Annotated in this window: 226 protein-coding genes, 3 tRNA genes, 1 other RNA gene and 1 pseudogene (2 of these 231 running past the window's edge); 139 read left to right on the top strand and 92 right to left on the bottom strand. The window is 58.1% G+C overall.

Features of this window, described 5'->3' with window-relative positions; all coding sequences use genetic code 11:
* The 11 genes from V8N38_RS17725 to hisP all read left to right on the top strand — a co-directional run.
* Positions 1-131 carry the final stretch of a DedA family protein gene (locus V8N38_RS17725; RefSeq protein WP_019453745.1) on the top strand. The gene continues 532 nt to the left of window position 1, outside the view, so only the last 131 of its 663 coding nucleotides appear in the window; its start codon lies beyond the left edge, outside the window; the stop codon is at positions 129-131.
* Between the two features lie 232 nt (positions 132-363).
* The gene (gene accD, locus V8N38_RS17720; protein WP_004936126.1) at positions 364-1,272 is read left to right on the top strand and encodes an acetyl-CoA carboxylase, carboxyltransferase subunit beta; all 909 of its coding nucleotides are present in this window, start codon (positions 364-366) and stop codon (positions 1,270-1,272) included.
* Positions 1,273-1,463: 191 nt separating this feature from the next.
* Complete coding sequence (folC, locus tag V8N38_RS17715) at positions 1,464-2,729, top strand: bifunctional tetrahydrofolate synthase/dihydrofolate synthase (protein ID WP_047730185.1); 1,266 nt, start codon at positions 1,464-1,466, stop codon at positions 2,727-2,729.
* On the top strand, positions 2,730-3,446 hold the full coding sequence (dedD, locus tag V8N38_RS17710; RefSeq protein ID WP_147840076.1) for a cell division protein DedD: 717 nt from the start codon (positions 2,730-2,732) through the stop codon (positions 3,444-3,446).
* Between the two features lie 234 nt (positions 3,447-3,680).
* Positions 3,681-4,181 carry a colicin V production protein gene (cvpA, locus tag V8N38_RS17705; RefSeq protein WP_004936119.1) on the top strand — a complete coding sequence of 167 codons (501 nt, stop codon included), beginning with the start codon at positions 3,681-3,683 and terminating at the stop codon, positions 4,179-4,181.
* Positions 4,182-4,202: 21 nt separating this feature from the next.
* Positions 4,203-5,720, top strand: coding sequence for an amidophosphoribosyltransferase (purF, locus tag V8N38_RS17700; RefSeq protein ID WP_049200165.1), 1,518 nt, complete (start codon positions 4,203-4,205; stop codon positions 5,718-5,720).
* 131 nt (positions 5,721-5,851) lie between these two features.
* Entirely contained in the window at positions 5,852-6,424 is a 573-nt protein-coding gene (locus V8N38_RS17695; protein WP_073532549.1) for a UbiX family flavin prenyltransferase, read from the top strand.
* A gap of 303 nt (positions 6,425-6,727) precedes the next feature.
* On the top strand, positions 6,728-7,510 hold the full coding sequence (gene hisJ, locus V8N38_RS17690) for a histidine ABC transporter substrate-binding protein HisJ (RefSeq protein ID WP_019453740.1): 783 nt from the start codon (positions 6,728-6,730) through the stop codon (positions 7,508-7,510).
* An 82-nt stretch (positions 7,511-7,592) separates the two neighbouring features.
* Positions 7,593-8,279, top strand: a complete 687-nt coding sequence (locus V8N38_RS17685) for a histidine ABC transporter permease HisQ (protein ID WP_049200166.1) — start codon at positions 7,593-7,595, stop codon at positions 8,277-8,279.
* Positions 8,276-8,980, top strand: coding sequence for an ABC transporter permease (locus V8N38_RS17680; protein ID WP_087763411.1), 705 nt, complete (start codon positions 8,276-8,278; stop codon positions 8,978-8,980). The genes V8N38_RS17685 and V8N38_RS17680 overlap by 4 nt, the downstream gene beginning before the upstream one ends.
* A gap of 21 nt (positions 8,981-9,001) precedes the next feature.
* Complete coding sequence (gene hisP, locus V8N38_RS17675) at positions 9,002-9,775, top strand: histidine ABC transporter ATP-binding protein HisP (protein WP_038876434.1); 774 nt, start codon at positions 9,002-9,004, stop codon at positions 9,773-9,775.
* A gap of 7 nt (positions 9,776-9,782) precedes the next feature.
* On the opposite strand, the gene V8N38_RS17670 is transcribed toward hisP, so the two are convergent.
* The 3 genes from V8N38_RS17670 to yfcG form a co-directional block, all read right to left on the bottom strand.
* On the bottom strand, positions 9,783-10,697 hold the full coding sequence (locus V8N38_RS17670) for a TIGR01777 family oxidoreductase (protein WP_060420031.1): 915 nt from the start codon (positions 10,695-10,697) through the stop codon (positions 9,783-9,785).
* A 16-nt stretch (positions 10,698-10,713) separates the two neighbouring features.
* A complete protein-coding gene (folX, locus tag V8N38_RS17665; RefSeq protein WP_025303682.1) occupies positions 10,714-11,085 on the bottom strand; it encodes a dihydroneopterin triphosphate 2'-epimerase in 372 nt (123 codons plus the stop codon).
* A gap of 111 nt (positions 11,086-11,196) precedes the next feature.
* Positions 11,197-11,826, bottom strand: a complete 630-nt coding sequence (yfcG, locus tag V8N38_RS17660) for a GSH-dependent disulfide bond oxidoreductase (RefSeq protein WP_147840077.1) — start codon at positions 11,824-11,826, stop codon at positions 11,197-11,199.
* A 233-nt stretch (positions 11,827-12,059) separates the two neighbouring features.
* Between yfcG and yfcE the strand changes: the two genes are divergently transcribed.
* Together yfcE and yfcD are read left to right on the top strand one after the other, a co-directional pair.
* The gene (gene yfcE / locus V8N38_RS17655; RefSeq protein WP_033635338.1) at positions 12,060-12,611 is read left to right on the top strand and encodes a phosphodiesterase; all 552 of its coding nucleotides are present in this window, start codon (positions 12,060-12,062) and stop codon (positions 12,609-12,611) included.
* Positions 12,612-12,710: 99 nt separating this feature from the next.
* Complete coding sequence (gene yfcD / locus V8N38_RS17650; protein WP_004936086.1) at positions 12,711-13,256, top strand: NUDIX hydrolase YfcD; 546 nt, start codon at positions 12,711-12,713, stop codon at positions 13,254-13,256.
* A 54-nt stretch (positions 13,257-13,310) separates the two neighbouring features.
* On the opposite strand, the gene V8N38_RS17645 is transcribed toward yfcD, so the two are convergent.
* Positions 13,311-14,330, bottom strand: coding sequence for a LacI family DNA-binding transcriptional regulator (locus V8N38_RS17645; protein ID WP_038876425.1), 1,020 nt, complete (start codon positions 14,328-14,330; stop codon positions 13,311-13,313).
* Between the two features lie 310 nt (positions 14,331-14,640).
* On the opposite strand from V8N38_RS17645, the gene V8N38_RS17640 reads away from it, so the two are divergent.
* From V8N38_RS17640 to V8N38_RS17605, 8 genes are all read left to right on the top strand, one after another.
* Positions 14,641-15,084 (top strand): PTS sugar transporter subunit IIA, encoded by a 444-nt coding sequence (locus tag V8N38_RS17640; protein WP_038876423.1) that lies wholly within the window; start codon positions 14,641-14,643, stop codon positions 15,082-15,084.
* Positions 15,085-15,176: 92 nt separating this feature from the next.
* Entirely contained in the window at positions 15,177-15,458 is a 282-nt protein-coding gene (locus tag V8N38_RS17635) for a PTS sugar transporter subunit IIB (RefSeq protein WP_025303676.1), read from the top strand.
* 23 nt (positions 15,459-15,481) lie between these two features.
* Positions 15,482-16,861 (top strand): PTS ascorbate transporter subunit IIC, encoded by a 1,380-nt coding sequence (locus V8N38_RS17630; RefSeq protein ID WP_147840154.1) that lies wholly within the window; start codon positions 15,482-15,484, stop codon positions 16,859-16,861.
* 13 nt (positions 16,862-16,874) lie between these two features.
* Complete coding sequence (locus V8N38_RS17625; RefSeq protein ID WP_084827352.1) at positions 16,875-17,726, top strand: transketolase; 852 nt, start codon at positions 16,875-16,877, stop codon at positions 17,724-17,726.
* Positions 17,719-18,693 (top strand): transketolase family protein, encoded by a 975-nt coding sequence (locus V8N38_RS17620; RefSeq protein WP_084827353.1) that lies wholly within the window; start codon positions 17,719-17,721, stop codon positions 18,691-18,693. The genes V8N38_RS17625 and V8N38_RS17620 overlap by 8 nt, the downstream gene beginning before the upstream one ends.
* A 205-nt stretch (positions 18,694-18,898) precedes the next feature.
* Complete coding sequence (locus V8N38_RS17615; RefSeq protein ID WP_244951320.1) at positions 18,899-19,381, top strand: putative T6SS immunity periplasmic lipoprotein; 483 nt, start codon at positions 18,899-18,901, stop codon at positions 19,379-19,381.
* Positions 19,382-19,510: 129 nt separating this feature from the next.
* Positions 19,511-19,903 carry a polymorphic toxin type 44 domain-containing protein gene (locus V8N38_RS17610; protein ID WP_072265427.1) on the top strand — a complete coding sequence of 131 codons (393 nt, stop codon included), beginning with the start codon at positions 19,511-19,513 and terminating at the stop codon, positions 19,901-19,903.
* Entirely contained in the window at positions 19,881-20,327 is a 447-nt protein-coding gene (locus V8N38_RS17605; RefSeq protein ID WP_072265426.1) for a hypothetical protein, read from the top strand. The genes V8N38_RS17610 and V8N38_RS17605 overlap by 23 nt, the downstream gene beginning before the upstream one ends.
* A 111-nt stretch (positions 20,328-20,438) precedes the next feature.
* Here V8N38_RS17605 and pta read toward each other — a convergent pair whose 3' ends face one another.
* Together pta and ackA are read right to left on the bottom strand one after the other, a co-directional pair.
* Positions 20,439-22,598 (bottom strand): phosphate acetyltransferase, encoded by a 2,160-nt coding sequence (pta, locus tag V8N38_RS17600; protein WP_049203683.1) that lies wholly within the window; start codon positions 22,596-22,598, stop codon positions 20,439-20,441.
* 74 nt (positions 22,599-22,672) lie between these two features.
* Complete coding sequence (ackA, locus tag V8N38_RS17595; RefSeq protein ID WP_055312511.1) at positions 22,673-23,875, bottom strand: acetate kinase; 1,203 nt, start codon at positions 23,873-23,875, stop codon at positions 22,673-22,675.
* A 358-nt stretch (positions 23,876-24,233) separates the two neighbouring features.
* On the opposite strand from ackA, the gene yfbV reads away from it, so the two are divergent.
* The 4 genes from yfbV to V8N38_RS17575 all read left to right on the top strand — a co-directional run bounded on the left by yfbV (position 24,234) and on the right by V8N38_RS17575 (position 27,931).
* Complete coding sequence (yfbV, locus tag V8N38_RS17590) at positions 24,234-24,689, top strand: terminus macrodomain insulation protein YfbV (protein WP_004936061.1); 456 nt, start codon at positions 24,234-24,236, stop codon at positions 24,687-24,689.
* A 143-nt stretch (positions 24,690-24,832) separates the two neighbouring features.
* A complete protein-coding gene (locus tag V8N38_RS17585) occupies positions 24,833-25,327 on the top strand; it encodes a YfbU family protein (RefSeq protein ID WP_016926898.1) in 495 nt (164 codons plus the stop codon).
* A 17-nt stretch (positions 25,328-25,344) separates the two neighbouring features.
* Positions 25,345-26,001 carry a sugar phosphatase gene (locus tag V8N38_RS17580; RefSeq protein WP_147840078.1) on the top strand — a complete coding sequence of 219 codons (657 nt, stop codon included), beginning with the start codon at positions 25,345-25,347 and terminating at the stop codon, positions 25,999-26,001.
* A 97-nt stretch (positions 26,002-26,098) separates the two neighbouring features.
* Complete coding sequence (locus V8N38_RS17575; protein ID WP_060439360.1) at positions 26,099-27,931, top strand: SLC13 family permease; 1,833 nt, start codon at positions 26,099-26,101, stop codon at positions 27,929-27,931.
* A gap of 27 nt (positions 27,932-27,958) precedes the next feature.
* Here the strand turns inward: V8N38_RS17575 and yfbR are convergent, their stop codons facing one another.
* Together yfbR and V8N38_RS17565 are read right to left on the bottom strand one after the other, a co-directional pair.
* Entirely contained in the window at positions 27,959-28,558 is a 600-nt protein-coding gene (gene yfbR / locus V8N38_RS17570) for a 5'-deoxynucleotidase (protein WP_147840079.1), read from the bottom strand.
* A 107-nt stretch (positions 28,559-28,665) separates the two neighbouring features.
* A complete protein-coding gene (locus V8N38_RS17565) occupies positions 28,666-29,880 on the bottom strand; it encodes a pyridoxal phosphate-dependent aminotransferase (protein WP_004936047.1) in 1,215 nt (404 codons plus the stop codon).
* Positions 29,881-30,736: 856 nt separating this feature from the next.
* Between V8N38_RS17565 and lrhA the strand changes: the two genes are divergently transcribed.
* The 14 genes from lrhA to nuoN all read left to right on the top strand — a co-directional run bounded on the left by lrhA (position 30,737) and on the right by nuoN (position 47,455).
* Complete coding sequence (gene lrhA, locus V8N38_RS17560) at positions 30,737-31,681, top strand: transcriptional regulator LrhA (protein ID WP_004936045.1); 945 nt, start codon at positions 30,737-30,739, stop codon at positions 31,679-31,681.
* A 707-nt stretch (positions 31,682-32,388) separates the two neighbouring features.
* On the top strand, positions 32,389-32,826 hold the full coding sequence (gene nuoA, locus V8N38_RS17555) for an NADH-quinone oxidoreductase subunit NuoA (protein WP_025303663.1): 438 nt from the start codon (positions 32,389-32,391) through the stop codon (positions 32,824-32,826).
* Between the two features lie 15 nt (positions 32,827-32,841).
* On the top strand, positions 32,842-33,516 hold the full coding sequence (locus V8N38_RS17550; RefSeq protein ID WP_004936039.1) for a NuoB/complex I 20 kDa subunit family protein: 675 nt from the start codon (positions 32,842-32,844) through the stop codon (positions 33,514-33,516).
* Between the two features lie 96 nt (positions 33,517-33,612).
* A complete protein-coding gene (gene nuoC / locus V8N38_RS17545; protein WP_004936036.1) occupies positions 33,613-35,409 on the top strand; it encodes an NADH-quinone oxidoreductase subunit C/D in 1,797 nt (598 codons plus the stop codon).
* A gap of 2 nt (positions 35,410-35,411) precedes the next feature.
* Positions 35,412-35,963 carry an NADH-quinone oxidoreductase subunit NuoE gene (gene nuoE, locus V8N38_RS17540; RefSeq protein ID WP_004936034.1) on the top strand — a complete coding sequence of 184 codons (552 nt, stop codon included), beginning with the start codon at positions 35,412-35,414 and terminating at the stop codon, positions 35,961-35,963.
* Positions 35,960-37,306, top strand: coding sequence for an NADH-quinone oxidoreductase subunit NuoF (nuoF, locus tag V8N38_RS17535; RefSeq protein WP_004936030.1), 1,347 nt, complete (start codon positions 35,960-35,962; stop codon positions 37,304-37,306). The genes nuoE and nuoF overlap by 4 nt, the downstream gene beginning before the upstream one ends.
* Before the next feature lie 76 nt (positions 37,307-37,382).
* On the top strand, positions 37,383-40,121 hold the full coding sequence (gene nuoG / locus V8N38_RS17530) for an NADH-quinone oxidoreductase subunit NuoG (protein WP_031300541.1): 2,739 nt from the start codon (positions 37,383-37,385) through the stop codon (positions 40,119-40,121).
* Entirely contained in the window at positions 40,118-41,095 is a 978-nt protein-coding gene (nuoH, locus tag V8N38_RS17525) for an NADH-quinone oxidoreductase subunit NuoH (protein ID WP_004936022.1), read from the top strand. Before nuoG ends, nuoH begins: the two co-directional genes overlap by 4 nt.
* 14 nt (positions 41,096-41,109) lie before the next feature.
* The gene (nuoI, locus tag V8N38_RS17520) at positions 41,110-41,652 is read left to right on the top strand and encodes an NADH-quinone oxidoreductase subunit NuoI (protein ID WP_025160170.1); all 543 of its coding nucleotides are present in this window, start codon (positions 41,110-41,112) and stop codon (positions 41,650-41,652) included.
* A 13-nt stretch (positions 41,653-41,665) separates the two neighbouring features.
* Positions 41,666-42,223, top strand: coding sequence for an NADH-quinone oxidoreductase subunit J (nuoJ, locus tag V8N38_RS17515; RefSeq protein ID WP_019453717.1), 558 nt, complete (start codon positions 41,666-41,668; stop codon positions 42,221-42,223).
* Positions 42,220-42,522: an NADH-quinone oxidoreductase subunit NuoK gene (gene nuoK / locus V8N38_RS17510; protein WP_004936014.1), complete on the top strand. Its 303-nt coding sequence runs from the start codon at positions 42,220-42,222 to the stop codon at positions 42,520-42,522. The genes nuoJ and nuoK overlap by 4 nt, the downstream gene beginning before the upstream one ends.
* Complete coding sequence (nuoL, locus tag V8N38_RS17505) at positions 42,519-44,366, top strand: NADH-quinone oxidoreductase subunit L (RefSeq protein WP_019453716.1); 1,848 nt, start codon at positions 42,519-42,521, stop codon at positions 44,364-44,366. Before nuoK ends, nuoL begins: the two co-directional genes overlap by 4 nt.
* A gap of 95 nt (positions 44,367-44,461) precedes the next feature.
* A complete protein-coding gene (gene nuoM / locus V8N38_RS17500) occupies positions 44,462-45,991 on the top strand; it encodes an NADH-quinone oxidoreductase subunit M (RefSeq protein WP_025303660.1) in 1,530 nt (509 codons plus the stop codon).
* A 6-nt stretch (positions 45,992-45,997) separates the two neighbouring features.
* Positions 45,998-47,455: an NADH-quinone oxidoreductase subunit NuoN gene (gene nuoN / locus V8N38_RS17495; protein ID WP_033635324.1), complete on the top strand. Its 1,458-nt coding sequence runs from the start codon at positions 45,998-46,000 to the stop codon at positions 47,453-47,455.
* A 65-nt stretch (positions 47,456-47,520) separates the two neighbouring features.
* Here the strand turns inward: nuoN and V8N38_RS17490 are convergent, their stop codons facing one another.
* The 3 genes from V8N38_RS17490 to V8N38_RS17480 all read right to left on the bottom strand — a co-directional run bounded on the left by V8N38_RS17490 (position 47,521) and on the right by V8N38_RS17480 (position 49,166).
* On the bottom strand, positions 47,521-47,886 hold the full coding sequence (locus tag V8N38_RS17490) for a helix-turn-helix domain-containing protein (RefSeq protein ID WP_072022352.1): 366 nt from the start codon (positions 47,884-47,886) through the stop codon (positions 47,521-47,523).
* A gap of 18 nt (positions 47,887-47,904) precedes the next feature.
* Entirely contained in the window at positions 47,905-48,165 is a 261-nt protein-coding gene (locus V8N38_RS17485; protein ID WP_033635320.1) for a type II toxin-antitoxin system RelE family toxin, read from the bottom strand.
* 125 nt (positions 48,166-48,290) lie between these two features.
* Positions 48,291-49,166 carry a LysR family transcriptional regulator gene (locus V8N38_RS17480; RefSeq protein WP_060439362.1) on the bottom strand — a complete coding sequence of 292 codons (876 nt, stop codon included), beginning with the start codon at positions 49,164-49,166 and terminating at the stop codon, positions 48,291-48,293.
* 289 nt (positions 49,167-49,455) lie between these two features.
* On the opposite strand from V8N38_RS17480, the gene V8N38_RS17475 reads away from it, so the two are divergent.
* Positions 49,456-50,691 carry an MFS transporter gene (locus V8N38_RS17475; RefSeq protein WP_060439364.1) on the top strand — a complete coding sequence of 412 codons (1,236 nt, stop codon included), beginning with the start codon at positions 49,456-49,458 and terminating at the stop codon, positions 50,689-50,691.
* 130 nt (positions 50,692-50,821) lie between these two features.
* Positions 50,822-51,331, top strand: coding sequence for a DUF1097 domain-containing protein (locus V8N38_RS17470; RefSeq protein WP_033635316.1), 510 nt, complete (start codon positions 50,822-50,824; stop codon positions 51,329-51,331).
* On the opposite strand, the gene V8N38_RS17465 is transcribed toward V8N38_RS17470, so the two are convergent.
* Positions 51,311-52,294: a LacI family DNA-binding transcriptional regulator gene (locus tag V8N38_RS17465; RefSeq protein ID WP_141959807.1), complete on the bottom strand. Its 984-nt coding sequence runs from the start codon at positions 52,292-52,294 to the stop codon at positions 51,311-51,313. The two genes, V8N38_RS17470 and V8N38_RS17465, sit on opposite strands and share 21 nt — an antisense overlap.
* Before the next feature lie 268 nt (positions 52,295-52,562).
* Between V8N38_RS17465 and idnO the strand changes: the two genes are divergently transcribed.
* The 8 genes from idnO to menE all read left to right on the top strand — a co-directional run bounded on the left by idnO (position 52,563) and on the right by menE (position 60,822).
* Complete coding sequence (idnO, locus tag V8N38_RS17460; RefSeq protein WP_100396419.1) at positions 52,563-53,327, top strand: gluconate 5-dehydrogenase; 765 nt, start codon at positions 52,563-52,565, stop codon at positions 53,325-53,327.
* 22 nt (positions 53,328-53,349) lie between these two features.
* Complete coding sequence (gene idnD, locus V8N38_RS17455) at positions 53,350-54,381, top strand: L-idonate 5-dehydrogenase (RefSeq protein WP_060420060.1); 1,032 nt, start codon at positions 53,350-53,352, stop codon at positions 54,379-54,381.
* An 81-nt stretch (positions 54,382-54,462) separates the two neighbouring features.
* Positions 54,463-54,774 (top strand): stress response protein ElaB, encoded by a 312-nt coding sequence (gene elaB, locus V8N38_RS17450; RefSeq protein ID WP_025160172.1) that lies wholly within the window; start codon positions 54,463-54,465, stop codon positions 54,772-54,774.
* A gap of 379 nt (positions 54,775-55,153) precedes the next feature.
* Positions 55,154-56,830, top strand: coding sequence for a 2-succinyl-5-enolpyruvyl-6-hydroxy-3-cyclohexene-1-carboxylic-acid synthase (gene menD / locus V8N38_RS17445; protein ID WP_100396417.1), 1,677 nt, complete (start codon positions 55,154-55,156; stop codon positions 56,828-56,830).
* Positions 56,827-57,597, top strand: coding sequence for a 2-succinyl-6-hydroxy-2,4-cyclohexadiene-1-carboxylate synthase (gene menH / locus V8N38_RS17440; RefSeq protein ID WP_038876383.1), 771 nt, complete (start codon positions 56,827-56,829; stop codon positions 57,595-57,597). Before menD ends, menH begins: the two co-directional genes overlap by 4 nt.
* A gap of 11 nt (positions 57,598-57,608) precedes the next feature.
* Entirely contained in the window at positions 57,609-58,466 is an 858-nt protein-coding gene (gene menB, locus V8N38_RS17435; protein ID WP_033635308.1) for a 1,4-dihydroxy-2-naphthoyl-CoA synthase, read from the top strand.
* Positions 58,466-59,449 (top strand): o-succinylbenzoate synthase, encoded by a 984-nt coding sequence (gene menC / locus V8N38_RS17430; protein WP_147840080.1) that lies wholly within the window; start codon positions 58,466-58,468, stop codon positions 59,447-59,449. Before menB ends, menC begins: the two co-directional genes overlap by 1 nt.
* Entirely contained in the window at positions 59,437-60,822 is a 1,386-nt protein-coding gene (gene menE, locus V8N38_RS17425) for an o-succinylbenzoate--CoA ligase (protein ID WP_147840081.1), read from the top strand. The genes menC and menE overlap by 13 nt, the downstream gene beginning before the upstream one ends.
* Positions 60,823-60,865: 43 nt before the next feature.
* Here the strand turns inward: menE and katA are convergent, their stop codons facing one another.
* Positions 60,866-62,302 carry a catalase KatA gene (gene katA / locus V8N38_RS17420; RefSeq protein ID WP_060420075.1) on the bottom strand — a complete coding sequence of 479 codons (1,437 nt, stop codon included), beginning with the start codon at positions 62,300-62,302 and terminating at the stop codon, positions 60,866-60,868.
* Between the two features lie 338 nt (positions 62,303-62,640).
* Here katA and V8N38_RS17415 point away from each other — a divergent pair, with 338 nt between their 5' ends.
* Entirely contained in the window at positions 62,641-63,180 is a 540-nt protein-coding gene (locus V8N38_RS17415) for a YfaZ family outer membrane protein (RefSeq protein ID WP_049200187.1), read from the top strand.
* Positions 63,181-63,227: 47 nt separating this feature from the next.
* On the opposite strand, the gene tyrP is transcribed toward V8N38_RS17415, so the two are convergent.
* Positions 63,228-64,436 (bottom strand): tyrosine transporter TyrP, encoded by a 1,209-nt coding sequence (gene tyrP / locus V8N38_RS17410; RefSeq protein WP_004935940.1) that lies wholly within the window; start codon positions 64,434-64,436, stop codon positions 63,228-63,230.
* 245 nt (positions 64,437-64,681) lie between these two features.
* On the opposite strand from tyrP, the gene V8N38_RS17405 reads away from it, so the two are divergent.
* Positions 64,682-65,878 carry a nicotinamide mononucleotide deamidase-related protein YfaY gene (locus V8N38_RS17405; RefSeq protein WP_147840082.1) on the top strand — a complete coding sequence of 399 codons (1,197 nt, stop codon included), beginning with the start codon at positions 64,682-64,684 and terminating at the stop codon, positions 65,876-65,878.
* Positions 65,879-65,881: 3 nt separating this feature from the next.
* Here V8N38_RS17405 and V8N38_RS17400 read toward each other — a convergent pair whose 3' ends face one another.
* On the bottom strand, positions 65,882-67,090 hold the full coding sequence (locus V8N38_RS17400) for an FAD-dependent oxidoreductase (RefSeq protein ID WP_244951321.1): 1,209 nt from the start codon (positions 67,088-67,090) through the stop codon (positions 65,882-65,884).
* 116 nt (positions 67,091-67,206) lie between these two features.
* Between V8N38_RS17400 and V8N38_RS17395 the strand changes: the two genes are divergently transcribed.
* Positions 67,207-68,028 (top strand): AraC family transcriptional regulator, encoded by an 822-nt coding sequence (locus V8N38_RS17395; protein WP_060439385.1) that lies wholly within the window; start codon positions 67,207-67,209, stop codon positions 68,026-68,028.
* Between the two features lie 231 nt (positions 68,029-68,259).
* Complete coding sequence (locus V8N38_RS17390) at positions 68,260-68,412, top strand: Hok/Gef family protein (RefSeq protein ID WP_033635303.1); 153 nt, start codon at positions 68,260-68,262, stop codon at positions 68,410-68,412.
* Positions 68,413-68,471: 59 nt separating this feature from the next.
* On the opposite strand, the gene yfaE is transcribed toward V8N38_RS17390, so the two are convergent.
* The 4 genes from yfaE to ubiG all read right to left on the bottom strand — a co-directional run bounded on the left by yfaE (position 68,472) and on the right by ubiG (position 73,386).
* Entirely contained in the window at positions 68,472-68,732 is a 261-nt protein-coding gene (gene yfaE / locus V8N38_RS17385; protein ID WP_033653779.1) for a class I ribonucleotide reductase maintenance protein YfaE, read from the bottom strand.
* Positions 68,733-68,735: 3 nt separating this feature from the next.
* Positions 68,736-69,866 carry a class Ia ribonucleoside-diphosphate reductase subunit beta gene (gene nrdB, locus V8N38_RS17380; protein WP_019453694.1) on the bottom strand — a complete coding sequence of 377 codons (1,131 nt, stop codon included), beginning with the start codon at positions 69,864-69,866 and terminating at the stop codon, positions 68,736-68,738.
* 67 nt (positions 69,867-69,933) lie between these two features.
* On the bottom strand, positions 69,934-72,222 hold the full coding sequence (gene nrdA / locus V8N38_RS17375) for a class 1a ribonucleoside-diphosphate reductase subunit alpha (RefSeq protein WP_033648028.1): 2,289 nt from the start codon (positions 72,220-72,222) through the stop codon (positions 69,934-69,936).
* Positions 72,223-72,660: 438 nt separating this feature from the next.
* Positions 72,661-73,386, bottom strand: coding sequence for a bifunctional 2-polyprenyl-6-hydroxyphenol methylase/3-demethylubiquinol 3-O-methyltransferase UbiG (gene ubiG / locus V8N38_RS17370; RefSeq protein ID WP_047730871.1), 726 nt, complete (start codon positions 73,384-73,386; stop codon positions 72,661-72,663).
* Positions 73,387-73,598: 212 nt separating this feature from the next.
* Between ubiG and gyrA the strand changes: the two genes are divergently transcribed.
* Both gyrA and rcsC read left to right on the top strand, forming a co-directional pair.
* Positions 73,599-76,241, top strand: a complete 2,643-nt coding sequence (gyrA, locus tag V8N38_RS17365; RefSeq protein WP_004935906.1) for a DNA topoisomerase (ATP-hydrolyzing) subunit A — start codon at positions 73,599-73,601, stop codon at positions 76,239-76,241.
* Between the two features lie 167 nt (positions 76,242-76,408).
* Positions 76,409-79,270, top strand: coding sequence for a two-component system sensor histidine kinase RcsC (rcsC, locus tag V8N38_RS17360; protein WP_147840083.1), 2,862 nt, complete (start codon positions 76,409-76,411; stop codon positions 79,268-79,270).
* 61 nt (positions 79,271-79,331) lie between these two features.
* Here the strand turns inward: rcsC and rcsB are convergent, their stop codons facing one another.
* The 4 genes from rcsB to V8N38_RS17340 are packed head-to-tail and all read right to left on the bottom strand — an operon-like array spanning position 79,332 to position 84,311.
* Positions 79,332-79,982, bottom strand: coding sequence for a response regulator transcription factor RcsB (rcsB, locus tag V8N38_RS17355; RefSeq protein ID WP_004935900.1), 651 nt, complete (start codon positions 79,980-79,982; stop codon positions 79,332-79,334).
* Positions 79,975-82,677 carry a phosphotransferase RcsD gene (gene rcsD / locus V8N38_RS17350; RefSeq protein WP_141959793.1) on the bottom strand — a complete coding sequence of 901 codons (2,703 nt, stop codon included), beginning with the start codon at positions 82,675-82,677 and terminating at the stop codon, positions 79,975-79,977. The genes rcsB and rcsD overlap by 8 nt, the downstream gene beginning before the upstream one ends.
* Before the next feature lie 20 nt (positions 82,678-82,697).
* A complete protein-coding gene (locus tag V8N38_RS17345) occupies positions 82,698-83,852 on the bottom strand; it encodes an MFS transporter (RefSeq protein ID WP_047730202.1) in 1,155 nt (384 codons plus the stop codon).
* 54 nt (positions 83,853-83,906) lie between these two features.
* A complete protein-coding gene (locus V8N38_RS17340) occupies positions 83,907-84,311 on the bottom strand; it encodes a DUF4186 domain-containing protein (RefSeq protein ID WP_047730872.1) in 405 nt (134 codons plus the stop codon).
* 698 nt (positions 84,312-85,009) lie between these two features.
* Between V8N38_RS17340 and ompC the strand changes: the two genes are divergently transcribed.
* Positions 85,010-86,140, top strand: coding sequence for a porin OmpC (ompC, locus tag V8N38_RS17335; RefSeq protein WP_038876356.1), 1,131 nt, complete (start codon positions 85,010-85,012; stop codon positions 86,138-86,140).
* 150 nt (positions 86,141-86,290) lie between these two features.
* Entirely contained in the window at positions 86,291-86,707 is a 417-nt protein-coding gene (locus V8N38_RS17330) for a VOC family protein (protein WP_100396406.1), read from the top strand.
* Here V8N38_RS17330 and V8N38_RS17325 read toward each other — a convergent pair.
* Positions 86,701-87,279, bottom strand: coding sequence for a TetR/AcrR family transcriptional regulator (locus V8N38_RS17325; protein WP_060439390.1), 579 nt, complete (start codon positions 87,277-87,279; stop codon positions 86,701-86,703). The two genes, V8N38_RS17330 and V8N38_RS17325, sit on opposite strands and share 7 nt — an antisense overlap.
* Positions 87,280-87,386: 107 nt before the next feature.
* On the opposite strand from V8N38_RS17325, the gene V8N38_RS17320 reads away from it, so the two are divergent.
* The 4 genes from V8N38_RS17320 (at position 87,387) to V8N38_RS17305 (ending at position 88,638) form a co-directional block, all read left to right on the top strand.
* Entirely contained in the window at positions 87,387-87,854 is a 468-nt protein-coding gene (locus V8N38_RS17320; protein WP_070915333.1) for a DUF1348 family protein, read from the top strand.
* Between the two features lie 127 nt (positions 87,855-87,981).
* Positions 87,982-88,311 (top strand): osmotically-inducible lipoprotein OsmE, encoded by a 330-nt coding sequence (gene osmE, locus V8N38_RS17315; protein ID WP_019453681.1) that lies wholly within the window; start codon positions 87,982-87,984, stop codon positions 88,309-88,311.
* Positions 88,312-88,468: 157 nt separating this feature from the next.
* Positions 88,469-88,556: transfer RNA gene (locus V8N38_RS17310), tRNA-Ser, on the top strand.
* A 6-nt stretch (positions 88,557-88,562) separates the two neighbouring features.
* Positions 88,563-88,638: transfer RNA gene (locus V8N38_RS17305), tRNA-Thr, on the top strand.
* Between the two features lie 133 nt (positions 88,639-88,771).
* Here V8N38_RS17305 and V8N38_RS17300 read toward each other — a convergent pair.
* Complete coding sequence (locus V8N38_RS17300) at positions 88,772-89,920, bottom strand: acyltransferase family protein (RefSeq protein ID WP_089186227.1); 1,149 nt, start codon at positions 89,918-89,920, stop codon at positions 88,772-88,774.
* 368 nt (positions 89,921-90,288) lie between these two features.
* Positions 90,289-90,534 carry a DinI family protein gene (locus V8N38_RS17295; RefSeq protein ID WP_087763390.1) on the bottom strand — a complete coding sequence of 82 codons (246 nt, stop codon included), beginning with the start codon at positions 90,532-90,534 and terminating at the stop codon, positions 90,289-90,291.
* Between the two features lie 865 nt (positions 90,535-91,399).
* Between V8N38_RS17295 and V8N38_RS17290 the strand changes: the two genes are divergently transcribed.
* Together V8N38_RS17290 and V8N38_RS17285 are read left to right on the top strand one after the other, a co-directional pair.
* Positions 91,400-92,053, top strand: a complete 654-nt coding sequence (locus tag V8N38_RS17290) for a helix-turn-helix domain-containing protein (RefSeq protein WP_147840084.1) — start codon at positions 91,400-91,402, stop codon at positions 92,051-92,053.
* Entirely contained in the window at positions 92,054-92,542 is a 489-nt protein-coding gene (locus tag V8N38_RS17285) for a hypothetical protein (RefSeq protein WP_147840085.1), read from the top strand.
* Here the strand turns inward: V8N38_RS17285 and V8N38_RS17280 are convergent.
* From V8N38_RS17280 to ttrS, 4 genes are all read right to left on the bottom strand, one after another.
* Positions 92,535-93,266, bottom strand: a complete 732-nt coding sequence (locus tag V8N38_RS17280; RefSeq protein ID WP_147840086.1) for a metallophosphoesterase — start codon at positions 93,264-93,266, stop codon at positions 92,535-92,537. The genes V8N38_RS17285 and V8N38_RS17280 overlap by 8 nt on opposite strands.
* Positions 93,267-93,283: 17 nt before the next feature.
* Entirely contained in the window at positions 93,284-93,946 is a 663-nt protein-coding gene (locus V8N38_RS17275; RefSeq protein ID WP_025303625.1) for a VUT family protein, read from the bottom strand.
* Positions 93,947-94,286: 340 nt separating this feature from the next.
* Positions 94,287-94,886: a tetrathionate respiration response regulator TtrR gene (ttrR, locus tag V8N38_RS17270; protein ID WP_089186224.1), complete on the bottom strand. Its 600-nt coding sequence runs from the start codon at positions 94,884-94,886 to the stop codon at positions 94,287-94,289.
* A complete protein-coding gene (gene ttrS, locus V8N38_RS17265) occupies positions 94,858-96,579 on the bottom strand; it encodes a tetrathionate respiration histidine kinase TtrS (RefSeq protein WP_244951326.1) in 1,722 nt (573 codons plus the stop codon). The genes ttrR and ttrS overlap by 29 nt, the downstream gene beginning before the upstream one ends.
* 229 nt (positions 96,580-96,808) lie before the next feature.
* On the opposite strand from ttrS, the gene ttrB reads away from it, so the two are divergent.
* Genes ttrB through ttrA form a run of 3 tightly spaced genes read left to right on the top strand, consistent with a single transcriptional unit; the run spans position 96,809 to position 101,632 of the window.
* On the top strand, positions 96,809-97,546 hold the full coding sequence (gene ttrB / locus V8N38_RS17260; protein ID WP_147840087.1) for a tetrathionate reductase subunit TtrB: 738 nt from the start codon (positions 96,809-96,811) through the stop codon (positions 97,544-97,546).
* Entirely contained in the window at positions 97,543-98,568 is a 1,026-nt protein-coding gene (gene ttrC, locus V8N38_RS17255; RefSeq protein ID WP_147840088.1) for a tetrathionate reductase subunit TtrC, read from the top strand. The genes ttrB and ttrC overlap by 4 nt, the downstream gene beginning before the upstream one ends.
* Positions 98,561-101,632, top strand: a complete 3,072-nt coding sequence (gene ttrA / locus V8N38_RS17250) for a tetrathionate reductase subunit TtrA (protein WP_147840089.1) — start codon at positions 98,561-98,563, stop codon at positions 101,630-101,632. Before ttrC ends, ttrA begins: the two co-directional genes overlap by 8 nt.
* A gap of 47 nt (positions 101,633-101,679) precedes the next feature.
* Here ttrA and V8N38_RS17245 read toward each other — a convergent pair.
* The 4 genes from V8N38_RS17245 to V8N38_RS17230 all read right to left on the bottom strand — a co-directional run bounded on the left by V8N38_RS17245 (position 101,680) and on the right by V8N38_RS17230 (position 104,017).
* Positions 101,680-101,809: non-coding RNA, RtT sRNA (locus V8N38_RS17245), on the bottom strand.
* Positions 101,810-101,843: 34 nt separating this feature from the next.
* A tRNA-Pro gene (locus V8N38_RS17240) sits at positions 101,844-101,920 on the bottom strand.
* A 78-nt stretch (positions 101,921-101,998) separates the two neighbouring features.
* The gene (gene yejM, locus V8N38_RS17235; protein WP_084827374.1) at positions 101,999-103,780 is read right to left on the bottom strand and encodes an LPS biosynthesis-modulating metalloenzyme YejM; all 1,782 of its coding nucleotides are present in this window, start codon (positions 103,778-103,780) and stop codon (positions 101,999-102,001) included.
* A 9-nt stretch (positions 103,781-103,789) separates the two neighbouring features.
* Positions 103,790-104,017 (bottom strand): YejL family protein, encoded by a 228-nt coding sequence (locus V8N38_RS17230; protein WP_004935782.1) that lies wholly within the window; start codon positions 104,015-104,017, stop codon positions 103,790-103,792.
* Between the two features lie 211 nt (positions 104,018-104,228).
* Between V8N38_RS17230 and yejK the strand changes: the two genes are divergently transcribed.
* Positions 104,229-105,236: a nucleoid-associated protein YejK gene (gene yejK / locus V8N38_RS17225; RefSeq protein WP_060420164.1), complete on the top strand. Its 1,008-nt coding sequence runs from the start codon at positions 104,229-104,231 to the stop codon at positions 105,234-105,236.
* An 84-nt stretch (positions 105,237-105,320) separates the two neighbouring features.
* On the opposite strand, the gene rplY is transcribed toward yejK, so the two are convergent.
* Both rplY and V8N38_RS17215 read right to left on the bottom strand, forming a co-directional pair.
* The gene (gene rplY / locus V8N38_RS17220) at positions 105,321-105,605 is read right to left on the bottom strand and encodes a 50S ribosomal protein L25 (protein WP_019453645.1); all 285 of its coding nucleotides are present in this window, start codon (positions 105,603-105,605) and stop codon (positions 105,321-105,323) included.
* 162 nt (positions 105,606-105,767) lie between these two features.
* Positions 105,768-107,525, bottom strand: coding sequence for a DEAD/DEAH box helicase (locus V8N38_RS17215; protein WP_087763384.1), 1,758 nt, complete (start codon positions 107,523-107,525; stop codon positions 105,768-105,770).
* Positions 107,526-107,842: 317 nt separating this feature from the next.
* Here V8N38_RS17215 and rsuA point away from each other — a divergent pair, with 317 nt between their 5' ends.
* The 3 genes from rsuA (at position 107,843) to V8N38_RS17200 (ending at position 110,733) form a co-directional block, all read left to right on the top strand.
* Complete coding sequence (gene rsuA / locus V8N38_RS17210; RefSeq protein WP_060420171.1) at positions 107,843-108,556, top strand: 16S rRNA pseudouridine(516) synthase RsuA; 714 nt, start codon at positions 107,843-107,845, stop codon at positions 108,554-108,556.
* A gap of 41 nt (positions 108,557-108,597) precedes the next feature.
* The gene (locus tag V8N38_RS17205; protein ID WP_047730236.1) at positions 108,598-109,794 is read left to right on the top strand and encodes a Bcr/CflA family multidrug efflux MFS transporter; all 1,197 of its coding nucleotides are present in this window, start codon (positions 108,598-108,600) and stop codon (positions 109,792-109,794) included.
* A 594-nt stretch (positions 109,795-110,388) separates the two neighbouring features.
* Positions 110,389-110,733 (top strand): YejG family protein, encoded by a 345-nt coding sequence (locus tag V8N38_RS17200; protein ID WP_047730237.1) that lies wholly within the window; start codon positions 110,389-110,391, stop codon positions 110,731-110,733.
* A 9-nt stretch (positions 110,734-110,742) separates the two neighbouring features.
* Here V8N38_RS17200 and yejF read toward each other — a convergent pair whose 3' ends face one another.
* The 8 genes from yejF to V8N38_RS17160 all read right to left on the bottom strand — a co-directional run bounded on the left by yejF (position 110,743) and on the right by V8N38_RS17160 (position 121,125).
* Entirely contained in the window at positions 110,743-112,353 is a 1,611-nt protein-coding gene (gene yejF / locus V8N38_RS17195; protein ID WP_147840090.1) for a microcin C ABC transporter ATP-binding protein YejF, read from the bottom strand.
* 1 nt (position 112,354) lies between these two features.
* Complete coding sequence (locus V8N38_RS17190; protein ID WP_060420176.1) at positions 112,355-113,380, bottom strand: ABC transporter permease; 1,026 nt, start codon at positions 113,378-113,380, stop codon at positions 112,355-112,357.
* Positions 113,377-114,468 carry a microcin C ABC transporter permease YejB gene (locus tag V8N38_RS17185; protein WP_060420179.1) on the bottom strand — a complete coding sequence of 364 codons (1,092 nt, stop codon included), beginning with the start codon at positions 114,466-114,468 and terminating at the stop codon, positions 113,377-113,379. The genes V8N38_RS17190 and V8N38_RS17185 overlap by 4 nt, the downstream gene beginning before the upstream one ends.
* Positions 114,469-114,477: 9 nt before the next feature.
* A complete protein-coding gene (locus V8N38_RS17180; protein ID WP_060439407.1) occupies positions 114,478-116,286 on the bottom strand; it encodes an extracellular solute-binding protein in 1,809 nt (602 codons plus the stop codon).
* Between the two features lie 93 nt (positions 116,287-116,379).
* Complete coding sequence (locus V8N38_RS17175; RefSeq protein WP_060420184.1) at positions 116,380-117,963, bottom strand: cyclic di-GMP phosphodiesterase; 1,584 nt, start codon at positions 117,961-117,963, stop codon at positions 116,380-116,382.
* Positions 117,964-118,375: 412 nt separating this feature from the next.
* Positions 118,376-118,951, bottom strand: coding sequence for a bifunctional murein DD-endopeptidase/murein LD-carboxypeptidase (gene mepS / locus V8N38_RS17170; protein ID WP_038876300.1), 576 nt, complete (start codon positions 118,949-118,951; stop codon positions 118,376-118,378).
* A 410-nt stretch (positions 118,952-119,361) separates the two neighbouring features.
* Positions 119,362-120,072: a phosphatase PAP2 family protein gene (locus tag V8N38_RS17165; protein WP_147840091.1), complete on the bottom strand. Its 711-nt coding sequence runs from the start codon at positions 120,070-120,072 to the stop codon at positions 119,362-119,364.
* Between the two features lie 78 nt (positions 120,073-120,150).
* The gene (locus V8N38_RS17160; RefSeq protein WP_147840092.1) at positions 120,151-121,125 is read right to left on the bottom strand and encodes a CobW family GTP-binding protein; all 975 of its coding nucleotides are present in this window, start codon (positions 121,123-121,125) and stop codon (positions 120,151-120,153) included.
* A 318-nt stretch (positions 121,126-121,443) separates the two neighbouring features.
* Between V8N38_RS17160 and V8N38_RS17155 the strand changes: the two genes are divergently transcribed.
* Entirely contained in the window at positions 121,444-121,752 is a 309-nt protein-coding gene (locus V8N38_RS17155; protein WP_033635274.1) for a type 1 fimbrial protein, read from the top strand.
* A 62-nt stretch (positions 121,753-121,814) separates the two neighbouring features.
* Here the strand turns inward: V8N38_RS17155 and V8N38_RS17150 are convergent, their stop codons facing one another.
* A complete protein-coding gene (locus V8N38_RS17150) occupies positions 121,815-123,287 on the bottom strand; it encodes a mannitol dehydrogenase family protein (RefSeq protein WP_100396393.1) in 1,473 nt (490 codons plus the stop codon).
* Positions 123,288-123,580: 293 nt separating this feature from the next.
* On the opposite strand from V8N38_RS17150, the gene uxuA reads away from it, so the two are divergent.
* Positions 123,581-124,771 (top strand): mannonate dehydratase, encoded by a 1,191-nt coding sequence (gene uxuA / locus V8N38_RS17145; RefSeq protein WP_100396392.1) that lies wholly within the window; start codon positions 123,581-123,583, stop codon positions 124,769-124,771.
* A gap of 43 nt (positions 124,772-124,814) precedes the next feature.
* Here the strand turns inward: uxuA and yeiP are convergent, their stop codons facing one another.
* Both yeiP and mtr read right to left on the bottom strand, forming a co-directional pair.
* On the bottom strand, positions 124,815-125,387 hold the full coding sequence (gene yeiP / locus V8N38_RS17140) for an elongation factor P-like protein YeiP (protein ID WP_004935725.1): 573 nt from the start codon (positions 125,385-125,387) through the stop codon (positions 124,815-124,817).
* A gap of 126 nt (positions 125,388-125,513) precedes the next feature.
* Positions 125,514-126,758 carry a tryptophan permease gene (gene mtr / locus V8N38_RS17135; RefSeq protein WP_147840093.1) on the bottom strand — a complete coding sequence of 415 codons (1,245 nt, stop codon included), beginning with the start codon at positions 126,756-126,758 and terminating at the stop codon, positions 125,514-125,516.
* A gap of 264 nt (positions 126,759-127,022) precedes the next feature.
* On the opposite strand from mtr, the gene V8N38_RS17130 reads away from it, so the two are divergent.
* Positions 127,023-127,277 (top strand): YkgJ family cysteine cluster protein, encoded by a 255-nt coding sequence (locus V8N38_RS17130; RefSeq protein ID WP_019453627.1) that lies wholly within the window; start codon positions 127,023-127,025, stop codon positions 127,275-127,277.
* Here the strand turns inward: V8N38_RS17130 and V8N38_RS17125 are convergent.
* The 4 genes from V8N38_RS17125 to V8N38_RS17110 form a co-directional block, all read right to left on the bottom strand.
* Positions 127,274-128,449, bottom strand: coding sequence for a sugar efflux transporter (locus V8N38_RS17125; RefSeq protein ID WP_060439417.1), 1,176 nt, complete (start codon positions 128,447-128,449; stop codon positions 127,274-127,276). The genes V8N38_RS17130 and V8N38_RS17125 overlap by 4 nt on opposite strands.
* 297 nt (positions 128,450-128,746) lie before the next feature.
* Positions 128,747-131,221, bottom strand: a complete 2,475-nt coding sequence (gene torA / locus V8N38_RS17120) for a trimethylamine-N-oxide reductase TorA (RefSeq protein WP_147840094.1) — start codon at positions 131,219-131,221, stop codon at positions 128,747-128,749.
* A gap of 12 nt (positions 131,222-131,233) precedes the next feature.
* The gene (locus V8N38_RS17115; RefSeq protein WP_038876287.1) at positions 131,234-132,394 is read right to left on the bottom strand and encodes a NapC/NirT family cytochrome c; all 1,161 of its coding nucleotides are present in this window, start codon (positions 132,392-132,394) and stop codon (positions 131,234-131,236) included.
* A gap of 233 nt (positions 132,395-132,627) precedes the next feature.
* On the bottom strand, positions 132,628-133,050 hold the full coding sequence (locus V8N38_RS17110; RefSeq protein WP_147840095.1) for a nucleotide triphosphate diphosphatase NUDT15: 423 nt from the start codon (positions 133,048-133,050) through the stop codon (positions 132,628-132,630).
* A 247-nt stretch (positions 133,051-133,297) separates the two neighbouring features.
* Between V8N38_RS17110 and fruB the strand changes: the two genes are divergently transcribed.
* The 4 genes from fruB to V8N38_RS17090 all read left to right on the top strand — a co-directional run bounded on the left by fruB (position 133,298) and on the right by V8N38_RS17090 (position 137,822).
* On the top strand, positions 133,298-134,431 hold the full coding sequence (gene fruB, locus V8N38_RS17105) for a fused PTS fructose transporter subunit IIA/HPr protein (RefSeq protein ID WP_060439423.1): 1,134 nt from the start codon (positions 133,298-133,300) through the stop codon (positions 134,429-134,431).
* Positions 134,428-135,369 carry a 1-phosphofructokinase gene (gene fruK / locus V8N38_RS17100; protein ID WP_015378523.1) on the top strand — a complete coding sequence of 314 codons (942 nt, stop codon included), beginning with the start codon at positions 134,428-134,430 and terminating at the stop codon, positions 135,367-135,369. Before fruB ends, fruK begins: the two co-directional genes overlap by 4 nt.
* A gap of 11 nt (positions 135,370-135,380) precedes the next feature.
* Positions 135,381-137,066, top strand: coding sequence for a PTS fructose transporter subunit IIBC (gene fruA, locus V8N38_RS17095; RefSeq protein ID WP_087763354.1), 1,686 nt, complete (start codon positions 135,381-135,383; stop codon positions 137,064-137,066).
* 162 nt (positions 137,067-137,228) lie between these two features.
* Positions 137,229-137,822: a DJ-1/PfpI family protein gene (locus V8N38_RS17090; protein WP_147840096.1), complete on the top strand. Its 594-nt coding sequence runs from the start codon at positions 137,229-137,231 to the stop codon at positions 137,820-137,822.
* A gap of 19 nt (positions 137,823-137,841) precedes the next feature.
* On the opposite strand, the gene nfo is transcribed toward V8N38_RS17090, so the two are convergent.
* Positions 137,842-138,681 carry a deoxyribonuclease IV gene (gene nfo, locus V8N38_RS17085; protein ID WP_016926988.1) on the bottom strand — a complete coding sequence of 280 codons (840 nt, stop codon included), beginning with the start codon at positions 138,679-138,681 and terminating at the stop codon, positions 137,842-137,844.
* A gap of 101 nt (positions 138,682-138,782) precedes the next feature.
* Positions 138,783-139,856: a YeiH family protein gene (locus V8N38_RS17080; RefSeq protein WP_060420222.1), complete on the bottom strand. Its 1,074-nt coding sequence runs from the start codon at positions 139,854-139,856 to the stop codon at positions 138,783-138,785.
* Between the two features lie 193 nt (positions 139,857-140,049).
* Here V8N38_RS17080 and V8N38_RS17075 point away from each other — a divergent pair, with 193 nt between their 5' ends.
* The 3 genes from V8N38_RS17075 (at position 140,050) to V8N38_RS17065 (ending at position 142,916) form a co-directional block, all read left to right on the top strand.
* Positions 140,050-140,247 carry a hypothetical protein gene (locus tag V8N38_RS17075; protein ID WP_038877849.1) on the top strand — a complete coding sequence of 66 codons (198 nt, stop codon included), beginning with the start codon at positions 140,050-140,052 and terminating at the stop codon, positions 140,245-140,247.
* 106 nt (positions 140,248-140,353) lie between these two features.
* On the top strand, positions 140,354-141,220 hold the full coding sequence (gene yieE / locus V8N38_RS17070) for a DNA-binding transcriptional regulator YeiE (protein ID WP_016926991.1): 867 nt from the start codon (positions 140,354-140,356) through the stop codon (positions 141,218-141,220).
* 217 nt (positions 141,221-141,437) lie between these two features.
* Positions 141,438-142,916, top strand: a complete 1,479-nt coding sequence (locus tag V8N38_RS17065; RefSeq protein ID WP_025160186.1) for an amino acid permease — start codon at positions 141,438-141,440, stop codon at positions 142,914-142,916.
* 45 nt (positions 142,917-142,961) lie between these two features.
* Here V8N38_RS17065 and V8N38_RS17060 read toward each other — a convergent pair whose 3' ends face one another.
* Entirely contained in the window at positions 142,962-144,062 is a 1,101-nt protein-coding gene (locus V8N38_RS17060) for a GGDEF domain-containing protein (RefSeq protein ID WP_038877854.1), read from the bottom strand.
* Positions 144,063-144,426: 364 nt separating this feature from the next.
* Between V8N38_RS17060 and V8N38_RS17055 the strand changes: the two genes are divergently transcribed.
* The gene (locus V8N38_RS17055; RefSeq protein WP_147840097.1) at positions 144,427-145,509 is read left to right on the top strand and encodes a FecCD family ABC transporter permease; all 1,083 of its coding nucleotides are present in this window, start codon (positions 144,427-144,429) and stop codon (positions 145,507-145,509) included.
* Positions 145,506-146,294 (top strand): ABC transporter ATP-binding protein, encoded by a 789-nt coding sequence (locus tag V8N38_RS17050; RefSeq protein ID WP_147840098.1) that lies wholly within the window; start codon positions 145,506-145,508, stop codon positions 146,292-146,294. The genes V8N38_RS17055 and V8N38_RS17050 overlap by 4 nt, the downstream gene beginning before the upstream one ends.
* A 33-nt stretch (positions 146,295-146,327) precedes the next feature.
* Here V8N38_RS17050 and V8N38_RS17045 read toward each other — a convergent pair whose 3' ends face one another.
* The 6 genes from V8N38_RS17045 to V8N38_RS17020 form a co-directional block, all read right to left on the bottom strand.
* Positions 146,328-147,275, bottom strand: a complete 948-nt coding sequence (locus V8N38_RS17045; RefSeq protein ID WP_147840099.1) for a siderophore ABC transporter substrate-binding protein — start codon at positions 147,273-147,275, stop codon at positions 146,328-146,330.
* Between the two features lie 55 nt (positions 147,276-147,330).
* Positions 147,331-149,319, bottom strand: a complete 1,989-nt coding sequence (locus V8N38_RS17040; RefSeq protein ID WP_060420232.1) for a ligand-gated channel protein — start codon at positions 149,317-149,319, stop codon at positions 147,331-147,333.
* A 244-nt stretch (positions 149,320-149,563) separates the two neighbouring features.
* A complete protein-coding gene (locus V8N38_RS17035; RefSeq protein WP_033648150.1) occupies positions 149,564-150,559 on the bottom strand; it encodes an ABC transporter permease in 996 nt (331 codons plus the stop codon).
* Positions 150,556-152,067, bottom strand: coding sequence for a sugar ABC transporter ATP-binding protein (locus V8N38_RS17030; RefSeq protein ID WP_147840100.1), 1,512 nt, complete (start codon positions 152,065-152,067; stop codon positions 150,556-150,558). The genes V8N38_RS17035 and V8N38_RS17030 overlap by 4 nt, the downstream gene beginning before the upstream one ends.
* A 157-nt stretch (positions 152,068-152,224) precedes the next feature.
* Positions 152,225-152,782, bottom strand: coding sequence for an HTH-type transcriptional regulator PuuR (gene puuR / locus V8N38_RS17025; protein ID WP_038877865.1), 558 nt, complete (start codon positions 152,780-152,782; stop codon positions 152,225-152,227).
* 197 nt (positions 152,783-152,979) lie between these two features.
* Complete coding sequence (locus tag V8N38_RS17020; RefSeq protein ID WP_187181563.1) at positions 152,980-153,264, bottom strand: hypothetical protein; 285 nt, start codon at positions 153,262-153,264, stop codon at positions 152,980-152,982.
* On the opposite strand from V8N38_RS17020, the gene V8N38_RS17015 reads away from it, so the two are divergent.
* Together V8N38_RS17015 and V8N38_RS17010 are read left to right on the top strand one after the other, a co-directional pair.
* Positions 153,178-154,596 carry a glutamine synthetase family protein gene (locus V8N38_RS17015; RefSeq protein WP_060420247.1) on the top strand — a complete coding sequence of 473 codons (1,419 nt, stop codon included), beginning with the start codon at positions 153,178-153,180 and terminating at the stop codon, positions 154,594-154,596. The genes V8N38_RS17020 and V8N38_RS17015 overlap by 87 nt on opposite strands.
* A 534-nt stretch (positions 154,597-155,130) precedes the next feature.
* The gene (locus V8N38_RS17010) at positions 155,131-156,498 is read left to right on the top strand and encodes an APC family permease (protein WP_038877871.1); all 1,368 of its coding nucleotides are present in this window, start codon (positions 155,131-155,133) and stop codon (positions 156,496-156,498) included.
* Positions 156,499-156,569: 71 nt separating this feature from the next.
* Here V8N38_RS17010 and sbcB read toward each other — a convergent pair whose 3' ends face one another.
* Positions 156,570-158,000 (bottom strand): exodeoxyribonuclease I, encoded by a 1,431-nt coding sequence (sbcB, locus tag V8N38_RS17005; protein ID WP_149506019.1) that lies wholly within the window; start codon positions 157,998-158,000, stop codon positions 156,570-156,572.
* Between the two features lie 180 nt (positions 158,001-158,180).
* Here sbcB and V8N38_RS17000 point away from each other — a divergent pair, with 180 nt between their 5' ends.
* Positions 158,181-159,365, top strand: a complete 1,185-nt coding sequence (locus V8N38_RS17000; RefSeq protein ID WP_149506018.1) for a tyrosine-type recombinase/integrase — start codon at positions 158,181-158,183, stop codon at positions 159,363-159,365.
* Here the strand turns inward: V8N38_RS17000 and V8N38_RS16995 are convergent.
* The 14 genes from V8N38_RS16995 to V8N38_RS16930 form a co-directional block, all read right to left on the bottom strand.
* On the bottom strand, positions 159,346-159,537 hold the full coding sequence (locus V8N38_RS16995) for a helix-turn-helix transcriptional regulator (protein ID WP_072055841.1): 192 nt from the start codon (positions 159,535-159,537) through the stop codon (positions 159,346-159,348). The genes V8N38_RS17000 and V8N38_RS16995 overlap by 20 nt on opposite strands.
* A 24-nt stretch (positions 159,538-159,561) precedes the next feature.
* The gene (locus V8N38_RS16990) at positions 159,562-160,125 is read right to left on the bottom strand and encodes a 3'-5' exonuclease (RefSeq protein WP_149506017.1); all 564 of its coding nucleotides are present in this window, start codon (positions 160,123-160,125) and stop codon (positions 159,562-159,564) included.
* On the bottom strand, positions 160,125-160,631 hold the full coding sequence (locus V8N38_RS16985) for a hypothetical protein (RefSeq protein ID WP_149506016.1): 507 nt from the start codon (positions 160,629-160,631) through the stop codon (positions 160,125-160,127). Before V8N38_RS16985 ends, V8N38_RS16990 begins: the two co-directional genes overlap by 1 nt.
* The gene (locus tag V8N38_RS16980; RefSeq protein ID WP_149506015.1) at positions 160,615-160,836 is read right to left on the bottom strand and encodes a hypothetical protein; all 222 of its coding nucleotides are present in this window, start codon (positions 160,834-160,836) and stop codon (positions 160,615-160,617) included. Before V8N38_RS16980 ends, V8N38_RS16985 begins: the two co-directional genes overlap by 17 nt.
* Positions 160,833-161,399 (bottom strand): hypothetical protein, encoded by a 567-nt coding sequence (locus V8N38_RS16975; RefSeq protein ID WP_149506014.1) that lies wholly within the window; start codon positions 161,397-161,399, stop codon positions 160,833-160,835. Before V8N38_RS16975 ends, V8N38_RS16980 begins: the two co-directional genes overlap by 4 nt.
* Entirely contained in the window at positions 161,389-161,724 is a 336-nt protein-coding gene (locus tag V8N38_RS16970) for a hypothetical protein (protein WP_149506013.1), read from the bottom strand. Before V8N38_RS16970 ends, V8N38_RS16975 begins: the two co-directional genes overlap by 11 nt.
* Positions 161,721-161,909: a hypothetical protein gene (locus tag V8N38_RS16965; protein ID WP_149506012.1), complete on the bottom strand. Its 189-nt coding sequence runs from the start codon at positions 161,907-161,909 to the stop codon at positions 161,721-161,723. Before V8N38_RS16965 ends, V8N38_RS16970 begins: the two co-directional genes overlap by 4 nt.
* Positions 161,906-162,106, bottom strand: a complete 201-nt coding sequence (locus tag V8N38_RS16960) for a hypothetical protein (RefSeq protein WP_149506011.1) — start codon at positions 162,104-162,106, stop codon at positions 161,906-161,908. Before V8N38_RS16960 ends, V8N38_RS16965 begins: the two co-directional genes overlap by 4 nt.
* Entirely contained in the window at positions 162,099-162,380 is a 282-nt protein-coding gene (locus V8N38_RS16955) for a hypothetical protein (protein ID WP_149506010.1), read from the bottom strand. The genes V8N38_RS16960 and V8N38_RS16955 overlap by 8 nt, the downstream gene beginning before the upstream one ends.
* On the bottom strand, positions 162,367-163,017 hold the full coding sequence (locus V8N38_RS16950; protein ID WP_149506009.1) for a morphogenetic protein: 651 nt from the start codon (positions 163,015-163,017) through the stop codon (positions 162,367-162,369). The genes V8N38_RS16955 and V8N38_RS16950 overlap by 14 nt, the downstream gene beginning before the upstream one ends.
* On the bottom strand, positions 163,014-163,334 hold the full coding sequence (locus V8N38_RS16945) for a hypothetical protein (protein WP_149506008.1): 321 nt from the start codon (positions 163,332-163,334) through the stop codon (positions 163,014-163,016). Before V8N38_RS16945 ends, V8N38_RS16950 begins: the two co-directional genes overlap by 4 nt.
* Positions 163,318-164,160 (bottom strand): ParB/RepB/Spo0J family partition protein, encoded by an 843-nt coding sequence (locus V8N38_RS16940; protein ID WP_149506007.1) that lies wholly within the window; start codon positions 164,158-164,160, stop codon positions 163,318-163,320. Before V8N38_RS16940 ends, V8N38_RS16945 begins: the two co-directional genes overlap by 17 nt.
* 82 nt (positions 164,161-164,242) lie before the next feature.
* Positions 164,243-165,052, bottom strand: a complete 810-nt coding sequence (locus V8N38_RS16935; protein ID WP_149506006.1) for a DUF2303 family protein — start codon at positions 165,050-165,052, stop codon at positions 164,243-164,245.
* A 36-nt stretch (positions 165,053-165,088) separates the two neighbouring features.
* The gene (locus V8N38_RS16930) at positions 165,089-165,451 is read right to left on the bottom strand and encodes a hypothetical protein (RefSeq protein ID WP_049269881.1); all 363 of its coding nucleotides are present in this window, start codon (positions 165,449-165,451) and stop codon (positions 165,089-165,091) included.
* Positions 165,452-165,639: 188 nt separating this feature from the next.
* Between V8N38_RS16930 and V8N38_RS16925 the strand changes: the two genes are divergently transcribed.
* A complete protein-coding gene (locus V8N38_RS16925; protein ID WP_149506005.1) occupies positions 165,640-165,909 on the top strand; it encodes a hypothetical protein in 270 nt (89 codons plus the stop codon).
* 97 nt (positions 165,910-166,006) lie between these two features.
* Here V8N38_RS16925 and V8N38_RS16920 read toward each other — a convergent pair whose 3' ends face one another.
* A complete protein-coding gene (locus V8N38_RS16920) occupies positions 166,007-166,162 on the bottom strand; it encodes a hypothetical protein (RefSeq protein ID WP_166729840.1) in 156 nt (51 codons plus the stop codon).
* 402 nt (positions 166,163-166,564) lie between these two features.
* Positions 166,565-167,230, bottom strand: coding sequence for a S24 family peptidase (locus V8N38_RS16915; protein WP_046687496.1), 666 nt, complete (start codon positions 167,228-167,230; stop codon positions 166,565-166,567).
* A gap of 104 nt (positions 167,231-167,334) precedes the next feature.
* Here V8N38_RS16915 and V8N38_RS16910 point away from each other — a divergent pair, with 104 nt between their 5' ends.
* From V8N38_RS16910 to V8N38_RS16735, 36 genes are all read left to right on the top strand, one after another.
* Complete coding sequence (locus tag V8N38_RS16910; protein WP_072008241.1) at positions 167,335-167,565, top strand: helix-turn-helix transcriptional regulator; 231 nt, start codon at positions 167,335-167,337, stop codon at positions 167,563-167,565.
* Between the two features lie 58 nt (positions 167,566-167,623).
* Positions 167,624-168,157, top strand: coding sequence for a YmfL family putative regulatory protein (locus tag V8N38_RS16905; RefSeq protein WP_046687495.1), 534 nt, complete (start codon positions 167,624-167,626; stop codon positions 168,155-168,157).
* A 34-nt stretch (positions 168,158-168,191) separates the two neighbouring features.
* On the top strand, positions 168,192-168,491 hold the full coding sequence (locus tag V8N38_RS16900) for a hypothetical protein (protein ID WP_149506004.1): 300 nt from the start codon (positions 168,192-168,194) through the stop codon (positions 168,489-168,491).
* Positions 168,492-168,677: 186 nt separating this feature from the next.
* Positions 168,678-170,210 (top strand): DEAD/DEAH box helicase, encoded by a 1,533-nt coding sequence (locus V8N38_RS16895; protein WP_149506024.1) that lies wholly within the window; start codon positions 168,678-168,680, stop codon positions 170,208-170,210.
* Positions 170,207-171,193: a toprim domain-containing protein gene (locus tag V8N38_RS16890; protein WP_033655077.1), complete on the top strand. Its 987-nt coding sequence runs from the start codon at positions 170,207-170,209 to the stop codon at positions 171,191-171,193. Before V8N38_RS16895 ends, V8N38_RS16890 begins: the two co-directional genes overlap by 4 nt.
* On the top strand, positions 171,177-171,755 hold the full coding sequence (locus V8N38_RS16885) for a recombination protein NinG (RefSeq protein ID WP_149506025.1): 579 nt from the start codon (positions 171,177-171,179) through the stop codon (positions 171,753-171,755). The genes V8N38_RS16890 and V8N38_RS16885 overlap by 17 nt, the downstream gene beginning before the upstream one ends.
* Positions 171,752-172,423: a hypothetical protein gene (locus V8N38_RS16880; RefSeq protein ID WP_149506026.1), complete on the top strand. Its 672-nt coding sequence runs from the start codon at positions 171,752-171,754 to the stop codon at positions 172,421-172,423. The genes V8N38_RS16885 and V8N38_RS16880 overlap by 4 nt, the downstream gene beginning before the upstream one ends.
* A 292-nt stretch (positions 172,424-172,715) precedes the next feature.
* A complete protein-coding gene (locus tag V8N38_RS16875; RefSeq protein ID WP_149506027.1) occupies positions 172,716-173,744 on the top strand; it encodes a DNA-methyltransferase in 1,029 nt (342 codons plus the stop codon).
* Between the two features lie 73 nt (positions 173,745-173,817).
* Positions 173,818-174,204 (top strand): putative holin, encoded by a 387-nt coding sequence (locus V8N38_RS16870; protein WP_033655082.1) that lies wholly within the window; start codon positions 173,818-173,820, stop codon positions 174,202-174,204.
* Entirely contained in the window at positions 174,194-174,472 is a 279-nt protein-coding gene (locus tag V8N38_RS16865) for a phage holin family protein (protein WP_033655083.1), read from the top strand. The genes V8N38_RS16870 and V8N38_RS16865 overlap by 11 nt, the downstream gene beginning before the upstream one ends.
* A 4-nt stretch (positions 174,473-174,476) precedes the next feature.
* A complete protein-coding gene (locus tag V8N38_RS16860) occupies positions 174,477-175,103 on the top strand; it encodes a glycoside hydrolase family 19 protein (RefSeq protein ID WP_149506028.1) in 627 nt (208 codons plus the stop codon).
* Positions 175,100-175,519: a DUF2570 domain-containing protein gene (locus tag V8N38_RS16855; protein ID WP_046687489.1), complete on the top strand. Its 420-nt coding sequence runs from the start codon at positions 175,100-175,102 to the stop codon at positions 175,517-175,519. The genes V8N38_RS16860 and V8N38_RS16855 overlap by 4 nt, the downstream gene beginning before the upstream one ends.
* Positions 175,520-175,647: 128 nt before the next feature.
* Positions 175,648-176,004, top strand: a complete 357-nt coding sequence (locus tag V8N38_RS16850; protein WP_046687488.1) for an HNH endonuclease — start codon at positions 175,648-175,650, stop codon at positions 176,002-176,004.
* 118 nt (positions 176,005-176,122) lie between these two features.
* Positions 176,123-176,560 (top strand): phage terminase small subunit P27 family, encoded by a 438-nt coding sequence (locus V8N38_RS16845; RefSeq protein WP_046687487.1) that lies wholly within the window; start codon positions 176,123-176,125, stop codon positions 176,558-176,560.
* Complete coding sequence (locus tag V8N38_RS16840) at positions 176,560-178,290, top strand: terminase large subunit (RefSeq protein WP_108681522.1); 1,731 nt, start codon at positions 176,560-176,562, stop codon at positions 178,288-178,290. Before V8N38_RS16845 ends, V8N38_RS16840 begins: the two co-directional genes overlap by 1 nt.
* Positions 178,287-178,442, top strand: a complete 156-nt coding sequence (locus tag V8N38_RS16835) for a hypothetical protein (protein WP_046687485.1) — start codon at positions 178,287-178,289, stop codon at positions 178,440-178,442. Before V8N38_RS16840 ends, V8N38_RS16835 begins: the two co-directional genes overlap by 4 nt.
* The gene (locus V8N38_RS16830; RefSeq protein ID WP_149506029.1) at positions 178,439-179,665 is read left to right on the top strand and encodes a phage portal protein; all 1,227 of its coding nucleotides are present in this window, start codon (positions 178,439-178,441) and stop codon (positions 179,663-179,665) included. Before V8N38_RS16835 ends, V8N38_RS16830 begins: the two co-directional genes overlap by 4 nt.
* Positions 179,658-180,257, top strand: a complete 600-nt coding sequence (locus V8N38_RS16825) for an HK97 family phage prohead protease (protein ID WP_108681520.1) — start codon at positions 179,658-179,660, stop codon at positions 180,255-180,257. Before V8N38_RS16830 ends, V8N38_RS16825 begins: the two co-directional genes overlap by 8 nt.
* Positions 180,258-180,266: 9 nt before the next feature.
* Positions 180,267-181,505 carry a phage major capsid protein gene (locus V8N38_RS16820; protein ID WP_149506030.1) on the top strand — a complete coding sequence of 413 codons (1,239 nt, stop codon included), beginning with the start codon at positions 180,267-180,269 and terminating at the stop codon, positions 181,503-181,505.
* Between the two features lie 84 nt (positions 181,506-181,589).
* Positions 181,590-181,907: a head-tail connector protein gene (locus V8N38_RS16815; protein WP_063990577.1), complete on the top strand. Its 318-nt coding sequence runs from the start codon at positions 181,590-181,592 to the stop codon at positions 181,905-181,907.
* Positions 181,904-182,299, top strand: a complete 396-nt coding sequence (locus tag V8N38_RS16810) for a phage head closure protein (RefSeq protein WP_171454583.1) — start codon at positions 181,904-181,906, stop codon at positions 182,297-182,299. The genes V8N38_RS16815 and V8N38_RS16810 overlap by 4 nt, the downstream gene beginning before the upstream one ends.
* Positions 182,274-182,798, top strand: coding sequence for a hypothetical protein (locus V8N38_RS16805; RefSeq protein WP_072055839.1), 525 nt, complete (start codon positions 182,274-182,276; stop codon positions 182,796-182,798). The genes V8N38_RS16810 and V8N38_RS16805 overlap by 26 nt, the downstream gene beginning before the upstream one ends.
* Positions 182,795-183,355, top strand: coding sequence for a hypothetical protein (locus V8N38_RS16800; protein WP_108681514.1), 561 nt, complete (start codon positions 182,795-182,797; stop codon positions 183,353-183,355). The genes V8N38_RS16805 and V8N38_RS16800 overlap by 4 nt, the downstream gene beginning before the upstream one ends.
* Positions 183,356-183,361: 6 nt before the next feature.
* On the top strand, positions 183,362-183,565 hold the full coding sequence (locus V8N38_RS16795) for a DUF2635 domain-containing protein (protein WP_108681512.1): 204 nt from the start codon (positions 183,362-183,364) through the stop codon (positions 183,563-183,565).
* Positions 183,549-185,045, top strand: coding sequence for a phage tail sheath subtilisin-like domain-containing protein (locus V8N38_RS16790; protein WP_108682329.1), 1,497 nt, complete (start codon positions 183,549-183,551; stop codon positions 185,043-185,045). Before V8N38_RS16795 ends, V8N38_RS16790 begins: the two co-directional genes overlap by 17 nt.
* Positions 185,045-185,401 (top strand): phage tail tube protein, encoded by a 357-nt coding sequence (locus tag V8N38_RS16785; RefSeq protein ID WP_063990574.1) that lies wholly within the window; start codon positions 185,045-185,047, stop codon positions 185,399-185,401. Before V8N38_RS16790 ends, V8N38_RS16785 begins: the two co-directional genes overlap by 1 nt.
* Positions 185,398-185,721 (top strand): phage tail assembly protein, encoded by a 324-nt coding sequence (locus tag V8N38_RS16780; protein WP_108681510.1) that lies wholly within the window; start codon positions 185,398-185,400, stop codon positions 185,719-185,721. The genes V8N38_RS16785 and V8N38_RS16780 overlap by 4 nt, the downstream gene beginning before the upstream one ends.
* Before the next feature lie 84 nt (positions 185,722-185,805).
* The gene (locus V8N38_RS16775) at positions 185,806-187,674 is read left to right on the top strand and encodes a phage tail tape measure protein (protein WP_149506031.1); all 1,869 of its coding nucleotides are present in this window, start codon (positions 185,806-185,808) and stop codon (positions 187,672-187,674) included.
* A 36-nt stretch (positions 187,675-187,710) separates the two neighbouring features.
* Positions 187,711-189,003 (top strand): DNA circularization protein, encoded by a 1,293-nt coding sequence (locus V8N38_RS16770; RefSeq protein ID WP_149506032.1) that lies wholly within the window; start codon positions 187,711-187,713, stop codon positions 189,001-189,003.
* Positions 189,000-190,076, top strand: coding sequence for a phage baseplate assembly protein (locus V8N38_RS16765; RefSeq protein ID WP_149506033.1), 1,077 nt, complete (start codon positions 189,000-189,002; stop codon positions 190,074-190,076). Before V8N38_RS16770 ends, V8N38_RS16765 begins: the two co-directional genes overlap by 4 nt.
* Positions 190,076-190,612, top strand: coding sequence for a phage baseplate assembly protein V (locus V8N38_RS16760; protein ID WP_149506034.1), 537 nt, complete (start codon positions 190,076-190,078; stop codon positions 190,610-190,612). The genes V8N38_RS16765 and V8N38_RS16760 overlap by 1 nt, the downstream gene beginning before the upstream one ends.
* Positions 190,609-191,022, top strand: coding sequence for a phage GP46 family protein (locus V8N38_RS16755; RefSeq protein ID WP_149506035.1), 414 nt, complete (start codon positions 190,609-190,611; stop codon positions 191,020-191,022). Before V8N38_RS16760 ends, V8N38_RS16755 begins: the two co-directional genes overlap by 4 nt.
* Positions 191,015-192,079, top strand: a complete 1,065-nt coding sequence (locus V8N38_RS16750; RefSeq protein WP_046687471.1) for a baseplate J/gp47 family protein — start codon at positions 191,015-191,017, stop codon at positions 192,077-192,079. The genes V8N38_RS16755 and V8N38_RS16750 overlap by 8 nt, the downstream gene beginning before the upstream one ends.
* Positions 192,080-192,088: 9 nt before the next feature.
* Positions 192,089-192,667 carry a YmfQ family protein gene (locus V8N38_RS16745; protein ID WP_072055837.1) on the top strand — a complete coding sequence of 193 codons (579 nt, stop codon included), beginning with the start codon at positions 192,089-192,091 and terminating at the stop codon, positions 192,665-192,667.
* 1 nt (position 192,668) lies between these two features.
* A complete protein-coding gene (locus tag V8N38_RS26090) occupies positions 192,669-193,478 on the top strand; it encodes a hypothetical protein (protein ID WP_072055836.1) in 810 nt (269 codons plus the stop codon).
* 2 nt (positions 193,479-193,480) lie between these two features.
* Entirely contained in the window at positions 193,481-193,903 is a 423-nt protein-coding gene (locus V8N38_RS16735; protein WP_188017223.1) for a tail fiber assembly protein, read from the top strand.
* Positions 193,904-193,943: 40 nt separating this feature from the next.
* Here V8N38_RS16735 and V8N38_RS16730 read toward each other — a convergent pair whose 3' ends face one another.
* Entirely contained in the window at positions 193,944-194,939 is a 996-nt protein-coding gene (locus V8N38_RS16730) for an acyltransferase family protein (protein ID WP_144414668.1), read from the bottom strand.
* Positions 194,940-194,984: 45 nt separating this feature from the next.
* Between V8N38_RS16730 and V8N38_RS16725 the strand changes: the two genes are divergently transcribed.
* Together V8N38_RS16725 and V8N38_RS16720 are read left to right on the top strand one after the other, a co-directional pair.
* Positions 194,985-197,582: a sialate O-acetylesterase gene (locus tag V8N38_RS16725; RefSeq protein ID WP_084710302.1), complete on the top strand. Its 2,598-nt coding sequence runs from the start codon at positions 194,985-194,987 to the stop codon at positions 197,580-197,582.
* Between the two features lie 3 nt (positions 197,583-197,585).
* Positions 197,586-198,392 (top strand): hypothetical protein, encoded by an 807-nt coding sequence (locus V8N38_RS16720; protein WP_046687467.1) that lies wholly within the window; start codon positions 197,586-197,588, stop codon positions 198,390-198,392.
* Between the two features lie 27 nt (positions 198,393-198,419).
* Here V8N38_RS16720 and V8N38_RS16715 read toward each other — a convergent pair whose 3' ends face one another.
* The 4 genes from V8N38_RS16715 to V8N38_RS16700 form a co-directional block, all read right to left on the bottom strand.
* Entirely contained in the window at positions 198,420-198,659 is a 240-nt protein-coding gene (locus tag V8N38_RS16715) for a hypothetical protein (protein WP_046687466.1), read from the bottom strand.
* Positions 198,652-198,900 (bottom strand): DinI-like family protein, encoded by a 249-nt coding sequence (locus V8N38_RS16710; RefSeq protein WP_046687465.1) that lies wholly within the window; start codon positions 198,898-198,900, stop codon positions 198,652-198,654. The genes V8N38_RS16715 and V8N38_RS16710 overlap by 8 nt, the downstream gene beginning before the upstream one ends.
* Before the next feature lie 311 nt (positions 198,901-199,211).
* Entirely contained in the window at positions 199,212-199,400 is a 189-nt protein-coding gene (locus tag V8N38_RS16705) for a DNA polymerase III subunit theta (protein ID WP_049200522.1), read from the bottom strand.
* Between the two features lie 54 nt (positions 199,401-199,454).
* Entirely contained in the window at positions 199,455-199,661 is a 207-nt protein-coding gene (locus V8N38_RS16700) for a hypothetical protein (RefSeq protein WP_038877873.1), read from the bottom strand.
* A gap of 258 nt (positions 199,662-199,919) precedes the next feature.
* Here V8N38_RS16700 and V8N38_RS16695 point away from each other — a divergent pair, with 258 nt between their 5' ends.
* Entirely contained in the window at positions 199,920-201,029 is a 1,110-nt protein-coding gene (locus V8N38_RS16695; RefSeq protein ID WP_147840101.1) for an SDR family oxidoreductase, read from the top strand.
* 34 nt (positions 201,030-201,063) lie between these two features.
* Here the strand turns inward: V8N38_RS16695 and V8N38_RS16690 are convergent, their stop codons facing one another.
* Positions 201,064-201,810, bottom strand: a complete 747-nt coding sequence (locus tag V8N38_RS16690) for a helix-turn-helix transcriptional regulator (RefSeq protein ID WP_019453597.1) — start codon at positions 201,808-201,810, stop codon at positions 201,064-201,066.
* A gap of 176 nt (positions 201,811-201,986) precedes the next feature.
* On the opposite strand from V8N38_RS16690, the gene V8N38_RS16685 reads away from it, so the two are divergent.
* The 3 genes from V8N38_RS16685 (at position 201,987) to tmaR (ending at position 204,394) form a co-directional block, all read left to right on the top strand.
* The gene (locus tag V8N38_RS16685) at positions 201,987-202,754 is read left to right on the top strand and encodes an N-acetylmuramoyl-L-alanine amidase (RefSeq protein ID WP_147840102.1); all 768 of its coding nucleotides are present in this window, start codon (positions 201,987-201,989) and stop codon (positions 202,752-202,754) included.
* Positions 202,755-202,848: 94 nt separating this feature from the next.
* A complete protein-coding gene (locus V8N38_RS16680; protein WP_147840103.1) occupies positions 202,849-203,916 on the top strand; it encodes an FUSC family protein in 1,068 nt (355 codons plus the stop codon).
* A 160-nt stretch (positions 203,917-204,076) separates the two neighbouring features.
* The gene (gene tmaR / locus V8N38_RS16675) at positions 204,077-204,394 is read left to right on the top strand and encodes a PTS system regulator TmaR (RefSeq protein WP_004935612.1); all 318 of its coding nucleotides are present in this window, start codon (positions 204,077-204,079) and stop codon (positions 204,392-204,394) included.
* Between the two features lie 158 nt (positions 204,395-204,552).
* On the opposite strand, the gene V8N38_RS16670 is transcribed toward tmaR, so the two are convergent.
* Positions 204,553-205,341, bottom strand: a complete 789-nt coding sequence (locus V8N38_RS16670) for an ABC transporter substrate-binding protein (protein WP_038877877.1) — start codon at positions 205,339-205,341, stop codon at positions 204,553-204,555.
* Positions 205,342-205,363: 22 nt separating this feature from the next.
* A complete protein-coding gene (locus V8N38_RS16665; protein WP_187181558.1) occupies positions 205,364-206,545 on the bottom strand; it encodes a M20 aminoacylase family protein in 1,182 nt (393 codons plus the stop codon).
* A 139-nt stretch (positions 206,546-206,684) separates the two neighbouring features.
* Here V8N38_RS16665 and V8N38_RS16660 point away from each other — a divergent pair, with 139 nt between their 5' ends.
* From V8N38_RS16660 to araD, 8 genes are all read left to right on the top strand, one after another.
* Positions 206,685-207,638 (top strand): LysR family transcriptional regulator, encoded by a 954-nt coding sequence (locus V8N38_RS16660; protein ID WP_060420262.1) that lies wholly within the window; start codon positions 206,685-206,687, stop codon positions 207,636-207,638.
* 285 nt (positions 207,639-207,923) lie between these two features.
* Complete coding sequence (locus V8N38_RS16655) at positions 207,924-208,991, top strand: zinc-binding dehydrogenase (protein WP_147840105.1); 1,068 nt, start codon at positions 207,924-207,926, stop codon at positions 208,989-208,991.
* Positions 208,992-209,126: 135 nt separating this feature from the next.
* Complete coding sequence (locus V8N38_RS16650; protein WP_015378502.1) at positions 209,127-210,044, top strand: ABC transporter substrate-binding protein; 918 nt, start codon at positions 209,127-209,129, stop codon at positions 210,042-210,044.
* 54 nt (positions 210,045-210,098) lie between these two features.
* The gene (locus V8N38_RS16645) at positions 210,099-211,589 is read left to right on the top strand and encodes a sugar ABC transporter ATP-binding protein (protein WP_147840106.1); all 1,491 of its coding nucleotides are present in this window, start codon (positions 210,099-210,101) and stop codon (positions 211,587-211,589) included.
* Complete coding sequence (locus V8N38_RS16640; protein ID WP_147840107.1) at positions 211,586-212,575, top strand: ABC transporter permease; 990 nt, start codon at positions 211,586-211,588, stop codon at positions 212,573-212,575. Before V8N38_RS16645 ends, V8N38_RS16640 begins: the two co-directional genes overlap by 4 nt.
* 8 nt (positions 212,576-212,583) lie before the next feature.
* Positions 212,584-214,071: an FGGY-family carbohydrate kinase gene (locus V8N38_RS16635; protein WP_147840108.1), complete on the top strand. Its 1,488-nt coding sequence runs from the start codon at positions 212,584-212,586 to the stop codon at positions 214,069-214,071.
* Positions 214,058-214,927, top strand: a complete 870-nt coding sequence (locus tag V8N38_RS16630; protein ID WP_147840109.1) for an L-ribulose-5-phosphate 3-epimerase — start codon at positions 214,058-214,060, stop codon at positions 214,925-214,927. Before V8N38_RS16635 ends, V8N38_RS16630 begins: the two co-directional genes overlap by 14 nt.
* A complete protein-coding gene (gene araD, locus V8N38_RS16625; protein ID WP_147840110.1) occupies positions 214,921-215,613 on the top strand; it encodes an L-ribulose-5-phosphate 4-epimerase in 693 nt (230 codons plus the stop codon). Before V8N38_RS16630 ends, araD begins: the two co-directional genes overlap by 7 nt.
* 6 nt (positions 215,614-215,619) lie before the next feature.
* On the opposite strand, the gene V8N38_RS16620 is transcribed toward araD, so the two are convergent.
* A complete protein-coding gene (locus V8N38_RS16620; protein ID WP_004935582.1) occupies positions 215,620-216,624 on the bottom strand; it encodes a LacI family DNA-binding transcriptional regulator in 1,005 nt (334 codons plus the stop codon).
* Positions 216,625-217,209: 585 nt separating this feature from the next.
* Here V8N38_RS16620 and V8N38_RS16615 point away from each other — a divergent pair.
* Positions 217,210-217,839, top strand: a complete 630-nt coding sequence (locus V8N38_RS16615) for a DarT ssDNA thymidine ADP-ribosyltransferase family protein (RefSeq protein WP_147840111.1) — start codon at positions 217,210-217,212, stop codon at positions 217,837-217,839.
* A 3-nt stretch (positions 217,840-217,842) separates the two neighbouring features.
* Positions 217,843-218,532, top strand: a complete 690-nt coding sequence (locus V8N38_RS16610; RefSeq protein WP_147840112.1) for a DUF6977 family protein — start codon at positions 217,843-217,845, stop codon at positions 218,530-218,532.
* A 524-nt stretch (positions 218,533-219,056) separates the two neighbouring features.
* Here V8N38_RS16610 and V8N38_RS16605 read toward each other — a convergent pair.
* Positions 219,057-219,962, bottom strand: a complete 906-nt coding sequence (locus V8N38_RS16605) for a LysR family transcriptional regulator (protein ID WP_147840113.1) — start codon at positions 219,960-219,962, stop codon at positions 219,057-219,059.
* Positions 219,963-220,069: 107 nt separating this feature from the next.
* On the opposite strand from V8N38_RS16605, the gene V8N38_RS16600 reads away from it, so the two are divergent.
* Positions 220,070-221,377: a serine hydrolase domain-containing protein gene (locus V8N38_RS16600; RefSeq protein ID WP_147840114.1), complete on the top strand. Its 1,308-nt coding sequence runs from the start codon at positions 220,070-220,072 to the stop codon at positions 221,375-221,377.
* 89 nt (positions 221,378-221,466) lie between these two features.
* On the opposite strand, the gene V8N38_RS16595 is transcribed toward V8N38_RS16600, so the two are convergent.
* From V8N38_RS16595 to lptF, 5 genes and pseudogenes are all read right to left on the bottom strand, one after another.
* Entirely contained in the window at positions 221,467-222,240 is a 774-nt protein-coding gene (locus tag V8N38_RS16595) for an ankyrin repeat domain-containing protein (RefSeq protein WP_147840115.1), read from the bottom strand.
* A gap of 140 nt (positions 222,241-222,380) precedes the next feature.
* The gene (locus tag V8N38_RS16590; RefSeq protein WP_070914545.1) at positions 222,381-223,139 is read right to left on the bottom strand and encodes an ankyrin repeat domain-containing protein; all 759 of its coding nucleotides are present in this window, start codon (positions 223,137-223,139) and stop codon (positions 222,381-222,383) included.
* Positions 223,136-224,086: pseudogene (locus tag V8N38_RS16585) on the bottom strand (phospholipase); the annotation flags it as partial. The gene V8N38_RS16590 and the pseudogene V8N38_RS16585, both read right to left, overlap by 4 nt.
* Before the next feature lie 162 nt (positions 224,087-224,248).
* Positions 224,249-225,328 carry an LPS export ABC transporter permease LptG gene (lptG, locus tag V8N38_RS16580; protein ID WP_147840117.1) on the bottom strand — a complete coding sequence of 360 codons (1,080 nt, stop codon included), beginning with the start codon at positions 225,326-225,328 and terminating at the stop codon, positions 224,249-224,251.
* Positions 225,325-226,183, bottom strand: partial view of an LPS export ABC transporter permease LptF gene (gene lptF, locus V8N38_RS16575; RefSeq protein WP_147840118.1) — the 3' portion only. Its footprint extends 212 nt past the window's final position; only the last 859 of its 1,071 coding nucleotides appear in the window; the start codon falls outside the window, past its right edge; its stop codon occupies positions 225,325-225,327. The genes lptG and lptF overlap by 4 nt, the downstream gene beginning before the upstream one ends.

Genomic DNA, 226,183 nt, shown 5'->3' with positions numbered 1-226,183 from the left:
TCGGCGATCTGCCGGTGGTGCAGGAGAACCTGAAACTGCTGATCGTCGGGATCATCATCGTTTCGATTCTGCCGGGCGTGATTGAAATTTGGCGCCACAAGCGCGCGGCCGCCCGCCAGCAAAAACAGTAAAAACATTGTTTAACCTGTCGGTTCGACCAGTTTTTTGTCCACAGCGTCGGGCCGATATGGTTTAATGAGCGACATTATGGTCTGTTCCTGCGAACAACCCTGAAGCCGATGCCTCAGTCGCCGCGCTTGCCGCGCCGCGAACGGGCATTTTTTCATTGGGGTGTTTTCGGGGGGATTGTTAAAGCATGAACAGCGGACTGGCGTGTGCCAGGTTCAAACAGAAAGGTCATCGATGAGCTGGATTGAACGAATTCTTAACAAGAGCAATATCACACAAACCCGTAAGGCGAGCATTCCTGAAGGGGTCTGGACCAAATGCGACAGCTGCGGCCAGGTTCTCTACCGCGCCGAGCTGGAGCGTAATCTGGAAGTGTGTCCGAAGTGCGACCACCACATGCGTATGGGCGCGCGCGCGCGTCTGCATACCCTGCTGGACGAAGGCAGCGAAGTGGAGCTGGGCAGCGATCTGGAGCCGAAAGACGTTCTGAAATTCAAGGATTCCAAGCGCTATAAAGATCGCCTGGTCGCCGCACAGAAAGCGACCGGCGAGAAAGACGCGCTGGTGGTGATGAAGGGCACGCTGTACGGCATGCCGATCGTCGCGGCCTCCTTCGAATTCGCCTTCATCGGCGGCTCGATGTCTTCCGTGGTCGGCGCGCGCTTCGTGCGTGCGGTTGAGCAGGCGCTGGAGGACAACTGTCCGCTGGTGTGCTTCTCCGCCAGCGGCGGCGCGCGCATGCAGGAAGCGCTGATGTCGCTGATGCAGATGGCGAAAACCAGCGCGGCGTTGGCCAAAATGCAGGAGCGCGGCTTGCCGTACATCTCCGTGCTGACCGACCCGACCATGGGCGGCGTTTCTGCCAGCTTGGCGATGCTGGGCGACATCAACATCGCCGAGCCGAAAGCGCTGATCGGCTTTGCCGGCCCGCGCGTCATCGAGCAGACCGTGCGCGAGAAATTGCCGCCGGGCTTCCAGCGCAGCGAGTTCCTGATCGAAAAAGGCGCGATCGACATGATCGTTCGCCGTCCGGAAATGCGCCAGACGTTGGCGAGCATTCTGTCCAAGCTGACCAACCAGCCGCAGCCACATTTCGATGAGGCCGCGCCGGTCATTGAGCCGGAGCAGCAGGCCGACGCCTGAGGCAAAGACAGATCCCGCCCGGGTTCAGCCGCCACTTTGTGGCTAAGTGACGGCTGATGCCCGTTCCCTGCCGGCCGCAGCCCATCTCGCTGCGGTTTGCAGGCTGGCGGCAGTCACGAAGCGCATCGCCTTTACCGCGGTGAGGGTGGTGCCCTGATGGATTAATGAACCCAAGTTCAGTGATGGGACTCATGCAAAACCACCAAATTCCCCAAGCCACGTCGCCATTGAGCTCGTGGCTTTATTATCTGGAACGTCTGCACAGCCAGGCGATCGAACTCGGCCTTGAGCGCGTACAGCGCGTCGCGGCGCATCTGGATTTACTGACCCCCGCTCCCACGGTGTTCACCGTTGCCGGCACCAACGGCAAAGGCACCACCTGTCGTACCCTCGAAGCCATTCTGCTGGCCGCCGGCCTGCGCGTCGGCGTCTACAGTTCGCCGCATCTGGTGCGCTATACCGAACGCGTGCGCATTCAGGGGGAAGAGCTGAGCGAAGCGGAGCACAGCCGCTCGTTCGCCGCCATTGAAGCCGGCCGCGGCGAAACGTCGCTGACCTATTTCGAATTCGGCACCCTGTCGGCGCTGCAGCTGTTCAAACAGGCGCGGCTCGACGTGGTGATCCTGGAAGTGGGGCTGGGCGGGCGTCTCGACGCCACCAACATCGTCGATCCGAGCGTGGCGGTGATCACCAGCATCGCGCTCGATCACACCGACTGGCTGGGCAACGATCGCGAAAGCATCGGCCGCGAGAAGGCCGGCATTTTCCGCAGCGGCAAGCCGGCGGTGGTGGGCGAACCCGACATGCCGGACAGCATTCGTCAGGTTGCCGAAACGCTGGGCGCGCCGCTGTATCGCCGCGGCGAAGCCTGGAGCTTCAGCGAGCAGGGCGATCGCTGGCAGTGGCAGGGCGGCGACACGCTGCTGACCGATCTGCCGACGCCGAACGTACCGCTGGCCAACGCCGCTACCGCGCTGGCGGCGCTGAACTGCTCCCCGCTGGAAATCGACGAACGCGCGATCTTCACCGGGCTGCAACAGGCGACGCTGCCGGGGCGTTTCCAGATCGTGCGGCGGGAGCCGACGCTGATCCTCGACGTGGCGCACAACCCGCACGCCGCCGGCTATCTGGCCGGGCGCCTGGCCAAACTGCCGCGCGACGGCGGCAAGGTGCGCGCGGTGGTGGGCATGCTGTCGGACAAAGACATCGCCGGCACGCTGGCCTGCCTCAGCGAGCAGGTGGATGAATGGTACTGCGCACCGCTCGACGGGCCGCGTGGCGCCAGCGTCGAACAGCTGGCGCAACATCTGACGGAACCGCGCCGCTTTAATGATGTCGAAACTGCCTGGCGGCAGGCTATGCAGGATGCTGATAAACAGGATATTGTGATCGTCTGTGGATCGTTCCACACCGTGGCGCAGGTGATGGCGGCGTTAGACGAGATGCGGGGAGTGTGAGTGGCGAGTAAATTTCAGAACCGACTGGTCGGAACCGTGATTCTGGTGGCGCTGGGGGTAATCATCCTGCCAGGGCTGCTGGACGGCAAAAAGAAGCATTACGAGGATGAATTCGCGGCCATTCCGTTGGTGCCGAAGGCGGGCGATGTCGAAGAGAACGACGTGCTGCCGCCGGTGACGCAGCCGCTGCCGGCACAGCCGCCGGAAGGGGCGGGCGCGCTGGTCGAGCAGCAGGCGGCCAACGAAGCGGCGGCGCAACAGGCGGCGCGGCAGACTGCCCAGCAGCCGACGCAGGTGGCACCGCCGCCGGTCGAAACGCGTCCTCAACCGGTGCCGCAGCCCAAGCCGAAACCGGTAGAAACCAAACCGGTAGAAGTGAAGCCGAAGCCGGCGCCGAAGCCGGAACCGAAACCTGAACCGACGCCGAAGCCTGAACCGGCACCGCAGCCGAAACCGGCGGAAGAAAAAGCGCCGGCTGGACAAGCCTATGTCGTGCAGCTCGGGGCGTTGAAAAACGCCGCCAAGGCGAACGAGATTGTCGCCTCGCTGCGCCTCTCGGGCTATCGCGCCTTTACCGTGCCGTCAACGCCGGTGCAGGGGCAGATCACCCGCATCTACGTTGGCCCGGACGCTTCCAAGCAGAAGCTGCAGGCGGCGCTGCCGTCGCTGAACTCGATCAGCGGGCTGAGCGGGCAGGTGAAGCCGTACGGCCGTTAAACCCCGCGGGGGCGCAGCACGATGCGCCCCTGAATTAAGGAGTGGTGGAGAGAAAGCGAGAAAAACCGCGCCTTTTACAGGCGAAATCACCTATGTAGGCGCGGCGATTGGGAATTTTTTGATCGCCGCTTTTTATTTGTAACGTGGTAGGAAATCCCCTACGCAAACGTTTTCTTTTTCTGTTAGAATTCGCCGCGAATTGGATGCAGGGGCGATTCATCATTGGAATAGTTCATGGTCTGGATTGATTACGTCATTATAGCGGTGATTGGATTTTCGGCTCTGGTGAGCCTGATCCGAGGGTTTGTTCGCGAAGCATTGTCACTTGTGACATGGGGATGTGCGTTTTTTGTTGCCAGCCATTTCTACTCTTACCTTGCGGTCTATTTCACTCGTTTTGAAGATGAACTGGTGCGAAACGGCATCGCGATCGCGATTTTGTTCATCGCGACCTTGATCGTAGGGGCTATTGTTAACTATGTGATTAGCTCACTGGTAGAGAAAACCGGGTTGTCGGGCACCGACCGCGTGTTGGGCATCTGCTTCGGCGCGCTGCGCGGAGTGTTGATCGTCGCGGCGATCCTGTTCTTCCTGGACACCTTTACCGGCTTCTCACAAAGCGCCGACTGGAAACAGTCGCAGCTCATTCCCCAGTTCAGTTACGTCATCAGGTGGTTCTTTGACTACCTGCAGAGCACGTCGAGTTTCTTGCCGACCCAATTGCCGGGGCGGTAGCGCTGATGAGGAAAAGACAACATGTGCGGTATTGTCGGTATCGCCGGTTTCATGCCGGTAAACCAGTCGATTTATGATGCGCTGACGGTGCTTCAGCACCGTGGCCAGGATGCCGCAGGCATCGTCACCATTGACGCCCACAACGGGTTCCGTTTGCGTAAAGCCAACGGCCTGGTGAAGGATGTGTTTGAGGCGCGCCATATGCAACGCTTGCAGGGCAACATGGGCATTGGCCATGTGCGTTACCCGACGGCCGGCAGCTCGAGCGCCTCTGAGGCCCAGCCTTTCTACGTCAACTCGCCGTTCGGCATTACGCTGGCCCACAACGGCAACCTGACCAACGCCCATGAGCTGCGCCAAAATCTGTTCGAAAGCGGCCGCCGCCATGTCAACACCACCTCCGACTCGGAAATCCTGCTGAACGTGCTGGCCAGCGAGCTGGACCGCTTCCCGCACTACCCGCTGGAGGCCGACAACATCTTTACCGCGGTCGCCGCCATGCATCAGCAACTGCGCGGCGCTTACGCCTGCGTGGCGATGATCATCGGCCACGGCCTGCTGGCGTTCCGCGACCCGAACGGCATTCGCCCGCTGGTGATCGGCAAGCGCACGCTGGAGGATGGCCGCAGCGAGTACATGGTGGCCTCCGAGAGCGTGGCGCTGGATACCCTGGGCTTTGAGTTCCTGCGCGACGTGGCGCCGGGCGAAGCGGTGTACATCACCACCAAGGGCCAGCTGTTCACCCGCCAGTGCGCGGAGAACCCGAAAACCAACCCGTGCCTGTTCGAATACGTTTATTTCGCGCGCCCGGACTCCTTTATGGACAAGATCTCGGTCTACAGCGCCCGCGTGCGCATGGGCCAGAAGCTGGGTGAGAAGATCGCCCGCGAGTGGGAAGATCTGGACATCGACGTGGTGATCCCGATTCCGGAAACCTCCTGCGACATCGCGCTGGAGATCGCGCGCATTCTCGAGAAGCCATACCGCCAGGGCTTTGTGAAGAACCGCTACGTCGGCCGCACCTTCATCATGCCGGGCCAGCAGGCGCGTCGCCAGTCGGTGCGCCGCAAGCTGAACGCCAACCGCGCCGAGTTCCGCGACAAGAACGTGCTGCTGGTGGATGATTCCATCGTGCGCGGCACCACGTCGGAACAGATCGTCGAGATGGCGCGCGAAGCGGGCGCCAAGCGCGTGTATCTGGCTTCCGCCGCGCCGGAAGTGCGCTTCCCGAACGTCTACGGCATCGACATGCCGAGCGCCAACGAACTGATCGCCCACGGGCGTGAAGTAGATGAAATCCGCCAGATCATCGGCGCCGACGGGCTGATTTTCCAGGACCTGGACGATCTGATCGAAGCGGTGCGCGAAGAGAACCCGGACATCACCCAGTTCGAATGCTCGGTGTTCAACGGCATCTACGTGACCAAAGACGTCGACCAAAGCTATCTGGAATACCTGGAGTCGCTGCGCAGCGACGACGCCAAGGCGCTGCGGGTGCAAACCGAAGCGGAAAATCTGGAACTGCACAACGAAGGCTAACCGCCTGCGTTGATCCCTCAGGGTGCATCGCCGCGTCTGCGGCGGTGCACCTTGCTCCTCTGACTTGCTTATCCCTCGCCATTGCGGCAAAGTCTGCCTGATCTTACTTTTTACGGCAGAGGCCATTTTCCATGAAACGACTCATCATCGGCATTTCCGGCGCCAGCGGCGCTGTCTACGGCGTGCGCCTGTTGCAGGTTTTGCGCGACGTCGCAGAGGTGGAAACCCATTTGGTGATGAGCAACGCGGCAAGACAGACGCTGGCGCTGGAAACGCCGTACAGCCTGCGTGAAGTGCAGGCGCTGGCCGATGTGGTGCACGACGCGCGCGACATCGCCGCCGGCATCTCCTCCGGCTCCTTCAAGACCCTGGGCATGGCAATCCTGCCCTGCTCGATCAAAACCTTGTCCGGCATCGTCAACAGCTACAGCGACGGGCTGCTGACCCGTGCCGCCGACGTGGTGCTCAAAGAGCGCCGCCGTTTGGTGCTGTGCGTGCGGGAAACGCCGCTGCATTTGGGGCACCTGCGGTTGATGACCCAGGCGGCGGAGATGGGGGCGGTGATCATGCCGCCGGTGCCGGCGTTTTACCACCAGCCGAAAAGCGTGGAAGACATCATCGATCAGACCGTCAATCGGGTGATCGATCAGTTTGATATCGAACTGCCGACCGACCTGTTCACCCGCTGGCAGGGTGCTAATTAACAGTTTTATCCCTAAATTGGTACATTTGTGCAACACCGCACTGAATTGGGGCGGCGTATGCACCATAATGATCCCACTTCATCACGCTCACTGTTTCATGGCGCCGCCTTACCGCGGTTGCCAGTGGCGCGGCCCCGACCGGCCGATTTAATTTTGCGGTTATCGTCCCAGGAAACAGTATTGTGAAGGCCGGAGCCGTTCCCTCCGCCCGTAGCACCTAATGTGGCACGATTACTGCAAATTGATTTGGTGGGGAAAGTAATGCCCGTAGTGGCATCAAAAAAATCAATTTGAGGGTAATTTATGAAAAAGCGGGTTTTGATTTTGCCGTTAGTTCTGGCTTTGAGCGCCGCCAGCAGCGCCTTTGCCGCCATTCCTTCCACGCTGAAGATTGGCACCGATCCGACATACGCGCCGTTTGAATCCAAAAACGCCAAAGGCGAGCTGGTCGGCTTTGACATCGATTTGGCCAAAGAGCTGTGCAAACGCATCAATACCCAATGCACCTTCGTGGAGAGCGACTTCGACGCGCTGATCCCATCCCTCAAGGCGAAGAAGATTGACGCCATTATCTCTTCGCTGTCCATCACTGAAAAACGCCAGCAGGAAATCGCCTTTACCGACAAGCTGTATGCCGCCAACGCGCGTCTGATCGCGCCGAAGGGCTCCAAGCTGCTGCCGACCGCCGAAGCGCTGAAAGGCAAGAGCGTGGGCGTGCTGCAGGGCACCACCCAGGAAGCCTACGCCAACGCCATGTGGCAGCCGAAAGGGGTGACCGTTGTGCCTTACCAGAACCAGGATCTGGCTTATGCCGACCTGGCCTCCGGCCGTATCGATGCCGCCTTCCAGGATGAAGTGGCGGGCAGCGACGGCTTCCTGAAACAGCCGCCGGGCAAAGACTATGCGTTCGCCGGCGAATCGGTGAAGGATGACAAGTTCTTCGGCGTCGGCACCGGCATGGGGCTGCGCAAGACCGATACCGAGCTGAAAGCGGCGCTGGACAAAGCCTTCGCCGAGATGCGTAAAGACGGCACCTACGACAAATACGCGAAAAAGTACTTCGACTTTGACGTCTACGGCGGGTAATCCGCTTCCCGTTCCATGCTGTGACTGCGGGGCCGGTGCGCCGGCCCCGATGGTTCGGATCCTAGACCACAGGGTGAAGTAGATGCTGCAAGGCTATTCCCAACTGATTTTCGAGGGGGCTCTGGTGACGTTGGAGCTGGCCCTCAGTTCCGTGGTGCTGGCGGTGGTGATCGGTCTGATCGGCGCCGGTGGCAAACTGTCTCATAACCCCTTTATCTCCGGCCTGTTCGGCGCCTATACCACGCTGATCCGCGGCGTGCCCGATCTGGTGCTGATGCTGCTGATCTTTTACGGTTTGCAGATCGCGCTGAACAATATCACCACGCTGCTGGGCTTCGCGCAGATCGATATCGATCCGCTCGGCGCCGGCATCATTACCCTCGGCTTTATCTACGGCGCTTATTTTACCGAGACCTTCCGCGGCGCCTATCTGGCGGTGCCGAAAGGGCAGATCGAAGCGGCGACGGCCTACGGCTTCAGCGGCGCGCAGATCTTCCGGCGCATTCTGTTCCCGGCGATGATGCGTTTCGCCTTGCCGGGCATCGGCAACAACTGGCAGGTGATCCTGAAGGCGACGGCGCTGGTGTCGATCCTTGGCCTGAACGACGTGGTGAAAGCCACGCAGCTGGCGGGGAAAGGCACCTATCAGCCGTTCTTCTTTGCCATCGTGGCCGGCGTGGTTTACCTGATCTTCACTACCGTTTCCAACGGCGTGCTGCTGTGGCTTGAACGGCGTTACTCACTGGGCGTCAAGAGGGCCGAGCTATGATCGACATCCTGCAACAGTATTGGCAGTCGCTGCTGTGGAGCGACGGCTACCGCTTCACCGGCGTGGCGGTAACGCTGTGGCTGCTGATCGCCTCGGTGGTGATGGGCGGGCTGCTGGCGATCCCGATGGCGGTGGCGCGCGTCTCTTCCATCCGCTGGGTGCGTTTCCCGGTGTGGCTCTACACCTATGTGTTTCGCGGTACGCCGCTGTACGTGCAGCTGCTGGTGTTCTACTCCGGCATGTACAGCCTTGAGATCGTGCGCGGCAGCGAGTTTCTCAACGCGTTTTTCCGCAGCGGGCTCAACTGCACCATCCTGGCGCTGACGCTCAACACCTGCGCCTATACCACCGAGATCTTCGCCGGGGCCATCCGCTCGGTGCCGCACGGTGAAATCGAGGCCGCCAACGCCTACGGTTTCTCGCGCTTCAAGATGTATCGCTGCATCATTTTACCTTCGGCGCTGCGCACCGCGCTGCCGGCTTACAGCAACGAAGTGATCCTGATGCTGCACTCCACCGCGCTGGCGTTTACCGCCACCGTGCCGGATCTGCTGAAGATCGCGCGCGACATCAACGCCGCGACCTATCAGCCGTTCTACGCCTTCGGCATCGCGGCGGTGCTGTACCTGATCATCTCCTACGTGTTAATCAGCCTGTTCCGCAAGGCTGAAAGACGCTGGATGGCACACGTTAGTCACTGATAAATGACGGGAAGAAAAACCATGTCTGAGAATAAATTAGCCGTCACGGAACTGCATAAACGCTATGGCGACCACGAAGTGCTGAAGGGTGTCTCGCTGGCGGCCAACGCCGGGGATGTGATCAGCATCATCGGCTCCTCCGGCTCCGGCAAAAGTACCTTTCTGCGCTGCATCAACTTCCTCGAGAAGCCGAGCGAAGGCTCGATCAGCCTGAACAACGAAGACATTCGCATGGTGCGCGACAAAGACGGCCAGCTGAAGGTGTTCGACAAGAAGCAGCTGCAGCTGCTGCGCACCCGCCTGACCATGGTGTTCCAGCATTTCAATCTGTGGAGCCACATGACGGTGCTCGAGAACGTGATGGAGGCGCCGGTGCAGGTGCTGGGGCTGAGCAAGGCCGAAGCGCATGAGCGCGCGGTTCGCTATCTGGATAAGGTGGGTATCGATGAGCGGGCGCGCGGCAAATACCCGGTGCACCTGTCGGGCGGCCAGCAGCAGCGTGTTTCTATCGCCCGCGCGTTGGCGATGGAGCCGGAAGTGCTGCTGTTTGACGAGCCGACGTCGGCGCTGGATCCCGAGCTGGTGGGCGAGGTGCTGCGTATCATGCAGAAGCTGGCGGAAGAGGGGAAAACCATGGTGGTGGTGACGCACGAAATGGAGTTTGCGCGCCACGTTTCCAACCACGTGATCTTCCTGCACAAAGGGTTGATTGAAGAGCAGGGGCCGCCGGCCGAGCTGTTCGGCAACCCCAAAAGCCCGCGCCTGCAGCAGTTCCTGTCCGGCGCGTTGAAGTAACTTCAGATCAGCGGGCTTCGGCCCGCTGATTAATCACGTCATCCAGCGCCTGTTCCAGCTCCAGATAGCGGAAGTGGAAGCCGGCCTCCTCCAGCCGCTTCGGCACCGCCCGCTGGCCGCCGAGCACCAGCACCGCCGCTTCCCCCATCAACAAACGCATGACGAACGCCGGCACCCGCAGAAACGCCGGGCGATCGAGCACGTTGGCCAATTGGGCGGCGAACTGTTCGTTATGCACCGGGTAGGGAGCGACCATGTTGAACGGGCCGGTCAGAGTGGCGTGATCCAGCAGATAAATAATGGCGTTGACCATGTCTTCGAGATGGATCCACGGCAGGTATTGGCGACCGTCGCCGATCGGGCCGCCCAGCCCGAAGCGGAACGGCGGCAGCATTTTAGCCAGCGCGCCGCCCTGTGGCGCCAGCACCACGCCGGTGCGCAGCAGGCAGACCCGGGTGGCGTCGCTCTGCGCCTGCAGCGCCAGCGCTTCCCAGCGTTGGCACAGCTGGTGGGTGAATTCGTCGTGCGGCGGCTCCTCTTCGGTGACCACCGCCTGCCCCTGGTCGCCGTAGTAGCCGACGGCGGAACCGGAAATCAGCACGCCGGGCGGCGTGCTGCCGGCCTTGATAAGCTTCGCCAACCGCTCGGTCAGATCCCAGCGGCTATGGCACAGCCGCTGTTTCTGCTGTGCGCTCCAGCGCTTGTCGGCGATAGGTTCGCCGGCCAAATTGATCACCGCATCGAAGTCATCCAGCGACTGCCGGTCGTCCAGCGTTTGCCAATAGCTCGGCTGGTCGCCCAGCCTGGCTCGGGCTCGCCGTTCGTCCCGCGTCAGCACCGTAATGTGGTGAGAAAGCGCCAGCAGCCTGGCCGTCAGGCTGCTGCCTATCAATCCCGTTGCGCCGGTGATCAGGATCCGCATGGTCGACCTCCCTGAGTTAGTCCCGGCGGTAGCTCATGGTCATGGAGACCGAATCGGCGTAGCGCAGGGCCAGAAGTTTATCTATCTCCACTTCAGCATAGGTCACCCAGGCATGTTCTTTTACGATATCGAGCACATCCTGCGTTAATTTTTCCAGCAGCGCGAAACGGTTATCTTCCACATGGCGGATGATCGCTTTGGTGATGGTGCGGTAGTTGAGCGCGTCGGCGATGTCTTCGCTGTTGCGCGCCTTGTCCGCCGGGTAGTGGATCACCACGTTAATCAGGACGTCCTGTCGGTTGTTGATTTCTTCTTCCTTGATACCGATGAACGTGCGCAACCGCAGATTTTTAATGCGAATAACGGCGTCGGGTTGACTGAAAGACATCAGAGATTCTCCATAGGTCTGATTATTGGCGTTCAGAATACACGGAAAGTAGGGAAATGATAACGCAGGGGCGATGTGACTCCCCGGCGGCGGGGAGTCGGGGAGCGGGGGTTAGCCCTGTTCAGCCAGCTTATAGGCGCGCTCGGTCGCCGGGCGGTTGCTGATGCGCTCGAACCAGTTGCGCACCGCCGTGTAATCCGCCAGATCGATGCGCTGGCGCGGATGCGACACCACCCACGGGTAGGTGGCGATATCGGCGATGCTGTAGTTGTCGCCGCCCAGGTACGGGTGTTTTTGCAGTTCGGCTTCCAGCACGCCATACAGCCGCTTGGTCTCCAGCTGATAGCGCTCGATGGCGTAAGGCACCGGCTGCGGCGCGTAGTGGTTGAAGTGGTGATTCTGCCCGAGCATCGGCCCGAAACCGGCCACCTGCCAGAACAGCCACTGCAGGGTGGCGGCGCGTTCGCGCAGGCCCTTGCTCAACAGCTTGCCGGTTTTCTCCGCCAGATACAGCAGGATTTCCCCGGACTCGAACAGGCTGATTGGCGCGCCGCCGTCCACCGGTTGCTGATCGACGATCGCCGGGATTTTGTTGTTGGGAGAAATGCTCAGAAAGTCCGGTTTGTACTGCTCGCCGGCGCTGATGTTTACGCGATGGATACGGTAGGGTAAGCCGACCTCTTCCAAAAACAAGGTGATCTTGTGACCATTGGGAGTAGGCGCGTAATACAGGTCAATCATGTTGCCTCCTGCGGTAAGGTGATCTGTAATTCATTACACGTTGCTGCGGTCTTCGCCGCGCACAAAGGTATATCAGAGATCCAACAATAGCAGCTAAGGATAGCAGGCTATGTGGGATTCGTCCGATGCTATCTGCGCGGTTGGATCACAATTCTCCACCGGGGCGGACGGCGGTTTGCCGCACGGCGCCGGCGCGGTAAAATGGCGCTTATTTCCCTCTATAGGACAAGGTTATGAAGCTGATGTTCGCCTCGGATATCCACGGATCGCTGCCGGCCACCGAACGCGTGCTGGAATTGTTCGCACAAAACGGCGCTGACTGGTTGATTCTTCTGGGTGATTTGCTGAATCACGGCCCGCGCAACGCGCTGCCGGCCGGGTATCAGCCCGCTCAGGTTGCCGAACGATTGAATCGCTATAGCGACAAGATCATCGCCGTTCGCGGCAATTGCGACAGCGAGGTCGATCAGATGCTGCTGACGTTTCCCATCGAGGCGCCCTGGCAACAGGTTTTACTGCAAAAAAGACGATTGTTTTTGACCCACGGTCACCTTTATCATCCCTCGGCACTGCCGCCGTTATCCCGCGGTGACGTCCTGGCCTACGGCCATACGCATCTGCCGCAGGCGGAGCGGCAGGGTGAGATCTACTGCTTCAATCCGGGCTCGGTCAGCATCCCCAAAGGGGGCTTTCCGGCCAGCTACGGCATGTTGGATCGGGGCACTTTGCGCGTGCTGACGCTCGACGACGGCAAGGTCGTCGCGGAAGTGGCGTTAACACGCTAAACGCACTAATTTATACACACACAATAAAAATCTTTGAAAAACACTCATTGATTAACCAGCGCGCGGGATGCATCGCGCCAAAATAGAAGGTTTTAGAGGATGGCGGAACAGGGTCAGGCTGCAGATACCGAATGGGTTGATATCGTCGACGAGCAAAACGAGGTGATCGCGCAATCCAGTCGTCAACAGATGCGGGCGGAGCGGCTGCGCCATCGTGCTACCTATATTGTGGTGCATGATGGGATGGGAAAAATTCTGGTGCAGCGTCGCACCGAGATCAAGGACTTCTACCCGGGCTGGTTGGACGCAACGGCGGGTGGCGTAGTGCAAAGCGGTGAAAACGTGCTGGATTCGGCGCGCCGCGAGGCGGAAGAAGAGCTGGGCATCGCCGGTGTGCCTTTCGCCGAACACGGTCTGTTCTACTTCGAAGAAGAGCAGTGCCGGGTGTGGGGCGCGCTGTTCAGCTGCGTATCGCACGGCCCGTTCGCGCTGCAGGAAGAAGAAGTGGCCGAGGTGTGCTGGCTGACGCCGGAAGAGATCACCGCGCGCTGCGACGAGTTTACCCCGGATTCGCTGAAGGCGCTGTCGCTGTGGCTGACGCGCAACAACGAACAGGATTACGGTAAGCCGCTCGACAACCACTGAGACGCCAACGCGTGAGAAAGCCGGTCATCGACCGGCTTTTTTTATGGCGCGGATTCAGCAGCTGTCGCGGCGGCACAGCGTGGCGGGCAGGGAGCCTGCCGGCAGCCAGGGTTGCTCGTTCAGGCGCGCCAGCAGCGCCTGGCCGGCCTGGATGCCGATGTCGCGATGCGGAATGGTCATGGTAGTCAGCGGCGGTTGGCAGACCCGGCTGAACTCGCTGTTGCCGAACCCCACCACCGCCAGATTGTCCGGCACCTTGATGCGCCGCCGCTGGCATTCATACAGCGCGCCGCCGGCCAGTTCGTCCGAGGCGCACACCAGCGCGTCCAGCTCCGGCCAGGCCAGCAGGAATTCCGGCAGCTGCTGCGCGCCGGTGCTGAAGCTGGCGGGCTGTGCGGCGTTGATCACCCGATGCGGCGACATATGGTTGCGCAGCAGCGCCTTGTGCCAGCCCTGCAGGTGCTGCTGGAAGATCCACTGTTCCTGATTGGCGCACAGCAGCCCGATGTTCTGATAGCCGCTGGCGATCACCGTTTGCGTCAGCTGATACATGGCCGCCACGTAGTCGATGCCGATGCTCATGTCGATCGGATCGGCGCGCACGGCGCCGATCTCCACCACCGGAATGTTGGCTGCGATCAGCGCGTTGCGGGCGTTTTGCGAATGCTCGACGCTGAGCAGCACCGCCGCCGCCAGGTTGTAAGAGAGCAGGGTCTCCAGCAATTTCTCTTCGCGCTCCAGATGGTGCTGCGACTCCGCCAGCATGATGTGATAACCGGCCGGCTGCAGCACTTTCTGCAGGCCGGCGAACATCTCGGCGCAGCCGGATTCGGACAGGCTGGGCACCACCATGGCGATGGTGTAGGACGAGGCCGACGCCAGCGAACTGGCGGCCAGGTTGGGCAGATACCCCAGTTCGCTCACCGCGGCTTCAATCTTCTCGCGCAGTTTGTCTGAAACCTGCTCCGGCGTGCGCAGCGCGCGCGACACCGTCATGGTGCCGACGCCCGCCAGCTGCGCTACGTCAGCCAACGTCACCCTGCCCGTGCTGCGTCGTTTTTTACCGATCGACATGCCTAATCCCGACTGAAATGCGCGCGCGGCGCATAAAAATGGTGAGGGCGGGAAGCCGACGGCGTGGCTTCGACGATCCCCGTATGTGGCACATTCTACCCCGTTACCCGAAATAGCGAGAAAAAATTGTGGTTAACGCCATGCCGCGGCGCGGCGTTTTGATAGCGCTATCACAGATCTGCATGATAGCGCTTTGGTAGCGCTATCTTTGTGATATCCATCACTGTGTGGCCGGGTGGGGTTGATTAAAGTTTTACCGTCGTCGGTGAATTAATCACCGGCCGAAACCATCAACCTTTAGGAGGGTAACGTGCTGAAAGAGTGGCTGACCGCCGATCATATACAGCTGTGCGAACGGGTGGAGGACTGGCGCCAGGCGGTAACGCTGAGTGCGCAGCCGCTGCTGCAAGACGGCGTGATCACGCCGAATTACCTGACGGCCATCTTTCATCAGCAGGAGAAGCTCGGGCCTTATTTTGTCCTGGCGCCGGGCATCGCCATGCCGCACGCCCGGCCCGAAGAGGGCGCCAACGCGTTGGGATTATCGCTGTTGAAGATCCATCAGGGGGTGAACTTTCATTCCGCGGATAACGATCCGGTTCAGGTGGTGGTGATGCTTTCGGCGCCCGACGGCGACAGCCACATCGAATTGATTTCGCAACTGGCGGAATTATTTTCAGACAATCAGGCCATGGAGGCGTTATTTCACGCCAAAGATAAACGGCAAATCGAGGATATTATCGCCCGCTATTAACGCTTAATCACCAGGAACACTATTAATGCTAACAACGCCGGAAATATGACCGGCGGCGCTACCCTACACGCTAAATTCAACAGGTGGATATTATGAAAATCATGGCGATTTGCGGTTCCGGTCTCGGCAGCAGTTTTATGGTGGAAATGAACATTAAAAAGGTGCTGAAAAAGATGGGCGTGGAGGCCGAGGTCGAACACTCCGATCTGTCGTCCGCCACCCCCGGCGCCGCCGACGTGTTCGTGATGGCGAAAGACATCGCCGACAGCGCCAGCGTACCGGCCGAGCAGCTGGTGGTGATCAGCAACATCATCGACATTAATGAGCTGGAAGCCAAGCTGCGCGCTTACTTCGAAGCCCACTCAATCATCTGAATAAAACGATTGGCGAGGTGGATATGTTTATCCAGGAAACGCTTAAGTTTGTGGTGGATATATTAAAGGTGCCTTCGGTATTGGTCGGGCTTATTGCGCTGATCGGTTTGCTGGCGCAAAAGAAATCGTTTTCCGACGTGGTAAAAGGCACGGTAAAAACCATTCTCGGCTTTATCGTTTTGGGCGGCGGCGCCACGGTATTGGTCGGATCGCTCAATCCGCTGGGCGGCATGTTCGAACACGCGTTCAATATTCAGGGCATCATTCCGAATAACGAAGCCATTGTCTCCATCGCGCTGGAGAAATACGGCGCCTCCACCGCGCTGATCATGGCGTTCGGCATGGTGGCGAATATCGTGGTGGCGCGCTTCACCCGGCTGAAATACATCTTCCTGACCGGCCACCACACCTTCTACATGGCCTGCATGATCGGCATCATCCTAACGGTGGCGGGCTTCGAGGGCGTGCAGCTGGTGTTTACCGGCGCGCTGACCCTGGGGCTGGTGATGGCGTTCTTCCCTGCGATCGCCCAGCGCTATATGCGCCGCATCACCGGCAATGACGATATCGCCTTCGGCCACTTCGGCACCCTGGGCTACGTGCTGTCCGGCTGGATCGGCTCGAAGGTGGGTAAAAACTCGCGCTCGACCGAGGAGATGAACCTGCCGAAAAACCTCAGCTTCCTGCGCGACAGCTCCATTTCGATCTCGATGACCATGATCGTCATCTACCTGATCCTGGCGATCTGCGCCGGGCGGGCCTATGTGGAAAGCGAGCTCAGCGGCGGCCAGAACTACCTGGTGTATTCGATCATCCAGGCCATCACCTTCGCCGCCGGGGTGTTCATCATCCTGCAGGGCGTGCGTTTGATTCTGGCGGAAATCGTGCCGGCGTTCACCGGCTTCTCGGAAAAGCTGGTGCCGAATGCGCGGCCGGCGCTGGATTGCCCGGTGGTCTATCCCTATGCCCCCAACGCGGTGCTGATCGGCTTCCTGTTCAGCTTCCTTGGCGGATTGGCCGGGCTGTTCCTGCTGGGGCAGCTGAAGATGGTATTGATCCTGCCCGGCGTGGTGCCGCACTTCTTTACCGGCGCTACCGCCGGGGTGTTCGGCAACGCCACCGGCGGGCGGCGTGGCGCGATGCTGGGCGCCTTCGCCAACGGGCTGCTGATCACCTTCCTGCCGGTATTGCTGCTGCCGGTGCTGGGGGCGCTGGGCTTTGCCAACACCACCTTCTCCGACGCCGACTTCGGCGCGATCGGCATCCTGCTGGGCAATATGGCGCGCTTTATGTCGAAGGAGATGATCATGCTGGCGATCGTCGCCGTGTTCGCGCTGCTGGTGGCGCATAACTTCCTGGGAAAACGCAAAGGCGCGCCGGCCACTGACCGCGTCGAGAAATAACGAGGGCAGACTGATGAACTACACAACGAGCGAAACGGAAATTGAAGAGCTGTATACCCTGGCGCGGGCGATCCGCCTAGAAACGCTGAAAGCGCTGACCGGGCTGGGCTTCGGCCACTACGGCGGCTGTATGTCGGTGGTGGAGACGCTGGCGGTGTTGTACGGCAGCGTGATGCGCATCGATCCGGCGGATCCGGACTGGCCGGAGCGCGATGACTTCGTGCTGTCGAAAGGGCACGCCGGCCCGGCGCTGTACAGCACGCTGGCGATCAAGGGCTACTTCCCGCTGGCGGAGCTGAAGACCCTCAACCAGAACGGCACGCGTCTGCCGAGCCACCCGGACCGGCTGCGCACGCGCGGCGTGGACGCCACCACCGGCTCGCTGGGGCAGGGCGTGTCGATCGCCGCCGGCATGGCGTTGTCCCATCGGCTGGCGGGGCGCCGCAATCGGGTGTTCAGCATCCTCGGTGACGGGGAACTGAACGAAGGGCAGTGTTGGGAGGCGTTCCAGTTTATCGCCCACCACAATCTGAACAACCTGACGCTGTTCATCGATTACAACAAGCAACAGCTGGACGGCGCGCTGGACGAGGTGATCCAACCGTTCGATCTGGCCGCCAAGTTCCGTGCCTTCGGCTTTGAGGTGCAGACCATCAAGGGCGATGACATCGCGGCGCTGCTGGCGGCGGTGGCGCCGGCGCGCGGCGGCGAACAGCGGCCGCTGGCGATCGTGCTCGACAGCATCAAAGGGCAGGGCGTGGCCTATCTGGAAAACCTGTCGAACTCTCACCACCTGCGCCTGACGCCGGACGTGCAGCAGGAAATCGAAAAAGCCATCGCCGAACTGGAGGCCGCCCATGTTTAACGTAGTGACGCAGTTGGAAAACGACGCCGTCGAAATGCGCAAAGTCTACGCCGGCGCGGTGCGTCGGCAGATTGAGGCGGGCGCGCCGATCATCGCGCTGGAGGCGGATCTGATGAGCTCGATGGCGATGGACGGCGTGCACAAGGATCACCCGCAGCACGTGATCAACTGCGGCATCATGGAGGCCAACGTGATCGGCGTCGCCGCCGGGCTGTCGCTCACCGGCCGGGTGCCGTTCGTGCATACCTTTACCGCCTTCGCCAGCCGCCGCTGTTTCGATCAGCTGTTCATGTCGCTGGATTATCAGCGCAACAACGTCAAGGTAATCGCCTCCGACGCCGGGGTGAGCGCCTGCCACAACGGCGGCACCCACATGTCGTTCGAGGATATGGGCATCGTGCGCGGGCTGGCGCATTCGGTGGTGCTGGAGGTGACCGACGCCACCATGTTCGCCGATATTCTGCGCCAGCTGATGGATCTGCGCGGCTTCTACTGGGTGCGCACCATTCGCAAGCAGGCGACGCGCATCTACCAGGAGGGCTCGTGCTTTACCATCGGCAAGGGCAACCTGCTGCGCGACGGCGACGACATTACGCTGATCGCCAACGGCATCATGGTGGCAGAGGCGCTGAAGGCGGCGCAGATGCTGGCGCAGCAGGGCGTCAGCGCGGCGGTGATCGATATGTTTACCCTCAAGCCTATCGACCGTGAACTGATCAAAACCTACGCGGCCAAGACCGGGCGCATCGTCACCTGTGAAAACCACAGCATTCATAATGGGCTGGGATCGGCGGTGGCGGAGGTGCTGGCGGAAGAGTGCCCGACGCCAATGCGGCGCGTGGGGGTGAAGGAGCGTTACGGCCAGGTGGGCACCCAGGCATTTCTACAGCAGGAGTATGGTCTGACCGCCGAGCATATTCTGGAGGCTGTTGGGCAGCTGCTGCAAAAACAGTTCTCGAGTCAATAACAACTGCTGTAACGAATGAGGTCTGGTGCTCTGGATAAAGCACATACCTTCCTGACCAGTATCTGAGTTATGACTCACACGTTATCAACTGAGAAGCCCCTTAAGGGGCTTTTTGTTTTTAATGGATAATAGATGGCCAATGCTAGGGTAAAAAGAGATAATAAAAATAGTCCAATAAATACAATAATTTATATTCATGGAGTGAATGATGATAACAACAAGAGGCTCGTTCAGAAGGCTGACGCTAGGCGAGATCACGCTATCCCGCTCTTTCTATACCCTCATCATGATGATGTTGCTCAGTGGCTGTATCCTTGAAAAGCAACGTTTTTACGCTGCGGATATTACGCTGCGGGGAAATGATCTCTGTTTCTCTTTACCACAAACCTACCCAACACAGAGTGGCAGGGTCAGTCTGGTCAGTATCGCTATTGAACAACGGTTGGATAGCCAAACGCATGAACTCTGGCGCAGGAGCACTCTACCACTGAATCCCGTTGAGATGATTACGCCCGGCCAATGTATCCCATACTCGTTCAAGGCATTTGAGAGCAATGCGCTATACACCGTGGCAATCAGTACCGTGGATCCTCAGGATGCAGATTCCAAACGTTTCTGGCAGCGCAGTTTCTCGCTGAAAATCAGCGACGGCAAGATTTTGCAGGTTATTGCCAGCGCGGAGCAATAAAGCCAAAGAGGGATGAATGAAATGACAAGGACGGCAATGTGTGTGAAGCGAAGTGATAGGCATAACGCTTGAGAGAGTGCCGTTGGGTTTCTGCACCATAAATTACATTCGGCTCTCAAGGAGGAGATTATGGCCGTGATTCCATTACTGCCGCCAGGCGGCTTTACTGTTCTTGCCAGAAACTTGCGTGAGGCGCGCAGGCAGGGACAACCACGCAACATGGCGTTGCCTGGTACTTACTATTGGTTCTACCATCAGGTAAAAAATCGGGGCCCTTGGGATTACAAGCAGCAAAACCGCGCATTGGCTAACTTTGGTAATTTCAATTATGGTGCAACCGGTACCGCGGCTGGAATTCCCGCAGATATTTTGTTGATGGGCGCTGGATTTGCTCAGTCACGGGCAGGAACATCGCGGCCAGAATGGAGTCATTGGTATCAACGCCCGCCGTATGGTGATGACCCTCAGGATCAATATTGGATCAAGCAAGGAATTGATTATGCAAATCGGCATGGTTACTAAATGGGCTCATCGGCTGCTGACGGCAATTTTGTTGGTTATTGTCGTCGGATTGGCGGGGTACTGGTATGCCACCCGCGATACTTATGACGATAAGCTCTATAGCAAAAAGCAGTTGACCGACGATATTTGGCTCTACATCACCGAGTACCAGAATGCGGGGGCTACCGACACGGATGTGTATCGTTACTATTTGAACAGAAGCCTGGATGGGGACCCTATCAAAGTGCTGGGGCAAAGTGCGCCAATCTTGACGGCGGATCGGGCTGATGCAACTATCCGTGGTGAGGGTAACCGCATCACCATCAATTTTTCCGGCAAGGTGTATTCCTTTACGAATTCGGCATTTTTCTATGCCACGAACAGCCAAACACCCATCATGCCTACCATTGATTTTTCTGCACGGGGCGTCAACGCCTGGCGATGATGGTGGGTGCAGCGGATTTGGCGGGTATTGTCTAAAACAGCATAATCACCAAGAATATCAGGCATAAAAAAGCCAGTCAGGATTACCTGACTGGCTTTTTTTAACGGTTTATTACGCCTTGGCGGCAGCATCAGCCTGGGAAGACTGGATCGCCGTCAGCGCAACGGTGTAGACGATATCGTCAACCAGTGCGCCGCGCGACAGGTCGTTCACCGGCTTGCGCATGCCTTGCAGCATCGGCCCGATGGAGACCAGGTCAGCGGAACGCTGTACCGCTTTGTAGGTGGTGTTGCCGGTGTTCAGATCCGGGAAGATGAACACGGTCGCCTGGCCGGCTACCGGTGAGTTCGGCGCCTTGGACTTGGCAACGTCGGCCATGATGGCGGCGTCGTACTGCAGCGGGCCGTCGATGATCAGGTCCGGGCGTTTTTCCTGCGCCAGACGGGTCGCTTCGCGCACTTTCTCGACGTCGCTGCCCGCACCGGAGTTGCCGGTGGAGTAGGAGATCATCGCTACGCGAGGCTCGATGCCGAAGGCCGCGGCGGAATCCGCAGACTGGATGGCGATCTCAGACAGCTGCTCGGCGGTCGGATCCGGGTTGATCGCGCAGTCGCCGTAGACCAGTACCTGGTCAGGCAGCAGCATGAAGAACACGGAGGACACCAGCGAGCTGCCCGGCGCGGTTTTGATCAGCTGCAACGGCGGACGGATGGTGTTGGCGGTGGTGTGAACCGCGCCGGAGACCAGACCGTCGACTTCGCCTTGTTCCAGCATCAGGGTGCCGAGCACCACGTTGTCTTCCAGCTGCTCGCGCGCGACCACTTCGGTCATGCCTTTGCTCTTGCGCAGCTCAACCAGACGCGGCACGTAGTTTTCACGCACGGCGACCGGATCGACGATTTCGATGCCTTTGCCCAGCTCAACGCCTTGCGCTGCCGCGACGCGCTGGATCTCGTCCGGGTTGCCGAGCAACACGCATTCCGCGATGCCGCGTTCGGCGCAGATGGCTGCCGCTTTCACGGTGCGCGGCTCGTCGCCTTCCGGCAGCACGATGCGTTTGCCGGCTTTACGCGCCAGCTCGGTCAGCTCGTAACGGAACGCCGGTGGAGACAGACGGCGTGAACGTTCGGAGGTGGCGGTCAGCGAGTCGATCCACTCGGTGTTGATGTGGCTGGCCACGTAGTTCTGCACTTTCTCGATGCGCTGGTGGTCGTCCGCCGGCACTTCGAGGTTGAAGCTCTGCAGGCTCAGCGAGGTCTGCCAGGTGTTGGTGTCGACCATGAACACCGGCAGGCCGGTCTGGAAGGCGCGTTCGCACAGCTTCTTGATCGGCTCGTCGATGGCGTAGCCGCCGGTCAGCAGGATGGCGCCGATTTCCACGCCGTTCATCGCCGCCAGGCAGGCGGAGACCAGCACGTCAGGACGGTCTGCGGAGGTCACCAGCAGAGAGCCCGGGCGGAAGTGTTCCAGCATGTGCGGGATGCTGCGCGCACAGAAGGTCACGGACTTCACGCGGCGAGTCATGATGTCGCCTTCGTTGACCACGCGGGCCTTCAGGTGGCGAGCCATGTCGATGGCGCGGGTGGCGATCAGATCGAAGCTCCACGGCACGCAGCCCAGAACCGGCAGCGGGCTGTTGGCGAACAGCTGCGCAGGATCGACGTGGGCGATGCTGGCTTTGGTGGAGTCGTCGAAGATTTCGGACAGGTCAGGACGGGTGCGGCCCTGATCGTCGACCGGTGCGTTCAGCTTGTTGATGATTACGCCGGTGATGTTTTTGTTCTTGCTGCCGCCGAAGCTGGTGCGCGCCAGTTCGATGCGCTCTTTCAGCTGCGCCGGGGAGTCGTTGCCCAGCGCCAGCACGAAGACGATCTCGGCGTTCAGGGTTTTGGCGATCTCGTAGTTCAGCGCGTTGGCGAACTGATGCTTGCGGGTCGGCACCAGGCCTTCGATCAGCACCACTTCCGCGTCTTTGGTGTTCTCGTGGTAGCGCGCCACGATCTCTTCCATCAGCACGTCTTGCTGGTTGGAGCTCAGCAGGCCCTCAACGTAGTCCATGCGCAGCGGTTCGGCCGCCGTAATGGTGGAGTTGCTGCTGCGGATGATGGTGGTGGTCTGGTCGAGCGCGTTGTCGCCGGTGCGCGGTTGAGCGATAGGCTTGAACACGCTCAGACGAACGCCTTTTTGCTCCATGGAGCGGATGACACCCAGGCTGACGCTGGTCAGGCCGACGCTGGTGCCGGTGGGGATCAACATAATAGTACGTGACACAGAATAGTCCTCTTCACGATTAACATGAGGCTAAAACAACACCGTCAGCCTGGGCTGACGGTGTTTTGAGAGCATTACGCGGTCAGGCGGGATGCGTCCTGCGCGATGACCAACTCTTCGTTGGTCGGGATCACCAGCGCCAGGCGGCTGCCGTCTTTGGTGATGGCGCCGGATTTGCCGAAGCGAGCGGCCATGTTGCGGTCGTGGTCGATTTCGAAGCCCAGCAGGCCCAGTTTGTTCAGGGTCAGCTCACGCACCATGCCGGCGTTCTCGCCGATGCCGCCGGTGAAGATCACCGCGTCCAGACGGCCTTCCATCAGGGCGCTGTATGCGCCGATGTATTTGGCCAGACGGTGGCAGAACACGTCCATGGCGCGTTTGGCGTCGGCTTTGCTGTCGTAGTTGTCTTCAACGTAACGGCAGTCGCTGGTGACTTCGGTCAGGCCCAGCAGGCCGGATTCTTTGGTCAGCATCTTGTTGATCTGGTCAACGCTCATGCCCAGAGAATCGTGCAGGTGGAAGATGATAGCCGGATCGATGTCACCGCTGCGGGTGCCCATCACCAGGCCTTCCAGCGGGGTCAGACCCATGGAGGTGTCAACGCACTGGCCGTTGCGCACTGCGGTAACGGAACCGCCGTTGCCCAGGTGGCAAGTGATCACGTTCACTTCTTCTACCGGCTTGTTCAGCATCTTCGCGGCTTCCTGAGTCACGTAGAAGTGGCTGGTGCCGTGTGCGCCGTAGCGGCGAACGCCGTGGTCGCGGTACAGGCTGTACGGCAGGGCGTACAGGTAAGATTCTTCCGGCATGGTCTGGTGGAACGCGGTGTCGAACACGGCAACGTTCTTGTCGGCCAGGTTAGGGAAGGATTTCAGCGCTTCCGCGATGCCGATCAGGTGAGCCGGGTTGTGCAGTGGTGCAAACGGCACGGAATCTTTGATACCCTGCAGAACTTCGTCGTTGATCACGGCGGAAGCGGTAAACTTCTCGCCGCCGTGCACGATGCGGTGGCCGATAGCGGTCAGCTGCGCAGAAAGCTCTGGTTTTTGTGCCAGAATAGTATTAACAATGAAGTTCAGCGCTTCGCTGTGTGCAGCGCCGGCCCCCAGGGCAGCTTCGTGTTTGGCGCCGTCCATTTTCCACTTGATGCGAGCTTCAGGCAGGTGGAAACACTCGGCCAAACCGGAGAGGAATTCGTCGCCGTTAACGGCATCGATGATGGCGAATTTCAGAGAAGAACTGCCGCAGTTAAGAACCAGTACTAGCTTACTCGACATGGAAGTACCTACTTAAATAGTCGTGTTGTTAAAAGAAAATCGAAAACACGTGGTGAATTAATCGTCAATCAGACAACAAGCGTAGCGCATAGTGCCGATGACATTTATGATTAACATCATGTGAAGTGCACAAATCACAGGATGATGGAAAAACCGATGATTTCTCTGCGGTTTAAATAATCTTGATTTTTATAGGGCTAAAAGTTGACAAAATTTGCGTCATCTTCTACCGGCCACAAGGCCGGCTTAGGATACCGATAGCCCGGTGCAAACACAAAATAAATTTAAAGCTTCAAATTTTTTAGTATGGTCTCTGGCAGCACGCTTTTAGTTTCTTTACGTGACGTTGAGGTACGCAATGACGAGCAAACCGTCCGGTTCCGTAAGCTGGTTTCAGGTCTTCCAGCGCGGGCAGCATTATATGAAAACCTGGCCGTCGGACAAACGTCTGGCACCGGTCTTTCCGGAGAACCGCGTTGCGCGTGCCACCCGTTTCGCTATCCGTTTCATGCCGCCGTTGGCGATTTTCACGCTGACCTGGCAGATCGCGCTTGGCGGTCAGCTCGGCCCGGCGATCGCTACCGCGCTGTTCGCCTGCAGCCTGCCGATGCAGGGACTGTGGTGGCTGGGGCGCCGTTCGGTCACGCCGCTGCCGCCGACGCTGCTGCAATGGTTCCATGAGGTGCGCAACAAGCTGACGGAAGCCGGGCAGGCGGTCGCGCCGCTCGAAGGCACGCCGACCTATCAGACGTTGGCCGATCTGCTCAAACGTGCTTTTAAGCAGCTGGACAAAACCTTCCTCGACGATCTGTAACTGAGAAAAGGCCGCGTTGATGCGGCCTTTTTCGTCAAAGCGCCAATAACCCCGGTTTAAATCAAAGAACGGTCGAGTTGTGATTTCCTGCGTTCTTGCGCTGTGCGATGCTCCCGCCATCACACAGAAATGAGGAAATCCTGATGGAAATGACCAACGCCCAGCGGCTGATCCTGTCGAACCAGTACAAGATGATGACCCTGCTCGACCCGGACAACGGCGACCGTTATCGCCGGTTGCAAACCATCGTCGAACGCGGCTTCGGGTTGCAAATGCGCGAACTGGATCGCGACTTCGGCGAACTGAGCGAAGAGGTGTGCCGCACCATCATCAACGTGATGGAGATGCACCATGCGCTGCAGGTTTCCTGGGGCAACCTGAAAGAGAAGCAGGATCTGGACGAGCGCCGCCTGGCGTTTCTCGGCTTCGACGCCGCCACCGAAGCGCGCTACCTGAGCTACGTGCGTTTCCTGGTCAGCACCGAGGGGCGTTATACTCACTTCGATTCCGGCAGCCACGGTTTCAACGCCCAGACCAAAATGTGGGAAAAATACCAGCGTATGCTGGCGATCTGGCTGGCCTGTCCGCGCCAGTATCACCTGAGCGCCGTTGAGATAGCGCAAATCATCAATGCTTGATTAAGAAGAGGTTTTCTGTGGAGTGTAAGGGTTTTCTGTTCGATCTTGATGGCACCCTGGTGGATTCATTGCCGGCGGTAGAGCGCGCCTGGACGCACTGGGCCGAGCGCCGCGGTGTCAACCCGCAAGCGGTGCTGGATTTCATTCACGGTAAACAGGCCATTACTTCTCTGCGCCACTTTATGCCGGGCGAAAGCGAAGCGGAAATTCAGCGCGAGTTCCAGCTGCTGGAGCAGGCCGAAGCGCAGGATACCGACGGCGTTCGCGCGCTGCCGGGCGCGATTGCGCTGCTGGAGCGCCTGAACGCGCTCGGTATCCCTTGGGCGATCGTCACCTCCGGTTCGGTGCCGGTGGCCGGCGCTCGCCGCCAGGCCGGCGGTTTGCCGCAGCCGGAGGTGTTCATCACCGCCGAGCAGGTTAAACACGGTAAGCCACAGCCCGACGCCTATCTGCTGGGCGCCGAGCGCCTGGGGCTTGCGCCGCACGAGTGCGTGGTGGTTGAAGACGCGCCGGCCGGCATTCTCTCCGGCCTGGCGGCGGGCTGCCAGGTGATTGCGGTCAACGCGCCGGCGGATGCGCCGAAGCTGGAGCAGGTCGACCTGCGGCTGGATTCGCTGGCGCAGATCGCCGTCGATAAAACGGCGCAGGGCGCGATCGTTCGCCGGCTGGCCTGAGCGGCATTATCTTCACCCTAATTGATTAGACCCCGCTTCGGCGGGGTTTTTTTATGCTATTTTTTAGACCCTTGGACATTTGCCGGATGAGGCCGTTTTGAACAGCGAATTACTGTGGGTGCTGAGTTTACTGCTGATTGCCATCGTGCTGTTTACCACCAACAAGCTGCGCATGGACGTGGTGGCCCTGTTGGTGATCATCGCCTTCGTGCTGAGCGGCACGCTCAGCCTGCAGGAGGCGACGGTCGGTTTCAGCGATCCCAACGTGATTTTGATCGCGGCGCTGTTCGTGATCGGCGAAGGGCTGGTGCGCACCGGCGTGGCCTATCAGGTGGGGGACTGGCTGGTGAAAGTGGCCGGCAGCAGCGAAACCAAAATGTTGATGCTGCTGATGGTGACGGTCGCCGGGCTGGGGGCGTTCATGAGCTCGACCGGCGTGGTGGCGATCTTTATCCCGGTGGTGCTCAGCGTGACGGCCAGAATGAAGATCGCGCCGGGGCGGCTGATGATGCCGCTCAGCTTCGCCGGGCTTATCAGCGGCATGATGACGCTGGTGGCCACGCCGCCCAACATGGTGGTCAACAGCGAGCTGGTGCGAGAAGGCATCCATGGTTTCGGTTTCTTCAGCGTGACGCCCATTGGCCTGGTGGTGCTGGCGCTGGGCGTCGGTTACATGCTGATCGCCCGGCGTTGGCTGGGCAGCGGTGAAACGGGCAAAGCCGGCGATGACTGGCAGCGCCGTACCTTCCGCGATTTGATCCGCGACTACAAGCTGACCGGTCGCGCGCGGCGGCTGGCTGTCCGCAGCGCTTCGCCGCTGATCGGGCGTTCGCTGGATGAACTGCACCTGCGTGCGCGTTATGGCGCCAACGTGGTGGGTATCGAGCGCTGGAAACGCTTCCGGCGGGTGATGGTCAGCGCCTCTGGCAGCACCGAGCTGCGCGAGGGCGACGTTCTTTTGATCGACATGTCGGACAGCCAGGTCGATCTGCGCGAATTCTGCGGCGAGCAGCGGCTGGAGCCGATGGTGCTGCGCGGCGATTACTTCTCTGAACAGTCGCGCAACGTCGGCATGGCGGAAGTGTCGCTGATCCCGGACTCGGCGCTGCTGGGCAAAAGCCTGCGCGAAGCGGCGTTCCGCAGCCGCTACGATCTCAACGTGGTGGGCATCCGCCGCCACGGCGAGACGCTGGGCGGCAAGCTGGTGGACGAGCCGCTGGAGCTGGGCGACATTTTGCTGGTGATCGGTGACTGGAAGGCGATCCGTCAGCTGCAGGCCAAAACCCACGACTTTATCGTGCTCAACCTGCCGGCTGAGGTGGACGAAGTGGCGCCGGCGATCACGCAGGCGCCGCACGCGCTGTTTTGCCTGGCGTTGATGGTGGCAATGATGTTGACCGACGAAATCCCCAATCCGATCGCGGCGCTGATCGCCTGCCTGCTGATGGGTAAGTTCCGCTGTATCGATATGGAAAGCGCCTATAAATCGATCCATTGGCCGAGCATTATTTTGATCGTCGGGATGATGCCGTTTGCGCAGGCGCTGCAAAAGACCGGCGGGGTGGATCTGATCGTCAGCGGGCTGATGGACGTCGCCGGCGGCGCGGGGCCGCGCGTGATGCTGCTGTGCCTGTTCGTCTTGTGCGCCACCATCGGCCTGTTTATTTCCAACACCGCGACGGCGGTGCTGATGGCGCCGATCGCCATCGCCGCCGCGCGCGAAATGGGCGTCTCGCCATACCCATTTGCGATGATTATCGCCATCGCCGCGTCCGCCGCCTTTATGACGCCGGTCTCTTCACCGGTCAACACGTTGGTGCTGGGGCCGGGCAATTACAAGTTCGGCGATTTCGTGCGTCTCGGCGTGCCGTTCACTCTGCTGGTGATGGCGGTCAGCGTGATTGTGGTGCCGTGGCTCTACGGCTTTTAACGGCGCAGCGAGGCTGCGCCGGCGGGGTTACAGCGAACTGTCGAGGCTGATTTCGTCCAATGACAGGCTGAAGCTGGGAATGAACACGTCCATGAAGTAGTCCATTTCCGGGCTGCGGCGCTGTTCCAGGGTTTTATCCAGCCGCGCCTTGGCCAGGGTGAATTCGTTGTTGCCGGCAGAGAGTTCCTCCAGGCATTTCAGGTAGGCGCACAGCGCGTCTGCCTGCTTCACTACCTGCTTTTCATCTTCGCTGTAGTAGTGCTCATCGAGAATGCTGCGGAAATCGTTGCGCAGCTCCGCGGGGATCATGTCCAGCAGCTTTTGCTGGGCGATCTTTTCGATCTTCTTGTATTCATGGGCGATCTGCGGATTGTAGTACTTGATCGGCGTCGGCATGTCGCCGGTGATCACTTCGCTGGCGTCGTGGTACATCGCCAGCAGCGCAACGCGGTCGGCGTTGAGGTTGCCGTTGAATTTGCGGTTCTTGATCACCGCCAACGCGTGGGCGACAAAGGCCACCTGCAGACTGTGTTCGGAGACGTTCTCGGTACGCACGTTGCGCATCAGCGGCCAGCGGTTGATCAGTTTCAGGCGGGACAGATGGGCGAAGAAATGGCTCTGGCTCATGGTGCTCTCTTTAACGGCAAGTGAGGGCCCCATTGTGAAGCAGTGACGGCGAATTTTGCAACCGGGCAATGAGAGAAGGGCGCAGCAAGGCGCTGCGCCCCAGGCGATTACTGGTGGTAACCTTCCAGGAAGCGGCCCAGCTTGCCGACCGCCATTTCCAGTTCATCTACGCGCGGCAGGGTGACGATACGCACGTGATCCGGGTAAGGCCAGTTGAACGCGGTGCCCTGCACCAGCAGCACTTTTTCCTGCAGCAGCAGATCAAGCACCAGCTTCTGGTCGTCGTGGATGTTGAAGCGCTTGGCGTCGATGCGCGGGAACATATACAGCGCGCCCTGTGGCTTCACGCAAGAGACGCCCGGGATGTCGTTGAGCAGTTCCCAGGTGCGATTGCGTTGTTCGTACAGGCGGCCGCCAGGCTGAATGAATTCGCTGATGCTCTGATAACCGCCCAGCGCGGTTTGAATGGCGTGTTGCATCGGCACGTTGGCGCACAGGCGCATCGAAGCCAGCATCTCCAGCCCTTCGATATAGCCTTTGGCGTGCTTCTTCGGCCCGTTCAGCACCATCCAGCCCTGGCGGAAGCCCGCCACGCGGTAGGTTTTCGACAGGCCGTTGAAGGTCACGGTCAGCAGATCCGGCGCCAGCGCGGCGATCGAATGGTGCTCGGCTTCGTCATACAGGATCTTGTCGTAGATCTCGTCGGCGAAGATGATCAGGTTGTGTTGACGGGCGATCTCGACGATCTGTTCCAGCAGCGCTTTGCTGTAAACCGCGCCGGTCGGGTTGTTCGGGTTAATGATCACGATGCCGCGGGTGCGCGGGGTGATCTTGCTGATGATGTCGTCCAGATCCGGGAACCAGCCGGCCTGCTCATCGCACAGGTAGTGCACGGCCTTGCCGCCGGACAGCGATACCGCGGCGGTCCACAGCGGGTAGTCCGGCGCCGGCACCAGCATTTCGTCGCCGCTGTTGAGCAGCGCCTGCATGGATTGGACGATCAGCTCCGAGACGCCGTTGCCAATGTAGATATCCTCAACGGTCACGTCACGCATGTTGCGCGCCTGGTAGTGCTGCATGATCGCTTTACGTGCCGAGAAGAGGCCTTTGGAATCGGAGTAGCCTTGCGCCGTGGGCAGATTGCGGATCACGTCGACCAGGATTTCGTCCGGGGCGTCGAAACCGAACGGGGCAGGGTTGCCGATGTTCAGTTTCAGGACTTTGTTGCCTTCTTCTTCAAGACGTTTAGCTTCTTTAAGCACCGGGCCGCGAATGTCATAGCAGACGTTGTCCAGTTTGCTGGATTTCTCAATGGGGGACATAAAAAGTTGAGCCTTTTGCTGGGATAGGGGCGCTCCTACCGTGGGACGCCGCAACCCGCCCAATGTACTCCTGGCGTAGTTGCTTTTGAAGGGTTTTGCACGCCTTTGGTGCAAATGCATGTCGTAACGGGGGATTTTAGTTATGATAAGCAAAGGTAAAGTTATTTTGTGGTTCATAATTTCATGAACTATAATTTTACTAGGGTTTTGTTCTGTAAAATCCCGCCTCGATAAACGCGACGTGCCGGCGATCGTGGCTGGCAGCAGTGAACTGATAAGCCGAAAGGGAGAATAGGCTTCAATAAACTGTAAAGGAACGATAATACCGGAGTTGTCTGATAGCGGGGTGTCAGTTAGCGCACCACACTAAGAAAAATGACATATTTACATTAGCTTTACTTTATATTTTACCTTAAGCATTGTTTATGTGGTTATAGGATTATTATTTAAAGCAAAAATCTTACTGATTGAATTTATTAAATTCATTGAGTGGTAACACGAAGTCGGTAGCGTTAATTATTTATCTTTTTTGCTCTGTAATGCAGTCTGAACGCCGGTTGATAAGGGTTCTCAGTAGCACGAATGGAGTGGAAATTAGGCAGTATGAATGAGTAAAATCTCAGGTTCGGTGGGGGTTTTCCCTTTTCACCGGTATTCAGTCCCCCGCGTTCTATAAGCACCATCGATAGATCGCATTTTAAAAAGCGATAGAGGTAACGAATCATAAGTAATTTTTTTGCCCTCCACTTATGAGTGGGGTACTGTCATAACAGGCTCCGTCCTTTTCAACGGCGTCTGAGAAACACACCAGGGTAGTAGTTCGTAAATTAGAATTTAAAAAAGTGAAGAATACACTATGACAACTGCAAATCGTCCGATACTTAATCTCGACCTCGATCTGCTAAGAACCTTTGTTGCGGTTGCTGATTTGAATACCTTTGCGGCGGCGGCGGTTGCCGTATGCCGTACTCAATCAGCCGTCAGTCAACAAATGCAGCGATTAGAGCAACTGGTCGGCAAAGAACTGTTTGCCCGCCATGGGCGTAACAAACTCCTGACTGAGCATGGTATTCAGCTTCTCGGTTATGCCAGGAAGATCCTGCGCTTTAACGACGAAGCCTGTACCTCGCTGATGTACAACAATATTAAAGGTGTTCTGACCATCGGCGCTTCCGACGACACCGCCGATACCATTCTGCCTTTCCTGTTGAACCGCGTGACCGCCATCTATCCGAAGCTGGCCATTGACGTGCGCGTAAAGCGCAGCACGACGATGGTCGATCTGCTGGAAGAGGGCGAGATCGATCTGGCGGTGACCACGGCCGATCCGGCCGGACATCCGCATATCGTGCTGCGCACATCGCCGACGCTGTGGTACTGCGCCGCCGATTACCACTATCAGGCGGGCGAACCGATCCCGTTGGTGGTGATGGATGAGCCAAGCCCGTTCCGCGCGCTGGCGATCAAGCAGTTGGACGAAGCCGGTATCCCTTGGCGTATCGCCTACGTCGCCTCCACGCTGTCCGCGGTGCGGGCGGCCTGTAAGGCCGGCCTGGGCGTGACCGCGCGGCCGATCGAGATGATGAGCCCCGATCTGCGGGTGCTGGGGGCGGTGGAAGGTTTGCCGCCGCTGCCGGATACCCAGTATGCGCTGTGCAAAAACGCGCAGTGCAGCAATGAGCTGGCGATGGCCATCTTCAGCGCAATGCAGGGCGGCAATGACGGTTATGGCTTCAACGGCGCGGAAGCCGGTCTCCAGGGCGATCAGGATGACGCCAGCCTGGTGGACGAAGAAGAATAACGCCGCGGCGTTAGATCTGATGAAAACCTCTGCTTCGGCGGAGGTTTTTTTTGCCCTTTTTTTGGCGATTTTTACTGTTATAGGGATTTAATGACGATTTTGTTATGAGTTGGCTGTTTTATTAACTTTTAAGCGTTACTGAAAAGAGAGTTTGGCCGGGTTTAAGACGCTGAGTTTGTTTTTTGAGCAATAAGATTGAATGGGTTAAAGGCATGGTAATAGCAGGGTTATTTTGTTAGCTTATAGCGGCCGTTTTTGCGGCTTAATTTGAGGAAAATTGTTAAAGGGCCACACTTTTTTTGAGGATTTATGCTGAAAACGTGTCCTGGATCAAAAAAATACCCCTAGGTAGTGAGTGGAAGAACAGGGAATTCCTGAGACAATGGTATAGTAAAACTGAAATGTGCACGTTGGTTTATATCTATCTGTTTCTACACAAAAATTAACTGACACGATTTAGCCAGCCCCTGGCGCATCAAATGTTAATCAAATGATACGTATGTAAACTAGTGTGTAGATACTTTTGTCAAAGTTGACAAAAGGTTATAGAAAGGAGTAAAAAGCCCACAGAAAAACGCTGCCTAACTCGCTGTAAAAGCAGTTTGTTTGTGTGGTTATTTATCCTTCCCTTAAATCGATGTGGCGCACTAACTGCCGGTGACAAGAGCAGCGCGATCGACGCCACTTTTGATGAGTAAGCATAGAGTATGTCAACAACCACTGAAGTTATCGCTCATCACTGGGCGCTCGCCGTATTTCTCGTCGTGGCTATCGGGCTTTGCGGCTTAATGCTGCTGGGTGCGTTCTTCTTGGGCGGGAGAGCCCGGGCGCGCGCCAAACACACCCCGTTTGAATCAGGCATCGACTCGGTCGGTACGGCGCGCATGCGCTTGTCCGCCAAGTTCTACCTGGTGGCCATGTTCTTCGTTATTTTCGACGTTGAAGCCTTATACCTGTATGCCTGGTCGGTCTCGGTTCGCGAGAGCGGTTGGGTAGGCTTTATCGAAGCCGCCATTTTCATTTTGGTGCTATTGGCCGGTCTGGTTTATCTGGTGCGCATCGGCGCGTTGGATTGGACTCCGGCGCGTTCCCAACGCCGCAGCAAACCGAGCACGATCACTAACACCAACAGTCATCCGCAGTAACAGCGAGGCATTAAGATGGACTATACGCTCACCCGCATAGACCCGAACGGTGAGAACGACCGTTATCCCCTGCAAAAACAGGAGATCGTCGCCGATCCCCTGGAACAACAGGTCCACCGCACGGTTTACATGGGTAAACTCGAACATGCGCTGCATGACATGGTGAACTGGGGGCGTAAAAACTCTATTTGGCCGTATAACTTCGGCCTTTCGTGCTGTTACGTGGAGATGGTGACGTCGTTTACCGCCGTTCACGACGTGGCGCGTTTCGGTGCGGAAGTACTGCGCGCCTCCCCGCGTCAGGCTGACCTGATGGTGGTGGCCGGTACCTGTTTCACCAAGATGGCCCCGGTCATCCAACGCCTGTACGAGCAGATGCTGGAGCCTAAGTGGGTGATCTCGATGGGCGCCTGCGCCAACTCCGGCGGCATGTACGATATCTATTCCGTGGTGCAGGGCGTGGACAAGTTCCTGCCGGTCGACGTGTACATTCCCGGCTGCCCGCCGCGTCCGGAAGCCTACATGCAAGCGCTGATGCTGCTGCAGGAATCCATCGGCAAAGAACGTCGCCCGCTGTCGTGGGTTGTCGGCGATCAGGGCGTTTACCGCGCCAATATGCAGTCTGAAAGAGAGCGTAAACACGGCGAGCGCATCGCGGTGACCAACCTCCGGACGCCTGACGAGATTTAAGACGTTCATTTAACGTCCATCTTAGTGCGCTATTGGTTAACACAGCGAAAAGTGAAACTTGCGGCGAATAACCCTTTAGTGTGGTGAAAAAAAATTATGACAGATTTGACGACGCACGACGCCTTGCCTGCCTGGCAGACCCGAGATCACCTTGACGACCCGGTGATCGGCGAACTGCGCAACCGTTTTGGGCCGGAAGCCTTTACTGTTCAGGCCACCCGTACCGGCATGCCCGTGGTATGGGTTAAACCTGACCAGTTGCTGGAAGTAATGACGTTCCTGAGAAAACAGCCGAAGCCGTATGTCATGCTGTTCGATCTGCATGGCGTGGACGAACGTCTTCGCACCCACCGCGACGGCCTGCCCGCTGCGGATTTCTCCGTTTTCTACCATCTGATTTCCATCGAACGCAACCGCGACATCATGCTGAAGGTGGCGCTGTCTGAAAAAGACCTGCACGTGCCGACGGCGACCAAGGTGTTCCCGAACGCCAACTGGTACGAGCGCGAAACCTGGGAAATGTTCGGCATCACCTTCGACGGCCACCCGCACCTGTCGCGCATCATGATGCCGCAGACCTGGGAAGGGCACCCGCTGCGCAAGGACTACCCGGCGCGCGCCACCGAATTCGATCCTTTCGTGCTGACCAAGCAGAAAGAAGATCTGGAGATGGAAGCGCTGACCTTCAAGCCGGAAGACTGGGGCATGAAGCGCGGTACCGAGAACGAAGACTTCATGTTCCTAAACCTCGGCCCGAACCACCCGTCCGCGCACGGTGCGTTCCGCATCATTCTGCAGCTGGACGGCGAAGAGATCGTCGACTGCGTGCCGGATATCGGCTATCACCACCGCGGCGCCGAGAAGATGGGCGAGCGTCAATCCTGGCACAGCTACATTCCGTACACCGACCGTATCGAGTACCTCGGCGGCTGCGTGAACGAAATGCCTTATGTGCTGGCGGTCGAGAAGCTGGCCGGCATCAAGGTGCCTGAGCGCGTCGACACCATCCGCGTGATGCTGTCCGAGCTGTTCCGCATCAACAGCCACCTGCTGTACATCTCCACCTTCATTCAGGACGTCGGCGCGATGACCCCGGTGTTCTTCGCCTTTACCGACCGTCAGAAAATCTACGATCTGGTGGAAGCGATCACCGGTTTCCGTATGCACCCGGCCTGGTTCCGCATCGGCGGCGTTGCGCACGATCTGCCGCGCGGCTGGGATCGCCTGCTGCGTGAATTCCTCGACTGGATGCCTAAGCGTCTGGACTCCTACGTGAAAGCGGCGCTGAAGAACAGCATCCTGAAAGGCCGTTCCATCGGCGTAGCGTCTTACAACGCCAAAGAAGCGCTGGAGTGGGGCGTGACCGGCGCCGGCCTGCGTGCCACCGGCGTCGAGTTCGACGTGCGTAAATGGCGTCCGTACTCCGGCTACGAGAACTTCGACTTCGAAGTGCCGGTCGGCGACGGCACCAGCGACTGCTACACCCGCGTGATGCTAAAGGTGGAAGAGCTGCGCCAGAGCCTGCGCATTCTCGAACAGTGCCTGAACAACATGCCGGAAGGCCCGTTCAAGGCCGATCACCCGCTGACCACGCCGCCGCCGAAAGAGCGCACGCTGCAGCATATTGAAACGCTGATCACCCACTTCCTGCAGGTTTCCTGGGGTCCGGTGATGCCAGCCAACGAATCATTCCAGATGATTGAAGCCACCAAAGGGATCAATAGCTACTACCTGACCAGCGACGGCAGCACCATGAGCTACCGCACCCGGGTACGTACGCCGAGCTTTGCGCACCTGCAGCAGATCCCATCGGTCATCCGTGGCAGCCTGGTTTCCGACCTGATCGTCTATCTGGGTAGTATCGATTTTGTAATGTCAGATGTGGACCGCTAACTATGCATGATCAAAAAGACAATCACGCAGTCAATGATGCGCTCGAGCCCATCAACGCAGCCGCTCCTCAGAGCGGCGTTGATGCATTTGTACTGAGCGCGGAAGAACGTGATGCGATCGAGCACGAAAAGCACCATTACGAGGATCCGCGCGCCGCTTCCATCGAAGCACTGAAAATTGTGCAGAAGCAGCGCGGCTGGGTTCCGGACGGTGCGATTTACGCCATCGCGGAAGTGCTGGGCATCCCCGCCAGCGACGTAGAAGGCGTGGCCACGTTCTACAGCCAGATTTTCCGTCAGCCAGTAGGACGTCACGTGATCCGTTATTGTGACAGCGTTGTCTGTCACATCACCGGTTACCAGGGCATTCAGGCCGCTATCGAGAAGAAGCTGAACATCAAGCCGGGTCAAACCACCTTTGATGGCCGCTTCACGCTGTTGCCGACCTGCTGTCTGGGCAACTGCGATAAAGGGCCGACCATGATGATTGACGAGGACACTCACAGTCAGCTGAAGCCTGAAGATATCGAGACGCTACTGGAGCAGTATCAATGACCAAGCACATTGTACGCACTCCCGAAACGCATCCGCTGACCTGGCGTCTGCGCGATGACAAGCAGCCGCTGTGGCTGGACGAGTACCGCAGCAAAAACGGCTATGCCGGTGCAGAAAAGGCCCTCAAAGGCCTGGCCCCGGACGAGATCGTCAGCCTGGTGAAAGACTCCGGGCTGAAGGGCCGCGGCGGCGCGGGCTTCTCCACCGGTTTGAAGTGGAGCCTGATGCCGAAGGACGAATCCATGAACATCCGTTACCTGCTGTGTAACGCCGATGAAATGGAGCCGGGCACTTATAAAGACCGCCTGCTGATGGAGCAGCTGCCGCACCTGCTGGTGGAAGGCATGCTGATCTCTGCGTTCGCGCTGAAAGCCTACCGTGGGTACATCTTCCTGCGCGGTGAGTACATCGAAGCGGCTGCGCACCTGCGTCGCGCCATCGCGGAAGCCACCGAAGCCGGCTATCTGGGCAAGAACATTCTCGGCACCGGGTTCGATTTCGAGCTGATCGTGCACACCGGCGCCGGCCGTTACATCTGCGGCGAAGAAACCGCGCTGATCAACTCGCTGGAAGGCCGCCGCGCCAACCCGCGTTCCAAGCCGCCATTCCCGGCCAGCGCCGGCGTGTGGGGCAAGCCGACCTGCGTCAACAACGTCGAAACGCTGTGCAACGTGCCGGCCATTTTGGCGAACGGCGTGGAGTGGTACACCGGCATCTCCGGCAGTGAAGACAAAGGCACCAAGCTGATGGGCTTCTCCGGCCGGGTGAAAAATCCGGGCGTCTGGGAGCTGCCGTTCGGCACCACCGCGCGCGAGATCCTGGAAGACTACGCCGGCGGCATGCGCGACGGTCTGCGCTTCAAAGCCTGGCAGCCGGGCGGCGCGGGGACCGACTTCCTGACCGCCGATCACCTCGATCTGCCGATGGAATACGGCGCGATCGGCAAAGCCGGCAGCCGTCTCGGCACCGCGCTGGCGATGGCGGTAGACCACGAGATCGGCATGGTGCCGCTGGTGCGTAACCTGGAAGAGTTCTTCGCCCGCGAGTCCTGCGGCTGGTGTACGCCATGCCGCGACGGCCTGCCGTGGAGCGTGAAGATCCTGCGTGCGTTGGAAAACGGCGAAGGGCAGCCGGGGGATATCGAAACCCTCGAACAGCTGTGCCGTTCCCTCGGCCCGGGCAAAACCTTCTGCGCCCACGCGCCAGGTGCCGTAGAGCCACTGCAAAGCGCGATTAAATATTTCCGTGAAGAGTTCGAGGCGGGCATCGCCGTGCAGCACTTCGGCAACGCCCATGCGATTGGCGGCATTCAGCCGAACAATCTGCTGAAGCAGCGCTGGTAAGCCGACTCGCCCGAACACGGCCAGAATTTTTGATTAACGCCTGCCGCAAGGCAGGCCACTTGGAAGCATGCTGACTATGGCTACGATTCATGTAGACGGCAAAGAGTATGAGGTAGACGGAGCGGACAACCTGCTGCAGGCTTGTCTTTCCCTCGGCCTTGATATTCCTTACTTTTGCTGGCATCCGGCGCTGGGAAGCGTCGGCGCTTGCCGCCAATGTGCGGTAAAGCAATACCAAAACGCGGAAGATACGCGCGGCCGTTTGGTGATGTCCTGTATGACCCCGGCATCCGACGGCACCTTCATCTCCATCGATGACGGCGAAGCGAAGCAGTTCCGTGAAAGCGTGGTCGAGTGGTTGATGACCAACCACCCGCACGATTGCCCGGTCTGTGAAGAAGGCGGTAACTGTCACCTGCAGGATATGACGGTAATGACCGGCCACAGCTTCCGCCGCTACCGCTTCACCAAGCGCACCCACAACAACCAGGAGCTGGGGCCGTTTATCTCGCATGAGATGAACCGCTGCATCGCCTGCTACCGCTGCGTGCGTTACTACAAAGACTATGCGGACGGCACCGACTTCGGCGTGTACGGCGCGCACGACAACGTCTACTTCGGTCGCCCGGAAAGCGGCACGCTGGAAAGCGAGTTCTCCGGCAACCTGGTGGAAGTGTGCCCGACCGGCGTATTCACCGACAAAACGCACTCCGAACGCTACAACCGTAAATGGGACATGCAGTTCGCGCCGAGCATTTGCCAGCAGTGCAGCATCGGCTGTAACACCAGCCCGGGCGAACGCTATGGCGAGCTGCGCCGTATCGAAAACCGTTACAACGGCAGCGTGAACCACTACTTCCTGTGCGACCGCGGCCGTTTCGGTTACGGCTACGTCAACCAGAAAGATCGTCCGCGTCAACCGCAGCAGCTGCGCGGCGATGACTGGATCACCCTGAACGCCGAGCAGGCGATGCAGGGCGCGGCGGACATCCTGCGTCAGGCGAAGAAAACCATCGGCATCGGCTCCCCGCGCGCCAGCCTGGAAAGCAACTTCGCGCTGCGCGAGCTGGTCGGCGCCGAGAACTACTACACCGGTATCGCTCAGGCGGAGCAATCACGCCTGGCGCTGATGCTGAACGTGCTGAAAAACGGCGGCGTCCATACGCCGGCGCTGCGTGAGATCGAAGATTACGACGCGGTGCTGGTGCTGGGCGAAGACCTGACGCAAACCGGTGCGCGTATCGCGCTGTCCGTGCGCCAGGCCGTCAAGGGGAAAGCCCGCGCGATGGCGGCGGCGCAACGCGTGGCCGACTGGCAGATCGCGGCGGTGCAGAACATCGGTCAGCACGCCAAGTACCCGCTGTTCACCACCAACGTCGACAACACCCGTCTGGACGACATCGCCGCCTGGAATTACCGCGCGCCGGTGGACGAACAGGCGCGCTTCGGCTTCGCCATCGCTCACGCGCTGGACAGCGCGGCGCCGGCGGTGAACGATCTGGCTGAAGGCCTGAACAAGAAAGTCGATATCATCGTGCAGGCGCTGACCGGCGCACGCAAACCGCTGATCGTGACCGGCAGCAACGCCGGCAGCGAAGCCATCATCGAAGCGGCGGCCAACATCGCCAAAGCGTTGAAGGGCCGCGGTTCCGATGTCGGCATCACCTTCGTGGCGGGCGCAGCCAACAGCATGGGCCTGGCGATGATCGGCGGCGGTTCGCTCGATCAGGCGCTGGAACAGCTGGCGAGCGGCGCAGCCGACACCGCCATCGTGATGGAAAACGATCTCTATCGTCATGCGCCGGCGGCGCAGGTGGATGCGGCGTTGGCCAAGGTCAACAACCTGATCGTCGCCGACCACCAGCGCACTGCGATCATGGACAAAGCCAACCTGATCCTCTCCTCGGCCAGCTTCGCCGAGAGCGACGGTACGCTGATCAACCAGGAAGGCCGCGCGCAGCGCTTCTTCCAGGTATACGATCCGGCTTACTACGACGACGCCAAGAAGAATCAGTTCACCGTGATGCTGGAAAGCTGGCGCTGGATGCACTCGCTGCACTCCACCTACACCAGCCGCCACGTGGACTGGACCCAGCTCGATGACGTGATCGCCGCTTGCGTTGCCGCGTTGCCGCAGCTGCAGGGCATCGTCGACGCTGCGCCGGACGCGACTTTCCGCATTCGCGGTCAGAAGCTGGCGCGTTCGCCGCACCGCTCCAGCGGCCGTACCGCCATGCGCGCCAACATCAGCGTGCACGAGCCGCGTCAGCCACAGGATAAAGACACCATGTTCGCCTTCTCGATGGAAGGGAACAACAGCCCGCTGGCCGATCGTCAGCAGATCCCGTTCGCCTGGGCGCCAGGCTGGAACTCACCGCAGGCATGGAACAAGTTCCAGGCCGAAGTGGGCGGCAAACTGCGCCACGGCGATCCGGGCGTGCGCCTGATCGAAGCGGGGGAGGGCAGCCTCGGTTACTTCGATCGCGTGCCTGCCGCGTTCAATCCGGTCGACGGCTGGCGTGTCGCGCCTTACTACCACCTGTTCGGCAGCGACGAAATGTCGCAGCGCTCTCACGTGATCCAGCAGCGCATGCCGGAAGCCTACGTGATGGTCAACCCGGCCGACGCGGCGACGCTTGGCGTCAACGCGGGCAGCCTGGTGGAGTTCAGCTGTGCGGGTCAGACCCTGCGTCTGCCGGTGCGTCTGAGTGAAACCCTGACCCAGGGCCAGGTTGGTTTGCCGCTCGGCTTGCCAGGGATCCCGCCGATCTTGGTGGGTGCTAAGGTAGACAATCTGCGGGAGGCAGCACGATGAGCTGGTTTACCCCTGAGGTGATCGACATTCTGATCGCCATTCTTAAAGCGGTCGTGATCCTGTTGGTGGTCGTGGCGTGCGGGGCATTCATGAGCTTCGGCGAACGCCGTCTGCTCGGCCTGTTCCAGAACCGCTACGGACCGAACCGCGTAGGCTGGGGCGGCTCGCTGCAGCTGGTCGCCGACATGATCAAAATGTTCTTCAAGGAAGACTGGGTACCGAGATTCTCCGACCGGGTGATCTTCACCCTGGCGCCGATGATCGCCTTTACTTCCCTGTTGCTGGCATTTGCCATCGTTCCGGTCAGCCCGACCTGGGCGGTGTCCGATCTCAACATCGGTATTCTGTTCTTCCTGATGATGGCCGGCCTGGCGGTGTACGCCGTGCTGTTCGCCGGATGGTCGAGCAACAACAAATACTCGCTGTTGGGCGCGATGCGCGCCTCCGCGCAAACCCTGAGCTACGAAGTGTTCATCGGCCTGTCGCTGATGGGCGTGGTGATGCAGGCGGATTCGTTCAACATGCAGGCCATCGTTGAATCCCAGGCGCACGTCTGGAACGTCATTCCGCAGTTCTTCGGCTTCGTGACCTTCGCGATCGCCGGCGTGGCGGTGTGCCACCGTCACCCGTTTGACCAGCCGGAAGCCGAGCAGGAACTGGCCGACGGTTACCACATCGAATATTCCGGCATGAAGTTCGGTCTGTTCTTCGTGGGGGAATACATCGGTATCGTCACCGTGTCCGCCCTGATTGTGACGTTGTTCTTCGGCGGCTGGCAGGGTCCGTTCCTGCCGCCATTCATCTGGTTCGCGTTGAAAACGGCCTTCTTCATGATGATGTTCATCCTGATCCGTGCCGCGCTGCCGCGTCCGCGTTATGACCAGGTGATGTCCTTCGGCTGGAAAGTGTGCCTGCCGCTGACGCTGCTGAACCTGCTGGCAACCGCCGCGGTCATTTTGTACAACGCTCAATAAGGGGTGAATAAACCATGACATTGAAAGAGTTAGTGGTTGGTTTCGGCACCCAGGTGCGCAGCATTTGGATGATTGGCATGCATGCCTTCGCCAAGCGCGAAACCCAGATGTATCCGGAAGAACCGGTTTACCTGCCGCCGCGCTACCGTGGCCGCATCGTGCTGACGCGCGATCCGGACGGCGAAGAGCGCTGCGTCGCCTGTAACCTGTGTGCGGTGGCCTGCCCGGTCGGCTGTATCTCGCTGCAAAAAGCGGAGCAGAAAGACGGCCGTTGGTATCCGGAGTTCTTCCGCATCAACTTCTCGCGCTGCATTTTCTGTGGCCTGTGCGAAGAGGCTTGCCCGACTACCGCTATCCAGCTGACGCCGGATTTCGAACTGGGTGAGTACAAGCGTCAGGATCTGGTGTACGAAAAAGAAGATCTGTTGATCTCGGGGCCGGGTAAATATCCGGAATATAACTTCTACCGGATGGCCGGTATGGCGATTGACGGCAAAGCCAAAGGCGAAGCCGAAAACGAAGCCAAACCGATCGACGTCAAAGGTCTGTTGCCCTAAGGAGCCAGCAAGCATGGAAATTGCATTTTACCTGGCAGGTTTGATTGCGGTGGCCGCGACGATTCGCGTGATCACCCATACCAACCCTGTGCATGCGCTGCTGTATCTGATCGTCTCGTTATTGGCGATCTCGGCAGTCTTCTTCTCGCTCGGCGCCTACTTTGCCGCCGCGTTGGAAATCATCGTCTATGCGGGCGCCATCATGGTGCTGTTCGTGTTCGTGGTGATGATGCTGAACCTCGGCAACGTGCAGCAGCAAGAGCGCGACTGGATGAAGCCGACGGTGTGGATCGGGCCTGGCCTGTTGTCGCTGGCGCTGCTGGTGGTATTGATCGTCGCTATTCGCAGCGTATCCGACCAGGGTATCAGCGGCGAGATGGTCGACGCGAAGGCGGTGGGCATCAGCCTGTTCGGGCCTTACGTATTGGCGGTTGAGCTGGCCTCAATGCTGCTGTTGGCGGGTCTGGTTGTCGCCTTCCATATCGGCCGCGAGCACAAGCCTGGCGAGGTGCTGAGCAACGCGCCGGCGAGTGGCGAAATGGCGAGAAGAAAATCGGAGGAGCAAGCATGATCCCTCTTCAACACGGCCTGATCCTGGCGGCTATCCTGTTTGTGCTCGGGCTGACCGGGCTGCTGGTGCGCCGCAACCTGCTGTTTATGCTGATCAGCCTGGAAGTGATGATCAACGCTGCGGCGTTGGCGTTTATCGTGGCGGGAAGCTACTGGGGCCAGGCGGACGGTCAGGTGATGTACATCCTGGCGATCAGCCTGGCGGCAGCCGAGGCCAGTATCGGCCTGGCGCTGCTGCTGCAGCTCTACCGTCGTCGTCATACCCTGAATATTGATACTGTCAGTGAGATGCGCGGATGAACCTATTATATTTAACAATTCTGCTACCGCTGATCGGGTTCCTGCTGTTGGCATTTTCCCGCGGTCGTTGGTCTGAGAACACGGCGGCCACCGTCGGCGTGGGCTCTATCGGCCTGGCTGCGCTGGTCACGGTGTATGTGGCGATGGATTTCTTCGCCCAGAAAGCCGCCGGCGTGCAGCTGTTCGAGCAAAGCCTGTGGACCTGGATGGCCGTCGGCAACTTCAATATCGGCGTGACCCTGGTGCTGGACGGCCTGTCGCTGACCATGCTGTCGGTGGTCACCGGCGTCGGCTTCTTCATCCACATGTTCGCCTCCTGGTACATGCGCGGTGAAGAGGGCTACTCGCGCTTCTTCGCTTACACCAACCTGTTTATCGCCAGCATGGTGGTCTTGGTGCTGGCGGACAACCTGCTGCTGATGTATCTGGGTTGGGAAGGCGTGGGTCTGTGCAGCTACCTGTTGATCGGTTTCTACTACAAAGATCCGGCCAACGGCGCGGCGGCGATGAAAGCCTTCATCGTGACCCGCGTGGGCGACGTGTTCCTGGCGTTCGCGCTGTTCATCCTCTACAACGAGCTGGGCACGCTGAATATCCGCGAGCTGATGATCCTGGCACCGCAGAAACTGGCGGTGGGCGATACGGCCATCACTTGGGCGACCCTGATGCTGCTGGGCGGCGCGGTCGGTAAATCGGCGCAGCTGCCGTTGCAAACCTGGTTGGCGGACGCGATGGCGGGCCCAACCCCGGTTTCCGCACTGATCCACGCGGCGACCATGGTGACCGCGGGCGTCTATCTGATCGCCCGTACGCACGGCCTGTTCCTGATGGCGCCGGAAGTGCTGCACCTGGTGGGCATCGTCGGTGCGGTCACTCTGCTGCTGGCCGGCTTCGCCGCGCTGGTGCAGACCGACATCAAGCGCGTGCTCGCTTACTCCACCATGAGCCAGATCGGTTACATGTTCCTGGCGCTGGGCGTGCAGGCATGGGACGCGGCGATCTTCCACCTGATGACCCACGCATTCTTCAAGGCGCTGCTGTTCCTGTCGTCCGGTTCGGTGATCCTGGCTTGCCACCACGAGCAAAATATCTTCAAGATGGGCGGCCTGCGCAAGAGCATCCCGCTGGTGTACGTCTGCTTCTTGGTGGGTGGCGCGGCGCTGTCTGCGTTGCCGCTGGTCACGGCCGGCTTCTTCAGTAAGGACGAGATCCTGGCGGGCGCGATGGCCAACGGCCACATCAACCTGATGGTGGCCGGCCTGGTCGGTGCGTTCATGACCTCGCTGTACACCTTCCGTATGATTTTCATCGTGTTCCATGGCGAAGAGAAAATCAAAGCGCATGCCGGTAAAGGCATCACTCACCACCTGCCGCTGCTGGTTCTGCTGGTGCTGTCCACCTTCGTCGGCGCGATGATCGTGCCGCCGTTGCAGGGCGTGCTGCCGGATACGACCGAGCTGGCGCACGGCAGCGTGCTGACGCTTGAAATCACCTCCGGCGTGGTAGCTATCGTCGGCATTCTGCTGGCGGCCGCGCTGTGGCTGGGCAAACGCAGCCTGGTCAACAGCATCGCCAACAGCGCGCCGGGGCGTTTCTTCTCGACCTGGTGGTTCCATGCCTGGGGCTTCGACTGGCTGTATGACAAAGTGTTCGTCAAGCCGTACCTGGGCATTGCGAAGCTGCTGCAGCGCGATCCGCTGAACTCGCTGATGAACCTGCCGGCCGTCTTCTCCCGCTGGGGGAACCGCGGTCTGACGGTGAGCGAGAACGGTCAGGTGCGTTGGTATATAGCGTCTATGGGTGTGGGTGCAGTGGTCGTATTGGCTCTGTTGATTTTGGTTTAATTGAATAATTTAAACAGACGCATTTTTCGGGCGTAGCGCCGGGCAGGCGCTACGTACAAAGTTTGAAATTATTCGTATAAGGGACACAAAACGCCATGCTATTACCTTGGCTAATTCTTATCCCCTTTATCGGCGGTCTGCTGTGCTGGCAGCTTGAGCGCTTCGGTACTAAGGTGCCGCGCTGGATAGCGCTGATCGCAATGGGGCTGACGTTGGCGCTCTCTCTGCAGCTGTGGATGCAGGGCGGCTATACCTTGACCACGCCGAAAGGCATTCCGCAGTGGCAGAGCGAATTCCTGCTGCCGTGGATCCCGCGCTTCGGCATCTCCATCCACCTGGCGCTGGACGGCTTGTCGCTGCTGATGGTGGTGTTGACCGGTCTGCTGGGCGTGCTGGCGATCCTCTGTTCCTGGCGTGAAATCCAGAAGTATCAGGGCTTCTTCCACCTCAACCTGCTGTGGATCCTGGGCGGCGTTATCGGCGTGTTCCTCGCCATCGACATGTTCCTGTTCTTCTTCTTCTGGGAAATGATGTTGGTGCCGATGTACTTCCTGATCGCGCTGTGGGGCCACAAGGCGTCGGACGGTAAAACCCGTATCACCGCGGCGACCAAGTTCTTCATCTACACCCAGGCCAGCGGTCTGGTGATGCTGATTGCGATCCTGGGCCTGGTGTTCGTGCACTACAACGCGACCGGCGTGTGGACCTTCGATTACGAAGACCTGCTGCAAACGCCGATGTCCCACAACGTGCAATATCTGTTGATGCTGGGCTTCTTCATCGCCTTTGCGGTGAAAATGCCGGTGGTGCCGCTGCACGGCTGGTTGCCGGACGCGCACAGCCAGGCACCGACCGCAGGTTCCGTCGACCTGGCGGGCATCTTGCTGAAAACGGCGGCCTACGGCCTGCTGCGTTTCAGCCTGCCGCTGTTCCCTGAGGCTTCGCACGAGTTTGCGCCAATCGCCATGTGGCTGGGCGTGATCGGCATCTTCTACGGCGCCTGGATGGCGTTCGCGCAGACCGACATCAAGCGTCTTATCGCCTACACCTCGGTTTCGCACATGGGCTTCGTGCTGATCGCCATCTACACCGGCAGCCAGCTGGCTTACCAGGGCGCAGTGATCCAGATGATCGCGCACGGTCTGTCCGCCGCCGGTATGTTTATCATCTGCGGCCAGCTGTATGAGCGTCTGCATACCCGCGACATGCGTCAGATGGGCGGCCTGTGGGGGCGGATCAAGTTCATCCCTGCGCTGTCGCTGTTCTTCGCCGTGGCTACGCTGGGGATGCCGGGTACCGGTAACTTCGTCGGCGAATTCATGATTCTGTTCGGCAGCTACCAGGTGGTGCCTGTGATCACCGTGATTTCTACCTTCGGTCTGGTGTTCGCTTCGGTTTACTCGCTGATCATGATGCAGCGCGCTTATTACGGTGCGCCTAAATCCGACCAGCCGCTGCAGGGCATGACCGCGCGCGAGCTGTTCATCATTCTGCTGCTGGTGGTGTTGCTGGTTCTGCTGGGGGTTTACCCGCAGCCGATTCTGGATACTTCCAACGCGGCGATGAGCAACGTGCAACACTGGTTTGGTTCGTCAGTTTCAGCAATTTCAACAACAAGGCCGTAATTCGCCATGACAATAACTCCTCAACAACTGATCGCACTGCTGCCGCTGTTGATCGTCGGATTGACGGTGGTGGTTGTGATGCTAGGCATTGCGTGGCGACGCGACCACTTTATCAACGCCACCCTGACCGTGATCGGTCTCAACCTGGCGCTGCTTTCGCTGTACTTTGTCGGCCAGGCAGGCCCAATGGACGTCACCCCGCTGCTGCGGGTTGACGGTTACTCGATGTTCTACACCGGGCTGGTGCTGCTGGCGAGTCTGGCGACCTGCACCTTCGCGTATCCGTGGCTGGTCGGCTATCCGGATAACCGCGAAGAGTTCTACCTGCTGGTGCTGATCGCCGCCATGGGGGGCATCCTGCTGGCGAGCGCCAACCATCTGGCTTCGCTGTTCATCGGTATCGAGCTGATCTCGCTGCCGCTGTTCGGCCTGGTGGGCTACGCCTACCGCCAGAAGCGCCCGCTGGAAGCCGCCATCAAGTACATGCTGCTGTCCGCCGCCGCGTCGTCGTTCCTGCTGTTCGGCATGGCGCTGCTGTATGCCGAGTCCGGCGATCTGTCGCTGGCCGGCCTCGGCAAGAGCCTGCAGGAAAACATGATGCACCAGCCGCTGATCCTGGCCGGTATGGGCATGATGATCGTCGGTCTGGGCTTCAAGCTGTCGCTGGTGCCGTTCCAACTGTGGACGCCGGACGTGTATCAGGGCGCGCCTGCGCCGGTCTCGACCTTCCTGGCGACCGCCAGCAAGATCGCGATCTTCGCGGTCGTGATGCGTCTGTTCCTGTATGCCCCGGCCGCCGACAACGAAGCGCTGCGCATGGTGCTGTCGATCATCGCGTTCTGCTCTATCTTGTTCGGTAACCTGATGGCCATCAGCCAGACCAACATCAAGCGTCTGCTGGGCTACTCGTCGATCGCTCACCTGGGCTACCTGCTGGTGGCGCTGATTGCGGTGCAAACCCATCAGCTGTCGCTGGAAACCGCCGGCGTTTACCTGGCCGGTTACCTGTTCAGCAGCCTGGGCGCCTTCGGCGTGGTCAGCCTGATGTCCAGCCCGTACCGCGGCCCGGATGCGGATTCGCTGTTCTCTTACCGTGGTCTGTTCTGGCACAAGCCAATCTTGTCCGCGGTGATGACGGTGATGATGCTGTCGCTGGCCGGTATCCCGATGACGCTGGGCTTTATCGGTAAGTTCTTCGTGATCGCGATGGGCGTCAGCGCACACCTGTGGTGGCTGACCGGCGCAGTCGTGGTAGGCAGCGCCATCGGCCTGTACTACTACCTGCGCGTGACCGTCAGCCTGTTCCTCAGCGCGCCGGAATCGCTGCAGCGCGATACCCCGAACAACTGGGCGTTGACCGCCGGTGGCGTCGTGGTGCTGATCTCAGCCGCGCTGGTGCTGCTGTTGGGCGTCTATCCGCAGCCGCTGATTTCGCTGGTGCAGATGGCTCAGCCGACGTTCTGATAACGCTTCAGACGGTAAAAAGGTCGCTTCGGCGACCTTTTTTTATGGGCGGGGGAAAGAAGCTATTACAACGTCATTTGTGCCGGTTGGCAGCGATAGAGGACAGCCAGCTTTTCCCGGGTTTTCTTTTGTGGTTTCGAGTGAGGGGCTTCCCATTGGGAAACGGCGGATTGTGTCGTGCCCAATTTTTCCGCTACATCGTATTGCGAGAGGCCACGGAAAATTCGCCAAGCGGCAATCAAGCTGACGTCTTGATCCAGCATGATGGAAACGACTTCATGGGGGACGGTTTCATCATCATGCTTATCGGCATGGTAGGGAAGAGGCTCGTAGTCCTCTTGCTGTCTCACAAGCCTTTTATACTCATCGAGCGGCAATACCACATAGAGCGGCTGGCCGGAGTCATCATGGATATACTGTAACTTCGCCATTCGGCATACCTCTGACTTTCAATAAGTTGTCGATGTTCTGCGTTTTACCTGCTGAATCAGGCACACGACAGGTTCATCATCGACGATCTCAAAAATAATGCGGTAGTTCCCTGCGCGTAGACGGTACTGGTTATCGGTACCGTGCAGCTTTTTAATGTCCAGTCTGACGGTCGGGAAAGTGCCCAAGAGTTCAACCTTGTGCGCAATGGCCAACCGGTTCTGAGAAGGCAGTGTCATCAATTGTTTCAGTGCTTTACGTGACCAGCTGATCTTTGCCATTGTTCCCTCGGGCCGAATGCACGTCCTGTGCAGTGATTAGATAATAAGCTTTATATCTTATTATTTCAATCTTGGACGAAGAAGGATACGTGAGACATCAGCGATGTTTCTCCACGTGTCGGCACTCAGCCGTAATGGGCGCTAAACGACGTTTCCAGCGCCTGCACCACCGCGCGCACGCGGGCGGCGCGTTGCAAATCGGGATGCAGCACCAGCCAGATATCCACCCAGTCTTTGTTCTCCGGGAGCAGGCGCACCAGCTCCGGGTCTTTGTCCGCCAAAAACGCGGAGAGCAGGCCGATGCCCAGCCCGCTGCGGGTGGCGGAGCGCAGCAGCAGCTGCGAATTGCATTGCAGCACGACGTTGGGCTCGTGCAGAGCCTCGCCGCAGAAATTGTTCCAGTGGCGCGGCACCAGCTCGCGCGGGAACATCAGCAGATCGTGGCCGCGCAGCTGCTCGCCCCTGACCGGCATGCCGCGCCGCGCCAGGTAGTGCTGAGAGGCGTACAGACCCATTTCGATGGTGGCTAAGCGTTTGATGATCAGCTCATCGTCATCGGGGCGGGCGCCGCGGATCGCCAGATCTGCGCCGTGGTAAGAGATATCTGCGATGTTCAGCGCCGTTAACAGCGTGACGGTGATGGCGGGGTAGCGTTCCCGCAGATCTTGCAGCGCCGGCATCACGAAGGCTTCGGCCAGGGTGTCGGTGGTGGCGATGCGCACGTTGCCGTTCAGGCTTTCGTCACCGCTGGCGGCTTTACGGTTGATCGCCTGCACCGCATTTTCCATCTTCATCACGTCCGCCAGCATTTCCTCCCCCAGCGGGCTGAGGGCGAAGGATTTCGGCGTGCGGATAAACAGCTTGGAGCCGAGCGCATCTTCGAAAGCGGACAGCCGTCGACCGACGGTCGCCTGATCGACATGCAGCTGGCTGGCGGCTTTGCGTAGCGTGCCACAGCGTGCGACGGCCAAAAAGAAGCGCGCGTCGTCCCAATTCATCATGCCATTTCCTCTCTGCAGATTTGTCGGCACCGTGGGGCTCGGGCCAAGCCAGGCGAACAATAACGGTTTCTATCATAAAGCGTTGTTCCGTCCGGGGGGAGACAAAGACGGTTAACGGCCTGCACATCGGCGGTTATTTCTCCGGTGATGCAAGAATGCATCAGGGTGATTCATTCTTGACGATACTTCGCCCGTCGCCGTAACGCTATGATAAGCGCCGTTCCCGGCTCGTCGGGTGAGGAAAAACGTCGATGGCAGGCCGCCACCTGCCGACTTTGGGAGTTAAAGCATGTCAGAAAATACCGCCATCCAGGACACGGTGCCGAAAAACGCGCAGGCATCGCGCATGGGTATTCTATTGTTCCTGGCATTGGCACTGATGTCGGCATTGCTGAACAGCAGTGCGCCGACGCCGCTGTATCCGCTGTATCAGCAGCAGCTTGCGCTGAGCTCCGTCAGCCTGACCGTTGTTTACGGCGCTTACGCCGCCGGCGTGCTGATCGCTTTGTTCGGCGTCGGCAATCTGTCCGGCAAAGTGAAGGATTTGCGCAGCATGATCGTGCCGGCATTGCTGGTGGTGTTGAGCGGTGCGCTGCTGTTCGCGCGGGCTGATACCTTTGCCATGATGCTCATGGCGCGACTGTTAGCCGGGGTGGGCACCGGGGCATTGACCGGTGCGGCAAACATCGCGTTGGTGCGTTTTGGGCCACGAGACGGCGGTAAAAACGCCGCGCTGATCGCCACGTTGTCCTTTACCACAGGATTGGCGCTGGGCCCGATCTTCAGCGGCATCGCTTTGCAGACCGGTTTTCATCCCACGACGCTGCCGTTCGTTTTCATCATGGTCATTGCCGCCGTGGCTGCGTTGGGCGTGATGTTCTCGTGGCCGCGTGGCGTGGTTACGGCGCCGACCCATGCTACGCCGGCTGCGACAGAAAAAAGCTCGCTGCTCGATGGCCTGCGCGCCACCGGCGGTAAATTCTATGTCTGTGCCGGGGCGCTGTTTATCTGTTGGGCCCTGGCCGCCAGCATTTTGGCTATCGGCCCCAGCGTGGCGGAAACGCTGTTAGGCCTGCACGCTCGAGGCGTCTTTGGCTATGCGATTGCGGTTTATCTGTTGATCGCCGGTATCAGCCAGATCCTGAGCCGCCGCCTTAACGCCCGCCATTCGCTGTTGTTCGGTTGCCTGGCGCAGGTGCTGGCGGCGGTGGTATTCGCCGTGGCGATCCAGTGGCATTCACTGTGGCTGGCGGCTGCGGGGCTGGTGGTGGCCGGCTATGCTTACGGCGCCATTTTCGTTGGCAGCGCGACCCTGGTAAACCTGATTTCGCCGCCGGCCAGCCATGCACGTTTGCTTTCGCTGTTTTACGTTATCGCTTATATCGCCAACTGGGTGCCTATCTTGCTGGGGATCGTGGTCGACCGTGTCGATCTACAGCAGGCAACCCATCTGCTGTTCCTGAGCAGCACCACGGTATGCCTGTTGTTGGCATGGATGACGGTACGTGCTGGGTTCCCACGTTAATAGTTTTGTGATTGAAGTCTCTTTTATTTAATTAATTATTCTTTAATTGCATTTATATTGTGATTTTAATCACATGAAATGACCGGCTTTCGGGTAAACTGCGCGCTTTCTTTTTGCCGCGGGTCGCTTTATGAACGTTCTTTTCGCCATTGCCGTTACTACCGGGATCCTCTCCGGCGTGTGGGGCTGGGTTGCCGTCAGCCTGGGGCTGATCGGTTGGGCCGGTTTTCTCGGCTGCACGGCGTATTTCGCCTGCCCGCAGGGTGGGTTGAAAGGGCTGGTGATCGGCGCGTTGACCTGCTGCAGCGGCGTCTTCTGGGCAATGGCGATCATCCACGGCAGCGAACTGGCGCCGCAGTGGAATCTCTTGGGGTATCTGCTGACCGGCGTCGTGGCATTCCTGATGTGCATTCAGGCTAAACAGCAGTGGCTGGGGTTCGTGCCCGGCACCTTTATCGGCGCCTGCGCGACCTTCGCCGGCGGCGGTGATTGGCCGCTGGTGACGCTTTCCCTGCTGGTGGGCCTGCTGTTCGGCTATGCGATGAAAAACAGCGGTTTGTGGTGGGCGGCGCGCAGCGAAAAAGCCCGCGCTACGCCGCCGATGGGCTCGAATGCCGGCTCAAACGGTGCCGCCGAGTGAGAGGCGGTAATGCAGATCGTGGCGCTCGGCGCAAGGTTCGCCCGCGATCCGCAACAGCAGCATTTCGGCGGCGGTTTTCCCCATGTCAAAGCGCGGCGTGATCACGCTGGCGATGCTCGGCGTGGTCGCCTGGCCAATATCCAGGCCGTGAAATCCCGATAACGCAACCTCTTGCGGCACGCGCACGCCGAGACGCAGACAGGCCTGCAACACGCCCACTGCCAGATCGTCGTTGGTGCACAGGATACCGTCGAGCTGCGGGTAGCGTTCGCGCGCCATCGCCAGCATGTCGGCGCCGATCGAAACCGAAGAGACCCGATGCGGCGCGATCTGACGCGGCATTTGCCCCTGAGCCGCCATGGCGCGGCAGTACCCCCGATAGCGTTTATTGTCGCGGGCGTCCGACATGGCGCCAAAGTAAACGATATGCCGTTTGCCGCTGGCGAGCAGCGCTTCGGTCATGTCATACCCCGCCTGTTCATTATCGAACCCCACCGCAATCCGCCCCGGCGGCGCGTCGAGATCCATCACCTGCGCGAGGGGGATTTTGGCGGCGCCGAGGTAGGTCTCTGCGCGCAAGGTATGCGCAGAATCGGTGAGGATCAGCCCGGCGATCGGGTAGCTCAACAGCTGCGCGATCTGCTCTTCTTCCCGTTGCGGGCTGTAATCGTAGTTCATCACCAGCGTTTGGTAACCCCGTGCTTGGGTAACGGATTCGATGCCGGCCAGCAGATCGGCGAAGATCTGGTTGTTGAAAGAGGGGATCAGCACGCCGAGACGCGGTTTTCTGCCGGCCTGTGCGGCATCGGCGCCGGTGACGTTCAGCTCCCGCATGACCTGCGCAATGCGTTCGGCGGTGCCGGCCGCCACTTTTTCCGGCGTGCGCAGGAAGCGGCTGACGGTCATTTTGGTCACGCCGGCCAATTGTGCGATGTCCTGTAGCGTAACGCGGGGGTGTTTCATTCGGTGGCCTTCACGGGCGGCGCGGCAAGGGCGGATAGCGGTATGTTAACAAATCGATTTGGCGATAACAATGAATGCACCTCTATTGAAAATAGCCATTTTTCAATCGGATAGCTGATTTTTACCCGCGTGCTGCCTGCGTGAGATCACGTTAAGGGTAACAGGGTTTCGTAACATGATTTTCAGTGATTTCCATCACGTTTTTACCGGTAACAATCGGCTGAGATAGAGGCCTGTCCGATTGGAGGCCTGATGGCCGGGAATCACCATGAACAATCTGTTTTCACTGGATAACAAAATCGTCTTGATCACCGGCGCCTCGCGCGGCATCGGTTTTCTGCTGGCGCGCGGCCTGGCGCAGCAAGGCGCACATATTCTGGTCAACGCCACCACCGAAGAACATGCCCGGCACGCCGCCGAGCGCCTGCGCGAAGAGGGCCTGCGTGCCGATGCGGCGGCGTTCGACGTCACCGATTCCCAGGCGGTGCAGGCCGCCATCGACCGTATCGAAGCGGATATCGGCGCGATTGACGTCTTGATCAACAACGCCGGCATCCAGCGCCGCCACCCGTTCACCGAGTTTCCGGAGCAAGACTGGGACGACATCATCGCCGTCAACCAGAAGGCGGTCTTCATCGTGTCGCAAACCGTGGCGCGTTACATGGTGCCGCGCCGGCGCGGCAAGATAGTCAACATCGGCTCGATGCAAAGCGAGCTGGGGCGGGACACCATCACCCCTTATGCGGCGTCCAAGGGGGCGGTGAAAATGCTGACGCGCGGCATGTGCGTGGAGCTGGCACGCTACAACATTCAGGTCAACGGCATTGCCCCCGGCTATTTCAAAACCGAGATGACGCAGACGCTGGCCGACGATCCGGCCTTCACCGCCTGGCTGACCCAACGCACACCCGCCGCGCGCTGGGGCGATCCGCAGGAGCTGATCGGCGCGGCGGTGTTCCTGGCCGCCGACGCCTCCGCTTTCGTCAACGGGCAGCTGCTGTTTGTCGATGGCGGCATGTCGGCGGCGGTGTAACTTTTTTTCGTGGAGTCTTGAGATGAAAATTCAAACTCAGTCCTGCGTGGTCAATGGCAAACGAGACGTGGCGGTGATCGCGCAAGAAGTGGATTACCGGGGGCAGGGAACGCTGGTGAAAATCAGCCGCGGCGGTATCTGCGGCTCGGATCTGCATTACTTTCAGGAAGGCAAGGTCGGCAATTTTCAGGTGCGTCAGCCGATGGTGCTGGGCCATGAGGTGATCGGCGAGGTGGTCGCCAGCGATTCACCGCGGCTGCCGGTCGGGCAGAAGGTGGCGCTCAATCCCAGCAAACCCTGCGGGCAGTGCAAATACTGTCTGGCGCAGCAAAGCAATCAATGCGTCGAGATGCGTTTTTTCGGCAGCGCGATGTATTTTCCGCACGTTGACGGCGCTTTTACCCAATACAAAGTGGTGGATAGCGCGCAGTGTGTCCCTTACGGCGCCGATCGCGACGACAGGGTGATGGTGTTCGCCGAACCGCTGGCGGTGGCGATCCACGCAGCGAAACAGCCCGGCGACGTGACGGGAAAAAAGGTCTTCGTGTCCGGCGTCGGCCCGATCGGCTGCCTGTTGGTGGCGGCGCTGAAAGCGCTGGGCGCCGCCGAGATTGTCTGTGCCGATCTCAGCCCGCGCTGCCTGGCGATCGCCAGGCAAATGGGGGCCGATCGGTGCCTGCATGCCGCGGACGACGATGTTAGCGATTATCAGCAGGGCAAGGGGTATTTCGACGTCGCCTTCGAAGTGGCGGGGCATCCGCAGTCGCTGCAGCGCTGTCTGGAGATCACCCGCGCCAAAGGCACCGTGGTGCAGGTGGGCATGGGTGGCAGCTTTCCCGATTTCCCGCTGATGTTGTTGATCGCCAAGGAGTTGAACCTGCTCGGATCCTTCCGCTTCGTGGCGGAGTTTGCGCTGGCGGTGGCGTGGCTGGCCGACGGCGTGGTCGATCCGCTGCCGTTGCTGTCGGCGGAGTTCGCCAGCGGGCAGCTGGCGCAGGCGCTGGAGTTTGCCGGCGATAAGCGCCAGGCCGCCAAGGTGCAATTGGTGTTTTAGGGTAAAAGTCCGATGGCCGCAGGCGGCGATCCTTGTCTATAGTGTAGGAACGCTTAATTTTTCAACCACGGAGATCTCACGATGGCAAGACATACGGATGCTGAGCAAACTACGCTGGATGACGATCTGAGAATGCTGACCGAGACGCTGGAAGAAGTGCTGCAATACACCGGCGATCGCGCGGATCAGGCTTACGTCGACATCAAGTCGCACGCCGAGCAGGCGCTGAGTGAGGTCAAGGCGCGCTGGGCGAACACCGGTGAATCCTACTACGCGCGCGCCAAAGAAGCGGTACATCGCACCGACGACTACGTGCGGGATAAACCCTGGCACAGCGTAGGTATCGGCGCCACCGTCGGGCTGGTGCTGGGGCTGCTGCTGGCCCGTAAATAATGACGGCATCGGGGCGGCGCAGGCCGCCTCGTGCTTTTCTGCAGACTGTGTTGTTCATCTCGCTGTTTCCCCGCTGGCTTTCCCTTATCCCGCCTATACTTCCCGCTAGCCGTCGTCGGAGCGCCTCTATTTCCCTTGTTTTTGTATGGACGGATTGAGCCGGCGCCGCCGCAAGTGTAAAGTATTTGTGTCTTTATTGTTTATTTTTTGTTCTAAATCAAATAATTATCTGGTGTAAACACCCAGGGATATACGGCGTTCTTGCGCTGGCGCAAAAGCCGTGAAAATAACACCTCATATAATACAGAGCGTAACTACAGGCGCGGCGTCCGTCGGCTGCGCCGGAGACGATCTCTGCTAACTGACTTGTGAGCGAACTATGTCGACAAGTGTTTTTAATCGCCGGTGGGCGGCTGTGCTGCTCGAGGCGCTGGCCCGCCATGGGGTACGGCATGTTTGTATCGCTCCGGGATCGCGCTCCACGCCGCTGACGCTGGCCGCTGCGGCCAACCGATCGTTTATCTGTCATACCCATTTTGATGAGCGCGGGCTCGGCCATCTGGCGCTTGGGCTGGCGAAGGCGGCGCGTGAGCCGGTGGCGGTGATCGTCACGTCCGGCACCGCGGCGGCGAACCTTTATCCCGCGTTGATCGAAGCCGGCCTGACCGGTGAGCGGCTGGTGTTTCTCACCGCCGATCGGCCGCCGGAACTGATCGACTGCGGCGCCAATCAGGCGATCCGTCAAAGCGGCCTCTACAGCAGCCACCCGACGCTGGCGATCGATCTGCCGCGTCCTACGCCGGATATTCCGGCCGCGTGGCTGGCCTCCAGCGTCGACAGCGCGATGGCGCGCTTGCAAAACGGCGCTTTGCATATCAACTGCCCGTTCGCCGAGCCGCTGTACGGCGGCGACGAACGTCACTATGCCGATTGGTCCGCCGCGCTGGGCGACTGGTGGCAGAGCGATCGTCCGTGGCTGCAGGAAAGCGAGACGCGTGCGGCGCCATTGCCGCAGCCGGACTGGTTCTTCTGGCGGCAGAAACGCGGCGTGGTGCTGGCCGGGCGCATGAGCGCGCAAGAGGGCGCTCAGGTGGCCGAATGGGCCGCAACGCTGGGGTGGCCGCTGATCGGCGACGTGCTGTCGCAGACCGGGCAACCGCTGCCCTGCGCCGATTTGTGGCTCGCTCACCCGCAGGCGCAGCGCGTACTGCAAGATGCGCAACTGGTGGTGCAGTTCGGCGGCAGCCTGACCGGCAAACGCCTGCTGCAGTGGCAGGCGCAGTGCCGGCCGGAAGAGTATTGGGTCATCGACGAGCTGCCGGGGCGGCTCGATCCGGCCCAGCACCGGGGGCGGCGACTGCGCGCCGGCGTGGCGCAGTGGTTGGCGCAGCACCCGGCACAGCCGCGCGCGCCGTGGGCCGCCGGGCTGGCCGCGTTGGCGGATAAGGCGCTGACGGCGGCATCCACGCATCTGCACGATAACTTTGGCGAAGCGCAGCTGGCGCATCGCCTGCCGGAACTGCTGCCGGAGAACGGCCAGCTGTTTCTCGGCAACAGCCTGGTGGTGCGACTGATTGACGCGTTAACGCCATTGCCCGTCGCCTACCCGGTATTCAGCAACCGCGGCGCCAGCGGCATCGACGGCCTGGTCTCCACCGCCGCCGGCGTGCAGCGCGCAACCGCCAGGCCGACGTTGGCGGTGGTGGGCGATCTTTCCGCTCTGTATGACCTCAATGCGCTGGCGCTGCTGCGCCAGAGCTCGGCGCCAACGGTGTTGATCGTCGTCAACAACAACGGCGGCCAAATTTTCTCGCTGCTGCCGACGCCGGAAGAGGATCGTCAGCGCTTTTACTGCATGCCGCAGAACGTCGAGTTTAGCCACGCGGCGGCGATGTTCCAGCTGGGTTACGCGCGGCCGGAGAACTGGAGCCAGCTGCAACAGGCGGTTGAACAAGGCTGGCGGCGCAGCGGCGCTACGCTTATCGAACTGCAGGTGCCGCCGAGCGCGGGGGCCGAAAGCCTGCAATACCTGGTGCAACAGATGGCGGTGCAATGATGCTGGCGACGCGAATTTTGCAACAGGGCGAAGCGGGCCGCCCGTGGCTGGTGTGGCTGCATGGCCTGCTCGGCAACAACAATGAATGGCGGGTGATCGCCGCACGCTGCCCGGAATGGCCGTCGCTGGCCATCGATCTGCCCGGCCACGGCGATTCCGTGGCGGTGAGCTGCCGCGGCTTCGACGACATCAGCGCGCAGATTGCCGCCACGCTGCAGCTGCGCAATATCGAACGCTATTGGCTGGTGGGCTACTCGCTCGGCGGGCGCATCGCCATGTATCACGCCTGCCACGGCCGCCATGCCGGCCTGCAGGGGGTGATCGTCGAGGGCGGCAACCCGGGGCTGGAGGACGAAGAGCAGCGCCGTCGGCGCTGCGAACAGGATGCGCTGTGGGCGGCGCGTTTTCGCAGTGAGCCGATCGCCGAGGTCCTGGCGGACTGGTATCAGCAGCCGGTGTTCAAAGAGCTTAGCCACGTGCACCGCCAGGCGCTGATCGCCGCACGCTCGGTCAACAGCGGCCCGGCGATCGCCGACATGCTCGAAGCCACGTCGCTCGGGCGGCAGCCCTATCTGGCGCCGCAGCTGCGCCAACTGAGCGTGCCGCTGCAGGTGCTGTGCGGTGAGAACGACCCCAAATTTCAACGGCTGGCGCGCGACGCCGGGTTGCCGTTGCGCATCGTGCCGCAGGCCGGGCACAACGCGCATCTGGCCAATCCGCAGGATTTCGTCGCCGAGCTGCAGACCTTTCTCGTTAACCCTGGTTAAAGGAACCGAACATGCTTTATCCGAATGAAGAACAGCTGTATGCCGCCATCGCCTGGCAGGATTGCACCGGCGATTTCGAAGACATTCTGTATCACAAGTCCGCCGACGGCATCGCCAAAATCACCATTAACCGGCCGCAGGTGCGCAATGCGTTTCGCCCGCAAACGGTTAAAGAGATGATCGACGCGCTGGCCAACGCCCGTTACGACGACGGCATCGGCGTCATTATTCTGACCGGCGCCGGCGATAAGGCCTTCTGCTCCGGCGGCGATCAGAAAGTGCGCGGCGACTACGGTGGCTATCGCGACGACAGCGGCGTGCATCACCTCAACGTGCTGGACTTCCAGCGCCAGATCCGCACCTGCCCAAAACCGGTGGTGGCGATGGTGGCCGGTTATTCGATCGGCGGCGGCCACGTGCTGCACATGATGTGCGATCTGACCATCGCGGCGGATAACGCCATCTTCGGCCAGACCGGCCCGAAAGTGGGCTCGTTCGACGGCGGCTGGGGTGCGTCTTACATGGCGCGCATCGTCGGCCAGAAGAAGGCGCGCGAAATCTGGTTCCTGTGCCGCCAGTACGATGCCGCTGCCGCGTTGGACATGGGCTTGGTCAATACCGTGGTGCCGCTGGCCGATCTGGAAAAAGAGACGGTGCGCTGGTGCCGAGAAATGCTGCAGAACAGCCCGATGGCGCTGCGCTGCCTGAAGGCGGCGCTGAACGCCGACTGCGACGGCCAGGCCGGTTTGCAGGAGCTGGCGGGCAACGCCACCATGCTGTTCTACATGACCGACGAAGGGCAAGAAGGGCGCAACGCGTTCAACGAGAAGCGTCAGCCGGACTTCAGCAAATTCAAGCGTAACCCGTAATGAGCGGGGTAAACCGCAGCGCGGCGCTTTACCGTTACAGCCTGCCGATGGAGGCGGGCGTGGTGCTGCGCAATCAGCGGTTGAAAACGCGTGACGGATGGGTGGTGCAGCTGCGTCAGGGCGAGCGTGAAGGCTGGGGCGAGATCGCGCCGCTGCCGGAATTCAGCCAGGAAACGTTGGCGCAGGCCGAACAGGCCGCGTTGGACTGGCTGCAGGCCTGGTTGGCGGGCAATGAACCGGATGACAGCACGCTGCCCTCGGTGGCCTTTGGGATTAGCTGCGCGCAGGCCGAGCTGGAGCAGCGCTTGCCGACGCAGGCGGATTTTCGCAAGGCGCCGCTGTGCACCGGCGATCCGGACGAGCTGTTCGAGATATTGAGCGCCTTGCCGGGCGAGAAAGTCGCGAAAGTGAAGGTGGGGCTGTATGAGGCGGTGCGCGACGGCATGATCGTCAACGTGCTGCTGGAGGCGCTGCCGGATCTGCGGCTGCGGCTGGATGCCAACCGCAGCTGGACCCGCGCCAAAGCCGACGGTTTCGCCAAATACGTCAACCCGGCGTGGCGCGATCGCATCGCCTTTTTGGAAGAGCCCTGCAAAACTCGTGATGAATCGCGCGATTTCGCCCGGGCGACCGGCATTGCCATCGCCTGGGATGAGAGCGTGCGTGAGGCGGACTTTGTGGTGCAGGCCGAGCCGGGCGTGGCAGCCATCGTGATCAAGCCGACGCTGGTCGGCAGCCTGGCGCGCTGCCAGGCGCTGGTGGCGCAGGCGCATGCGGCGGGGCTGACGGCGGTGATCAGTTCCAGCATCGAGTCCAGCCTGGGGTTAACCCAGCTGGCGCGCATCGCCCGCTGGCTGACGCCGGACACCGTGCCGGGGCTGGATACGCTGGGGCTGATGCAGGCGCAGGTGCTGCGGCCTTGGCCAGGCAGCGCATTGCCGCTGCTGGATATTTCGGCGCTGGAGTGCCTATGGCGCCGTTAAGCGATTGGCCGTGGCGACACTGGGCGCGCCTTCAGCCGCAGGCGACGGCCCTGTTGCTCGGCGAACAGCCGCTGAGTTGGCTGGCGTTGCAAGGCCAGGTGGATGAGCTGGCGGCGGATTTTCAGCACCAGGGCGTGGAGCCGGGCTGCGGCGTGGCGCTGTGCGGTAAAAACAGCTATCCGCTGCTGTTGGCCTATCTGGCGCTGCTGCAATGCGGCGCGCGTCTGTTGCCGCTCAATCCCGCCTTGCCGACGCCGCTACTGACGCAGCTGTTACCCGAATTAGACATCACCTTTGCCTTCGGCCCGGATCCGTTGCCGGCGCTGCCGGAAGAGGTGATTCGATTGACGCCGCCCTCGACCGAGCCGCGCTGGCCGAACCTGCCGAGGTGGGATGTGCGGCGTCTGGCGACGCTGACGCTGACCTCGGGCTCCAGCGGCATGCCTAAAGCGGCCGCACACAGCTACGCCAACCATCTGGCCAGCGCCGACGGGGTGTTGCGGTTGATGGATTTTCAGCGCGAGGATTGCTGGCTGCTGTCACTGCCGCTGTTTCACGTCTCCGGCCAGGGCATCGTCTGGCGCTGGCTGGCGGCGGGTGCGCGGCTGGCAGTACGCGAAATGCATCCGCTGGCCGAGGCATTAGTGGGCTGCACGCACGCCTCGCTGGTGCCGACACAGCTCTGGCGGCTGCTGGCGCAACCGCTGACGGGCACGACGCTGAAAGAGGTGCTGCTCGGCGGCGCAATGATCCCGGTGGCGCTGACCGAACGGGCGGAGGCGGCGGGGATCCGCTGCTGGTGCGGCTACGGCTTGACCGAACTGGCTTCCACGGTGTGCGCCAAGCGCGCCGATGCGCGGCCGGGCGTTGGCCTGCCGCTCGGCGGCCGCGAGATCAAACTGGTGGACGAAGAAGTCTGGATCCGCGCCGACAGCCTGGCGCTCGGCTACTGGCGTCATGGGCATCTGCAGCCGCTGGCCGATGAACAGGGCTGGTTTGCGACCCGCGATCGCGGCGCGATGGCTGAGGGGGAACTGCGTATTCTCGGCCGGTTGGACAACCTGTTTTTCAGCGGCGGTGAAGGGGTGCAGCCGGAGGATATCGAACGCGTGCTGGCGGCGCATCCGCAGATCACGCAGGCGTTTGTGGTGCCGGTGGTGGACGCCGAGTTCGGCCAGCGGCCGGTGGCGGTGATCGACGGCGAACCGTCGCTGTCGCTGGCGGCGTTGCTCGCCTGGTCGCAGGATAAGCTGGCCAATTTCCAACGCCCGGCGGCGTTGCTCCCGCTGCCTGAGGAGCTGAAAAACGGCGGCATCAAGATTTCGCGCCGCCAGTTGCAGCAGTGGGTGACGCAGCGTCTCTCTCAGGCATAAAAAAGCCGCCCGACAGGGCGGCTGAGCGGATGGCAGCAGGGGGTTATTTCAGCCCCAGCGCCTTGGCGACGCCGGCGCCGTAGTCCGGGTGCACCTTGGTGAATAGCTCGACCTGACGGCGCTGGATGTGTTCCGGCACCTGCGACAGTTCGCCGGCGATGCGGGTGAACATGCGCTGGTGCTCTTCGGCGCTCAGCAGGTTGAACAGCGCGCGCGGCTGGCTGTAGTAATCGTCGTCTTCACGATGATTCCAGTGGTCGGCCGCGCCCTCAATGCTCAGCGGTGGCTCGCTGAAGTCCGGCTGCTCCTGGAACAGGCCGAAGCTGTTCGGTTCGTAGGTGGCGCCGTTGCCGCTGTTGCCGTCCACGCGCATCGCGCCGTCGCGATGGTAGTTGTGGAACGGGCATTTGGCGCCGTTCACCGGGATCTGGTGGTGGTTGACGCCCAGGCGATAACGGTGCGCATCGCCATAGGAGAACAGACGGCCCTGCAGCATTTTATCCGGCGAGAAACTGATGCCCGGCACCACGTTGGCGGGGTTCATCGCTACCTGCTCAACCTCTGAGAAGTAGTTGTCGGGGTTGCGGTTCAGCTCGAAATAGCCAACGTCGATCAGCGGATAGTCGCCGTGCGGCCACACCTTGGTCAGATCGAACGGGTTATATGGCGTCTGCGAGGCTTCGTGTTCCGGCATGATCTGAATTTGCAGCTTCCAGCGCGGGAAGTCGCCGCGTTTGATCGCGTCGAACAGATCGCGCTGTGAGCTTTCGCGATCCTTGGCGATGATCGCTTCCGCTTCTTCATCCATCAGGTTTTCAATGCCTTGCTCGCAGCGGAAGTGGAATTTCACCCAGAAACGTTCGTTGGCGGCATTGATAAAGCTGAAGGTGTGGCTGCCGAAACCGTGCATGTGACGGTAGGATTTCGGAATGCCGCGATCGCTGAAGTCAATGGTCAGCTGGTGCAGCGATTCCGGCAGGTGGGAGAAGAAGTCCCACTTGTAGACGGGGTTGCGCAGGTTGGTATGCGGATCGCGTTTCACCACGTGGTTGAGATCGGGGAACTTCAGCGGATCGCGCAGATAGAACACCGGCGTATCGTTGCCCACCAAATCCCAGTTGCCTTCTTCGGTATAGAACTTCATGGCGAAGCCGCGAATGTCGCGCTCGGCGTCGGCGGCGCCGCGCTCACCGGCGACGGTGGAGAAGCGGATAAACATGTCGGTCTGTTTGCCGACCTCGGAGAAGATCTTGGCGCGCGTATAGCGGGTGATGTCGTGGGTAACGGTAAAGGTGCCGTAGGCGCCGGATCCTTTGGCGTGCATGCGGCGCTCGGGGATAACCTCACGGTCGAAGTGGGCCAGTTTTTCCAGGAACCACACGTCCTGCAACAGCATCGGGCCGCGTTTGCCTGCGGTGATCACGTTATTGTTATCGACAACCGGGGCGCCGGCTGCGGTGGTCAGTCCTTTCTTGCTCATCACTTGCTCCTTATCGTAGTGCAGTTAAGTAAAGACTCGGGCGGTTTAAGCGTTCATCAGCATAGTCCTTTGGCGGGGCTTCTTCCCCTGACCTTGGTCAAAGCCACTACTAGTTGTAGCCCTATTGGCGAGCGGCGGCAAATAGGTCTCGGTTATCGTTGGCATCGCCTTGACGAATATAGAATCTTGTTTGCAAATATTTACATTTATTTGATTATTGAAGAATTTTTTCGCTTTTATCCCTTAAATACTCATTGCGCTTTGGTATAGACTCGTGACGTTATTATTATGCGTTGATTCGATCATTCGGTACGGATGACAAACCAGAGGGAAAGATGATGAAAAAGACTTGGGTCGCGTGCGCGGCAGGATTGCTGTTTGTGACCGGTGCGGCGAACGCCATCAGCGTGTCGGGCGAAGCCGGGCAGCACTACACCAACCTGGGCGTCGGCATGAGCACCGGCTCTTCAGGCCTGGGCCTGACCGGCAACTGGGCGCGCAGCGACCACGACGGCAACGTCGGCAGCCTGGGGCTGAACTTTGGCGTGCCGCTGGGGCCGTTGACGGCGACCGTGGGTGCCAAAGCGCTGTACCTCAGCCCGAAAGACGGGAAGAGCGGCGGGGCGGTGGCGCTGGGCGGCGGCCTGGAGTGGGAGATTAACCGTTACTTCAGCCTGCACGGCGAAGGGTACTTTGCGCCTGAATCCTTCACCAGCGGCGTGAAAGCCTATAACGAAGCCAGCGGCGGCCTGCGCTGGAAGTTCCGTCCGCTGAGCGTGGACGTGGGCTACCGTTACATGCAAATGGAAGGCAAAGACGGACGGCGTGACAATACGCTGGCCGATGGCCCTTACGTCGGCGTGGGTCTGAGCTTCTGACGCTGCGAAAAAGGGGCCTTCAGGCCCCTTTATCTTTTCTGCCTGGCTTACCCCACCGCCGGCAGCATGCCGCTGGCGATGCCCAGTTGAATGGCGATTACCGTCACCCCGCAGACAAACACCAACGCCAGCGCCGGCGTACCGCCCCAGACGCGATACTGCGCCTGATGTTTTTGGCGCGTTTTCCACACCAGCAGTGAAGGCAACAGCAGCGCCAGCACCGACAGGGCAATGGCGGCGAATCCCAACGCCAGCACGAAGCCGCGCGGGTAGAACAGCGCAAAGGCCAGCGGCGGCAGGAAGGTGATGGCGCCGGTTTGCAGGCGGCCACGCACGTTGTCTTGCCGCTTGAACAGGTCGGCCAGGAAGTCGAACAGCCCGAGCGCCACGCCGAGGAACGAGGTCGCCAGCGCCAGATCGGCGAACAGGTGCACCGCCAGTTCAACGTGCGGCGAAGCCACCGCATCGCGCACCGCCTGCAACAGGCCGTTCAGCCCGGCCTGCTGCGCCAGAATGCCGACGAAGGTGTCGGAGCTGATGCTGCCCAGCGTCGCCAGCTGCCAGAAGATATAGGCGATCAGCGGGATCGCGCTGCCGATGATAAACACCCAACGCAGTTTGCGAATGTTGCCGCCCATGTAGTTGACGATGCTCGGCACGCTGCCGTGGAAGCCGAAGGAGGTGAAGATAACCGGAATGGCCGACAGCGCCAGGCCTTGCTCCAGCGGCAGCGTCATCAGATTGGTCTGGTGGATATTCGGCAACATCAGGCCGAGCATCACCACCAGAAACACCACTTTGGCACTGAACAGGATGCGGTTGAACAAGTCGACCGAGTGGGTGCCGATGCACACCACGCCGCCGGCCACCAGGGTGAACAGCAGCACGCCGAGCGACACCGGGAAGTCCTGCGACGTCCATTGGCTGATGCTGGTGGCGAGCAATTCGCCGGCGCCGCTGATATAGGCGGCGGTGAGGGCGTACATCAGGAACATCATGCTAAAGCTGGTCAGCCACTGGCCGCCGCCGCCGAGATAACGTTTGGCGAGCGTGCCCAGACCGGTATCCGCTTGCTCATGCTGGTAAACCTCCACCAGCAGCAGCGCGGTGTAACACATCAACAGCCACAGCCCGACCAGTAAGGCCAGCGTGACGCCGAAGCCGACGCCGGCTGCCGCCAGCGGCATCGCCAGCATCCCGGCGCCAATGGTGGTGCCCGCCACGATAAAAACACTGCCAAGAGTGCGATTCTTCACGTTTTTTCTCTACCAGCCGAAAGATTTTGAAAATTATAGGTAACGATTTATGAGGATGGCAGGATAGTGGAAGCCCTAATTTGTGTCAAACCGGCGTTACGCATGATGTACAGTAATGTTTACATTGCGGCGGGCTGCATGGCGCATGAGGAATGGGCCCATGGCTGAAATTATCCGCAGGCGGCTAGTGAAAAGTTATTTACGGGCTTCTATAGTGGAATGACCAAAAAATGTGGGAGAGATCAATGTTAAGGGTGGAGATGCTCAGCACCGGCGATGAGGTGCTGCACGGGCAAATTATTGATACCAACGCCGCCTGGCTGGCGGACTACCTGTTCCAGCAGGGGGTGCCGATGAGCGGGCGTGAAACGGTCGGGGACAGCCTCTCTGCGTTGATCGAGATCCTGCAGGAACGAAGCCATATCGCCGATGTGCTGATCGTCAACGGCGGCCTGGGGCCGACCAGCGACGATCTCAGCGCGCTGGCCGCCGCGAAAGCCTGTGGCGTAGAGCTGGTCGAACGGGCCGACTGGCTGGCGCGCATGGAAGCCTATTTCGCCGAGCGCGGGCGGCCGATGGCCCCTTCCAACCGCAAGCAGGCGCAGATCCCGGCCAACGCGGAAATGCTGGATAACCCGGTAGGCACCGCCTGTGGGTTTGCGCTGCAGCTGAACCAATGTCAGATGTTCTTCACCCCCGGCGTGCCGTCGGAATTCAAAGTGATGGTCGAACAGCAGATCGTGCCGCGCCTGCGCCAGCGCTTCACCTTGCCAGCGCCGCCGCTGTGCCTGCGCCTGACCACCTTCGGCACCTCCGAGAGCGATCTGGCCGCCGAGCTGGATGGCATGCCGTTGCCGCCGGAAGTGGTGCTGGGTTACCGCTCATCCAGCCCGATTATCGAGCTGAAGCTGACCGGGCCTGAAAGCCGGCGTGCGGAGATGGAGCAGGCCTGGCGGCGCGTGCGCGAGGTGGCGGGGGACAACTGCATCTTTGAAGGCACCGCCGGGTTACCGGCGACGCTGACGCAGCGTCTGAATCAGCAAGGGCTGAAGCTGGCGTTGAGCGAGCAGTTCAGCGCCGGGTTGATCAATCTGCAGCTGCAGAGCGAAGGGGCGCCGCTGGCGGGGGGCGAGCTGCTGCCGGCGCACTGCATCGAAACGCTGGAAACGACGCTGGCGCGCGCCCGCTCGCTGGCGGAATTGACCGGTGCGCCGTTGGCGTTGGCGGTCAGCGCCATGCGCGACGAGCAGGTGAGCATTGCGCTGCATACGCCGCGCGGCGGCATTGGCCAGACCGTGCGTTATCGGGCGTTGCGCCACGGCCTGCGGCTGCGGCAGGAGTCGGTGGCGATGCTGGCGCTGGATATGCTGCGCCGCTGGCTGAATGGGGGCCAGGCGTGCGGTAAAAACGCCTGGCTGGAGGTGGTGGAAATTATCGAGTGACGGTCATGATGCTGAGTCGCCGGCGTCACGGTTTTGCTGCAACCGTTCGGACGCCAGGCGTGAAAGGCGTATCGCCGCCGCGCCCCGCGTTTGCAGATCTGCACCATAGTCCTTGAGCGCCTGCGCGGCGCTGCCGGCCTGCGCCAGATGCATCGCCAGGCTGGCGGCGTCCGCCAACGCGGTATTGGCGCCGAGCCCGCCCGCCGGGCTCATGGCGTGCACGGCGTCGCCGAGAAAGGCGATACGTTCGCTGTGCCACACCGGCATCGTCTGCGTGACCTGCACCGCCCGCACGCTGAGCGACAGGGGATCCGCCAGCGCTAACGCCGTTTGCAGAGCGGGGGCCCATCCCTGCGAGATATGCCTTACGCGTGCCTGCAGCGCAGCGCTTCCCTCCGCCCGCGCCGGCCCGCCGAGTCGTTCAGCCGTTCCGATACAGGCCCAATAGAGATAGTCGTCTACCGGCGTGAGGGGGCAGTCCGGCGCATAGTCGGCTGCCAGCTGCGCCATGGGCGCCTGAAAGCGCATCGGTTCAATCACCAGCGACAAGCCGTCGGCGAAGACGACCGACACGCCGCGCAGCAATTCGGGGGCCAATTGGGCACGGGTCGCCGCATCGAGCGGCGTTTTGCCGTAGAGGGTGACCGCGCCGCTGTCTTCGGGCCCCGCCTCGGGCAGGCAGCGCCGCCGCACCAGCGAGTTGACGCCGTCGGCGGCGATCAGCACATCGACCCGCGCTTGTTCGCCGTTGGCGAACTGAAGCTCCACGCCCTGCGGCGTTTGTGCAAATTCACACAGGGTATAGCCGAAGCGCACCCGGTCTTGCAGACCGGTGAGCAGGATTTCGCGCAGCGTTTGCCGATGAATGCCGAGATCGCCGCTCGGTTCCTGCGCCTGCCGCGGGCTGGAGGGCAGCCAGTGCTCGGGGCGTCGGGCGTTGAGTGGGGCAAGCTGCGGATCCCATAGATTGCTCTCGCCGCTGTTTTGCGCGCTGCTGGCGCAGAGCAACCGGTAATGCGCTGGCGGCAGACAGGCGGCCAGTGCCTGCTGGCCCGTCGGATCGATGCGCAGCCGATAGCCCTGATCGCGCGCTTGCGGCGTGGTGTCGCGTTCAAACACCGTGGCGTGGATGCCGAAGCGGCGCAGTCCCTGAGCCAGACACAGGCCGCCGGGCCCGGCGCCGATAATGCCAATGCTGAGTGTTGTCATCATGTTCCCTCGTGAGTCAGTGGCCACAAACGGGAGCGGCCGGAAGCATTTCATTATGTCGGCGCAGGAAAAGGTTGATATAACGGCATCTGGACTAAAAATAGTGATAAGTGGCCAATATGAACGATAACCCTCACTTCGCCGACGCTGACTGCAGCGAATGGCGGGCGGGCCCCTGGCTGATCGCCCTTGGCGGCCGCGACGCGGCAGGCCGGGAGTATCGGTTGGGCACGCGCGAATACGGCTGGCATCAGCATGTGCGCGGGCAGCTGTTGTGCGTCGAAAGCGGTTTGCTGCATGTGCGCACGGCGCACGGCGATTGGGTGCTGCCGCCGCAGCGGGCGGGGTGGATCCCGCCGGCGACGCAGCACCGGGTGCAGGTCTGCGGCGCGCTGAGCGGCTGGAGTTTGCTGCTGGCGCCAGAGGCCTGCAACGACCTGTCGAATGCACCCTGCGTCATCGGTATTAGCCCCGTGCTGCAGGCGCTGGCTCTGCGAGCAGAAGGCTGGGATAAACGCAGCGCGCTCACCCTGGAGCAGGATCGCATGGCGCAGGTGATGCGGGACGAGATACGTCTGGCGCCAACGGAGCCGCTGCATTTGCCGATGTCGTCCCATCCGCGCCTGGCCGGTGTTCTGCAGGCCTTGCTGGCGCAGCCGGGGAGCGAGCGTTCGCTGGAAGCCTGGGCCGAATGGGGGGCGATGTCGCCGCGTACTCTGCGGCGGCTGATGATCGGCGAAACGGGGCTGAGTTTTGCCCAGTGGCGCCAGCAGGCTCGGTTGTCATATGCATTGGCGAAGCTGGCCGAAGGTGAAACGGTGTTGCAGATCGCGGAAACGCTGGGGTATGCCTCGCCGAGTAATTTTATCGCCATGTTTCGCAAAGCCTTTGGCGATTCTCCGGCGCGTTATTTTTCCGCATCGGCAGGAAAGGGGCGCTAAGCGAAATACTTTGAGGATGGTTATATATCCCTGATTAATCATAATCTTATAGGGGATATTCGCGGCGAGGGAATGCTGTTACTCTTTTGGCGGGTGCTTGAGACTGTTCGTCTTGGGCATTGTGTGACCAGGCGGATAGATGAAAGCCCCAGACTGACTCTCAATCAGAATGGGGCTGCACATACCGCCTAGACACCGGTATGGTAGCCCCTTCACAGCAAGGAGGCAAGCATGCGTTTAAAGCATGTGTTTCACTCGCTAACCGTTGTATGTATTACGGTTTTGTTATTTATCTGGATGATAAGAGACTCGCTGTGCGAGCTGAAAATCTACCAGGAAAATATCACTATCCTGATCAGGTTGGCGTGTGAGGTGAAGCGGTAATCATAGGGCGGGGGCAACCCCGCCTTCTGGTCTCCAGGCGCGGTTTCCGGCACCCGACTTTACATTTCCAGCTCGATGTCCGTCAGCGGCATACAGCAGCAGGGCAGGATCTCGCCGGCGTTGATAAACGCCAGCGGCTGTTGGCGGTAGGCCACTTCGCCTTTCACCAGCTTCAGGCGGCAGGCGCCGCAATAGCCGGAGCGGCATTGGTACTCCACCTGCACGTCGTGCAGTTCCAGCACGTCGAGCAGGCAGTTTTCACTGTTGGGGCAGGAGAGCTGCGTGCCGGCGGCGCGCAGCGTTACGATTGGCGTCGCCATCGCTTACAGTTCGAAGTCGCTCAGGTCGTCGGCGTTGATCTCCGAGTCGATCTGGCCAACCAGGTAGGAGCTCACTTCCACTTCCTGCGGCGCCACCTGTACGTTGTCGGATACCAACCAGGCGTTGATCCACGGGATCGGGTTGGAGCGGGTTTCGAACGGCAGACCGAGGCCGACCGCCTGCATGCGGATATTGGTGATGTACTCCACATATTGGCACAGGATGTCTTTGTTCAGGCCGATCATCGAACCGTCGCGGAACAGGTATTCCGCCCACTCTTTTTCCTGCTGGGCGGCCAGCACGAACAGATCGTAGCACTGCTGCTGGCATTCTTCGGCGATCTCTGCCATTTCCGGATCGTCGGCGCCGGAACGCATCAGGTTCAGCATGTGCTGGGTGCCGGTCAGGTGCAGCGCTTCGTCGCGGGCGATCAGCTTGATGATTTTGGCGTTGCCTTCCATCAGTTCGCGCTCGGCGAACGCGAAGGAGCAGGCGAAGCTGACGTAGAAGCGGATCGCTTCCAGCGCGTTCACGCTCATCAGGCACAGGTACAGCTGCTTCTTCAGCGCGCGCAGATTGACGGTGACGGTTTTACCGTTCACCTGGTGGGTGCCTTCACCCAGCAGGTGATAGTAGCTGGTCATCTCGATCAGATCGTCGTAGTAGCCGGAGATGTCTTTCGCGCGCTTCTTGATCTCTTCGTTGGTGACGATGTCGTCGAACACCAGCGCCGGATCGTTGACGATGTTGCGGATGATGTGAGTGTAGGAACGGGAGTGGATAGTCTCGGAGAACGACCAGGTTTCCACCCAGGTTTCCAGCTCAGGGATCGAGATCAGCGGCAGCAGCGCGACGTTCGGGCTGCGGCCCTGGATGGAGTCCAGCAGCGTCTGATACTTCAGGTTGCTGATGAAGATGTGCTTCTCGTGCTCCGGCAGCGCCTGGTAATCGATGCGATCGCGGGAGACGTCAACTTCTTCCGGGCGCCAGAAGAAGGAGAGCTGCTTTTCGATCAGTTTTTCGAAGATTTCATGCTTTTGCTGGTCGAAACGCGCAACGTTTACCGACTGGCCGAAGAACATCGGCTCTTGCAGCTGGTCGTTTTTGGTCTGAGAAAAAGTGGTGTAAGCCATAAGCCTGAATCCATCGTAACGTGGCTAAATGAAGGGGCCGGAAAATTCCGGCCCGCTAGGTCAAACTTTAGATCTTGCAGGCGCCGCTTTCGCAGTCGTCATCGCCGGCCTTGGCAGGCTGCAAATCTTCCTGGGCGTCTTCCGCACCGTCGCGGGTGTTTTGGTAGTACAGCGTTTTCACGCCGAACTTGTAGGTGGTGAGCAGGTCTTTCAACAGCTGCTTCATCGGCACCTTGCCGCCCGGGAAGCGGGTCGGATCGTAGTTGGTGTTGGCCGAAATCGACTGGTCGATGAATTTCTGCATCAGCCCCACCAGCTGCAGATAGCCGTCGTTGCTTGGCATTTCCCACAGCAGCTCGTAGTTGTCTTTCAGACGCTCATACTCCGGCACCACCTGGCGCAGGATGCCGTCTTTCGACGCCTTGATGCTGATGTGGCCGCGCGGCGGCTCGATGCCGTTGGTGGCGTTGGAAATCTGCGAAGAGGTTTCCGACGGCATCAGCGCAGACAGGGTCGAGTTGCGCAGGCCGGTTTCCTGGATCTCTTTACGCAGGGTTTCCCAGTCGTAGTGCAGCGGCTCGTTGCAGACAGCATCCAGGTCTTTCTTGTAAGTGTCGATCGGCAGGATACCCTGCGAATAAGTGGTCTCTTTGAACCACGGGCAAGCGCCTTGTTCCTGAGCCAGACGGTTGGAGGCTTTCAGCAGATAGTACTGAATGGCTTCGAACGTTTTGTGCGTCAGGTTGTTGGCGCTGCCGTCGGAGTAGCGCACGCCGTTCTTCGCCAGGTAATAGGCGAAGTTGATGACGCCGATGCCCAAGGTGCGGCGGCCCATCGCGCCACGGTGTGCGGCCTTGATCGGATAATCCTGATAATCCAGCAGGGCGTCGAGCGAGCGCACCGCCAGGGTTGCCAATTCTTCCAGGTCGTCCAGGCTGTCGATCGCGCCCAGGTTGAAGGCGGACAGGGTGCACAGCGCAATCTCGCCGTTTTCGTCGTTGACGTCTTCCAGCGGCTTGGTCGGCAGGGCGATTTCCAGGCACAGGTTGGACTGACGCACCGGCGCGATCTGCGGATCGAACGGGCTGTGGGTGTTGCAGTGGTCGACGTTCTGGATGTAGATGCGGCCGGTAGAGGCGCGCTCTTGCATCATCAGCGAGAACAGCTCAACCGCTTTCACGCGCTTCTGGCGAATGCTGTCGTCTTTCTCGTACTGGGTATACAGGCGTTCGAATTCGTCCTGATCGGCGAAGAACGCGTCATACAGCCCCGGCACGTCGGACGGGCTGAACAGGGTGATGTCTTCGCCCTTGATCAGACGCTGGTACATCAGGCGGTTCAGTTGCACGCCGTAGTCCATGTGACGCACGCGGTTGCCTTCAACGCCGCGGTTGTTTTTCAACACCAGCAGGCTTTCCACTTCCAGGTGCCACATCGGGTAGAACAGCGTTGCCGCGCCACCGCGCACGCCGCCCTGCGAGCAGGATTTAACGGCGGTCTGGAAGTGTTTGTAGAACGGAATACAGCCGGTATGGAAGGCTTCACCGCCACGGATTGGGCTGCCCAGCGCGCGGATGCGGCCGGCGTTGATGCCGATGCCGGCGCGCTGCGAAACGTATTTCACAATGGCGCTGGAGGTGGCGTTGATGGAGTCCAGGCTGTCGCCGCACTCGATCAGTACGCAGGAGCTGAACTGGCGGGTTGGGGTGCGCACGCCGGACATGATCGGCGTAGGCAGCGAAATCTTGAAGGTGGAAATCGCGTCGTAGAAACGTTTGACGTAATCCAGACGAGTTTCACGCGGGTAGTTGGAGAACAGGCAAGCGGACACCAGCATATACAGGAACTGGGCGCTTTCGTAGATCTCGCCGCTGACGCGGTTCTGCACCAGATACTTGCCTTCCAGCTGCTTGACGGCGGCATAGGAGAAGTTCATGTCGCGCCAGTGATCGATAAAGGAATCCATCTGCTCGAACTCTTCAGCGCTGTAGTCTTCCAGCAGATGCTTATCGTATTTGCCCATCTCGACCATGCGAGTGACGTGGGCGTGCAGCTTCGGCGGCTCGAACTGGCCATAAGCCTTTTTGCGCAGGTGGAAGATCGCCAGGCGAGCGGCCAGGTACTGATAGTCCGGCGCATCGCGGGAGATCAGATCGGCTGCGGCTTTGATGATGGTTTCATGAATGTCGGCGGTTTTGATGCCGTCATAAAACTGAATGTGTGAACGCAACTCTACTTGAGAAACCGAGACGTTGTGTAATCCCTCTGCGGCCCAATCGATGACCCGGTGGATTTTGTCGAGATTGATGCGCTCTTTACGGCCATCGCGTTTAGTTACAAGCAGACTTTGGTTCATGTGGTGTTTTACCTGTCCGTATGGTGCCCCTAAGCAGAAGTGTAGTCGCTCTGCTCAGTATGTAAACACTATATATAGGGGTTGTATGTCGGTGAGGTAACAAGATAGTGAGAAAAAACGGCGTTTGCAAGTGAACAAAACCGGCCTAATTTGTGGATAACTTGGGGGTGAAATGTAACTTGCCGCGCGAAGCGCGCGCCGTGACTGGCGCGACAAGCTTGTCAATAAGCGCGATCAGATTTTACTGAAAAACTGAAAAAACCGATCGTTTGGCGCTTTATTAAACGTTAGAAAAAAACGGCATATTGATCTGATTTAATATTCTAAAAAACTGTTTACAACGGCTATTTTGATCGAAGTCGCGGAAATTAGGTATTTTTCCGAATGCTCCGCCGGCGCCGCCCCCCGGTAATGCAGGGCCGGCGCGGTTTACAACGCTTAGCCTTCGTGCTGGGTGTGCACCATGTAGTTCACGTCAACGTTGCGTCCAAGCTTGAAATGATCGGTGATCGGGTTGTAATGCAGGCCGATCATGTGCTTTTCGCGCAGCGGCGTGCCGTCGACCCAGCCGATCAGTTCGGAAGGGCGAATGAACTTCTTATGATCGTGGGTGCCCTGCGGCACCATCTTCAGCACGTACTCCGCGCCGATCACCGCCATCAGCCAGGCTTTGGTGTTGCGGTTGATGGTGGAGAAGAACACATGGCCGCCCGGTTTCACCAACTGGGCGCAGGCGCGCACCACCGAGGCCGGATCCGGCACGTGCTCCAGCATCTCCATGCAGGTGACGACGTCATAGCGTTGCGGGTTGGCCTGAGCGTGGCTTTCCACCGTCTCCTGCACGTAAGTGACGTTCATGCCGCTTTCCAGCGCGTGCAGCCGCGCGACCTGCAGCGGCTCCGCGCCCATGTCCAAGCCGGTGACCTTGGCGCCTTCGCGCGCCATGCTTTCCGCCAGAATGCCGCCGCCGCAGCCCACATCGAGCACCTGCTTGTCAAAAATGCCGTCGGCGCGCTGCATGATGTAGTTCAGGCGCAGCGGGTTGATGCGGTGCAGCGGTTTGAACTCGCCTTCCAGATCCCACCAGCGGGAGGCGACGGCCTCGAACTTGGCGATTTCCTGGTGGTCAACGTTTTGCACTCGGCTGGATGATTCTGCGTTCATGGGCTTGTCTGGCTCCTTGTTCTCGTTGCGCGGATTATACATGTTCCGGCGCGGCATCGTCTGCGCCGATGCGTTTTTAGCGCACTTATCTGCACAATTTCCGTGAAACAGCGGCGGTTATTTTCCCGTAAAGCGTGCTTTGTGATATAGTTTTACACCTTTGCCACTATGGCAGCGGGCAGATGAATCATTAGTAGAGGGATAGCAGCTCCATGAGCGACCTTGCCAGAGAAATCACACCGGTAAACATCGAAGACGAGTTGAAAAACTCGTATCTGGACTATGCGATGTCCGTTATTGTCGGACGTGCGCTGCCAGATGTTCGTGATGGACTGAAGCCGGTTCACCGCCGCGTTCTGTACGCGATGAGCGTACTGGGTAACGACTGGAATAAACCATACAAGAAATCGGCCCGTGTCGTCGGGGACGTGATCGGTAAATATCACCCACACGGTGACAGCGCGGTTTACGACACTATCGTGCGTATGGCCCAGCCGTTTTCACTGCGCTACATGCTGGTGGACGGCCAGGGTAACTTCGGTTCCGTCGACGGCGACTCCGCCGCGGCGATGCGTTATACCGAAGTGCGCATGTCCAAGATTGCTCACGAACTGTTGGCGGACCTGGAAAAAGAAACCGTCGACTTCGTGCCTAACTATGATGGCACCGAGCAGATCCCGGCCGTCATGCCAACCAAGATCCCGAACCTGCTGGTCAACGGCTCGTCGGGCATCGCCGTGGGCATGGCCACCAATATTCCACCGCACAACCTGGCGGAAGTCGTCAACGGCTGCCTGGCCTATATCGACGATGAAAACATCAGCATCGAAGGGCTGATGGAACACATCCCGGGGCCGGACTTCCCGACGGCGGCGATCATCAATGGCCGCCGCGGCATTGAAGAGGCCTACCGCACCGGGCGCGGCAAAGTCTACCTGCGCGCGCGCGCGGAAGTGGAAGCCGACGCCAAGACTGGGCGCGAAACCATCATCGTTCACGAGATCCCGTATCAGGTGAACAAGGCGCGTCTGATCGAGAAGATCGCCGAGCTGGTAAAAGAAAAACGCGTGGAAGGCATCAGCGCGCTGCGCGACGAGTCCGATAAAGACGGCATGCGCATCGTGATCGAAGTCAAACGCGACGCGGTCGGCGAAGTGGTGCTGAACAACCTGTATGCGCTGACGCAACTGCAGGTCACCTTCGGCATCAACATGGTTGCGCTGCATCAGGGCCAGCCTAAGTTGCTGAACCTGAAAGACATCCTCGAAGCCTTCGTGCGTCACCGCCGCGAAGTGGTTACCCGCCGCACCATCTTCGAACTGCGCAAGGCCCGCGACCGCGCCCATATCCTGGAAGCGCTGGCCATCGCGCTGGCCAACATCGATCCGATCATCGAGCTGATTCGCCGTGCGCCGACCCCGGCCGAAGCGAAAGTTGCGCTGGTGGCGCAACCGTGGGATCTGGGCAACGTCAGCGCCATGCTGGAGCGCGCCGGTGACGACGCCGCCCGCCCTGAGTGGCTGGAGCCGGAGTTCGGCATCCGCGACGGAAAATACTACCTGACCGAGCAGCAGGCTCAGGCGATTCTGGATCTGCGCCTGCAGAAACTGACCGGCCTGGAGCACGAGAAGCTGCTGGACGAATATAAAGAACTGCTCAACTTTATCGCCGAGCTGATCTTTATTCTGGAAAGCCCAGAGCGCCTGATGGAAGTGATCCGCGAAGAGCTGGTGGCGGTCAAAGAGCTGTACAACGACGGCCGCCGCACCGAGATCACCGCCAATACTTCCGACATCAACATCGAAGACCTGATCAACCAGGAAGACGTGGTGGTGACCCTGTCTCATCAGGGCTACGTGAAGTATCAGCCGCTGTCCGACTATGAAGCTCAACGCCGCGGCGGCAAAGGCAAATCTGCGGCGCGTATTAAAGAAGAAGACTTTATCGATCGCCTGCTGGTGGCCAACACCCACGATACGATCCTGTGCTTCTCCAGCCGTGGCCGCCTGTACTGGATGAAGGTGTACCAACTGCCTGAAGCCAGCCGTGGCGCGCGCGGTCGCCCAATCGTCAACCTGCTGCCGCTGGAGGCCGATGAGCGTATCACCGCTATCCTGCCGGTACGCGAGTATGAAGAAGGGCGCCACGTGTTCATGGCCACCGCCAGCGGTACCGTGAAGAAAACTGCGCTGACCGAGTTCAGCCGCCCACGCAGCGCCGGTATCATCGCCGTCAACCTCAACGAGGGCGACGAACTGATCGGTGTCGATCTGACCGACGGCAGCAACGAAGTGATGTTGTTCTCCGCCAACGGTAAAGTGGTACGCTTCCCGGAAACGCAGGTGCGTTCGATGGGCCGCACCGCAACCGGCGTGCGCGGCATCAACCTCGGCGAAGGCGACAGCGTGATCTCCCTGATCGTGCCGCGCGGCGAAGGCGACATCCTGACCGTGACGCAAAACGGCTTCGGTAAACGCACCGCCGTGACCGAATATCCGACCAAGTCACGCGCCACCCAGGGGGTTATCTCCATCAAGGTGAGCGAGCGTAACGGCCAGGTGGTCGGCGCCGTACAGGTGGAAACCAGCGACCAGATCATGATGATCACCGATGCCGGCACGCTGGTGCGTACCCGCGTTTCGGAAGTCAGCGTGGTGGGCCGTAACACCCAGGGCGTGACGCTGATTCGCACGGCGGAAGACGAAAACGTCGTCGGCCTGCAGCGCGTGGCCGAGCCGGTGGAAGACGAAGAGCTGGACAGCCTGGAACCGGGCGCGGAAGCGGTGGAAGAAGACACCACGCCGCTGGACGATGGCGACGACGCGGCTGAGCCGATGGACGACGACAACGTTTAAAGCAGGGTGAGGGCGTCGGCATGCCGACACCCTAATGCACTGAGACAGAAGGGCCTGGCAGCGATGCTAGGCCCTTTTTCAGTTATATGGTTTAATTGGCGCACCGAGCCGCCGGCTGCCGCGCCGGCGAATGCGTGCACCGCCACTGACTTTCGTATGGTATCCGATTGAAATACTTAGCCTCTTTTCGAACTACGCTGAAGATATCCCGCTATCTGTTCCGGGTGCTGGCGATTTTGCTGTGGTCGTTGGGAGCGCTGCTCACCACCTTTTATATTCTGAATATCCTGCATCAGAAAGAGTCGGATATCCGGCAGGATTACAACCTTAACTTCGATCAGGCGCAGGGCTACATCCGCCATTCCGCCGACATCATCCGCGACATCAAGTATATGGCGGAGAACCGTCTCAACGGTTCGGTCAGCAGCCTGGACATGTTCAGCGGCGTGTTTCCCGGCAAGGGCAGCCCGCCGCAATTCTTTCCGCTGTATCCGGAGTCCAACTGCACGCTGAGCACCACCTACCGCAGTTCGCTCGATTCGCTGAGCGGCCTGATCCAGTATTGGAAAGAGAACTTCGTGGCGGCCTACGATCTCAACCGGGTGTTCTTCATCGGCGGCGACAGCCTGTGTATGGCGGAGTTCGGCGGCGGCAACGCGAGCGCCAATCGGGAAAACGTGCTGAAGTCGCTGCACGAGCGCATTCTGAAATACCGCAACGCCAAGAATCTGGACAAAGACAACAACCTGTATTGGATCAGCCCCAGCGCGCAGCGGCCGGACGTCGGCTATCTGTATGTGCTGACGCCGATTTATATCGGCAACAAGCTGGAGGCGCTGCTGGGCATCGAACAGACCGTTCGGCTGGAGGATTTCGTTACCGCCGGCAACCTGCCGATCGGCGTCACGCTGCTGGATGAGAACAACGAGCCGGTGCTGCGCCTGGCGGACGGCGATCGCTATGCCGCTTCGCTCAACAGCTATCCCGCAGAGCACGCCTACTTCGGCTATGTCGACAATTATCGCGATCTGATCCTGAAGAAAGCGCTGCCGCCTTCTTCGCTGAGCATCGTCTATGCGCTGCCGGTGAAAAGCGTAGTAGAACGCTTCAAAATGCTAATCCTCAACGCGCTGTTGCTGAACCTGCTGTCGGCCATCGTGCTGTTCACGCTGGCGTGGCTGTTTGAACGTAAAATGTTCCTGCCGGCGGAGGACAACGCCTTCCGCCTGGAAGAGCACGAGCAGTTCAACCGCAAGATCGTCGCTTCGGCGCCGGTGGGCATCTGTATCCTGCGCATCAGCGACGGCACCAATATCCTGAGTAACGAACTGGCGCACAACTACATCAACCTGTTGACCCACGAAGATCGCGATCGCATTACGCGCATCATTTGCGAACAGCAGGCGAATTTCGTCGATGTGATGACCAGCAACAACAACAACCTGCAGATCAGCTTTGTCCACTCGCGCTACCGTAACGAAGAGGTGGCGATTTGCGTGCTGGTGGACGTCAGCGCTCGCGTGAAGATGGAAGAGTCGTTGCAGGAGATGGCGGCGGCGGCGGAGCAGGCCAGCCAGTCCAAATCGATGTTCCTGGCCACCGTCAGCCATGAGCTGCGCACGCCGCTGTACGGCATTATCGGCAACCTCGATTTGCTGCAAACCAAGGCGCTGCCGCAAGGGGTCGATCGGCTGGTCAATGCGATGAACAACTCTTCCGGCCTGCTGCTGAAAATCATCAGCGATATTCTCGATTTCTCCAAAATCGAGTCCGAGCAGCTGAAGATAGAACCGCGCGAGTTCTCCTGCCTGGAGGTGATCACCCATATCGCCGGTAACTATTTGCCGCTGGTGGTGAAGAAACGTCTGGGGCTGTACTGCTTTATCGAACAGAACGTGCCGGAGCGCATTTTCGGCGATCCGGTGCGGCTGCAGCAGGTGCTCTCCAACCTGGTGAACAACGCCATCAAGTTCACCGATACCGGCTGTATCGTGCTGCAGGTCTGCACCCGCGGCAGCTATCTGGAATTCAGCGTACGCGATACCGGCGTCGGTATTCCGGAGAAGGAAATTTCGCGCCTGTTCGATCCGTTCTTCCAGGTGGGCACCGGCGTGCAGCGCCATTTCCAGGGAACCGGCCTGGGGTTGGCTATCTGTGAGAAACTGATCAACCTGATGGACGGCGATATCGCCGTCGAGTCCGAACCGGGTCTGGGCAGCTTGTTCAGCATCCGCATTCCGCTGTTCAACGCTCAGTTCCCCATCCCGCAGGCCAGCGATACCTGGCAGGGCCGTCGGCTGTGGCTGGATATTCGCAATCAGCGGCTGGAAAGTTACCTGATGGCGATTCTGGGGGGCTACGGCGCCGATATCCAGCGCTATGACGGCCAAGAGACCGCCGCCGGAGAGGTGATGCTTAGCGATCATCCGCTGATGCTGGACACGCCGCTGCTGGCTCAGATCCAATTCTCTACCGAACATATCGGCCCATCGCTGGAAACTCGGCCGGGTTATTGGATGCACAGTACCTCCACGCCGCGAGAAACGCTGAGCTTGCTCAACCGGTTGTTCGGCGTCGGCAGCGGCGCGGCAGAGGCGCTGGTGCAGCTGCCGGTGCCCGCCAAGGCCAGCGCGGCGGACAACGGCGATATTCATCTGCTGGTGGTTGACGATCATCCGATCAACCGTCGCCTGCTGTCCGATCAGCTGGGATCGCTGGGGTATCAGGTGGTGACCGCCAACGACGGCGTCGACGCGCTCGGCGTGCTGAAACAGCACCACGTCGATATTGTGCTGACCGACGTCAATATGCCGAACATGGACGGCTATCGCCTGACGCAGGAACTGCGACAGATGCAGTTCAGCGCGCCGGTGATCGGCGTGACGGCGAACGCGCTGGCGGAAGAGAAGCAGCGCTGCCTCGAGGCGGGTATGGATAACTGCCTGTCGAAACCGGTCACGCTGGAGACGCTGGCACAGACGCTGGCTTACTACAGCCAACGGGTACGCTACAGCCGCAGCGAGGCTTGAAAAGCAAACAGGCACGGCGAATGCCGTGCCTGTTTGGCGCTAACCTGCCGTGAGGCGGGATTTAGTCTTTGTCCAACGGCGTCATGCTGACGGAGGAGAGGTAGTTGAGCAGGGCGATGTCGTTCTCGACGCCCAGCTTCATCATCGCCGATTTCTTCTGGCTGCTGATGGTTTTGATGCTGCGGTTGAGTTTCTTGGCGATTTCGGTCACCAGGAAACCTTCGGCGAACAGGCGCAGCACTTCGCTCTCTTTCGGCGACAGGCGCTTGTCGCCATAGCCGCTGGCGCTGATCTTCTCCAGCAGTTTAGAGACGCTTTCCGGCGTGAATTTCTTGCCTTTCTGCAGGGCGGCCAGCGCCTTCGGCAGATCGGTCGGCGCGCCTTGTTTCAGCACGATGCCTTCGATATCCAGATCCAATACCGCGCTCAGAATCGCCGGGTTGTTGTTCATGGTCAGCACGATGATCGACAACTGCGGATAGTGGCGCTTGATGTATTTAATCAGCGTGATGCCGTCGCCATACTTGTCACCCGGCATCGACAGATCGGTGATCAGCACGTTGGCGTCCAGCTTGGACAGATTGTTGATCAGTGCGGTTGAGTCTTCGAACTCCCCAACGACATTCACCCATTCAATTTGCTCAAGTGACTTCCGGATGCCAAACAGTACGATAGGATGGTCATCAGCAATAATTACGTTCAGGTTATTCATGTTGTTGGCTACCTTGCTTCAGCAGTCTGCTGACGAAAAAATCAATCTGACTGATGTTATTCTCGATCTCGGGCGCATCACCTTCTGCGATGCGCTGTTCTAACGATTCGCACAGCTGCTTGCCGGGAAGCAGATTTAACATGGCAAACACGCCTTTCAGGCGGTGTGCGGTTTGTGACAGCGCATTGAAATCACTGCTGCCCGCCTCAGTATACAGTTTTTTGACATCGTCGGGTACTGTATCGACAAACAGCCCATAGTAATCACTTGATTTCAATTGTTTTTCATAGAGTTGGATATCTTCTGAGCTCAATGAAAGCGGGCTTTCTTCCTGTTCCAGCGCGGCCATTTGCTGTTCGATCAGCATCAGCACGGCGTCGATTAATGCGCCGTTCAGATTATAGTTCACCCGAATGTAGCGTTTCTCCAGCGCTTGCCAGCCCGGCTCATCGGTCGCCAACAACAGGGTGTAGTCATCGGCGCGCTGCGGGTTATCGGTTAGCAGCACGTCATAATCGCGGTTGACCGCGCGATCTTCGGCGACAAGACAGTCGGCGCCGTAGGCCTGCAGCAGGCGGGTCACGATGCCGCGCACCTCATCCGACGTGACGTCCAGCAGGGCGGTGACGCCGTCGAGCAGCTTTTCCTGCTCCTGCGGCTCTTTTTTCTCCATCTCCATGGCGACGCGAATGGTATAGCGAGTGCCGATATCCACCTTGCTGCGAATGTCCAACTGGCCATTAAGCTTTTTGCACAGCTGGTTGCACAGGAAGAAGGTGAGCCCGGAACCGTGGTTGAAGCGGTCCACCAGCGTCTGGCTGAGGAAGGGATAGTTGAGGTTGCTGATCTCTTCGTTGGAGATGCCGGAGCCGGTGTCGTTGATTTGGAAAATCAGGCGATCCGGGTGCTCGGGCTCATGGTCGATAACCAGCGAAATCTTGCCGCAGGCGGTGGTGATAATGGCGTAATGCACCAGCAGCGCAATCACTTTGCGCAGCGCGTTGGCGTCGCCGATATAGTTCTGCTCGACGTCCAGCTGGAAATGCTTGAACAGCGCCAGCCCCTTCTGGTTAAGGGCGGGCAGGGCCTCCAGCAGCAACTCGTCGACCATCGCCGCCGGGTTGAATGGTTCGCGCGTAGGCTGCCAGTCCTGGGTTTCCAACCGGGTCAGCAGGGTAATGTTATCGATCAAACCCAGCACCGAAGCCGACTCCGCGGTTAACTGGCCCAACAGTGCCTGCTGCTGCTCCTCATCCGGCCGGTTACGCAGACGATCGACCAGATCGTGCATATGGCGTACCGGCTGATTGAGCTCGATGCCCAGGTTGTGCAGCATCAGCTTGCGTGCCTGAACGTTCTTGTCATATTCGCGCCGCGCCTGCTGCAGCCGCTTGTTCACCATCACCTCTTTATCCTGATCGTGCATCAGGAACAGGTAGGTGTCCGGCGACAGCTGGCTGCGGAAGATACGGATTTCATACACTTCATTGTTGACCGTCGCCTGGATCACCCCGTGATGCTGTTCGGCCATATGGGCGATTTTTTGCAGGCTGAGGTGCGGCAGCAGGTGTTCGGCGATTTTGTTGCTGGCGATCACCGTATTGTTGGCGAAGCTGTAGACCAGCAGGCCGGAAGGCAGGCTGGAGACGATCTCCTGATTCAGCGCGCGCTCGGCTTCCAGCTCCACCGCCATGTTTTCGCTCGGGCGAATGTACTGGCGGCGGATAAAGTAGATGCTCAGCATCGACAGCGCCAGCAGCAGCAGGTTGATCGCGATCAGCCAGATGTTGTTGCGCAGCAGATCGATGGCCAGATTGATGGCCGAAACGCGATACACCACCTTCAGCGGCGCATTGGGCAGGGCGGCGCTGAACTCGACCCAACCGCCGCTCATCGTCGCATGGGTACCGAGAGCCGTTTCCGCCGGAATGGCGCTGTCGTCGAGATCGACATCGTCCGGCAGCAGCAGGAAATTGGCGCGGGCCAGATTGGCCGGAATGATGTCGTTGATCGGCAAGTCGAAGGCGATCACCGTCGCCAGATGCCCCGGTTGATTAAAGGTGGTGCGAATCGAGAACGAATAGGCGTTCTGGAAACGCTGCTTGCGCAGATCGGAAAAGCTCTCGCGCTCGTCGAGCATGTTGGCCTGTTGCAGCATCTCGGCGCGGCGTTCGTCCGCCGAGGTGGTCAGGTAGCTCTCTCGAAAGCGCGAAGCCAGCTCTTTGAGCGGCTGGGTGGTGATCAGACTGAGGCTGTTGTCCTGGCCATTGAGGTAATACATGGCGTAGTTTTCGGTCTTGGCACCCCAGCGAGTGTCCAGGTAGTCCGAGATGTTGGCGATCATAGCCAGCGTGTTCTCGTCATGGCTGCCGAAGATCACCGCGTCGGTTTTCTTGTGCGGCTTCTCGACATAATAGACGTCGGGCCGCAGGCGGGTTTCCTGCAAACCGGGATCGCTGTTCTGTGCCGGCGCATTGCCGAATTTGTCATAGACCTGGTAGGTCATATAGCGGTAGGTATCGATACGCTTTTGCAGCGAACCGGCAATGCTGTTCAGCGTGTACTTCTTTTCCGCCAGCCAGGCGTTGGTGTAGTTGTAACCATACAGGCCAATGCCGATCGTCAGCAGCACGATAAACAGCAGGAAGCAGCGGGTAATGTTGCTGGAGCTGATGGTCAGTTGTTTATTTTGCATAGTGGCTGCGCATTCCTGAATCAGCGAGTGACGGCCTTGGCGCTGGCGGTGACCGCCAACAGCAGGGCGGCTACGCAGGCGAAAGCCACCGTCAGGCTGGAAAACTGAGCGATAAAGCCGATCAGCGCCGGGCCGGCCAGAATACCGGCATAGCCGACGGTGGTGACGGAGGCGATCGCCAAATTGGCCGGCATGTCGCGCTGGTTGCCCGCCGCGCTGAACAGGATCGGCACGACGTTCGAGGCGCCCAGGCCGACCAGCATGAAACCGACCAGCGACACGGTGGCGTGATTGAAGGCGATGGCCAGGCTCAGACCGAGTGCGGCGCACAGGCTGCCCAGCAGCAGCACCCGGTAGCGGCCCAGCGAGTTCACCACCCGATCGCCATTGAGCCGGCCGAGCGTCATGGTGATGGAAAACAGCGCATAGCCCAAGCCGGCCTGGCTATGCTCGACGCCGCGCAGCGTGGTGAGGAACAGCGCGCTCCAGTCAAGCATCGATCCTTCCGCCAGAAACATGATAAAGCACAGGATGCCGATGAACATCACCCAGCCGCGCGGCAAGACGAACATCGGCCCGCCGTCGTCGGCGCCGCTCTCACGCAGCAGATGGCGGCTGGCGAGCGCCAGCAGCACTATCACCGCCAGTACGGTAAGCAGGGTGGATTGCAGCGGCGTCAGGCCCAGCCACAGCAGCGCGCTGACGCCACCGGCGCCGGCAATGCCGCCGATGCTGAAGAAACCGTGAAAACCGGACATCATCGCCTTGCCGCTGGCGCGTTCGACGATCACCGCCTGAACGTTCATCGCCACGTCGATCATGCCGATCGCTGCCCCGAACAGCAGCAGCGCCACGGCCATGCCGCCGAGGGAATCCATCAGCGCCAGCAGCGGCAAATCGATGCATAACCCGAGCCCCGCCATCAGGATCACCGCGCGGCAGCCCAGTTTGCCGGTCAGGAAACCGGTCAGCGGCATCGCCAGCATGGAACCGGCACCGATACAGAGCAGCAACAGGCCGAGCGAGCCGTCATCGATACCGATGCGCGTTTTGGCGAAGGGCACCAGCGGCGCCCAGGCGGCCATGCCGAGACCGGCGACGAAAAAGGCCAGGCGGGTGGCGATCTGTTGAGGAACGCCGGGCGTTTGCTGTTCATTGCACAAGGTGGCTGTCATGTAAGCGTCAGGATCTTGGGTCAAAAGAGTGGCGAAAGTTACTGACAGTTTTTATCACAATCCGCGATCCGGGTCGAAAAGATTCGCGTTTGGCTCCTCTCTGGCACCGCCTCTGCGCACCAGCCACAGGGCGATCGCCTGGACTATATACGCCTTTTGCCGTTGGTCGAGCGCGATACCCTGCGGTATGCCGTGCCACTTTTCCAGGCAGCCGCGGCAGCAGGTGGCGGTGGCGTGTTGGGCGACAAACACCGGGTGGCCGCGCATCGGCGTTTGCTTACCGTCATTTTTAGGATGGGCGGCGGCCAGGCGACGGTCGATGAAATCGCGGGCATGGCTGAGGATCAGCGGCAATCCCTTGTCGTCGAGGTAGGTTTGGTCCTTGGCATTTAAACGGAAACGGGCGCGGAAGGGGGAGCTTTGCAGCCGCTGCCACAGCACGTCGGGTTGAAAGGGCATCATAACTTTACTCGCTGAGGGTGAGCTTTTTTTCAGGCTATCAGAAGTGAAACTCCGCGGCTAATTATGCCTGCGGCGAGAAATAAAGGATGGGATAAAGCACGAAATGAAAAGCAAGCTCAATTTGTAGACTAAAATAACAGAAAAGATTAGCAATTAGTGCGGAAGTGAATTAGTGAAACTATATCATGAGGTTATTTATTTGCCTGCTATTTGTACGAGCTGAAATTGTGAGGAGAGTGTGGAGGAAAATAAAAAACCGGCCAGAAGCCGGTTAAAGGAATGCTGAAATTATCTTCGGGTAATGAAGGTAATAATGAAAATAATGATGATAGCGAGGTGATTATAGCGGCTGCGTGCGGACAGCGTTTTGGCACAATGTGCTTATTGCCCGGTTCAATTGTATGGTTGCCTTTTTTTTCTTAAAGATATGTATAACTGCATGATTTTTTATCAGTTAATCTATTCTTTGTCTTTAAGTGCTTTATTTTGTTTGTCTGTAAGGTTTTGTGAAAGTTCGCGCGCATTTACATTTTGAAACCTTTATTAATTACAATGAAACACTATCGGATACTTGGTATCATTTTCTTTCTGGATTAATATAACCCTTGTTACCAGAATGGTAATGCACAGTCGTGCTAATAATGCTCGAAAAGGGCAGTGGCCGTAGCTCGACATAATTAACGAGGATAATAACGATGAAACTTCGAGTACTCTCTCTGATGGTACCCGCACTGCTGGTTGCAGGCACAGCAGGCGCGGCGGAAATCTACAACAAAGACGGTAATAAACTGGATTTGTACGGTAAAGTCGACGGTCTTCACTATTTCTCCAGCAATGATGGCGCGGACGGCGATCAGTCTTATATGCGTTTTGGCCTGCGTGGCGAAACGCAAATCAGCGATCAGCTGACCGGTTACGGCCAGTGGGAATATCAGGCTAACCTGAACCACGCTGAAAACCAGGACAACAAGAACTTCACCCGTTACGGCTTCGCCGGTCTGAAATTCGGCGACTACGGTTCCTTCGACTATGGTCGTAACACCGGCGTGCTGTACGACGTCGCGGCTTACACCGACTTGCAGCCTGAGTTCGACGGCTCGACCTACGGCGCTGACCAGTTCATGTTCCAGCGCTCCAGCGGTCTGGCGACCTACCGTAACAACGGCTTCTTCGGTTTGGTTGACGGCCTGAACTTCGCCCTGCAGTACCAGGGTAAGAACGGCAGCGCTGAAGAGACCAACAACGGCCGTGATGTCCTGGGCCAAAACGGTGAAGGTTACGGCATGTCGATGAGCTATGACATGGGTTACGGCATCAGTGCCGCCGGTGCCTTCTTCAACTCTCGTCGTACCAGCGAGCAGAACGGCGGTGGCGGCTACCAGAACATTATGGGCCGCGGCGACAAGGCGGAAGGTTACTCCGGTGGCCTGAAATATGACGCCAACGACACCTACCTGGCCGTGATGTTCACCCAGTCTTACAACGCGGCGCGCTTCGGTAGCTCTACCAGCGATGCTTTCGGTTACGCCAACAAGGCGCAGAGCTTCGAAGCCTACGCGCACTACCAGTTCGACTTCGGTCTGCGTCCGTTCGTGGGCTATAACCAGACCAAAGGTAAGGATCTGGGCCGCGCCGGTAACGGCAAGGACTACGGTGATGAAGATCTGGTCAAATTCGTCGACCTGGGCGCGACCTACTTCTTCAACAAAAACATGTCCACCTATGTTGACTACAAAATCAACCTGCTGGACAACAACGACTTCACCCAAGCTGCCGGTATCAACACCGACAACGTGGTTGCCGTGGGCCTGGTTTACCAGTTCTAAGCACCTCAGTGTGAACGTCATCACGCGGCCTTCGGGCCGCGTTTTTTTTTGCCTGTAAAGCACGGATTGATCCGTTGTCGGCACGGGAAGCGCTTCGGCTAGCCCTCGCTCGGCCTACGCTGTCAGTACAGCAAACAGAGCGGAGGTGATATGGAACTCAAGATCGACAAGGTGATCGAAACGGTGCTGTACGTCAGCGATATTGAACGCGCGGACGCCTTTTATCGAGAGGTGCTGCAACTGCCGGCGATGGTTGCCAACGAACGGTTTCGCGCCTATAACGTCGGCGATCGAAGCGTATTGTTGCTGTTTATCGAGGGCGACTCGCTGCGTGGGGCGCACTATCCGACCGGGTTTATTCCCGCGCACGATGGCGTGGGGCCGGCGCATATCGGGCTGGCGGTAGCGAAAGACCAACTGCCGCATTGGGAACGGCATCTGATGGTCAACGGCGTGGAGATAGAGGGGCGGATGCGCTGGGAACACGGCGGGGAGAGCATTTATTTTCGCGATCCCGACGCTCATCTGCTGGAGTTGGTGACGCCGGGCATTTGGGCCAATTACTGATCGAACCCGCCTTGCGCCAACATGTCCAACGTAGCATTCAGCACCTGCAGCGCGGCCTGCGGTTGCCGCTCTATCTGCACTCTGACGATGGCGCCGTCGATCAGCATCGCCAACATCGCTGAGTGCTGTTCCCGCTGTGGGCCGGCGGGCAGGTGACGTGCCAGCTCGTCCGCCATCTGCCGCTTATGCTGGCTGGCGATGTGCAGGCTTTCCGGCAGCAGGTCGGCAAGTTCCACCGCCGTATTGATAAACGCGCAGCCGCGAAAGCGCGGATCGTCGAACCATTCCGCCAGGCAGGGCGCCAGCGCCGCCAGCAACCCGCCGGTTTGCGTCACATGCCTGGCCAACGCTGTGCTGAACCAGGCTAGCCACTGCTGGTGGCGATAGGCCAAAAACGCCGTAATCAAGTCGTTCTTGCTGGGAAAATGGCGGTAAAACGTCACCTTGGTTACGCCAGATTCCTTGATGATGCGATCGATGCCGGTGGCGCGGATCCCCTCCTGATAAAACAGATCGTGCGCCGTCAGCAGGATGCGCTGGCGGGCGGGCAAGGCGTTGAGATCGGCGGTCATCATTTTCTCCTGGGCTATTTCCGAGTGATTGTAGACAACTCTGTCTACATGCGCTAGCGTAATGTTGTAGACAGAGTTGTCTACATACCTTCACTCAGGAGATGAACATGAGCATTAAACCCCCATTGCCGCCTTTTACCCGCGAATCCGCCATCGAGAAGGTGCGGCTGGCGGAGGATGCCTGGAACAGTCGCGATCCCGAACGCGTATCGCAGGTATATTCCCTCGATACCCATTGGCGTAACCGCGCGGAGTTTGTCGAAGGCCGCACAGCGGTAGTCGGTTTTTTACAACGCAAATGGGCGAAAGAACTGGAGTATCGGCTAATTAAGGAACTGTGGGCGTTTGATGGCGCGCGCATCGCGGTGCGTTTCGCCTATGAATGGCGCGACGATTCCGGCAACTGGTATCGCAGCTTCGGCAACGAAAACTGGGAGTTCAATCAGGAGGGGCTGATGATCAACCGCCATGCGTGCATCAACGACATGCCGATCCGCGAACAGGATCGGCGTTTTCATTGGCCGCTCGGCCGGCGGCCGGACGATGTCCCGGCCCTGAGCGATTTCGGTTTTTGAATCTGACGTCGCGCCCGCGATGGCCGCTCGTGAGGAAAAGCGCACCGATCGACAAAGGGGAATTTGTAGAAAAGCCTTTCCACTTCTAGACTTAGGGGACAACAAACGCACTCCAAGAGGACAAGCTATGACGAAGAAGTTGGTTTTGGCCGTCGGCACTGCGGCGGTATTTTCCATTCTTGCCGGCTGCACCGCCTATGACCGCGCAACCAGTTATGTCAATGAGCCGGTGGTCAGCGATGTCAAAGTAGGGATGACCAAGCAGCAGGTGCGGGCTATCGCCGGTCCGCCGTCGACCACCGCCACGCTGGTTCATGCGCAGGGCACTTGCGACACCTATGCGGTGGCGCCGCGCGACGGCAAAGTGCAAACGTACTTTGTCAGCTACAACGACACGGGCCATGTCATGAACAAGGGCTATCAAACCTGTTCAGACTACGATTCTCAGCCGAAATAATCGCGTTTCGGCCGACACAAAAAGCCTCGCTTGCGCGGGGCTTTTCATTTTTTAAGCGTTTAAGGCCTGAAGTTTAGGCAACTGCACCGGTTGTGCCATTTTTTTGCATGAAAACGATAGACATTTCATAACGGTATCGCTAATATCAGCGCCCATTGGAAGGATGGCCGAGTGGTTTAAGGCAACGGTCTTGAAAACCGTCGAGTGTAACAGCTCCCAGAGTTCGAATCTCTGTCCTTCCGCCAAATTCAGCCGGCTTAGCTCAGTAGGTAGAGCAACTGACTTGTAATCAGTAGGTCACCAGTTCGATTCCGGTAGCCGGCACCATGATAGAAGCCCCAGCAGCGATGCTGGGGCTTTTTGTTATGGATTTTTTACTGGAAGCGCCACGAGAAGGAGTTTCTCAGGTGGCGCTGAAGTTAACCGATAAGCAGCCATCAGATTGAGTGTTGATAGGCAATTACCGTAGCGCCACAGCTTTCGTTTGGTTGCGGCTAATAAGCATTTTGCCGAGTTTGATACCTGGTTTTTCAACAAAGTGGTACAGCAACGTTGCGATACCATAGGTGAGCGGGAGAATGATTCCTGATGCAACAATGAACCGCATTACTGAAGAAAGTTCAGCAAATGATGTGTTTGAGAGCAAATAGGCAACGACCGGTAGGACTATCAATAGGTGGAGCAAATAGACTGAGTATGAGACATCTCCCAGAAATACGCTGAAACGGTTTGTCAGGCACCAGCGCGGCAAGCGCAGCACGCGCGACCACTTGCTCTCTTCACTCCTGGCCCAAAGCATCGTGACCATCATTAAGATAAGACCTATTTGAGCGAGCAAATGGTATTTATTCAATTCGTTTGGCAGATACGCGCTACCCAGTACGGTTAATAAAGCAAAAACGACATAGCGAACACTCTTACTGCGGATTGATTCAGCCATCAGCATACCCCCAATAAATAAGTTCAGCTTTATGAGGATCATGGAGGGCATGGGGAATGCAGCAAAGTAGTCCGGTACTAAAAATTTGGCGAGTCCGCACAGCAAGACAACCGCGAGGCATGCACGGGCAAATCCCAGTTTCAAGACTGTCAACATGATGAATGGAAAAAGTAAATAGAACTGCATTTCCAAACCGATGCTCCAGTCGGGGAGCACCGTATTGAAGGAGTAATCAGGCAGAAAGCCAAACATAAAGGTGACGTGCGTAAATACATTCAAGAATGAATGATCGCTATAGCGTGAGCTGTTGGTTTGCGTTTCGCTGTAGAAGTGGCCAATGATGTCTCTGGCCTCACCGAAGTAGCTACCAAATACAATTGCCACAGCCAATAAGACATAGTAAAGCGGTGCGATGCGAAAGAACCGCCGAGTCCAAAATTTTTTGAAAGTCGACGCGTCGGTCCAGGGTTCCTGTTCCTTACGCTCAACATAATTTTTGGCCATTAAGTAGCCAGAAAGCAGGATGAAAAGATCTACACCGATTGCAGGATCAGAAAGAATGGGGGGACGGAAGCGGGTTAAAATGCAGATATGACCCAAAACAACCCAAAGTGACGCCAGGCCACGTAACCCCTCAAGTTCCTGTGACCACTTTTTAGCGGGTTGCATAAAGAGATACCTCTAAGTGATTTTTCATTAATTATTCCAATGGGTTGATGATATCTCGACAGTATAGCATGGGATATCTTATGAGGTTAGTTGGCAAATTCTGAATGTAAACCGCATAGACTCTAGGTTTTTTGATATATCATAAGCTCCGAAATTATTTAATTAGGCGAGCAAAAGTCGGCGTGCGGCATATATGAGAATTGCATACGCATCAGTAAGCCGCGAATCTTAAAGGTCTTTATTTCCCGGAGGGAGCAAGGCGGTGGCACCAGCAGACGAGGTGTAACCATACTGCCTTGCTCGTATAAAAAGCCTGCTGGCGCTAGGCTCAGGTTTGGTTATTAGTCGGGGATTATGGTTGAGAGCGCTTATAAAATATCCGTGACCAGCCACTGATCCGCTTCTTCGAACATCTCTTCCAACATTCGGTTCAGCTTCTCACGATCGCTTTTGCTGGCGTCGGAGTTCAGGCCGTTGGCCTGCATCGGTTTTACGCGCACTTCGGCTTCAGGAAACAGCGCATGCACGCGTTTTTCCAGCTCGTTGCGAATAATCTCGGCGGCGTTGGGTAGCCCAGCGACGTTGCGCTTGTCGTACACTAATTCTACAAACATGACTCACCTGTAAATACTGATTTAATGTACAGTATTCTGGCCTGAGGAAGGCGGGTTGGCAAGAGTGGGAAAGCAATTTTGCATGAGGCGTTCATTCTTGCTTGCGCTACGGGGGGCTAAGCCTGCCGCAGAATCATTTTCTTATGTCTGGCCACTGGCCTGCATTTTCCCCGCTCACTTCGCGCGTGAATCTTCAAAGGGCGTGATCATTCCCGCAGCCTGCATTTTTCACCCTTAAAAATCAATACGTAAGGCGGTGGCGTCGGGCCGGGGCTCCCTGGTGTTGGAGGCCCGGCGCCACCTTTCTGGTCGCCGTTCTTGGCATAATGTTGCTCAACGCAGGTATGCGCCGGAACTCGGCGCTACGGGCGCTGACGCAGCGTTTTCGCGTTCTGACGGAGAAAAAATCCCGAGTGTTGGGCAATAGTCGCTCTATGAGCGCTGAAAAAGGCATTCATCTCATTTCGTTTAAAATTAAACCGGGATGCGGTTTGCTCTCCAGGTGGGCTTTCTTGCACTAAATTGCTGCGAGGTTAATGATCAGTATTTTAGGTTTCTCCCGCGGCAGCTATGGCGTGAATGCGATGAAGATATCCCGGGCGTTGTCAAGCGCCTCTGAAGCTTGATGAACGGGATATGAGTTAGCCTGCTTAGATAGTTTTTTATAAGTAAAATGAATCATTTCAATAAAAACCAGTCACGTTCATCAAGAACGATGATTTGCAATAAAATCATTTTATTACAATAGGTTTTTTGTGTTTTTCGTCCGTCGCTCGCCCAGGATTATTGTCATGGCCACCTTTTAAGTGGTTTAATGTTTTTAATTCACTTTAATGACGCTAAAGTATAGGTTTAAAACATTATAATGCAACCAAACAACATTAAAATATCAGAAGAAAATGGTATGTCATTGAAAATGATAGGCGAAAACCTCACTTACCTCATGCGCATGCACGGGATTGACGCCAGTCGGTTGAGCAGCGAAACAGGGATAGGTATTGCGACCATCAATAATCTGAGGAAAGGGGTGGGGAATCCCACGATCGCCACGCTTGCATCCATTGGTGAATTTTTCACCGTAAAAGTAGGGGAGCTGACTGACAAGGATTTAAGCGTCACAGGGGAGGCCAAACACAATGTGAGATCGCTGCCGCTCATTAGCTACAGCGATGTAGAGCGTTTTCTGGCCAACACGATCAGAACGGCAGATACCTATACGACAGAAGTCGATGACATGACGGACGATTCGCTGTTTGTGGCAGAGATAACGAATAATTCACTGTCGCCTGAATTAGACCGTGGAACGTATTGTGTGATCTCCCTCAAGGAGCCATTTTGTGATGGGGATATCGTCCTGGTTAAGCTGAAAAATTACCCAATATGCTTAAGGCGAGTTTTTGTTTCTGACGACGACTTGTTGTTTACAAATATCTCATTAGATTCAGATAGCAGCGTGAAGTCCTATAGCGATTATGCGATCGTCGGTGTTCTATTGAAAACGATAAAGAGGCTGAAATAAATGGATTTATTTAACATAATGAGAAGGCTAAGAAAAATATACTCTCCCAGTTACCTCTATACGTTAGATCGCAGTGTGATCCGAACGGCGGATGGATATTGGCTTTTCAAAGAGTTTGGCACCCATACTTTCGTGAAAAAAAACTGGGCGCAACTCATCGAGGGCGATTTTCTCAGGCACGTTAACCCGAAAGACATCGCTTTTATCGCCGAGACCGAGTCTAAAATAAAAATCGCCTCGGCCAAACTGTCGATTCATGGAGAAAAAAGAAACTGTATGTGGACGTTGAAAAACGACGTTGACTCGATATCAATATCAGGGGCGGATTTCCTAAAAGATCGCGATCTTGTCGACAAAACCGAGTCCTTGGATGCGACGAAAATAGCCTTTTATGCCGGGGTGAAAGAAGGCAGAGCACTCTCTGCCTCTTTGAAAAATGCAAAGAAAAGCACCAGGTCTAAAAAAACAATACTGACGTTGATTAAATAAACCAGGGTTCGACGTGAATATGCTCATCGAACGTAATTACGCTGAAGGCAGAATTTTCTATGGTGCTGACATCGCTTGTGCCGTTTTTCCATTGCGAACAAATTGCCGGGGAAACAGAGATTAAGGTTTCCCCCAGCTTTCTTTGGAATAACGTATGTGCATGGCCTGAGCCGATAAACTTAACGTTTAATCGTTGGCAGAGGCTCAAAAGCTCCTCGGCATTGCTTAACATACAGCTATCAACAATCGGGGTGCCTACAGGAATAGGGTGATGATGCAAGAAGACGGCGACCTTTTTATTGCCACTTGCGACGATGGCTTTTTCAAGCGTGTCGAGCGCATGCGTCGAGACCCTGCCGAAATCTTCGTTATCAACCACCGAGTCGATGCTGAGCATGCGCCATTCGTCATCTTCAAACGAGTTTATATCATAGTTGCCGCCCTGTTTATGGGCTGCATCGTCCAGGTTCTTTTTGTTGTCGTGGTTGCCTGGGAAAAAATAGAAAGGTAAGGAAGTGCGGTTCATTATCTTAAAGAAGCGCTCATAAGAGGGGATATCGCCATCATGAGAGATGTCACCCGTCACAATGATTAAGTCGGCATCGATTTTATCGGCATTGGCATTAATGAAGTCAATGGCCCTGTCGAAATTAGCAAGATGCTTCGAAGCCAGCGCGCTTTCATTAGGCATAATATGTATGTCGCTAATCTGAATTACTTTCATGCTAGACCCTGTTGATATTACTTAAATGGATTGTATGAGGTGCCCCAATCATAGTGATCGGTGTTTTCTATCTTCTTCACCCACTCGACTAAGGCGATGGCGAGCGGCAGCAAGACAATGGAGACGACAACTTTATAAGACCAGGTTGTGCTTATGATGTTAACCAACTCCATGAAGGTGTATTTTCCTGAAAGACTGATCGGATAGGCTGTCAGCAACAGGGCGGCCTGCGTAGACATGGAGCCCACAATATATCGGATAAAGAAGTATTTGCCGGAGAAGATAATCTTCATCTTTGAAATAATGAAGCCATTGACGAAATAAGCGACCGGAACGGACACCCAGGTACCGATCATGACTCGCCAGAATTCGTGGTACAAAGAATAATAGTGCGTGGCGATATCGTTGTTTTCTGGCTGAATAACGGCTGAGAGATTAAGTATTATGACATATAAGCTTTGACAGAAGACCATGATCCATATTGCTCTGACCGACAATTTATAGCCGTAAACCTCAGTAAGCAATGTGGAGATCAAGAAACACAGAGAGAATACAATGCCGCTGGCCGTTATTTTAAAACCATAGATATCAAAGACCTTATAAACCAACGTGTCGCAGGTGATCATAATGGTCACCGTCAGGCCAACAAAAAGGCCATAGAGCTTGAGATTTCCTTGCATTTTTATTCCTTATTTAGTCCGTGTTCTTCTGTTATTCATAATCCATACTTATTTAAAACGTCAACCAAGCGGCCAGATAGTGGCGCAATGATGCTTGAGTCATGTCGCATGGCCATCGTTTCTCTTTATTCAAGGCAACGCCTCTCCTTTCCCTCACGGGGTTCCTGAAGGCGAAAGCGCTACGCTGGGTTATGCGAAGAATGCTGATGGCCTGTTGGTTGAGAACAGATGACTTTACCGTAATTCATTAATATTTCTAATGAATATATTACCTGGATTGCGCTGTGTCAATCATGGGAAGAGGAATACGGGACGTTAGCTTGATGAGGGCTTTATACGTTCACTCCCGGGGCGTGGGCGGCAGAGCCTGCAGCTGAATCACCAATTCCGCCAGGCTAGCGGCCTGCATTTTCTCCATCACTTTCGCCCGGTGAACCTCCACGGTGCGCAGCGCGATATTCAGCCGCTCCGCCATTTCCCGATTCATCATGCCTCGCACTACCAGCTGCGCGATGTCGCGTTCTTTCGGCGTGAGCGTGCGGTAGCGGCCGTAAGTTTCATGGCGTTGCCAGGCTACGGCCGAAACCCGGTGCGCGCGTTCGAGGGCGGCGATCAGCGGTTCAGCGGCGATCGGTTTTTGCAGGAAGTCCACCGCGCCGTACTTCATCTGCTCCACCGCCATCGGCACGTCGCCATGGCCGGACAGGAACACCACCGCCAGCGTGCTGCCGAGGCGGCGCAGCTCAGCGTAGGCCTGGTGCCCATCGAGTTTCGGCATCCTCATGTCCAGCAAGACGATCCCGGTCTGAAACAGGTCGGCCTGCGCCAAAAAGTCGGTGCTGTCATTCCAGCACTGCACGTCGTGGCCGAGGCTGGTCAGCAAAAAATGGCAGGCGTCGGTGACGGCGACGTCATCGTCCACCAGATGAATTAGCGACATGGTTTTCCTCATCGTTCAATATGAAATGCAGCGTTACGCACAGCCCATTGCGGCTGTCGGGGGCGGGGCGGTTAGCCAGGCGGATTTCGCCGCCGCCATAGCGGGCCAGGCGCCGGCAAATGGCTAACCCCAGCCCCATGCCGCCGGCTTTGGTGGTGTTGAAGGGGCGAAAAGCCTGTTCCAGCCCGGCCATTGTCATGCCGCCCGCGTTGTCCTGCAGATGCAACTCGATCGCCCGTTCGCTCTGGGTGGCGGAAAGCCAGACGGCATTGGCCCCGGCCTGCGCCGCATTCAGCAGCAGGTTCGCCAGCAGCTGTTCCAGCAGCGCCGGCGGCAGGGTTAGCGTCAGCGAAGGCGCCACGTTGTTGAACAACGTCAGGTCGGGATAGCGCTGCGTCAGGCGCAGCAGCGCCCACACCCGCTCGGCGGTTTCGCTTACCGCAGCGGGCTGCCAGCGCGTTTGGTCTATCGCCTCTGCGGTGGGCTGTGCCCACTGGCGCAGGTTATGAATCGTCTCGCCGCCGCGCTGCGCCTGTCGGTCGATATTTTCCAGCGGCCCCAGCAGCGGATGCCCGGCGTCCGTGTTGCGCAGTTGGATCAGGCATCCTTGCGCATAGTGGCGAATAGCCGCCAGCGGTTGATTGAGCTCGTGTGCGAAGCCGGAGGCCATCTCCCCCAGCACGTTCAGCTGCCTGGCGTTCTCCAGCGCCTGCTCCTGCCGCCGTAGTTGCTCTCCGGCATGGAGCAACTGCCGCCCGCGCCGGCGTACCAGCAGCGCGATCCAGATGTGGTTGACGATCAACAGCGCCAGCACCGCCAGCGACAGGCCGACGGCCGTCTGATGCTGGATCAGCCAGCTTTTGATATCCAGCCACAGCCGCCGCTGTTCCGGGTGCTGATTGACGGCGCGCAGCAGCGCTTCCACCTCGCTGGTCGAGGCCGGTGCGCCCCACAGGAAGGGTGACTGCGGCGGTGCGGTCAGCAAGGCTCTTGCCACCGCATCCACCAGTGAGTTATCCAGGCCGGGTAGGGCGGCGAACGACCAGTTGGGGTAAAGCGGCGTGCTGGTAACGCAGGGAACCGACGCGGCCTGTTGCAACAGCGGGCGAAAATCCGCCGGATTGATCAGGCCTTCCTGATCCATTTTCTCCAGCAGGCAAACGGGGACGATGGCGGCCTGAATGGCGCGTTCGCGCAACAGATAGAGCAGGGCGTCGGCAGGGAAACCGGTAAAGCGCAGGTGAAAATCGCGCTCGGGCCGTATGCCGGCATCGCTGAGCACCTTATAACCGGTCAGATAGCCGCCGAAGGCCTGCGGATCGATGGCGCCCACCGTTTTGCCCATCAGCGCCTGCGGCGTCGTAATGCCGCTGTCGCGCCGCACCAGAATCACGCTGCCGATGATGTTGCCCGTTGCCCGGTCGCCGTTGGCGGCGCGCAACGACGCCAGCCAGCGCAGATGATAGTAGCTGTTCAGCTGCACAAACTGCGCCGGATTGGTGACCACGAACTGCACGCTGCCCCGATTGACCGCCTCGCGCATCTGCGCCAGATCGAGCGGCCGCAGGCGGAAGCGTTCACCGCCGACGCTGCCGTTGAGCCTGTCGATCAGCGGCTGCCAGTCACGCGCGGTCGCCGCATCGCCGCGCATCGCCAGCACGCCGACCGACCACTCGCCCGCCTGTGCCGCCATCCCCCAGCCGAGACTGAGCAGCAGTAATAACACGACCCTCACGGCCCCTCCTGATGGGCAATCTGCCTGCCGTCACTTGTTTTAGATCAACGTTAGGTTCGGTATGTGGTTAACCACAATAGAGCTGAGCCCAATGCCATTTTTACACTGTAAATCATCGACATTGTTTATTCATCTAACGGGCATCAATAGCGTGATCGGGGTGATGCCTAGGGTGTGGGAGAGGCGCATGGATTTCGGTAAACGGCAGTTTTTGCAGCGGCTAGGCGTGTTGACGGCGGGGGCTTCGCTGATCCCCATGGCGGAAGCCGGGCTGACGTGGGCGCCGACGCGGCGCGAGGGGGATATTCGCCGCCGCTACGCGATGCTGATCGACCTGCGGCGCTGCGTCGGGTGCCAGGCCTGTACCGTGAGCTGCGCCATTGAAAACCAGACGCCGCACGGGGAGTTTCGCACCACGGTAAACCAGTACCAGGTCTGCCTCGAAGGCGAAGCGGTGGCGACCAACGTGCTGCTGCCCAGGCTGTGCAACCACTGCGACAACCCGCCCTGCGTGCCGGTATGCCCGGTGCAGGCCACCTTCCAGCGCGAGGATGGGATCGTGGTGGTCGACAACAAACGCTGCGTGGGGTGCGCCTATTGCGTGCAGGCCTGTCCGTACGATGCCCGCTTTATCAATCACGCCACCCAAACGGCGGACAAATGCACCTTCTGCGTGCACCGGCTGGAAGCGGGATTGCTGCCGGCGTGCGTGGAGTCGTGCGTGGGCGGGGCGCGGATCATCGGCGACATGCGCGATCCGCACAGCACGCTGAGCAAGCTGCTGCGGCGCCATGAGGCCGAGATCAAAGTCCTCAAGCCGGAGAATCAAACCGCGCCCCACGTCTTTTATCTGGGGCTGGATGACGCCTTCGTCACGCCGCTGCCGGGCCGGGCGCAGGTCGCCTTATGGGGGGAGGGACGATGAGCCGCCAACTGATGATCGCAGAAGTGCTGAGCCAGCCGCAGGCGGTGAGCTGGCTGCCGTGGGCCGTGCAATATTTCTTCTTTATCGGCATCGCCGCCTGCGCCGCGTTGCTGGCCTGCGTGTGGCGCTGGCGCGGTGGAGATAACGCCGCGCATCTGGAGCGCATGGCGCTGTTTATCGGGCTGACGTGCGCCATCACCGCGCCGCTGGCGTTAACCGCCGACCTGCATCAAACCGCCCGTTTCTGGCATTTCTACGCTTATCCGACGCCCTGGTCGTGGATGCCGTGGGGGGCGCTGTTCTTGCCGCTGTTTACCTTGTTGATCGGCCTGTGGTTTATCGCGGTCGAATTTACGCGGCTGACGGGCAGGCGGGTGGCGCTGCTGCGTGGGATAGCGCCCGCTTGTGCGCTGGTAGCTATCGGCCTGCTGTTGTACACCGGGCGTGAGGTTTCCGTCGTGCGCGCCCGCCCCATCTGGTTCAGCTACGGATTTCCGATCGTGATGTTCCTCAGCGCGCTGCAGGCGCTCTTGGCCCTGTTGCTGTTGGCGATGCGCAAACGGCCCGGCCTGCAAGCGCCGCTGGCGCGCGGGATGCTGCTAACGCTGTTGCTGCTCGGCGGGGCGATCCTGCTGTGGGTGTGCGGCGATACGCTATCCGGCGCGGCGGTACGCCACTGGCTGCAGACGCAGGCGACGGCACGTCAGTATGCCGCCGGGTGGATCGCGCTGTGGGCACTGGCGCTGGCGTGTGCCGCCTGGGCCGCCTATCGACGTTTGCCGCGCGGCGGCGCGCCGCTGCTGGTGGCCGGCGCGCTGGGGCTGAGCTGGCTGATGCGCTGGACGCTGTTGATCGAGGTGCAAACCATCCCGAAATACAACGCGTCTTATTCCCCCTATAGCCTGCCGCTGGGTACCGACGGCTTGCTGGCGATCGTCGGCACTTTCGGGCTGTGGCTGGCGTTAATGATCATGGTGCGTGAAGCACAGGCGTTTTTATTGCGGAGAAAACAACATGGCTAAACTCACCCGGCGTCAGTGGTTGAAAGTGGGCCTGGCCTTCGGCGGGTTGTCCGCTTTTGGCCTGAGCTATCGTGAGGTCGCCAAACGGGCGATCGACGGCTTGATTCACGGCACCTCAGGGCGGGTGACGTTGGATCGCATCAACGGCAACTCTCTGCTGCCCGAAGGGCGGGCAATGCCGGAATGGCAAGGCAATCCGCAGCAGGCCATCTCAATGACCCAGTGTTTCGGCTGCTGGACGCAATGCGGCGTGCGGGTTCGGGTGGACAGACAGACCGATCGGGTATTGCGCATTGCCGGCAACCCTTATCATCCGCTGTCTCAGGAACGGCACGTCGACTCGGCGTTGCCGTTGCAGGAGGCGTTGGCGCAGCTGGGCGGCGAAAGCGGCCTCGACGCCCGTTCCACCGCCTGCGCGCGCGGCGCCACGCTGCTGGAGGGGCTTTACAGCCCGCTGCGCGTGCTGGAGCCGATGAAGCGCGTCGGCAAGCGCGGCGAGGGCAAGTGGCAACGCATCAGCTTCGAACAGCTGATCGCTGAAGTGGTGGAGGGCGGCGATCTGTTCGGCGAGGGGCATGTGGACGGCCTGCGGGCGATCCGCGATCTGGAAACGCCGATCGACGCCCGGCGGCCGGGGCTGGGGCCGAAAGCCAACCAGCTGCTGGTGACCAACGCCGGTGACGACGGGCGCGACAGCTTCCTGCGGCGCTTCGCCCAGAACAGCTTCGGCAGCAAAAACTTCGGCGCACACGGCGCTTATTGTGGGCTGGCCTACCGTGCCGGCTCCGGTGCATTGATGAACGATCTGGACAAGAACCCGCATGTGAAACCGGACTGGGAACAGGTCGAATTCGCGCTGTTTATGGGCACCTCGCCGGCGCAGTCCGGCAACCCGTTCAAGCGCCAGGCCCGGCAGCTGGCCAGCGCCAGATTGCGCAGCGAGTTTCGCTATGCGGTGGTGGCGCCGGCGCTGCCGCTGACCACCACGCTGGCGGACGATCATGGCCATTGGATCCCGATATTGCCGGGCACGGACTCGGCGCTGGCGATGGCGATGATCCAGTGGATCCTCGACAACCGGCGTTATCAGGCCGGCTATCTCGCCATCCCGTCGGAGGTCGCCATGCAGCGTGCCGGCGAGAAGAGCTGGACCAACGCCACGCATCTGGTGATCGCCGAGAGCGAGCACCCGCTGGCGGGGCAGCATCTGACGCTTGCTCATCTGAACGGCGCCGAGTCGGCGTCGCCGCTGGTCGTCAACGGCGCGGGGGAGCTGGTGCCGGCCGAGGCGTGCGACCGTGCCGAGCTGTGGGTAACCCGCACGGTGACGCTGCACGACGGCGCGCAGGTGGCGGTGAAAAGTGGTTTCCAGTGTCTGAAAGAGGCCGCCGATAAACTGTCGCCGGAGGCGTACAGCCGGGAATGCGGCGTGCCGGTGGCGCGCATCGCGGCGCTGGCCGAGGCTTTTACCGCCCATGGGCGCAAGGCGGCGGTGATCGCCCATGGCGGGATGATGGCGGCAAACGGGTTTTACAATACCTGGTCGGTGATGATGCTCAATGTGTTGATCGGTAACCTTAGCCTGGAGGGTGGAGTGTTCGTCGGCGGCGGCAAATTCAACGGCTTTGCCGAGGGGCCGCGCTATAACCTGGTCGAGTTTCCCGGCCTGGTAAAACCGAAGGGGCTGAATATCGCGCGCAGCAAGGCCGCCTATGAAACCTCCGACGAATACCGCGAAAAAGTGGCGGCGGGCGTTTCACCCTGGCCGGCCAGGGCGCCCTGGTATCCGTTCGTCGCTGGGCAGTTGACCGAGCTGCTGACGTCTGCGCTGGCGGGGTATCCGTACGGGCTCAAAGCCTGGATCTCGAACATGACCAACCCCCTGTACGGTATTGCCGGGTTGCGCGGCGTGGCGGAGGAGCGGCTTAAAGATCCGGCGCGTTTACCGCTGTTTATCGCCATCGATGCATTTATCAACGAAACGACGGCGCTGGCCGACTATATCATCCCGGATACCCATAACTTTGAGAGCTGGGGATTCAGCGCTCCCTGGGGCGGCGTCGCCAGCAAGGCCACTACCGCGCGCTGGCCGATAGTGACGCCGGCGACCGCGAAAACGGCGCAAGGGCAGCCGATTTCCATGGAGGCGTTTTGCATCGCCGTCGCCAAACGCCTGGGGCTGCCGGGGTTTGGCGATCGCGCTATCGGCGACGGCCAGGGCGGGCTGCTGCCGCTCAACCGCGCCGAGGATTATTATCTGCGCGCCGCCGCCAACGTGGCGTTTGCCGGCAAGGCGCCGGTGCCGGCCGCGAGGGCGGAAGAGCTGGCGCTGTGCGGCGTCGATCGCTTGTTGCCGCAGCTTGCGCAGACGCTGCGCGCCGATGAAATCGACCGCGTGGCGTTTATCTACAGCCGCGGCGGCCGCTTCGCCGATCATGACAGCGGCCGCCGCGACGGCAGCGTGGGCAACCGTTGGGAGAAGCCGCTGCAGATCTGGAATGCGGAAGTGGCAAAGCACCGCCATGCGATCACCGGCGAGCGTTTCAGCGGCTGTCCCACCTGTTACCCGGCGCGTTTGTCGGACGGCCGCGCGGTGGAAGAGCTCTACCCTGAGCGACAGTGGCCGCTGCGGCTGATGTCCTTCAAATCCAATGTGATGAGCAGCTCCACCGCGGTGATCCGGCGCTTGCACGACGTGAAGCCGGTGAACCTGGTGGCCCTGAACCCGGCGGACGGGGTGCGTTTCGGCATTCAACACGGTGACTGGGTGAGCATCAGTACGCCGGGCGGCAGCCGGGAGGCGCAGATCAGTTTGCTGGCGGGGGTGATGCCCGGTGTGATCGCGGTGGAACACGGTTACGGCCACCGGGAGATGGGGGCCAGCCAGCACTACCTGGACGGCGAACCGCTGGCGATGGATGAGCGCATCGCCGCCGGCATCAACCTTAACGATTTGGGCTTTGCCGATCCGACGCGCGAAGTGCCGAACACCTGGCTGGATTGGGTAACCGGTGCGGCGGTGCGCCAGGGTATTCCTGCGGCGATCGTCAAACTTTCCGCGTAAACGGCAGACGAAAAAAAACCTGCTGTAACAGCAGGTTTTCTTGAACTTGGTCGGCATGAGAGGATTATGCGCATCTTCGATGCTTGCCCTGCGGGCCGTTGCTAAAGCAACGTGGTCTCACTGCGCTCGGCTCAAACCTCCTTCGGAGATTCTCATCCTCTCAGCGTGCAGACGAAAAAAAACCTGCTGTAACAGCAGGTTTTCTTAAATTTGGTCGGCATGAGAGGATTCGAACCTCCGACCCCCGACACCCCATGACGGTGCGCTACCAGGCTGCGCTACATGCCGACGCTATGAAAATTCATACTACCGATTCCCGATGTTAATGCAAGCGCCTCGCTACTTGATTGCTTTAGTTTTAAGCAGTTAGTTGGCGATAAAGCGTTTTACATCGGTCAGCACCTGCAACAGCAGAGCAAGCTGCGGTTTCTCGTCTTTTATTTCATCGCCGTTCTGATCGTAGACGCGATAGTTGCCGCTGTTGTCCAGCATCAGCGTCTGCGTCGGCGTGGTGATCACCAGCTGATTGCCATCGCCGGTGGCGATCCAGTTGTTGCGGCGCTGGGCGGTGAACAGATCTTCGCCCTGCGAATAGTCTTTCGGCGCGGTCTTCACGTGCAGCAACCGTTGCATCAGGGTGCGCATCACGTCGTTATGGCCGGTCAGCTTGCTGATGGTCTGGGCCGGGGTGCCCGGCCAGTGGATCACCAACGGTACCTGCAGCTGCGCCTGGTTGAAGCCGTTGCCGGCCCCCCATTGGCCTTTACCGCTGTCGTTGAATTCGACGCCGTGCTCGGCGGTGATCACCACCACGGTTTTGTCCAGCAGGCCGCGCTGTTTCAGGGTGTCCAGCACCTGGGCTATCTGGGCGTCCACGTCTTGCGCGCCGGTACGATAGCGCTGGATAAAGTCGGCCGGCGCCGGGGTTTTGGCACCTTCGGCCGGCTCGGCGCCGCTGAAGTTGATATAGGAGAACCACGGCTCTTTATCGCCCTGATCCGTCAGCCAGCGCTGCCATTGCTGCGTGGTTTGCGCGTCGCTTTGCGGCGCCGGCGTCGGCAGCGAGAAGTCGGTCAACAGGGCCTGACGGTACAGGCTGGCGTTGAAGCCGTCGGAGGAGAACAGCCCCAGCTGGTAGCCCTGATCGCTGAGCGCATTGATCAGCGCCGACGGTTTGCGCCCGGCGAGCACGCTGTCCAGATAGGTCGGGGAAATGCCGTAGAACAGGCCGAACAGCCCGGTATCGGCATGGTTGCCTGAACTGTAATGATCGCTGAAACGCACGTTTTCCTGGGCGAAGCGCGTCAGCGCCGGCATGTCTTGCGCCACGTCTTTGGCGCGAATGCCGTCTACCACGATCATCAGCAGGTTATAGCCGCTGCCTTTATCGCCGTAGCTGAGATCGCTGAGCGGATATTCCACCGCCACCGCTTCCGGATTGCCTTGTTGCACGAGGCGGCGCTCATACTCTTGCTGGTCGAGCAGGCCGTGTTTTTCGAGGAACTTGCGCGCGGTCATCGGGTACGAGAGCGGCAGGTTGGCTCGCTGCATGGTGATCGGGCGATAGAAGTTGGCGTCGGCCCAGATATAAATCAGGTGCGACGCGAAAAAGGCGCTGATAAACAGCGCCGCCAGCGGCTTGCCGAAACGGCGGCGATTCAGGCTGCGCAGCTTTTGCCAGCTCCAGGTGCCGAACAGCATCTCCACCAGGAAGATCACCGGCACGCAGATAAACATCAGCTGCCAGTCGCGCGAAAGCTCGCTTTGGTCCGGGTTGACCACCAGATCCCACACCACCGGATTGAGGTGCAGGTGGAAATGGGAGAACACTTCGCTGTCGACCAGCAACAGCGTGAGCCCGGCGGTGGCCAGCGCGGCGGAAATAAATCGCAGCAGCCGCTGCGACATCACCACGAAGGTGAGCGGGAAGATCACCAGCAAATAGCCGGCGAACACGATAAAGCTGAAATGCCCCAGCAGGCTGACCAGAGCATAGACGCGGCCCAGCAGGGAAGCGGGCCAGTCGGTGACAAACAGGTAGCGGCTACCCAGCCCAAGGGCGAGCAGAATGTTGAATAAGGCGAACCAGTGCCCCCAGCTGATCATCTGGGAGACTTTTTCACGATAACGCTGACGGTTTGTCACCATAAGTCAATATTAATGCGCTTTATCTTCACGGACAGAAGCCTGCAGGGCTTCCGCGAACGATCTCGCCAGGGTTTTCCGCTGCGCGGGGGCAACGCTGGTGTTGATCAAATTAGTGACCATGTTGCCCAGCACCATCAGGGAAAGATCGGTGGGGGTATGGTGTTTTTCCAGAACATTGACCAGCTCTGAGAGCAGTTGTTCAACGTGTTCGTCACTGTAACGGGATGATTGTGGCATAAAATTGCGCTTAGTAATCTGCAAAGTGCTCTATCTTACCGTATAGGACAGTGATTTTCCGCTCTTTTATCACTTCCTGTCATTCGGGAAATCGTTCGCCCGCGCCGGGGCGGCCCCTCGCTGCGCCTTTCCGGTTTGCCGCAGTTTTTTAGTATTGCAGGGCGGGGCCTTCAGTGTTTGAATACGCGCCTAAAGAACAGGAGGATTTACCATGAGTCTGGATATCGACCAGATCGCTCTGCATCAGTTGGTGAAACGCGACGAGCAAACGCTGGACGTGGTGCTGCGCGATTCCTTGCTTCCCGCCAACGCGGCGGTAGAAGAAATGATGGCGGAATTGCATCGCGTCTACAGCGCCAAGAGCAAGGCCTTAGGCCTGTTCAACGAAGGCAGCGAACTGGCGGAAGCGCTGCGCACCTGCCGCAAGGACGATAAAGACTTTCTGGCCTTCAGCCGCGCGGCGACCGGCCGCCTGCGCGACGAACTGGCGAAGTATCCGTTCGCCGAAGGTGGCGTGGTACTGTTCGGCCAATACCGCTATCTGGCGGTGGAGTACCTGCTGATCGCGGTGTTGAACAGCCGTAACAGCATGCGCGTCAACGAAGAGCTGGATATCAACACCACGCACTATCTGGACATCAACAACGCCGATATCGTTGCGCGCATCGATCTGACCGAGTGGGAAACCAACCCGGAATCGACCCGCTACCTGACCTTCCTGCGCGGGCGCGTGGGCCGCAAGGTCGCTGACTTCTTCATGGACTTCCTGGCGGCGTCCGAAGGGTTGGACACCAAGGCGCAAAACCGCGGGCTGCTGCAGGCGGTAGACGACTATTGTGCCGATGCGCAGCTGGACAAGAACGAGCGCCAGTCGGTGCGCCAGCAGGTGTATAGCTATTGCAACGAACAGCTGCAGGCGGGCGAAGAGATTGAACTGCAGGCGCTGTCGCAGGAGCTGTCGCCGGTCGGCGAGAAAGACTTCATGCAGTTCTCCAGCGAGCAAGGGTATGAGCTGGAAGAGAGCTTCCCGGCGGATCGCGGCACGCTGCGCCAGCTGACCAAATTTGCCGGCAGCGGCGGCGGCATCAGCCTGAACTTCGACGCCATGCTGCTGGGCGAGCGCATTTTCTGGGATGCGGCCACCGACACGCTGACCATCAAAGGCACGCCGCCGAACCTGCGCGATCAGCTGCAGCGCCGGACCGGCAGCGGCAAGTAAGCTTGCCGAATCGCAGACAATAAAAAACGCCGCAATTGCGGCGTTCTTTATTTCGGCGTCCCGAAAGGTTCGAAAACGTTGCGATTAAACGCGAACGAAGTCGATGTGAGCCAGTTTTGGCTTGAACGGGTGACGCTGTACAGCCTGAACCTTAACTTTGGTTTCTTTACCGTCGATAACCAGAGTTACTGCTTCGCTGTAGAATTCTGGTTTAGCTTCCATGTTCTTAACAGAATCATGGTCCAATTCGATGGAAACTGCAGCTTCTTTGCCACCGTAAACGATAGCTGGGAATTTGTTTGCTGCACGCAGGCGGCGGCTCGCACCTTTACCCTGGTCTTTACGTACTTCTACATTGATAGTGAACATTGTTTTTTCTCTTAAAAGAAAATTTACCCTGCTACAGGCGACCCAAGTAGCAAGTTCGGAAACCCGCTTTAACGCTGGGCAGGCCCAGGTAAAGCGCGCGGCATTTTAACGGAAAGCCGCCCGCAGGGCAACGAAAACCTGCCCAGGTTGGCGGCAGTTCGCTCAGGCCAATTGATTGGCGCGGCGGAAACGGCCTTGATAATCGAACACTTTCTCGCGCACCTGCCAAAACTGCCCGCGTTTGCGCGCCACCACGAAATCCGGATGGCGCAGCGCCTGCTGTTGCGCCAGCACGTCGGCGGCGGTGTGCCAGGCGAACGGCACGCCCGGCGCGCGCTGATGCGGGCGCAGGAACAGCATCTCGAACGCTTTGCGCTGCGCCGGCGTCTGCAGACGGAAGCGCTCGCTGGTGCTGGTGCCGTCCTCGTCGTAATAGGTGGCCTTCAGCCATTCGCCCTTGTCGTCGCGGCCGCTTTGCAGTTCCATGCCGCCGCAGCGCAGCACCAGCGCATCTTTCAGCTTCAGCGCCGCTTTCAGCATGTCGTCGGGATCGACCAGCACTTCCTGGCACTGATGGCAGCGGCGCGCGGCGATGTCGTTCTCCGCGCCGCAGTGCGGGCAGCTCTTGAATCGGAAGCGGTAATCGCACTGCTCGCGGTGGCCGTCGTCGTCCTCCAGCCAGCCCTGACAGCGGCGGCCGTAGTGCTCGATGATGTCGCCGTTTTCGGTGCACTTGCCCCAGAACAGGTTGGCGAAGCCGCAGGCCGGGCAGAACACCTGCACCGGTTGGCTGTCACCGTGCGGCTTGCTGACGCCGACCTCCGGCGTGAACAGGTCGTGCGGGTTGCCGGCGTAGTCGAGGATCAGGCAATCCTCCTTGCCGGGCGCCAGCCGCAGCCCGCGGCCGACGATCTGCTGATACAGGCTGACGGACTCGGTCGGGCGCAGGATCGCGATCAGATCGACGTGCGGCGCGTCGAAGCCGGTGGTCAATACCGCGACGTTGACCAGATAGCGCAGCCGCTGCTGTTTGAACGCCTCGATCAGCGCATCGCGCTCGGCGGGCGGCGTTTCGGCGCTGACCAGCGCGGCCTCGCCGGTTGGCAGCAGACTGTGGATCTCGCGGGCGTGCTCGACGGTGGCGGCGAAGATCATCACCCCTTTGCGGTCTTCGGCGTACTCAACAATCTGGCTGATGATATGCGGCGTGACGCGGTTTTGCCGCTTCAGCTCGCGGTTCAGATCCGCTTCGCTGAACAGGCCGTTGCTTCTGGCCTCCAGCCGGCTGAAATCGTACTGCACGATCGGCATGTCCAGCCGCTCAGGCGGCACCAGGAAGCCGTTCTTAATCATGTAGCGCAGCGGCAGCTCGTAGATGCAGTCGCGAAACAGGCTGGCGCCGTCGCCGCGGGTGAAGCCGTGGTAGTGATACTGGTAAATCCAGCCCTTGCCTAGGCGATAGGGCGTGGCGGTCAGCCCCAGCAGCCGCAGCTGCGGGTTGGTTTTCTGCAAATGCTGGATGATTTGCTGGTACTGGCTGTCGTCGTCGTCGCTGATGCGGTGGCATTCATCGACGATCAGCAGCGAAAAGGCGCCGTCGAACAGCGGCAGATTGCGCGCCACCGACTGCACGCTGCCGAACACCACCTTGCCGGCGCTCTCTTTCTGCTGCAGGCCGGCGGCGAAGATGTCCGCCTCCAGGCCGTAGGCGCAGTATTTGGCGTGGTTTTGCGCCACCAGTTCCTTGACGTGCGCCAACACCAGCACCCGCCCGCGGGCGCGCTTCGCCAGCTCGGCGATCACCAGGCTTTTGCCGGCGCCGGTCGGCAGCACGATCAGCGCCGGTTCGGGGTGCCGCCGGAAATGATTGATGGTGGCTTCGACCGCTTCAAGTTGGTAGGGGCGTAGGGTAAAGGCCATAATGAACGCCGTGGGTTGAGATGGGCCGTCGGGAAGCGGCTTTGTCACCGCTGCTCTCACAGAAACCGTGACATTCTACTCCCCGGACAGCCGAAAAATTTCTATTATTATGCCTTCTACGCGCGCGCGCTGCGAGGAGCGTGAAAATTACCTCTGTCGGGCAACGCGTTGTGCCGCTATACTCGTGTGACAGCAATCGCTGTTCCCCCACGCGATTCCCCCCCTGAACCTGCCATTTGCACCCGGTGCAACGGCGGGCGTCATATTTTGGCAATACGATCAATGCGATCATAACAACGACAGGCAAAGCAGATCCCATGCGATTGGACAAGTTTTTATCTCAGCAGTTAGGCATCAGCCGTGCGCTGGTTGCGCGCGAACTTCGGGCTAAACGCGTCACCGTGGATGGTGAGGTAGTGAAGAGCGGGGCGATCAAACTGACCCCGGAGCAAGAAGTGGCGTTCGACGGCAATCCGCTGCAGCAGCAGAACGGCCCGCGCTATTTCATGCTCAATAAACCGCAGGGCTACGTCTGCTCCACCGACGATCCCGATCATCCGACGGTGCTGTATTTTCTCGATGAACCAGTCGCGTACAAGCTGCACGCCGCCGGACGGCTGGATATCGACACCACCGGGCTGGTGTTGATGACCGACGATGGCCAGTGGTCGCACCGCGTCACGTCGCCGCGCCACCACTGCGAGAAAACCTATCTGGTGACGCTGGAGCACCCGTTGGCGGAAGACACCGCGCAGCGTTTCGCCGAAGGGGTGCAACTGCACAACGAGAAAGACCTGACGCGCCCGGCGACGCTGGAGCAGGTCGACGAGCGCGTAGTGCGCCTGACCCTCAGCGAAGGGCGCTACCACCAGGTGAAGCGGATGTTCGCTGCCGTCGGCAACCGGGTGATCGAGTTGCACCGTGAGCGCATCGGCGCCATCGTGCTGGATGACGATCTGGCGCCGGGCGAATACCGCCCACTGACCGAAGAAGAGATCGCCAGCGTGGGCGCGCCGCACCTGCAGGACTGAAAACCGATCATCGATTGCGGCCGATTAAGGAGTCGTGGAACGTGCAACAGAACCGAACCTCTCATCTCGGTTTGATTTTCATTTTGGGCCTGTTGTCCATGTTGATGCCGTTGGCCATCGACATGTACCTGCCCAGTATGCCGGTGATCGCCGCCCAGTTTGGCGTCGAGTCCGGCAGCGTGCAGATGACCCTCAGCGCCTATATGCTCGGCTTTGCCTTCGGGCAGCTGTTCTATGGGCCGATGTCGGACAGCCTCGGCCGCAAGCCGGTGATCCTGTGGGGAACGCTGATCTTCGCCATCGCCGGCTGCGCCTGCGCCATGGCGCAATCGATCGATCAGCTGATCGGGCTGCGTTTCCTGCACGGCCTGGCGGCGGCGGCCGCCAGCGTGGTGATCAATGCCCTGATGCGCGATATGTTCACCAAGGATGAGTTCTCGCGCATGATGTCGTTCGTCATTCTGGTGATGACCATCGCGCCGCTGCTGGCGCCGATGATCGGCGGTGCGCTGTTGCTGTGGTTCAGCTGGCACGCCATCTTTTGGACCATGGGCGCCGCGGCGCTGATCGGTTCACTGCTGGTGGCCCTGTTCATCAAGGAGACGCTGCCGAAAGAGCGCCGACAACGGTTCCACCTGCGCACCACGCTGGGCAACTTCGGTTCGCTGTTCCGCCATAAGCGGGTGCTCAGCTACATGCTCGCCAGCGCCTTCTCGTTTGCGGGCATGTTCTCGTTCCTCAGCGCCGGGCCGTTCGTCTACATCGAACTGAACCACGTTTCGCCGCAGCATTTCGGCTACTATTTTGCGCTGAACATCGTCTTCCTGTTCCTGACGACGCTGATCAACAGCCGCAACGTGCGGCGGTTCGGCGCGGTCAAGATGTTCAAGCTGGGGCTGTTGGTACAGTTGGCGATGGGGCTGTGGCTGGTGGCGGTGAGCGCCGTCGGCCTGGGCTTCTGGGCGCTGGTGATCGGCGTTGCGGTCTATCTGGGGTGCATCGCGATGATCTCCTCCAACGCCATGGCGGTGATCCTGGATGACTTCCCGCATATGGCGGGCACCGCGTCTTCGCTGGCCGGCACATTGCGCTTCAGCATCGGCGCGCTGGTGGGGGCGGTCCTGTCGATGGCGCCGGGTAAAAGCGCGTGGCCCATGGTTACCTCAATGGCGCTGTGCAGCATCGTGGCGGTGCTGTTTTATCTTTACGCCAGCCGGCCACGCGATCGCGCGGCCTGACGTTCTCCCAATGCGGGGCGTGTCGCCCCGCATCGTCATAGGGTTGCGCCCTGCCATTTCAGGGTGCAACTGGCAATTGAAATTTTGTTGCTAAATATACGCAAGCTAATCAATTGGCCATTTTCCCCTCTGTGTGTTTTTTGTTAAAAAATTCCGCCGCCGCACCACCCCATATTCCCCGGGAGGCGCGGCGTTCTGCCGGCTGAGCGCGGCGGGGGGTTTGTATTAGGATTGATGTAAATCAAGGCATTAGCAGGGAAGGCTGCGCTAACGTGGTGGGGAAAATGTTTCTTCATTGTAAAAATATGGCGACGGAAAAGTAGTCGCATTGCAAGAAAAAAGAGTTGAGATCGCTGCGGGAAAGGGTTACATATAACGCAAAAATGCGAGCTGAGTCGCAAAATGCCGTGAAATAACACCGCACGGCGCGCCAAAAAATGGCACGGCATCGGCAAGCACGGGGTCTGGTTAATGGCTAGCGGCAAAATTTACATTTAAATAACATTTGTGCGCGGCAGAGTCGGGAGTCAGCGGCTATAACTTAGTAACCCTGTCAGGTAAAAGTGTTTCACCTTTTCAATCTAGGGATTTCATGTGGAGAATATCCAACTTTCGGTAGTGCATCGCTTGCCGCAAAGTTATCGTTGGCTATCCGGTTTCACCGGCGTGAAGGTAGAACCGATTCCGTTTAACGGAATAGACGAAGATAACAACCTGATAGGGCTGAAGTTACTCAGCCATGAAGGGGCCGAGGCCTGGCAGGTAATGCAACAGCTCAATCTGTCGCTGCAGGAGATTCAGGTCGACTGCGCGATCGTCGAATGGGAAGGGGAGCCTTGCCTGTTCGTGCAGCGCAGCGACGAGAGCGCCACCATGTGCCGCCTGAAAAACGTCGGCGCCGCGATCGCCGAACCGCTCAGCGCGCAATACCCCTTCTAGAATTCGCCGCTAATCCGCCAACTGCAGCAGTTGACGGGTATAGTCGGCGGCGGGCGCCGCGAAAATCGCCCGGCAGTCTCCCTGTTCAACCACTTCTCCCTGTCGCAACACGATGACCTGGTGGCATAGCGAACGCACCACCTGCAGGTCATGGCTGATGAACAGATAAGCCAGTCGGTGGCGTTGCTGCAGCGATTTCAGCAGCGTCAGGATCTGCGCCTGCACCGATTTATCCAGCGAAGAGGTCGGCTCGTCGAGGATCAGCAGCTGTGGCTGCAGGATCAGCGCGCGCGCGATGGCGATACGCTGGCGCTGCCCGCCGGAAAACTCGGTGGGATAGCGATGGCGCAGCTGCGGATCCAGGCCGACTTCCTGCAACACCTCGATCACGCGCTGTTCCCGCTGCTCTGCGCTAAGCCGCTGGTGCACTTCCAGCCCTTCGGCGATGATTTGCTGCACGTTCAGCCGCGGGTTCAGGGCGGAGTAGGGATCCTGGAAGACGATTTGCATCCGGCTGCGGTAGGGCAGCATCTGCTTCATCGTGAGCGGGTGCAGCGGTTCGCCGTCGAACCAGATGGCGCCCTGTGAGGCCAACAGGCGCAGCAGCGCCAGCCCGGTGGTGCTTTTACCCGAGCCGGATTCCCCCACCAGCCCCACGCTTTCCCCGGCGCGCAGCTCGAAACTCAATGATTTCAAGGCATAGTGATAATCCACCGTGCGGCGCAGCAGGCCGCGGCGGATGGGGAAGCGTACCTGCAGATCTTCCACCTTGAGCAGCGGCCGCTCATCGCCGGGGCGCCCGTTGGCCGCGGCAGGCAGCGGCAGCGGTTCACCGACGTCCTCGGCGGCCAGCAGCTGCTGCGTGTAAGGATGCTGCGGCCGGCTGAACAGCTGCGCACGGCCGTTTTGCTCCACGCAGCGCCCCTGACGCATCACCGCCACGTTGTCCGCCAGGCGGCGCACGATATTCAGGTTATGGGTGATGAACAACAGCCCCATGCCCATCTCCTGCTTCAGCTCTTGCAGCAGCGTCAGGATCTGCGCCTGGATAGTGACGTCGAGCGCGGTGGTGGGCTCGTCGGCGATCAGCAGTTTCGGGCGAGTCAGCACCGCCATGGCGATCATCACCCGCTGGCGTTCACCGCCGGACAGCTGATGCGGGTAATCCTGCAGCCGGCTTTTGGCCTGACGGATACCGACGCGCTCCAGGCATTCGACGATCTCTGCGCGCGCGGCTTCGCGCCGCAGGCCGCGGTGCAGCATCAGCACTTCCGCGAGCTGTTTTTCGATGGTGTGCAGCGGGTTAAGCGACACCATCGGTTCCTGAAAGATCATCGCGATCTGATTGCCGCGCACCTTGCGCAGCGCCGCTTCCGGTGCATGCAGCAACGAGTCGCCGTTGAACAGGATATCACCGGCAGGGTAAACCACCGGCGGCGCGGGCAGCAGGCGCAGTATCGACAGGGCGGTGACGCTTTTGCCGGAGCCGGATTCTCCTACCAGCGCCAGCGTTTCCGCCGGCGCGATTTGCAGCGAGAGTTCGTTGACCACCGGCGTGACGGTGTCGCCCTGGCGAAAGGCGATGCTGAGATCCTGAATAGCGAGCAAAGGAGTGGCCATATCAATGCGCCTTGCTGGGGTCAAAGGCGTCGCGTACCGCTTCGCCGATAAAGATTAATAACGACAGCAGCACCGCCAAGACCAGGAAGGCGGTGATGCCGAGCCACGGCGCCTGCAGATTGTTTTTGCCCTGCAGCAGCAATTCGCCGAGCGACGGCGAGCCTATCGGCAGACCGAAACCGAGGAAATCGAGCGACGTCAGGGTGGTGATCGAGCCGCACAGGATAAACGGCAGGAAGGTCAGCGTCGCCACCATGGCGTTGGGCAGCATATGGCGGGACATGATCACCCGATCCGGTACGCCCATGGCGCGCGCGGCGCGGATGTAGTCAAAATTGCGCGTGCGCAGGAATTCGGCGCGCACTACCCCCACCAGGCTCATCCAGCCGAACAGGATGGTGATGCCGAGCAGCCACCAGAAATTGGGCTGGACGATGCTCGACAGCAGAATGATCAGAAACAGCGTCGGCATGCCCGACCACACTTCGATAAAGCGCTGCCCCCACAGATCGAAACGCCCGCCGTAATACCCCTGGGTCGCGCCGACGCACACGCCGATCAGGCTGGAAAACAGCGTCAACGCCAGGCCGAACAGCATCGAGATGCGAAAACCGTACAGAACACGAGCGAGCACGTCGCCGCCGTTGCTGTCGGTGCCCAGCAGGTTGTGGCGCGAAGGCGGCGAGGGGAAGGGCACCTCGGTGGCGAAGTTGATGGTGTCGTAGCTGAAGCGGATCGGCGCCCAAACCGCCCAGCCGTGCCGTTCGATCTGCCGCTGTACGAACGGATCCTGATAGTCGGCTTCGGTGTTCAGCTCGCCGCCGAAGGCGGTTTCGCTGTAGTTAATCATAAACGGTAGGTACAACCGGCCTTCATAACGCACCAACAGCGGTTTGTCATTGGCGATCAGATCGGCGGCCAGGCTCAGGGTGAATAGCACCAAGAAGATCCACAGCGACCAGTAGCCGCGGCGGTTGCGGCGAAAACGCGCCCAGCGCGCCTGGTTGATCGGGCTAAGGCGGCTCATTGGCGGGCCTCGAAGTCAATGCGCGGATCGACTAGGGTGTAGGTGATATCGCTGAGGATATTCAACAGCAGGCCGATCAGGGTGAAGATATACAGCGTGCCGAACATCACCGGGTAGTCGCGCTGCAGCGTGGCGTCGTAGCCCAGCAGCCCCAGGCCGTTGAGCGAGAACATGACTTCAATCAGCAGCGAGCCGGTGAAGAACATGCTGATAAAGGTGGCCGGAAAACCGGCGATCACCAACAGCATGGCGTTGCGGAACACGTGGCGGTACAGGATCTTTTTCTCATCCAACCCCTTGGCGCGGGCGGTGGTGACGTACTGCTTGCGGATCTCGTCGAGGAACGAGTTCTTGGTCAGCATGGTCAGGGTGGCGAAGCCGCCGATCACCGTCGCCAGCACTGGTAAAGTGATGTGCCACAGATAGTCGGCGATCTTCGCCGGCCACGAGAGGGTGTCGAAGTTGCTGGACACCAGGCCGCGCAGCGGGAACCAGTCGAGGTAGCTGCCGCCGGCGAACAGCACGATCATCAGGATGGCGAACAGGAAAGCCGGAATGGCGTAGCCGATGATGATCAGCGTGCTGCTCCAGGTATCGAACGCGCTGCCGTTGTGGACGGCTTTGCGGATGCCGAGCGGAATCGACACCAGGTAGATGATCAGCGTGCTCCAAAGGCCCAGCGTGATGGAGACCGGCAGGCTCTGGCCGATCAGCTGCATCACCGAAGCGCCGCGAAACAGGCTGTCGCCGAAGTCGAAGCGCATATAGTTCCACAGCATGGTGAAGTAGCGTTCGTGCAGCGGTTTGTCGAAGCCGTAACGTTGGGTGATCTCGGCGATCACCTCCGGATCCAGGCCGCGCGAACCGCGGTATTGGCCGTCGCCAGCCGCGATGCCCGCCCGGGCATGACCCAGGCCTTCACCTGCGCCGCCGCTGCCAAACCCGCTGCCGTGCCCGAGCTCAATGGCGGCGATGGCCTGATCGACCGGGCCGCCAGGGGCGATTTGCACGATAAAAAAGTTGATGGTGATGATCGCCCACAGCGTGGGGATCACCAATAACAGTCTGCGTATCAGATAGGCCGCCATTCCGACTCCTTATTGCCGCTGAGCCGGTAAACGCGCCGCCTTGTTGACGTCGTACCACCAGTTGTCGAAGCCAATCGCATAGGCCGGGCGGATCGGCGGCGTGGAGAATTTGTCCCAATAGGCGTAGCGATCGTGGTTGGAGTACCACATCGGCAGCATGTAGTTGTTCCAGGTCAGCACCCGGTCCAGCGCGCGGCCGAGCGGCAGCAGGGCTTTTTCGTCGCCTTGATGGGCGGCGATTTGTCTCACCAGGCTGTCGACCGCCGGGTCTTTGACGCCGGCCGTGTTGTAACTGGAATCGATGTACTGCGAATCCCACAGGATTTGCAGATCGGCGCTGGGGAACGGCATCGCCATGTACACCGTCGACATCATGTCGAAATCGCGCTCGCGCATGCGGCGCGTATATTGCGAGGCGTCGACCTCGCGGATTTGCATCTCGATGCCCAACCGCTGCAGGTTGTGGCGGAACGGCAGCACATATTGGAAGTTGCTGCCGCTCAGCAGCATCAATTCAAAGGTGAACGGCTGGCCGGTTTTGGCGTTGACTAACTTTTGATTTTTGACTACCCAACCGGCTTCTTTCAGCAGTTGGGTCGCTTTCAGCAGATTTTGCCGATCGTTGCCGCTGCCGTCGGAGGAGGGCGGCTGGTAGATGCTGGTGAACACCTCCGGCGGCACCTGGCCTTTGAGCGGTGCCAGCAAGGCCAGTTCGGCGGCGTCCGGATAGCTACGGGCGGCGTAGGCGGTGTTTTGGAAATAGCTGTCGGCGCGCTGATAGGCGTTGTAATACAACGCCTTGTTCATCCAGTTGAAGTCGAAAGCCAGGCCGATCGCTTCCCGTACCCGACGATCGGCGAACAGCGGTTTTTGCAGGTTGAACGCCAGCCAACGGGTATTCTGCGCCGCCTGGTTGGTCTCGTCCTGCTTGATGATGTAGTTGCGCGCGAAGTTGCCGCCCTGGTACTGGGTGGCCCAGCTCTTGGGCGACGGCTCGATGCGGAAATCGTAAGCCCCGGCCTTGAAGGCTTCCAGCGCCACTTTATCGTCCAGGTAATAATCGTAGCGAATGCTGTCGAAGTTATAGCGGCCGCGATTCACCGGCAGGTTGGCGGCCCAGTAGTCGCGCACTCGCTGGTAGGTGATGTACTGGCCGAGGCGGTAATCGCCGATTTTATACGGGCCGCTGGCGAGCGGCGGGGTGCTGAGCGGTTCGTTGAGCTTATGGTTTTTCCAGAAGCTTTCCGGCAATACGCGCAGGCTGAGCAGGCTGAGGATTTGCTCACGGTTGGCTTTAGGCAGCTCGATGCGCACCGTCAGCCGGGAAATGGCCTTGACCGTGACGCCTTTGTAATAGGAGCGAAACTGCGGCACGCCTTCGGTCATGAATTTATTGAAGGTGAAGGCCACGTCGGCGGCGGTGATCGGGCTGCCGTCTTGGAAGCGGGCGCGCGCGTTGATATCCAACTCCATCCAGCGCATGTCGGCCGGGAAACGGGCCGATTCGGCAATCAGCGGATAATAGCTGCCGGGTTCGTCGTCGGAGTTGGTGAACAGCGTATCGTACAGCTCCATCGTGCGTTCACCGGGTACGCCACGGGTGGCGAAGCGGTTGAAGTTGTCGTAGGTGCCGATGGCCGCCAGCCGTACGTCGCCGCCCTTGGGCGCCGCCGGGTTGACGTAGTCGAAATGGCTGAAGTCGGTGGCGTATTTCGGTTCACCGAGAAGGGCGAAAGCGTAGCTTTCGTTGAGGGCTTCGGCCTGCAGACCGAAGCTCAGTGCCGAGAGCACCAGAGCAGCGAAAATGCGCACGGACATCGGACGGTAAGCTCCTGCTGTGGAATAAAGTACAACCTGCGCCCAGCATAACATTCTTCGGGTGAGCGCAGGGTAAAGATGCTTAAAGATTAACTATTTTTTTGCCTGATAATCAAAGACCTGATGAGCATTGCAGTAGGCGACGAAGTTGTCGATGCTCAGCGGCTTGCTGAAGTAGTATCCCTGCATGAAGTTGACGCCGTGTTCTTGCAGGAACTGCATCTGCTCGGCGGTTTCGACGCCTTCGGCCACCGTCAGCATTTTCAGCTTTTTCGCCAGCGAGATCACCGCATCCAGCACCGGCGCGGTGACCGTGTCCTGGCCAATGGTGTTGACGAAGCCACGGTCGATCTTCAGGTAATCCATGGTGAAGCGCTCAAGATAGATCAACGCGCTGTGCCCGGTGCCAAAATCGTCTACCGCGATCTCGATGCCCTGTTTGTGCAGCCAGTCAAACTCCGCCAGCGCGCTCTCTTCTTCCACCATGCCGCGCTCGGTGATTTCAAACACCAGCGTGAAGTAATCGCCCGGCAGCTGCGCCAACAGTTCATACACGTCCTGGTGGAAGGACGGTGCGCTAAGGTGGGCGGGGGAGATGTTGAGGCCGACTTTACCTCCCCGTGGCAGCGCTTTGGCGAGCTGCGGCGCATCTTCGGCGATCAGCCTGAATAGCTGGCGGGTAAGCGGCACGATCAGCCCGTTGCTTTCGGCGTAGGGGATAAAGACATCGGGCGGGATGCGGCCCTCGATCGGATGCTGCCAGCGAATCAGCGCTTCCAGCCCGCCGATGCTGTTGCTGTCGGTGTGGAACACCGGCTGGTATTCGATAAAGAACTCGTTGCGCTTGATGCCGCGCAGCAGCGCGCGCTCCGGGCTTTGCCGCAGCAGCAGCATGTAGTAGCAGAGTACGCCGATCATCAATGACAGCACCAGGCTGCCCAACAGCGTCAGGCGAATGTCGTTGGGCGTCAGCTTCTCGTTGTAGAACATGATGGTCAACGGCAGATTGGGCAGCGTCAGGTTATCCGCCTTGCCTTTCGGCAGTTGATCGACCGGCATCAGGTTCGGGCTGAAAGTGGTCAGCGCGCGATTGCCCATCACGATGGCGATGCCCGGCGCCTGTTCGTCGTGCGAGGTGAACAGCAGATAGGGCATCAGATCGATGTCCAGCGTAGCGAGGATGCCGGTGGCCTGCTCGCCGGGATGCCGCAGCCAAACCGCAACCGCAGGCTTATTTGGCACGATCGGCGTGCCCTGCTGCAGCTTGAGATCCAAAGGCAGATCCCAGTCGATGTCCTGATAGAGGTTTTTCATCGGCAGCATCATGTCGCCGGTGGCGGAGGAGCAATAGGCGTAGCCGTCTTTCACCAACAGAAAGGTGCGCACGCCGCTGGTAAAGGCCGCCTGGTAGGTAATGTCCGACTGGCTGGAGAGGCAAGGCTTGTCCAACAGCGGCATCATTTGCTGCATCACGGCCGTCAGATGCGAGATATAACCCAGCGTGAACTTTTGCGTACGCGCTTCGACTTTATGTTGATATTGCGTGCGCTGGTGGTTGATCAAAGAAAGCGTGACCGCGGTGAATAGCGTAAAAAATACCAGAGCGGCGACGCCGCTTTTAGCCAGGCTGCGCTGTCGGTGAGAGACGCTGCGGGCGAAAGCCCTTTTCAAGCCCATAACCGAGTCTTCTGCAACAGGGCGTCAGGGGTGTCGCACAGCCAGTTAATGGATTGTACCAACGGCTTTTTTTTCATTTTTGCCTTTTTATCCCGTACCAACCGGCGGCGCCGTTTAAATACGCGGCGTCGCCGACAGAAATATAATGCGCCTATTCTAAGCGGAAACGTTTTAAATAACGCCGGGGCGCCGTTGCCGTCATCTGACGATAATAGGCGAGTTTTTCCTCGACGGCGCGATTTCCTGCCAACAGTTTATCAAAATAATGGCGTGCGGCGGCGTTAAGCGGGGAGAGGTGACGATAAGCCAGGGACCAAGCGCGAGGGCACCTGTTCAACCGCCAAAAAAAACGCCGCCCGTAGGCGGCGCTTATCGCTCGTTTGGTATTCGGAATCTTCAAGGCGATGCGCCGTCAGCCGCTGGTCAGCACCCGGCGCGCTTCTCGATAACGTTTGTCCCAATAGTTATCGGTCAGCTTGGAAATCATGACACCACTGCTGGTGGAGGCGTGAACGAATTGATCGTTGCCTAAATAGATGCCGACATGGCGCCCGGTAGAGCCGGCGCGGAACAGCACCAAATCGCCGGCGCGCAGCTTGGTGCGCTGGATTTTCTTGCCGAGATCTTCCTGTTCATAGGTAGAGCGCGGTAAATCCATGCCGAACTGTTCGCGGAAGGTACGCTGCACAAACGCCGAGCAATCGATGCCGCGCTTGGTGTCACCGCCTAAGCGGTAGCGAACGCCTTTCCAGTCCGCGTACTGATCCATAATCTTTGACTTGACGTCAACGTTGCGGACCATCGCTTCGAATTCATCCTGAGAGGCTTGCAGTAAAAGACCGTCTTTGTCATTAACTGCACGCATCTCAGTTTGTGCGTTATTCAAGTTCGAAGTGTGAGTCGAGCTGCACGCTGACAGCATAACCGCCGCGGCAATTGCAGGGACTACCCGCAAAAAATATCTCAGAAACGGTTGAGATTTGACCATTGTTGTTGTTTTCCCTTGAAGTCCTTAACGACGAAAGTCGCTACCTGAAAAATGCCAAACGGAACGAGCCTAGTCCGCACCTGTTGCATCGACAACCAGTTACCGTTGAAAACGTGCGAGAACGCACATTTTTATCGGATTCCATACTGATTCGACTTAAACCAGGCACAAACGCATCTGAGATTACCGGAACAAATAGGGGATTGCGAGCCTTTTTCCCGTCTTTTTTATATGAATTTGTGATGTAACATAATGTAAATCTTCATATAAAAAACGCCAATTGTCCGATGTATGAATCTGGCGTGAAATCAGGTTGCAAAAGCGTTAACGGGCGGCGGTGAAATTTTGCGCGCGGCGCGGGGGTAGGGCACGGGAGGCGTGGGCCTCCCGGTATGAGTCATAGCCGCACGTTATGGTTGGCCGGGGCGGTGCTTGCCAGGCAACAGGCGATTCAACCGATCGACAATCCAGTCGCTGCAAGGCGTCATCAGCACCCAACTGGCGCCAACCAGCACCACGGACAGCGAACCGACGGCGATATCGGTAAACCAGTGGGCGCCAATCATCACGCGTGGCAATGAGAAGACCAGCGTAATCAGCAGGGCGACGGTGAAGGCGCCGCGGCCGAAATAGCGCAGCATAAAGCAGGAAAAAATAATCAGCATCATGCCGTGGTCGCCGGGGAAGCTGTCGCCGGAAGCGTCCTTGGTCGGGATGCCGGTCAGCTCGCTGACGCGATGGATATTGTCGAAGGTCAGGGTAGGGCTCGGATGTTTCACCGGCAGCAGATGGCCAAGCTGATTCAGCACCACGGCGGTCAGCAGCATCACCACGCCGGTGATCACCAGGCGGCGGCGGCCGGCGGCGTCCTGCTTCAGGTAGAAGTACAGATACAGCAGACCCATGGCGAGCAGCGAAATGACATCAAACGCGCGGTTATTGGTGATGGCGACCAGATGCAAAAATGCCGGGTCGGTAGCCAGATGGTGGTTAAAGAAGAAAAAAATCGCCGAATCCAGGGTAAACCAGCCGCCGTGATTGGCCGGCAGGAACCAGGACAGAAACAGCGCAACGCCCAGTAAGTTGAAGAAGAGAATGAAGGGTAAATTGCGGCGTGTCATGACATAACCTGTTGAAAAAATGAAAACGAAACAAAACCCGGCCGCCCTGCGACAACCGGGGGGGCAACGGTACGGGGTTTAACTTAAACGAATCTTAAACAAGGCGGATTGCAGGGCGTTCCAGTCGGTATTTTCGCTGTGGATCAGTTCAATCCGGCTGTCGAGCGGCGCGAGCGGGCGGGTTTCGATGTTGAGATCCTGCCCCTGCCGATTGATCAGCAATGTGCCTTCGGGAATGCGCACCACGCCTTTGGCGCGTTCGACCGGCGCGAGTCGTACCCACTCCATAAAGCCGACGGTGTCGAACTGGGTGTCGGCGTCAAAAATCCAGCCGCAGCTGGTGAAGCCTTGCCCCTCGTTCAGCGCTCGCCGCCAGCGGGCGTGCTCCGGCAATCGCAGCGCCGCCAGCCCCTGCGTTTTCGCCTGACCATGATGATGCTGCGCGTCCGGTAATTCTGCACGATTCGTGCGCGGGAGGGACAACAGCGCGACATCCGCTTGGCCTTGCGCGATGGTGTAGCAGGGCCGCTGCAGCGGATCTTGTGCCCTCCAGGCTTCCAGCGCCTGCCTGTCTTCCGGCTGATAGGTATCGCTTTTGCTGGCCAAAATAACGTCGGCCGCGGCCAGCTGATCGCGGAAGTTTTCGTTGTCGCGGTAACGGGGTTGGCTGAGCTGGCGGGCATCCAGCAGGCACAGCGTGGCCTGCAAATCGATCCAGCCGGCATAGCTCTCCTGGGTCAGCAGCGACAGGATTTGTTTCGGATGCCCCAGCCCGGTCGGCTCGATCAGCAGCCGATCCGGTTTGGCCTGCTGCAACAGCATATTCAAGCCCACCTGCATCGGCAGGCCGTTGACGCAACACATGCAACCGCCGGGGATCTCTTTGAGCACCGCGCCGCTGTCCGCCAGCAGCGCGCCGTCGATGCCTATTTCGCCGAATTCGTTGACCAGTACCGCCCAGCGTTCCTGGTCGGGCTTATGAGCCAGCAAATGGCGGATGGTGGTGGTTTTACCGCTGCCGAGAAAGCCGGTAATCAAATTGGTTTTGGTCATTAATAATTCCTGGCGTAAAAATTAACTTGCTTAATAAATGAGTTACGCTGCCTTGTCGGTGAAGCGGCCGCAATTTAATTTGTGCTCTATCTCGCAAATTTTGCACGTCACCCTGCGCTTTTCAACCGGCAAAAGCCACCTTTCAAAGCAAGAAAATTCTTAGATAAAACCCTGTATTAGATGCGGTTAACTTTTGTTAGTAGCTTGTTTTTACATTGTTAATGACGCGATTAACGATCAAATTGCGTCCCTTTCCTTGCGATTATTCCTAACAAGATCCTCTATGGTTAAATTGGCTTAACTAAAAATGAGGTTGCCATGAATACCTTTCGGTTATTTTTGATCGTAGGAATGTTGTTTTCATGGACGGCAGTGAGTCATGCAGGAGTGGCCGGCGGGGTAATTCGCTTCGTCGGTTCTATCGTTGAAAGTCCTTGCACGGTCAATATTGCAGATTCTAAGGCGAATACGCAATGTTACCGCAACGGCCAGCGTTATCAGGCCCAGCAAGCGTTGTCAGGTTTTGATACTACACGCAAAGAACTTCCGCTAAATCTAGGCACAACCGAAATGAAGTGGGTAGACCAACAGAAGAAGCTCGCTGTTATGACGGTCGTTTATCGTTAAGTCGTTCCGCCATGCCGGCGTAACGTTACGCCGGCATGGTTATTCTCGGCCCTGCAGGCTCCTCACCGCATCACCCACTCCTTCACCGTTTCACGCGCCCCGCGATCGCGCAGGGACAAATAGGCTTGCGTTACCGCTTCGGTAAACGCCGCATGCGCCGCCAGCGTTTCGCCGAATACTGATTTCAGCGCCAGCAGCGCCGTTACGCGTCGCCGATCGTCCGTTGTGGCGGCGATCGTCTGTTGCAACACGTCTGCCAGCGGATCGCGAATGTCGATCGGCTGACCGGCGTCATCGACGCCGCCGACGTAACGCATCCAGCCCGCCACGCCCAGCGCCAGCCCGCTATAGTCACCGCCGTGCCGCAGATGCCAGCGCACCGCGTCCAGCAGGCGCTGCGGCAGCTTCTGCGAACCGTCCATGGCTATCTGCCAGGTGAGGTGCTGCAGTGCCGGATTGCTGAAGCGCGCGATAAGCTGTGCGGCGTAGTCGGCCAGACTGATGCCGGTGACGCTCAGCGTCGGGGCCTGTTCGTCCAGCATCAACCGCAGGGCGGCGCGGCGGTAGTGCTCATCCGCCATGCACTCGTTGATATAGCGGTAGCCGCCCAGGTAACCGAGGTAAGCCAGGAATGAGTGGCTGCCGTTCAGCATGCGCAGCTTCATGTGTTCAAACGGCAGTACATCGCTGACCAGTTGGACGCCGGCCTGCTCCCACGCCGGGCGTCCGGCGATAAAGTTGTCTTCCACCACCCATTGGATGAAGGGCTCGCAGGCGATGGCGCATTCGTCGCGCACGCCGCCCAGCGCGGCGGCGATCTCATCCAGCGTGGCCGGCGTGGCGGCCGGCACGATGCGATCCACCATGGTGCAGGGGAAGGTGGCGGCGGTGGCGATCCAGTCGGCGAGTGCCGGATCCCGCGCCTGCGCCAGATCGAGCACCGCCCGGCGCAGCACGTGGCCGTTCTCCGGAATATTGTCGCAGGAGAGCAGGGAGAAGGCGGGCAGGCCGCGTTCGCGCCGCAGCCGCAGCGCTTCCACCAAAATGCCCGGCACGGTCTGCGGCTGATGCGGCCACGCCAGATCGGCGACGATCCCCGAATGCTGTCGATCCAGCCGCCCGCTGCCGGGCTCGATGCAATAGCCTTTTTCGGTGATGGTCATCGAAACGATCGCCACCTGCGGCTCGGCCAGCTTCTCCAGCACCGCGGCGATGCCTTCCAGCTTGCGATGCAGGCTCTCATGCACCGCACCGACCACGATGGCCTGATGGCCGTCCGCGCCTTTCTCCAGCACGCTGTACAGATGATCCTGTTGCCGCAGCGCCTCAAACAGCGGCACGCCGCCGGAAAGACTGATTTCGCAAATGCCCCAATCGCCGCCTTGGGCGTTCAGCACCCGATCGGTCAGCAGCGCCTGATGCGCGCGGTGGAACGCGCCGAAGCCAAGGTGCACGATGCGGCTGCGCAGGGCCCGGCGGTCATAGTCCGGCTGCCGGACGGCGCTCGGCAGCGGGGTGTTGGCGATCGTTTTCATCTCATCTCCAAAACGGGTAAGACAGCTGGCGGGCCACTTGCGCCAAGTTAGCAGACCAGTTTTCCGCCGCGCAGGCAGGGTGGCACCGGTGATAAAAAACTGCGACCAGTGTAAGGATGTCGGCCAGTTAAAGGAATTGGTCAGTCCAAAATAAGCCAGAATCGTGAAGTGGATCAACCAATGAGGGGTTCGGTTTTGACAGCGCAGGGCGAAAGAGTAAGTTAAAGATAACTGACATCTAAATTAAACTGGTATAACAGCATTGCGGTGCGAGACAGGCATAAGGACAAAACATGGAACAAACATGGCGTTGGTATGGCCCGAACGATCCGGTTTCTTTGGACGATGTGCGTCAGGCCGGGGCGACCGGGGTGGTGACGGCGCTGCATCATATCGCGAACGGTGAAGTCTGGCCGATCGACGAAATCCGCGCGCGGCAGGCGCTGTTGGCGGAAAAGGGGCTGGTGTGGTCGGTGGTGGAGAGCGTGCCGGTACATGAGGAGATCAAAACCCACAGCGGCGACTGGCGGCGGTACATCGCCAATTACCAGCAGTCGCTGCGCAACCTGGCGGCCTGCGGCATCGATACCGTCTGCTACAACTTCATGCCGATCCTCGACTGGACGCGCACCGATCTGGCCTATCCGCTGCCGGACGGTTCCAAAGCGCTGCGTTTCGATCAGATAGCCTTCGCCGCGTTCGAGCTGCATATCCTGCAGCGCGCCGGCGCCGAAGCCGACTATACGCCGCAGGAACGCAGCCAGGCGGCGGCCCGTTTCGCCGCCATGAGCGAGGAGGAGAAAGCCACGCTGACCGGCAACATCATCGCCGGGCTGCCGGGGGCGGAGGAGGGCTACACGCTGGATCAGTTCCGCCGCCGGTTGGCGGAATACGACGGCATCGACAAGGCGCGGCTGCGCGAAAACATGGCGGCCTTTCTGCGCGCCATCGTGCCGGTGGCGGAAGAGGCCGGCATCCGGCTGGCGGTGCACCCCGACGATCCGCCGCGGCCGATCCTCGGCCTGCCGCGCATCGTCTCCACGATTGAAGACATGCAGTGGCTGAAGCAGACCGTCGACAGCATTTATAACGGCTTCACCCTATGCACCGGTTCATACGGCGTGCGCGCCGATAACGATCTGGTGCGGATGATTGAGACCTTCGGCGATCGCATTCACTTTACCCACCTGCGCGCCACCTGCCGCGAGGAGAACCCGAAAAGCTTCCACGAAGGGGCGCACCTGCAGGGCGATGTGGACATGGTGGCGGTGATCGAAGCGATCCTGACCGAAGAGCTGCGTCGGCAACGGGCAGGCGATCGGCGGCCGATCCCGATGCGCCCCGATCATGGGCATCAGATGCTGGACGACTTGAAAAAGAAAACCAATCCGGGCTATTCGGCCATCGGGCGGTTGAAAGGGCTGGCGGAGCTGCGCGGCGTCGAGCTGGCGCTCAAGCGGCGCTTTTTCCCGGAATTGCCGTAGCGGAAAAGGAAACGGGGCCGAGACTCGGCCCCGCTGGCGCCGACTAGTCGGCGCGGCTCATGTAGCGGCGTTCGGCGATATGAATGCGAATCTTGTCGCCGGCGCTGAGGTATTCCGGCACGTGGATCACCAGGCCGGTCGCCATGGTGGCCGGTTTGTTGCGGGCGCTAGCGGAAGCGCCTTTGATGCCCGGCGCGGTCTCGACGATTTCCATATCCACGGTCTGCGGCAGCTCCAGCGCCAGCACCTGGCCGTCCAGCGTCAGCACCTGCATGCCCGGCAGACCGCCTTCCGGAATGAACAGCAGCTCGTCTTCGATCTGGTCTTTCTTGAAGATGTACGGCGTGTAGTCTTCGTCATCCATGAACACGTATTCTTCGCCGTCGATATAGGAGAAGTTCACCTTGCGGCGCGACAGGGAAATGGTGTCCAGGATATCGTCGCCCTTGAAGCGTTCTTCCACTTTCAGGCCGGTGCGCACGTCGGAGAAGCGCATTTTGTACAGGGTGCTGGCGCCGCGGGCGCTCGGGCTCTGCACGTCGATATCTTTTACCAGCAGCAGTTTGCCGTTGTAGCTGATCGCCATGCCGCGCTTAATTTCGTTAGCTCTTGCCATTTCAATTCATCCGCAATGAAGAGTATTAGAGAAGTTGCGACAAGGTACTCGCGCCGCTGATTTCAGGCAATAGCCCGGTGTAAAAACAGTGCGGGAAAGGGAGAACAGATGATCTCCCTGCGGGGATTAGTGGAAGACCGGCAGCAGACCGAACAGCGACAGAATATGCGCGGCGGCGTTGATCAGCCCGAATAGGATGACGAACAGGATCACGCCGTTGCCGCCCGGTGCGCGGTATCCCGCCTGTGGATAGCGGCGGCGGCTGGCGCGCGCCATCAGCGCCGGCACGATCACTGCCCAAATGGTGGCCGCCAGCCCGGCGAAGCCGATGGCGTACAGGAAACCGTTCGGGAACAGCAGCGCGGCCAGGGTCGGCGGCACAAAGGTCACCAGCGCGGTCTTGCTGCGTCCGACGGCGTCGTCCTTGAACTTGCAGAAGTCCGCCAGGTAATCGAACAGGCCCAGCGACACGCCGAGGAACGAGCTGGCCAGCGCCATATAGGAGAAGGCGTTCAGCAGTTGGCTGACGGTCTGGCTGCTGGAGACGTTGCCCATTTGCTTGAGCAGGCTGCCGATATTGCCGCCCTCGGCGATCACCTGCTTGAAGGCGTCGCGCGCGATATTGCCCTGAATCACATACTGCCACAGGATGTAGATCGCCAGCGCCAGCAGGGTGCCGTACACCAGGCTGCGCACCACGGCGCCGCTGTCCTTGTGGTAGTACTTCACCAGCCCGGGAATGTTGCCGTGGTAACCGAACGAGGTCAGCAGGTAAGGCAGCGCCGCCAGGGCGTAAGGCAGATAGCTGGCCTGATCATCGCCGGTGTTGAACAGCACCGCAGGCTGCACATGGGTGAACATGTCGCCCACCGACATCACGAAGGTGATCACCATACCGCCGATCAGAATGGTGCTCAGGCGATCGACCGCGCGGGTGGAGAGCCAGACGATAAACGCCACGACCAGCGCGAACACCAGGCCGGCGGTGGTCTGGCCGACGCCGACGATGCCCTCCAGCGTATGCGCGATAATCGAGCCGCCGGCGGAGATATAGGCGTAGGTCAGGATGTACAGCACGAACGCTACCGACAGGCCGTTCACGGCGTTCCAGCCTTTACCCAGCAGATCCTTGACCATGGTGTTGAAGCTGGCGCCGCTCGGATAGTGCAGCGTGGCTTCGAGGATCATCAGGCCGGAAAGCAACATGCAGGCCCAGGTATACACCAGCAGCGCGACGGAGCCGCTGAACCAGACACCGGAAGTGACGATCGGAATGGAAAACATGCCGGCGCCAACGGCGGTTCCGGCAATGATCATCGCGCCGCCGAGGACGGAAGGGCGGGCCAGCTTCTGGATGGTGTCCGTAGACATGCGTGCTCCTGATGGAAGAGGTTCTTTTGTACTAGCTCAATGGTACATGGGTGTATGGCGCATGTAAAGCGGGGGAATTGCACGTTTCACGCGTTTTTATCTGTAAATCAAGGTGTGTTGGGCGTTTATTCGCCATACGATGACGCCGGCCGGCGCAGGGCGATGAGTGTAAAGATCGCCGGGGCGCAGGGATTCTGCTGGCGGCCGCCGCGCGCGGCTGCTATTGTCGCGCTTCTTTTCCCCAGCCCACCAGGAGTAGCGCTGATGGACTGTCGCAGCGACTGCGGCGCCTGCTGTATCGCGCCGTCAATATCCAGCCCGATCCCCGGCATGCCGAACGGCAAGCCCGCCAATACCCGCTGCATTCACCTGGATGAGCAGCTGCGCTGCGGTCTGTTTCATTCGCCGCTGCGGCCGAAAGTGTGCGGCAGCCTGCAGCCGAGCCGCGACATGTGCCACGATCACCGCGATCAGGCGCTGATTTATCTCGCCAGGCTGGAAGCGGACACCGCGCCCTAAGCGTCTTTCAACCGCCACAGGCACAGCGTGGCCCCCACCGTCATCGCCAGCGCGGCGTAAAACACCGCATGGTAGTTCCAGATTTCCGCCACCGCGCCGGCGATCGAGCCGGCGATGATCCAGCCCACCCGGGTGGTGTTGGTGAACAGCGTGGTGGCCGCGCCGGCCTGGCCGGGCATCAAATCCTGAAAATAGAGCATGCCGATCCCCGCCAGCACGCCGATAAACGCCGCATTCAGCAGCTGCAGGGCGATGAGCTGCCAGCTGCCGGTGATAAACAGCAGGCCGCAGTAGAACAGCACGCCGGCGACCACCGCCCCGCGCATCAGGCGGCGTTTGCCGCAGCGCTTCGCCGCCAGTCCGGCGAGCAGCATGACCGGGATCTCCAGCCCGGCGGCGGCGCCCATCAATATCCCGGCCAGCCGCTCCGGTAGCCGCAGCTCGTGCACCACGTACAGCGGCATGTTGATCAGGTACATGCTGTTGGCGGTCCACATCAGGGTGCAGGCGACGAACAGCAGCAGCGAATCGCGGCGGTGCTGCCGCGGTGCGGCCAGGGGCGCGTTCGTCGCCGCGGTTTTCGGCATCGAGGGCAGCCGTTTCCACACCAGCAGGCCGCACAGCACAAAGGCCGCCGCGCCCGCCAGATACATGGCCTTAAAGCCGAAGCCCAGCGCCAGCGCGAAGGCGATCGGCGGGCCAATGACCCAGGCCAGGGAGACCTGGGCGCGCATGATGGAGGTGAACATCACCGCCTCGCGGCCGGTACGGTCGGCATGCTCACGTGCCAGCGCAAACATCTGCGGGTTGGCGGTGGAACCGAAGCTGGTGAGCACCACGCCGACGATCAGCAGCAGGTAATAGTCGCGGTTCCAGGCGAACAGCGTGAACCCCAGCGCACCCAGCATGCAGCAGAGGAAGATCAGCGATTTGCGGTCGCCTTGTTTATCCGAACGGCCGGCGAGAAACTGGCTGACCAGAATGCCGATCACCGCGCTGCCGGTAAAGAACAGCCCGACCAGCGCCGGCCGTACCTTGACCTCGGTTTCCAGAAACAGGCTCAGCGTCGGGGTTTGCAACGCACCGGCGATACCGGTCAGGAACGCCACCGCCAAAAAGGCCAGCGAAGTGAGATCGGGCGCGCGTCGCGTTATTGCGGATGAAGTCGGCATGGTGGTTGATAATTCGTCGAAAAAGGAAGGTCGCGCGCATCATACGCCCGTTGAAATGAAACGCAAACCGCTCCCTTGCGGCGAAGGGTAAACGGATATGTCGTGCGGCGACGAGAAAAAAGGGGCGCGTCGCGCCCCCCAGACCGTTGACAAAGGAGGAAAAAACGTGGTTTTTCCTCCTTTGTGGTCATCAGCCGAAAATCAATTCATTGATTTTCCCTGTTTGTTATCCGCTGCTTTCTGCAAACCGGGCAATGACATGAGGTTTGTCATCAACCTCAGGGGCGCGTCGGTAAATCAGGCGCCTTGTGGCACCGCGTGCGCGGTATTTTTCAATACCGGCCCCCGATACTTCTCGATCTGCAGCTGCGCCATCTGCCCGCAGTTGCCCTGCGCCAGGCTGGAAGAGCCGATGTCGAAGGTCAGGCAGTTGACGTTGCCGTTCTTGCACAGCGAGCCGGGTTGCGCCGGATCGGCCGGATCGAACCAGGCGCCTTCGCTGATGCGCACCACGCCCGGTCGCACGTCTTCGCTGACCACTGCGCCCACCAGGATCTGGCCGCGATCGTTGAACGCCCGCACCAGATCGCCGCCGCTGATGCCGCGCGGCTGCGCGTCCTGCGGATGGATCAGGATAGCTTCACGATCCGCTACCGCGTATTTCTCGCGCAGCGGCGTGTTGTCGAGCTGAGAGTGCAGCCGGTTGGTCGGGTGCGCGGTATTGAGCGACAGCGGATATTTGGCCGCTTCCGGCCCGCGATACCACTCGTGCGGCGGCATCCAGGTCGGGATGCCGGGGCAATCCTCGTAATGCATTTTGGCGATAGCGTCGGAGTAGATCTCGATCTTGCCCGACGGCGTGCCCAGCGGGTTCAACAGCGGGTTGTCGCGATAGTCGGCGAAGCGCACCCACTGCTTGTTGGCCTCCGGCACCGGGAAGCGCACGTAGTTGTTGGATTGCCAGAACATGTCGAACGGCGGCAGCGCCACCCGGGCCGCGCGCGCCTGGTTCTTCATGTCGTCGTACATGCCTTTCAGCCACTGGGTTTCGTCTTTGCCCTCGGTAAAGGCCTCCTGCACGCCCAGCCTGGCCGCCATCGCCGAGAAGATGTCGAAGTCGCTGCGCGACTCGTGCTGCGGCGGCACGCATTGATGCATCGGGAACACATAGAGCTGCGAATAGTCGCCGCCCATTTCCAGATCGTTGCGCTCGTAGCTGGTGGTGGCCGGTAGCACGATGTCGGCATGCTTGGCGGTAGCGGTCCAGTAAGGCTCGTTGACCACGATGGTGTCCGGCCGCTGCCAGGCTTTGACCAGGTTATTGGTGTCCTGATGCTGGTGGAAGGTGTTGCCGCCCGCCACATACACCATTTTCACCTCAGGGTAAGTGACCTTGGCACCGTTGAAGTCGATGGTTTTGCCCGGATTGCTCAGGCATTCGGCGATGCGCGCCACCGGGATCGGCGCCGGGGAGTTCTTCGGCGCGTTGCCGGCGGAGATGCCGGCGATGATGCCGCCCTTGGCGGTCGGGCTGCCGCCGGAGGAATAGTGGTAGCTGAAGCCGAAGCCGCCGCCCGGCAGGCCGATCTGGCCGAGCATCGCCGCCACCGTCACCAGCAGCCAGTGCTGCTGTTCGCCGTGGTGCTGGCGCTGAATGCCCCAGCCGCCCATGATCATGGTGCGATGCTTCGCCATCTCGCGCGCCAGACCGCGCAGCGTGTCGGCATCGACGCCGCTGATGTCGGCCGCCCATTCGGCGGTTTTCGCCACGCCGTCGCTCTCGCCCAGCAGGTAGGCCTGGAACTTGTCGAAGCCGACGGTGTAGGTTTTCAGGAAGTCCGGGTTATGCAGCTTCTCGGTCAGCAGCGTGTGGGCGATGCCGATCAGCATGGCGCCGTCGGTATAAGGACGCGGGGCGATCCACTGCGCATTGACGAACTTGGCGCTGTCGCTGTGCACCGGATCGATGCTGATCACCCGGGTGCCTTTCTTCTTCAGCGCCTCGAAGCCGGTCTGGCCGACGTGATCCGGCACGTTCCAGCTGTTTTTCAGCGTGACCATCGGGTTGCAGCCCCACAGGATCACCAGCTCGCTGTTCTCGATCACGTTCGGCCAGGCGGTCTGCTGTTCGTAGACCTCCATCGAACCGACCACGTGCGACATGATCACCTGCGCCGCGCCGGTGGAGTAGTCGCCGGCGTAGCCGAGGAAACCGCCGGTCAGGTTCATCAGGCGCTGCAGCAGCGTGCGGCTGTTGTGCAGCATGCCGACGCTTTTCCAGCCGTAGGAACCGGCGTAGATCGACTGCGGCCCGTGATCTTTTTGCAGGCGAACGATCTCATTGCACACCAGCTCGGTCGCTTTGTCCCAGCTGACGCGCACCCACTCGTCGCGGCCGCGCAGCTCGGTATGGCTGCCGGGGCCGCCCTCCAGCCAGCTTTTACGCACCATCGGGTATTTGATGCGGTTCTCGGCGTGCACCTGATAAGGCGCCATGGTGATCAGCTCATTCGGATACGGATCGTCCTGCACCGGCTGCACGCCGACCATCTTGCCGTCCTGCACGATGGCCTCGAACGCGCCCCAGTGGGCGCCGGTCAGAATGCCTTTTTGCGCCTGACGCAAGACGATGAACTGCGGCAGCGCTTCGCTGATGGCCTGCGCCAGCGCCGCTTTGGGCCATAAGCCAGCCAGCAGCGGGGCGGCGGCCAGCGCGGCGGCCCCGGTCAGGAAGCGGCGGCGGCTCATTGTTAACGGTTGTTGGTTGCTCATTGCGCTTCTCCCTTAAAGCTTGGCCGGTGCGGCAGGTGGCATGTCGCTGGCGTGTTTTTGTACGTATTGCGTCAGCACGCGCAGCTGTTCCTGCGTCAGCGAGGTGCGCGGCGCCATGCCTTTGATGACGCCGATCCATTGGTTGGCGTTGAAGCGATCGAGCGCGGTCAGCCCGTGGCAACCGGTGCAGTTGGCCGACATCATGTCCGCGGCGTAGCGCCAGATTTTTTGCTGATCGTCGATCAACTGTTTACGCGGCAGCCACACCTGCAGAGAAACCTGATGCCAGACCAGGCCGGTTTCCGCATCGGTCTGGGTGGAGGCGGTCTTCAGCTGTTGGCGCGCGTCTTCACCCAGCAGCACGCTGAGGATGCGTTTGCCCTGCGCGGCGTAGAACACTTCGCTGACGCCGTCCTGCTGCCAGCCGCTGACGGTGGCCAGCACCTTGTCGCCCTCTTGCTTCACCACCTGCACTTCGGTGGACGGCATCAGGTTGCCGGCGTTATGGCTGTCGTTGGCGCCGAGGAAGAACGGCTCTGTGGCGATGGTGTAAAGGGTGGTGGCGTCCGGTGCGGTCAGCGCCGCGGCCTTCGCCAGCTCGGCGGCGCCGGCCTGGGTTTCGCCGCTCATGTCCGGCAGGATGTGGGCCACGCCCTTATGGCAGTCGATGCAGGTCTCGCCCTGTTTGATCGCCACCGGGTGCTGCAGGCGCGCCTCAGGGCGCTGGGCGGTGATGTCCATGGCGTCGTAGCTGTGGCAGGAGCGGCAGGTGGCCGAGTCGTTCTCTTTCAGCGTTTTCCAGACCGACTGCGCCATCGCCAGCTTGTGCGCTTCGTATTTTTCCGGCGTATCGATGGTGCCGACCATTTCGCCATAAATGTCTTTCACCGCGCGGATTTTGGTCCACAGGTAATCGATCGGCTGGTGCGGCACGTGGCAGTCGGCGCACTCGGCGCGGATGCCCTTGGTGTTTTGGAAGTGGACGCTGCCCTGATATTCGGCCAGCGGTTGTTGCATGGTGTGGCAGGAAACGCAGAAGGCGGTATCGCTGGTTTTATGGAAGACGGTGGCGGTCCCGGCCAACAGCGCCGCGCCGAGGATAATCCCCAGCAGCAAAAGCCATAGCCACCCCCACCGGCGCTTTTTTTCAAAGCCAGTCAGTTTTTTGCTCATGGTAAACCCGCTTATAATTATGAATTTAAAATAAAATCTTGCCAAAAGGCCGCCGACCGGAGGTCAGAATGCCACGTCGATTGCAGGGGTAATAATAGAAGAGGGTTAACCCCATAGGGTTATCCGTAGTCAAAAAAAGGGCATATATCGCAAAAAATAGCGTTATATTCTAATTTATATAGCGGTGAGGCAGTGCGGCAGGGGAAGCGAGCGCAACATACGCTCGCGATGGGTCAGGCCGTGGGCACATAGGCCTGGCCGCTCAGCCACAGGCGGATGGCGGTGCGGCTGGCTTCGAAATGCGGCTCCGGCAGGGCGTCTGGCGCGCACCAGCGCCACTCGGCGCACTTTTCAGGTTCTTTCAACTCGGCGCTGCCACCGGGATGATCCACCTGCAGGCAAACAGACACCGTGTGTTTGCCTTCGGCGCGCCAGGTTTGCAGATTGTTGCTGACGCCCACGAAGCGCGGCGGGTCGATAAGCAACCCGGTTTCTTCGGCGATTTCGCGCTGGGCGCACTGCTCGAAGGTTTCGCCGGCCTCCAGATGCCCGCCGGGGATCGACCAAAAGGGCGCGTGCGGGCCGCAGCGTTTGCCCAACAAAATCTCGCCCTGCAGGTTGACGATGATCACCCCGACGCCCGTCACTACGTTCATGCTTTTCTCCGTCAGCAAAGTTTCAGCACAGTATGTCATTTTGCCCCGGCGCTGACCAATGCGCCGGCGAAAGTGTGCGTAAGCTCAAAAATCTGCAATGGCGAAAGGGAGAAAGCTTGCTTTCACCTTGCGCTGCTTACACACTCCTTGAAACGTTTCAGCGTTATCCGGCCGCTTGTGGCGAGCGGGTAACGCTCCTTTTTCTCAATGAAGCTGAAACGATTCAATTCAGCAGGAGAGGAGAATCATGTTCCAGTTGTCACCGCAAGACATTCATCTGGGCGCCGCTGCCGACGGTAAGCAGGAGGCCATCCGCCAGGTGGCCGCCGCCCTGACCGAAGCGGGCTGCGTCAGCGCCGGTTACGTGGACGGCATGCTGCAGCGCGAACTGCAGACGTCCACCTATCTGGGCAACGGCATCGCCATTCCGCACGGCACCACCGATACCCGCGATCTGGTGCTGAAAACCGGCGTGCAGGTATTCCAGTTCCCGCAGGGCATCGCCTGGGGCGAAGGCCAGACCGCCTATGTGGCGATCGGCATCGCCGCCCGTTCCGACGAGCATTTGGCGCTGCTGCGCCAGCTCACGCACGTGCTGAGTGATGACAGCGTGGCGGAGCGGCTGGCGAAAACCACCTCCGCGGAAGAGCTGCGCAGCCTGCTGATGGGCGAACAGCAGAGCGCCGAATTCCAGTTCGACGTTTCGCTGATTGCGCTCGACGTCGCGGCCGACAGCCTGATGACGCTGCAGGCGCTGAACGCCGGCCGGCTGCAAAAGGCCGGCGCGGTCAACGCGCAGTTCGTCAGCGATGCCATCACCCGCAAGCCGCTGAACCTGGGGCAGGGCATCTGGCTGAGCGACAGCGTCGAAGGCAACCTGGCCAGCGCGGCCACCGTCAGCCGTCCGGCGCAGGCTTTCGTGGAAGACGGTGAGCCGGTGGCGCTGCTGCTGACGGTGTCGGTCGCCGATGCGCAGCCGCTGGCGGTGCTCAACTACCTCAGCGACCTGCTGCTGGCCAACAAAGCTGAACGCCTGCTGAAGGCGGATGCCGCCGGGGTGCTGGCGCTGCTGACCAGCGAAGTGGCCGAGGAAAGCAGCGTGCTGAGCGCCGAGTTTGTGATCCGCAACGAGCACGGCCTGCACGCACGGCCGGGCACGGCGCTGGTCAACGTGATCAAAAGTTTCAACAGTGACATCACCGTCACCAACCTGGACGGCAGCGGTAAGCCGGCCAACGGGCGCAGCCTGATGAAGGTGGTAGCGCTGGGCGTGAAGAAAGGGCATCACCTGCGCTTTACCGCCAATGGAGAAGATGCTGAAGCCGCGCTGAAGGCGATTGGCGAAGCGATTAATGAAGGACTGGGCGAGGGCGCAGCATGAGCAGAAGAGTAGCAACGATCACCTTGAACCCGGCGTACGATCTGGTGGGTTTCTGCCCGCAGATCGAGCGCGGGGAAGTCAACCGGGTAAAAACCGCCGGCCTGCACGCCGCCGGTAAGGGTATCAACGTCGCCAAAGTGTTGAAGGATTTGGGCATCGACGTCACCGTCGGCGGTTTCCTGGGCAAAGACAATCAGGACGGTTTCCAGCTGCTGTTCAGCGATCTGGGGATCGCCAACCGCTTCCAGGTGGTGCCGGGCCGCACCCGCATCAACGTCAAGCTGACGGAAAAAGACGGTGAAGTGACCGACTTCAACTTCTCCGGTTTTGAAGTCACACCGCAGGATTGGGATCGCTTCGTCAGCGACTCGCTGAGCTGGCTGGGCCAGTTCGACATGGTGGCGGTGAGCGGCAGCCTGCCGGCCGGCGTCGATCCCGATGCCTTTACCGACTGGATGACCCAGCTGCGCGCCAAGTGCCCGTGCATCATTTTCGACAGCAGCCGCGAAGCGCTGGTCGCCGGGCTGAAGGCCTCGCCGTGGCTGGTGAAGCCGAACCGCCGCGAGCTGGAAATCTGGGCCGGCCGCCCGCTGCCGACGCTGGCGGACGTGGTCGAGGCCGCGCATGCGCTGCGCGAACAGGGCATCGCCCACGTGGTGATCTCCCTCGGCGCGGAAGGTGCGCTGTGGGTTAACGCGTCCGGCGCCTGGATCGCCAAACCGCCGTCCTGTGAGGTGGTCAGCACCGTGGGCGCCGGCGATTCGATGGTCGGGGGCCTGATTTACGGCCTGCTGATGCGCGAATCCAGTGAACATACCCTGCGTCTGGCCACGGCGGTAGCGGCGCTGGCGGTCAGCCAGAGCAACGTCGGCGTGACCGATCGTCCCCAGTTGGCCGCGATGATGGCGCGCGTCGATCTGAAACCTTTCAATCAATAGCAGGAGGCAGAATGAAAACGCTGCTGATGGTAGACAGTTCGCTGGGGCAGGCCCGAGGCCACCTGGCGAAACGCATGCTGGAGGCTGCCGCGGCCAAAACCGGCCTGACGCTGGTCGAGTCGCTGCAGGACGCCGAACTGGTGGCGGTGGCGGGGCAGTCTGCCCCTGCTGACGCCGGGCTGAACGGCAAATTGGTGTATGTGGGCGACGTAGAGCAGGCGGTGCGTGAACCGGACGCTTTTCTGGCGCGCGCCAAGGCCGAAGCTGAAACCTATCAGGCACCGCAGGCGGCGGCGCCGGTGAAAGCCGATGGGCAAAAACGCATCGTGGCGATCACCGCTTGCCCAACCGGCGTGGCGCACACCTTTATGGCGGCCGAGGCCATTGAAAGTGAAGCGAAGAAACGCGGCTGGTGGGTGAAGGTGGAAACGCGCGGCTCCGTCGGCGCCGGCAACGCCATCACCCCGGAAGAAGTGGCGGCGGCGGATCTGGTGATCGTCGCGGCGGATATCGAGGTGGATCTGGATAAGTTTGCCGGCAAGCCGATGTACCGCACTTCCACCGGCCTGGCGCTGAAGAAAACCGCCCAGGAACTGGACAAGGCGCTGGCCGAGGCCGAGGTGTTCCAGCCGCAGCAGCGCGGCAGTGCGGCGCCGGCGGGTAAAAAGAAAGAGGGCAACGGCCCGTATCGCCACCTGCTGACCGGCGTGTCCTACATGCTGCCGATGGTGGTGGCCGGCGGTCTGTGTATCGCGCTGTCGTTCGTGTTCGGCATCAAGGCGTTTGAAGTCAAAGGCACGTTGGCGGCGGCGCTGATGCAGATCGGCGGCGGCTCCGCCTTTGCGCTGATGGTGCCGGTATTGGCCGGTTTCATCGCCTTCTCCATCGCGGATCGCCCGGGCCTGACGCCGGGCCTGATCGGCGGCATGCTGGCCGTGAGCACCGGCGCCGGGTTCCTCGGCGGCATCATCGCCGGTTTCCTGGCGGGTTACGTCGCCAAGGCGATCAGCAGCAAGCTGCGCCTGCCGCAAAGTATGGAAGCGCTGAAGCCAATCCTGATCATTCCGCTGGTCGCCAGCCTGATCACCGGTCTTATCATGATTTACGTAGTCGGCACGCCGGTCGCGAAAATCATGGAAGGCCTGACCCATTGGCTGCAGTCGCTGGGCACCGCCAACGCGGTGCTGCTGGGGGCGATTCTCGGCGCGATGATGTGTACCGACATGGGCGGCCCGGTGAACAAAGCGGCCTACGCCTTTGGCGTGGCGCTGCTCAGCTCCTCGGTGTATGCGCCAATGGCGGCGATCATGGCCGCCGGCATGGTGCCTCCGCTGGCGATGGGGCTGGCGACGCTGCTGGCGCGCCACAAGTTCGAGAAATCCGAACGGGAAGGCGGCAAAGCGGCACTGGTGCTGGGCCTGTGCTTTATCTCTGAAGGGGCGATCCCGTTCGCCGCCCGCGATCCGATGCGCGTGCTGCCTTGCTGCATCGCCGGCGGTGCGCTGACCGGTGCGCTGTCGATGGCGTTCGGTGCCAAACTGATGGCGCCGCACGGCGGGCTGTTCGTGCTGCTGATCCCGGGTGCAATCACGCCGGTGCTGCTGTATCTGGTGGCGATCGCCGCCGGTACCCTGCTGGCGGGCGTGGCTTATGCCCTGCTGAAGCGTGCTGAAACGTCGGTCGCCGCCGCGGCGTAACTGACGTCGGTATCGCCAAAACGCGCAGCCCTGGGTTGCGCGTTTTTGTTTGTGGTTGAGGCAGTTAGCACGATTTACCCCTGGCCAAAAGCCACAACGCTTTCTAAGCTGACAGCGCGACTTTGTTCATGCGAACAAGGAATGACTCAAGGAGATTCATCCGTGGCTAAAAAAGTGGCGATCGTACTGGCATCCGGTCTCGCCGATTGGGAATACGCGCTGATTGCCGGCGTTGGCGGCCCGTTTTATGGGCTGGAGGTAGCGTTTTTTGCGCCGCAGGTCGGAAAGTTTCGCTCACAGGGCGGGCTGACGGTAGAGGTTGAAAAAGGCGTGGCCGAATTGGCGGATTGGCGCCCCGAGGTGCTGGTGGTGGTCGGTGGCACTCTATGGGAAACCGAACGGGCACCGGACATCAGCGCGTTGCTCAACGAGCAGTTTCAACGCGGCGCAACCCTGGCGGGCATTTGCGGTGGAACGTTGGCGCTGGCGCGGGCCGGCCTGTTGAACGGCAGGGCGCATACCTCCAACGATGCCGGGTTTTTGACGCGCCATGCTGAGGGCTACACCGGGCAGCGCCATTTCGTTGCGAGCGCCGCCGCCGTCGTGGATGACGGTGTCATTACGGCACCGGGATCGGCGCCGGTCAGCTTTACCACCGCCGTGTTCAGGGCTGCGGGCCTGGATGAAGAGACGCTGCGCCAGTTCAGCGCCATGCTGGCGGCGGAGCACGAGGTGGGGGAAACCGCTCGCGCCTAGGCGAGCGGCCAGAGGTGGGTTACTGCTGTGCCTTCAGCCAGGCGATCTCTTCCGCCCAGATATCCGGATTTACCGTTTCCAGAATCAGCGGGATATTGTCGAAACGCGGATCGCGCATGATGTAGCTGAACACCGTTTTGCCGATGTTGCCTTCTCCCAGGCTGTGGTGGCGGTCGACGCGGCTGTTGAACTCGCTCTTGGCATCGTTCAGGTGCATGCCGCGCAGGTAGTTGAAACCGACGATGTCGCCAAGCTGCTTAAAAGTGCGCTCGCACTCTTCTTCGGTACGCAGATCGTATCCGGCGGCGAAGGCGTGGCAGGTGTCGATGCAAACGCCGACGCGGCTCTTGTCTTCCACGCCGTCGATGATCGCCGCCAGATGTTCGAATTTGAAGCCCAGGTTGCTGCCCTGGCCGGCGGTGTTTTCGATCACCGCCGTTACGCCGGCGGTTTTGTCCAGCGCGATGTTGATCGATTCGGCGATGCGCGCCAGGCACTTGTCTTCATCGATTTGCAGCAGGTGGCTGCCCGGGTGGAAGTTCAGCAGCGTCAGCCCCAGCTGTTCGCAGCGCTGCAACTCGTCGATAAACGCCTCGCGCGATTTTTCCAACGCCTCGGCCACCGGGTGGCCCAGGTTGATCAGGTAGCTGTCGTGCGGCAGGATTTGCCCCGGCCCGAAGCCGTACTGCGCGCAGGCGCTCTTGAACTTATCGATCACGTCGGCGGCCAGCGGCGCGGCCTTCCATTGACGCTGATTTTTGGTGAACAGGGCGAACGCGGTCGCCTCCAATTCGTGCGCGCGGATAACCGCCTGATCCACGCCGCCTGACGCGCTGACATGTGCACCGACAAACTTCATCTTCATTCTCCTGTGTTATCGGTGACATTATGGCATTGATGGCGGGCGGATTGAATGATGAAAAGCGGCGGCCCGCCGAAGCGGGCCGCTGAAGGGGATGATTAGAGCCAGTGTTGCACCAGCTGGTTTATCGCGCCGCCGCCGACCAGCAGCCAGACGAACAGCAGCGTGGCCAACAGAATCGGTTTCATCCCGGCCTGGCGCACGGCGCTGATGTGGGTGGTCAGCCCCAACGCCGCCATCGCCATCGCCAGCATCCAAGTGTCGGCGGTGATCAGATGGTGCACCAGCGTGGCCGGCAGCAGGTTGAAGGAGTTCAGCCCGGCGACGGCGATAAACAGCACGGCAAACCACGGAATGGTGATGGCGGATTTTTCCGCCTTGCCTGCGCTGCCGCGGCTGATGTAGCCCGACAGCAGCAGCAGGAACGGCGCCAGCATCATCACGCGGATCATCTTGGCGATCACCGCCGCATTTTCGGCGTCCGGCCCGATGGCGTGCCCGGCCGCAACCACCTGAGCCACTTCGTGGATGGTGGAGCCGGCGTAGATGCCGAAGGTTTCCTGGCTGAACGGCAGCCACTGGAAGTGTTCATTCAGCTGATACAGCCATGGGTAGGCGAAGATCGCCAGGGTGCCGAACACCACCACGGTCGAGACCGCCACCGCCACTTTGCTGGAGTCGGCCTTCAGCACCGGCTCGGTGGCCATCACCGCCGCCGCGCCGCAAATGCTGCTGCCGGCGCCGATCAGCATCGCGGTTTGGCTGTCGATGCCGAACACTTTCTTGCCGAGCCAGCAGGCCAGCAGGAAGGTGGTGGTCAGGGTCAGCGCATCGATGATGATGCCGCTGGCGCCCACGTCGGCGATTTGCTGAAAGGTCAGGCGGAAGCCGTAAAGGATAATGCCCAGACGCAGCAGGCGTTGTTTGGCCAGCTGTACGCCGCCGTGACAAACGGTTTGCCAGCGGGGATACAGCGTGTTGCCCACCAGAATGCCGAACAGGATCGCCAGCGTCAGCGCCCCCAGGCCCAGCTCCGCCACCCAGGGAATGTCGCCGGCCCAGACGGCCAGCGCGGTGAGCGCGCCGGTGAGCGCCAGCCCCGGCACCAGGCGCGGCAGGCCGAACAGCGGAAAGCGTCGCTCGGGATAAGTGTGAGTGGTATCAGTCGCCATAAAAGTCAGTCCTTCAGTCTGTTTCTTGCTGCTAAGAGTACGTTTGGGCTGAATAAAAGAGAAATTGATTATATATTTATAACCTATCTGAATAAGTGGTATGGCGTCAGGCATTGGCATAAAGCCGCATTGCGGCTAGGGTGAGGAGGAGCGGCGAGCCGCCGTCAACTTTCCAACTGAACAGGAGCAGGCGATGGATACCGACGATCAACGCAGAGAGCAGATAGACCAGGAAGTGGGGCGCGCGGTGCGGCGGTTGATTGAAGAAAACAAGGTGGTCGATCGCGATCGCCTGGTGGCGATGCTGCAATTAATACAGCGGGACGAAGCCGGCACGCCGCGCGAGGCGGTGCTGGCCGCGGCGGCGCAGCTGGTCGCCTTGGGCAAGTAACGCGCCGAATTGGCCGTAAACCGGGTAGCCTCGCCGGGCTACCCACATCATGTTGACATCATTTTGTGGTTCTCTGGCAGAACCCTTTTTCACTACCGGGACGGCTATGCATATCACGTTGCGTCAACTGGAAGTCTTCACCGAAGTGCTGAAAAGCGGTTCGACCACTCAGGCCTCGGTGGTGCTGGCGCTGTCGCAGTCGGCGGTCAGCGCGGCGCTGGCGGATCTGGAGGGGCAACTGGGCGTGCAGCTGTTCGATCGCGTCGGCAAACGGCTGGTGATCAACGAGCACGGCCGGTTGCTGTATCCCAAGGCGCTGGCGCTGCTGGAGCAGGCGGGGGAAATCGAGCAGCTGTTTCGCCATGACGGCGGGGCGCTGCGCATCGCCGCCAGCAGCACCATCGGCAACTACATGCTGCCGGAGATGATCGCCCGTTACCGCCGGGACTTTCCGGCCACGCCGCTGGAGCTGAACGTCGGCAACAGCCAGGACGTGATCGTGGCGGTGGCAGATTTCCGCGTCGATCTGGGGCTGATCGAAGGGCCTTGCCATATGCCGGAGCTGGTGACGCAGCCGTGGCTGGAGGACGAGCTGGTGGTGTTCGCCGCGCCGGACAACCCGCTGACCCGTCAACCGCCGACGCTCGAGGCGTTGGCCAATGCGCCGTGGATCTTGCGCGAGCGCGGTTCGGGCACCCGCGAGGTGCTGGATCATCTGCTGTTGGCGCACCTGCCGCACTTCCAGCTGGTGATGGAGCTCGGCAACTCGGAGGCTATCAAGCACGCGGTGCGGCACGGCATCGGCATCAGCTGCCTGTCGCGGCGGGTGGTGGCGGAACAGCTGGCCAGCGGCGCGCTGGTAGAACTGCCGGTACCGCTGCCGCCGCTGCGGCGCACCCTGTACCTGATCCGCCATCGGCAAAAGCACATTTCCAACGCATTACAGCGTTTTCTCAGCTATTGCGCGCTGTAATCGGCAGCGCGTCACGCCCTCTGCTGCCGCGCAGGCCGGAAAAAGCATAAAAACCTGCGCGCGCTCACATTAATGAGAGTAAGTAAGGCCATAAGGGCCGCGGCTAATAATTGCCTCTGAATTATGAAGCTATCTTATATCAGTGCAATGTTGCTAGTTCACCGGCGGGTATTTGTTACAATCCGCCCTCATTTTTCAAAGAGCAGATAGGGTACGAATGGCTCAGCAGGATATAAAAACATCGGGGCAGCAAGCACCCGGATTGCGCCGCGAGCTGAAAGCCCGGCATTTGACCATGATCGCCATCGGCGGCTCCATCGGCACCGGCCTGTTCGTCGCCTCGGGGGCCACGGTTTCTCAGGCAGGCCCCGGCGGGGCGCTGTTGTCTTACGCGCTGATCGGTTTGATGGTGTACTTCCTGATGACCAGCCTGGGCGAGCTGGCGGCCTTTATGCCGGTCTCCGGTTCATTCTCCACTTACGGCGCCAAATACGTGGAAGAAGGCTTCGGCTTCGCGCTGGGCTGGAACTACTGGTACAACTGGGCGGTGACCATCGCCGTTGATCTGGTGGCCTCGCAGTTGGTGATGAGCTACTGGTTCCCGGACACCCCCGGCTGGATCTGGAGCGCGCTGTTCCTCGGCCTGATGTTCCTGCTGAACTACATTTCGGTGAAAGGGTTCGGCGAGGCGGAATACTGGTTCGCGCTGATCAAGGTCAGCACCGTGATTATCTTCATCGCCGTCGGCGTGCTGATGATCGTCGGCATTCTGAAGGGTGGCGAGCACGCCGGCTGGCAGAACTGGACGATAGGGGACGCGCCGTTCGCCGGTGGCTTCTCGGCGATGATCGGCGTGGCCATGATCGTCGGCTTCTCGTTCCAGGGCACCGAACTCATCGGCATCGCGGCCGGCGAATCGGAAAACCCGGGTAAAAACATCCCGCGCGCGGTGCGTCAGGTGTTCTGGCGTATCCTGCTGTTCTATATCTTCGCCATTCTGATCATCAGCCTGATCATTCCGTATACCGATCCGAGCCTGCTGCGCAACGACGTGAAGGACATCAGCGTCAGCCCGTTCACCCTGGTGTTCCAGCATGCCGGCCTGCTGTCGGCGGCGGCGGTGATGAACGCGGTGATCCTGACGGCGGTGCTGTCGGCCGGTAACTCGGGCATGTACGCCTCTACCCGCATGCTGTTCACCCTGGCGTCGGAAGGCAAGGCGCCGCGCATCTTCGCCAAGCTGTCGAAAGGCGGCGTGCCGCGCAACGCGCTGTACGCGACCTGCGTGGTGGCCGGGCTGTGCTTCCTGACGTCGATGTTCGGCAACCAGTCGGTTTACCTGTGGCTGCTGAATACCTCGGGCATGACCGGTTTCATCGCCTGGTTGGGCATCGCTATCAGCCACTATCGCTTCCGTCGCGGTTACATGCTGCAGGGGCGCGATCTGAACGACTTGCCGTACCGTTCCGGGTTCTTCCCGCTGGGGCCGATCTTCGCCTTCGTGCTGTGCCTGATCATTACCCTGGGCCAGAACTACCAGGCCTTCCTGCAAGACAAGATCGACTGGTACGGCGTGACCGCGACCTACATCGGCATTCCGCTGTTCCTGCTGATCTGGTTTGGTTACAAGCTGTCGCGCGGCACCCGCGTCGTGAAGTACAGCGAAATGGAATTCCCGAAGATGGACGTGAAGTAATTTTCGGAGAGTGAGACGCGGCGGGGGTTCCCGCCGCGTGTGGTTTTACTTTTTCCCGCCTTTGGCTTCCGCCAGCGCCTGCTGCGCCGAGCTCATCAAATCTTCCACCGTCGCATAATCCTGCGTCAACGCCAAAATGCCGGCGTTGAGCTGCATGTTCACCTCGCCGAATGCGCCAAAATCGTAGGGCGCCTCCAGCGGCGGCACGATGCGCGCGAGGAACTCGCTTTCCGCGCCGTAGGGCAGATCGTGCACCAGTATCAAAAACAGGCCGCCGGTATAGCGGCAGACGTAGTCGCTGGGGCGGATCAGCGTCTTGAGGCGCTCGCCGACGGTGCGCAGCACGTCATCGCCAATCTGGACGCCGTGGCTTTGGTAGAGCGCAGCCAGCGGACCGAACTCAAGAATGAACAGGTGGGAGATCGTCTGCGCCGCTGCGGGGCGGCAGATGCTGCGCATCACCACCTCGCCGCCCGCTCGGTTGAGGAAGCCGGTCAGGCGATCGCGGTGCGACGCCTGCTGCTTCTCCCAAGCCAGCGTGACGTGCTGTACCCGCTGACGGTGGTAGCGAGCGATCATGCCATGGGCCAGCACCAGCCACAGCGGCGCGAGGTCCGCCAGGACAAACAGGTTTTGCACGCGCGACAGCGGTGCCGCCAGCAGGTAGGGCAGCGTCAGCGCGATCACCTCAAGCAGCGCGAAGCGCGGCGCGGCGGCGTGGCGCTGCATCAGCCAGCAGGCCAGGGCGGTGATCGTCAGCCCGGCGAACAGGATTAAAACGAAGCGGCCTGACAGCATCGCCAGCGCGGCGCTGGCGCCGACCAGCAGCATCCACAGCAGCACCGTCACCAGCATGGCGTCCGGCCAGGCGGGTTGGCGCCGCTGCGCCAACCCGGCGCGTCCGGCGGTTAACAGCAACAGCAGCAGCAGCAAACCGATGCCGACCAGCCGCTGGTTCAGCCAGGCATACCCCACCAACAGCGCCGCCGGCCCCACGGCATTCAGCCAGGGGGTGAGGGGAGAGGGCGTCAGCGTGAGCCGCAGCTGGCGTTGAAACGGCTCGTCGTCGGCGTGCAGCGGGCTGTACAACAGCCAGTTCAGCAGCGCCGGGCGTTTGGGCGTTACCGCCGGAGATGGACTTCTCATTACAGCCTCGTCAATAAAGGCCGCTCTTGCGGCGGCCTGAAGGTTTTTTGCACGCGCGGTGCTGTGGTTTTGGATTCTAAGTGGTTTTTTCGTTATTTGTCAGAGTCTGGTCGGATCAGGAATAACTTTCAGAATAATGAACCTAATGGCCGTTGGCGGGGTAAAGGCGAGGGGATGAAAAATGGCGATAGAAAACAATTTATTACATTTTCATAACGCCGTTTTCACCTATTGATATGATTGATAAGTATTATCGTTTGCTTTATTGTTAACGGCTGCGCGCAGGCTGTCGCCGCGCGCTTTCCGGTTTACGGCGGACGCTTTCGCACCGCTGTCATGATGGTTGTAACAGGTATCCTAACTAATGAGCGTATCCACCGATCCCATGACTGAAGCCAAGGGGCAACCCGACGCCGGCGTGATGGGGCGTTATCAGCATATTCTTCGCCATCGCCTGTTGATGATGGGCGTGTTGGCACTGGCAATCCTGGGCTCGCTGCTGCTGGATTTCACCATGGGGCCGTCCGGGCTGTCGCTGTCGTCCTTATGGCAAACGCTGCTCGATCCCGCCGCGGCCGATGCCGGCACGCGGGTGATCGTCTGGGACATCCGCTTGCCTTACGCGCTGATGGCGGTGGTGGTGGGCTTTGCGCTCGGCCTGGCCGGGGCGGAAATGCAGACCATCCTGAATAACCCGCTGGCCAGCCCCTTTACCCTCGGCGTGTCTTCCGCCGCGGCCTTTGGCGCCGCGCTGGCGATCGTGCTCGGCATCGGCATTCCGGGCATTCCCGATCAGTGGTTCATCTCCGCCAACGCCTTTATCTTTGCGCTGTTCGCCGCGCTGATGCTCGACGGCATCACGCGCTGGACGCGGGTCGCCACCTCCGGCGTGGTGCTGTTCGGCATCGCGCTGGTGTTTACCTTCAACGCGCTGGTATCGATGATGCAGTTCATCGCCAGCGAGGACACGCTGCAGGGGCTGGTGTTCTGGACCATGGGCAGTCTGGCGCGCGCCTCGTGGGACAAGCTGGGCATCCTGTTCGGCGTATTCGTCGTGCTGCTGCCGCTGTCGATGATGAGCTCGTGGAAACTGACCGCGCTGCGTCTGGGTGAAGATCGGGCGGTGAGCTTCGGTATCGATGTGCGCCGTCTGCGGCTGGCCACGCTGCTGCGCATCAGCATTCTCTCGGCGCTGGCGGTGGCCTTCGTCGGGCCGATCGGCTTTATCGGCCTGGTGGCGCCGCACATCGCCCGCATGATCTTCGGCGAAGATCACCGCTTCTATCTGCCGGCCAGCGCGCTGATTGGCGCGCTGGTGCTGTCGATGGCCTCGGTGGCGTCGAAAAATCTGGTGCCCGGGGTGATCATTCCGGTGGGCATCGTCACGTCGCTGGTCGGGGTGCCGTTCTTCCTGAGCATTATTCTGCGCCACCGGGGGAACGTATGATCCAGGGCTTACGAATAGAAAACTTCTCGGCGGGCTACCCGAAGCGCCCGGTGATCGACGATCTCTCGGTACCGATGCTGCCACGCGGGCAAATCACCGTGCTGCTGGGGCCGAACGGCAGCGGCAAATCGACGCTGCTGCGCTCGCTGGCCGGGCTGAACCCGGCGCAGGGCAAGCTGTGGCTGGACGACGGCGATCTGATGCAGATGCCGTTCGCCCGTCGGGCGGAGAAAGTGGTCTATCTGCCGCAGTCGCTGCCCGCCGGGGTGCATCTGCACGTGCTGGAGTCGATCATCGTGGCGCAGCGCGCCTCGGGCGGCCGCAGCAACGCCGGCAGCGAAGGGGAAGTGATGGCCCTGCTGGAGCAGTTGGGCATCGCGCACCTGGCGCTGAGCTACCTCGATCAACTGTCCGGCGGCCAGAAACAGCTGGTGGGATTGGCGCAGTCGCTGATCCGTCAGCCCTCGCTGTTGCTGCTGGATGAGCCGCTGAGCGCGCTCGATCTCAACTATCAGTTCCACGTGATGGATTTGGTGCGCCGCGAAACCCGCAAGCGCAATATCGTGACGGTGGTGGTAGTGCATGACATCAACATCGCGCTGCGCCACGGCGACCACGTGCTGATGCTGCAGGATGGCGATCTGATCGCCGACGGTGCGCCGGAGCAGGTGATTACGCCGCAGAGCCTGGCACGGGTCTACGGCGTGCGCGGGCGCATCGAACGCTGCTCGCAGGGCACGCCGCAGGTGCTGATAGACGGGCTGGTAAACCAGCCGACGATTTAACCCAAGAAAAAGCCCGGCATCGCCGGGCTTTCTTTATCGCGCAGTGTGGTTCAGCGCCTCGCTCACGCGTTCGACGACGTGCTGGGCGGTGACGATGCCGCCGGACAGATACACCTCGGCCGCCGGCAGGTAAACCACCTGGCCTTTTTTCACCGCCGTGGTTTTCTTCAGCGCGGTACCGGTAAGGATTTTCTGCGGTGCCACCGCGTTCGGCCGTCCGGTCGCGGCGTCTCTGTCGATAACGAACAGCCAGTCCGGATTCAGTTTGGCCACCTGCTCAGGCGTCAGCTTGTTGCCGCGCACGTCTTTTTCGTCGGACTGCAGCGCAGACGAGAAGCCGAGGGCGTCATAGACGAAGCTGAAACGACTCTTGGGGGCGTAGGCGCTGATCTTGCCGCCGGAGAACAGCACCACCAGCCCGCGCCCGGCCTGAGCGGCCTGCGGTTTGACCGCCGCGATCTGCGCATCCAGCTTATCAACCGCCGCCTGCGCCTGCTGCTGCTTATCGAACAGCTCGCCCAGCTGCAGCGTGCGCTGTTTCAGGCTGCCCAACTGATCCTGCGGATCGACGGACATGTTCAGCGTCGGCGCCAGCGCGTTCAGCTCGTCATAGGCTTTGGCAGCGCGGCCGGCGATCAGGATCAGATCCGGCTTGGCGGCGCGCAGCACGGCCATATCCGGCTCGAACAGGGTGCCGGCATTGAGGTATTTGTCATCCTGATAGCGCTTCAGATTATCCGGCAAGTTCTTGCGGTTGCCGGGCAGCGCCAGCGGCTCGACGCCCAACAGCTGCAGCGTTTCAAGCGAGGCGTAATCCAGCACCACGATGCGCTGCGGGTGCTTTTTCACCTCGGTGCTGCCGTTCAGGTGCTGGACGTTGACGGTGGCCGGCGCCACCGGCGCGTCGGTTTTGCTGTGGCAACCCGCCAGCGCCATCGCGGCCAGCAGGGCGATCATCAGGGGGGAGCGGCGTAATCTCATGGAGCTTCCTCACGGTGATGGAATGAAAAGGGCGCGCAGCGCGCGCCCAGGGGCATCAGAAGTTGTAGGTCATGCCGACGGTGTAACGGCGGCCGTCCAGCGTGGTGCGGTAGTGGTCGTAATCCACGGTTTTGTCGAGGATGTTGTAAACCCCGCCGGTCAGCTGCAGGTTCTTCGCCGCCTGATAGCTCAGGCCCGCATCGACAAAGGTGTAGGATGGGGTGCTGGTCTCCATCGACGTGCGGCTCAGGTAGTCAGAGGTGCGGCTGCGGAAGTTGACGCGCGACCACAGGCTGAGGTCCTGCGTGGCCTGCCAGTCCAGCACGGTGTTGAGCATGTGCTTCGGCATCTGGTTGAGCGCCTTACCCTGGAAGTCGCCGCTCTTCTGTTCGGAAGCGGTGTAGGTGTAGTTGGTGTTCCACTTCCAGTCTTTGTTGATCTGCCAGCCGAAGGTGGCCTCTACGCCGCGCATATTGGCTTTGTCGACGTTGACGCGATCGCTGATAAAGTCATAGACATCGTTGCCGATCTTGCAGTCCGGCGTGTCTTCGCAGCGGCGTACTTCGGTGATCTTGTTCTTGAAGTCGGTGTTGAAGACCGTCACGCCGGCGTTGACGCCTTTCAGGCTATCCCACATCAGGCCGATCTCTTCGCTCAGGCTCTTCTCCGGCTGCAGATCCGGGTTGCCGACGATGATGCCGTTACGCACGCCGCCGCCGGTGACCTGGCCCCAGCTGGCGGAGGATTGGCGCAGATCCGGCGAACGGTAGCCGGCGGAGACGCCGCCTTTCATCGTCCACTGCTCGGTCAGGTGCCAGACGCCGTACATGCGCGGCGACCAGTGGCTGCCGAAGTTCTGATCGCGATCCATACGGATGCCGCTGGTCAGGCTGAAGTCATTGGTCAGCGCCCATTCGTCTTCGGCGAACAGCGCCCAGCTCCAGCGCGTCAGCTGGTTGACGTCTTTCGCCGAGCTCAGCTGGTTGCCGCTGTCGCCCAGTTTCTCATAGCGGTATTGGCCGCCGAGGTTCAGCATGTGGGAACCCAGCTCGAACTGGTTCTGGGTGTTGAAGATGGTGTTGTACATCTTCATCTTGCGGCCCGGGTTATTGGTCTCTTCCCGCTGAACGTAGCTGGTGGAGTTGCCGAAGTCGTAATAACCGTTGTGGGTCAGCGAGTAGTTGGTGCGCGTGTAGAGATCTTCGCTGCGAGAGGTAGGTTTGCACTTGCCTTTGCTGCAACGCTCTGCCACCACCGATTTGCCCGGTGTGCTGTTGCGATCCTGCAGCGAGCGGCCGATTTCGAAGTCGAATTCGTTTTTCTCGTCCGGCGTCAGGGTGAACACCGCGGTGCCGCTGCGCATGCGCTGTTCGTTGTAACCGTTGGCGATTTTATCTTCCGCGCGGCGCGACAGCAGGCCGTTGACCCGCACGCCGAGCAGGCCTTCAATCAGCGGGCCGGAGGCGTAGGCGTTGGTCTGGAACAGATCGCCGGAATCGCGGTTTTCCTGAAGGGTGGCGTCGCCGTGCAGCGAGCCTTTCCACTCGGTGCGGGAGGTCTTGCGGGTGATGACGTTGATCACGCCGCCCATGGCGTCGGAACCGTACAGCGAAGACATCGGCCCGCGCACCACTTCGATACGCTCGATGGCTTCCATCGGCGGCAGCCAGCCCTGTTCGATGCCGGCGTTGTCGCTGTTCGGACGGGTACCGCGGGTGTCAACGCGCTTGCCGTCCACCAGGATCAGCGTGTACTTGGAGGACATGCCGCGGATGCTGATGTCACTGCTGCTGGCGCCGCCGGTGACCACCACGCCCGGCACGTCTTTCAGCGCGTCGGTCACGTCGCGATAGGCCTTGTCTTCAATTTGCTGGCGTGGGATCACCGAGATGGAAGCGGCGGAGTCCTGAATTTTTTGCTGGAAGCCGGAGGCGGTGACGACCATGGTGTCCTGGGTGTCATCCTGCGGCGCGGCCAGCGCGGCGGTGGCGCTGAGTGAGGCGACGACCAGAGCGGCGAGCTTGCTGTAACGTGGCGTTTCCATGAGGTAAACCTTTCCTGGATTGAAGTGAAAGTAATTAACCAATTGAATTTCTAATGAAATTATTCATCGTTCGCTGAGAAATACTTCGCTTCGTCAGCGTTGCGTGAGGGTATTGTAAGGATTTTTTACTGAATGTAAACGCTAATGATAATTCATATCATTTGTATGCTTGTTCTGCTGACGGGAAAGGGTAACCGGATGAATTAAAGGGAAAAGCGGCGCAGCGGGCGTGCGCCGGGGAGGATCAGCGCTTCTGGATGTAGGTGATGGCCAGCGCCAACGCCAGCACCAGGCCTTTGATAATGTCCATGGCGTAGTAGGGCACCGACAGCATCACCAGGCCGTTTTGCAGCACGCCGAGGATCACCGCGCCGATCAGGGTGCCGAGCGCATTGGGTTTACCGGCCCCGGCCAGCGAGAAGCCGATATAGGCCGCCGCCACCGCGTCCATCAGATAACCGCCGCCGGCGTTGACCTGCGAAGAGCCGATACGTGACGCCAGCAAGATGCCGCCAAGCGCCGCCAGCCAAGAGGAAATGACGTAAGCGGCAACCCTGTAACGCACGGTGCGGATGCCCGACAGACGTGCGGCTTCGGGGTTGCCGCCGATGGCATACATGCGGCGGCCATGCTTGGTCAACGACAGGAACAGCTGCACCGCGACGGTGACCGCCAGCATGATCAGCACGATCACCGGCACCTGGCCGAGGGCGGAAAACACCTCCGGGATCAGGCCTTCCGCCATGTCACCATTCGGCAGCACCATGTTTTGGGTGATGGATCCGCCGTAGCTGTAGGTCATCGCCACGCCCTGGATCACGAACAGGCTGGCCAGCGTCGCCAGCATATCGGGAATTCTGAACACCACGATCAGTAGGGCGTTGAACAGGCCGACCAGCGTGCACAGCAGCAGCGTTACCACGATGGCGCCGGTGGTGCCGAATCCGTGCCAGACGAACAGCGAAATCACCAGCGCGTTGGCCAACGAGGCGGTTGAGCCGACCGACAGATCGAAACCGCCGACCGACAGCGAGATAGAGACGCCGATGGCGATCACCGTCACGATGGCGATCGAACGCAGGATATTGATGATGTTGTTGGCATCGAGAAAGTTGTCCGACGCCAGGCCGAACAGGGCGATCAGCGCCGCCACGGTCAGCAACATGCCCCATTTGTAGAGGAAATCGAACAGCTGTTGGCGCCAGGGCAGCGCAGGCCGCAGGGCTAATTCTTTACTCACGCAGGGGTTCCTCCGGTGGAATAGAGCAATAAGGTTTCTTCGTCGATGTCGGCGGCGTTCAACTCCGCCACGATGCGGCCGTCCCACAGCACGCAGATGCGATCGCACAGGCCAACCAGCTCGGCGAACTCGCCGGAGGCGTAAATCACGCCTTTGCCGGCGCGCGCCAGGCCGTCGATCAGGCCAAACAGCTCCTGCTTGGCCTTGATGTCCACGCCCTTGGTCGGTTCATCGAAGATCAGCACCTCGGCGTCGCCGCGCAGCCATTTGCCGATCGCCACTTTTTGTTGATTGCCGCCGGACAGGCGCGCCAGCCGCTGTTGCGGGCCCGAGGCGCGAATGTTCAGGCGTTGCATGATCTCGCGCGCCCAGCGCAGCTCTTGCCGCCGGCTGAACAGGCTCCAGCGCGAGAAGCTGTCGTCGGCGCTGACGCTCAGGTTCATCGGGATCGCCTCATCGATGAAGATGCCCTCTTTGCGGCGCTCTTCCGGCACCAGCGCCAATCCTTGTTCGACCGAGAGGTGCGGCGCGCGCGGTGCCCAGGGTTGCCCGCGCAGTTCGCCGCGCTCGAGCTGCACGGCGCTGGCGCCGAACAGCGCTTTGCACAGCTCGGTTTTGCCGGCTCCGGCCAGCCCGGCGATGCCGAGAATTTCGCCCTCATGCAGCCGCAGCGAAACGTCGCGCAGCTTGTGGCGATCGCGCAAGCCTTGCACCTGCAGCAGCATTCGCTCGGCGTGCGGCGGGCGCGGCGGCGGGAAAATGTCGTCCAGCCGATGGCCGAGCATCTTCTCGACGATCTGCTCGCCGCTCAGCCCGCGCATGGGATCTTCACTGACGCGCCGGCCGTCGCGCAGCACCGTCAGCCGATCGCAAATGTCGCTCAGTTCGTGGATGCGGTGGGAAATAAACACGATGCCGATGCCTTCGGATTGCAGGCGGCGCACCACGTTAAACAGGCGCTCGCTCTCGGCGCGATCGAGCGGCGCGGTCGGTTCGTCGAGCACCAGAAAACGGCAGCGGTGCGAAAGCGCACGCGCCAGTAGTACCTGCTGTTTTTCCGCCAGCGAGCAGTCCGCCAGCCGCCTGCGCGGGTTGAGCGGCAGCGCCCATTGCTGCAGCAACTGCGCGGCGCGGCGGTGCAGCTCCGCCCAGTTCAGCCAGTGGCCCGGCTCGTTCAGCCAGTCCAGCATGATGTTTTCCGCCACCGACAGCGTGGGGATCAGCGCGACGTCGACCTCTTGCTGCACCACGTGAATACCGTGGCGGCGCGCCTGCAGCGGGGAGTGGATCGCCACCGCCTGGCCGTCGATCAGGATCTCGCCGCGATAATGATCGTGGGCGCCGGAGAGGATCGCCATCAGCGTCGACTTGCCCGCGCCGTTGGCGCCGACCAGCGCGTGGATTGAACCGCCCTGCAGCGTGAAGTCCACGTCCTGCAGTGCGTTGAAGCCGGCGAAGGCGATCGAGATATTGCGCATCTCGAGGCGCGAAGGCGTTGCGGTCGACATAGGGTATTAAGGCCGTTTAGATGTTTAGATGGCTGTTATGCTCTGTTGTAACACAGATTGCACCGTTGGCAACCAACAAAATGGCATAACGGCGGTGAAAAACGCATTGGCGGGCAGGGGCGCAACCCGCGTCAGGCTGCGCCGGAGCGATAAGCGGTCAGAAGGTGGTGGGGGTGTGTGCGCTGACGATGCGGCAGATGCGCGCCGAGGTATTGCTGAAGCTGTGCGGGATGCCGGTGTTGATGGCGTAACTCTGGCCGGCGGTCAGGCAGTAGCTCTGGCCGTTGATGGTCAGCACGATCTCGCCTTCCAGCAGGGTGCCGATCTCTTCGCCCTGGTGCTTGATCTTTTCGCCGGTGGTGGTGCCGGGCTGGTAGGTTTCCAGCATCATCGCCAGGTTGCGCGTCGGGCTGCCGTTGTGCACCAGCTTCATCGACACCCCCTGACTGCCGATCTCAATCAGGTCCTCGGCGTCGATCACCACGCGCGGTTCGTCGGCGGCTTCCGGTTCGGCAAAGAATTCGGACAGCGACAGGCCATACACCTTCAGCAGCTTTTGCAGCGTGCTGATGGCCGGGCTGACCTTGTCCTGTTCGATGGTGCTGATCGCACTGTGGGTTAACCCGGACAGTTCGGCGACCCGGCGCTGCGACAAACCCAATTGCTGACGGATTTGCGACAGGCGTTTGCCCGGTGCCAAGCTGGCTTCGCTCATAACGGTACTTCCTTCTGGTAGGGGCGACAGGCAGACATGAATATCGCTATCGGGCGCCTGTCTGGGCGATAACGATGCTGCATGATATCGGTAGTTAGGGCAGGTTTGGAAAATATATTGCCCATGTTCACTCTCGGTGCGTTGGACGAAATAGTTGACGCAAAAAGGACGGTAAGGCCTTTTCGGTCAATATTTTATCAATTTAGCAGCCGGTGGCGAATAATCAAACAGGATTGTAACATTTGCAAACCTATTCTGTTAAGGCTATGTTTCATATTGTGGATGTTATTTTGAGCGCCCAGCAGCGGCGCGGCCTGGCGAGAAATCCAATCATGTGTTGAATCGAACGGCGGACGGGCGCCAACGCGCCTTAAGAGCATAATGGCGGGTGACTTATGCAAACCAATAGCGCAGCAGTTGAACATTTTGCACAGCATCATGAAGAGAGGCGAAGTAGCGCGTTCCAAAATGAGGTTGCTCATTATTTGGAACGCCATCCCGCCACGCAGTATGTCGATATCCTTCTCACCGATCTCAATGGTTCCTTCCGCGGCAAACGCATACCCGTCTCAGGGTTGAAAAAACTGGAAAAAGGCAGCTACTTCCCCGCGTCGGTGTTCGCCATGGACATCCTCGGCAACGTGGTGGAGGAAACCGGTCTTGGGCAGGAGCTCGGCGAACCGGACCGCGTATGCCTGCCGGTGCCCGGCTCGCTGACGCCGTCGGCCGCCGATCCGGAGCATATCGGCCAGGTGCTGCTGACCATGCTGGATGAAGATGGCACTCCCTTTGACGTTGAACCCCGCAATGTGCTGAACCGCGTGTGGCAGGCGCTGCGACAGCGCGGCTTGTTCCCGGTGGCAGCGGTAGAGCTGGAGTTTTATCTCATCGATCGGCAGCGCGACGCGGAGGGCGATCTGCAGCCGCCGTGTGCGCCCGGCACCCAGGAGCGCAACACCCAAAGCCAGGTGTATTCCGTCGATAACCTGAACCATTTCGCCGAGGTGCTGAACGACATCGACGCGCTGGCGAAACTGCAGGGGCTGCCGGCGGACGGCGCGGTGGCGGAGGCGTCGCCGGGGCAGTTCGAGGTCAACCTGCGTCATACCGACGATATCTTGCTGGCCTGCGACCACGCGCTGGCGCTGAAGCGGCTGGTGCGGCTGGTGGCCGAGAACCACGACATGCACGCCACCTTTATGGCCAAACCCTATGAGGATTACGCCGGCAGCGGCATGCACGTGCATGTCAGCATGCAGGACGGGGCGGGCAACAACCTGTTCGCCGACGCGGAAGGCGAGGATTCACCGCTATTGAAACAGGCGCTGGCCGGGATGATCACCCTGATGCCGGCATCGATGGCGCTGCTGGCGCCGAACGTCAACGCCTACCGGCGCTTCCAGCCGGGGATGTATGTGCCGATCCAGGCCGCCTGGGGCCACAACAACCGCACCGTGGCGCTGCGCATTCCCTGCGGCGAACCGGAGAACCACCGGGTGGAGTACCGCGTGGCCGGTGCCGACGCCAATCCCTATCTGGTGATGGCGGCGATCCTGGCCGGCATGCTGTACGGGCTGGACAACGCGCTGCCGCTGCCAGAGCCGGTGACCGGCAACGGCCTGGAGCAGGAGGGGCTGCCGTTGCCGATCCGCCAGAGCGACGCATTGTACGAGTTCGAACACCAGCACGCGCTGACCCATTATCTGGGCGAGCGTTTTACCCAGGTTTATCACGCCTGCAAGACGGACGAACTGCTGCAGTTTGAACGGCGGGTGACGGAAACCGAGATCGACTGGATGTTGAAAAATGCCTGAATGGGCGTATAAAGTAAGAGGTATGTGCGGGCGACCGGCCTGCCGGTAGCGGATTAATTCGCCTGCCGGGCTGGTTTTCCGTTCGATCGACAAAAAGAATTTGTATTTGAGGGCTTCCGGATCTTGTCATCCGGAGGCATTCTGGTGCAAAATATCTCAAATGCAGATAGCCGACGTTTTAACGCGTCGGTTATTTTTTTTGCATTAAGTTTTACCAACGTAGCGTTTCATACACCAAGCGAGGCCGGACACCGATCCGGATAGATAAATAGTTTCGTGCACGATCAAACAAAACTTTATGGTCGTGACTCATGAGGATTAGAAAGATGGGGCAATTTTTCACTTTAGCACCGGTGCCCGCCGGTTTCCGCTGTGGCCGCAGCGACTATGGAGCAGCCGAGGTTTCCTCGACCCGTTATCCAGCTTACAATCCCCTTCTTTTAGAATTAAGTCGCTCGTTGCGAAGTTTCCCCGCAACCTTAAGTCTTGGCGTGTCCGCCATCCGCAAGGCTCAAGGTAAGGGGGGGCTGAACAATGTCCGATAATACCCTCAACGCCGCTCCGGCTCAGCGCACCCAGCTGCGCAAAACCCTGACTTTGGTTCCGGTAGTGATGATGGGCCTGGCTTATCTGCAGCCAATGACCATCTTCGATACCTTCGGCATCGTATCCGGCCTGACCGATGGTCACGTCGCGACTGCGTACGCCTTCGCTCTGCTGGCGATCCTGTTTACCGCCCTGAGCTACGGCAAGCTGGTGAAGAAGTTCCCTTCCGCCGGTTCTGCCTACACTTACGCCCAGAAAGCCATCAGCCCGCACGTCGGCTTTATGGTGGGCTGGTCATCGCTGCTGGACTACCTGTTCATGCCGATGATCAACATCTTGCTGGCCAAGATTTACCTGGAAGCGATTTTCCCGGGCGTCCCGTCCTGGATCTTCGTGGCGGTGCTGGTCGGCTTGATGACGATTTTCAACCTGCGCGGCATCAAGCTGGTGGCTAACCTGAACTCCATCATCGTGGTGGTGCAGGTGGCGATCATGATCGTGTTCCTCGGCCTGGTGATCAACGGCATTTACCACGGCGAAGGCGCCGGTACGCTGGTCAGCAGCCGTCCGTTCTGGTCCGATAACGCCCACGTGGTGCCGATGATTACCGGCGCGACCATCCTGTGCTTCTCGTTCCTGGGCTTCGACGGCATCAGCTCGCTGTCTGAAGAGACCAAAGACGCAGAGAAAGTGATCCCGAAAGCCATCTTCCTGACGGCGCTGATCGGCGGCATCATCTTTATCGTGGTGTCTTACTTCGTGCAGCTGTACTTCCCGGACATCTCGCGCTTCAAGGATCCTGACGCGTCGCAGCCTGAAATCATGCTGTACGTGGCGGGCAAGTTCTTCCAGTCGGTGATCCTGGTGTTCTCCTGCGTGACGGTATTGGCGTCTGGCATGGCGGCACATGCGGGCGTTTCGCGTCTGATGTACGTGATGGGCCGCGACGGCGTGTTCCCGACTCGCTTCTTCGGCTATGTGCATCCGAAGTGGCGTACCCCGGCGCTGAACGTGCTGCTGGTGGGCGCCATCGCGCTGTCCGCGGTATCGTTTGACCTGGTGACCGCGACCGCGCTGATCAACTTCGGTGCGCTGGTGGCCTTCACCTTCGTCAACCTGTCGGTGATCTCGCAGTTCTATATCCGCGACAAGATGAACCGCACCGTGAAGGACACGTTCAACTACCTGATCCTGCCGGTGATGGGCGCACTGACCGTCGGCGCGCTGTGGGTCAACCTGGAAGCCAGCTCGATGACGCTGGGCCTGGTCTGGGCGGCTATCGGCCTGATCTACCTGGCCTTCGTCACCCGCAGCTTCCGTTTGCCGGTGCCGCAAGCGAGCGAAGACGCCGCCTAAGCGCGAGCCGTCTCCTCTGCCATCAAAAAGGCCGCATTCGCGGCCTTTTCCTTTTCTGCTTGCAGCGGGTTTTACCCCACCAATTCTTTGCCGTAATCGAACAGCGCTTTCAGCAGGGCGGTTTTCTCTTTGTCGCCTTCGTGCAGGTTATACAGCGATTCGAGCTGCAGCAGGTAACTCTGCACGCGCTCCGCGCTCAACGCTTCCTGGCGGTGCTGCAGCCAGCGGCGCTGCTCGGCATCGTCCAGAGTATTCGGGTAGTTGCGCGCGCGGAAGCGGAACAGCAGCTCTTTCATGCGGCCGTCGCTGAAGGCCAGATCCAACGCCGGCAGGTTTTGCGGCTTGGTCTGCTGAATAATCCTCATTGCCGCCTTGTCGGCGTCGCTGAAGAAACCGTCGTACAACCGGGCGTCGACGTCGTCGGAGCCTTTGAACGGCTCGGCTTCGGCGAACAGCGCCACCACTTTCTCGCGCACTTCCGGGTGCTGTTTCAGCAGCTGCAGGTTCTGCAGGCAGGCCTGGCGATCGATGCTCAGCCGCTCGGCGTTCTCCGGCAGCAGGGTTTTGGCCGGCGCCAGCACCGGGCATTTGTTGATGTGCACCAGCTTGATCGGCACCGGCGCCTGATCCGGCGCCAGGTCGTCGCGGCGGGTATACAGGCGTTCACGCAGCTGCTCGGCGCTCAGCGTCAGCAGCGGCGTCATATCGCCGGCGAGATCGCACATGATCACCGCGTTCTTGTTGTCCGGGTGCCAGGCCAACGGCGACACCCAGCTGGTGTTGCCGCGTGCTGCGCCGAACATGCCGGAGACATGCACCAGCGGCGTCATTTCGGCGACGTCGATCAGGGCGTTCAGCTTGTGCTTGTTGCGGTGCTGCAGCAGGAAATCGAACAGCCGGGGCTGCGCCTGCTTGACCAGTTTGGCCATGGCGATGGTGGCGTAAACGTCCGACATCGCGTCGTGAGCCTGCGTGTGCTCGACGCCGTTGGCGCGCGTCAGGTGTTCGAGGCGGAAGCTGGGGAAGCCGTCTTCGTTTTCCGGCCAGACGATGCCGTCGGGGCGCAGGGCATAGCAGGCGCGCATCACATCCAGCAGATCCCAGCGCGAGTTGCCGTTTTGCCAACTGTAGGCATAGGGATCGTAGAAATTGCGATAGAAGATATTGCGGCTCACTTCGTCATCGAAGCGGATGTTGTTGTAACCGAGAATGCAGGTGCCGGCCACGCTGAAGGCCTGATGGATTTGGCGGGTGAACTCGGCCTCGTTAACGCCTTTGGCGCGCGCCACCTGCGGCGTGATGCCGGTGATCATCACCGCCTCGGGTTCCGGCAGGTAGTCGTCGGCCGGGGCGCAGTAGATGACCAGCGGCTCTTCGATAATGTTGAAATCCATATCGGTGCGCACGCCGGCGAACTGCGCCGGGCGATCCAGCGACGGGCTTTTGCCGAAGGTTTCGTAATCGTGAATGTAGAAAGTATTCTGTCTATCGTTGTCTTTCACTGTCGGGGTTTGTCCGCGTATGTTGGTTAACGTACCGATTTAAAAGTATTTTTTAGCGCTTTAACTGCCTTGTTTGTCCATTCTTGCATAAGACTGTATTCACTTGTTTGCCTTCGTCCATGTGCTATTGTGTACAGGTTTGGTACATAACCTTAAATCAACTGCGTACAAAAAATTATTATGGCTCTCAGCGATACAAAACTGCGCTCACTACATGGTAAACCATATTCGGGAAGTCCTGAAGTGTCCGATGCCGATGGGCTTAGCGCCCGCATTTCGCCCAAAGGGGTGATCAACTTTCAGTTTCGATACCGGTGGCATGGCAAAGCCCAACGATTAGGGATTGGCAGGTATCCTGCCGTCGCTTTGAAAGAGGCTCGTGCAATCACATCAGAGCTGCGCACCCTCTATGACCGAGGGATAGACCCGCGCCAGTATTTTGATAAAAGCGGAGATATCGGCAACAGGGCAACAGTGAAGGACTGTTTGAATTATTGGAAGGAAAACTACGTTGATGTCTCGCTTCGTGAGAACAGTAGAGAGCTGTATAAATCGACTGTCATTAAACGTTTAAGTGATGCTTTTGAAGGGCGTCCAGTAGCAGAGATTACCGTTAAGCAATGGGTTGATTTGTTTACTCAAGAGGAAAGGGAAAACAGCAGGCGGGCGCGTCAACTACTTGTCCAGTTGCGATCAGCGATGGGGTGGTGTATCCGTCGGCATTTTATACCCGATTGCTCAGTAATGAAGGTTGAGCCTCGTGACGTAGGGAGCCGTTCTGAAACCGGGGATAGAATTCTTACTTACTTTGAGCTGGCAGAAATTTGGATCGCAATAGAGCGCAGCAGGGCGTCAACTTCAAATAAGCTTTTGCACCAAATGCTCATGCTCTGGGGAGCGCGGTTGTCCGAGTTGAGGTTATCTGAGCGTCAGGAGTTTGATCTAAGGGAAATGCTCTGGACTGTACCAAAAGAGCACAGCAAAACAGGAAAGGAAATCCGGCGTCCGATCTTCAAGCAAATTGAGCCGTTGCTGGAAAAGGCAATGCTGACGTATGACAAGGTTCTTTTCCCAGGGAATCTGATCACGGAACCTCTAACGATCTCTGCGGCCAATCGTTACATAAAACGCATTCGGGAAGGTTTGGATATAGGGTATTGGCGTGCGCACGATTTCCGGCGGACGTTGGTGACACGCCTTTCAGAGGAAGGGGTAGCCCCACACATTACGGAAAGAATGCTGGGGCATGAGCTGGGTGGGGTGATGGCCGTCTACAACAAGCACGATTGGATAGAAGGGCAAAAGGAAGGGTATGAGATACATGCCGATAAGCTTTTTTGGCATGTTAAGAAGCTTTCTGGTTGATGCCGCCGTTGAGTATCCACTGATTAACCGCACTCTCTAAATATGCTTTTGGGTGAGTGCGAACCGGCTTAGGGAAACAGTGTTTGTTCTGGTAGGTGTACATGGTCGATCGTGACGAAATGCCAAGCTTCGCCATGACCTCCTTTTCAGGGATCAGGTTGATATCTTGCATAGTTACCTCGGGAAGGCTGGTGGGTTATTCTGCTGCTGGGAAAAGGCGCTGATAAATTGCGGAAACATACCTCGCCTGATGGATAGCATCGGCTAATGCGTTGTGGCGCTCGCCGTCAAACGGCATATCACGCTTGGGATCAAAGCCAACTACGCGGCCAAGCTCAACGATAGTGCGCACGTCCCTGTCGTTGTACCACTCCCATGGCAACGGAACGCATTCACGCTGGTAAGACTCACGCAGGATAACGTTATCGAATACAGCGCCGTTCCCCCATACGCGCAGGCTACGAGGATTGGCGACATTGGCCCGGATAAACTTATTCAGGTCATACAACGCTGACAGCAACGACGGCGCACCGTCAACGCAGATTGCCGCGCGGGCTTCGCTGCTTTGCTTCATCCACCAAATAATCGTATCGGCGTCAGGTGTTGCCTTACCGGCCATAACGCTTTGCAGGTCTACGGCGGTGTAGAACTGCTCGCCAAGTTCGCCGCTGTGCGGGTTAAAAAGCACAGCGCCGATAGTCAAGATAGGGGCGCTGGGCTTCTTACCCAGCGTTTCAAGGTCAAGCATTAAGTGGTTCATTAATTTTTCTCCGTTCCTACTGCCTGCATTACGGTGCTGCAAGTAGTTACAGCTGCGCGGTAAATATCTTTAATCGTTCCCCAAGGGATGATGATTTCTTCCTCAAACTCTCCGGCATCGCCACAGTCAACACAGCCTTCACCGCCACACTCATGGCATCTAACCGTCCGAGAAACTTTAAACTCACCTGACAGTGCACCTTTTGCGCCGTTTGCTGCGGTCAAAGTCAGCGGCATGACACAATAGCCATCCGGAACTGCTGGCGCTGGCGGGGCGGTGTAGAAATGCGTGCCAGCAGGTAATCCGATGTGCTCACCATAAAGCACGGGGCCATGCTTCGCGCTAATGAACCCCACCGGCTGCGCCTCCCGGGTAGCCAGTAGTTCGGAAGTAAGCGTCAATATAGCCTCGGCTGCGGAATATTCTGTCTCGTATACGCAACTCCGTCGCGCGATATTTTCGGCATCGCTTCGCCACTGTTTGATCGTCTCAGTCGCTAGTGTCATGCATCCCCCGTGCAATTCGGTTACGTGTAGCATCGATGTTAAGTTTCAAAATCCTGATTAACACCATGTCTCGCCGGTACTGTTTGCGCTTTGGGTTATGCTTGAATCGCTCAGCGCGCGGCAGAGAAGAAGCATTCCAGTAGCGCTTTTGCAGATTGTCCCACTCTAAAAGGTCGCGGCTGATAAGTTCGCTTGCTGTGGTCATGACTGCTCATCCCCCTCAATGGTGAAGCCAGCGGCGCGGATAGCTTCGTCGCACTGGTCATGTGTTCTGTTCTGCTGCTCAAACTGCACCTCTACGATGCGAGGCGGATTGACCTGTCCTGATACATCCCAGCGCTTCGGCAACCGCACCGGCGTAGCCAGCCGCTTTTCTGCCTCTTCTGCTCGCTCCAGATGCTTTGTCGCTGCCGACTCCCAAACCTTTGCCTGGGCTTCCAGTTCGTTCGCCTCGCGCGCCAATCCCGCGCGTTGGTATCTCAGGGACGTGTTATCTTTCTTCAGGTCATCGATAACCATCATGATCGACTCGTTGTCGGGATTGCAGCCCAGATCGTAGCCGATTTCTTTGAAGACCTGGGCGGCGTCTGTCCTGATGACTTCCAGCTCGGCGATGCGCGTATCGCGAGCGTAAATGACGCTTTCTAGCGATGCCGACTTGCGCCGCTCTGTGTCTACATCCGCCTGGAGTTGAATAACCCACCGTGCCAGCTCGCCTTTTTCATCACGGCGCAGGCTCAGATCTTCGAGTAGATATTTATCGATCATCACAGCTCCCATTGCGCAGATCACCAGCAAAAGACAAAGCCTCTTGGCTCGCAGTAGCCCAATGCCGCTGCGCTTCAAAATCTGTGAACGTTTTGTCACTAGCCCATGATTTGAATGCGGCTGCCAGTTTCTCTACACCTCTGACCTCCGCCTCTGCTATGCACTTATTCTTCGCTTCCAGCTCTGCCAGCAGGGCGGAGACGTACTCTTGCGAGTAGAGCGATTCGTAAATCTGCGGCTCCGTGTTTTCGGTCGCGTTGAAAGTTCTTCCCGTGTGCTTATTCCGGCACGCTGTTGGTTTGCTCAGTTCGCTCAGACTAGTCATTGCGGATTTACCTCAATGTCAATGTCGTTGATTTCCAAAACAGTATGGCAATGCTCAAGATCGACCTGTTGAGCTGCCAAATCGTGGTTGTTGATAATTTCTCTTGTTTCAGCGTTATCGAGACCGCTGATTACGCGGCGAAATTCAACGATTGCACGACCTGTAATTACGATATTGTTTTTCATTGTGCTTGCTCCTGGGCCTCGGCCCACAACTTCCATCCGTAATTTTGATAAACCCAGCGACGCACGATTCGTCCATCGCCAAGCGAACCGAGGCGAAGAGTTGCCTGATTTCCATCAACAGCCATTACTTTGTAGAGAGTCCCGCGAGGGGACTGCCACACTTCGCCAACCTTAAAGAGGTCATCGCGCTTAGCCATGCTGGGAATCCTTGATGAAATCATCGGCAGTGTTAATCCCGTTCAGCCATACACCCTCTCGCTCTTCGATAATCGAGCGAACCAGGTGTGCGGCACTCACGATGCTTTCCTTGATGGTTGCCAGGTCGCGATTGCGGTCGGCGGCATTCATCTTTTCACCGGCAATAGCGGCAGAGATATGCGCAGATACAAGGCCATCTAACAGCTTGCGGATTTCCAGGCTGTCAAAGTCGCCAGGGTATTGGACTTGTTGCTTCAGTTCATTTGCTGGCATCACGCACCTCCACACGACGAAACTCGATAACCCACACCCAGGGATTAGCGTTCCAGCTATCAACTCCGTAGATGGATGACCACAGACGCGCAAATACGTTAGCTACACAATCGCCACTCTTCATGTCGGCGGCGCTGCAGCCCTCGCGTATCGCGTCACCGTCGCTGATATCGTTCAGCCGCTCAACGCGCACGGCGGTGATTTTCAGCAGGATGCGACAGGCTTTACGTGGCATGTGAAGTGAAGGCGTCCACTTCAGCCCATACTCTTTGCGGACTTCATCGCCATAACTTCCAGCCGGGGTGTCGGCGCGATATGCGAACCCTTCAAATTTACCGGTAGTGGCTTCAATGCCTGTGCCGGTTAAGTCCATGAACGTCTCGCGCACCCACAGCCGATCGCCTACCTGGCCGAATTGGCATGAGAAAAGCGCTGAACGTTGATGCGTGCCGGTCGCATTTGATTCTGCCCAATGGTATTTGCCAATGTCGCTGCGTTTTGTGGAGTCGCTAATGCGCAGCAGGCCGAACTGATTGGATTCTGGCTGCACAGCCATAACCCGCCGGGTCTGGGTCTTGCGACCGTCGAGAATGGCGCGAACCATTTCTGAGTTGAAAATCACTGGGCGCTCTTTCATTTGGCCTCCCGCAGCTCGGCGGCGTAATTCATCGCCTTGGCGCCAGCATCGCGTAAATCATTACGATGGCTTGCCGTGCTGTAAGTTGGGTCATTAGCCAGGGTAAGCATGTGCTCGGCAAACTTCTCCATCCTCCGAGCTTCGATAGCTGCAAGTGCTGCGTCCAGCTCATCGATAACGGAGTGCAGCTCTGCCTCTGCTTTGTTGGCGAAGTGGACGCAATGTCCTGTGTCATGTCCCAGGGCTGAACGGCTGATGAAGTCGAGAGTGGTTTCGAGCCGCTGGCGCAGCTCCGTGGGGTTATTCGTCTTGTTCATCGTTGTGCTCCGCTTCCTGTGGATGCTGCTGCCGGTACTCGTTGAGGATGGTGTTAATTTCTTCTCTGGTTCCTGGAAGGAGCAGCAGAACATCACCTTCTTCACGAACCATTGGTGCAGCATCGTAGAGCAGTTCACAGAGTCGGCGGGCGCGGGTGGCGTTGAATTGTGGCTGGGCGACGCTCTTAGTGATTTTTTTCTTGCCGGACTCTTTGGCCTTTTTCATTAAGCGCGCGGCTTCACGGTCGGCATATACGCCATGCTCGCGGTTAATTTGAATAGCTAGGGCATAGTTAATGGAACCTGAGCGCACCAGGCTCTTGATATACGGACTGCATTCCTGCAATTGCAGGTGCTGGAGGATATCGGACTCGGAGCGCTTAACTTTCTTTGCGATCTCCGCGTTAGTCCACCCTTGATTTACCAGCCGTTGGTAGGCCGCGCCACGTTCGATAGGGGTAAGTGCCAGACCCTGCGAACTGGTGACCATGAAGGCGATTTTATCGGCCTCAGTACCCACAAAATCCTTACACTCAAGACGCGCCACCTCATGCCCGGCTTCACTTGCCAACAGCGCACCGTGGAAGCGGTGGTGACCGTCGATAACCTTCACGCCTTGCTCAGTCACTTCAACTGCCAGCGGTGGTATATATTCCCCCGCAATAAACGCATCCCTAAACTCTTCAACGTGCGCCTGATTTAATTCGCGTACGTTATAGCCGTCTTCAGCATAAATTTCACTGAGTGGAACCAGAAACGTTTTGCGAGTAGTGATATCCGAGCCGATGCTTTCTTTTGCAGAATAACGCTGACTTAAAGTTGCCATAATTATCTTCCATTCTGAGGGGGTGAAAATGCTTCACTATGCGCCACACACGGCGGCGCATAAGACTGCACATTACTGAGGGTTAAATACGGCCTTCGAATACAGGCACGTCCGGCAGTTGGTTTTGCAGGTCGACCATGATTTCGTTGTAGGCATGCTCAATGATTTTTTTCGGGTCAATCAGTTCATACCAAAGAATCAGCTTACCTTCGCGTAGACGGTAGCGAATACGGGCATCAATTTGATATGGGGTGCCGTTATGGAACGGTGAGATTGCCAGCGAAATCTTCTCAGGCAGTTTCGTGTTGCCACTGCCGGTTTTTTCATTGCTGAAAGCCATCTGATAGGTGCCGTCGTTCAAGCGGGTAACCGCTTTAAACTCAGACGTACGAGTTTCCTGGAATGCCAGCACCATTTCCAGAAGGGCAGTGCCAGAGGTTGGGTTAGAGTCAGATGCAGGGGCAATACATTTAATATACTGCTCGATGAACTCTGCAAACGTTACCTGATCCATTTTTTCCGCATCGTATTTACTGAATGCCTTCCATTCATCAGAAAGCGGGCAGTCATACGTTACAGAGTGAGTGTTTTTGAAAGGCGTTTTACTGTCCAGGTGATAGTCAATAAACGCACTGAAACGGGTATTTTCAGTGTCAGCAAAAATAACACTGCGCTCATCTTTGAAGCGAGAAACATACCCTATGAAAGAGGATGGCGAAATAACGACGACGTGCTGCTTTACCTGCTGCTCATCAACCATGAAGTCTTTCAGCGACTCCAAAGAATAGCCGCGAGGCACAACAGCATAAGGAACATCGGTTTTAATTAAGCTGTTTGCTACTGCCAACTCGGCAATATGTTTTACAGACTCGTTATTGTTGGTGATTTCCATTTTATTTCCTTCTGGATAAGTGGGTTTAATTATTGGTTAGCCGTTTTGCGTCAACTTAATCGGCGCAACAGATGGGGAGGTGTCAATAACACGCAAATCCATTTGCACTTGAGAAGGATCATCACGCATTAAATCGCCATCGGCGGTTGAGAACATAATGGTGTCAGCCCGATCCAGTTCAGGAATGGATTTCTTGACGTTCGGGGTGATTTTCATCGTGTTTTCGTCGCGGCTGTTCAACATCTGGCAATTCAGCGTCAAAGTAACAGCGCCTTTCTTGCCGGTTTCGCGAACCATTTTAATAACCTCGGCCAGCGCTTCGGTAAGCTCCTGGTCTAAGGTGCCTTTGTTGATATAAGCCAGCTGCTGGCTAAAGGGAGTGCATTTGCTTTCAGACATACTATTTCTCCTCGTCACATACAGAGAAGAACTCGGGCCGGGTGACGCCCTCCACGGTTAAATGGATGCCTGAATTCTTCTCTCTATGAAAAAGGGCGGCTCGCCTACGAACATTATCTTCATCCTCCTTTGGGTTGGTTGAAGCTCGGCGGCCGCCAAAGACTACACACAGCAGAGATTTAGAGCGGGTGACCTTTCTGGCAGAGGATTTTGCGCAGACGGGCAAAGAAGGTGAGGCGAACTGCCTGCACGGATGGGACAACGCGCATACCGTCTACAACGATTGTGTTAGCATTGTGGTTGATCATGTTGAATCTCCGTTCTACTGGTCAGGCCCCGGCAAAGATTGGCGTCTGCAGCCGGGGCTATTTATTTCAGAAGTACCAGCGGGCGTAGCTATTCAGCAGGCTGGCTTTATTGCAATTACCATAAGCCTTGAATGCTCGGCGACGCTGTGAGCGCAATTCCCGGCGTGCTCGGCGGCGAATGCGGTTAGTCAAAACAATTTTGCGCATAGATAGTCCTGCTATTGCGCCCCGTAGGGCGCGGTGGGTGTTAGCTGGCTAGCCACTCGTCATAGGTTTTCAGCGGCTTTCCGGTCATAAATTCATTGCCTTTACCGTCGTCAGCGCAGGCAAGGTAAATCTGATATTCGCTGTCGTTGTCACCGCGCGCTTTGGTCTGCCAATTCGCGTTTTGTTCGAGTTGCATCGTGTAACCCTCTGCTGTAGTGGTTTTATGCCTACCGCCCCACACTGGCAGCGGCAGGGTAAATCCACTTCTTCCCTAAAGAACGTAACAGGTCGGTCCCTCTCGGGGTCTGTAGGTGATTGCGTCGCTCACCCGAAGCGTGTTCCTGTTGGCTTCCTGCCTTTCCCGTAACGTTTGCGGCGGTGTTTTGCTGGTGGCGTTTCGGGTCGATGGGGCGAGTATACGAATTGTATTTTTATCTTGCAATACGAAATGTATATATAAAATGCAGAAGTATACGTACCGTAGTGATTTTATTGAAAAATTATTTGTGCAGAATTCGCCCTAGAGTGAGGGAGAGGGGTTTCTTTGAGGGAGGGAATCAGGAATTAAGAGAAAGCCCAGCATTGCGCCGGGCTTTGGTTAAACCAATCGCATCATGGTTTGGATGGCAACTCCGATAATCTTGCAGTCGCCGTTGATCTCTTTCATTGGCCATGCAGGGTTTAGACCTTTAAGGTATTTTTGCCCGCCGTCGATGATGAGTTTTTTGAATGTGGCTTCATTGGCGTCAACCATCTTGGCTATAACAAGACTACCGTTGACTGCCTCACGACCCGTATCAATTAGGACTAATGTCCCCTCAGGGATGCTGATCCCTGTTGGCGCTGTCATAGAGTCGCCATCGACACGTAGCCAGAACGCCTTACCGAAAACTTTTGCATCAGACTCGAACCATTCATCGATCTCATCGACGGTATACGGCTCCATTGCCTCAGCCCAAGCTCCCGCTTGAACCCAACTGATCAGCGGATACTCCCTGCCTTTTTTATAAGGCCCAGCAAATTTAACGTTTGAGGTTTCGGTGTGGTGCGAAGCTGGCTGAGAATTGCCAGGGTTAACAACAAAATCTTTCAAACCAATAAAATTCATTATGTTGGCGATGATTTCGATCCCTGGCTCCCTTCTGCCGTTTAGCCAGTGACTGACGGCACCTTTGGTAACCCCAAGGTGCTCTGCGAGTTGCTCTTGGCCAATGCGCGATTCCTTCATTTTGGCCTTGGCTGCTTCATACCATTTCATATTCATTCCTGAATTATACGGTTTGTATAGCCACTATCGAGACACAATTCGTATACTTCACTTGCGATCAATAAATACGATATGTATACTTCGTCGAAATAGGAGGCACCATGAACAACATACAAGTGATTCGCAAGCGCCTGGGAATTACGCAGTCAGAGCTGGCTCAACTTGCTGGATGCACGCCGGGTGCAATAGGCCATTACGAGGCCGGTCGACGGAGCATGGATATACAAACTTGCCGCAGTTTCGTGGCGATTTTTAACAAGCTTGGCGAGCCTGTTGGGTTGGATGATGTTTTTCCCCCAACAAACCACCGTGAAACAAGCCCATCAATTTGATGGGGAAAGTATTACGCAATTTTCAAGGCTTAGTAACCACAGCCCGAGGAGTACAACTGTGTCACAGCAAAAAGCGCCGGACTGGCAGGCAGAAAAACAGCCTGAATGGGTGGTCAGTGTCGCCCGCAAAATTATCACTGGTCTGCCTGGTGGCTATGCTGAGGCTGCACAGTGGCTGGGGGTTACGGAAGACGCGCTGTTTAACCGTCTTCGCCCAAACAGCAACCAAATTTTCCCGATCGGCTGGTTTATGGTTTTACAGCAGGCTGGTGGCAATACCCACTTTGCCGACGCTGTATCCCGCCAATCGCGCAGCGTGAACGTGCGTCTGCCAGAAGTTGAAGACGTTGATCGAGACGACATCAACGGCAAGCTGATGGAAGCCATCGAGTACATCGGCAAACACTCCGAACTTGTCCGCAAATTTACCGAAGACGGCGAGATAGACGCCGCCGAACGTAAAGCGCTGGACGCCAATACCTACCGCCTGATCGCGACGTTCCAGGAGCACATCCTGTTGCTCTATAGCGTGTTCTGCCCGGCGGAGGTCACCCCAATCCACACAGCGAAGTGGCGCGCTCCTATGCCGTAGGGACTGCTGTATTTCACAACCGGAGGGTAAGCGTATGCAGCCTGCATCGTTTGTTCGAACCGCCATGCCTGCGGTGTATTGCCGCGAGGATGCCGCATGGATTCAAGACCAGCTCGGTAAGTTACCGCACGGGCAGCGCGGGAAGATTGCGCACGCCTACGAGGAGGCTTACCGCACAGCGTTTGACGCCGAGGAGGTTTCTTACCGGCAGGAGAACGCAGGCCGCAAAGCGGCTAATACGCGCCTGCGGCAGTACGTCGAGCGGTATTCGCGGGCAGGCCAGGGCATGACAACCGCGCCACCGCTGGTGGGGCAAAACAGGGTAGCGGCATGAATTTTTTAGTCGGTGTTTTTTTAAACGGGGGAGAGGGGAAGGGTAAGAGGGGGGAAAGGGGGGTGATCGGGTTGGGGTGTGGGGGAAGGAACGGGCTTTACCAGAGAGAAGATCTTTAAGGGATCGAGTGTTTAAAAACGCCAAACGGACATTTAGACGGCTAGACGATTAAACGAGGAGATAACGATGACGCTTACAATCCAGCCACGCGAAAAACAGATAGTTGCACTGAACATGCTGCGCGCGGCGTGGAAACAGTACGCCTCGTTCATGATGTACGCCCCGGTCGGGTTCGGCAAAACCGCAATCGCGGCGCTGATCGCCAGCGGGTTCATCAGCCGCAACATGCGCATAATGTTTGTGGCCCCGTATACCGTCCTGCTCGACCAGACCGCAACGCGTTTTATTGAGTACGGGTTGCCAGCCGAGGAAATCGGCTACATCTGGCGCGACCATCCGGCCTATGACCCGAGCCGCCTTATTCAAATCGCATCAGCCGATACACTGATCCGCCGTGACTTCCCCGACAACATCGATCTGCTGATCATCGACGAAGCCCACCTGAAGCGAAAAAAAATTCTGGAATTCATCGAATACCTGATGACCAATACTGATGTGAAGGTTGTCGGCCTGTCTGGTAGCCCGTTCGCCGCGTGGATTGGTACTTATTACCAAAAGCTGATTAAGCCCACGACGATGAAAGAGCTGATCGCTATCGGTGACCTGAGCAAATACGAATTTTACGCCCCATCTCACCCAGACCTAAGCGACGTTAAGACGTCAGAGCAGGCGGGCTATGGCCGCGACTACAACGAAACGCAATCTGCAGAGGTAATGAGCGACCCCACGCTAGTAGGCGACATCGTTAAGAACTGGCTGGAGAACGGGGAAGATCGCCCGACCATCTGTTTTTGCGTCAACGTGGCCCACGCAAATTACGTGACCGTTGAATTTAGCAAAGCGGGTGTAACCGTTGAAGTGATGACGGCGGCGACGCCACACGAAGACCGCCAGATGACGATCCGCCGCTTCGAGCAGGGCATCACGAAGATCATCATCAACGTCGGCGTGCTGGTGGCCGGTTTTGATAGCGATGTCCGCTGCATCATCTTCGCGCGTCCGACCAAATCGGAAATGCGTTGGATTCAGATTCTTGGCCGTGGCCTGCGACCTGCGCCTGGTAAAGATCACTGCCTCATCTTCGATCACACCGGCACCGTGCATAAGCTCGGCTATCCCGACGATATCGAATACGACTACCTGCCCGCCAGTTCTGACGGGATGGAGAAAACGCCCGCGCGCGTGGTTAAAACTGACCAGCCTGAGCGCCTGCCGAAAGAATGCACCCAATGCCACTACGTTAAGCCGGTGGGCGTCTACATCTGCCCGAAATGCGGCTTCAAGCCGATCGCTGGCGAGGACGTAGAAACCGATAAGTCACGCAGCCTAAAAAAAGTGAAGCAAGCCAAGGAGGTTGTCACCAAAGAAGTGAAACAAGCCTGGTGGAGTCAAATCATCTACTACCAACGCATGCGCGCCGCCCAGGGCAAACCGGTCAGTGACGGCTGGTGCTCGCATGTCTACCGCAAAAAATTCGGGGTATGGCCGCAAGGGCTGTATCACGCACCGATGGCCATCACACCAGTGGTGAGCAACTTCATCAAATCAACGCAGATCGCCTACGCAAAATCTAAGCAAAACGAAGGGAAAGCCGCATGAATACCAAACAGGCAGCTATCGGCCATTGGCCGAAAATATTCGAGTTTTACGGCCTCCCCCCGGTAACTGGGAAAAAACATTTTAAGGGTGAATGCCCGCTGTGTGGCCGCAAGGGCAAATATCGTTGCGACGACAAGAACGGCACCGGTTCTTACATCTGCGCATGCGGCGCGGGTGACGGTTGGGCGCTGCTGACCGGGGCAACCGGCAAGGACTTTAAAACGCTGGCGGCAGAGGTCGATAAGCTGATTGGCCGCGTCTACTCGCCGGAAGAGGGTTATCAAGCTGGTGGCCCTTCATCTGGCATAGCCTCGCAACGCCAGCGCGTGAGCTGCAAGTTTGCATCGCTGACCAGCCTGAAAGGCACCGGCGCAGACCGTTACCTGAAGCTGCGCGGCATCACCAGTCTGCCACAAGACAACGTGCGCTACTGCGACCGGCAACGCGCGGCGGGTGGCGAATACCAATCGATCTATGCGCTGGCAACGGACGATAAAGGCGAGCTGTGCTACCTGCACCGCACCCTGCTCGACGGGGACAAGAAAGCCACGGTAGCTGGTGCGCCGAAAAAGATGATGAAGCTACAAGAGGATAGCTATCTGGAGCACGCCAGCTCGGTCGCTATCCGTATGTTCCCGCCGTCCACCACGCTGGGCATCGCTGAGGGAATCGAAACCGCGCTGTCCTGCCATCAAATCACGCAATGCAACACCTGGGCGACGCTGAACACCACCTTCATGAAGAAGTTCCGCGTACCGCGTGGAGTGCAACGCCTGATCATCTTTGCCGACGCAGACAAGAACGCATCCGGCCACGCTGCGGCATTTGAGTGCGCCCGCGCCAATCTGCTGGCAAAGAACGATCTGCAACAAGTCTCAGTGCGCTGGCCGAAATCCGGCGACTTTAACGATCTGCTGCTTAACGGCTCAGAAGTCTACGAGTGGGTATTCCACCGCGAGGAAAACAATGAAAAAACCAACTAAGCCGAAGCAGTACAAGGCGAAAAAGTGCGCCCAATGCGGTGAAACGTTCACGCCGGTGAAGTACCTGCAAAAGGTCTGTGGCCCGCTCTGCGCTATCGCATACCAGCGTGACGCGCGTAAGCGTCTTGAGGAAAGGGAACGTAAGGACAAGCTGAAAATCCGCAAACTGTCAGTTAAGCCGCTGCGCTACTTCATCAACCAGGCGCAGACCGAATTTAACGCCTACATCCGCGAGCGCGACGCCGACGAGCCATGCATCAGCTGTGGGCGCTACCACACAGGCCAATATCACGCAGGGCATTACCGCACCGTCGGGAGTCATCCGGAGCTGCGCTTTGATGAAGATAACTGCCACAAGCAGTGCTCGGTCTGCAACAACTTCAAATCCGCGAACCTGAGCGAGTACCGCCCTAACCTGATAGCAAAAATCGGGCAGGCACGTTTTGACCGGTTAATGGGGCCACCGCCGAAAGTCGGCAAGCTGGGCCGCAGTGACTATGAGCGCATCCGCGACACGTATAAAGCCAAACGCAAAGCATTGAAGCAGGAGAAGGCAGCATGATGACCCCAAAACAGAAACGAGAAATCAAACACAACGCCTGGGCGACTGTTGCCGGTGTTCCTCGCAAGAAATACCTGGGTAAGTACCAGCGCCTGACCCGGCTGCAAACATTGTGGATCACCTCGCTGTTGAACGCCTGGGGAGATATGTACGGCGGCAACACCGACGGGAAGTTGAAGTGCAGCGGCGGCAGCGGTGTATGGGGGCAAATCATGCCTGAGCAGTGGGACGACGAAAGCGCGGCGCGAATTGTGAAGGTGCTGGGCGACCTGCGCAAACTTGGGTATCGCGGTGAGGAGCAGTTGAAGAAGGCGACCACAATTCTATGGCCGCACCGCTCGCTTGAGTCGATGCTGGTGGCTGCTGACGCTGGCGAGGAATGCGACTTCATGGAAAAAGCGGTGTTGGCGTCGATGACTCACGATAACCCGGTCTACATCATCGGCAAGCTGTTCTACACGGGCCGGAACAATACGGTCTCGGTGCTGGGGCGCTATATGCAAAATCATTACGCTCCCTGGCTGACACGCGATCAGGTGGATGACCGGGTGCGCTGGTGCATTGAAATATTCAATTCTGCGGTATTCGTCGCCGTTCGTGCGGCTATCTGCATCGAAAATGAAGAAAAATGCAAAAATATCTTGAAAATAGCCAAAGAAACTGCATAATACAGGTATGCTTTCGCGAAGCTGTACCATCAAGCGATGCAACAAAATGACCCGCCTTGAGCGGGTTTTTTTATGGAAAAATTAAAGCGAAGCCTCATCCAACATTAACCGGTGTCCCAACTGAGGGGGTGTGTCGGCAGCGGGGTAATGGGGCTTCGCCTTAATGTTTGTGAAGTGGGCGGCGGATAGGGTGAGGTAACACCCCGTCCGCCAGGTGCTCATGTCAATGGTCACAAGCGAACCTTTGCCCGTGCTGCGAACAGCAGGACGAGCGTATCAACTAAGGGCGCTTATGATTTCAGAAACACGTCTTATCAACGCTGACACAACAGCGTTTATCAAAACCCTGCCGGACAACTCCGTAGACCTGATAGCGACTGACCCGCCTTATTTCCGGGTTAAATCTTGCGATTGGGATAACCAGTGGAAGAACGAGGCCGAGTATCTCGCCTGGCTGGATGCGTTGCTGGTGGAATTCTGGCGGGTGCTGAAACCGAACGGTAGCCTTTACATGTTCTGCGGTAGCCGGTTGGCGTCCGATACTGAGCTGCTGGTGCGTCAACGTTTCGACGTGCTGAGCCATATCGTGTGGGCTAAACCCTCGGGGGCTTGGAAGCGACAGCACAAAGAAGGGCTACGGGCTTTCTTCCCATCGACTGAGCGGATCATTTTCGCCGGTCACTATGCCGGGCCTCTACAACCGAAGGTAGACGGCTTCGCCGCGAAGTGTGGAGAACTGAAGCAAAACGTCTTTAAACCGCTGATCGATTATTTCAGAACGGCCCGGCAATCCCTCGGCGTGTCAGCGAAGGAAATCAACGCGGCAACAAAAACGCAGATGTGCAGCCACTGGTTCTCTGAGAGCCAATGGCAGTTGCCAAGCGAAAAGCAGTATCAGGCGCTCCAGGCGTTATTTGACCGCATCGCAAAAGAGCGGCAGCAGGCTGGTGGATTGAATCGGCCCCATCATGAGCTGGTGCGAGAATACCGGACGCTGAACCGCGAATATTTGGAATTGTGCCAGGAATACCGATCGCTCCGCCGCCCTTTCACGGTAACGGCAGCGGTTCCCTACACTGACGTTTGGCACTATCCGCCGGTTGCCTTCTACCCTGGCAAGCACCCCTGTGAAAAGCCCGCCGAAATGATGGAGCACATCATCAGCGCCAGTAGCCGCCCCGGTGACGTGGTGGCCGACTTCTTCATGGGTTCTGGCTCAACCATCAAGGCAGCTATCAAGCTGGGCCGTATCGGTCTTGGTGTAGAGATGGAGTCTGAACGGTTCGAACAAACACAACGGGAGATATTCCCGGAAAACTGAACTGCCTCGGCATCTGCTGGGGCTTTTTGCATCTAACGCCCGGCATCGGCTGAGCTAACACAGGAGATAACTCATGTCCGAACCGGTAACCAGTACCGCCGCAGGGACTTACATGATTGGCGGTATCACTATTGCTGGGCTGGTGGCGGGAGCAGATACGGGCGTAATCATCGGTGCTTTCGCTGGTGCTGTGATTTATGTCCTGTCGGCAGCTGATCTTTCAATCTGGCATCGTCTGGCGTCGTTCCTGGCATCGTTCATGATTGGCACGCTGGCGGCTGGGTTCGTCACTGACGCCATCAACTACCTGACCCCGGATGCTATTCACGCTGAAAGGCCGCTGGGTGCTGTAGTTGCTGCTGCTGTGGCGGTTCGCATCTTCATGTACATCAGCAAGCAGTCGGAAAATCCGGGGCAGTGGTTTAAGCGGCTGCGGGGAGGTAGTGGTGATGGCCAGTGAAATTATCTTGATTGTGAATGCGGTGGCCTGCACGGCTATCGCGTTGCGTCTGATGACATTTCGCAGGGCTGGTGGCACTCATCGGCCATTAGCCGCATGGGCGGCTTATTTCCTCATTATCGCGGCGGCGTCCGTACCAATCCGCATCCTGACCGGTGAGTACGTTTGCGCAGATTGGTCGGAGACATTCATCAATATCGCGTTTTGCGTCACGGTGCTGGCGGCACGCGGCAATGTCATGCACCTGGCTAAACCTTTCTTGAGATAGACCTATGACACAAAACGACTTTCAACGGGCGGCAGGTATCAGCGCCGGGTTAGCTGCGCGCTGGTATCCGCATCTGCTCGTAACGTTTGCAGAATTCGGCATCAACAAGCCGTTAGAGCAGGCGATGTTTATCGCGCAAATCGGCCATGAGTCGAACGGCTTCACGGCCAAGGTCGAATCATTCAACTACAGCGTTGATGGCCTGATCGCTACATTCGGCCCTAAATCGAAAGCCAAGCGGTTGACTGACTATCAGTGCCGGATGTTGGGGCGTACAGCTCAGCAGCCAGCCAAGCAGGAAGCTATTGCCAATCTGGTCTACGGCGGACGAATGGGTAACAGCGCCAGCGGGGATGGTTGGAAGTATCGCGGACGCGGGCCTATGCAAACGACCGGCCTGAAAAACTACATGGCTTGCGGCCCGGCGCTGAAGCTTGACCTGGTTGGTCATCCAGAACTGCTGGAACAAGACCTGAACGGAATGCGTTCAGCTGGCTGGTACTGGAAAGTTAACGACTGTGGTCGCAACGTTGGTGATGTTGAGTTGACCACGCGGCGCATTAACGGCGGGACAAACGGCCTGCAAGACAGACGCGAACGCTTCGAGCGTGCTTGCAAGGTGCTGTTATGAGCTGGCGCTGGTGGTGGGATGTAATCATCAAAGCGTGGCCTCTGCTGGTGGCGCTGCTGGCCGCTGTGCTGGTGCTCTACACGCTTTCTCTGCGCGATGACCTGGATAAATCCAAAAGGGACAACGGCGCGCTGGTAGAAAAGCTGGACACCAAAGACGCGGCTCTGGTGGCGATGAAACAGGCTTCTGACGCTGACAGGCAAGCGAGCGCCGCGCAGTTGGAAAAAGAGCGGAAACTGAGAGGGAAGGCTGATGCAGAAAACAAAGCGTTGCGCGAGGCTCTGGACGCGAGCGGCTGTAGCAACAAGCCTCTGCCTGGTGCTGCTCTCAACATCCTGCGCGGACAGGCCAAAGCCGCAGAGCACGCAGATGATTTACGTCCTGCCGCCAGCGGTGCTGCTGCAACAGTGCGATGACGCGCCGTTCACCGGTACAACGTTCGGTGATGCAGTGACAGCGCTGCACGCCAAGCAAGGCGAAATGAAGGTATGCGCCTCACGCATGGAGGCGTTAATCAAGTGGGCGCAGAGCGCCGGGAGATAGCATGCCACCGAAAACACCTAAGGCATGTCGCAAGCGCGGATGCCGAAACACCACGACAGATCGCAGCGGATATTGCAGCGAGCATCAAGGGGAAGGATGGCGCAACTACAAACCCGGACAGAGCAGGCATCAGCGCGGATATGGGAGCAAGTGGGAGCATCTCCGGCTGCGCATTCTGAAGCGTGATAAAGGCTTGTGCCAAGAATGTTTGAGAAGAGGCGTCATAACAGAAGCAACATGCGTTGACCACATAGTGCCTACAGCGCACGGTGGCCGCGATAGCGACGACAACCTCCAAAGCCTATGCACCCCATGTCATGAGGCAAAGACGGCGCGTGAGCGCCTCTCAGGGCGGTAGGGGGAGGTAAAATCTCTACAACCTTTCATCTTCCGTACTGCCCGCCCCGTCAAATTTTTACGCGCCCAAAATAAGGAATTTTTTTCCGGAAGGTTTGACCTATTAATCAGGGGGTTTTATGTCAGCAGTTGTGCGTTCTTCCGGTGCCGGACGTAAACCCAATTTACCCGTCGGCAGGAAGAGCAAATTAACAAGGATTGCGCCACCGTCAGAGCTGATGGGGGATATCGCAATTCGTCTCTGGAAAACGCAGAGCAAGATTTTAATTGAGCGCGGAGTCTTTGAGCTGGAGGACGCGCCGATCCTTTTAGCGTACTGCAATGCGTTTCATTTGATGGTTGAGGCTGAAAACGTTATTGCGAAAGACGGCCTGACAGTATCAAGCGAAATGGGCGGTGAGAAAAAACACCCCGCTGTTAATGTGAGAAACGACTCTGTTTCGCAAATCGCCCGTCTGGGTTCACTCCTTGGGTTAGACCCGCTAAGCCGTATTCGAATGACGAGCGGCAAAAACGACCCGGACGATGAAGGGAACGAATTTGATGAGTTTGATTGATGGCTACATATCCGAACGTCAATGCAGCGAACCAATATGCGCGGGACGTTGTTGGCGGGAAGATTCTGGCTTGTCAGTTAACCATCCTCGCTTGCCAGCGACACCTTGATGACCTGGAGCGCGCTAAAGATCAGCGGTGGCCTTACCGCTTCGACAAAAACAAGGCCGAACGATTTCTCCGGTTCTCGCAAAAAATGCCTCACACCAGTGGTGAGTGGGCGCGTCGGAAACTGCGTATTGAGTTTGAACCGTGGCAAAAGTTCGCGTTAGGTGTGCCATTTGGCTGGGTACGCAAAGACAACGGCTTTCGTCGATTCACTGAAATCTATATCGAGGTTCCTCGAAAGAACGGTAAGTCCGCAATTGCCGCAGCGGTCGGTAATTACATGTTCTGTGCTGATGGTGAGTACGCAGCGGAAGTTTACTGCGGCGCGACAACAGAAAAGCAGGCATGGAAAGTGTTTGCTCCCGCGCTGGCAATGGTAAAAAAACTACCGGCGATGCGGAATAAATTCAGTATCAAGCCTTGGGCAAAAAAGATGACGCGCCCGGACGGTTCAATTTTCGTCCCTGTTATTGGCGACCCCGGCGATGGTGACTCCCCATCATGTGCGATCATTGATGAATATCATGAGCATGATACTGATGCGCTGTACACGACAATGACAACCGGTATGGGCGCACGTGAACAGCCCATGACATTAATCATTACGACTGCCGGTTTTGATATATCGTCCCCATGTTACGAAAAACGGGCGCAGGTTGTTGAAATTCTCAAGCGTATAAGAGAAGGCGGAGAGAATGAGTCCATATTCGGTATTATTTATACGATTGATGATGACGATGACTGGACAAAGCCAGAAGCTTTAATAAAGGCCAATCCTAATTATGGCGTTTCACTAAAAGAAGGGTATTTAAAAAGCAAGCAATTACTTGCTATGTCTACGCCAAGTCAGACAAACAAAATACTTACAAAGCACTTTAATAAGTGGGTGAGTTCTAAAACTGCTTATTACAATCTGCAAAAATGGATGGGTGCGGCAGATAAAAGTCTCAAGCTATCTGACTTCTCTGATGATGAATGCTATTTGGGGATTGACCTTGCATCCAAACTTGACCTTAACGCCGTAGTTCCTGTTTTCCGCCGCGATATTAACGGTGTGAGCCATTATTACTGTGTCAGCCCTATGTTCTGGGTTCCAGAAGATACGGTGTACTCCACAGACCCAGCGTTAAAGAATGTGGCGGAGCGTTATCAATCGTTTGTAAATCAGAACGTGTTGATCCCTACAGACGGTGCTGAGGTAGATTATCGCGTCATTTTTGAGACTATTTTGAAGTTGCGGGAAACCGTGAAAATAGCGACATGTCCGATTGACCCCTATGGCGCAACCAGCCTTTCTCACATGTTGGCTGATGAAGGTTTGGAGCCAATTACAATTACGCAAAACTTCACGAACATGAGTGACCCTATGCGTGAAATCGAGGCTGCATTAGCTTCCGGGCGATTCCATCATGATGGAAATCCGCTGATGACGTGGTGCATTTCAAACGTCGTGGGTAAAAACCCACCTGGCAGTGATGACATTGTTCGACCTATTAAAGAAGGGGATGGCAACAAAATAGATGGTGCTGTTTCTCTGATGATGGGATTAGGACGTGCATTGCTGAATGAGCCGCGTGATTTCCTCTCGACTCTCGATCCGGACGAAGACCTGGTATTCCTATGAAAACACTGATTATCGATGCTATCGGGCTGACTGGCCTCGGCCTGCTGGTGGGCGGGATTTACCTGCAATTTGGCACGGCAACCGCTTTACAGTCTGCCGGAGCTGCTCTGTTGGTATTTGCGCTTATCGCCGCCAGGAGGGGGAAAACGTGATACTTGACGCGCTATTCCGTAATGAACCGCTGGAGAATCCGGCAAACCCGATCACCGCAGAAATGGCCGAAACTGACGGTATTTTCAACTCTGATGTATATGTCAGCCCTGAAACGGCAATGAAGTTGGCGGCGGTTTATTCCTGCATTTATGTGCTGGCCTCAAACGTTGCGCAGATGCCGCTTCACGTTATGCGAAAGGATGGAAATACCGTTACACCCGCTCGCGACCATCCTGTTTTCTATTTGGTTCACGACGAGCCAAACGACTGGCAGACCAGTTACAAATGGCGCGAATTGAAGCAACGCCATGTTTTAGGCTGGGGTAACGGTTATACCCGTGTGCATCGTTCCCGGCGTGGTGAGGTAACTGAGCTGGAAGCCTGTATGCCGTGGGAAACCACGTTGTTAAAAACCGGAGGGCGCTACACATACGGCCTTTACAACGAGGAGGGGAGTTTTGCCGTCAGCCCCGACGACATGATCCACATTCGCGCATTGGGTAATAACCAGAAGATGGGCCTTAGCCCAATTATGCAGCATGCCGAAACGATTGGTATGGGGATGAGCGGGCAGAAGTACACCAGTTCATTTTTCAGTGGCAACGCCAGACCTGCGGGTATCGTTTCGGTTAAGGGTGAGATAAGGGATGAAGGGTGGAAGCGGTTAAAGGCTGTTTGGCAGAAAGCGGCGCAGGCTTTACGAAGCCAGGAAAACAAAACGCTTTTACTCCCTGCTGAATTGGACTATCAGGCGCTTACCGTGTCGCCGGTCGATGCTCAGCTTATCGACATGATGAAGCTGAACCGATCGATGATAGCCGGAATATTCAACGTGCCAGCGCACATGATTAACGACCTCGAAAAAGCCACCTTCAGCAATATCACCTCTCAAGCCATTCAGTTTGTCCGTTACACGATCATGCCGTGGGTGGCTAACTGGGAGCAGGAGCTGAACCGACGCCTGTTTACCCGTGGGGAGCGGACGGCAGGCTTTTATGTGCGGTTTAACCTGGCTGGGTTGATGCGAGGCACACCGCAGGAGCGCGCGCAGTTCTACCACTACGCGATCACCGATGGCTGGATGAGCCGAAATGAGGCTCGAGCTTTCGAGGATATGAACCCGGTTGATGGGTTGGATGAAATGCTGGTCAGTGTTAACGCGGCAAATCCTACGAAATTCAAACTCAACGATGACACCAAAGAGGACAAGACCGATGAGTGACAGAGAAATGCGCTGTTACACCGGCGAGGTGCGCGCTGAACAGCAGGAAGACCAGCCGACGCGGATTATCGGTTATGGCTCTGTGTTCAACATTCGCTCCGAACCACTCTGGGGCTTTCGCGAAATCATTAAGCCTGGCTCATTTGACGACGTGCTGAATGATGATGTTCGCGGGTTGTTTAACCATGACCCCAATTTCATTTTAGGCCGCAGTACATCGGGAACGCTAAAAGTTTCCGTGGATGCACGTGGATTGCACTACGACATCGACGCACCGGACACACAGACCATTCGTGATTTGGTGTTGGCGCCGATGAAACGCGGTGACATTAATCAATCTTCCTTCGCGTTCAAAGTCGCTCGTGATGGCGATCACTGGTACGAGGATGAGGAAGGAGTCGTTATCCGCGAAATCCACAAATTCTCCCGGCTGTATGACGTCAGCCCTGTGACGTACCCGGCCTATCAGGCGGCTGATTCTGCCGTCCGCTCTATGGAAGCATGGCAGGAGGCGCGCAAAAGCGGCGCGATCACCAACGCCGTAAATCAACGAATGGCGCGCGAGCGCCTGCTGACTCTGCTCAACGCGTAAGGAAAAACTATGTCTGCAACTAAATTGCACGAACTGAAGCAAAAACGTAACACCATCGCCACCGACATGCGCGCACTGCATGACAAAATTGGCGAAAACGTCTGGACTGACGAACAACGCACCGAATGGAAAAATGCTCAAAGTGAGCTGCAATCCATCGACGAACGGATCGAACGGGAAGAATCTCTTCGCTCAATGGATCAGTCATTCGTTGAGGGCCGGGAAGAAGAAGAGCGCAAGAAGCAGAAGAAAGGCCCGGATGGCCAAGACCCGGACAAGCGCGCACAAGTATTCGACCGTTGGATGCGCCACGGCCAGGGAGAACTGAGCGCGGAAGAGCGCCAAGTGTTGCGTGAGCTGCGCGCGCAGGGTACATCACCGGACGATAAAGGCGGTTTTACAGTGCCGACCCAATTCCTCAACAGGGTGGTTGAATCCATGAAAGCCTACGGCGGTATCGCCAGTGTGGCTCAAATCCTCAACACGTCTACCGGCCAGGATATCGCCTGGGCTACAGCGGATGGCACCACGGAAGAAGGTGAGCTGTTGGGCGAAAACAAAGAGGCTTCTGAAGAGGACACCGAATTTGGCGGTGCTACTTTGGGGGCTAAAAAGCTGTCGTCCAAAATCATCCGCGTATCAAACGAACTGCTGCAGGACAGCGGTATTGATATGGAAGCCTATCTCGCCAGCCGTATCGCTCAGCGTATCGGCCGCGGTGAAGCGCGTTATCTGGTCAAAGGCACTGGCACAGGTTCACCGCTGCAACCTAAAGGGCTTGAGGCTTCAGTTACCGGCACGGTAAACGCCGCCGCCGCTGACAAGTTCACCTGGAAAGAGATGAACTCGCTGAAACACAGTATCGATCCGGCGTATCGCAATGGCCCTAAATTCCGCTGGGCGTTCAACGATGCAACATTGAAGCTGGTGGAAGAGATGGAGGATGGCCAGGGGCGTCCGTTGTGGTTGCCGTCCATTATCGGCGGCGCACCGGCGACTGTTCTGCAGGTACCTTACGTTATCGATCAGGCCATCGCCGATGTTGGCGCGGGCAAAAAGTTCATCTTCTGTGGTGACTTTGACCGTTTCATCCTGCGCCGGGTTACTTATATGGTGCTGAAGCGCCTGACAGAGCGTTATGCCGAATTTGACCAGACCGGTTTCCTGGCGTTCCACCGCTTTGACTGCGTTCTGGAAGATACGGCAGCGATCAAGGCGCTGGTCGGCAAACCAGCCGCTGGCGGTTAATCAAAACCCGGAAAAACGTTTACCGCTTCGGCGGTTTTTTTATGCCCGCAATCCAGCGCAGGGTTGCGGGCATGGGGAGGTTTAATGCTTTTGAAACTGGAAGAAATTAAGCAGCAATGTCGCATTGACAGTGACATGGATGATGAAGACGAATTTCTGAAGCTTCTCGGCGCAGCAGTACAAAAACGAACAGAAACCCGGATTAACAGAACCCTCTATGCTGAGTCGGTGCCTGAGTCTGATCCTGATGGGCTGGTGCTGCCCGCCGACATCAAGATGGGAATGTTAATGCTTTGCTCCCATTTTTATGAGAATCGCTCTGCGGTGACGGATTTTGAGCAGACAGAGGTACCGCTCAGTTATCACTGGCTGGTTGATCCTTATCGGTTTATCCCACTATGAAACGTCGATTTGTAGAAAGCAGTGGCACATACAGGATGCCGCAGGCGGGGGAGCTAAGGGAGCGAGTAAAGTTTCGCACTCGGAAGGATGCACCGGTTAGCGATTACGGTGTTGAGCCTGAATATGATCACCTGTTCACGACCTGGGCGAAAATAAACCAGGTCAGCGCTGCGACCTACCATGAAGGTGCGCAGGCCGGTGAGATTGTCACGCATCGGATCATTATTCGATATCGTCCTGCTGGCGTTTCCTCTGATGCGGAAATTACGCATAACGAAACGGTTTACCGCATAAGGCGTATTACGGATATGAACTCAGCGCGGCGCTTCCTGATGTTGGAGTGTGAAGAGCTGGGGGAGGTTACGCATGGCGAAATCAACCACTGGCAATAAGTCGGCCTTTCACGTCGATTTTGAACAGCCGGAAGAACTGGTATTTAACCGCGCTAGGCTCCGCCGCGCCTTTGTAAAAATTGGCCAGGTTCACATGCGCGACGCGCGCCGGTTGGTTGCAAAGCGGCAGCGGTCATCCCCTGGTGAAGCGCCAGGCTTTCGTAGTGGCAAGTTGTCCCGATCAATCGGCTATACGGTTCCTCGGGCATCAAAACGCCGCCCAGGGTTTATGGTGAAAATCGCCCCTAACCAAAAAAACGGACAAGGGAACCGCCCGATTAACGGGGCGTTTTATCCTGCGTTCCTGTTCTATGGTGTGCGCCGTGGTGCCAAGCGTAAGAAAAGACATCACCGGGGGGCGTCAGGCGGCAGCGGTTGGAAAATTGCTCCGCGCCAAAACTTCATGGTGCAGGCGTTGGAGAACCGCAGAGCGTGGACGAGGTATTACCTCAGCCGTGAGTTGAGAAAATCATTACGGCCACAGCGGAGAAAGAAATGAAGCTGACCAAAGTTATCGGTGCTCTTCGTCGGCGGGTGGCCCTGTTTGAAGGGCGTGTTGCTGGCGCGGCAGAGTTTAAAAACCTGCCTGATGTGGGCAAGTTGGCGATGCCTGCGGCCTACGTCATCCCTAATGAAGATACTACTGGCGATCAGAAGTCGCAGACGGATTACTGGCAAGACCTCACAGAAGGATTCTCTGTCGTGGTTGTTCTCAGCAATCTCCGTGATGAACGTGGTCAGGCGGCAGGGTATGACGCCGTGCATGATATCCGGGCGATGTTGTGGCGTGCTTTGCTTGGGTGGAGTCCTGAAAGCGATAAAAACATTATTCAGTACGCGGGTGGCGAGCTGATAGAAATGGACAGGGCGCGGCTTTATTACCGTTATGACTTCACGATCCCTTACGAAATTACAGAGGAAGATACGGCAATTTCCGAAGCCTATCAGGACATGGATGATTTTAAGACCGTCTCATTGGACGTGGATTATCTTGATCCCGGTAAAGGGCCAGATGGCCGTATTGAGCATCACATAGAAATTAACCTTCAAGAGTAAAAAAACATGCATGTGAAACCCGTAAAAGGGCGGTCTGTTCCAGACCCTGCCCGAGGCGACCTATTGCCTGTATCTGGCCGAAATGTGGAGGAAAGCCAGTACTGGTTACGCCGTTTGGCGGTCGGTGATATTGAGCCGGTTACCCAAGGTAAAGAGGTAGCCAAAGCAAACCCAAAAGCAGATGAAGGCGGTGATAATGGTCAGCTTTAACTCTACCCCATCGGATGTTCTCGTCCCGTTGTTTTATGCCGAGATGGACAATAGCGCGGCCAATACGGCACAAACCAAAGGCCCTGCGCTGTTGTTCGGTCATGCCCTTACCGGTTCCAGCATCAAACCAAACACCTTAACGCCTATGTCATCAGGCGACCTTGCCGGATCATTGGCAGGGCGTGGCAGTCAGTTGGCAAGAATGGTTGCGGCGTACCGCAAAGTTGATCCCTTTGGTGAGTTGTGGGCGATTGCAGTACCTGAGCCAGCAGGCTCGGCGGCAAAAGGCTCATTAACGATCACGGGGACGGCAACGGCATCCGGCACAGTTTCTTTGTATATCGGCAGTGTGCAGGTGCAGGCCGCTGTGACAAACGGCGATGACGCGGCAGCGGTGGCAGCGTCGATCACTGCGGCAATCAACGCCAATACGGCGCTGCCGGTTACGGCTGCGGCTACGGCAGGGGTGATTACTATCACTGCTCGCCACAAGGGGCTGTGTGGCAATGATATCCCTCTGGCGCTGAATTATCGTGAATCCGCTGGTGGGGAAACATTACCGGCAGGGATTACCGCAGCGCTGGTGGCAATGGCAAGTGGCACAGGCTCGCCTGATTTGTCTGGTTCAATTGCAGCTATGGGCGATGAGTTGGCTGATTTTATTGGCCTGCCATTCAACGATGCGGCGTCGCTGGCTGCAATGGCTATGGAGATGAACGATAGCTCCGGCCGCTGGAGCTATGCACGCCAGCTTTATGGTCATGTGTATTCGGTTAAGTTCGGTGATCTCAGTTCGCTGGTTACGTTTGGCGGCACGATGAACAACCAGCACATTACCGTGACCGGTCACGAAACAACAAGCCAAACGGCGGCGGATGAACTCACCGCGCTCCATACTGCGCGAAATGCGGTGTTCATCCGCATTGATCCAGCCCGACCAACGCAAACCGGGGAGTTGAACGGCGCATTGCCACCGAAAAGCGGCAAGCGCTTTATCCTGCCAGAACAGCAATCACTGTTAAGTCATGGGATTGCCACGGCTTACACCGAAGGCGGCGTGTTACGCGTCCAGCGCGCAATCACGACCTACCAGAAGAACGCTTACGGGGTGAAGGACAACAGCTACCTGGACAGCGAAACACTGCATACCAGCGCCTATGTTCTGCGCCGCCTGAAGTCGGTTATTACGTCGAAGTACGGGCGTCACAAGTTGGCCAACGACGGCACCCGATTCGGGCCAGGGCAGGCCATCGTTACACCTGCGGTTATTCGCGGTGAGTTGTGCGCGACTTATCGCCAGATGGTGCGGGAAGGCATTGTCGAGAATGCAGAGCTGTTCGAGAAATATTTAATCGTTGAGCGTAACGCCAACGATCCGAACCGCCTGGACGTTCTGTTCCCGCCTGATTATGTCAACCAATTGCGGGTATTCGCGCTGCTTAACCAGTTCCGCCTGCAGTACAACGAGGAGGCCGCGTAATGGGCAAGATCGCAGGTACCACGTATTTCAAAATTGACGGCCAACAGTTGTCTATTACCGGCGGCATCGAAGTACCCATGAACACCAAGGTACGCGATGACGTGGTGGGCCTGGATGGCTCCGTCGATTTCAAAGAAACGCACCGCGCGCCGTACACGAAAGTGACTGCCAAAGTGCCGAAGGGTTTCCCTATCAGCAAAATCGTTGAGGCAACAGCCATGACGATCACATCGGAGCTGGCGAACGGCATGGTTTATGTGCTGGCAAGTGCCTGGCTTCATGGCGAAGCAAACCACAACCCGGAAGAAGGCACCGTCGATCTGGAATTTCACGGTGAAGAAGGATTCTATCAATGAAAGAACTTGTACTTTCCAAACCCATTATGGCGCATAACGAAAAGTTGCATGTGCTGGAGATTCAAGAGCCAGACTTTGATCAAATCGAAGCGTGCGGCATTCCCTTTTCCTATACCGACAAAGGTGAAATGCGGTTGGATACTCGGTCAGCACTTGCGTACATTCCGGTTCTGGCGGGTATTCCGCGATCGTCTGCTCAGCAGATGGCCCCCAAAGATATCCTCATGGCCACGATGACCATCATCAGTTTTTTTACGGACTCGGGAACTCTCCCGAACTCCGAAGGCGACTCTACAATACCGCCCACTTCTGGAAACTGAATCCGCTCGAACTTCGCCGGCTCCCTGTGAGCCGGTTTCTTGAGCTTGAGGAGGAAGCGGTAAGGATTTCAGAGGAGATGAACCGTGGCTGATAGCTTTCAGTTAAAGGCAATCATTACAGCCGTCGATCAGCTTTCTGGCCCACTGAAGGGTATGAGCAAGAACCTGAAGGGATTCCAGAAAGAATTTTCCGGTATCATGGCAACGGCGGCAGCGGTTGGGACGGGTATTGTTACTGCCTTTGCAATCCCTATTAACCAGGCCATAGCGTTTGAATCGGTGATGGCCGACGTTAAGAAAGTGGTTGATTTTGACACGCCGCAGCAGTTTAAGCAGATGTCGGAAGACGTGTTGAACCTATCAACGAGACTACCGATGGCAGCGGAAGGCATCGGGCAGATCGTTGCCGCCGGTGGCCAGGCTGGCATCGCTAAAAACGAGCTGACGTCGTTTGCGGAATCGGCTGTAAAAATGGGCGTTGCGTTTGATCAGAGCGCCGATGAAGCTGGTCAAATGATGGCAACGTGGCGAACAGCCTTTAAGTTGACTCAACCGGCTGTGGTTTCGTTGGCTGATAAAATCAACTATCTGGGGAATACCGGCCCGGCCAGCGCGGCGAAGATTTCTGAGGTGGTGACTCGCATCGGGCCTTTGGGTGAAGTTGCTGGCGTTGCTTCGGGTGAAATCGCTGCGATGGGGGCAACGATTGCCGGTATGGGGGTAGAGTCTGAGATTGCCTCCACGGGGATCAAAAACTTTATGCTTTCTTTGACAGCAGGGAAATCGGCGACATCTTCCCAAAAGAAAGCGCTGAGCTTCCTCAAAATCGATCCCGGCAAACTGGCGCAAGACATGCAGAAGGATGCCAAAGGGGCGATGCTCAAGGTGCTTGAGTCACTATCAAAAGTACCCAAAGCAAAGCAAGCAGCCGTAATGAATTCACTGTTCGGTAAAGAGTCCCTGGCGGCTATTGCCCCATTGCTGACTAACCTTGATCTGCTGCGTTCCAACTTTAATAAAGTTGCTGATGCTCAAATCTATGGCGGTTCGATGCAGAAGGAATACGCCGCTCGTGCAGCGACGACGGCGAACAATATTCAACTGTTTAAAAATAAGATGGCGGCAGTCAGTATCACAATGGGCGATATGTTCTTACCGGCGATCAATAAGGGGTTAGACAAACTTGCACCTTTCATCGAACAGTTCCGCTCATTTGTGAAGAGTAATCCTGAGACCATTAAATCCGTGTTCAAATTTGGTGCGACGTTATTGGGAACAGCTACCACAGTTGGAGTGGTGACGAAGGCTTTCAAAATGATGGAGGCTGTCATGAAACTTTCAACGCTGGGAAAGGTAGTTTCTTTACTGGTAATCGCCGGTGGCCTGATCGTGAGTAATTGGGATACCGTAGGCCCAATTGTAAAAGCGGTCTGGCATGACATTGATGATGTTGCGAAAGCACTCGGTGGATGGGAAACCGTGTTGAAGGGCGTGGCAGCATTTACCGTTGGTGCCTGGATGGTATCAATGGTTAAAGGCATCGGCGGCGCAAATACTGAGGCAGGGAAGTTATCAAGAAATCTGAGGGGTATTGCGAACATGGGCGTGATTACCGTCACGATTGCTGTCCTGTTCGATATCATGAAACGGTTGGATAATCTTCACCAGGAAGCAGCCAAGCAAAATACCGATGTAGGTAGTCTGCTGACAAATAAAATTAAGCAGGGTGATTCTGAACGTGGATATACCGGATTTATCCCGCGACTGAAAGAACTTCTGAATATTGACGGTAGCCAAAACTCAAAAGTACCGTTAGCCAGCCCTCGACCACAAAGCGGCGAATTGAAGGTTTCATTTGAGAACGCTCCCCCAGGTATGCGAGTTGCCCCGGTTGCCGGATCGTCGCCCGGTGTTTCATATGATGTCGGCTATAGCCCATTCGCTAATCGTTAACCCACCTCGGTGGGTTTTTTTATGCCTGGAGTTTTTATGAGCTGGATAGACAGATTGCAACCGGCCTCTTTCCGGGGCGTTCCGTTTAACGTTGAAGAAGATGAAGGCACATTTGGGCGGCGTGTACAGACCCATGAATACCCAGGTCGAGATAAACCGTACACAGAGGATTTAGGGCGCGCCACCCGCCGTTTCAATGTGTCTGCATACCTGATCGGGGATGACTATTTTGAGCTTCGCGATCGGTTAATTCAGGCAGTTGAAACCCCTGGCCCCGGAACATTAGTACATCCGTTTTATGGTGAGATGGTTGTCTGCATTGATGGTGAAGTAAGGGTTAGCCACAGCAATAGCGCCGGGCGTATGTGCCAGGTCAGCTTTAACGTTGTGGAATCTGGGGAGCTGTCATTCCCTACCTCTGGTGTGGCTACTGGACAAACGCTTATTTCATCCTGCTCCGCGCTGGATGACAGCATCGGAGAGGCTTTTTCCGCCTTTGGCATGGACGGTTTGCCGGATTTCCTTCAGGGTGGGGTAATCGAAAGTGCTACGCAAATGTTTGATTATGTGACAAAAACATTCGACATGATCGATGAAGGGATCAGCGCTGCGGCTCGACTTCTGCAGGGGGATTTGTCGGTATTGCTGTCTCCCCCTTCAAGCGGGATGGATTTCGTTAACTCCCTACAACGGATGTGGCGCTCGGGTAAGCGGTTGTCGGGCGATGCGGCTGATCTGGTCACAATGATTACGACGCTCTCCGGTGTCACGTTGGGAACCGACCTAGCCCCGCGCGGCGTGTGGAAAACAGACAGTGCGACGACACAAGAGGAAGTCAGGCAGCGGAATTATGTTGCGTCAGCGATCAGGACGACGGCGATCAGTGAGGCTGCATATACCGTGACGACGCTGGCACAGCCTAGGACACCGGAGAACACAACCAGCGCTGATCAGCTAACGGTTGCCCATCCAGCGCTGGGGAATGTTACGGATGTACCTACACAACCTTCAATTGCCGGTTATGACGAACTGACGTTTGTGCGTGAATCGCTGAACGTTGCAATAGAAAAGGAGTTGCAACGGACGACGGACGATCAGTTGTTTCAGCGTTTGATAACAATCCGTACCAATGTAAATCGGGATATATCCTCTCGCCTCAGCCAGGTAGAAAAAACAGTACAGCGGACACCTATTGCCGTTATTCCTGCGCTTGTTCTGGCTGCACGTTGGTATGACAACGCTGCTCGGGAGACTGATATTACGCAACGTAATGTTATTAGCCATCCCGGCTTTGTTCCTGCGAAACCGTTGAGGGTTCCAGTCAGATGAATAATTTTGTAACACTGCGCGTTAATGGCCGCGAGTGGGGAGGCTGGACGTCAGTAAAAATCGCGGCAGGTATAGAACGGCTGGCACGGGATTTTAATGTGCAAATTACGCGCCAGTGGCCAGGTGAAACGGGCAGCGTTCCTTTGCAACCACGGGTTAAAAAGGGCGAACTGGTTGAAGTGCTGATTGGTGATGACCTGGTTATCACCGGATGGATTGAAGCGATGCCCGTTCGCTACGATGCTCAATCGGTCAGCTTCGGTATTACCGGTCGAAGCAAAACATGTGATCTGATTGATTGTGTAGCGGCTCCAACTCAATTTAGCGGGCGAACGCTGGCGCAGATCGCTAAGAAGCTTGCCGAGCCTTTTAATGTGACTGTTTTAGATGAAGGGGCACCCACTGCCCCGTTACAGGGAATACAGGCTGATCATGGTGAAACCGTCAGGGAAGTGCTTGCCAAATTGTTGGCACAGCAACAGGCGCTAGCCTATGACGATCCGAAAGGGCAGCTTGTCATTGGTGCGATAGGCTCAACCCATGCGGTTACTGCATTGGTATTTGGTGAAAACATTCTTCTTTGTGACACCGAACAGAGTATCCGAGATCGTTTCTCTGATTATCAGGTTTCTGGTCAACGGGCTGGGGGAAATGTCGATTTTGGTGAGGCCACCATTTCCGCGATTCGAGCATCAACAAAAGACGATCAGATTACCCGTTATCGCCCCTATGCAATTCAGCAAACCGGCAATGCGACAGGCGCAACCTGTAAATCGCGATGTGAGTTTGAAGCGCTACAACGCGCCGCTCGCACTGAGGAAACCACTTATACCGTTCAGGGCTGGCGGCAGGGGGATGGCAGTTTGTGGAAACCCAATCAACGCGTAATTGTTTTTGATCCCATCCTGGGTTTCAACAATCGGGAAATGGTGATAGCGGAGGTGACGTATAGCCTCGATGAAAATGGCACAACCAGCGAGATTCGCGTAGGGCCAGAGGACGCATATCTCCCCGAGCCGAATAAACCAGGCAAAAGGCCGAAGCGCAAGAAGGCCGTGGAGGACGATTTCTAATGAACATGAAAGACCTCCTTTACCGTGGACTGTCGAATCTACTTGCAAGGGCGGTAGTGCGTGGCATCGATACAGCACAGAAATGCCAAATGATCGATATCGCTGTTGTTGCCAATGAGCCAAAGAATAGCGTTGAACATCTTGAACCTTATGGTTTCACTTCTGCTGCTCATGCCGGTGCTGAAGCCATAGCAATGTTTGTCGGCGGTGATCGTTCTCATGGCGTGATTCTGACGGTTTCAGATCGGCGATACCGCCTCAAAGGCTTAGAGGGTGGTGAAGTGGCGCTCTATTCGGATGAGGGGGACAGCGTCGTACTGCGTCGAGGGAACCGCATAGAAGTGAGCACAGCGCATTTTGTTGTGAATGCGAAACAAAAAGCCACCTTCAACACCCCGCTTCTTGAAGTCCCCAACGGGGAAATAAGCGATAAGACCAGTACTGTGAGCAAAGTGCGTGAACAATATAACGTTCACGATCATAACGATACTCACGGCGGTAAAACCGGGAAACCCAATCAGGAGATGAACACGTGATCCTAATTGTTAATGGTGTTCCGCGTCAGGCCAATGCTTCGCTCGATAAGTTGACCCGAGCGGTTGTGATTTCTCTGTTTACATGGCGACGCGCTGAGCCGGATGACAACGTTGAAAACCCGATGGGATGGTGGGGGGATACCTGGCCGACGGTGCAAAACGATCGCATAGGCTCACGTTTGTATTTGTTGCGACGTACCACGCTTACCAATAGAACGCCAATTAAAGCACGGGAATACGTTTCTCAAGCCCTGCAATGGTTGACCGAAGATGGTGTTGCAGCTCGTGTTGATATCGAGGCGCAGCGAACCGGCATCGAGGTGCTGAGCATTGGGGTGACTATCTGGCAGCGTGATGGCACACGCCATAACATAACTTTTGATGATTTTTGGAGTGCTCTCAATGGCTGACAGTAATTTCAGCAGGCCCACGTTGCCGCAGTTGATAGCGAACATTCGCAGCGATTTACTGACGCGGTTTGAAGATGATGTGCTTTTGCGTCGGCTTGACGCTGAGGTTTATGCGCGGGTTCAAGCGGCGGCGGTACACACTGTTTACGGTTATATCGATTACCTGGCGCGTAACATGTTGCCTGATCTGGCAGATGCTGAATGGCTTGTACGTCATGGAGCTATAAAACGCTGCCCGCGCAAATCTGAAACCCGCGCAAGTGGGTATGTTCGGTGGGAAGGGGTTCCCGATGACGTTGAAATAGCCACCGGTACAAAATTGCTACGTGATGATCAGCAATCCTACACCGTGACAACAACGACAAAATCAGGCGGAGGATTGTTGCGTGCTCCGGTTTTGGCCGACGTGGCAGGCGGCATAGGTAATGCAGACGATGGCGTCATTATCCGGCTGGAGGCTCCCATAACTAATTTGCCTTCCGCTGGCTACGCCGACTCCATATCTGGAGGAGAGGATGTCGAACCGCTGGAGACTTGGCGCGCTCGAATTATGGAGAGATGGTTTTACACGCCTCAGGGTGGTGCAGATCATGATTATGTCATCTGGGCAAAAGAAGTGCCTGGTGTAAGTCGCGCCTGGACGTTTAGGCATTATCTGGGAGTCGGAACTGTTGGCGTGATGTTGGCAACTAATGATCCTATACATCCGGCCCCATCGCCACAGGTTGTCGAAGCCACAAGGCAACACATCTTACCATTGGCCCCTGTCGCGGGCGCAGGTCTTTTCACCTTTTCCGCTACGGAGAAAATCATACCCATGACGATCGCCCTAGCGAATGATAATCCTGAGACGCGGGCAGCGGTAACAGCTGAACTGAACTCGCTTTTCCTTCGTGATGGCATTCCTTCCGGGACACTCCATTTATCCCGAATAAGCGAGGCTATTAGTATTGCTGCAGGAGAGTATGCTCATCGACTTGTTTCACCAACTGAAAACATTGTGTTGGGTAACACAGAATTGCCGGTGCTGGGCGCAATCACCTGGGCAAGCTATTAAGGAGGTGTTATGGCACTGGAAGACGACTATACGAACCTGCTTTATAATTTGCTTCCTTTAGGCCCTGCATGGGAAGGTGATAACGCATTATTAAGAGGGCTTGCCCCATCTCTTGCATCAGTACATAAACGCGGTGATGACCTGATGCAGGAGATTAACCCGGCTCAAACAGTGGAGCTAATTGACCGCTATGAGCGGCTATGTGGTCTTCCAGACTCTTGCTCACCACCGGGAACACAAACATTATTGCAGCGCCAGCAGCGGTTGGATGCGAAAATTAACGTTGCTGGTGGTATCAATGAGCAATTCTATCGGAACCAGCTCGATGCGTTAGGATATTCATCAGTAACTATAGAGCAGTACCAAAACCTTAATGAAAGCCCTAATCCCGAGTGGGGCGATAAATGGCGCTATTACTGGCGGGTGACTATTCCAGCAGATTCCAGCATTGCCTGGCAGACATGCACCAGTAGTTGTAATTCTGCAATTAGAACGTGGGGTGACACCGTCGCGGAATGTGTGATTGAAAAGTTAGCTCCATCTCACACTGTTGTTATTTTTTCTTATCCTGAGTCTGACGGAGAATAAAATGCATCGCATTGACACACCTACTGCCCAAGTAGATAAATTTGGGCAGGGGAAAAATGGTTTTACTAATGGGGATCGCACGACAGGACGACGTGCGACAGAATTAAACAGCGACATGTGGGATGCCGTGCAGGAAGAAATAGCAAATGCTATTGAGGGTGCGGGCATGCTCCTAGATAAAAGCAAACACAATCAACTTTATTTGGCAATTAAAAAACTGTTGTCAGAAAGTGGTGCTAATTATTTGCTTAAACAAAGTAACCTCTCTGATTTGATAAATAAGTCAGAAGCTAGAAAGAATATTGATGTGTACAGTAAAGGCGAGGGTGATAGTCGGTTTTTAATAAAGGCAAACAACTTATCTGACTTGTCGAATAAAGGTGACTCAAGGTTCAATCTTGATGTTTACAGTAAAGGAGAAACTCAGCAACAGGCTGCGAACATCGCGCAAGAAAAAGCCAATTCGGCAGAAAACAATGCGAAGAAATGGGCGAATGACAACTGCTATAATCAATATAATCAACCGCCAGCACAATCAAGTTTTACTCTGGAGTCATGGTATTGGGCTGACGTAAATAACCGCACAAATAGAATAATGCAGGGTGGGACAGTATACAGAACGGCTGACGTTATGACTGTGACATTTCCTATAGCATTTCCGCTTGGATGTGTTTCTGTTCTAGTAACGCAAACTGCACAGATGGGAGTGTCATCTCAAAACATCATCGTTCAAAATGTCACAAAAACAAGTTTCGATCTAGTAATGCGCTCAAGCGAAACGCAATGTTATTGGATGGCAGTAGGAGCATAATAATGATATTTTTCAGTGAAAAGACAATGGGTTTTTATCCAACTTCTGTTATATCAAAAGAACGGTACGAGGTTAATAACAGTTGGCCTGATGATGCCATAGAGATATCTCATGCCGATTATGAGAAATATATTGCTGTGCCTCCTGTCGGGATGATGCTAGGTTCTGAAAGTGGTGGGCCGGCCTGGGTAAGTCAAACCCCACCTGATAAAAATACATCCGTTCAGATTGCAACTATAAAGAAGAATCAATTAATGGCCGATGCAGGAGAAAGGATCTCTCTGCTAGAAAGAGCTGTAAGGTTAAGCATGGCGACTGAAACTGAAAAAGTACAGTTAGAAGATTGGGAGCGCTATAGCGTTATTTTAAATCGTGTAAATCCATCGGACGCTCCGGAAATCACATGGCCTGAATTGCCTAATTAAATTTAGCCCTTTTGGGGGCTAAATTTCAATATGCTGTAGTTCAATTCGAGTTGTGTGTTTTAGATCTTGTTTTATTAATCAGTATCATACCGAACTTGTGAGTAATAAAAGACAGAGGGATTAAAATGGCAAGTGACACAGCTAGCTGATTTGTTATTCCAGTAATTCCGAGTATTCTTTTTAATGGTTCATTGATAAAAGAAAAGTGCAACATATAGAATTCATAGCTTATAAGGCTAAAAAATGTAATTGATTTTGCAATGTAATAAGGGGTGAGTTTTTGCATTTTATAAAATAAAGCCAGCATCATTAATGCAATTACTCCAGATGTTAAATCCTTTATCCATTTTCCATGAATATTTATTGGTGAGTAGTTGATGGCAATTCCGATAATCAATAGTATCAACAAATATGATGACTTAATGTTTAATGCTTTTTCATACGAGTTGTTAACTGTTAGATAAACGCCTATGAAAAAACCAGAAAAAACAGAAGGGAAGTCAGCCAGGGTGTTGAAACCCAGGCCAAGCAAAGTTGATAATGCTATAAGTATCAGGAGGTAAAGCCATGAGTGTTTGTTTTTAAATAACGTGACTTGCATTGGAATGGTGACATACATGATAAGTATGGCCGTGATAAACCACAATCCATAGCCTATACCTGCATTATTTTGCACGTTGAATAACTCAAAGAACAAACTCAGCCCTAAGGAGTGTAGTAGTATATGAGTTGAATCATATCCCCAAGGGTTGTTGATTCTACTAATTGCAAAAGTGATACCCAGACAAATAAGTAAAGGTATATATATTCTCACAAACCGCCTGCTCAAGTAATCACCAGCGCTTTTTAAAACTGAAGGAGTAATTAGCACGGCACTCACAATAGCAAGTAAAGCCATTGGTACAGATGGAGAAAATAGGAAAAGCATTTTAGATATGTATGATTCTGGAAGCTGTTCCGAATAAATATGTGCAAGGAACACAGTAATAATTGAAAGTGCTCTAGCCATGTCCAAGTAAAACAATCTGTCTTTCACTCAATTACCCTGTTATCTGTCATTCATTAAAATAGGTGTTTTAGCATGATAAAACTAGCCGGGAAATTTCGCAACCCGGAAGGCATCGCCGTTCCTGGGGCAAAGATAATAATTTTAGCAAAACGAACAACGGCTGATACGTTTCGTGAGTTGCATGTAAGCCAAGAAACCGGGCCTTATGGTGAATATTCATTTGAGCTTGTACCTGGCTACTACCGTGTCACCGTGCTTTACCCGGAAGCAAACCGGACAACCGTGATAGGAGACATGGAGCTTGAGGCGAATAGCCCGCCAGGCTCACTTAATGATTACGTCCGCTTTGCTGACCCTGTTCTTGCTGATCCTACAGTCTACGCAGAGATGAAGCGCTGGTACGGGATTACGTCCAGTAACAGCTCTGAAGCAATAGGGGCGGCAACGACAGCTGTAGAAGCAAAAGACCAGGCAAAAGAGGCCAGCATATCTGCGAAAGAATATGCGGTTATATCTGGCGAAAACAAAGAGCAAGCAGTGGTTAGCTCAGAAGAGGCTAAAGGGGCTTCGGAAAGTGCAAAATCAGACGCTGATAGAGCAAAAACTTATGCTGAAAATGCCCAGAACATCGCAGACGCCAATACCTACTATATTACAGAAGATGACCCAGACGGCACGATTGCAGGATTAGCGGGAACATCAGAAGGAAAATCATTCCGAGTTGCCCAGGGAGTGGGGGCCGATGCTTCATTCATTTATTACCGAAAAACTAATGGTCAAGCTATAGCCATAGCTGATGCTCCAGGTAAAGCAATAACTGATATAATAAAAAAATCCGCAGGAAAACCATTCATGCGGTGGCGTGATAAGCTGGGTATGGTTGCCGCATATTGGTCTGCAGATAATGACGGCGGGGTTGGTTTTGTCAGCAAATTAGTTGAATTTAGTAGAAATGGATTTTTCTCTGAAAACACAGAAGTATCAGACAATGTCATTAAAAATAAAGATTTCTCTGTAGTTAAAAGCGATGATGGTAGTTTTAAGATAAAAGATAGGCTTGGTCTTACCCTTCTTAAAGCGAAAGCCGGTAACCTTTACCTCCCGAAAATCAGTGCGATATTGAACTCTGCAACAAATTTAAGTTACGGGAGCATAAAAATATCGATTGGAACCGGTGGCGATATTCTTGCACTTCGTGATAGCCGTGGCGTGGTGGGGCTTCGTGTTGATAAAAACTGCGTGCTGCATGCGAAAATTGCAGGGTATGACGGAAGTTCATCCGCAAGAAAAATGTCTGAGGATTCTATTATATCTCTGGTACAGTCATTTGCGGATTCGGCAAAAACCAATTTTGGTCGCAGAATTTTTAATAACGTTCCGGCGCTGGGTAATCCAAATAAAACCAAGAAGAAAGTGCAGTTTTGGATTGTCTACGGCCAATCGTTCTCAGTAGGTGCGCAAAGCGGCGTCGCCTTATCACTTACTCAATCGTTAGGTAATGTGATGCTTGGCGATTCGCCGCGCGGTATGAAGTTCTCCACCAATACAACTTATGAATATGCGCCGCTTGGTGGTGCAAATATCTTTAGGCCGCTGGTTGAGGTCATGCAGGATAACGCAGGAAACATCGTGGCCAACACGTCTGGCGGATATGGAGAGACTATTTCTTCGTCCTTTGCCAATAATTTGAAGGCCTATCACAACCAAAGCATGGGTGTGGAAAATGATGAGGACTTTATCATCGGCGTCGCCTGCTGCGGCGTTTCCGGCCGAACCATCGAACAACTGAAGAAGGGCGCGACACCAGAGATATACAACCGTGTGGAGACCGCCCTGGATGGCATTGCAGAAGCCGCAGCTGCTGCTGGCTACGATTGGGAAATTGGCGGCATTATCTACATGCAGGGTGAGAATGATAATGGTCAGTCGTTTGAATTCTATTATCCTCGCTTGCAGTCAATGCATGATACTCTGATTGCGTCATGTATGGATAAAAGCGGGCAAGCCCGAAAGCCGCTGTTTATGCTTAATCAACTCGGGAATAACTATGTTCGCGGGATGGGTGTACCTTCCGCGCAAATAGAATTGGCGCTAAAAAATGATAATGTCGTGCTGGTCGGATCGTATCAGGGATTATCGAATCCAGGCGCGCATTTATCGGCTAACTCATATCGAATTATTGGCGCTATGTTTGCTCGGGATGCATTCCGTCACATGTCGGGATATGGCTCATATCCATTTAAGTGTGAGAAGGGTGTATATCATGATGATGCTATTTATCTTGGTATGACACCTCATATCAGCCCGCTGAAGTTCAACAAAGTATTCAGCGGGTGGAACTATGTTGAGCATTCAGATAAGGGAATCTCTGTCGCTGATTCATCAGGTGCACTTAGCTCTGATAACTTGACGGTTACCGCTGTTTCGCCAACGGTAATTAAGATTTTGTGCTCCAGAAAGTTAACTGGAAAAGTTACCGTGACTTTAGGTGATAGCGCTCATGGCGGAACGCACAATATATGCGATAGTGGGAGTGAAGTTGCTTACAACAAGTGGGAGTATGGGATGCCTAACCAATATCCGCAAGAGAATATCCCAGAGTTGGTAAATAAAAATTATTCGCTGGCGACATTTGCAGCTATCCAAACAATTGAATGTAGCGAGGTCTAATACATGGCTATTGATTTAGTTATGGGTGATTCTATTTTTTCTACCGGAGTTTCCATAGATGTTCCTGTTAGCGAGGGTTTGGTGTCATTTGGCCTTGGCGGCGATATGCTGGGCATTAACTTGGTAGAAGGTGGCGTGCAGCCAACAATTGTCGGAAACCCAATCCGCATAGATGCGAAATCCTCAAAATTGGGAAGGTTTGGCTATCTCGACCTTAATATTAATGAAACGGAGAATTTCACATATATTAGTGTAAATAAAATTTGGACTCCTACAGGGCTTAGCGCCTGCAATCTAATCGGTACATTCCAGACCACATCGGCAGCCGGTGTTACTGTCGCAGGCTCTGGACTGATCATGGAGCAGAATGGCTACCGCACAGCTGTCGCATCTGTTTATGATGGCACGCCGACAGGAGCGACAGTTATATCTGATAACGTCTCCATTTCAAATGGCACTAGCCCGCCGCCAGCGACGGAGGATACGGCAACATGGCGATTCCTTGCCGCTATTTATGACGGGAATGGGGATTTTGGCTCTGGGGAGACTGCGAGTAAACGTCGGTACATCATCGATAAGACAGTTGGCATCACCCTGAACCGTCGCAACGCGGATCTAACTATGATTCGTGATTTGCGAGGCAAGGATACGATCCGTGTGGGTAATATGGGTAGCCGGTTAACTCAAAGCAGCACCACGATCATGGGCGCATATGCTGTCTACAACCGCGCTCTAACTGCCGCAGAATTCGATTTGATGTACAAGCGAATGCAAGAAATCGCTGCGGCGAATGGCTGGAATGCGATCTAAGCAACCATTGTAGCCGGGGGAACCCGGCTATTTGTACAGCGTGGCAAAGTCGAAGGCGAGCGCCGCATCAACGGCTTTGCCCTGGTTCTCGAATGGCGTTTCTGAGACGAGCGGCCAGCGCCCTTTATGCCACACATAAAGCCAGTGCTGGCCTTCTTCATCTTCGCGGATTGCGAAAAAAGGTGGGCTGTTCTGCTGTGGCTCTGGGTATCTGTCATTCTCATTGAGAACGAAAATCTGTCGCCCGGCGAGGGTAATGCTACCCATAGATGTCACTCATCAGCCATTGTTCTGACTCTTCAAACATATCTTCAAGAAGCCGATTTAACTTTTCTCTGTCGCTTTTGTTAGCGTCGCTAATGAGTCCGTTCGTTTGCATCGGCTTTACTTTCACCTCTGCATCAGGGAACACCCGATGTACCCGCCTTGTCAGTTCTGCTTTGATTATCTCTGCCGCGTCAGGCAAACCTTTAACATTACGTTGGTCAAAAATCAGCTCTACGAACATTGGCACCTTCGAATGACTGTATGCATATACAGTAATGTTGTTCGATGAACTCGTGTACGTCAAGCAATAACCGGTTTCGTGAGGTGAATTGAAGAAAATGATGCGTACAAAATTGCGTACCACATGAATTTTTTTAAAATAAAAAATCAATAATATCAGCAGATTAAATTAATTGTTTTGTAATCGTGAATATAAAATGTGGCCGTTGCCTTGCTGCTCAAAATCGCGTCTCTTCAGTGGCGGATACAAGATGCCCCTATTGTAACGGCGTGGGGAGCGATGCCAAGCGGCGGTTAGCGAAATGCGCGCAATTACGCACGGCGATAATAATCCAGCCGTTGATGAAAGTAGGGGAGCAGGTGGTCGGGGATCTGTTGTTCCGTTTCCGCCTGGGTCGAGGCGATGCCGTAGCGCTCGTTGTAGATCACGCTGATGGCCAGCAAATCGGTTTCTATTTTTTCGCGTTGTGCCTGCGGTAAGCTATCCAGCTTTCGAGCCATCGTTATCTCCCTGTTAACCTTAGGGCATAATAGGATCGTTAGCGGGTCTTGTCCCTACCCATTCCGGGGGGCGGTGGACGCCTGGGCGCCTTGCTGCGAGCAGGGGGCCAGGCTGTGGCGCGCGGCGAACTCGCTCTGCGGCTGGTGTGCATTGAGGCGATCCGCCCGGTTATACAGCGAACAGGCGCCGCCGATGACCGCCACCCAAAACAGGGTGCACAGCAGCAAAACCCCCAACCAGGCTTTTTGGTTATAGGTCATAAGTCCTCCACGGACGAGAAGAGAAATAACATTGACCGTTAAATTAAATCAGGGGCTACATCAATGGTATTTAAACAGTAGGGATTAATCGCAATGCGTGCCCGACTCTTTTGTTACGAAATCCATGATGGATGTTTCAAAAGATTCCTTAAGATAATATTAAGAAAATTGAGTAGGGGCGCCGTAATTCTATTTAATATTTGTTTAATTATCCGCAGATACAATCTTCCACATTCAATGCCAATGTGGGTGACAATTATGAAAACGCTACTGTTGACCGGCGCTACCGGCTTTCTCGGTGGTGCAGTTCTCGAAAAATTATTGATTGAAAATCAGTCTATTAATTATCTTTTGCTGGTGCGCGCCGATGATGCGCAGCAAGGGCTGGCCCGTATTCGCACGAATATGGAAAAGTTTAATATCGATGCGAACCTGCTGTCTAAAATTACGATAGAAAATATATTGTTGGGCGACTTTTCCGAGCCGGCCGACTTTTTAACTGACGCACGTATTAACAATGTCACGCACGTTATTAACTGTGCGGCCGTTGCTTCATTTGGTAATAACCCGCTCATTTGGAAGGTAAACGTAGAAGGCACTCTGGCCTTTGCCGAAAGAATGGCGCAGGTGCCGGGATTAAAACGTTTCCTGCACGTCGGTACCGCCATGTCTTGTTCGCCGGAGCCGGGTTCGCTGGTGGCGGAGAGCGGCGAGTTTGAGGAAGACGCCGAGCACCTGGTGGAATATACGCGTTCCAAATCCACCATCGAACAGCTGATGCGCCAACGCTGCCCGCAAATGCCGCTGACCATCGCTCGTCCGTCGATCGTGGTGGGGCACACCCGCCTGGGCTGCCAGCCTTCCAGCAGCATTTTCTGGGTGTTCGGCATGGCGCTGATGCTGCGCAAATTCATGTGCTCGCTGCAGGACAATATCGACGTGATCCCGGCGGACTACTGCGCGGATGCGCTGGTGATGCTGATGAACAGCGAAACGCTGGAGAACGACGTGTATCACATCTCCGCCGGCGTGGAGAGCAGCGTCAGCTTTGCCGAAATCGACAACGCCATGGCGGCCGCGCTGGAAAAAGCGCCGGTGGGCGATGAGTATGCGCAGGTGACGTATGACGCGCTGGTGAAAATGCGCCGCCAGCTGAAAGACATTTTCGGCCCGTGCAACGAGCGGCTGATGCTGAAAGCGATGCGCCTGTACGGATCGTTCGCCATGCTCAACGTGCGCTTCAGCAACGAGAAGATCCTCAAGCTGGGCATGCCGAAGCCGCCGCGCTTCACCGACTACATCGCCGGCTGCGTACAGTCGACCCGCGGGCTGTCTATCCAGCAGCAGATGGTGGTGGACTTCAAATAACCGCCGGGCGCAGCGGGCGCCCGAGGTTGTTCCGCTACCAGGACGAAGAGGACCAGAAGACGCGGCCGAGCACCACCAGTTGCTCTTTGCGCTGCTGATAGCTGAGGTGTTCGTCCTGGTACTCTTCCCGGTTGAGGGAGCGGATGATGACGCCGCCGTCCGGCTGCTCGATCAGCACCTTCACCCGCAGCAAATTGCCGTGGCGGATGGCGTAGGTCTTGCCTTCCCGGATGCGCGTGTCGTCGGTGTTGATGCCGACCACGTCGCCGTCCTGCAGGCGCGGCTCCATGCTGGAGCCGGAGATGCGAATAATACGCGCGGCGTTGACCGCCACCCCCATCTTGTGCAGGTAGTAACGGCGGAAGATCAGCGAAAACTCCTCGCGATCGACGATTTCGTAGCAGCCGTCGCCGGCGGAAAAATCAATATCCAGCAGCGGGATCTCCACAAACTCTTCCTTGTCCTGTTCGGTATCTTCCCATACCACCGGTTTCAAACGGGCGGGCTGGAAGTCCGACTCCGCCGCCACGTTGTCAAACGGGCGCACCAGCTGCTTTTCGTGAAACACGTCGAACCAGCCCTTGGGCAAATTCAGCCTGGCCTCGATCCGCCTGGCCAGATTGTCGCCAAGATTGCGGGAGGATTTTTCCCCGATGATTTGGCTCAGCGTCGGCGCGGAAGACTCAACCAGCGTGGCGAACTCATTCTGGTTGACGCCTTGCCGGGCGTAGCGGGCCATCAATTCGCGCAGATTGTTGCGCCTGATTTCTTTAGTTTCCATTGTTCGATGATCGCACTCTTTAGCAAAAAGGTAAATAACGGTTTTGCTAAAAAACACTTGCGCATAATTTAGCAATTAGCTAAAACAAAAAGGGTGGGCCAAAGGTTCACCTGTGCGGAGTGGCCTGTCATGATGAGAGGCCGCTCAGTGAAATCAAACGAGAGAGGGACTTTACGATGTACAAGATTGATTACAATAGCTACCGATCGGTCGCCAGCTTCGGCCACCGCGTGCGCTTTCTGGTGCTGCACTACACGGCGCAAAACTTTGCCGACTCGGTGAAGTCGTTGACCGGAAAATCGGTCAGCGCGCACTATCTGGTGCCGGATCCGGCCGAGGCCACCTATCAGGCTGCCGGCTTCAGCGGCGTGCGCATTTTCAACCTGGTGGACGAGAACGAGCGCGCCTGGCATGCCGGCACCAGCCAGTGGGGCACCCGCAGCAATATCAACGACACCTCGATCGGCATCGAGATCGTCAACCTGGCGAGCGGCGACGGTGAAAACATCACCTTCCCGCCGTTTAACCCGCAGCAGATCGAGGCGGTCACCCAGCTGGCGCAAAACATCCTGCAGCGTTACCCGGACATCTCGCCGGTGAACGTGGTGGCGCACTCCGACATCGCCCCGGGCCGCAAGAGCGATCCGGGCCCGCAGTTCCCGTGGCAGCAGCTGTATCAGGCCGGCGTCGGTGCCTGGTATGACGAGGCGACCAAGCAGCAGCGCCAGCAGGAATACTGCCGCCAGGGGCTGCCGGCGCAGGCCGAGCTGCTGAAGCTGTTCGCCCAATACGGCTACGACACCTCGGCGGCCAATACCGCAGAAGGCTATCGCCAGCTGGTGCGCGCGTTCCAACTGCATTTCCGCCAGCAGAAGTATGATGGCGTGATGGATGTCGAAACCGCCGCCGTTCTGCGCGCGCTGGTCGACAAGTACGTCGCCTGAGCCTGATCGCGAATGGGGGACGCCTCATTCGCCTTTTCCTTGCCGGGCTTCCTCCGCTAAAATAGCGGCCTGGCTGGTCTTTATCGGAGGCATCGTGCGCCTCGATCGAAAAATCTCTTCCCTTGAATTGCTGACCTACCGCCACTATCGCATCGTCCACGGCGTGCGCATTGGGCTGGCGTTTATCCTGACCTTTCTGCTGATCCGCCTGCTGGCGGTGCCCGAAGGCACCTGGCCGCTGATCACCCTGGTGGTGGTGATGGGGCCGATCTCGTTTTGGGGCAACGTGCTGCAGCGGGCGCTGCAACGCATTGCCGGCACGGTGTTCGGCGCCGCGTCCGGCCTGATCGCCCTGTATCTGGAACTCTATTCGCTGCCGCTGATGCTGGCTTGGTGCGGCGTGGTGATGTTCGTCTGCGGCTACCTGACGCTGGGCAAACGGCCGTATATGGCGCTGCTGGTGGGGATCACGCTGGCGGTGGTGTGCGGCGCTGGCGCCGGCGACATGCATACCGCGCTGTGGCGCAGCGGCGACGTGATCTTCGGCTCGCTGCTGGCGCTGCTGTTCACCAGCATCTACCCACAGCGCGCCTATATTCTGTGGCGCATGCAGATGGCGGACTGCCTGCAAACCGCCGCCCGCCTCTACGGCGCATATTTTTCACCGAACGTCATTGAGCGGCCGCGGCTGGAGCCGCAGCTCAAGGACCTGCTGAATCAGGTGGTGAAGCTGCGCAGCCTGATCGTGCCCGCCAGCAAGGAAACCCGCATCCCCAAAGCGGTGTTCGAGGCGGTGCAAACCCTCAGCCGCAATCTGGTGTGCACGCTGGAGCTGATGGCCGACGCCTACTGGGCCTCGCGTGAAACGCACTTCATCATGTTGAACGCCCGCACGCTGCGCAGCACCCAGCTGCTGACGCTGAGCTCGCTGGAATCGCTGGCGGTGCTGATGCGCGAAGGGCCCCAGGCGCATCGGCAGGCGGCGGTGGGGCAGCTGGCGGAGATCGCCGGCGAGCTGAAAACGCTGATGCAAGAGGTCAGCCTCGGCCAGCACGGCGAAGCGCCGATTTACGGCTATGTCTGGCTCAGCATGGAGCTGGCGCAGCAGCTGGAAGAGCTGGGGGATCTGCTCCAGGTCTGCACCGCCGCCGGGCGCGAATAAGGGGTCAGATCATGAAGGCGGCGCTTTGGGTTTTGGCCGCCGGGGCAAAGTGGGTAAGATAAGGCAATCACTGTTGTGCCGGACCGCCACAAACCTGTATCTTGGTGCCATGTGGCCGTAAGCAAATGAATCTGTGTATTACTAAAGCAAGGGTATAAAGATGGATAATGCAAATAAGCCGAGTTTCCAGGACGTGCTGGAGTTTGTGCGTATGTTCCGCCGCAAAAACAAACTGCAACGCGAGATCGTCGACAACGAAAAGAAAATTCGTGATAACCAGAAGCGCGTGCTGCTGCTCGACAACCTGAGTGAGTACATCAAGCCCGGCATGAGCATTGAAGACATTCAGGGCATCATCGCCAACATGCGCAGCGACTACGAAGATCGCGTTGATGACTACATCATCAAAAATGCCGATCTGTCCAAAGAACGCCGCGAGCTGTCCAAAAAGCTGAAAGCGATGGGCGAAGTGAAGTAACCCGCTTTAGCGGGCCGAGCGTCCTGCCTGGCCCGCATCTTTATCCCGCCTGATTTTCCGTTCTTGCCGACACTGCCGTTTCCGTTGGGGCGTTCCCCGGCGGCCGAAGGCGCCTCCCCATCCTGCAGGATCTGCAGGTGACCGCCGGGGAACGCTGGTTACTGCTCCGCGCCGTACATGTCGAAGTCGAAATACCTGTCGTTGATTTTCTTGTAAGTGCCGTTGGCGCGGATCGCCTGCAGCGCGGCGTTGAAGGCGTTCAGCAGCGCGGTATCGTCTTTGCGCACCCCGATGCCGTCGCCGACGCCGAAGTATTTGCTGTCGGTCAGCTCGGCGCCGATAAAGGCGAAATCTTTGCCGCCGGGCGTTTTGAAGAACTCGCTGGCGCTGACGCTGGCCAGCAGCGACGCATCCAGCCGGCCGTTGGCCAAATCTTCGTTCACTTCCTGTTGGCTTTGGTAAGCCACCACGTTAACGCCGGCCGGGCGCCACAGCGCGTTGGCGTAGGCCTCCTGGCTGGAGCCTTGCTGCACGCCGACCGATTTGCCTTTCAGGGAGGCGACGGTAGGCTGCAGGTTGCTGCCCTTATGCGCCACCAGCCGCGCCGGGGCGTTGGAGACCTTGCTGGAGAAGGCGATCTGCTGCCGGCGCTGCGGCGTGATGGTCATCGACGAGGCGATGGCGTCGAACTTCTTCGCCTGCAGGCCGGGGATCATGCCGTCCCAGCTGCTTTCTACCCACACGCATTTGGCCTGCATCTGGTCGCACAGCGCCTGGGCGATATCGACGCCGAAGCCGGTCAGCTTGCCCTGCGGGGTTTTATATTCCAGCGGTGGAAAGGTGGGATCGATGCCCAGCTTGATCACTTTGCCGCTGAATTCACCGCTCAGCGCGGGAAAGCTCGCGGCCAGCGGCAGCAACAACAACAGCCCTTTGATGGTTTTCATGTCATTTCCTCAGCGTTGGCGATTAAACCGCAGGGCGAGCCAAAAAGCGCTCGACCAATTTGACCCAGTAGGTGGCGCCCAGCGACAGACCGTCGTCGTTGAAGTCATAACCGGGGTTGTGCAGAGAATTGCCCGGCGTGGTGGGGCCGTTGCCGATCGAGATGTAGCTGCCCGGGCACTTCTCCAGCATAAAGGCGAAATCTTCGCTGGCGGTGAACGGTCGCAGCGTGGGGATAACCCGGCTCTCTCCGGCCCATTCCAGCGCCACCGCGCGCGCCAGCTCGGTTTCTGCCGGGTGGTTCACCAGCACCGGGTAGCCGTGCTGATAGTCGATCTCCGCGCGGGCGCCGAAGCTGGCGGCCTGCGCCGTGACCAGCTCGGTGATGCGCTGCTCCAGCCGCTCACGCACCGCCGCCGTCAGCGCGCGCACGCTGAGCGTCAGGGTGGCGGTCGCCGGGATCACGTTGGCGGCCTGGCCGGCCTGCATCGCCCCCACGGTGACGATCGCCGTTTCCTGCGGATCGATATTGCGCGCCACGATGGTTTGCAGGCTCATGACGATGGCCGCGCAGGCCACCACCGGATCGACGGTGCTCTGCGGCACCGCGCCGTGGCCGCCGTGGCCGTGCAGGGTGATGTGTACCGTATCGGCCGAGCACATGAAGGGGCCGCTGGCGAAGCCCAGGTGGCCGGTGGGGAAGCCGGGCACGTTGTGCATGGCGAACACCGCGTCGCAGGGGAAGCGCTCAAACAGGCCGTCTTCAATCATCACTCTGGCGCCGCCGCCGCCTTCTTCCGCCGGCTGAAAGATCAGGTGCAGCGTGCCGCTGAAGTTCGGCTGCTGCGCCAGATAGCGCGCCGCCGCCAGCAGCATGGCGGTGTGCCCGTCGTGGCCGCAGGCGTGCATCACCCCGGCATGGGTGCTGGCGTGCGGCAAGCCGGTCGTTTCGGCAATCGGCAGGGCGTCCATGTCGGCGCGGATGCCGAGCGATCTTCCCGGCCCGCGCTGCAGTGTGGCGACAACGCCGGTTTGTCCTACGCTGCGCGTGACGCGGTAACCCCATTCCTCCAGCCGCTGCGCCACCAGAGCCGACGTCGCGAACTCTTGGAAGCCCAGCTCCGGGTGGGCGTGAATGTGGCGGCGAAGCGCGACCATCTCATCATGAACGGCGGCGATCTCAGGCAGTACGAGTGAAGGGTTCATCACGGTCTCCGGCAAAAGAGTCCCGACCAACGGGCACGGAACGGGGCAGAGGGATAGGCATCGAGACTAGCAAACTCCGTTTTTGCCGGGTAGCCGCCGTTCGGTTATGCTGACAACCAATGATTGTCAGGAGGTGAACATGAAACTGCACCAACTGCAGGCGCTGGTGGCCAGCGCCGACAGCGGCAGCATTCGCGCGGCGGCGCGGCATCTGGGGCTGTCGCAGGCGGCGGTGACCCGCGCGCTGCGCGAACTGGAGCAGGAACAGGCGCTGCCGCTGCTGATCCGCACCCCGACCGGGCTGGGCTTTACCCCCTACGGCAAAACCCTGCTGGCGCACGCCCGGCTGGTGTTGAATCAGCTGGAGCAGGCGCAGGGGGAAATGGCGGCGCTGCGCGGGCGGGCGGCGGATCTGGTCAAGGCGGCGATCACCCCCTGGTTGATGCTGACGGTGCTGCCGCCGGCGGTGATGGCGTTTCGCAGCAAGGTGCCGGCGGTGCGGCTGGAACTGTCGGAAAGCCTGATGGCCAACGCCCAGTCGCAGCTGCGCGAGGGCACGATGGACTTTGCCATTACGCCGCTGCCGGCGTCGTCGGCGCCGCAGGAGTTCCACTGCGAGCCGCTGCTGGAGTATGAAACGGCGTACATGGTGCGGCGCGGCCACCCGCTGGCGCACAGTACCTCGCTGCATCAGCTGCTGGAGCAGGATTGGGTGATGAGCTATACCCCGGAAAGTTTCGATGCGCTGCTCGACGAGGTGTTTCACCGCCACGGCGCGCGCCTGCCGCGCCAGCGCATTATCCAGGCGCATTCGTTCGGCATGCTGCAGGCGCTGGTGGAGTCCGCTGAGATGTGTACCTGGTGCCCGCGGCCGATCGTCGCGCTGCCGCAGTTCGCCTCCCGCGTGCAGCCGCTGGCGCTGCGGGAGAGCTGCCAGCCGGCGCAGCTGAATATCGTCACCCGGCGTAACAGCATTCTGAGCGCCGCCGCCCATGCGTTTATCGACACGCTGGTGCGCACCCTGCGCCAGCAGGCGCGATCGTCGCGGCCGGAAGATCGCCAGATCTACGATCGCGTGCGCCTGCTGATTTAGCGGATCCCCCCGGATCGCCGATCCCGTAAATGGGATCGCGATCCGCATTTGTAGCATTTTTAGTCGCAATGTTAACGATATGTGATTTTGCTCAAATAATTATTTTTGCAGCTTTGGTTATATGTCGCTCTATGTTCACGTTGTCATTTTGAGTTTTCCTGGGTGTTTTATGATTAATCAATTGAAATTTATCACTTTATAACGTTTGTTGTTTTTTTTTGGATAAAAATGACAACGTCAACATTAAGAAAATTCAAGCGTTTAACGAGTGTATTGGAGGAAGAGATGAGCCAGTTGCCGGAAAAAATGCGCGCGGTCGTTTGCCACGGCCCGCAGGACTATCGTTTCGAACAGGTGCCCACGCCGCTGCCGAAGGCACACGAGCTGGTGATCAAGGTGGAAGGCTGCGGCATCTGCGCCGGCGACTGCAAGTGCAAGAACGGCGCACAGATGTTTTGGGGGGAGAACCCGTGGGTCAAACCGCCGGTGGTGCCGGGGCATGAGTTTTACGGCCGCATCGCCGCGCTGGGCGAGGGCGCGGAAGGCAAATACCGGCTCGGCGAGCGGGTGATCGCCGAGCAGATCGTGCCGTGCTGGGCGTGCCGCTACTGCAAATCCGGCAGTTATTGGATGTGTGAGACGCATAACATTTACGGTTTCCAAAAAGACGTGGCGGAGGGCGGCATGGCGGAGTACATGCGCTTTTCCGAGAACGCCATCGTGCACAAGATCCCGGAAAGCCTGAGCCATGAAGACGCGGTATTGATTGAACCGATGGCCTGCGCCATCCACACCGTCGCGCGCGGCGACATCCAGCTGGACGACGTGGTGGTGCTGGCCGGCGCCGGGCCGCTCGGGCTGTGCATGGTGCAGGTGGCGCGCCTGAAAACGCCGAAGAAACTGATCGTGATCGACGCCATCGACGAGCGGCTGGCGCTGGCGAAGGAATTTGGCGCCGACGTGGTGATTAACCCGCTGAAGGAAGACGCCGACCAGATCGTCAAATCGCTGACCGGCGGCTACGGCTGCGACGTCTACATCGAGGCCACCGGCGCGCCGATCGGCGTCACCCAGGGGCTGCAGATGATCCGCAAGCTGGGCCGCTTCGTGGAGTTCAGCGTGTTCGGCAAGGAAACCACCGTCGATTGGTCCATCATCGGCGATCGCAAAGAGCTGGACATTCGCGGCGCGCACCTGGCGCCCTACAGCTACGAAATCGCCATCGATCTGTTCGAGCGCGGGCTGGTGACCTCCAATGGCGTGGTTACCCACAGCTATTCATTGAACGACTGGGACGAAGCCTTCGCCCTGGCGGACTCGACCGACTCCATCAAGGTGATCCTGGTTCCCTGACCCTCCCGCCGTACCGCTGTTGCAGTCACGATCGCCGGCCCGCTCGCAATGAGGGGCCGGCCGGTCGGCCAAACGTAAAGACATGCTGTTGCTCTGATAACCACAACAAGAAGCTTCCCTACAGGAGAATTGGCTATGTTTTCATTATTCAAAAAGACCTTACCTTTTATCGTCGCCGGTGGAATGTTGGCGGCCAGCCATGGGGCGCTGGCCAAGCAAATCACTATCGGTATGTCGTTCCAGGAAATGAACAACGACTACTTCGTCACCATGAAGCAGGCGCTGGATCAGGCGGCGGCGGATATCGGCGCCAAGGTGTACGTGGCCGATGCGCGCCATGACGTCGCCAAACAGATCGGCGACGTGGAAGACATGCTGCAGAAGAAGGTGGATATCCTGCTGATCAACCCGACCGATTCGGTGGGGGTGCAGTCGGCGGTGATCTCCGCTCATAAGGCCGGCGCGGTGGTGGTGGCGATCGACGCGCAGGCGGAAGGGCCGCTGGATTCGTTCGTCGGCTCGGAAAACTACGACGCCGGCTTCCAGGCGGGTGAATACCTGGCGAAAGCGCTGGGCGGCAAAGGCAAGGTGGCGATCCTCGACGGCATCCCGGTGGTGCCGATCCTGGAGCGCGTGCGCGGCTTTGAAGCGGCGATGAAGAAATACCCCGACATCAAGATCGTCACCAAGCAAAACGGCAAGCAGGAACGTGACACCGCGCTGACCGTGACCGAAAACATGCTGCAGTCGGCGCCGGATCTGGCGGGCATCTTCAGCGTCAACGACGTCGGCGCGCTCGGCGCCCTGGCGGCGATCGAAAGCAACGGCGCCAAGGTCAAGCTGGTGAGCGTCGACGGCCAGCCGGAAGCCATCAAAGAGATCCTCAAGCCGAACTCGCCGTTTATCGCCACCTCGGCGCAGTTCCCGCGCGACCAGTTGCGCATCGCGCTCGGCATTGCGCTGGCCCGCTACTGGGGCGCCACGGTGCCGAAAACCGTGCCGGTCAAAGTGAAGCTGATCGACCGCAGCAATGCGGCCGGCTTTAGCTGGTAACAGCGGCCGGGTTCGCCCCGCTGCGGCGGGGCGTTCGGCGCGGAGGGCTATGCGGTGACACCTTTACTGGAACTGAAGCGAATAAAAAAGAGCTTTCCCGGCGTGAAGGCGCTGGACGGCATCGATCTGGCCATTCAACGCGGCGAAGTGCACGCCCTGCTGGGCGAAAACGGCGCCGGCAAATCGACGCTGGTAAAAATCATGTGCGGCATCTATCAGCCGGACGAGGGCGATATTTTTATCGACGGCGAGCAGCGCCGCTTTAACAACTATCGCCAGGCGATCGAGGCCGGGGTCGGCATTATTTTTCAGGAGTTCTCGTTGATTCCCTACATGAGCGCCATCGACAACATCTTCCTCAACCGGGAGATCCGGAACCGCTGGGGCCTGCTGGATCGGCGGGCGATGCGGCGCAAGGCCGAGGCGATCTTCAAGCGGCTAACGGTGACTATCGATCTCGATTGCCCGGTGGAGCAGCTGAGCGTGGCGCAGCAGCAGTTCGTTGAGATCGCCAAGGCGCTGTCGCTGGAGGCGCGGGTGCTGGTGCTGGATGAACCGACCGCCACGCTGACGCCGGGCGAGGCCGAACACCTGTTCAGCGTGATGAACGATCTGCGTCTGCTGGGCGTCGGCATGGTGTTTATCTCGCACCACCTGGACGAGATCTTCACCATCTGCGATCGCATCACCGTACTGCGCGACGGCGCCTACATCGAAACGCTGGCCACCGGTGACACCAACGTGGAAGAGCTGGTGCGGCTGATGGTCGGGCGAAAAATCGAGAACGCCTTCCCGGCGAAACAGCACCCGGTCGATACCGCGACGGTGCTGCTGGAGGCGGAGATCCAGCGCGAGAAGCACGGCGCGACCGACCGCTTCCACCTGCACAAGGGCGAGATCCTCGGCTTCGCCGGGCTGGTGGGCTCCGGGCGCACCGAGACCGTCTCGGCGCTGATCGGCGCCAGCCGCTGCCACCGCAAACGCGTCAGCCTCGGCGGCCAACCGGCGGCGCTGCGCTCCCCGGCGCAGGCGCTGGCGCAGGGTATCGGCCTGCTGCCGGAGAGCCGCAAAACCGAGGGCCTGGTGCTGCCGTTTTCGGTGGCGCAGAACATCACCCTCAACCGGCACCACCGGCGCGGCAAGATTTTCGTCAGCGCCCGTAAGGATCGCGACGTGGTGCAGCGGCTGATCCGCGCCGTGGGGGTGAAAACCCCGGACGCCGATACCTCCGTCAGCACCCTGAGCGGCGGCAACCAGCAGAAGGTGGTGATCGCCCGCTGGCTCAACAACGACTGCAACATCCTGATCTTCGACGAGCCGACGCGCGGCATTGACGTGGGCGCCAAGGCCGAGATCTACCAGCTGATGCAGCAACTGACCCAGCAGGGCATCTCCATCATCATGATTTCCTCCGAACTGCCGGAGATCATCGGCGTGTGCGACCGCGTGCTGGTGTTTCGCGGCGGCCACATCGTCGCCGAGCTGACCGGCGACGACATCGAATCCAACCACATCATGCTTCACGCGACCGGGAGTGCCCTATGATCGGAATTGAACAACCCGCCGTGGCGCGCCGCGCCGCCGGCCCCAGCCTCGGCAAGCGCTGGGAAAAACTGCTGCATCACCCGGCGGTCTTGCCGTTTATCGGCTTCGTTGTCCTGTTCGTATTGATGAGCCTGCTGAACGACAGCTTCCTCAGCGTCAACAACCTGACCAACGTGGCGCGCCAGGTGTCGATCAACGCCATCATCGCGGTGGGCATGACCTGCGCCATCCTGACCGGCGGCATCGATCTCTCGGTGGGGCCGGTGATGGCGCTGGCCGGTTCGGTCGCCGCCGGGCTGATGCTGGCGGCGGTGCCCATTCCGCTGGCGATGGTGGCGGCGCTGGCGGTCGGCGCGCTGTTCGGCCTGGCCAACGGCGCCTGCATCGCCTATCTGCGCATGCCGCCGATCATCGTCACCCTGGCGTCGATGGGCATCGCCCGCGGCCTGGCGCTGCTCTATACCGGCGGCTACCCGATCTCCGGCCTGCCCGACGTCTTCTCGTTCTTCGGCCGCGGCACGGTGCTGGGCATCCAGGTGCCGATCCTGATCATGCTCGGCGTGTATGTGCTGGCCTGGCTGATGCTCAACCAGCTGCCGTTCGGCCGCTACGTCTACGCGATGGGCGGCAACGAAGAGGCGGCGCGCCTGAGCGGCATCCGCGTGCCGCGCTACAAGATGCTGGTGTACGTGATCAGCGGCCTGACCGCCGCGCTGGCCGGGCTGGTGCTGACCTCGCGCCTGATGAGCGGGCAGCCCAACGCCGGCGAAGGCTTCGAGCTGGACGCCATCGCCGCGGTGGTGCTGGGCGGGGCGGCGATCTCCGGCGGGCGCGGCGCCATCGTCGGCACGCTGGTGGGGGCGATGATGCTCGGGGTGCTCAACAACGGCCTCAATCTGATGAACGTGTCGCCGTATATCCAGAACGTGGTGAAGGGCGGCATCATCCTGGCCGCCATCTACCTCAGCTCTGTGCGGCGCAAATAGGAGGCGCGATGTCAGTCTTTCTTGGCATAGACGTCGGCGGCACGGTGATCAAGGCCGGGCTGTACCGGGCAAGCGGCGAAGAGCTGGCGATCGCCGAGCGCGACGGCGCGGCGATTGCCGCCCAGCCGGGCTTCAGCGAACGCAATATGGACGCGCTGTGGGATGACGTTTGCGCGGCGATCCGCCAGACGCTGCACGCGGCGGGGCTGGCGGCCGGGCAGGTGCGCGGCGTCAGCTTTTCGGCGCACGGCAAAGGGCTGTACGCCATCGACCGCCACGGCAAACCGGTCGGCAACGGCATCCTCTCTTCGGACAACCGCGCGGCGGCCACGGTGGCTGAGCTGCGCCGCGTCGGCGTGGACGCGCAGACCTACCCGCGCAGCCTGCAGCCGCTGTGGCCCAGCCACCCGGCGCTGCTGCTGCGCTGGCTGAAGCAGCGGCAACCGGCGCAATACGCCGCTGTCGATCGCATCCTGATGGCGCACGACTACCTGCGCTTTCGCCTCACCGGCGAGGCGGCGGCCGAGGTGACCAACATCTCCGGCAGCAACCTGTTCAATCAGCACAGCGGCGCTTACGATCCGGCGCTGATGGCGGCCTTCGGCATCGAAGAGGCGCAGGAGAAGACCGCGCCAACGATCGGCTCGGCGCAGCTGGCCGGGCGGGTGACGGCCGCTGCGGCGGCGCAGTGTGGCCTGCGCGCGGGCACCGCGGTGTACGGCGGCCTGTTCGACGTGGTGGGCGCGGCGCTCAGCTCCGGCGTGGCCGACGATCGCACGCTCAGCGCGGTGGCGGGCACCTGGTCGATCGCCACCTGCGTGACCGAGCGCATCATTCCCGCCGATTACCCCTACGCCTGGGGGCGCTACTGCATCGACGGCCGCTATTTCGTGCACGAAGGCAGCCCGACCTCGGCCGGTAACCTGGCCTGGTTCCTGCGCCAGTTCTGCGCCGACGACCGGCAGCGCTACGCCCAGTTCAACGCCTGGGTGGCCGAGCGCCGCGAGCAGCCCAGCGGGCTGCTGTTCCTGCCTTATCTGTACGGCTCCAACCTCGGCGGCAACACGCCGGGCGGGCTGATCGGCCTGAGCGCCCACCACGAGATGGCGGACGTGGTGCAGGCGATCTACCAGGGCATCGTGTTCTCGCACCTGATCCATCAGGAGCGCATGGTGCAGCTGAACCCGCGCATCGAGCGGGTGCGCATGACCGGCGGGCCGACGCAGTCCGAGGTGTGGATGCAGATGTACGCCGACGCCGGCAACCTCCCGCTCGAGGTGGTGGAAACGCGCCAAAGCGGCTGCCGCGCCGCCGCCCTGTGCGCCGCCGTCGGCGCCGGGGAGTACGCCGGGTTCGCCGAAGCGATCGCCGCCGCGCCGCCCAAATTGCGCTGTTATTATCCCGCGACCGCCGCCCATCGGCGCCTGCGCGCCCAGCAGGCGCGCTATCTGGCGGTCGCCCAGGCTTTGAGTGAGGTGACTGATGCAAACGACTAACGCCGCCTGTCTGGGGCTGTATGAAAAGGCGCTGCCCGCCGATCTGAGTTGGCCGCAGCGGCTGGCCACCGCCGCCGAGCTGGGCTTTGAGTTCGTGGAGATGTCGATCGACGAACAGCCGGCGCGCCAGCAGCGGCTGGACTGGGATCGCCGCCAGCGGCTGGCGTTTATCCAGGCGCGGCTCGACAGCGGGGTGACGGTGCCGAGCCTGTGCCTGTCGGCGCACCGGCGCGATCCGTTCGGCAGCCATGACGCCGCCACCCGCGAGCGGGCGCGGGGGCTGATGAGCAAGGCGCTGGAATTGGCGACGGATCTCGGCATCCGCAACATCCAGCTGGCGGGTTACGACGTCTATTACGAACCCGCCGATCGCCACAGCCGCGAGCGCTTTATCGAGGGCATGCAGTGGGCGGCGGCGCAGGCCGCCAGGGCGCAGGTGATGCTGTCGGTGGAGGTGATGGACACGCCGTTCATCAACAGCATCAGCAAATGGCGCGACATCGCCCGCCACGTCAACAGCCCGTGGTTCACGGTGTATCCCGATCTCGGCAACCTCAGCGCCTGGGGTAACGACGTCGCCGCCGAGCTGGCGCTGGGCATCGGCAGCATTACCGCCGTGCACCTCAAAGACACCGTCGCGGTGGGGCCGGGCAGCGCCGGGCAGTTTCGCGACGTGCCGTTCGGCGAGGGCTGCGTGGATTTCGCCCACGCCTTTTCCGTGCTCAACGCGCTTGGCTATCGCGGCCCCTACCTGCTGGAGATGTGGGCGCGCGAAGACGGGCAGGACAAGCAACGCATCGCCCAGGCCAAGGCCTGGATTGAACAACAGATGATTGAGGGAGGCATCGCATGCTGAACGAACTCAAGCGGCAGGTGCTGGCCGCCAACCTCAGCCTGCCGGCATACGGGCTGGTGACCTTTACCTGGGGCAACGTCTCGGCGATCGATCGCCAGAGCGGGCTGGTGGTGATCAAGCCTTCGGGCATCGCCTACGAGGCGATGACGCTGGAGGATCTGGTGGTGGTGGATCTGGAGGGCAAGGTGCGCGAAGGGCAGCTCAAGCCCTCATCCGACACCGCCACCCACCTGGCGCTGTACCGCGCCTTCGCCGATATCGGCGGCGTGGTGCACACCCACAGCCGCAACGCTACCATCTGGGCGCAGGCCGGGCAGCCGATCCCGGCGCTGGGCACCACCCACGCCGACTACTTTTACGGCGACATTCCCTGCACCCGGCCGATGAGCGAGGCGGAGATCGCCGGCGACTACGAGGGGGAAACCGGCAAGGTGATTATCGAGACCTTCAATCAGGCGGGGCGCGATCCGCAGCAGGTGCCGGGAGTATTGGTCTATTCCCACGGCCCGTTCGCCTGGGGCAAGGACGCGGCGGATGCGGTACACAACGCGGTGGTGCTGGAAGAGGTGGCGATCATGGCAATGGCGACGCGCCAGCTGGCGCCGGCCATCGCCCCGATGCAGCCGGAGCTATTGGACAAACATTTCCTGCGCAAGCACGGCAAACACGCCTACTACGGGCAATAGCGCCCGTCAGCGATTCAACAGCGAGCCGGTGAAGAACTCTCTGCGCACCGGCAACTCGCCGCGCGGGCTGTTAATGGCGCTGAACAGCAGCTCCGCGGCGATCTCCCCCAGTTTCTGCGTATCGTGATACACCCCTGGAATGTGCAGGCCGTAAGCGCCGGCGCGCGGCGGCTCGTCTATCGAGAAGAACTTCACCTGCTGATAAAGCCCCATCTCGTGGCAGATGGCGATGGCGCCCAGCGTGATGATGCCGTTCAGGCCGATGATGTAATCCGGGCGGTTCTCCGGCTGCGCCAGATAGGCGCGCACCTCGCTCTCTTGCGAGGTGAAATCGTAGTCGCCGTTGATGATATGAATCTCACGCCCGCTGCCCTGCAAGGCCGCTACGATGCCGGCGGTGCGCGTTAGCGTAATTTCCGAATCCGCCGGGCCGCCGATAATCAGCAGCTTCTGCTCCGGCTGCTCCGCCAGATAACGCCCGGCCAAAACGCCGATCTCGCGGTTATCGAGGAACACGCCGCTCAGCTGCTGATCGTAAAGGTCACGGTCGATCAGGATCAGTGGCACGCCGTACACCTCGGCCAGCTCGAGATAGGCGGGGCGGTAGCGCTTGTCGTCGCGCACCGCCGACAGCAGGATGCCGCGCGCCTTGTAGCCGAACAGCGCCTGAATGGCGCGCATTTCCGCCTCTTCGCTGCCGTCGGTGTCGAACAGCATGATCTGGTAGCCCTGCTGGCGCGCAATGCGCGACACGGTCTTGATCAGGCCGGAATAGAACGGGTTGTACATGCTGCTGGTGACGATGCCGATAATCTGGCTGCTGCTGCTTTTCAGCCCCTGCGCGAAGGCGTTGGGCACATAGTTCAGCTCTTTGGCGATGGCGTGAATGCGCTCGCGGGTTTCCGGCTTGACCAGCTCGGGCTTATTGAAGGCGCGGGAAACGGTGATATTGGTCACCCTGGCGCGGCGGGCGATATCCACGATAGTGGCATTGGGATTGGCTTTCGACACCGTCTTTCCTTGCGTTATGCCTCAACAGATCCCTTATTGTAGGGAAAGGGCGGGGGCGGTGCTAGGGGGGAGTTGGGGGGAATAACAAGTGTGAAGATAGGTAATGATACATTTGTTTATTAGTATTCCATTAAATTATTTAATATGAATTTATTTTATTGGTAGGGAGTTCGACACTGTGTATTTCCATGTGGAGGTACGGTGTGGAAGACTGTTTTTTCCAGAGGTGGACATCGCGGACGTCAAGGCTCGCTAGGTTAGATATCTGAAAGAAAAGGGTCTGCTTGAGGGGACTTATAATCATTCCGCTAGAAATAGTTCACTCCCTTTGTTTTTAAAATATATTTAATGATGATTTTAATTATTAGCTATGAGTATGATGGATATGGTATTTTATTCGAAGAGCGGGAAGTGCTTTTTAAAATCCAGCCTCTTCGAGAAATTGATGAGGAGGTGGGTTGAGTCAGCATTATTGATATCTACAGTGATTTATTTTTTTGACGGATGTCACAATATTATACTTTGTGGGTGCTTAATTTTTATGATATAAAATGTGTTTTTTATTGGGTGTAATAGGATTATACAATGACGATACAAGAAATTGTTCAGCAGCGTAATATTACGAAACTATTTCATTTTACACATATTGATAACCTCTCCTCTATTTTAAATACTGGTCTTGTATCACGCTCATCACTTGATGAGGTAGGTGGTAAATATGATTACAATGATGGGGATAGGATTGATGGACATCTAGATGCGATATGTGTTTCTATAAGTTTTCCTAACTCAAAAATGTTTTATAAGTATAGACAATCCAAACTTGGTAATTGGGTTGTGTTAGAAATACACCCTTCTATTCTTTGGGATAAGGTTTGTGCATTTTACCCGACTAATGCAGCTTCGAATAATGTTCGCTTTAATGATACTGATTTAATGAAAGGAGGGGCGGCCTTTAGTTCTTTATTTTCAGATGATATCTTTGGGGTTCAAAGAAAAATTAATCTTCCAACTGAGTACCCGACGGACGTTCAAGCTGAAGTGCTTGTGTTTGAAGATATTGGGTTGGAATATATTGTAAATACTGTTCACTCTAACAAAGATACAGCTGAACATTTCAAAAATCTATATCCGCAGACAAATCAAAATTATTATGCTAATCTTAATGGTAGAACTCTCTACTCTCAGAGAGATTATTATTTGAGGTTAGGATAAGTTATGGCTGTTAGACCTGTTTTCATTCCTACAAATGCTGGGGATGTACTGTCCATCACAAAAGATGTGACTTTCCCTTGGGCTCCTGGGATGTCTAAAACGCAAAAGCAGAAATCGATAAAAGCATTACATTTAGCAGCGAATCAGCAGGGATTAGATTCTTTGTTAGAAATCTCCAGTAAATCCGAGAATGAACTGGGCGTGGCACTTAGCGCATTTAACCTAAGAATAAAGACGAAAAGACTTGCCAAGGAATTTACAGTTGAATCTGCATTTCAGGCAAGTAAGGTATTTGAAATGGGGGGGCCGTATGTCGATATCTTAGATAAAAGCTCGATAGATGCAAAAAGGGATATGAGATTGAAGGAATCAGGAGGGTTGGTTAATTTTAAGTTTTATAATACAGTGTGGCCCCTTATTCCTAGAACCGCTTTTTATGATTGGTTATATTTGAGTGCGCTAAATCAAAATAAAGCTCTAGCTTTCGAACTTTTAAAGTTTAATGGGTTTACTGATATAGAGTTTAATCCAGATAAATCTATTAATTGCCAAGCTAGAGCGGCAGCTCTTTTTGTCTCCTTGGTAAATAAAAACATGTTAAATGATGTTTTATCTTCAAAGGATAGTTTTCTGTCATTATTGTCATCTCATTATGGCATCGATAGTTATTCTATTCAACATAAATTGATATAGGTAGTGATATGTAGGGGTATTGGGGCGCTGATGTGGGGATATATAGAAAATTATTCTGCTGCTAATATCTATAGCTGTAACCCTTGTAATATCGTGTCCAATGAGAAATTGCTATCTTGCGGTTATGTTACAGGACTAGAGTCCGTACTATGTTAATATCCAAAACTTGGAAGAGGGGAATAGGGACTTCGACTGTAAGTATGCTTTGAATGGTAAAATACGCACGAAACGGTTACAGCATGATAATAACCGGCACCTCAATTTTCTTGAGGAGCTTGGTTCACTTTTCTTCAATGCCAATTTTTCACGCATAGCCACCCAACACCTAATGTCATCGCTCAAACCGCTATATCAGCACCATGATTAGTTGCGGCGGGGCGAGTGCGATGGCAGTAACGTTGAGAAGAATGTTTGCTCCAAATTTATAATGGCTTGGTAACCAATATAGGTTACTCCGCACGTTCAATTCCCAGTCAGAACACCACAAACATTCCTACTATCTTTTCCCAGCCCATAAAACTTGGTTACCTAACCCCATTTTCACCAACCCCCCGCCACAACCCCGGCAACAACCCCAACGTCTCATCAATCAGCGCCCGCCGGTCATTGCCCGGTTTCCAGATGGTCACCATGGTTTGGCTGATCCCCTGGCTGCCCACTTCGGTGCGCAGCGTGTTGACGTTTTTCCATTGTTCGGCATGCATGTGCGTCGGCAGGAATCCCCAGCCGCAGCCCTGTTCGAGCAGGGCGCGCAGCATTTCCAGCTCGTTGGTAAATATTGTATGCCCGGAAATTTGCAGGCGGCGCGCCACGGGTTCGTCAGAATCAGGGTGCATGATCACCTGCGGCGTGAGCGAAAGTTCCAGCAGTGAAAGCGGCTGCTCCGCGCTGGGGAAAAGCGCTTTGGCGGCGTAGAAATCCATCTCTATCGCCCCTAAGGCGCGCCACTCCATGGTGTCACCCACGCTGCGATGGCGCGCCTGGCAGATCCCCAGATCGGCCTGGCCGTTTGTCAGCAGCCTTTCCGCCTCGTCGCGCGAGGCGTTAATCAGGCTCAGGCGCGTGTTGCGTTTGGCCATGGTGGCAATCAGCGCCTGCAGCAGCGCGCGGGGGGTAAAGGGATCGTAGACCAGCGAAATTTCCTGCGTCGCGCTCTTTGGCACGTCTTTGGCAAACGCCTCAAACGCTTTCACCTGGCGCATCAGCAGGTGCGCCTGGCGTTGCAGCTGTTCGCCCTCCGGCGTCAGGTGCAGGCTGCGTCCCTCGCGCAGGAACAGCGCATAGCCCAAGCCATCCTCGAGAAAATCAATCAAATCGCGCAGCGTCGTGCGGTCTTTGCCCAGCTTGAGCGCGGCTTTCGCCAGGCTGCCGTGCTCGGCCACGGCGGTGAAGGCTTCCAGTTGGGCAAAGGAATAAATCAGGCTCGGCACGCGGTTCCCCCGTCGATTTTTCGGGGGATTTTCCCCCATCAGGCGTTTTTTATTATAGGCCGCGTTTTTTTAAGCTGAACGCCTTCCTGAGCTAAGCGAGAAAAAATATGAAAAGCAAAGTGTTTAACCGCAGCCTGCTGGCGGGCGTTGTCATCAGTCTCTGCAGCGGCCTGTTGGCGCCCGCCGCGCTGGCCGCCTGTGCGGGCACCGAACTCAGCGTCTGTCCCGCGCCTTTCGATGCGCAATTGCCGGACACGCACAAGATGCTCACCTGGAGCCAGAGCGATCGGGTGGTCGGTTTTCGTAACGACTACCGCAACTATGCCGGGGATGTATTTCACCACGGTAATGCCACGCCGCTGCCGGCGGCCGCTAAACCGTTAACGGACGCCAGTTATCGGGTGAATGGTAAAACCTACAGCCTGCAGGATTACCTGCAGCGCCAGAACGTCAGCGGCATGCTGGTGCTGAAAGACGGCAAAATCGCCTGGAAATATCTGGGGCAGGGCAATACCGACGCCACCCTGTGGACGTCGCGCTCGGTGGGCAAATCCGTGGTCGCCGCGCTGGTGGGCGTGGCGATTAAACAGGGCAAGATCCGCTCGCTCGACGATCTCATCACGCAATACGAACCCGATCTGAAAGGCACCGCGTGGGACGGTGTGACCCTCAGGCAGCTGATCACTCACACCTCCGGCGTGGCGTGGAATGAGGATTACACCAACCCGAAATCGGACTTCGCGCAGCTGACCGAGTGTGAAGCCAAACCCGGCACCTACGCCTGCGTGCGCAAGCTGGTGGCCGGTTTGCACCGCGCGCATCCGGCCGGGCAGAACTGGTCTTACTCCTCCGGCGGCGCGTGGCTGCTGGGCGATGTGCTGGAGCGTGCCACCGGCATGCCGCTGGCGGCCTATCTGCAGCAAAACATCTGGCAGCCGTACGGTATGGCGAGCGACGGGGTGTGGCATGCCTACGCCAAAGGCCAGCACGACGTGGGCGCGCATGGGTTCAATGCCACGCTGGAAGACTGGGGGCGCTTCGGCGAATTCATTCTGCATAACGGGAAGCTGCCGAACGGCAAACAGATCTTGCCGGCTGATTGGGTAGCCCAGTCGGCCAACTGGACTCGGGCGGCGGGCTCGGTATCGGCGGCGCATCCTAACGGCATCTACGGCTTCCAGTGGTGGAACAACGAAGTGCCGGCCAATGCGACTAACGTTGAGCCTGCTCCGCAGACTTCCCTCAAGCATTCTCTGTGGGCGCTGGGGATCTTCGGCCAGATGATTATGGTCAATCAGGCGGAGAATCTGGTGATCGTCCAGTGGTCCACCTGGCCGCAGGCGGAGCCGTCCTTCAGCGCACAACCGCTGGAGGCCTCGCTGATGTTTAGCGCCATAGCGAAGGAATTGCGTTAACCCTCGGTAGCGAGCAGGGGCGGATGGCGGTTGCCATTCTGCCTCTGAGCGGCATATTCCATGTTTTCGACGCTGACCTTAAGGGAGTCTCAATTCTTTACAGGTAGAGGAGGCCAGTCTCCACCGTTTTTAATTAATAATTCTTTTATCTTGTTAACTTTCTCTTTATCCTCGTCATCGCCTACCCCTCTATCTATAAAGCGTTGGAGCTGATTGCCCATAGTCCAACCAAACTTACCCTTGATTTTATTATCTGCACCTCTCTCCAACAGAAGTATAGTATGATCAAACGAACGAGAATCAAGAGAGCTTATTAATATGGTATTCCCCAATGAATCCATTGTATTTATATCCGCGCCATAATCCAGCATCATCTTTAACGTTTCAGGGTTTTTCGCTTCTAAAGCTTCGAATATAATGGGTTGATTGAATACCTTATCTTTTGCATTTGGCGGTAAACCTCCGTCGAGCATGGCCTTGATCCAAATTCCCTTGTCGGCTTTCATGACAAATTCCGCCGGGCTGCTTCCTCCTTCCGGTCTGGGCTGCAACGGGTCGGCACCCGCTTTAACCAGGTCGGTTATTATTTTCAGCCTTTCCGGCGTGTTTTTATCATAGATTGCGTTTAATACAGACCAAAACAACAGGGTCATGTCTGCCTTAACCGGTCGATTCAGTTCTTCCTTGCTTATAGAGGGAAGCTGCTCTTTCAGTTTCACCTCATCACCATCATAAATCAGCTGTGCGATGTCCAGCTGCCGGCCTTCAAAAAAATCCTGTGGCTCATATTCCATGCTTTTGTTGCATCCTTGCACCATGAGAACAGTAAACAGTAGCACTATTGCCATTATCAATTTTCTCATCTTCTCCCCCTGAGAATGGTGACATCCTCGTCTCTTCAATCCGTTTTATTGCGTGGTCTATAGCGTGTTTATCGAAAACCAGATGTAACCTGACAGCCCCAGTATAATAACAGGCAGCTGTCAGATGTGCGTTGATGAAATTACTGTGCTTCCTTTGCTCCTTTCAAAAGCATGAGCTCGAGTATTTTCTTACACTGTACATTGTATTCTGAGCCATCTTGGCTGTCTTTTATTTGCCGATTCACTGCTGTTAACAGCGAAAGATTGTTTATATTTACCGGGTTAGGATTCGCACCCCGATTGAGCAGTAAGGTCATATGCTCAAAGGCTGAGCTAAAAAAAGCATCCATTAATAAGGTTTGTTGCAAGGAGTCTCTGATGTTTATATCCGCGCCATAATCCAGCATCACCTTTAATGTTTCAGGGTTTTTGGCTTTGATTGTTTGGAATACAATGGGCTCATTGAATACCTTATCTTTTGCGTTTGGCGGTAAACCGCCGTCGAGCATGGCTTTGACCCAAATCCCCTTGTCGGCTTTCATGACGAATTCCGCCGGGCTGCTCCCGCCCTCCGGTCTGGGCTGCAACGGGTCTGCGCCAGCTTTTACCAGGTCGGTTATTATTTTCAGCCTTTCCAGCGTGTTTTTATCATAGATTGAGTTCAACACCGACCAAAACAGCAGGGTCATGTCTGCTTTCACTGGTCGATTCAGTTCTTCCTTGCTTATTGAAGGAAGCTTCTCATTCAGTTTCACTTCGTCGCCATCATAAATCAGCTGTGCGACTTCCAATTGACGGCCTTCAAAAAAATCCTGTGGTTCATATTCCATGTTTTTTTTGCATCCTTGCATCATGAGAACAGTAAACAGTAACGCCATTGCCATTATCCACTTGCTCATATTCTCCCCCTGATAGTGGCGACATCCTCGTCTTTCTGATCTTCAATCAACTTTATTGTCTGGTCTATACCGTGTTTATCGAGCAGGGTTCCTGTCCCTCCGGCAAGCGTGTGCGGTATGCCAGCGGCATCAGGCACCGCCAGTGATGACCACTCTTTCAAGGTGAAAGGCAATGCTACGCCCCAGGGTTTTTGTAAAGCATCGGGCAGGGCATTTCTTATAAGCTCATAGTCACTTTCGTTATTAACCTCCTGTAACGTGGTTAACAGCTCTCCCTCAACTCGATAGGCCTGTATGTTCTTGGTTGAACCAATCATTTCAGCTCCGTATTTCCCTACAGTTCCATGATGGAGTCCGGCTGCATTAAACGTCCAGGCGGGTTTTCCACTGGTCATTGATGCGGCGGAGGCCATTCCTCCGCCCAATGAATGACCAGAAATATCGACGCCGGAGGAGTTCTTTACTTGTAATCCTATTTTAACCGCCTGCTTATAATAATCTGAGTTTGCCCCCATCCCCTGCGCGCCATTATTTATCCAGTCATTCACATTTTTAACACCTGAGAAGTCGCCCCTAAGGGCCTTTTTGGCGGCGCTGCCGATTCCCTCCGGGAACTCTGGCGCTCTTGATCCTCTGAACACGACCGTTGGGTTCATCTCTTTACCAAAAACAGTGCTATCAGGTTGATATACCCTTACCAAAAAATCCGGAGATTCATCTCTGTCGAAGAGCATATTTCTGTTTAGCCCAATTTTACTCAGGGCAGCATTATCGTTACTGATATCTTTCCAACCTTCGGGAACGCCGGGTGTATCCTTTAGCGGATTCGTGGTCTTGTAGATATTCTCCGCCAGTTTTGCCTTCTCGACGGCGACATTGTTTGCCGCCAGGCGTTCCGAGGCGATTCGGGCGTCCGGGTAGATACTCCGTTGCCCGCGGCCAATGAGGTATTCGATGGAGCCCTGAGGGGCATGTTATCGAACGGCAGTCAGCGGTAGCTAACGGCGCATAGGACACCAGATAAGGGATGATAACGGCTCAGGCCAATTTGTAAAGTGGGCCAAAGGTTAACCGGAAAGTTCTTGTTTTCCAAAGGCTTCTGCGGGTTTTTAACCCCGCCGATCAAACCGATAAACCAGCGCCAACGCCAACGCCAGGATCAAAAGCGGCGGGGCGAGGGCGGTGAGGGGCGCGTTGAGGGCGAACAACAACCCCAGGTTGAGGACGATCTGGTAAGCGATGTAGGTCAGCAGCCCGACGATCACGCCGAGCGCTAATCGGCTGCCCATGCCGGGGGCGCGCGGGGCGGTGAAGGTAAACGGGATGGCCAGCAAAATCATCGCCAGCACCAGCAGGGGCTGGCCGAGTTTTTTCCACAGCGCCAGGCGGTATTCGGTGCTGGGCTGCCCCGATCCTTGCAGGTAATCGATATAGCGCTCCAGCTGTTGCAGCGAGAAGCTGCCGGCCGGCAGGGTCAGCTCTTTCAGGCTCGGCACGGCGAACAGCGAGCGCCACGGCAGGCTGCTTTGCCGCTCAATCGTCTCCTTTCCACCTTGCCAGCGTTTCTGCATCACGTTGTGCAGCAGCCAGCTGCCGTCGGCGGCGGTGCTGGCGCTGTCGGCGTAGAGGTAAGATTCCAGCGCGCGGTTGGCCTGATAACGGAAGATCTCAATGCCGTGGGGCTGGTCGTTCTCATCGACGGTTTTGACCGTCACAAACTCGTTGCCGCGCCGCGCCCACAGTGGGTTAACGGTGACGTCGTTATCGTTAGACTGCGCCAGCGCGTTGTTCTTCATCTGCAGCGCGCGTTGCTGCAGCGGCGAGGCCGCCCATTCATCGAGGGCGCCGAGCGAGAGGTTCATCAGCAGCCCGGCGGCGAGCATTACCAGCGCGATGCGGAATATCGACATCCCGGCGGAACGGATCGCGGTCAGCTCCAGGGTTTTCGACAGCTGCCCCAGCCCGACGATGCCGCCGAGCAGCGCGATAAACGGCCCCAGATCGACCAGGCTGCGCGGCAGGGTCAGCACGGTCACCAGCAGCGCCTGCTGCCAGCGGTAGCCGCCCGGGGTCACGTCCTCCAGCTCGTTGATCAGCGTAAAGGTGGTGAACAGCGGGATGAGCAGCCCGGCCGCGGCGGCGAAGCCGATGAACACGTTGCGGATCAGGTAACGGCTAAAAATAGTCATCGGGAGGGTTTCCGCAGCAGGGATAAGTCGCGTGCCAGCAGCAGGGCGATGCCGACAGCCATCGCCAGCGGCACCAGCCAAACGCCGGGGATCGTCGGCAGAGAGCCGTTGGCCACCAGTGTGCGGCAAATGTTGCCGCCATAGAAAATCACGGTAAACAGCACCGTCAGTGGCAGCAGTGCGGCGTAGCGGCCCTGCCGCGGCTTGATGCGGCTAAAGGGGATCGCCAGCAGCACCATCAGCACGGTGGTCAGCCCGCGGCTTTCGCGCCATTGCAGTTCGGCGGCGTCACCCGGATCGGCGGAGCGCGCCAGCTCCGCCAGCGAGGCCGACTTGTGCCGGCTCTCGGCGCTGGGCACGAACGGCTTGAGCGCGATGTCAAAGTTGTCGTAGTTCTGCCCGTTGTCGTCGGTGCCCTGGCGATCCAGCACATAGGCGGTGCCGGTTTTCAACCGCACGGCGGGGCTGGCGGGAGAGGCGTCGAGCACCTCCACCGACTGCGCGCGGTACAGGTTGGTGTGATGGCCGCCGCGCACATAAATCAGGGCGTCCGTCAGATGATTGGCCGTTTTGTCGACGTGACTGGCGAGGATCATGCGGCCGTTGCCGCTGACGTTGAATTTGTCGGCCTGCAGGTGGCTCACGTCCAGCACCGACTGTGACTGTTGCTGCAGCTGATAAATATTGGCGTACGCCCAGGGCCTGCCATACAGCGAAAGCAGCGTGACCGCTATCGCCAGCGGCACGGCCAGTATCAGCACCGCCTTGTACAGCCGCAGCGGGCTGGCCCCGGCGGCCAGCATGGCGGTGATCTCCGCATCGCTGTACAGCTGGCTCAGCGCCACCGCCACCGAA

The organism is Serratia nevei, from assembly GCF_037948395.1.
GTDB lineage: Bacteria > Pseudomonadota > Gammaproteobacteria > Enterobacterales > Enterobacteriaceae > Serratia > Serratia nevei.
Note: the sequence above shows the minus strand (reverse complement) of the source record. Positions and strands in the feature narration are given on the sequence as shown.

Excerpts from the sequence above, each read along its gene's own strand:
- V8N38_RS17115 (WP_038876287.1), bottom strand. The coding sequence starts at position 132,394 with ATGAGCAAAAAACTGACTGGCTTTGAAAAAAAGCGCCGGTGGGGGTGG.
- V8N38_RS17605 (WP_072265426.1), top strand. The coding sequence starts at position 19,881 with ATGCAAATCGGCATGGTTACTAAATGGGCTCATCGGCTGCTGACGGCA.
- V8N38_RS16950 (WP_149506009.1), bottom strand. The coding sequence starts at position 163,017 with ATGAAAGAGCGCCCAGTGATTTTCAACTCAGAAATGGTTCGCGCCATT.
- V8N38_RS16900 (WP_149506004.1), top strand. The coding sequence starts at position 168,192 with ATGCAGCCTGCATCGTTTGTTCGAACCGCCATGCCTGCGGTGTATTGC.
- V8N38_RS16660 (WP_060420262.1), top strand. The coding sequence starts at position 206,685 with ATGAAACTGCACCAACTGCAGGCGCTGGTGGCCAGCGCCGACAGCGGC.
- uxuA (WP_100396392.1), top strand. The coding sequence starts at position 123,581 with ATGGAACAAACATGGCGTTGGTATGGCCCGAACGATCCGGTTTCTTTG.
- V8N38_RS16720 (WP_046687467.1), top strand. The coding sequence starts at position 197,586 with ATGGCTATTGATTTAGTTATGGGTGATTCTATTTTTTCTACCGGAGTT.
- V8N38_RS16780 (WP_108681510.1), top strand. The coding sequence starts at position 185,398 with ATGAAAGAACTTGTACTTTCCAAACCCATTATGGCGCATAACGAAAAG.
- V8N38_RS16895 (WP_149506024.1), top strand. The coding sequence starts at position 168,678 with ATGACGCTTACAATCCAGCCACGCGAAAAACAGATAGTTGCACTGAAC.
- V8N38_RS16735 (WP_188017223.1), top strand. The coding sequence starts at position 193,481 with ATGATATTTTTCAGTGAAAAGACAATGGGTTTTTATCCAACTTCTGTT.
- V8N38_RS17470 (WP_033635316.1), top strand. The coding sequence starts at position 50,822 with ATGAACGTTCTTTTCGCCATTGCCGTTACTACCGGGATCCTCTCCGGC.
- V8N38_RS17280 (WP_147840086.1), bottom strand. The coding sequence starts at position 93,266 with ATGAAAGTAATTCAGATTAGCGACATACATATTATGCCTAATGAAAGC.
- fruK (WP_015378523.1), top strand. The coding sequence starts at position 134,428 with ATGAGCAGAAGAGTAGCAACGATCACCTTGAACCCGGCGTACGATCTG.
- V8N38_RS16655 (WP_147840105.1), top strand. The coding sequence starts at position 207,924 with ATGAGCCAGTTGCCGGAAAAAATGCGCGCGGTCGTTTGCCACGGCCCG.
- V8N38_RS16885 (WP_149506025.1), top strand. The coding sequence starts at position 171,177 with ATGAAAAAACCAACTAAGCCGAAGCAGTACAAGGCGAAAAAGTGCGCC.
- V8N38_RS16710 (WP_046687465.1), bottom strand. The coding sequence starts at position 198,900 with ATGTTCGTAGAGCTGATTTTTGACCAACGTAATGTTAAAGGTTTGCCT.
- V8N38_RS16610 (WP_147840112.1), top strand. The coding sequence starts at position 217,843 with ATGGCTGTTAGACCTGTTTTCATTCCTACAAATGCTGGGGATGTACTG.
- nuoF (WP_004936030.1), top strand. The coding sequence starts at position 35,960 with ATGACCAAGCACATTGTACGCACTCCCGAAACGCATCCGCTGACCTGG.
- V8N38_RS16985 (WP_149506016.1), bottom strand. The coding sequence starts at position 160,631 with ATGACACTAGCGACTGAGACGATCAAACAGTGGCGAAGCGATGCCGAA.
- elaB (WP_025160172.1), top strand. The coding sequence starts at position 54,463 with ATGGCAAGACATACGGATGCTGAGCAAACTACGCTGGATGACGATCTG.
- V8N38_RS17340 (WP_047730872.1), bottom strand. The coding sequence starts at position 84,311 with ATGCCCTTTCAACCCGACGTGCTGTGGCAGCGGCTGCAAAGCTCCCCC.
- V8N38_RS16665 (WP_187181558.1), bottom strand. The coding sequence starts at position 206,545 with ATGAACCCTTCACTCGTACTGCCTGAGATCGCCGCCGTTCATGATGAG.
- V8N38_RS16825 (WP_108681520.1), top strand. The coding sequence starts at position 179,658 with ATGAGTGACAGAGAAATGCGCTGTTACACCGGCGAGGTGCGCGCTGAA.
- ompC (WP_038876356.1), top strand. The coding sequence starts at position 85,010 with ATGAAACTTCGAGTACTCTCTCTGATGGTACCCGCACTGCTGGTTGCA.
- V8N38_RS16960 (WP_149506011.1), bottom strand. The coding sequence starts at position 162,106 with ATGGCTAAGCGCGATGACCTCTTTAAGGTTGGCGAAGTGTGGCAGTCC.
- V8N38_RS17635 (WP_025303676.1), top strand. The coding sequence starts at position 15,177 with ATGAAAATCATGGCGATTTGCGGTTCCGGTCTCGGCAGCAGTTTTATG.
- yfaE (WP_033653779.1), bottom strand. The coding sequence starts at position 68,732 with ATGGCGACGCCAATCGTAACGCTGCGCGCCGCCGGCACGCAGCTCTCC.
- V8N38_RS16705 (WP_049200522.1), bottom strand. The coding sequence starts at position 199,400 with ATGGCTCGAAAGCTGGATAGCTTACCGCAGGCACAACGCGAAAAAATA.
- V8N38_RS17585 (WP_016926898.1), top strand. The coding sequence starts at position 24,833 with ATGGAAATGACCAACGCCCAGCGGCTGATCCTGTCGAACCAGTACAAG.
- hisJ (WP_019453740.1), top strand. The coding sequence starts at position 6,728 with ATGAAAAAGCGGGTTTTGATTTTGCCGTTAGTTCTGGCTTTGAGCGCC.
- V8N38_RS16650 (WP_015378502.1), top strand. The coding sequence starts at position 209,127 with ATGTTTTCATTATTCAAAAAGACCTTACCTTTTATCGTCGCCGGTGGA.
- V8N38_RS17000 (WP_149506018.1), top strand. The coding sequence starts at position 158,181 with ATGGCTCTCAGCGATACAAAACTGCGCTCACTACATGGTAAACCATAT.
- V8N38_RS17030 (WP_147840100.1), bottom strand. The coding sequence starts at position 152,067 with ATGTCGACCGCAACGCCTTCGCGCCTCGAGATGCGCAATATCTCGATC.
- V8N38_RS17055 (WP_147840097.1), top strand. The coding sequence starts at position 144,427 with ATGAGCGTATCCACCGATCCCATGACTGAAGCCAAGGGGCAACCCGAC.
- V8N38_RS17475 (WP_060439364.1), top strand. The coding sequence starts at position 49,456 with ATGTCAGAAAATACCGCCATCCAGGACACGGTGCCGAAAAACGCGCAG.
- V8N38_RS16970 (WP_149506013.1), bottom strand. The coding sequence starts at position 161,724 with ATGACTAGTCTGAGCGAACTGAGCAAACCAACAGCGTGCCGGAATAAG.
- V8N38_RS17040 (WP_060420232.1), bottom strand. The coding sequence starts at position 149,319 with ATGGAAACGCCACGTTACAGCAAGCTCGCCGCTCTGGTCGTCGCCTCA.
- V8N38_RS16890 (WP_033655077.1), top strand. The coding sequence starts at position 170,207 with ATGAATACCAAACAGGCAGCTATCGGCCATTGGCCGAAAATATTCGAG.
- V8N38_RS17645 (WP_038876425.1), bottom strand. The coding sequence starts at position 14,330 with ATGTCGATCGGTAAAAAACGACGCAGCACGGGCAGGGTGACGTTGGCT.
- nfo (WP_016926988.1), bottom strand. The coding sequence starts at position 138,681 with ATGAAGTTTGTCGGTGCACATGTCAGCGCGTCAGGCGGCGTGGATCAG.
- nuoJ (WP_019453717.1), top strand. The coding sequence starts at position 41,666 with ATGGAAATTGCATTTTACCTGGCAGGTTTGATTGCGGTGGCCGCGACG.
- nuoK (WP_004936014.1), top strand. The coding sequence starts at position 42,220 with ATGATCCCTCTTCAACACGGCCTGATCCTGGCGGCTATCCTGTTTGTG.
- ttrB (WP_147840087.1), top strand. The coding sequence starts at position 96,809 with ATGGATTTCGGTAAACGGCAGTTTTTGCAGCGGCTAGGCGTGTTGACG.
- V8N38_RS17155 (WP_033635274.1), top strand. The coding sequence starts at position 121,444 with ATGAATACCTTTCGGTTATTTTTGATCGTAGGAATGTTGTTTTCATGG.
- V8N38_RS17620 (WP_084827353.1), top strand. The coding sequence starts at position 17,719 with ATGTTTAACGTAGTGACGCAGTTGGAAAACGACGCCGTCGAAATGCGC.
- V8N38_RS16810 (WP_171454583.1), top strand. The coding sequence starts at position 181,904 with ATGAAACGTCGATTTGTAGAAAGCAGTGGCACATACAGGATGCCGCAG.
- V8N38_RS17175 (WP_060420184.1), bottom strand. The coding sequence starts at position 117,963 with ATGGGCTTGAAAAGGGCTTTCGCCCGCAGCGTCTCTCACCGACAGCGC.
- yejK (WP_060420164.1), top strand. The coding sequence starts at position 104,229 with ATGAGTCTGGATATCGACCAGATCGCTCTGCATCAGTTGGTGAAACGC.
- ttrS (WP_244951326.1), bottom strand. The coding sequence starts at position 96,579 with ATGGCGGCACAGGCGGGCGAGTGGTCGGTCGGCGTGCTGGCGATGCGC.
- V8N38_RS17405 (WP_147840082.1), top strand. The coding sequence starts at position 64,682 with ATGTTAAGGGTGGAGATGCTCAGCACCGGCGATGAGGTGCTGCACGGG.
- nuoI (WP_025160170.1), top strand. The coding sequence starts at position 41,110 with ATGACATTGAAAGAGTTAGTGGTTGGTTTCGGCACCCAGGTGCGCAGC.
- V8N38_RS17320 (WP_070915333.1), top strand. The coding sequence starts at position 87,387 with ATGAGCATTAAACCCCCATTGCCGCCTTTTACCCGCGAATCCGCCATC.
- V8N38_RS26090 (WP_072055836.1), top strand. The coding sequence starts at position 192,669 with ATGCATCGCATTGACACACCTACTGCCCAAGTAGATAAATTTGGGCAG.
- V8N38_RS16600 (WP_147840114.1), top strand. The coding sequence starts at position 220,070 with ATGAAAAGCAAAGTGTTTAACCGCAGCCTGCTGGCGGGCGTTGTCATC.
- V8N38_RS16640 (WP_147840107.1), top strand. The coding sequence starts at position 211,586 with ATGATCGGAATTGAACAACCCGCCGTGGCGCGCCGCGCCGCCGGCCCC.
- V8N38_RS17670 (WP_060420031.1), bottom strand. The coding sequence starts at position 10,697 with ATGCGGATCCTGATCACCGGCGCAACGGGATTGATAGGCAGCAGCCTG.
- V8N38_RS16910 (WP_072008241.1), top strand. The coding sequence starts at position 167,335 with ATGAACAACATACAAGTGATTCGCAAGCGCCTGGGAATTACGCAGTCA.
- V8N38_RS16615 (WP_147840111.1), top strand. The coding sequence starts at position 217,210 with ATGACGATACAAGAAATTGTTCAGCAGCGTAATATTACGAAACTATTT.
- katA (WP_060420075.1), bottom strand. The coding sequence starts at position 62,302 with ATGAGCAAGAAAGGACTGACCACCGCAGCCGGCGCCCCGGTTGTCGAT.
- V8N38_RS17150 (WP_100396393.1), bottom strand. The coding sequence starts at position 123,287 with ATGAAAACGATCGCCAACACCCCGCTGCCGAGCGCCGTCCGGCAGCCG.
- V8N38_RS17230 (WP_004935782.1), bottom strand. The coding sequence starts at position 104,017 with ATGCCACAATCATCCCGTTACAGTGACGAACACGTTGAACAACTGCTC.
- torA (WP_147840094.1), bottom strand. The coding sequence starts at position 131,221 with ATGAGCAACCAACAACCGTTAACAATGAGCCGCCGCCGCTTCCTGACC.
- nrdA (WP_033648028.1), bottom strand. The coding sequence starts at position 72,222 with ATGAACCAAAGTCTGCTTGTAACTAAACGCGATGGCCGTAAAGAGCGC.
- ubiG (WP_047730871.1), bottom strand. The coding sequence starts at position 73,386 with ATGAACGCAGAATCATCCAGCCGAGTGCAAAACGTTGACCACCAGGAA.
- V8N38_RS16930 (WP_049269881.1), bottom strand. The coding sequence starts at position 165,451 with ATGTCTGAAAGCAAATGCACTCCCTTTAGCCAGCAGCTGGCTTATATC.
- V8N38_RS16935 (WP_149506006.1), bottom strand. The coding sequence starts at position 165,052 with ATGGAAATCACCAACAATAACGAGTCTGTAAAACATATTGCCGAGTTG.
- cvpA (WP_004936119.1), top strand. The coding sequence starts at position 3,681 with ATGGTCTGGATTGATTACGTCATTATAGCGGTGATTGGATTTTCGGCT.
- V8N38_RS17010 (WP_038877871.1), top strand. The coding sequence starts at position 155,131 with ATGTCCGATAATACCCTCAACGCCGCTCCGGCTCAGCGCACCCAGCTG.
- ttrC (WP_147840088.1), top strand. The coding sequence starts at position 97,543 with ATGAGCCGCCAACTGATGATCGCAGAAGTGCTGAGCCAGCCGCAGGCG.
- folX (WP_025303682.1), bottom strand. The coding sequence starts at position 11,085 with ATGTCTTTCAGTCAACCCGACGCCGTTATTCGCATTAAAAATCTGCGG.
- V8N38_RS16595 (WP_147840115.1), bottom strand. The coding sequence starts at position 222,240 with ATGAGAAAATTGATAATGGCAATAGTGCTACTGTTTACTGTTCTCATG.
- fruB (WP_060439423.1), top strand. The coding sequence starts at position 133,298 with ATGTTCCAGTTGTCACCGCAAGACATTCATCTGGGCGCCGCTGCCGAC.
- V8N38_RS16880 (WP_149506026.1), top strand. The coding sequence starts at position 171,752 with ATGATGACCCCAAAACAGAAACGAGAAATCAAACACAACGCCTGGGCG.
- nuoA (WP_025303663.1), top strand. The coding sequence starts at position 32,389 with ATGTCAACAACCACTGAAGTTATCGCTCATCACTGGGCGCTCGCCGTA.
- yeiP (WP_004935725.1), bottom strand. The coding sequence starts at position 125,387 with ATGGCAAGAGCTAACGAAATTAAGCGCGGCATGGCGATCAGCTACAAC.
- yieE (WP_016926991.1), top strand. The coding sequence starts at position 140,354 with ATGCATATCACGTTGCGTCAACTGGAAGTCTTCACCGAAGTGCTGAAA.
- tmaR (WP_004935612.1), top strand. The coding sequence starts at position 204,077 with ATGGATAATGCAAATAAGCCGAGTTTCCAGGACGTGCTGGAGTTTGTG.
- V8N38_RS17020 (WP_187181563.1), bottom strand. The coding sequence starts at position 153,264 with ATGAGCAACCTCATTTTGGAACGCGCTACTTCGCCTCTCTTCATGATG.
- V8N38_RS17330 (WP_100396406.1), top strand. The coding sequence starts at position 86,291 with ATGGAACTCAAGATCGACAAGGTGATCGAAACGGTGCTGTACGTCAGC.
- menC (WP_147840080.1), top strand. The coding sequence starts at position 58,466 with ATGAGCGGGGTAAACCGCAGCGCGGCGCTTTACCGTTACAGCCTGCCG.
- V8N38_RS16850 (WP_046687488.1), top strand. The coding sequence starts at position 175,648 with ATGCCACCGAAAACACCTAAGGCATGTCGCAAGCGCGGATGCCGAAAC.
- nuoE (WP_004936034.1), top strand. The coding sequence starts at position 35,412 with ATGCATGATCAAAAAGACAATCACGCAGTCAATGATGCGCTCGAGCCC.
- menB (WP_033635308.1), top strand. The coding sequence starts at position 57,609 with ATGCTTTATCCGAATGAAGAACAGCTGTATGCCGCCATCGCCTGGCAG.
- V8N38_RS17695 (WP_073532549.1), top strand. The coding sequence starts at position 5,852 with ATGAAACGACTCATCATCGGCATTTCCGGCGCCAGCGGCGCTGTCTAC.
- V8N38_RS16945 (WP_149506008.1), bottom strand. The coding sequence starts at position 163,334 with ATGAACAAGACGAATAACCCCACGGAGCTGCGCCAGCGGCTCGAAACC.
- rcsB (WP_004935900.1), bottom strand. The coding sequence starts at position 79,982 with ATGAATAACCTGAACGTAATTATTGCTGATGACCATCCTATCGTACTG.
- araD (WP_147840110.1), top strand. The coding sequence starts at position 214,921 with ATGCTGAACGAACTCAAGCGGCAGGTGCTGGCCGCCAACCTCAGCCTG.
- nuoN (WP_033635324.1), top strand. The coding sequence starts at position 45,998 with ATGACAATAACTCCTCAACAACTGATCGCACTGCTGCCGCTGTTGATC.
- rplY (WP_019453645.1), bottom strand. The coding sequence starts at position 105,605 with ATGTTCACTATCAATGTAGAAGTACGTAAAGACCAGGGTAAAGGTGCG.
- folC (WP_047730185.1), top strand. The coding sequence starts at position 1,464 with ATGCAAAACCACCAAATTCCCCAAGCCACGTCGCCATTGAGCTCGTGG.
- V8N38_RS16630 (WP_147840109.1), top strand. The coding sequence starts at position 214,058 with ATGCAAACGACTAACGCCGCCTGTCTGGGGCTGTATGAAAAGGCGCTG.
- V8N38_RS16915 (WP_046687496.1), bottom strand. The coding sequence starts at position 167,230 with ATGAATATGAAATGGTATGAAGCAGCCAAGGCCAAAATGAAGGAATCG.
- V8N38_RS16805 (WP_072055839.1), top strand. The coding sequence starts at position 182,274 with ATGGCGAAATCAACCACTGGCAATAAGTCGGCCTTTCACGTCGATTTT.
- ttrA (WP_147840089.1), top strand. The coding sequence starts at position 98,561 with ATGGCTAAACTCACCCGGCGTCAGTGGTTGAAAGTGGGCCTGGCCTTC.
- V8N38_RS16980 (WP_149506015.1), bottom strand. The coding sequence starts at position 160,836 with ATGACCACAGCAAGCGAACTTATCAGCCGCGACCTTTTAGAGTGGGAC.
- V8N38_RS16965 (WP_149506012.1), bottom strand. The coding sequence starts at position 161,909 with ATGAAAAACAATATCGTAATTACAGGTCGTGCAATCGTTGAATTTCGC.
- gyrA (WP_004935906.1), top strand. The coding sequence starts at position 73,599 with ATGAGCGACCTTGCCAGAGAAATCACACCGGTAAACATCGAAGACGAG.
- V8N38_RS16785 (WP_063990574.1), top strand. The coding sequence starts at position 185,045 with ATGGGCAAGATCGCAGGTACCACGTATTTCAAAATTGACGGCCAACAG.
- V8N38_RS16765 (WP_149506033.1), top strand. The coding sequence starts at position 189,000 with ATGAATAATTTTGTAACACTGCGCGTTAATGGCCGCGAGTGGGGAGGC.
- yfcE (WP_033635338.1), top strand. The coding sequence starts at position 12,060 with ATGAAGCTGATGTTCGCCTCGGATATCCACGGATCGCTGCCGGCCACC.
- V8N38_RS17275 (WP_025303625.1), bottom strand. The coding sequence starts at position 93,946 with ATGCAAGGAAATCTCAAGCTCTATGGCCTTTTTGTTGGCCTGACGGTG.
- V8N38_RS17285 (WP_147840085.1), top strand. The coding sequence starts at position 92,054 with ATGGATTTATTTAACATAATGAGAAGGCTAAGAAAAATATACTCTCCC.
- V8N38_RS17565 (WP_004936047.1), bottom strand. The coding sequence starts at position 29,880 with ATGTCCCCCATTGAGAAATCCAGCAAACTGGACAACGTCTGCTATGAC.
- V8N38_RS17165 (WP_147840091.1), bottom strand. The coding sequence starts at position 120,072 with ATGACACGCCGCAATTTACCCTTCATTCTCTTCTTCAACTTACTGGGC.
- V8N38_RS17550 (WP_004936039.1), top strand. The coding sequence starts at position 32,842 with ATGGACTATACGCTCACCCGCATAGACCCGAACGGTGAGAACGACCGT.
- V8N38_RS17065 (WP_025160186.1), top strand. The coding sequence starts at position 141,438 with ATGGCTCAGCAGGATATAAAAACATCGGGGCAGCAAGCACCCGGATTG.
- V8N38_RS16725 (WP_084710302.1), top strand. The coding sequence starts at position 194,985 with ATGATAAAACTAGCCGGGAAATTTCGCAACCCGGAAGGCATCGCCGTT.
- V8N38_RS17395 (WP_060439385.1), top strand. The coding sequence starts at position 67,207 with ATGAACGATAACCCTCACTTCGCCGACGCTGACTGCAGCGAATGGCGG.
- yfbR (WP_147840079.1), bottom strand. The coding sequence starts at position 28,558 with ATGAGCCAGAGCCATTTCTTCGCCCATCTGTCCCGCCTGAAACTGATC.
- V8N38_RS16685 (WP_147840102.1), top strand. The coding sequence starts at position 201,987 with ATGTACAAGATTGATTACAATAGCTACCGATCGGTCGCCAGCTTCGGC.
- menH (WP_038876383.1), top strand. The coding sequence starts at position 56,827 with ATGATGCTGGCGACGCGAATTTTGCAACAGGGCGAAGCGGGCCGCCCG.
- V8N38_RS16795 (WP_108681512.1), top strand. The coding sequence starts at position 183,362 with ATGCATGTGAAACCCGTAAAAGGGCGGTCTGTTCCAGACCCTGCCCGA.
- V8N38_RS17160 (WP_147840092.1), bottom strand. The coding sequence starts at position 121,125 with ATGACCAAAACCAATTTGATTACCGGCTTTCTCGGCAGCGGTAAAACC.
- V8N38_RS17180 (WP_060439407.1), bottom strand. The coding sequence starts at position 116,286 with ATGTCCGTGCGCATTTTCGCTGCTCTGGTGCTCTCGGCACTGAGCTTC.
- menD (WP_100396417.1), top strand. The coding sequence starts at position 55,154 with ATGTCGACAAGTGTTTTTAATCGCCGGTGGGCGGCTGTGCTGCTCGAG.
- V8N38_RS17610 (WP_072265427.1), top strand. The coding sequence starts at position 19,511 with ATGGCCGTGATTCCATTACTGCCGCCAGGCGGCTTTACTGTTCTTGCC.
- V8N38_RS17290 (WP_147840084.1), top strand. The coding sequence starts at position 91,400 with ATGCAACCAAACAACATTAAAATATCAGAAGAAAATGGTATGTCATTG.
- V8N38_RS16745 (WP_072055837.1), top strand. The coding sequence starts at position 192,089 with ATGGCACTGGAAGACGACTATACGAACCTGCTTTATAATTTGCTTCCT.
- V8N38_RS17465 (WP_141959807.1), bottom strand. The coding sequence starts at position 52,294 with ATGAAACACCCCCGCGTTACGCTACAGGACATCGCACAATTGGCCGGC.
- V8N38_RS17625 (WP_084827352.1), top strand. The coding sequence starts at position 16,875 with ATGAACTACACAACGAGCGAAACGGAAATTGAAGAGCTGTATACCCTG.
- V8N38_RS17390 (WP_033635303.1), top strand. The coding sequence starts at position 68,260 with ATGCGTTTAAAGCATGTGTTTCACTCGCTAACCGTTGTATGTATTACG.
- V8N38_RS17015 (WP_060420247.1), top strand. The coding sequence starts at position 153,178 with ATGCAAACCAATAGCGCAGCAGTTGAACATTTTGCACAGCATCATGAA.
- V8N38_RS16845 (WP_046687487.1), top strand. The coding sequence starts at position 176,123 with ATGTCAGCAGTTGTGCGTTCTTCCGGTGCCGGACGTAAACCCAATTTA.
- V8N38_RS16975 (WP_149506014.1), bottom strand. The coding sequence starts at position 161,399 with ATGATCGATAAATATCTACTCGAAGATCTGAGCCTGCGCCGTGATGAA.
- V8N38_RS16770 (WP_149506032.1), top strand. The coding sequence starts at position 187,711 with ATGAGCTGGATAGACAGATTGCAACCGGCCTCTTTCCGGGGCGTTCCG.
- V8N38_RS17190 (WP_060420176.1), bottom strand. The coding sequence starts at position 113,380 with ATGAGCCGCCTTAGCCCGATCAACCAGGCGCGCTGGGCGCGTTTTCGC.
- V8N38_RS16820 (WP_149506030.1), top strand. The coding sequence starts at position 180,267 with ATGTCTGCAACTAAATTGCACGAACTGAAGCAAAAACGTAACACCATC.
- yfcG (WP_147840077.1), bottom strand. The coding sequence starts at position 11,826 with ATGATTGACCTGTATTACGCGCCTACTCCCAATGGTCACAAGATCACC.
- V8N38_RS16670 (WP_038877877.1), bottom strand. The coding sequence starts at position 205,341 with ATGAAAACCATCAAAGGGCTGTTGTTGTTGCTGCCGCTGGCCGCGAGC.
- V8N38_RS17400 (WP_244951321.1), bottom strand. The coding sequence starts at position 67,090 with ATGATGACAACACTCAGCATTGGCATTATCGGCGCCGGGCCCGGCGGC.
- V8N38_RS16635 (WP_147840108.1), top strand. The coding sequence starts at position 212,584 with ATGTCAGTCTTTCTTGGCATAGACGTCGGCGGCACGGTGATCAAGGCC.
- V8N38_RS17490 (WP_072022352.1), bottom strand. The coding sequence starts at position 47,886 with ATGGCGAAGTTACAGTATATCCATGATGACTCCGGCCAGCCGCTCTAT.
- V8N38_RS17485 (WP_033635320.1), bottom strand. The coding sequence starts at position 48,165 with ATGGCAAAGATCAGCTGGTCACGTAAAGCACTGAAACAATTGATGACA.
- lrhA (WP_004936045.1), top strand. The coding sequence starts at position 30,737 with ATGACAACTGCAAATCGTCCGATACTTAATCTCGACCTCGATCTGCTA.
- V8N38_RS17075 (WP_038877849.1), top strand. The coding sequence starts at position 140,050 with ATGGATACCGACGATCAACGCAGAGAGCAGATAGACCAGGAAGTGGGG.
- yfcD (WP_004936086.1), top strand. The coding sequence starts at position 12,711 with ATGGCGGAACAGGGTCAGGCTGCAGATACCGAATGGGTTGATATCGTC.
- V8N38_RS16690 (WP_019453597.1), bottom strand. The coding sequence starts at position 201,810 with ATGGAAACTAAAGAAATCAGGCGCAACAATCTGCGCGAATTGATGGCC.
- V8N38_RS16835 (WP_046687485.1), top strand. The coding sequence starts at position 178,287 with ATGAAAACACTGATTATCGATGCTATCGGGCTGACTGGCCTCGGCCTG.
- purF (WP_049200165.1), top strand. The coding sequence starts at position 4,203 with ATGTGCGGTATTGTCGGTATCGCCGGTTTCATGCCGGTAAACCAGTCG.
- V8N38_RS16990 (WP_149506017.1), bottom strand. The coding sequence starts at position 160,125 with ATGAACCACTTAATGCTTGACCTTGAAACGCTGGGTAAGAAGCCCAGC.
- yfbV (WP_004936061.1), top strand. The coding sequence starts at position 24,234 with ATGACGAGCAAACCGTCCGGTTCCGTAAGCTGGTTTCAGGTCTTCCAG.
- V8N38_RS17050 (WP_147840098.1), top strand. The coding sequence starts at position 145,506 with ATGATCCAGGGCTTACGAATAGAAAACTTCTCGGCGGGCTACCCGAAG.
- lptG (WP_147840117.1), bottom strand. The coding sequence starts at position 225,328 with ATGACTATTTTTAGCCGTTACCTGATCCGCAACGTGTTCATCGGCTTC.
- V8N38_RS16955 (WP_149506010.1), bottom strand. The coding sequence starts at position 162,380 with ATGCCAGCAAATGAACTGAAGCAACAAGTCCAATACCCTGGCGACTTT.
- V8N38_RS17345 (WP_047730202.1), bottom strand. The coding sequence starts at position 83,852 with ATGACAGCCACCTTGTGCAATGAACAGCAAACGCCCGGCGTTCCTCAA.
- ttrR (WP_089186224.1), bottom strand. The coding sequence starts at position 94,886 with ATGTCGCTAATTCATCTGGTGGACGATGACGTCGCCGTCACCGACGCC.
- mepS (WP_038876300.1), bottom strand. The coding sequence starts at position 118,951 with ATGGTCAAATCTCAACCGTTTCTGAGATATTTTTTGCGGGTAGTCCCT.
- V8N38_RS17615 (WP_244951320.1), top strand. The coding sequence starts at position 18,899 with ATGATGATAACAACAAGAGGCTCGTTCAGAAGGCTGACGCTAGGCGAG.
- rsuA (WP_060420171.1), top strand. The coding sequence starts at position 107,843 with ATGCGATTGGACAAGTTTTTATCTCAGCAGTTAGGCATCAGCCGTGCG.
- idnO (WP_100396419.1), top strand. The coding sequence starts at position 52,563 with ATGAACAATCTGTTTTCACTGGATAACAAAATCGTCTTGATCACCGGC.
- accD (WP_004936126.1), top strand. The coding sequence starts at position 364 with ATGAGCTGGATTGAACGAATTCTTAACAAGAGCAATATCACACAAACC.
- V8N38_RS17415 (WP_049200187.1), top strand. The coding sequence starts at position 62,641 with ATGAAAAAGACTTGGGTCGCGTGCGCGGCAGGATTGCTGTTTGTGACC.
- V8N38_RS16995 (WP_072055841.1), bottom strand. The coding sequence starts at position 159,537 with ATGCAAGATATCAACCTGATCCCTGAAAAGGAGGTCATGGCGAAGCTT.
- rcsD (WP_141959793.1), bottom strand. The coding sequence starts at position 82,677 with ATGCAAAATAAACAACTGACCATCAGCTCCAGCAACATTACCCGCTGC.
- nrdB (WP_019453694.1), bottom strand. The coding sequence starts at position 69,866 with ATGGCTTACACCACTTTTTCTCAGACCAAAAACGACCAGCTGCAAGAG.
- V8N38_RS16700 (WP_038877873.1), bottom strand. The coding sequence starts at position 199,661 with ATGACCTATAACCAAAAAGCCTGGTTGGGGGTTTTGCTGCTGTGCACC.
- yejM (WP_084827374.1), bottom strand. The coding sequence starts at position 103,780 with ATGGTGACAAACCGTCAGCGTTATCGTGAAAAAGTCTCCCAGATGATC.
- V8N38_RS16695 (WP_147840101.1), top strand. The coding sequence starts at position 199,920 with ATGAAAACGCTACTGTTGACCGGCGCTACCGGCTTTCTCGGTGGTGCA.
- V8N38_RS16590 (WP_070914545.1), bottom strand. The coding sequence starts at position 223,139 with ATGAGCAAGTGGATAATGGCAATGGCGTTACTGTTTACTGTTCTCATG.
- nuoC (WP_004936036.1), top strand. The coding sequence starts at position 33,613 with ATGACAGATTTGACGACGCACGACGCCTTGCCTGCCTGGCAGACCCGA.
- V8N38_RS16865 (WP_033655083.1), top strand. The coding sequence starts at position 174,194 with ATGGCCAGTGAAATTATCTTGATTGTGAATGCGGTGGCCTGCACGGCT.
- idnD (WP_060420060.1), top strand. The coding sequence starts at position 53,350 with ATGAAAATTCAAACTCAGTCCTGCGTGGTCAATGGCAAACGAGACGTG.
- yejF (WP_147840090.1), bottom strand. The coding sequence starts at position 112,353 with ATGGCCACTCCTTTGCTCGCTATTCAGGATCTCAGCATCGCCTTTCGC.
- V8N38_RS16855 (WP_046687489.1), top strand. The coding sequence starts at position 175,100 with ATGAGCTGGCGCTGGTGGTGGGATGTAATCATCAAAGCGTGGCCTCTG.
- V8N38_RS17300 (WP_089186227.1), bottom strand. The coding sequence starts at position 89,920 with ATGCAACCCGCTAAAAAGTGGTCACAGGAACTTGAGGGGTTACGTGGC.
- hisP (WP_038876434.1), top strand. The coding sequence starts at position 9,002 with ATGTCTGAGAATAAATTAGCCGTCACGGAACTGCATAAACGCTATGGC.
- V8N38_RS17325 (WP_060439390.1), bottom strand. The coding sequence starts at position 87,279 with ATGACCGCCGATCTCAACGCCTTGCCCGCCCGCCAGCGCATCCTGCTG.
- V8N38_RS17680 (WP_087763411.1), top strand. The coding sequence starts at position 8,276 with ATGATCGACATCCTGCAACAGTATTGGCAGTCGCTGCTGTGGAGCGAC.
- V8N38_RS17080 (WP_060420222.1), bottom strand. The coding sequence starts at position 139,856 with ATGGCGACTGATACCACTCACACTTATCCCGAGCGACGCTTTCCGCTG.
- V8N38_RS16940 (WP_149506007.1), bottom strand. The coding sequence starts at position 164,160 with ATGGCAACTTTAAGTCAGCGTTATTCTGCAAAAGAAAGCATCGGCTCG.
- mtr (WP_147840093.1), bottom strand. The coding sequence starts at position 126,758 with ATGTCTACGGACACCATCCAGAAGCTGGCCCGCCCTTCCGTCCTCGGC.
- V8N38_RS16920 (WP_166729840.1), bottom strand. The coding sequence starts at position 166,162 with ATGCAACTCGAACAAAACGCGAATTGGCAGACCAAAGCGCGCGGTGAC.
- menE (WP_147840081.1), top strand. The coding sequence starts at position 59,437 with ATGGCGCCGTTAAGCGATTGGCCGTGGCGACACTGGGCGCGCCTTCAG.
- puuR (WP_038877865.1), bottom strand. The coding sequence starts at position 152,782 with ATGAGCGAAGCCAGCTTGGCACCGGGCAAACGCCTGTCGCAAATCCGT.
- V8N38_RS17685 (WP_049200166.1), top strand. The coding sequence starts at position 7,593 with ATGCTGCAAGGCTATTCCCAACTGATTTTCGAGGGGGCTCTGGTGACG.
- V8N38_RS16875 (WP_149506027.1), top strand. The coding sequence starts at position 172,716 with ATGATTTCAGAAACACGTCTTATCAACGCTGACACAACAGCGTTTATC.
- V8N38_RS17125 (WP_060439417.1), bottom strand. The coding sequence starts at position 128,449 with ATGCCGACTTCATCCGCAATAACGCGACGCGCGCCCGATCTCACTTCG.
- V8N38_RS16715 (WP_046687466.1), bottom strand. The coding sequence starts at position 198,659 with ATGGGTAGCATTACCCTCGCCGGGCGACAGATTTTCGTTCTCAATGAG.
- V8N38_RS17185 (WP_060420179.1), bottom strand. The coding sequence starts at position 114,468 with ATGGCGGCCTATCTGATACGCAGACTGTTATTGGTGATCCCCACGCTG.
- fruA (WP_087763354.1), top strand. The coding sequence starts at position 135,381 with ATGAAAACGCTGCTGATGGTAGACAGTTCGCTGGGGCAGGCCCGAGGC.
- V8N38_RS17045 (WP_147840099.1), bottom strand. The coding sequence starts at position 147,275 with ATGAGATTACGCCGCTCCCCCCTGATGATCGCCCTGCTGGCCGCGATG.
- V8N38_RS16800 (WP_108681514.1), top strand. The coding sequence starts at position 182,795 with ATGAAGCTGACCAAAGTTATCGGTGCTCTTCGTCGGCGGGTGGCCCTG.
- nuoG (WP_031300541.1), top strand. The coding sequence starts at position 37,383 with ATGGCTACGATTCATGTAGACGGCAAAGAGTATGAGGTAGACGGAGCG.
- V8N38_RS16760 (WP_149506034.1), top strand. The coding sequence starts at position 190,076 with ATGAACATGAAAGACCTCCTTTACCGTGGACTGTCGAATCTACTTGCA.
- nuoH (WP_004936022.1), top strand. The coding sequence starts at position 40,118 with ATGAGCTGGTTTACCCCTGAGGTGATCGACATTCTGATCGCCATTCTT.
- V8N38_RS17295 (WP_087763390.1), bottom strand. The coding sequence starts at position 90,534 with ATGTTTGTAGAATTAGTGTACGACAAGCGCAACGTCGCTGGGCTACCC.
- ackA (WP_055312511.1), bottom strand. The coding sequence starts at position 23,875 with ATGTCGAGTAAGCTAGTACTGGTTCTTAACTGCGGCAGTTCTTCTCTG.
- V8N38_RS17110 (WP_147840095.1), bottom strand. The coding sequence starts at position 133,050 with ATGAACGTAGTGACGGGCGTCGGGGTGATCATCGTCAACCTGCAGGGC.
- V8N38_RS16840 (WP_108681522.1), top strand. The coding sequence starts at position 176,560 with ATGGCTACATATCCGAACGTCAATGCAGCGAACCAATATGCGCGGGAC.
- V8N38_RS16870 (WP_033655082.1), top strand. The coding sequence starts at position 173,818 with ATGTCCGAACCGGTAACCAGTACCGCCGCAGGGACTTACATGATTGGC.
- V8N38_RS16750 (WP_046687471.1), top strand. The coding sequence starts at position 191,015 with ATGGCTGACAGTAATTTCAGCAGGCCCACGTTGCCGCAGTTGATAGCG.
- osmE (WP_019453681.1), top strand. The coding sequence starts at position 87,982 with ATGACGAAGAAGTTGGTTTTGGCCGTCGGCACTGCGGCGGTATTTTCC.
- V8N38_RS17630 (WP_147840154.1), top strand. The coding sequence starts at position 15,482 with ATGTTTATCCAGGAAACGCTTAAGTTTGTGGTGGATATATTAAAGGTG.
- V8N38_RS17130 (WP_019453627.1), top strand. The coding sequence starts at position 127,023 with ATGGACTGTCGCAGCGACTGCGGCGCCTGCTGTATCGCGCCGTCAATA.
- nuoL (WP_019453716.1), top strand. The coding sequence starts at position 42,519 with ATGAACCTATTATATTTAACAATTCTGCTACCGCTGATCGGGTTCCTG.
- V8N38_RS16860 (WP_149506028.1), top strand. The coding sequence starts at position 174,477 with ATGACACAAAACGACTTTCAACGGGCGGCAGGTATCAGCGCCGGGTTA.
- nuoM (WP_025303660.1), top strand. The coding sequence starts at position 44,462 with ATGCTATTACCTTGGCTAATTCTTATCCCCTTTATCGGCGGTCTGCTG.
- V8N38_RS16815 (WP_063990577.1), top strand. The coding sequence starts at position 181,590 with ATGCTTTTGAAACTGGAAGAAATTAAGCAGCAATGTCGCATTGACAGT.
- V8N38_RS17480 (WP_060439362.1), bottom strand. The coding sequence starts at position 49,166 with ATGATGAATTGGGACGACGCGCGCTTCTTTTTGGCCGTCGCACGCTGT.
- V8N38_RS17060 (WP_038877854.1), bottom strand. The coding sequence starts at position 144,062 with ATGAGAAGTCCATCTCCGGCGGTAACGCCCAAACGCCCGGCGCTGCTG.
- V8N38_RS17215 (WP_087763384.1), bottom strand. The coding sequence starts at position 107,525 with ATGGCCTTTACCCTACGCCCCTACCAACTTGAAGCGGTCGAAGCCACC.